At 43.6% G+C, this 230,686-nt stretch carries 189 protein-coding genes, 2 tRNA genes, 1 other RNA gene and 1 riboswitch (1 of these 193 cut by a window edge); of the genes, 95 read left to right on the forward strand and 97 right to left on the reverse strand.

The genetic code is table 11. The features are described from left to right. Positions 1-495: 495 nt before the first annotated feature. Positions 496-837 carry a hypothetical protein gene (locus AAA938_RS04330; protein ID WP_338227417.1) on the reverse strand — a complete coding sequence of 114 codons (342 nt, stop codon included), beginning with the start codon at positions 835-837 and terminating at the stop codon, positions 496-498. A 392-nt stretch (positions 838-1,229) separates the two neighbouring features. On the opposite strand from AAA938_RS04330, the gene AAA938_RS04335 reads away from it, so the two are divergent. The 3 genes from AAA938_RS04335 (at position 1,230) to AAA938_RS04345 (ending at position 4,081) form a co-directional block, all read left to right on the forward strand. Further along, positions 1,230-1,412: a hypothetical protein gene (locus tag AAA938_RS04335; protein ID WP_338227418.1), complete on the forward strand. Its 183-nt coding sequence runs from the start codon at positions 1,230-1,232 to the stop codon at positions 1,410-1,412. Between the two features lie 359 nt (positions 1,413-1,771). Then, positions 1,772-2,866, forward strand: coding sequence for a GAF domain-containing protein (locus AAA938_RS04340; RefSeq protein WP_338227419.1), 1,095 nt, complete (start codon positions 1,772-1,774; stop codon positions 2,864-2,866). Between the two features lie 429 nt (positions 2,867-3,295). Beyond that, positions 3,296-4,081 (forward strand): hypothetical protein, encoded by a 786-nt coding sequence (locus tag AAA938_RS04345; protein WP_338227420.1) that lies wholly within the window; start codon positions 3,296-3,298, stop codon positions 4,079-4,081. Positions 4,082-4,242: 161 nt separating this feature from the next. Here AAA938_RS04345 and topA read toward each other — a convergent pair whose 3' ends face one another. After that, the gene (gene topA, locus AAA938_RS04350; RefSeq protein WP_338227421.1) at positions 4,243-6,570 is read right to left on the reverse strand and encodes a type I DNA topoisomerase; all 2,328 of its coding nucleotides are present in this window, start codon (positions 6,568-6,570) and stop codon (positions 4,243-4,245) included. Positions 6,571-6,726: 156 nt separating this feature from the next. Between topA and AAA938_RS04355 the strand changes: the two genes are divergently transcribed. Further along, positions 6,727-7,194, forward strand: coding sequence for a SixA phosphatase family protein (locus AAA938_RS04355; protein WP_338227422.1), 468 nt, complete (start codon positions 6,727-6,729; stop codon positions 7,192-7,194). Here the strand turns inward: AAA938_RS04355 and AAA938_RS04360 are convergent, their stop codons facing one another. Together AAA938_RS04360 and AAA938_RS04365 are read right to left on the reverse strand one after the other, a co-directional pair. After that, entirely contained in the window at positions 7,195-8,073 is an 879-nt protein-coding gene (locus AAA938_RS04360) for a carbohydrate kinase family protein (protein ID WP_338227423.1), read from the reverse strand. Beyond that, entirely contained in the window at positions 8,066-9,409 is a 1,344-nt protein-coding gene (locus AAA938_RS04365) for a sugar porter family MFS transporter (protein ID WP_338227424.1), read from the reverse strand. The genes AAA938_RS04360 and AAA938_RS04365 overlap by 8 nt, the downstream gene beginning before the upstream one ends. A gap of 257 nt (positions 9,410-9,666) precedes the next feature. Here AAA938_RS04365 and AAA938_RS04370 point away from each other — a divergent pair, with 257 nt between their 5' ends. From AAA938_RS04370 to AAA938_RS04390, 5 genes are all read left to right on the forward strand, one after another. Continuing rightward, the gene (locus AAA938_RS04370; RefSeq protein WP_338227425.1) at positions 9,667-13,044 is read left to right on the forward strand and encodes a methylmalonyl-CoA mutase family protein; all 3,378 of its coding nucleotides are present in this window, start codon (positions 9,667-9,669) and stop codon (positions 13,042-13,044) included. A gap of 268 nt (positions 13,045-13,312) precedes the next feature. Beyond that, positions 13,313-13,735 (forward strand): OsmC family protein, encoded by a 423-nt coding sequence (locus AAA938_RS04375; RefSeq protein ID WP_338227426.1) that lies wholly within the window; start codon positions 13,313-13,315, stop codon positions 13,733-13,735. Beyond that, a complete protein-coding gene (locus AAA938_RS04380) occupies positions 13,732-13,971 on the forward strand; it encodes a hypothetical protein (protein ID WP_338227427.1) in 240 nt (79 codons plus the stop codon). The genes AAA938_RS04375 and AAA938_RS04380 overlap by 4 nt, the downstream gene beginning before the upstream one ends. Before the next feature lie 26 nt (positions 13,972-13,997). Continuing rightward, positions 13,998-15,002 (forward strand): hypothetical protein, encoded by a 1,005-nt coding sequence (locus AAA938_RS04385; protein ID WP_338227428.1) that lies wholly within the window; start codon positions 13,998-14,000, stop codon positions 15,000-15,002. Continuing rightward, complete coding sequence (locus AAA938_RS04390) at positions 15,002-17,857, forward strand: response regulator (protein WP_338227429.1); 2,856 nt, start codon at positions 15,002-15,004, stop codon at positions 17,855-17,857. Before AAA938_RS04385 ends, AAA938_RS04390 begins: the two co-directional genes overlap by 1 nt. 54 nt (positions 17,858-17,911) lie before the next feature. On the opposite strand, the gene AAA938_RS04395 is transcribed toward AAA938_RS04390, so the two are convergent. From AAA938_RS04395 to AAA938_RS04425, 7 genes are all read right to left on the reverse strand, one after another. Next, positions 17,912-19,213 (reverse strand): dihydrolipoamide acetyltransferase family protein, encoded by a 1,302-nt coding sequence (locus tag AAA938_RS04395; protein ID WP_338227430.1) that lies wholly within the window; start codon positions 19,211-19,213, stop codon positions 17,912-17,914. Positions 19,214-19,300: 87 nt separating this feature from the next. After that, entirely contained in the window at positions 19,301-20,557 is a 1,257-nt protein-coding gene (locus AAA938_RS04400) for a competence/damage-inducible protein A (RefSeq protein ID WP_338227431.1), read from the reverse strand. 82 nt (positions 20,558-20,639) lie between these two features. After that, positions 20,640-21,425, reverse strand: a complete 786-nt coding sequence (locus tag AAA938_RS04405; RefSeq protein WP_338227432.1) for an SDR family oxidoreductase — start codon at positions 21,423-21,425, stop codon at positions 20,640-20,642. After that, complete coding sequence (locus AAA938_RS04410) at positions 21,422-21,925, reverse strand: dihydrofolate reductase (protein ID WP_338227433.1); 504 nt, start codon at positions 21,923-21,925, stop codon at positions 21,422-21,424. Before AAA938_RS04410 ends, AAA938_RS04405 begins: the two co-directional genes overlap by 4 nt. A 102-nt stretch (positions 21,926-22,027) precedes the next feature. Continuing rightward, positions 22,028-22,870: a DUF4412 domain-containing protein gene (locus AAA938_RS04415; RefSeq protein WP_338227434.1), complete on the reverse strand. Its 843-nt coding sequence runs from the start codon at positions 22,868-22,870 to the stop codon at positions 22,028-22,030. Between the two features lie 68 nt (positions 22,871-22,938). After that, complete coding sequence (gene fmt / locus AAA938_RS04420) at positions 22,939-23,883, reverse strand: methionyl-tRNA formyltransferase (RefSeq protein ID WP_338227435.1); 945 nt, start codon at positions 23,881-23,883, stop codon at positions 22,939-22,941. A 70-nt stretch (positions 23,884-23,953) separates the two neighbouring features. Further along, positions 23,954-25,132 (reverse strand): exo-beta-N-acetylmuramidase NamZ family protein, encoded by a 1,179-nt coding sequence (locus tag AAA938_RS04425; protein WP_338227436.1) that lies wholly within the window; start codon positions 25,130-25,132, stop codon positions 23,954-23,956. Between the two features lie 44 nt (positions 25,133-25,176). Between AAA938_RS04425 and AAA938_RS04430 the strand changes: the two genes are divergently transcribed. Next, complete coding sequence (locus AAA938_RS04430) at positions 25,177-26,394, forward strand: ABC transporter permease (protein WP_338227437.1); 1,218 nt, start codon at positions 25,177-25,179, stop codon at positions 26,392-26,394. On the opposite strand, the gene AAA938_RS04435 is transcribed toward AAA938_RS04430, so the two are convergent. After that, a complete protein-coding gene (locus AAA938_RS04435; RefSeq protein WP_338227438.1) occupies positions 26,378-27,124 on the reverse strand; it encodes a polyprenol monophosphomannose synthase in 747 nt (248 codons plus the stop codon). The genes AAA938_RS04430 and AAA938_RS04435 overlap by 17 nt on opposite strands. 100 nt (positions 27,125-27,224) lie before the next feature. Here AAA938_RS04435 and AAA938_RS04440 point away from each other — a divergent pair, with 100 nt between their 5' ends. Beyond that, positions 27,225-28,106: an ATP-grasp domain-containing protein gene (locus AAA938_RS04440; protein ID WP_338227439.1), complete on the forward strand. Its 882-nt coding sequence runs from the start codon at positions 27,225-27,227 to the stop codon at positions 28,104-28,106. 2 nt (positions 28,107-28,108) lie between these two features. On the opposite strand, the gene AAA938_RS04445 is transcribed toward AAA938_RS04440, so the two are convergent. The 10 genes from AAA938_RS04445 to AAA938_RS04490 all read right to left on the reverse strand — a co-directional run bounded on the left by AAA938_RS04445 (position 28,109) and on the right by AAA938_RS04490 (position 39,141). Next, complete coding sequence (locus tag AAA938_RS04445) at positions 28,109-28,906, reverse strand: tetratricopeptide repeat protein (RefSeq protein WP_338227440.1); 798 nt, start codon at positions 28,904-28,906, stop codon at positions 28,109-28,111. An 85-nt stretch (positions 28,907-28,991) separates the two neighbouring features. Then, positions 28,992-30,086 carry a bifunctional histidinol-phosphatase/imidazoleglycerol-phosphate dehydratase HisB gene (hisB, locus tag AAA938_RS04450; protein WP_338227441.1) on the reverse strand — a complete coding sequence of 365 codons (1,095 nt, stop codon included), beginning with the start codon at positions 30,084-30,086 and terminating at the stop codon, positions 28,992-28,994. A gap of 100 nt (positions 30,087-30,186) precedes the next feature. Then, on the reverse strand, positions 30,187-31,239 hold the full coding sequence (gene hisC / locus AAA938_RS04455) for a histidinol-phosphate transaminase (protein WP_338227442.1): 1,053 nt from the start codon (positions 31,237-31,239) through the stop codon (positions 30,187-30,189). Beyond that, positions 31,236-32,531 (reverse strand): histidinol dehydrogenase, encoded by a 1,296-nt coding sequence (gene hisD / locus AAA938_RS04460; protein WP_338227443.1) that lies wholly within the window; start codon positions 32,529-32,531, stop codon positions 31,236-31,238. Before hisD ends, hisC begins: the two co-directional genes overlap by 4 nt. 23 nt (positions 32,532-32,554) lie before the next feature. Further along, positions 32,555-33,415 carry an ATP phosphoribosyltransferase gene (gene hisG, locus AAA938_RS04465; RefSeq protein ID WP_338227444.1) on the reverse strand — a complete coding sequence of 287 codons (861 nt, stop codon included), beginning with the start codon at positions 33,413-33,415 and terminating at the stop codon, positions 32,555-32,557. A gap of 170 nt (positions 33,416-33,585) precedes the next feature. After that, positions 33,586-33,753, reverse strand: a complete 168-nt coding sequence (locus AAA938_RS04470; protein ID WP_338227445.1) for a hypothetical protein — start codon at positions 33,751-33,753, stop codon at positions 33,586-33,588. Further along, on the reverse strand, positions 33,750-36,029 hold the full coding sequence (locus tag AAA938_RS04475) for a S9 family peptidase (RefSeq protein WP_338227446.1): 2,280 nt from the start codon (positions 36,027-36,029) through the stop codon (positions 33,750-33,752). Before AAA938_RS04475 ends, AAA938_RS04470 begins: the two co-directional genes overlap by 4 nt. Before the next feature lie 99 nt (positions 36,030-36,128). After that, a complete protein-coding gene (locus tag AAA938_RS04480; RefSeq protein ID WP_338227447.1) occupies positions 36,129-36,662 on the reverse strand; it encodes a DUF5655 domain-containing protein in 534 nt (177 codons plus the stop codon). A 24-nt stretch (positions 36,663-36,686) separates the two neighbouring features. Continuing rightward, complete coding sequence (locus tag AAA938_RS04485; protein WP_338227448.1) at positions 36,687-37,682, reverse strand: endonuclease/exonuclease/phosphatase family protein; 996 nt, start codon at positions 37,680-37,682, stop codon at positions 36,687-36,689. Between the two features lie 313 nt (positions 37,683-37,995). After that, positions 37,996-39,141 (reverse strand): acyltransferase family protein, encoded by a 1,146-nt coding sequence (locus tag AAA938_RS04490; RefSeq protein WP_338227449.1) that lies wholly within the window; start codon positions 39,139-39,141, stop codon positions 37,996-37,998. 352 nt (positions 39,142-39,493) lie between these two features. Here AAA938_RS04490 and AAA938_RS04495 point away from each other — a divergent pair, with 352 nt between their 5' ends. Then, complete coding sequence (locus tag AAA938_RS04495; RefSeq protein ID WP_338227450.1) at positions 39,494-40,723, forward strand: S8 family peptidase; 1,230 nt, start codon at positions 39,494-39,496, stop codon at positions 40,721-40,723. A 114-nt stretch (positions 40,724-40,837) separates the two neighbouring features. On the opposite strand, the gene AAA938_RS04500 is transcribed toward AAA938_RS04495, so the two are convergent. After that, positions 40,838-43,048, reverse strand: coding sequence for a tetratricopeptide repeat protein (locus AAA938_RS04500; RefSeq protein WP_338227451.1), 2,211 nt, complete (start codon positions 43,046-43,048; stop codon positions 40,838-40,840). Positions 43,049-43,199: 151 nt separating this feature from the next. Here AAA938_RS04500 and AAA938_RS04505 point away from each other — a divergent pair, with 151 nt between their 5' ends. After that, on the forward strand, positions 43,200-45,521 hold the full coding sequence (locus AAA938_RS04505; protein ID WP_338227452.1) for a family 20 glycosylhydrolase: 2,322 nt from the start codon (positions 43,200-43,202) through the stop codon (positions 45,519-45,521). Positions 45,522-45,538: 17 nt separating this feature from the next. On the opposite strand, the gene AAA938_RS04510 is transcribed toward AAA938_RS04505, so the two are convergent. Genes AAA938_RS04510 through AAA938_RS04525 form a run of 4 tightly spaced genes read right to left on the reverse strand, consistent with a single transcriptional unit; the run spans position 45,539 to position 52,178 of the window. Further along, positions 45,539-46,279 (reverse strand): sugar isomerase domain-containing protein, encoded by a 741-nt coding sequence (locus AAA938_RS04510; protein ID WP_338227453.1) that lies wholly within the window; start codon positions 46,277-46,279, stop codon positions 45,539-45,541. A gap of 12 nt (positions 46,280-46,291) precedes the next feature. Beyond that, a complete protein-coding gene (locus tag AAA938_RS04515; RefSeq protein WP_338227454.1) occupies positions 46,292-48,406 on the reverse strand; it encodes a c-type cytochrome domain-containing protein in 2,115 nt (704 codons plus the stop codon). Between the two features lie 3 nt (positions 48,407-48,409). Continuing rightward, a complete protein-coding gene (locus AAA938_RS04520) occupies positions 48,410-49,864 on the reverse strand; it encodes a DUF1501 domain-containing protein (protein ID WP_338227455.1) in 1,455 nt (484 codons plus the stop codon). A 1-nt stretch (position 49,865) separates the two neighbouring features. Next, entirely contained in the window at positions 49,866-52,178 is a 2,313-nt protein-coding gene (locus AAA938_RS04525; RefSeq protein ID WP_338227456.1) for a PSD1 and planctomycete cytochrome C domain-containing protein, read from the reverse strand. A 319-nt stretch (positions 52,179-52,497) separates the two neighbouring features. Here AAA938_RS04525 and AAA938_RS04530 point away from each other — a divergent pair, with 319 nt between their 5' ends. Further along, the gene (locus AAA938_RS04530; RefSeq protein WP_338227457.1) at positions 52,498-52,842 is read left to right on the forward strand and encodes a hypothetical protein; all 345 of its coding nucleotides are present in this window, start codon (positions 52,498-52,500) and stop codon (positions 52,840-52,842) included. A 52-nt stretch (positions 52,843-52,894) separates the two neighbouring features. Here AAA938_RS04530 and accC read toward each other — a convergent pair whose 3' ends face one another. From accC to pdxA, 7 genes are all read right to left on the reverse strand, one after another. Continuing rightward, a complete protein-coding gene (gene accC / locus AAA938_RS04535) occupies positions 52,895-54,244 on the reverse strand; it encodes an acetyl-CoA carboxylase biotin carboxylase subunit (protein ID WP_338227458.1) in 1,350 nt (449 codons plus the stop codon). A gap of 25 nt (positions 54,245-54,269) precedes the next feature. Continuing rightward, positions 54,270-54,743, reverse strand: a complete 474-nt coding sequence (accB, locus tag AAA938_RS04540) for an acetyl-CoA carboxylase biotin carboxyl carrier protein (RefSeq protein WP_338227459.1) — start codon at positions 54,741-54,743, stop codon at positions 54,270-54,272. Between the two features lie 93 nt (positions 54,744-54,836). Next, entirely contained in the window at positions 54,837-55,400 is a 564-nt protein-coding gene (gene efp, locus AAA938_RS04545; RefSeq protein WP_338227460.1) for an elongation factor P, read from the reverse strand. Between the two features lie 20 nt (positions 55,401-55,420). After that, a complete protein-coding gene (locus AAA938_RS04550; RefSeq protein ID WP_338227461.1) occupies positions 55,421-56,419 on the reverse strand; it encodes a beta-ketoacyl-ACP synthase III in 999 nt (332 codons plus the stop codon). Between the two features lie 225 nt (positions 56,420-56,644). Further along, positions 56,645-56,836, reverse strand: a complete 192-nt coding sequence (rpmF, locus tag AAA938_RS04555) for a 50S ribosomal protein L32 (RefSeq protein ID WP_338218932.1) — start codon at positions 56,834-56,836, stop codon at positions 56,645-56,647. A 12-nt stretch (positions 56,837-56,848) separates the two neighbouring features. Further along, positions 56,849-57,427 carry a YceD family protein gene (locus AAA938_RS04560; RefSeq protein ID WP_338227462.1) on the reverse strand — a complete coding sequence of 193 codons (579 nt, stop codon included), beginning with the start codon at positions 57,425-57,427 and terminating at the stop codon, positions 56,849-56,851. A 99-nt stretch (positions 57,428-57,526) separates the two neighbouring features. Further along, positions 57,527-58,549, reverse strand: a complete 1,023-nt coding sequence (gene pdxA, locus AAA938_RS04565) for a 4-hydroxythreonine-4-phosphate dehydrogenase PdxA (RefSeq protein WP_338227463.1) — start codon at positions 58,547-58,549, stop codon at positions 57,527-57,529. 101 nt (positions 58,550-58,650) lie between these two features. Between pdxA and rsmA the strand changes: the two genes are divergently transcribed. The 5 genes from rsmA (at position 58,651) to AAA938_RS04590 (ending at position 62,786) form a co-directional block, all read left to right on the forward strand. After that, entirely contained in the window at positions 58,651-59,436 is a 786-nt protein-coding gene (gene rsmA, locus AAA938_RS04570) for a 16S rRNA (adenine(1518)-N(6)/adenine(1519)-N(6))-dimethyltransferase RsmA (RefSeq protein WP_338227464.1), read from the forward strand. Further along, positions 59,423-60,790, forward strand: a complete 1,368-nt coding sequence (mgtE, locus tag AAA938_RS04575; RefSeq protein ID WP_338227465.1) for a magnesium transporter — start codon at positions 59,423-59,425, stop codon at positions 60,788-60,790. The genes rsmA and mgtE overlap by 14 nt, the downstream gene beginning before the upstream one ends. Before the next feature lie 2 nt (positions 60,791-60,792). Beyond that, the gene (locus tag AAA938_RS04580) at positions 60,793-61,722 is read left to right on the forward strand and encodes an NAD(P)-dependent oxidoreductase (protein WP_338227466.1); all 930 of its coding nucleotides are present in this window, start codon (positions 60,793-60,795) and stop codon (positions 61,720-61,722) included. Positions 61,723-61,870: 148 nt separating this feature from the next. Then, a complete protein-coding gene (gene greA, locus AAA938_RS04585; protein ID WP_338227467.1) occupies positions 61,871-62,344 on the forward strand; it encodes a transcription elongation factor GreA in 474 nt (157 codons plus the stop codon). 49 nt (positions 62,345-62,393) lie between these two features. Then, positions 62,394-62,786 carry an HIT family protein gene (locus AAA938_RS04590; protein ID WP_338227468.1) on the forward strand — a complete coding sequence of 131 codons (393 nt, stop codon included), beginning with the start codon at positions 62,394-62,396 and terminating at the stop codon, positions 62,784-62,786. 83 nt (positions 62,787-62,869) lie between these two features. Here the strand turns inward: AAA938_RS04590 and trpS are convergent, their stop codons facing one another. Next, entirely contained in the window at positions 62,870-63,847 is a 978-nt protein-coding gene (gene trpS / locus AAA938_RS04595; protein ID WP_338227469.1) for a tryptophan--tRNA ligase, read from the reverse strand. A gap of 71 nt (positions 63,848-63,918) precedes the next feature. Between trpS and AAA938_RS04600 the strand changes: the two genes are divergently transcribed. From AAA938_RS04600 to AAA938_RS04615, 4 genes are all read left to right on the forward strand, one after another. Continuing rightward, complete coding sequence (locus AAA938_RS04600) at positions 63,919-65,019, forward strand: DUF1573 domain-containing protein (RefSeq protein ID WP_338227470.1); 1,101 nt, start codon at positions 63,919-63,921, stop codon at positions 65,017-65,019. A 302-nt stretch (positions 65,020-65,321) separates the two neighbouring features. Continuing rightward, positions 65,322-70,043: a T9SS type A sorting domain-containing protein gene (locus AAA938_RS04605; RefSeq protein WP_338227471.1), complete on the forward strand. Its 4,722-nt coding sequence runs from the start codon at positions 65,322-65,324 to the stop codon at positions 70,041-70,043. Positions 70,044-70,052: 9 nt separating this feature from the next. Then, positions 70,053-70,928, forward strand: coding sequence for a hypothetical protein (locus AAA938_RS04610; protein WP_338227472.1), 876 nt, complete (start codon positions 70,053-70,055; stop codon positions 70,926-70,928). A 51-nt stretch (positions 70,929-70,979) separates the two neighbouring features. Continuing rightward, positions 70,980-72,029 carry an acyloxyacyl hydrolase gene (locus tag AAA938_RS04615; RefSeq protein WP_338227473.1) on the forward strand — a complete coding sequence of 350 codons (1,050 nt, stop codon included), beginning with the start codon at positions 70,980-70,982 and terminating at the stop codon, positions 72,027-72,029. 67 nt (positions 72,030-72,096) lie between these two features. On the opposite strand, the gene AAA938_RS04620 is transcribed toward AAA938_RS04615, so the two are convergent. Further along, positions 72,097-73,044: a hypothetical protein gene (locus AAA938_RS04620; protein WP_338227474.1), complete on the reverse strand. Its 948-nt coding sequence runs from the start codon at positions 73,042-73,044 to the stop codon at positions 72,097-72,099. 237 nt (positions 73,045-73,281) lie between these two features. Further along, the gene (locus AAA938_RS04625; RefSeq protein WP_338227475.1) at positions 73,282-74,460 is read right to left on the reverse strand and encodes an acyl-CoA dehydrogenase family protein; all 1,179 of its coding nucleotides are present in this window, start codon (positions 74,458-74,460) and stop codon (positions 73,282-73,284) included. A gap of 142 nt (positions 74,461-74,602) precedes the next feature. On the opposite strand from AAA938_RS04625, the gene AAA938_RS04630 reads away from it, so the two are divergent. Further along, positions 74,603-75,574 (forward strand): tryptophan 2,3-dioxygenase family protein, encoded by a 972-nt coding sequence (locus AAA938_RS04630; RefSeq protein WP_338227476.1) that lies wholly within the window; start codon positions 74,603-74,605, stop codon positions 75,572-75,574. Positions 75,575-75,630: 56 nt separating this feature from the next. Here AAA938_RS04630 and ald read toward each other — a convergent pair whose 3' ends face one another. After that, entirely contained in the window at positions 75,631-76,746 is a 1,116-nt protein-coding gene (gene ald, locus AAA938_RS04635) for an alanine dehydrogenase (RefSeq protein ID WP_338218903.1), read from the reverse strand. Between the two features lie 424 nt (positions 76,747-77,170). On the opposite strand from ald, the gene AAA938_RS04640 reads away from it, so the two are divergent. Continuing rightward, positions 77,171-79,582 (forward strand): alpha-ketoacid dehydrogenase subunit alpha/beta, encoded by a 2,412-nt coding sequence (locus tag AAA938_RS04640; RefSeq protein WP_338227477.1) that lies wholly within the window; start codon positions 77,171-77,173, stop codon positions 79,580-79,582. A 52-nt stretch (positions 79,583-79,634) separates the two neighbouring features. Here AAA938_RS04640 and AAA938_RS04645 read toward each other — a convergent pair whose 3' ends face one another. Then, complete coding sequence (locus AAA938_RS04645; RefSeq protein ID WP_338227478.1) at positions 79,635-80,309, reverse strand: hypothetical protein; 675 nt, start codon at positions 80,307-80,309, stop codon at positions 79,635-79,637. 71 nt (positions 80,310-80,380) lie between these two features. Here AAA938_RS04645 and AAA938_RS04650 point away from each other — a divergent pair, with 71 nt between their 5' ends. Beyond that, a complete protein-coding gene (locus tag AAA938_RS04650; protein WP_338227479.1) occupies positions 80,381-81,376 on the forward strand; it encodes an acyl-CoA synthetase family protein in 996 nt (331 codons plus the stop codon). Positions 81,377-81,677: 301 nt separating this feature from the next. On the opposite strand, the gene AAA938_RS04655 is transcribed toward AAA938_RS04650, so the two are convergent. Beyond that, complete coding sequence (locus AAA938_RS04655) at positions 81,678-82,835, reverse strand: sigma-54-dependent transcriptional regulator (protein ID WP_338227480.1); 1,158 nt, start codon at positions 82,833-82,835, stop codon at positions 81,678-81,680. A gap of 15 nt (positions 82,836-82,850) precedes the next feature. Continuing rightward, an RNA gene (gene rnpB, locus AAA938_RS04660) (RNase P RNA component class A) lies at positions 82,851-83,283 on the reverse strand. A 196-nt stretch (positions 83,284-83,479) separates the two neighbouring features. Here rnpB and AAA938_RS04665 point away from each other — a divergent pair. Both AAA938_RS04665 and AAA938_RS04670 read left to right on the forward strand, forming a co-directional pair. Beyond that, on the forward strand, positions 83,480-83,944 hold the full coding sequence (locus AAA938_RS04665) for a PaaI family thioesterase (RefSeq protein ID WP_338227481.1): 465 nt from the start codon (positions 83,480-83,482) through the stop codon (positions 83,942-83,944). A 44-nt stretch (positions 83,945-83,988) separates the two neighbouring features. Then, a complete protein-coding gene (locus AAA938_RS04670; RefSeq protein ID WP_338227482.1) occupies positions 83,989-84,552 on the forward strand; it encodes a DUF3109 family protein in 564 nt (187 codons plus the stop codon). A gap of 4 nt (positions 84,553-84,556) precedes the next feature. Here AAA938_RS04670 and AAA938_RS04675 read toward each other — a convergent pair whose 3' ends face one another. The 8 genes from AAA938_RS04675 to AAA938_RS04710 all read right to left on the reverse strand — a co-directional run bounded on the left by AAA938_RS04675 (position 84,557) and on the right by AAA938_RS04710 (position 91,305). Next, complete coding sequence (locus AAA938_RS04675; RefSeq protein WP_338227483.1) at positions 84,557-85,279, reverse strand: GDSL-type esterase/lipase family protein; 723 nt, start codon at positions 85,277-85,279, stop codon at positions 84,557-84,559. Continuing rightward, positions 85,276-85,629, reverse strand: coding sequence for a translation initiation factor (locus AAA938_RS04680; protein ID WP_338227484.1), 354 nt, complete (start codon positions 85,627-85,629; stop codon positions 85,276-85,278). The genes AAA938_RS04675 and AAA938_RS04680 overlap by 4 nt, the downstream gene beginning before the upstream one ends. A 3-nt stretch (positions 85,630-85,632) precedes the next feature. Continuing rightward, positions 85,633-86,484, reverse strand: a complete 852-nt coding sequence (locus AAA938_RS04685; protein ID WP_338227485.1) for a universal stress protein — start codon at positions 86,482-86,484, stop codon at positions 85,633-85,635. Between the two features lie 69 nt (positions 86,485-86,553). Next, positions 86,554-87,462, reverse strand: coding sequence for a 1,4-dihydroxy-2-naphthoate polyprenyltransferase (locus AAA938_RS04690; protein ID WP_338227486.1), 909 nt, complete (start codon positions 87,460-87,462; stop codon positions 86,554-86,556). A gap of 17 nt (positions 87,463-87,479) precedes the next feature. Next, entirely contained in the window at positions 87,480-88,064 is a 585-nt protein-coding gene (locus AAA938_RS04695; RefSeq protein WP_338227487.1) for a glutathione peroxidase, read from the reverse strand. 2 nt (positions 88,065-88,066) lie between these two features. Then, entirely contained in the window at positions 88,067-89,857 is a 1,791-nt protein-coding gene (argS, locus tag AAA938_RS04700; RefSeq protein WP_338227488.1) for an arginine--tRNA ligase, read from the reverse strand. 52 nt (positions 89,858-89,909) lie between these two features. Continuing rightward, positions 89,910-90,320, reverse strand: coding sequence for a GxxExxY protein (locus tag AAA938_RS04705; RefSeq protein WP_338227489.1), 411 nt, complete (start codon positions 90,318-90,320; stop codon positions 89,910-89,912). A gap of 34 nt (positions 90,321-90,354) precedes the next feature. Further along, the gene (locus AAA938_RS04710) at positions 90,355-91,305 is read right to left on the reverse strand and encodes an arginase (protein ID WP_338227490.1); all 951 of its coding nucleotides are present in this window, start codon (positions 91,303-91,305) and stop codon (positions 90,355-90,357) included. Between the two features lie 275 nt (positions 91,306-91,580). Here AAA938_RS04710 and AAA938_RS04715 point away from each other — a divergent pair, with 275 nt between their 5' ends. Next, positions 91,581-92,969 (forward strand): arginine decarboxylase, encoded by a 1,389-nt coding sequence (locus AAA938_RS04715; protein ID WP_338227491.1) that lies wholly within the window; start codon positions 91,581-91,583, stop codon positions 92,967-92,969. Between the two features lie 70 nt (positions 92,970-93,039). Here AAA938_RS04715 and AAA938_RS04720 read toward each other — a convergent pair whose 3' ends face one another. From AAA938_RS04720 to uxaC, 6 genes are all read right to left on the reverse strand, one after another. Continuing rightward, positions 93,040-93,765 carry a DUF5715 family protein gene (locus AAA938_RS04720; protein WP_338227492.1) on the reverse strand — a complete coding sequence of 242 codons (726 nt, stop codon included), beginning with the start codon at positions 93,763-93,765 and terminating at the stop codon, positions 93,040-93,042. Between the two features lie 83 nt (positions 93,766-93,848). Continuing rightward, entirely contained in the window at positions 93,849-94,790 is a 942-nt protein-coding gene (locus tag AAA938_RS04725) for a UDP-glucuronic acid decarboxylase family protein (RefSeq protein ID WP_338227493.1), read from the reverse strand. A gap of 129 nt (positions 94,791-94,919) precedes the next feature. After that, the gene (locus AAA938_RS04730) at positions 94,920-96,701 is read right to left on the reverse strand and encodes an acyl-CoA dehydrogenase family protein (protein WP_338227494.1); all 1,782 of its coding nucleotides are present in this window, start codon (positions 96,699-96,701) and stop codon (positions 94,920-94,922) included. A 162-nt stretch (positions 96,702-96,863) separates the two neighbouring features. Next, positions 96,864-98,042, reverse strand: coding sequence for a mannonate dehydratase (gene uxuA, locus AAA938_RS04735; RefSeq protein WP_338227495.1), 1,179 nt, complete (start codon positions 98,040-98,042; stop codon positions 96,864-96,866). Positions 98,043-98,238: 196 nt separating this feature from the next. Next, a complete protein-coding gene (locus AAA938_RS04740; RefSeq protein ID WP_338227496.1) occupies positions 98,239-99,060 on the reverse strand; it encodes an SDR family oxidoreductase in 822 nt (273 codons plus the stop codon). Next, entirely contained in the window at positions 99,060-100,499 is a 1,440-nt protein-coding gene (uxaC, locus tag AAA938_RS04745; protein WP_338227497.1) for a glucuronate isomerase, read from the reverse strand. The genes AAA938_RS04740 and uxaC overlap by 1 nt, the downstream gene beginning before the upstream one ends. Positions 100,500-100,677: 178 nt before the next feature. On the opposite strand from uxaC, the gene AAA938_RS04750 reads away from it, so the two are divergent. Then, complete coding sequence (locus tag AAA938_RS04750; RefSeq protein WP_338227498.1) at positions 100,678-101,703, forward strand: LacI family DNA-binding transcriptional regulator; 1,026 nt, start codon at positions 100,678-100,680, stop codon at positions 101,701-101,703. Between the two features lie 75 nt (positions 101,704-101,778). Here AAA938_RS04750 and AAA938_RS04755 read toward each other — a convergent pair whose 3' ends face one another. The 4 genes from AAA938_RS04755 to AAA938_RS04770 all read right to left on the reverse strand — a co-directional run bounded on the left by AAA938_RS04755 (position 101,779) and on the right by AAA938_RS04770 (position 109,719). After that, the gene (locus tag AAA938_RS04755; protein ID WP_338227499.1) at positions 101,779-103,455 is read right to left on the reverse strand and encodes a RagB/SusD family nutrient uptake outer membrane protein; all 1,677 of its coding nucleotides are present in this window, start codon (positions 103,453-103,455) and stop codon (positions 101,779-101,781) included. A 17-nt stretch (positions 103,456-103,472) separates the two neighbouring features. Next, complete coding sequence (locus AAA938_RS04760; RefSeq protein ID WP_338227500.1) at positions 103,473-106,496, reverse strand: SusC/RagA family TonB-linked outer membrane protein; 3,024 nt, start codon at positions 106,494-106,496, stop codon at positions 103,473-103,475. A gap of 469 nt (positions 106,497-106,965) precedes the next feature. Further along, positions 106,966-108,315, reverse strand: a complete 1,350-nt coding sequence (locus tag AAA938_RS04765) for a Gfo/Idh/MocA family protein (protein WP_338227501.1) — start codon at positions 108,313-108,315, stop codon at positions 106,966-106,968. A 21-nt stretch (positions 108,316-108,336) separates the two neighbouring features. Next, entirely contained in the window at positions 108,337-109,719 is a 1,383-nt protein-coding gene (locus AAA938_RS04770) for a 3-keto-disaccharide hydrolase (RefSeq protein WP_420915723.1), read from the reverse strand. A 171-nt stretch (positions 109,720-109,890) separates the two neighbouring features. Between AAA938_RS04770 and AAA938_RS04775 the strand changes: the two genes are divergently transcribed. Continuing rightward, entirely contained in the window at positions 109,891-111,054 is a 1,164-nt protein-coding gene (locus AAA938_RS04775) for a THUMP domain-containing class I SAM-dependent RNA methyltransferase (protein WP_338227502.1), read from the forward strand. Between the two features lie 53 nt (positions 111,055-111,107). On the opposite strand, the gene AAA938_RS04780 is transcribed toward AAA938_RS04775, so the two are convergent. After that, positions 111,108-111,608: a nuclear transport factor 2 family protein gene (locus tag AAA938_RS04780; RefSeq protein WP_338227503.1), complete on the reverse strand. Its 501-nt coding sequence runs from the start codon at positions 111,606-111,608 to the stop codon at positions 111,108-111,110. Next, the gene (locus AAA938_RS04785; protein WP_338218875.1) at positions 111,605-111,796 is read right to left on the reverse strand and encodes a hypothetical protein; all 192 of its coding nucleotides are present in this window, start codon (positions 111,794-111,796) and stop codon (positions 111,605-111,607) included. The genes AAA938_RS04780 and AAA938_RS04785 overlap by 4 nt, the downstream gene beginning before the upstream one ends. Before the next feature lie 212 nt (positions 111,797-112,008). On the opposite strand from AAA938_RS04785, the gene AAA938_RS04790 reads away from it, so the two are divergent. After that, positions 112,009-114,780 carry a carboxypeptidase-like regulatory domain-containing protein gene (locus AAA938_RS04790; RefSeq protein WP_338227504.1) on the forward strand — a complete coding sequence of 924 codons (2,772 nt, stop codon included), beginning with the start codon at positions 112,009-112,011 and terminating at the stop codon, positions 114,778-114,780. A gap of 87 nt (positions 114,781-114,867) precedes the next feature. Here the strand turns inward: AAA938_RS04790 and AAA938_RS04795 are convergent, their stop codons facing one another. The 6 genes from AAA938_RS04795 to AAA938_RS04820 form a co-directional block, all read right to left on the reverse strand. Next, positions 114,868-115,170, reverse strand: coding sequence for a hypothetical protein (locus AAA938_RS04795; RefSeq protein ID WP_338227505.1), 303 nt, complete (start codon positions 115,168-115,170; stop codon positions 114,868-114,870). A 3-nt stretch (positions 115,171-115,173) separates the two neighbouring features. Beyond that, positions 115,174-116,988 (reverse strand): C1 family peptidase, encoded by a 1,815-nt coding sequence (locus tag AAA938_RS04800; RefSeq protein ID WP_338227506.1) that lies wholly within the window; start codon positions 116,986-116,988, stop codon positions 115,174-115,176. A 412-nt stretch (positions 116,989-117,400) separates the two neighbouring features. Then, positions 117,401-119,494, reverse strand: a complete 2,094-nt coding sequence (locus AAA938_RS04805; protein ID WP_338227507.1) for a M28 family peptidase — start codon at positions 119,492-119,494, stop codon at positions 117,401-117,403. A gap of 315 nt (positions 119,495-119,809) precedes the next feature. After that, positions 119,810-121,111 (reverse strand): amidohydrolase family protein, encoded by a 1,302-nt coding sequence (locus AAA938_RS04810; protein ID WP_338227508.1) that lies wholly within the window; start codon positions 121,109-121,111, stop codon positions 119,810-119,812. Between the two features lie 20 nt (positions 121,112-121,131). Then, positions 121,132-122,523, reverse strand: a complete 1,392-nt coding sequence (locus AAA938_RS04815; RefSeq protein WP_338227509.1) for an amidohydrolase family protein — start codon at positions 122,521-122,523, stop codon at positions 121,132-121,134. A gap of 10 nt (positions 122,524-122,533) precedes the next feature. Continuing rightward, a complete protein-coding gene (locus AAA938_RS04820) occupies positions 122,534-124,225 on the reverse strand; it encodes an amidohydrolase family protein (protein ID WP_338227510.1) in 1,692 nt (563 codons plus the stop codon). Between the two features lie 226 nt (positions 124,226-124,451). Here AAA938_RS04820 and AAA938_RS04825 point away from each other — a divergent pair, with 226 nt between their 5' ends. From AAA938_RS04825 to AAA938_RS04845, 5 genes are all read left to right on the forward strand, one after another. Continuing rightward, on the forward strand, positions 124,452-124,814 hold the full coding sequence (locus tag AAA938_RS04825) for a response regulator transcription factor (RefSeq protein ID WP_338227511.1): 363 nt from the start codon (positions 124,452-124,454) through the stop codon (positions 124,812-124,814). 5 nt (positions 124,815-124,819) lie between these two features. Continuing rightward, positions 124,820-126,385 (forward strand): HEAT repeat domain-containing protein, encoded by a 1,566-nt coding sequence (locus tag AAA938_RS04830; RefSeq protein ID WP_338227512.1) that lies wholly within the window; start codon positions 124,820-124,822, stop codon positions 126,383-126,385. Further along, the gene (locus AAA938_RS04835; protein WP_338227513.1) at positions 126,378-127,838 is read left to right on the forward strand and encodes a glycosyltransferase family 2 protein; all 1,461 of its coding nucleotides are present in this window, start codon (positions 126,378-126,380) and stop codon (positions 127,836-127,838) included. Before AAA938_RS04830 ends, AAA938_RS04835 begins: the two co-directional genes overlap by 8 nt. An 88-nt stretch (positions 127,839-127,926) precedes the next feature. Further along, positions 127,927-129,156, forward strand: coding sequence for a YaiO family outer membrane beta-barrel protein (locus AAA938_RS04840; RefSeq protein WP_338227514.1), 1,230 nt, complete (start codon positions 127,927-127,929; stop codon positions 129,154-129,156). A 15-nt stretch (positions 129,157-129,171) separates the two neighbouring features. Further along, complete coding sequence (locus AAA938_RS04845) at positions 129,172-130,335, forward strand: hypothetical protein (RefSeq protein ID WP_338227515.1); 1,164 nt, start codon at positions 129,172-129,174, stop codon at positions 130,333-130,335. A 5-nt stretch (positions 130,336-130,340) separates the two neighbouring features. Here AAA938_RS04845 and AAA938_RS04850 read toward each other — a convergent pair whose 3' ends face one another. Beyond that, positions 130,341-132,293 (reverse strand): LTA synthase family protein, encoded by a 1,953-nt coding sequence (locus tag AAA938_RS04850; protein ID WP_338227516.1) that lies wholly within the window; start codon positions 132,291-132,293, stop codon positions 130,341-130,343. 130 nt (positions 132,294-132,423) lie between these two features. Between AAA938_RS04850 and AAA938_RS04855 the strand changes: the two genes are divergently transcribed. The 4 genes from AAA938_RS04855 to AAA938_RS04870 all read left to right on the forward strand — a co-directional run bounded on the left by AAA938_RS04855 (position 132,424) and on the right by AAA938_RS04870 (position 135,824). Beyond that, the gene (locus tag AAA938_RS04855; RefSeq protein WP_338227517.1) at positions 132,424-132,966 is read left to right on the forward strand and encodes a class I SAM-dependent methyltransferase; all 543 of its coding nucleotides are present in this window, start codon (positions 132,424-132,426) and stop codon (positions 132,964-132,966) included. Positions 132,967-132,974: 8 nt separating this feature from the next. Beyond that, the gene (locus AAA938_RS04860; protein ID WP_338227518.1) at positions 132,975-133,223 is read left to right on the forward strand and encodes a DUF3253 domain-containing protein; all 249 of its coding nucleotides are present in this window, start codon (positions 132,975-132,977) and stop codon (positions 133,221-133,223) included. 175 nt (positions 133,224-133,398) lie between these two features. Continuing rightward, positions 133,399-133,983: a peptide-methionine (S)-S-oxide reductase MsrA gene (gene msrA / locus AAA938_RS04865; RefSeq protein ID WP_338227519.1), complete on the forward strand. Its 585-nt coding sequence runs from the start codon at positions 133,399-133,401 to the stop codon at positions 133,981-133,983. A gap of 173 nt (positions 133,984-134,156) precedes the next feature. Then, positions 134,157-135,824: a DUF6909 family protein gene (locus AAA938_RS04870; RefSeq protein WP_338227520.1), complete on the forward strand. Its 1,668-nt coding sequence runs from the start codon at positions 134,157-134,159 to the stop codon at positions 135,822-135,824. A gap of 72 nt (positions 135,825-135,896) precedes the next feature. On the opposite strand, the gene AAA938_RS04875 is transcribed toward AAA938_RS04870, so the two are convergent. From AAA938_RS04875 to AAA938_RS04885, 3 genes are all read right to left on the reverse strand, one after another. Further along, positions 135,897-136,364, reverse strand: coding sequence for a DUF4440 domain-containing protein (locus AAA938_RS04875; RefSeq protein WP_338227521.1), 468 nt, complete (start codon positions 136,362-136,364; stop codon positions 135,897-135,899). 289 nt (positions 136,365-136,653) lie between these two features. Continuing rightward, positions 136,654-137,154, reverse strand: a complete 501-nt coding sequence (locus tag AAA938_RS04880) for a hypothetical protein (protein ID WP_338227522.1) — start codon at positions 137,152-137,154, stop codon at positions 136,654-136,656. Between the two features lie 49 nt (positions 137,155-137,203). After that, positions 137,204-138,664, reverse strand: coding sequence for an amidohydrolase (locus AAA938_RS04885; protein ID WP_338227523.1), 1,461 nt, complete (start codon positions 138,662-138,664; stop codon positions 137,204-137,206). Positions 138,665-138,843: 179 nt separating this feature from the next. Here AAA938_RS04885 and AAA938_RS04890 point away from each other — a divergent pair, with 179 nt between their 5' ends. Then, positions 138,844-139,521, forward strand: a complete 678-nt coding sequence (locus AAA938_RS04890; protein WP_338227524.1) for a 6-phosphogluconolactonase — start codon at positions 138,844-138,846, stop codon at positions 139,519-139,521. A gap of 353 nt (positions 139,522-139,874) precedes the next feature. Here AAA938_RS04890 and AAA938_RS04895 read toward each other — a convergent pair. Both AAA938_RS04895 and AAA938_RS04900 read right to left on the reverse strand, forming a co-directional pair. Continuing rightward, positions 139,875-139,948: transfer RNA gene (locus AAA938_RS04895), tRNA-Asp, on the reverse strand. 30 nt (positions 139,949-139,978) lie between these two features. Continuing rightward, positions 139,979-140,052, reverse strand: a tRNA-Asp gene (locus AAA938_RS04900). Positions 140,053-140,255: 203 nt separating this feature from the next. On the opposite strand from AAA938_RS04900, the gene AAA938_RS04905 reads away from it, so the two are divergent. The 4 genes from AAA938_RS04905 (at position 140,256) to AAA938_RS04920 (ending at position 143,583) form a co-directional block, all read left to right on the forward strand. Next, entirely contained in the window at positions 140,256-141,203 is a 948-nt protein-coding gene (locus AAA938_RS04905) for an acetyl-CoA carboxylase carboxyltransferase subunit alpha (RefSeq protein WP_338227525.1), read from the forward strand. Positions 141,204-141,387: 184 nt separating this feature from the next. Next, complete coding sequence (locus AAA938_RS04910; RefSeq protein WP_338227526.1) at positions 141,388-142,227, forward strand: MBL fold metallo-hydrolase; 840 nt, start codon at positions 141,388-141,390, stop codon at positions 142,225-142,227. Beyond that, entirely contained in the window at positions 142,217-143,026 is an 810-nt protein-coding gene (locus AAA938_RS04915; RefSeq protein ID WP_338227527.1) for a patatin-like phospholipase family protein, read from the forward strand. Before AAA938_RS04910 ends, AAA938_RS04915 begins: the two co-directional genes overlap by 11 nt. Next, entirely contained in the window at positions 143,023-143,583 is a 561-nt protein-coding gene (locus tag AAA938_RS04920) for a 1-acyl-sn-glycerol-3-phosphate acyltransferase (protein WP_338227528.1), read from the forward strand. Before AAA938_RS04915 ends, AAA938_RS04920 begins: the two co-directional genes overlap by 4 nt. Before the next feature lie 156 nt (positions 143,584-143,739). On the opposite strand, the gene AAA938_RS04925 is transcribed toward AAA938_RS04920, so the two are convergent. The 4 genes from AAA938_RS04925 to aceK all read right to left on the reverse strand — a co-directional run bounded on the left by AAA938_RS04925 (position 143,740) and on the right by aceK (position 149,362). After that, a complete protein-coding gene (locus AAA938_RS04925; protein ID WP_338227529.1) occupies positions 143,740-144,954 on the reverse strand; it encodes an ATP-grasp domain-containing protein in 1,215 nt (404 codons plus the stop codon). 4 nt (positions 144,955-144,958) lie between these two features. Next, on the reverse strand, positions 144,959-146,380 hold the full coding sequence (locus tag AAA938_RS04930; RefSeq protein WP_338227530.1) for a leucyl aminopeptidase family protein: 1,422 nt from the start codon (positions 146,378-146,380) through the stop codon (positions 144,959-144,961). Between the two features lie 19 nt (positions 146,381-146,399). Next, on the reverse strand, positions 146,400-147,521 hold the full coding sequence (locus AAA938_RS04935; protein ID WP_338227531.1) for an alpha/beta hydrolase: 1,122 nt from the start codon (positions 147,519-147,521) through the stop codon (positions 146,400-146,402). A gap of 116 nt (positions 147,522-147,637) precedes the next feature. Beyond that, complete coding sequence (gene aceK / locus AAA938_RS04940; RefSeq protein WP_338227532.1) at positions 147,638-149,362, reverse strand: bifunctional isocitrate dehydrogenase kinase/phosphatase; 1,725 nt, start codon at positions 149,360-149,362, stop codon at positions 147,638-147,640. 511 nt (positions 149,363-149,873) lie between these two features. Here aceK and AAA938_RS04945 point away from each other — a divergent pair. The 4 genes from AAA938_RS04945 (at position 149,874) to AAA938_RS04960 (ending at position 152,724) form a co-directional block, all read left to right on the forward strand. Then, positions 149,874-150,554, forward strand: a complete 681-nt coding sequence (locus tag AAA938_RS04945) for a hypothetical protein (protein WP_338227533.1) — start codon at positions 149,874-149,876, stop codon at positions 150,552-150,554. A gap of 67 nt (positions 150,555-150,621) precedes the next feature. Continuing rightward, positions 150,622-151,176 (forward strand): NUDIX hydrolase, encoded by a 555-nt coding sequence (locus AAA938_RS04950; RefSeq protein ID WP_338227534.1) that lies wholly within the window; start codon positions 150,622-150,624, stop codon positions 151,174-151,176. Between the two features lie 61 nt (positions 151,177-151,237). Further along, positions 151,238-152,491 (forward strand): DUF819 family protein, encoded by a 1,254-nt coding sequence (locus tag AAA938_RS04955; protein WP_338227535.1) that lies wholly within the window; start codon positions 151,238-151,240, stop codon positions 152,489-152,491. Further along, complete coding sequence (locus tag AAA938_RS04960; RefSeq protein WP_338218841.1) at positions 152,491-152,724, forward strand: NAD(P)H-dependent oxidoreductase subunit E; 234 nt, start codon at positions 152,491-152,493, stop codon at positions 152,722-152,724. The genes AAA938_RS04955 and AAA938_RS04960 overlap by 1 nt, the downstream gene beginning before the upstream one ends. A 17-nt stretch (positions 152,725-152,741) precedes the next feature. On the opposite strand, the gene AAA938_RS04965 is transcribed toward AAA938_RS04960, so the two are convergent. Then, positions 152,742-153,062 carry a YbjQ family protein gene (locus AAA938_RS04965; RefSeq protein ID WP_338227536.1) on the reverse strand — a complete coding sequence of 107 codons (321 nt, stop codon included), beginning with the start codon at positions 153,060-153,062 and terminating at the stop codon, positions 152,742-152,744. A 200-nt stretch (positions 153,063-153,262) separates the two neighbouring features. On the opposite strand from AAA938_RS04965, the gene AAA938_RS04970 reads away from it, so the two are divergent. From AAA938_RS04970 to AAA938_RS05005, 8 genes are all read left to right on the forward strand, one after another. Further along, positions 153,263-157,564, forward strand: coding sequence for a PAS domain S-box protein (locus tag AAA938_RS04970; protein WP_338227537.1), 4,302 nt, complete (start codon positions 153,263-153,265; stop codon positions 157,562-157,564). 60 nt (positions 157,565-157,624) lie between these two features. Continuing rightward, positions 157,625-158,941, forward strand: coding sequence for a hypothetical protein (locus AAA938_RS04975; RefSeq protein WP_338227538.1), 1,317 nt, complete (start codon positions 157,625-157,627; stop codon positions 158,939-158,941). Positions 158,942-159,026: 85 nt separating this feature from the next. Then, positions 159,027-159,126, forward strand: a riboswitch (SAM riboswitch). A 72-nt stretch (positions 159,127-159,198) separates the two neighbouring features. Beyond that, positions 159,199-160,254: a homocysteine S-methyltransferase family protein gene (locus tag AAA938_RS04980; protein WP_338227539.1), complete on the forward strand. Its 1,056-nt coding sequence runs from the start codon at positions 159,199-159,201 to the stop codon at positions 160,252-160,254. Further along, entirely contained in the window at positions 160,247-162,949 is a 2,703-nt protein-coding gene (gene metH / locus AAA938_RS04985) for a methionine synthase (RefSeq protein WP_338227540.1), read from the forward strand. The genes AAA938_RS04980 and metH overlap by 8 nt, the downstream gene beginning before the upstream one ends. Further along, entirely contained in the window at positions 162,946-163,896 is a 951-nt protein-coding gene (gene metF, locus AAA938_RS04990; RefSeq protein ID WP_338227541.1) for a methylenetetrahydrofolate reductase [NAD(P)H], read from the forward strand. The genes metH and metF overlap by 4 nt, the downstream gene beginning before the upstream one ends. A 108-nt stretch (positions 163,897-164,004) precedes the next feature. After that, a complete protein-coding gene (locus tag AAA938_RS04995; protein ID WP_338227542.1) occupies positions 164,005-164,856 on the forward strand; it encodes a hydroxymethylglutaryl-CoA lyase in 852 nt (283 codons plus the stop codon). A 3-nt stretch (positions 164,857-164,859) separates the two neighbouring features. Then, a complete protein-coding gene (locus AAA938_RS05000) occupies positions 164,860-165,411 on the forward strand; it encodes a PepSY domain-containing protein (RefSeq protein WP_338227543.1) in 552 nt (183 codons plus the stop codon). Between the two features lie 40 nt (positions 165,412-165,451). After that, a complete protein-coding gene (locus AAA938_RS05005; RefSeq protein ID WP_338227544.1) occupies positions 165,452-166,054 on the forward strand; it encodes a Uma2 family endonuclease in 603 nt (200 codons plus the stop codon). A 13-nt stretch (positions 166,055-166,067) separates the two neighbouring features. Here AAA938_RS05005 and dprA read toward each other — a convergent pair whose 3' ends face one another. The 5 genes from dprA to AAA938_RS05030 all read right to left on the reverse strand — a co-directional run bounded on the left by dprA (position 166,068) and on the right by AAA938_RS05030 (position 171,856). Further along, positions 166,068-167,195 carry a DNA-processing protein DprA gene (gene dprA, locus AAA938_RS05010; protein ID WP_338227545.1) on the reverse strand — a complete coding sequence of 376 codons (1,128 nt, stop codon included), beginning with the start codon at positions 167,193-167,195 and terminating at the stop codon, positions 166,068-166,070. Beyond that, positions 167,167-167,520 (reverse strand): MerR family transcriptional regulator, encoded by a 354-nt coding sequence (locus AAA938_RS05015; RefSeq protein ID WP_338227546.1) that lies wholly within the window; start codon positions 167,518-167,520, stop codon positions 167,167-167,169. Before AAA938_RS05015 ends, dprA begins: the two co-directional genes overlap by 29 nt. A gap of 115 nt (positions 167,521-167,635) precedes the next feature. Continuing rightward, positions 167,636-168,340 carry a 16S rRNA (uracil(1498)-N(3))-methyltransferase gene (locus AAA938_RS05020; RefSeq protein WP_338227547.1) on the reverse strand — a complete coding sequence of 235 codons (705 nt, stop codon included), beginning with the start codon at positions 168,338-168,340 and terminating at the stop codon, positions 167,636-167,638. A gap of 78 nt (positions 168,341-168,418) precedes the next feature. Then, positions 168,419-170,209 carry a DEAD/DEAH box helicase gene (locus tag AAA938_RS05025; RefSeq protein WP_338227548.1) on the reverse strand — a complete coding sequence of 597 codons (1,791 nt, stop codon included), beginning with the start codon at positions 170,207-170,209 and terminating at the stop codon, positions 168,419-168,421. A gap of 432 nt (positions 170,210-170,641) precedes the next feature. Next, on the reverse strand, positions 170,642-171,856 hold the full coding sequence (locus AAA938_RS05030) for a serine hydrolase domain-containing protein (protein WP_338227549.1): 1,215 nt from the start codon (positions 171,854-171,856) through the stop codon (positions 170,642-170,644). Between the two features lie 179 nt (positions 171,857-172,035). Here AAA938_RS05030 and AAA938_RS05035 point away from each other — a divergent pair, with 179 nt between their 5' ends. Then, positions 172,036-173,283, forward strand: a complete 1,248-nt coding sequence (locus tag AAA938_RS05035; RefSeq protein ID WP_338227550.1) for an NAD(P)/FAD-dependent oxidoreductase — start codon at positions 172,036-172,038, stop codon at positions 173,281-173,283. Here AAA938_RS05035 and AAA938_RS05040 read toward each other — a convergent pair. Next, positions 173,280-174,215: a ThuA domain-containing protein gene (locus tag AAA938_RS05040; protein ID WP_338227551.1), complete on the reverse strand. Its 936-nt coding sequence runs from the start codon at positions 174,213-174,215 to the stop codon at positions 173,280-173,282. The genes AAA938_RS05035 and AAA938_RS05040 overlap by 4 nt on opposite strands. A gap of 82 nt (positions 174,216-174,297) precedes the next feature. Here AAA938_RS05040 and AAA938_RS05045 point away from each other — a divergent pair, with 82 nt between their 5' ends. The 5 genes from AAA938_RS05045 to AAA938_RS05065 all read left to right on the forward strand — a co-directional run bounded on the left by AAA938_RS05045 (position 174,298) and on the right by AAA938_RS05065 (position 180,667). After that, on the forward strand, positions 174,298-175,266 hold the full coding sequence (locus tag AAA938_RS05045) for a DUF6807 domain-containing protein (protein WP_338227552.1): 969 nt from the start codon (positions 174,298-174,300) through the stop codon (positions 175,264-175,266). 25 nt (positions 175,267-175,291) lie between these two features. After that, positions 175,292-176,662 carry a Gfo/Idh/MocA family protein gene (locus AAA938_RS05050; protein ID WP_338227553.1) on the forward strand — a complete coding sequence of 457 codons (1,371 nt, stop codon included), beginning with the start codon at positions 175,292-175,294 and terminating at the stop codon, positions 176,660-176,662. 101 nt (positions 176,663-176,763) lie between these two features. Beyond that, on the forward strand, positions 176,764-178,140 hold the full coding sequence (locus tag AAA938_RS05055) for a putative oxidoreductase C-terminal domain-containing protein (protein ID WP_420915725.1): 1,377 nt from the start codon (positions 176,764-176,766) through the stop codon (positions 178,138-178,140). A 61-nt stretch (positions 178,141-178,201) separates the two neighbouring features. Beyond that, positions 178,202-179,605, forward strand: a complete 1,404-nt coding sequence (locus AAA938_RS05060) for an NAD-dependent epimerase/dehydratase family protein (protein ID WP_338227555.1) — start codon at positions 178,202-178,204, stop codon at positions 179,603-179,605. A 114-nt stretch (positions 179,606-179,719) separates the two neighbouring features. Beyond that, positions 179,720-180,667 carry an aldo/keto reductase gene (locus AAA938_RS05065; protein ID WP_338227556.1) on the forward strand — a complete coding sequence of 316 codons (948 nt, stop codon included), beginning with the start codon at positions 179,720-179,722 and terminating at the stop codon, positions 180,665-180,667. 45 nt (positions 180,668-180,712) lie between these two features. Here AAA938_RS05065 and AAA938_RS05070 read toward each other — a convergent pair whose 3' ends face one another. Continuing rightward, positions 180,713-181,327, reverse strand: coding sequence for a phosphoribosylanthranilate isomerase (locus tag AAA938_RS05070; protein WP_338227557.1), 615 nt, complete (start codon positions 181,325-181,327; stop codon positions 180,713-180,715). A 129-nt stretch (positions 181,328-181,456) separates the two neighbouring features. Between AAA938_RS05070 and AAA938_RS05075 the strand changes: the two genes are divergently transcribed. The 10 genes from AAA938_RS05075 (at position 181,457) to AAA938_RS05120 (ending at position 195,648) form a co-directional block, all read left to right on the forward strand. After that, positions 181,457-182,119 (forward strand): hypothetical protein, encoded by a 663-nt coding sequence (locus AAA938_RS05075; RefSeq protein WP_338227558.1) that lies wholly within the window; start codon positions 181,457-181,459, stop codon positions 182,117-182,119. Further along, the gene (locus AAA938_RS05080; protein WP_338227559.1) at positions 182,106-183,776 is read left to right on the forward strand and encodes a S8 family serine peptidase; all 1,671 of its coding nucleotides are present in this window, start codon (positions 182,106-182,108) and stop codon (positions 183,774-183,776) included. The genes AAA938_RS05075 and AAA938_RS05080 overlap by 14 nt, the downstream gene beginning before the upstream one ends. A gap of 33 nt (positions 183,777-183,809) precedes the next feature. Then, on the forward strand, positions 183,810-184,463 hold the full coding sequence (gene rpe, locus AAA938_RS05085) for a ribulose-phosphate 3-epimerase (RefSeq protein WP_338227560.1): 654 nt from the start codon (positions 183,810-183,812) through the stop codon (positions 184,461-184,463). 107 nt (positions 184,464-184,570) lie between these two features. Beyond that, on the forward strand, positions 184,571-185,044 hold the full coding sequence (locus tag AAA938_RS05090) for a hypothetical protein (RefSeq protein WP_338227561.1): 474 nt from the start codon (positions 184,571-184,573) through the stop codon (positions 185,042-185,044). Positions 185,045-185,146: 102 nt separating this feature from the next. Further along, complete coding sequence (locus tag AAA938_RS05095) at positions 185,147-186,169, forward strand: hypothetical protein (protein WP_338227562.1); 1,023 nt, start codon at positions 185,147-185,149, stop codon at positions 186,167-186,169. A gap of 94 nt (positions 186,170-186,263) precedes the next feature. Next, positions 186,264-188,783, forward strand: coding sequence for a DNA gyrase subunit A (gene gyrA / locus AAA938_RS05100; RefSeq protein ID WP_338227563.1), 2,520 nt, complete (start codon positions 186,264-186,266; stop codon positions 188,781-188,783). 23 nt (positions 188,784-188,806) lie between these two features. Further along, a complete protein-coding gene (locus AAA938_RS05105) occupies positions 188,807-190,015 on the forward strand; it encodes a tetratricopeptide repeat protein (protein WP_338227564.1) in 1,209 nt (402 codons plus the stop codon). A 168-nt stretch (positions 190,016-190,183) separates the two neighbouring features. Continuing rightward, a complete protein-coding gene (locus AAA938_RS05110; RefSeq protein ID WP_338227565.1) occupies positions 190,184-191,293 on the forward strand; it encodes an acyloxyacyl hydrolase in 1,110 nt (369 codons plus the stop codon). A gap of 92 nt (positions 191,294-191,385) precedes the next feature. After that, complete coding sequence (locus tag AAA938_RS05115) at positions 191,386-193,842, forward strand: PIG-L family deacetylase (protein ID WP_338227566.1); 2,457 nt, start codon at positions 191,386-191,388, stop codon at positions 193,840-193,842. A gap of 102 nt (positions 193,843-193,944) precedes the next feature. Continuing rightward, the gene (locus AAA938_RS05120; protein ID WP_338227567.1) at positions 193,945-195,648 is read left to right on the forward strand and encodes a sodium:solute symporter family protein; all 1,704 of its coding nucleotides are present in this window, start codon (positions 193,945-193,947) and stop codon (positions 195,646-195,648) included. A 59-nt stretch (positions 195,649-195,707) separates the two neighbouring features. Here the strand turns inward: AAA938_RS05120 and AAA938_RS05125 are convergent, their stop codons facing one another. Beyond that, a complete protein-coding gene (locus tag AAA938_RS05125) occupies positions 195,708-196,556 on the reverse strand; it encodes a DUF2911 domain-containing protein (RefSeq protein ID WP_338227568.1) in 849 nt (282 codons plus the stop codon). Between the two features lie 172 nt (positions 196,557-196,728). On the opposite strand from AAA938_RS05125, the gene AAA938_RS05130 reads away from it, so the two are divergent. Next, a complete protein-coding gene (locus AAA938_RS05130; protein ID WP_338227569.1) occupies positions 196,729-197,649 on the forward strand; it encodes a 2-hydroxyacid dehydrogenase in 921 nt (306 codons plus the stop codon). 7 nt (positions 197,650-197,656) lie between these two features. Further along, on the forward strand, positions 197,657-198,499 hold the full coding sequence (locus AAA938_RS05135; protein ID WP_338227570.1) for a universal stress protein: 843 nt from the start codon (positions 197,657-197,659) through the stop codon (positions 198,497-198,499). Here the strand turns inward: AAA938_RS05135 and AAA938_RS05140 are convergent. Next, complete coding sequence (locus tag AAA938_RS05140; RefSeq protein WP_338227571.1) at positions 198,486-199,205, reverse strand: tetratricopeptide repeat protein; 720 nt, start codon at positions 199,203-199,205, stop codon at positions 198,486-198,488. The two genes, AAA938_RS05135 and AAA938_RS05140, sit on opposite strands and share 14 nt — an antisense overlap. 121 nt (positions 199,206-199,326) lie before the next feature. On the opposite strand from AAA938_RS05140, the gene holA reads away from it, so the two are divergent. The 9 genes from holA (at position 199,327) to trmB (ending at position 210,086) form a co-directional block, all read left to right on the forward strand. Continuing rightward, the gene (gene holA, locus AAA938_RS05145; RefSeq protein ID WP_338227572.1) at positions 199,327-200,349 is read left to right on the forward strand and encodes a DNA polymerase III subunit delta; all 1,023 of its coding nucleotides are present in this window, start codon (positions 199,327-199,329) and stop codon (positions 200,347-200,349) included. 142 nt (positions 200,350-200,491) lie between these two features. Then, a complete protein-coding gene (locus AAA938_RS05150) occupies positions 200,492-203,488 on the forward strand; it encodes a tetratricopeptide repeat protein (RefSeq protein WP_338227573.1) in 2,997 nt (998 codons plus the stop codon). Continuing rightward, positions 203,485-205,191 (forward strand): TonB-dependent receptor, encoded by a 1,707-nt coding sequence (locus tag AAA938_RS05155; RefSeq protein WP_338227574.1) that lies wholly within the window; start codon positions 203,485-203,487, stop codon positions 205,189-205,191. Before AAA938_RS05150 ends, AAA938_RS05155 begins: the two co-directional genes overlap by 4 nt. Before the next feature lie 67 nt (positions 205,192-205,258). Beyond that, the gene (locus AAA938_RS05160; RefSeq protein ID WP_338227575.1) at positions 205,259-206,083 is read left to right on the forward strand and encodes an SPOR domain-containing protein; all 825 of its coding nucleotides are present in this window, start codon (positions 205,259-205,261) and stop codon (positions 206,081-206,083) included. A gap of 1 nt (position 206,084) precedes the next feature. Further along, positions 206,085-206,774: a MotA/TolQ/ExbB proton channel family protein gene (locus AAA938_RS05165; RefSeq protein ID WP_338227576.1), complete on the forward strand. Its 690-nt coding sequence runs from the start codon at positions 206,085-206,087 to the stop codon at positions 206,772-206,774. 1 nt (position 206,775) lies between these two features. Next, positions 206,776-207,168 carry an ExbD/TolR family protein gene (locus tag AAA938_RS05170; protein ID WP_338218798.1) on the forward strand — a complete coding sequence of 131 codons (393 nt, stop codon included), beginning with the start codon at positions 206,776-206,778 and terminating at the stop codon, positions 207,166-207,168. Between the two features lie 2 nt (positions 207,169-207,170). Beyond that, on the forward strand, positions 207,171-208,130 hold the full coding sequence (locus AAA938_RS05175) for an energy transducer TonB (protein ID WP_338227577.1): 960 nt from the start codon (positions 207,171-207,173) through the stop codon (positions 208,128-208,130). Positions 208,131-208,133: 3 nt separating this feature from the next. Further along, positions 208,134-209,423: a bifunctional folylpolyglutamate synthase/dihydrofolate synthase gene (locus AAA938_RS05180; protein WP_338227578.1), complete on the forward strand. Its 1,290-nt coding sequence runs from the start codon at positions 208,134-208,136 to the stop codon at positions 209,421-209,423. Next, complete coding sequence (trmB, locus tag AAA938_RS05185) at positions 209,424-210,086, forward strand: tRNA (guanosine(46)-N7)-methyltransferase TrmB (RefSeq protein ID WP_338227579.1); 663 nt, start codon at positions 209,424-209,426, stop codon at positions 210,084-210,086. It begins immediately after the preceding gene. Here trmB and AAA938_RS05190 read toward each other — a convergent pair. The 4 genes from AAA938_RS05190 to AAA938_RS05205 are packed head-to-tail and all read right to left on the reverse strand — an operon-like array spanning position 210,076 to position 213,978. Next, positions 210,076-210,957 (reverse strand): 3-hydroxyacyl-CoA dehydrogenase, encoded by an 882-nt coding sequence (locus AAA938_RS05190; RefSeq protein WP_338227580.1) that lies wholly within the window; start codon positions 210,955-210,957, stop codon positions 210,076-210,078. The genes trmB and AAA938_RS05190 overlap by 11 nt on opposite strands. A gap of 5 nt (positions 210,958-210,962) precedes the next feature. Beyond that, positions 210,963-211,991, reverse strand: coding sequence for a phosphotransferase family protein (locus AAA938_RS05195; RefSeq protein WP_338227581.1), 1,029 nt, complete (start codon positions 211,989-211,991; stop codon positions 210,963-210,965). Further along, on the reverse strand, positions 211,984-213,207 hold the full coding sequence (locus tag AAA938_RS05200) for an acyl-CoA dehydrogenase family protein (RefSeq protein ID WP_338227582.1): 1,224 nt from the start codon (positions 213,205-213,207) through the stop codon (positions 211,984-211,986). The genes AAA938_RS05195 and AAA938_RS05200 overlap by 8 nt, the downstream gene beginning before the upstream one ends. A gap of 3 nt (positions 213,208-213,210) precedes the next feature. Further along, complete coding sequence (locus AAA938_RS05205; RefSeq protein WP_338227583.1) at positions 213,211-213,978, reverse strand: SDR family NAD(P)-dependent oxidoreductase; 768 nt, start codon at positions 213,976-213,978, stop codon at positions 213,211-213,213. 108 nt (positions 213,979-214,086) lie between these two features. On the opposite strand from AAA938_RS05205, the gene AAA938_RS05210 reads away from it, so the two are divergent. Together AAA938_RS05210 and AAA938_RS05215 are read left to right on the forward strand one after the other, a co-directional pair. Further along, on the forward strand, positions 214,087-215,058 hold the full coding sequence (locus tag AAA938_RS05210; RefSeq protein ID WP_338227584.1) for a zinc-dependent alcohol dehydrogenase family protein: 972 nt from the start codon (positions 214,087-214,089) through the stop codon (positions 215,056-215,058). Between the two features lie 81 nt (positions 215,059-215,139). Beyond that, on the forward strand, positions 215,140-215,562 hold the full coding sequence (locus AAA938_RS05215; protein ID WP_338227585.1) for a hypothetical protein: 423 nt from the start codon (positions 215,140-215,142) through the stop codon (positions 215,560-215,562). A gap of 62 nt (positions 215,563-215,624) precedes the next feature. On the opposite strand, the gene AAA938_RS05220 is transcribed toward AAA938_RS05215, so the two are convergent. Beyond that, positions 215,625-216,320 (reverse strand): TetR/AcrR family transcriptional regulator, encoded by a 696-nt coding sequence (locus tag AAA938_RS05220; protein ID WP_338227586.1) that lies wholly within the window; start codon positions 216,318-216,320, stop codon positions 215,625-215,627. Between the two features lie 137 nt (positions 216,321-216,457). Beyond that, the gene (gene tyrS, locus AAA938_RS05225) at positions 216,458-217,750 is read right to left on the reverse strand and encodes a tyrosine--tRNA ligase (protein ID WP_338227587.1); all 1,293 of its coding nucleotides are present in this window, start codon (positions 217,748-217,750) and stop codon (positions 216,458-216,460) included. Between the two features lie 177 nt (positions 217,751-217,927). On the opposite strand from tyrS, the gene AAA938_RS05230 reads away from it, so the two are divergent. After that, entirely contained in the window at positions 217,928-221,158 is a 3,231-nt protein-coding gene (locus AAA938_RS05230) for a S41 family peptidase (protein ID WP_338227588.1), read from the forward strand. A 61-nt stretch (positions 221,159-221,219) separates the two neighbouring features. Here AAA938_RS05230 and AAA938_RS05235 read toward each other — a convergent pair whose 3' ends face one another. Together AAA938_RS05235 and AAA938_RS05240 are read right to left on the reverse strand one after the other, a co-directional pair. Further along, positions 221,220-221,549 carry a BlaI/MecI/CopY family transcriptional regulator gene (locus AAA938_RS05235; RefSeq protein WP_338218786.1) on the reverse strand — a complete coding sequence of 110 codons (330 nt, stop codon included), beginning with the start codon at positions 221,547-221,549 and terminating at the stop codon, positions 221,220-221,222. Positions 221,550-221,721: 172 nt separating this feature from the next. Beyond that, positions 221,722-222,471: an acyl-CoA desaturase gene (locus tag AAA938_RS05240; RefSeq protein WP_338218785.1), complete on the reverse strand. Its 750-nt coding sequence runs from the start codon at positions 222,469-222,471 to the stop codon at positions 221,722-221,724. A 141-nt stretch (positions 222,472-222,612) separates the two neighbouring features. On the opposite strand from AAA938_RS05240, the gene AAA938_RS05245 reads away from it, so the two are divergent. Continuing rightward, the gene (locus AAA938_RS05245; protein ID WP_338227589.1) at positions 222,613-222,972 is read left to right on the forward strand and encodes a phage holin family protein; all 360 of its coding nucleotides are present in this window, start codon (positions 222,613-222,615) and stop codon (positions 222,970-222,972) included. Here AAA938_RS05245 and AAA938_RS05250 read toward each other — a convergent pair. Next, positions 222,962-223,402 carry an AlbA family DNA-binding domain-containing protein gene (locus AAA938_RS05250; RefSeq protein WP_338227590.1) on the reverse strand — a complete coding sequence of 147 codons (441 nt, stop codon included), beginning with the start codon at positions 223,400-223,402 and terminating at the stop codon, positions 222,962-222,964. The genes AAA938_RS05245 and AAA938_RS05250 overlap by 11 nt on opposite strands. A gap of 89 nt (positions 223,403-223,491) precedes the next feature. On the opposite strand from AAA938_RS05250, the gene AAA938_RS05255 reads away from it, so the two are divergent. The 5 genes from AAA938_RS05255 to AAA938_RS05275 all read left to right on the forward strand — a co-directional run bounded on the left by AAA938_RS05255 (position 223,492) and on the right by AAA938_RS05275 (position 228,530). Next, positions 223,492-224,052 (forward strand): hypothetical protein, encoded by a 561-nt coding sequence (locus AAA938_RS05255; RefSeq protein WP_338227591.1) that lies wholly within the window; start codon positions 223,492-223,494, stop codon positions 224,050-224,052. A gap of 57 nt (positions 224,053-224,109) precedes the next feature. Further along, positions 224,110-225,012, forward strand: coding sequence for a histone deacetylase family protein (locus AAA938_RS05260; RefSeq protein WP_338227592.1), 903 nt, complete (start codon positions 224,110-224,112; stop codon positions 225,010-225,012). Positions 225,013-225,107: 95 nt separating this feature from the next. Beyond that, positions 225,108-225,734: an OmpH/Skp family outer membrane protein gene (locus AAA938_RS05265; RefSeq protein ID WP_338227593.1), complete on the forward strand. Its 627-nt coding sequence runs from the start codon at positions 225,108-225,110 to the stop codon at positions 225,732-225,734. 184 nt (positions 225,735-225,918) lie between these two features. Further along, positions 225,919-226,890, forward strand: coding sequence for a deoxyhypusine synthase family protein (locus tag AAA938_RS05270; protein ID WP_338227594.1), 972 nt, complete (start codon positions 225,919-225,921; stop codon positions 226,888-226,890). A 2-nt stretch (positions 226,891-226,892) separates the two neighbouring features. Continuing rightward, positions 226,893-228,530, forward strand: coding sequence for an OmpA family protein (locus AAA938_RS05275; RefSeq protein WP_338227595.1), 1,638 nt, complete (start codon positions 226,893-226,895; stop codon positions 228,528-228,530). 129 nt (positions 228,531-228,659) lie between these two features. Here the strand turns inward: AAA938_RS05275 and AAA938_RS05280 are convergent, their stop codons facing one another. Continuing rightward, the gene (locus tag AAA938_RS05280; RefSeq protein WP_338227596.1) at positions 228,660-230,120 is read right to left on the reverse strand and encodes a Gfo/Idh/MocA family protein; all 1,461 of its coding nucleotides are present in this window, start codon (positions 230,118-230,120) and stop codon (positions 228,660-228,662) included. Between the two features lie 219 nt (positions 230,121-230,339). Between AAA938_RS05280 and AAA938_RS05285 the strand changes: the two genes are divergently transcribed. Next, a protein-coding gene (locus AAA938_RS05285) for a beta-N-acetylhexosaminidase (protein ID WP_338227597.1) crosses the window boundary here: on the forward strand, positions 230,340-230,686 show its start. It continues 1,255 nt past the right edge of the window; the window shows 347 of its 1,602 coding nt (coding positions 1-347); the start codon lies at positions 230,340-230,342; its stop codon lies off the right edge, out of view.

The following is a 230,686-nucleotide window of genomic DNA, read 5'->3' on the forward strand; positions in this document are numbered from 1 at the left end:
TGACCGGTATATTTCTTCCAAATCTCAACTTTTGAGTAATTCCCCGAAAGATACTCTTTGATCATTTCTTCCCGTTCAGCCCAACTCAGAGATCCTATTCCTCTTGTTTTTTGTTCTTTTTGTCGTTTCATAGTAGTTTACTTTGTGTAAACTCAATTCAGGACAAGTCACCCCATCGTTGGACCTTTTTACTCCACGCTTGAGCCTTTTTACTCCACGCTTGCACCTTTTTGGTCCACGATTGGTTCTTTTTGGTCCACGATTGGTCCTTTTTGCTCGAAGCTTGGACCTTTTTGATCCACGCTTGCACCTTTTTGATCCACGCATGAATCTTTTTACTCGAAGCTTGCACCTTTTTGCTCGGCCTTTCCTTCTTTTTGGTGCAAGCTTGGGGCTCCGAGGTCCGGCATTGGGGCAGTGAAGTCCATCCACAAAAAAGCCGAATCTTTCGGTCCGGCTTGATTAAGGGGGATTGTAGCAACTTTTACTCGTGTCCTATTCGGATTGTGGGCCATTGCCATTGCGGCTTCTTCGCTCAAACCGCTTGCGCAGGTCTTCGTAGATCGCTTTGGCATCGGGTGCATTGACTTTGGCGGCCTGCTTGACCGAGTTGTAATAGCTCAGCGCGCCGACATAGGCTTCGGACCCGGCCATCATGGCTGTGTCGCTCAGCGTGTCTTTGATCTGATCTACCGTACGTAGCAGGGGCATCAGTCCTGAGATAGCCGACCAATCCTTTTGCAGCTCCGCGATATCCACAAAGGGCGGAAGAAACTGGGAATTGGACTCGGCGTAGTCCATGACCTTTTCGACGAAAGGTTCCGTGCCGTCACTCATCTTGGGGATGGTCTTCCTCTGCTCGGGAGTGAGGGCAATCACATACGGTGCTAAAATAGTCTGCACCTGCTGCAGGGCGGCTTTTACCGCCGCGAGATCCGCTGCCGGGATCTCGATGGAAATTCTGTTTTCCATAAAAATTGAGGTTTACGTGAAAGAATAGAACAATACAGCGTGAAACTGTAAGGAAAAGATAGTTAGTGTTTTATGAATAAACAAGACTTTAGTATGATTTTTTTAGTGGGAAAATAATAGGGGTGTTTTTTGGGGTCAGGAGACTTGAATCAGTTCGGTCATAATGGGTCCAAGTCTGAAGACTTGAACCAGTCGGGTTTTGCCCTGAAGGGGCGTTTTGTACCAACCCCAAATTCAATTTGGGGATATAATCTGAAATGGAAGCCCTCAGAGCGCTGAAGGCGCGAACTGTACAGGTCGCCCCTTCAGGGCTCTTTCTATCCGATCTAATCTTGGGCAAGGCATTCCATGCATTCCTTTTACAGGACGTGCCTTTGGCACTTACCCTAAGCGATGCGGGAATTGGTCCAAGCCTGCCTGCATCGGGCAGGCCTGCTTGATGCAGAGAGGTCAGGAGACTTTTACCAGTTGGGCATGTTGACCCCATTGGGTTCTGATTCCGGAGCATATTGACCCCATCTTCCAATTTTTCAAATTTTCAATAACCAATCGGTGGTCTTGATCCCATAATCTCACAGAGGCAGTTTGGGTGGTTTGTATCAAGGTAAGTAGTAAGCAGTCCAAATACCTGAATTCTATGGATTTGGAATCTATCTTAAGTCCATTCCAGTTAGGAAATTCGGAGATAGTTGAAGGGAATCTTTCCAAACATTGGAGGATAATTATTTTTTTATTCTCCTTTAATTTTCTTTTTGTACTTAAGTTTAATATTTTGAACTATCATCACCCATAGCTAATCATGGACCGGCTTGCAGAACTTCAATCTTATGCGATCTTGGACACTGATCCGGAAGTGGAAATGAACGAGATCGCTGAGATGGCAAAAGCCATCTTCAATACCCCGATTTCGGTGGTTTCTTTTATCGATGACCATCGGCAATGGTATAAAGCCAAAATAGGGGTCGATTGGTCAGAAGTGCCGATAGAGGATACTTTTTGTCGATTTACCATGGATTCTCCTGAGGAGGTATTGTTGATTTTGGACCCGCTAAAGGACGAGAGGGTGTCCGATAATCCCTATGTGACTTGTCCTGAAGGAATTCGGTTTTACGTAAGTGCGCCGATCGTTTCTACCCATGGGAATATTCTAGGAACCCTTTGTGCCTGGGATCAAAAAAAACATCAAGTTAAAAAGAGCCAATTGATTGCTCTTAAACTTTTGGCTAAACGGGTTTCGATCTCCTTGGAAACCCGCAAAGTACTCAAGGACCAAAATCAGAAAATTGAACTGTTTGGAGAGCGGCTCCGCAAAATCACCGAATTGTCTCCAGGGGCACTGTTCAAATTGAATATTGAACCCCAAACCAAGGATATTTCTCTGGATTTCCTCGGAGGAGGCATTGCCCGGCTGATTCCCGGAATCAATCCGGAAGATATTCTTCACAATCCATCTCTGTTTATGGATTGGGTGATTCCAAGGTTCCGTTTCAAATTATTCAGACAGTTTATTAAGGCGATAAATAGCAATAGTCCCTTTGAAATGGATATTCCGATTTGCCTTGGAAATGATAATGTTCTTTGGCTATGGATTAAGGCAAGGCCCGAGGTGCAAAGCGGAGAGATCAATTTTTATGGAACTATTCAGGACATAGGACAGAAAATTGCCCATATCAAATCCATCAGAAAGATTCTTTTTGATATATCCCATAAGTTGCGCGCTCCAATAGCTAAAATGAAGGGTATTTTGAGTTTAATGGATTTTGAAAAAGAGCCAGAGAGTTTGGAAGAGCTGACTCCCTTCCTTTTTCAGAGTTCTAAGGAATTGGATGCAGTCATTTATGAGTTAAATAATGAATATTCAGAACTGATTTTGGATTTGGAGGAAAATAATTAAGCGAGGTATTGAGCTTTTCTATCTGAATAAGGGAAAAATTCGGAGTGACTGAAACCCAATGAATTGGATGGTGAAATTTTTTCATTCCTTCCCGATAAACCAACATTCAATTTACAGATTATAGCTGTTTTAAATCTTCTCACTTCTCCGCCAACAAAGGCAGGTTGGGGTCCTTGAGTCATCATGAGATTTCAATCAGATGGAATGACTTTTCAACTTTTCCATCCGCAAATACAGTCAAGCCATTATCATCCTGCATTTTCCTTTTTTCCAAAAACATTCAGGAGACTTGAAACATTGGGATCGATTTAGGTCCAAAATATGTAACGTATGGATGAATAGAAGCAAGTTGTAGGGTGGATTTTTAGGGACTCCTAAAATGAAAGGGTCGAAATGGCTATCTTGAATCACAATTTTTCTTTCCCTACTATGAAAAAATATCTATTCCTCTTTGCTTTCTCTATCTCTTTTACTTTCCAAGTTTTCGCTCAGGATGATGCTGCCGAGCTTGCCAAAAAACTCGCCAATCCCATTGCTTCCCTGATTTCGGTTCCCTTTCAGAACAATACCGACTATGGGATCGGTACTTTTAGAGGCTCCCGAAACACGCTCAATTTCCAGCCGGTGGTCCCGGTAGCCATCAATGAAAATCTGAACATGATTACCCGGGTGGTCCTTCCGATTATCACCCAATACAATGTCACCGGGGAAGGACAAAAGCAAAACGGAGTGGGTGACGCGGTGATGTCTGCCTTTTTCTCTCCCACCAATTCCAAGAAACTCACCTGGGGCGTGGGTCCGGCCCTTTTACTGCCCATTGGATCTCAGGATTTTACTGCCAAGAAATTTGGTGTGGGACCCACAGCAGTCGCCTTGAAGCAGTTCAACGGATGGACAGTCGGAGGACTGATCAATCAGATTTGGTCCATAGCCGGAGACGAATCCCACACAGATGTCAGTCAGATGTTTTTGCAGCCTTTTGTGGTCTACAACTGGAAATCCGGTGCGGGAGTAGGGGCCAATATGGAATGGACCCGAAACTGGAAGGCTTCCAGAAGTGTAGTTTGGCTCAATCCCACGCTCAGTGCGGTCACAGCCATGGGAAAGCAAAAAGTGCAGTTTGCCATCGGTCCCCGATTTAATCTTGCTGCTCCCGATGCCGCAAAGGCGGATTGGGGCTGGAGAGCGGTAATTGTGTTGCTATTTCCTAAATGATAGCCGCGGTTTTATTTAATTAGGCTAAAGAATTTGTTTAGTCCAAGTCATGAGACTTGAACCAGCAATTGGGATAAGAAATGGTCCAAGTCAGGAGACTTGAACCAAATAAGACATGAAACAAAAGAGTCAAAAAAAACCGACCCTTTCGGGTCGGCCATTTACTTTTTCTTTGCCGGAAACCTTCCTTTTTTCTTCCCTGCATCGGGTTGGGATTCGATGATTTCTATAGTCTCCGCATAGGTGAGCTTTTCGGCTTCCTTGCCCTTTGGAATCTTGTAGTTGTTTTTGCCAAACTTGATGTAAGGTCCCCATCTTCCGTTGAGTACCTGGATTTCGGGGTTTTCGTCAAAGGTTTTGATGTGCTTGTTGGCATCAGCTTCCCGCTTGGCTTTGATGAGTTCGATGGCCTCTTCTTCTGTGATAGATAGAGGGTCCTGCTCTTTTTTCAGGGAGAAAAAGGCATTGTCGTGCCGGATGTAGGGTCCAAATCGACCAATGGCCGCTGTCATCTTTTTGTCTTCGAAATAGCCCACCTCTCTTGGAAGCTTGAAGAGCTCCAAAGCATCCTCCATGGATACATTTTCGATAAACTGACCTTTCTTTAGACTGGCAAATTGCTTGTCTTCGTCTTCGTTTTCTCCAATCTGTACCAAAGGACCAAATCTGCCCAATCTTGCATAGACATTTTTGCCACTTTCAGGGTGCTTTCCGATCAGTCGGCTGGTATTGACATCCTGACGGGAAACTTGCTCGGTCTCTTCCACACTGTGGTGAAACTTCCCATAAAATCCATCAATCATATCCTGCCAATCCTGACCTCCTGATGCGATCTCATCAAACTCCTTTTCCACCTTTGCGGTGAAGTTGAAGTCGATCACGTTGGGGAAATGCTCGACCAGGAAGTCATTGACCACCATGGCGATATTGGTGGGGAAGAGCTTGTTTTTCTCCGCCCCGGTGTTTTCGGTTTTGGTAGCTTCTTTAAAATTTCCTCCGGAAATGATCATTTCTACATAATTCCTCGGCGTACCGTCCCGGGATTCTTTCACCACATAATCTCTCTTTTGGATAGTAGAAATGGTCGGTGCATAGGTAGAAGGTCGCCCTATGCCCAATTCTTCCAGTTTTTTGACCAAAGAAGCTTCTGTATATCTCGGTGCTGCACGGGTAAAGGATTCCCGACCTTTCATTTCCTTCAGCTTCAAATCCTGCCCAATGCTCAAAGGAGGAAGCAAGGATTTGTTTCCTGCATCGTCCTCTTCCGGTTCGTCGTCGGTATCCTCCAGGTAAACTTTCAAAAACCCATCAAACTTGATCACTTCCCCATTGGCTACCAAGTTCAGCTGGGAGTTGGAGATGCCGATGGTGATGGTGGTTCTTTCGAGTTCTGCGTCGGACATCTGAGAAGCAATCGCTCGCTTCCAGATCAATTCGTAAAGCCTTTGCTCGTTTCTGTCACCAGAAACCTGACTCTGAGAGAAGTCCGTGGGGCGGATAGCCTCGTGAGCTTCCTGCGCACTTTCACTTTTGGTAGAATACTGTCTGGACTTGTGATAGGACGGCCCATAGGAGGCTTCGATGGCATTTTTTGCACCGGCAAGGGCTTCCTGAGACAAGTTGGTGCTATCTGTACGCATGTAAGTGATTTTCCCTGCTTCATAGAGCTTTTGGGCTACTGACATGGTCTGAGCTACGGAGAAATACAACTTTCTGGAAGCTTCCTGCTGAAGGGTGGAAGTGGTAAAGGGAGCAGCAGGGGATTTTTTGGCCGGTTTTTTCTCCAGATTGGCAACGGAGAAATCCGCCTGAAGGCAGGCCTTGAGGAATTCCTCTGCTTCTCCTTTGGTCTCAAATTTCTTGGGAAGTTCAGCTTGAAAGGTTTTTCCTTCCACTTCAAAAATGGCGGTGATTCGGAAAGAAGACTTAGCCTGATGCGCTTCGATTTCCCGTTCTCTCTCCACGATCAATCGGACAGCTACCGACTGCACGCGACCGGCAGAGAGGCCGGTTTTGATTTTTTTCCAAAGGATGGGAGAAAGTTCAAATCCCACCAATCGGTCAAGGATTCGTCGGGCCTGCTGCGCATTGACAAGGTCATAATCAATACCTCGTGGGTTTTCTATGGCTTTGGAGATGGCATTTTTGGTGATCTCCCGGAATACAATCCGTTTGGTACGGTCTTCTTCAAGTTTGAGCACCTCTTTGAGATGCCAGGAAATAGCTTCTCCCTCTCGGTCATCGTCACTTGCGAGATAGACCGTCTCTGCATCTTTAGCTAGGTTTTTGAGGTTTTTGATCACCTCTTTTTTATCTGCTGTGACCTCGTAGGTAGGTTTGAAGCGGTTTTTGATATCGATCGCTTTGTCTCCTTTTGGCAGATCCCGGACATGTCCGTAACTGGAGACTACCTTAAAATCTTTGCCCAGATAGCCTTCAATGGTTTTGGCTTTGGCAGGAGACTCGACGATTACAAGATTTTTTGACATAAAAAGCTAAATTTAAAATGCCGAGAGATCGGTCATCAGGGGCTAAAAATAGAAGGCCTTTATTTCTCCTCCAAATAATATAAATCGCAAGGGATACGTTTTGGATGGATATTTGTGAATTGAATAGGCTGATTTTTAAGGAAAACCGATTTTGATATGAAACAATTAATTCTTTTACGTCATGGCGAAGCGGGATTTTCAGACGGGGTGGATTTTCAGCGTCAACTGACCCTAAGGGGAAAAGAAAGCCTCCATCGTCTCGGACTTTTGCTTCAGACAAGGGGCCTTTCCGTGGATAGGATGTACTGCTCGTCTGCTACCCGGACCCGGGAGACGGCCGAGATCATCAAATCCTACATTCCTGTTGAGGAAGAAATCTATGATAAGGAAATCTATTCTGCCTCTTTGGAAATATTGATCAATTTTCTGGAAAATACGCCCGCAGAAGTCCAAACCTGTCTTTTGGTAGGCCACAATCCCACTATCAGCTTGCTGATGGCGCACCTTTCTGATGGGGACTATCGGGGATTGAGTCCGGGGATGATGGGAGTTTTGGAGCTGGAAATAGCAGACTGGTATCACATCGGAATGAATACCGCTACGCTAAAAGAAATTTTGCACTAGTTATTTGATTGCCCGTAGTACTTCTTCTTCTGTGTATTTTGGAGCTCCTCCTTTTTGCGTAGCCACAAATCCGCCAAGCTTGCAGGCAAAGTCCAAAGTGTCTTCTAGAGTGGATTTTTCCAGATATTTTTTCACAAAACCACTCAAAAAAGCATCACCTGCACCGATGGAATCCTGGAATTTCACCTGATATCCGGGATGCTCAACGATTTTTCCTTTTTGGTAAATCACTGCCCCTTTAGATCCACGTGTGACGCAGATAAGGTCCATGGGAAAATGATGGTCCAGGTAGTCACAGAGCCCGGAAATTGTTGGTTCGGTTTTGAAGTAATCGGCAAAGATTTCCAGTTCATCTTCGTTGATTTTCAGGACATCGGCAAAGCCCAACAAGGTTTCGATCACTTCAAAATCATAAAATGGAGGTCGAAGATTGGCATCAAAAACTCTCAGAGTCTGATGATGCAAGAGCTTGAGGAGAGTCTTGAGACTTTCTGGATTTCTCACTCCCAATGTGCCAAATACAAAGGCAGCAGATTTTTCCACCCTCTGATTCATTGTTTCAGTCCATTCGATATAATCCCAAGCGACTTGGGAAAGGATGTTGTAGCGGACATTTTCAGGGTCGGAATCATCCACAAGAACTTTGGAAGTCGGGAAATTCTCTTTGACCTGAATAAGATCTTTTGGAAGATTATAGGAACCGATGAAATCCATCAATCGATCTCCATCCTCATCCTGGCCAACGGCCGAAATCAGCTGTGCCTGAAGTCCCAATTGATGAAGATGAAGGGCAACATTCATGGATGCACCGCCGGCTACAGGCCCGGAAGGCAGGCAATCCCAAAGCATTTCTCCGAATACGACTACTTGATTAGACATGGTTTTTTTGTAAATCTTGTTGGATTTCTTCCAGAGATCTTCCTTTGGTCTCAGGCATTTTCAGCCAAACCCAAAGCAATTGAAGAATCATCATCCCGCAGAAGAAGGCGAAAATATATCCCGGGCCTAAACTATTGGCGAAGAAGGGGAAAACATTGGCAATCACGGCAGCTAATATCCAGTGGGTAAAAGAACCCAAAGACTGTCCGGAAGCTCTGAGTTCGTTGGGAAACATCTCAGAGATAAATACCCAAATCACTGATCCCTGCCCCACAGCGTGAGAGGCAATAAAGCCGAAAACAAAAATCGGTAGCCAAAATGAGGGGATGCCCGGGCCGAGAAAATTGTAAGCCATCAGGCTAAGTGAAATAATGTAGCCGAAGGAGCCGATGTACATGAGTTTTTTCCTCCCCAATCGGTCAATGAGGTAAAGTCCCAAGAAGGTGGCAAAAAGATTGGTCAAGCCGATTCCTATGGTAGAGATCAATGCGTTTTCAGTGGAAATGCCGGCCATTTCGAAGATTCTCGGGGCAAAATAGATGATCGCGTTGATGCCGGATACTTGGTTGAAAAAGGCAATCAAAACAGCAAGTAAGGTACTGGAAAAGAATCTTGGGCTGAACAAAGCACCGAAACCAGCTTTTTGCTTCATGTTTTTTTCTTCGGCAATTGCCAGTCTGATCGCTTCATCTACACCTTCCGGGTCAGTTCGGGTGAGGATTTCTCTGGCTTTGATCTGATCGTTGAATTTGGCAATCAACCATCTTGGACTTTCCGGGATGCTGAAGATCATCACGCTGTATATCAATGCAGGAATTGCCTCTACGCCCAGCATCCATCTCCAATCCTCCGCCAAGCCGGCCGTTCCGATCAGGTAATTGGATACATAAGCCATCACGATGCCGAATACTATATTGAACTGGTACAAAGCAACGAGCAATCCTCTGTTTTTGGCAGGGGCAATTTCTGAAATATACATAGGTGCCACGACGGATGATGCACCTACACCCAATCCACCCAAAAACCGGAAGAGCGTGAAAGAAGTAATATCCCACGCAATGGCAGAACCTAGGGCTGAAATGAAGTAAAAGAGGCCAATCCAGAGCAAGCTTTTTTTTCTGCCCATCCGGTCTGCTGGAATCCCACCGAATAATGCTCCGATGACCGTTCCATAAAGTGCTGAGGCTATGGCCAAGCCATGAATCCAATCACTAAGCTGCCAGACTTCCTGAATATCCCGCTCCGCTCCCGAGATGACCGCCGTATCAAAGCCAAATAAAAAGCCGCCCAAAGCGGCAGTGATGGAAACGAAAAAAGCGTAATTCTTTGAAGACATGGGAGTGATTTTGGGTTGAATGCCTTACTAAACTAAGGAGAAGGTTTCTATTTCAAAACAGGCAAAGAGAGATAGAGCTGCTAAGGGAATAAATCAATCGATTTCCTGGGCTAAAATTTTTTTCCAAGACCAAATAAAATTTTGTTTTTACATATCCGGAAAATCCCGCACGAGTGAAAATCCTTATATTCGCAGGCGCAGAAAACGATCTGTTTTTCGAGCTGAATTCAGTCTATTCCGAATAGAAACCCAAAATCATGACTTTACCAACTGAGATTTACAAACCCAAAAATCACATCAGGATAGTGACCGCAGCCTCTCTCTTTGACGGGCATGATGCAGCGATCAATATCATGAGGAGAATCATACAGTCCACCGGCTGCGAGGTAATTCACCTTGGACATAACCGCTCTGTACAGGAAATTGTGGATTGTGCCATTCAGGAAGACGTTCAGGCTATTGCCATTACTTCCTATCAGGGTGGTCACGTCGAATTTTTCAAATACATGTATGATTTGCTCCGTGAAAAAGGAGCCGGACACATTCAAATTTTTGGTGGGGGAGGAGGAACTATCCTTCCGGAAGAAATCAAGGAACTACATGGCTATGGAATTACCCGAATCTATTCTCCTGATGACGGAAGAGCCATGGGATTGCAGGGTATGATCAATGATCTGGTAGAAAAATGTGATTTTCCTATCGGAGATAACCTGCCTGATGATTTTGAATTGGATAAAAGCAACAAAGGAACCGTAGCCAGAGCTATTTCTTCCTTTGAAAACTTCCCTGAGCATGCTGCAGGCCTGCTCGAGCAGGTGAGAAAAGAAAGCCAATCCAATAATACTCCTGTCTTGGGAATTACCGGCACGGGTGGAGCTGGTAAATCCTCTTTGGTAGATGAGTTGGTAAGACGGTTCATCCTTGACTTTGAGGACAAAAACATGGCCATTATCTCTGTGGACCCTTCCAAGAGAAAAACCGGTGGAGCGCTTCTCGGTGACCGAATTCGGATGAATTCCATCCATCATCCACGGGTTTTCATGCGCTCTTTGGCTACTCGACAGTCCAATTTGGCCCTTTCCAAATATGTACAGGATGCAGTAGATACGGTAAAGGCAGCGGGCTTTGACCTTGTTATTTTGGAAACCTCAGGGATTGGTCAATCCGATACAGAGATAATTGAGCATTCCGATCTTTCACTTTACGTGATGACTCCGGAATACGGGGCTGCTTCCCAGTTGGAAAAGATCGATATGCTGGACTTTGCTGATGTGATCGCGCTCAACAAGTTTGACAAGCGCGGAGCCTTGGATGCCATTAGAGACGTCAAAAAGCAATACAAGCGCAATCATAACCTTTGGGAAATTGCCGACGAAGATATCCCGGTATTTGGTACCATTGCCTCTCAGTTCAATGATCCCGGAATGAATCAGCTGTACCGGGCGATCATTGGGAAGGTCAATGAGAAATTCCCAGGTTGGGAGAGCTCTTTTGAACTCACCGCCGGAACATCCGAGAAGATTTACATCATCCCGCCTGCGCGGACTCGCTACCTGAGCGAGATCACCGAAGTCAATCGCAACTACGATAAGTGGGTAGAAGAGCAAAAGGAAATTGCACAGCAGCTGTATTCCATTCAGAAATCCATGGAAGCTATTCGTTCTGCAAAAGTTGCGGATCAGGATCGTCTGCTGAAGGAGCTTCAGGAAGTGTATGCCCAAGTCGAGCTTAATTTGGATCCAAAAAATAAAAAGTGGCTGGAGGAATGGCCAACTGAAGCTGCACGTTATTCGGATGATTTCTATGTCTTTAAGGTCCGTGACAAGGAACTGAAAGTAAAAACGTACAGCACTTCCCTTTCCAATTCCAGAATTCCTAAGGTTTCCCTTCCAAAGTATGAAGCTTGGGGAGAATTGCTCAAATGGGGCTTGAGAGAAAATGTGCCGGGTCAGTTTCCATACACTTCCGGCGTATTTCCCTTCAAAAGAGAGGGAGAAGATCCTACCCGAATGTTTGCCGGAGAAGGTGGGCCTGAGCGAACCAACAAACGCTTTCACTATGTCTCTAAGGATATGCCTGCAAAGCGACTTTCAACCGCTTTTGACTCGGTGACCCTGTATGGAGAAGATCCAGATTACCGTCCGGATATCTATGGTAAAATCGGAAACTCCGGAGTGAATATATGCTGTCTGGATGATGCCAAGAAGTTGTATTCTGGCTTTAATCTGGTGGACCCGATGACTTCCGTATCCATGACCATCAATGGTCCTGCGGCTACCATGACTGCATTTTTTATGAATGCGGCCATCGATCAGCAGTGTGAGGTTTACATCAAAGCGAATGGATTGGAAGAAGAGGTCGAGGCAAAAATAGAAGCGATTTATAAAGAAAAAGGCCTGGCTAGGCCCCGATACAATGCTCCGATTCCTGAGGGAAATGACGGTTTGGGATTGATGCTTTTGGGGGTGACAGGAGATCAGGTGCTACCTGCAGAGGTCTACCAAAAGATTAAAGCGGATACGCTTTCCAAGGTACGAGGTACTGTTCAAGCGGATATCTTGAAGGAGGATCAAGCGCAGAATACTTGTATTTTCTCCACTGAGTTTTCCCTTCGATTGATGGGTGACGTGCAGCAATACTTCATTCAAAATAAGGTTCGAAACTTCTATTCGGTTTCCATCTCAGGATACCATATTGCAGAAGCCGGTGCCAACCCGATTACCCAATTGGCCTTGACTCTTTCCAATGGATTCACCTACGTGGAGTATTATGTGTCCCGAGGAATGAATATCAATGATTTTGCACCCAATCTTTCCTTCTTTTTCTCCAACGGGATCGACCCGGAATATGCCGTGATCGGTAGGGTGGCAAGAAGAATTTGGGCTAAAGCGATGAAGCTTAAATACGGGGCCAATGAGCGGTCCCAGATGCTGAAATACCATATTCAGACTTCCGGTAGATCACTTCATGCACAAGAGATCGACTTCAATGATATCCGGACTACACTCCAGGCTTTGTATGCGATCTACGACAATTGCAACTCTCTGCATACCAATGCCTACGACGAGGCGATCACTACTCCTACTGAAGCATCGGTTCGCAGAGCCATGGCTATTCAGTTGATAATCAATAAGGAATTGGGTCTGGCCAAAAATGAAAATCCACTACAAGGCTCTTTCATCATTGAGGAGTTGACCGATTTGGTAGAGGAAGCGGTGTATTTGGAATTTGACAGAATCACCGAGCGGGGTGGTGTATTGGGTGCCATGGAGACCATGTATCAGCGTGGCAAAATCCAGGAAGAAAGTTTGCACTATGAAATGCTGAAGCATACCGGTGAATATCCCATCATCGGGGTGAACACTTTCCTTTCGAGCGAAGGTTCTCCGACGATTATTCCAGGTGAAGTCATCCGGGCTACTTTGGAAGAAAAAGAAGATCAGATTCAAACCCTAAAAAATCTCCATCAGGCTTATCCCGGCAAGGAAAAAGAGCAACTTTCAGGTCTCAAAAAGGCTGCAGTCCAAAATGAGAATGTCTTCGAAAAACTTATGGAAGCTGCTAAGTATTGTTCCTTAGGTCAAATCACCAATGCTTTGTATGAAGTAGGTGGTCAGTATAGAAGGAATATGTAATTCAATGCAGAAGGCTGAAGTCTGAAATTAGAAAGAGGGCTGAATTAAGAGACAAGAGTCTAGATACAAGACGCTAGACATAAGACTCTAGTATATAGTTCGAGTGCTGCTTCTGGAGAAGCAACACAACAAACAGCAAAACTAAACAAGGGTTATCCTGCTTTTCCGAAAGCAGGATATTTTCATAAAAAGTAAAAGTTAAAACATTGAAAAAATGATTGAGATGCCTAAAGCGTCGTAAATCGTCATTCGTAAATCGAAAATAAAAATGGCTGGAAACAAACGAAATGTCACTGTCCGTATGAAGGCGGACTTGGAATATGAATCCCGAAATCCTCAGGGAAATCTGGTCAATATTGATATGTATGATCCCGAGCATAAGCATGCCCAATCTCCTATGGATTTGCTTTTGTCGGCTTTGGGAGGATGTGCTTCTGTGGATGCTGTCCTGATGATGAAAAAGAAGCGCAGAGAGATCGTGGATTTCTTTGTCGAGGTAGAGGGAACTAGAAATGACGGGGTGCCTGCTTTTTACACCGATATTGAGCTGAGATTTGTGATAGTTTCCCCTAATGCCACAGAGGAGGAGTTTGCCAAGGTGATTGCTTTGTCAGTCGAAAAATACTGTTCGGTAGCTTCTTCTCTGAAGTCCAATATTACCTTTTCAGCTGAAGTAAGGAGGCCTGCATGAGAGTGGTCAAGGAATTTGTAAAGGATGAGGTAAGGGTCAGCGTCTTCTCTTGGAACAACAAGTATTTGATCAAATTTGAATTAGGTCCTCTTGAACAAACATTCAAGCTCAGTGAGATGGATGTATTGGAGGAGTCCGAGTTGGAAGCATTTTGGAGTGGAGATTTTTTTAGTGCAGTGGTTGGGAGGTTTGAAGAAATGGGAAAAACCTTTCGTGCCCAAGTAGAAAATTTATAATTTCCCTGCTACGCACGTGGGGAAATATGAAAAACTATTTGATTCTGTTCTTTTTGGGTCTTGGAGTTAGCTCTTGTGGCTTTTTGTCTGAGGAAGCCTATCAAGCTGAATTTTCTGAATTGGAAGAAATCGTCGACCGATTGGAAGACCAAGGTGCATTGATGAGTCAAAGTTTGGATTCTATTGCTCATCTCTATGAGCATCAAATTGCGAATTACGATTCCCTTTTGGTGTATGCGGATTATGATAAATATCTGATTGAAGGGCCATTTTCGACAGCTACTCCTGGATCTGATTCTACAAAAAGCTCGATAATCGTTTTGAATACCACCTCAGACAGGGAAAGAGCACTTCAAGAAGTGGCCGCCACCAATTTTTTGGATGAGCACTTTTCGGATTTTGTCAGGAAAAATGATCTGGTGGCGCAAGTTTACAGCAATTCAGCCTTGCAAGTCAGTCGGGTTTATCCTTGCTATGACCATAAAAATATTGTAGATCCTAATATTGATGTCACGCAGTTTAACTTCTATTATGCTGCAAATGAGATCAATAATCCATCTAAAGGTTTGGTGTGGATTCCTGATGCCTACGTAGATCCTGCAGGTAGAGGTTGGATCGTTTCCTTGGTTCATCCTATTTACAAAGAAGATTCGCTTTTTGCTGTTTTAGGGGTTGACTTTACGGTAGATGATGTGATTTACAATTATCTCCAAGACTTTGAAGGGGAGTACCTTCTGGTGAATGCCAAAGGAGACATAGTAGCCGGAAAGGCCGGAGCTATAGAAAACATAAGCATGCCTCCATTAAAAAACCACGTGTACAGGGAGACCGTGAAGTCGGAGAATTTTAGGGTTTCTGATTTCAATCTTTTCCAAAGCAGAAGTAAAGAAGTCAGACAGATGGCACAGGATTTTTTACTTAAGAAAAGTCAGGTTTTTGAATTTCAGGAAGAAAAAAACCTGAAAGCGGCTTTGTGTTATCCCTTTCAGGAGATTGACTGGTACATGATTCAAATCATACCCAATAGCTAATGCCTACTCCTATCAAACGGTCCAATTTCATTTTGCTCACTGCAGTGGGTTCGGCCCTTATTTTTATGGTGATTTTCTTGGGATTTAGTTTTTTCAATGCCATCTACCAAACTCAAGTCCAGTCCAGAAAGGATTTTTTGAGCCAGCAGACTGCTTTGGCGTCCCGAGGCTTGGAGTCTGAGGTGGACCGCTTTCAATCCGAAACCAGCTTTTTTGCCGATAATGTGTCGGATCAGTTGGGAGAGTTGAAAACCAATCCGGATCGTCTTGCCCGTACCACGAGACAGTTGTTTAATGCTTTTCCGGGAATGATTGATCACCTTTGGATGGATTTGGGAGATTCTGTTTTGCTTTTCTCTTTGACCTCCAGAAATGATTTTTTGGTTCAAAAGGATCCTGATGGTCTTCCAAAATTGGTTGAATTAGAAAGCTTTATACATCTGGAAAGAGAGGGGGTAGAGTTTGTAATTCTGCTCAACTTGCCCAAGTTTTCGAAAGGCTACGTATCCATATTTTATCTGGATCAAGGAGGGGAGAAATTCCTCTTTCTCAATGAAAAGCTAATTTCTCTTGATCAGGGAAGGGATAGCATTACTTTGGCCACAGATCAGTTGGCGGTTCAGGCAGCTTTGGAAGACATTAACCACGGTCTAAAAGGGATGTATCCAGCTACTTGGGAAAATGAGAAACAAGAGAAAGTATCCCGTACTCTAGCTCAGTATCCTTTTAATTTTTCTCCGTCTAAAGGAAATGCTGCCTTGGTATTTCTAGTCCCCACGGAAAACCTCACCTCAGGTATTTATTCTACCTACCTTTTTGTCTTCTTCATCCTTGCATTTCTTCTCGTGGGGATGATTACCGTATTTATTTTCTCACTAAAGAGCAAGTTTAAAGCAGATCGGCTTCGGGAAAAGAATCTGGAGGAGATTTCAACACTATTTGAACAACAAAATCTACTCCTTAGGGAATTGAAGGGCTTTGTGTTTTTTCATGACTATTTGGGTCAGATTACCGAAGTGAGTGAGCAAGTAATTGACATTTTGGGGCACACAAGAGAGGATTTTATTTCCTCCTTTAAGAAAGATTCCAATCATCCTGAAGCCAATCAGGTGAAGAGCAGTGTGATGGATTTAGTAGCCCAGGGAAAAGATTTGGTAGATCTGGAGTATGACTTTGTCAAGCCCAACAAGGAAAAAATCAGGGTTCGGGTATTTACCAAAGTGGTATTTAATGAGGAGGGAAGGTTTGAAAGAGGCTTTGGTATAGGTATAGATATTACCAAGCAGTATCTGGCCCAACAAAAGATCCTTCAGAGTGAGACTCGATTGAAAAACCTGATAAAAAACATTCCGGATACCATTTTCATCTATGACCTTCAGGGCTTTGTGGTAGACTTTCATGTAATGGACAAAGAGACCCAATTGGAGTCGGCTCAAGCCACTATGGGAAGAAATATTTCTGAAATTATCCCTCACAATCAGGAAGATGTCGTAATCGGTGCCTTTAAAAAGGCAATCCAGACCAAAAAAATGCAAACTGTGCAGGTGTTTTGGAATTCGCCGGTAGGAGAGAAGCATTACGAGATGCGGTTTTTTTCCTTGGATGATAATCAGGTGATGTCCTTGTCCAGGGATATTACCAGTCAGAAGATATGGGAAAAAGGCCTCATGGAGGCTATGAATGCAGCTGACCAGGCAAGTCAGGCCAAGTCTCAGTTTTTGGCCAATATGAGTCATGAGATTCGGACTCCGATGAATGGGCTTTTAGGGATTATTGACCTTTTGGAGGGGACTAAACTGGGGCAAATCCAAAAGCAATACGTAGAGATCATCAAAAACTCAGGCAATACACTTTTGGATATCATCCGGGATATTTTGGACTATTCCAAAATCGAATCCGGAAAAATTGAGATCAACAAGGAGGTATTTGACCCTCTGAAAGAAATCCATGTTCAAAAAGAAATGCTTTCCGGATTGGCTAAGAAAAAGCAAATCGATCTGGAAGTGGTAGTAAGCTCTCAGGAGAGTAGGGTTTTCGAAGGGGATAAAAATAAGATCAATCAGATTCTGCTCAATCTCATCGGAAACGCCCTTAAATTCACTCCTGAGGGTGGAAAAGTCACTGTCCGATTGGATCTGGAAGATATTGGGTCGGATATATATTTTTTGAGTTATGTGGTTCAGGATACTGGTATCGGGATTTCTGAAGAAAACATCAAGCATCTCACTCAGCCGTTTTATCAGGTGGATAGTTCGATTTCCAAGAATTTTCAGGGAACCGGCTTGGGTTTGGCTATCGCAAAGCGGATGATCGAACTTTTGGGGGGAGAATTGAAAATCGAGAGTAAGCTGGGGGAAGGGGCCAAATTTGCCTTTTCCATAATGGTCAAGAAAGCAGAAAAAGAGGAGCATTCATCCGGGGGACATGGGTTGACTTGGAAAGATGTTAAAGACATGGGTGCGGAGTTTCCACTTCGAGTGCTGCTGGCAGAGGATAATGAGCTTAATCAACAATTGATGACCTTGATGTTTGAGCAGTTGGGATTCCAGTATGAAACTGTAAAAAGCGGGAAAGAAGCGGTGGAAAGGGTCCTGGAAAAGGATTTTGATGTGGTGCTTATGGATGTACAAATGCCGGATATGAACGGATTGGAAGCTACCCGGGAAATCAGAAAGCTCAAAGAAAAAAAAGGATTGATCATTATCGGCCTTTCTGCAAATGTCTTTGAGGAAGATCAAAAAGAAGCCTTGAACGCAGGTATGGATGATTACCTGACCAAACCAATCCGCCTCGCTGTTTTGGCTGACAAGCTGGAGTTCTACTTCAGAAAAGTCAGAGGGGAAAAAATCTCCTAAAAGAAAAGGCTCCGAAATTCCATTTCGGAGCCTTTAGGTCTGATTTCAATCAAATTACAAAGTGGTATTCATGTCAAATGCTTCGAGGTAATCAGCTACCCGACGAACAAACATTCCTCCCAATGCCCCGTCTACAACTCTGTGGTCATAAGAATGAGATAGGAACATTTTGTGGCGAATGGCAATCACATCACCTGTTGGGGTTTCCACAACAGCCGGTTTTTTGACAATTGCACCTACTGCAAGAATAGCTACCTGAGGCTGAGGAATGATCGGAGTGCCCATCACATTTCCAAAGGAGCCTACATTAGATACGGAATAGGTACCACCAGATAAGTCGTCAGCTGTCAGCTTGTTGACTCTTGCTCTGTTTGCCAAGTCATTCACTGCTTTGGAAATGCCTACCAGATTAAGCTGATCTGCATTTTTGATTACAGGCACAATCAAGTTTCCGGAAGGCAAAGCCACAGCCATGCCGATATTGATGTCCTTTTTCTTAATGATTCGCTCCCCATCTACGGAAATATTGATCATTGGAAAGTCACGGATAGCTTTGGCTACAGCCTCGATGAAGAATGGAGTATACGTGATACTTTCTCCATATTTCTTCTTGTAAGCCTCTTTGTTTTTTTCTCTCCAAAGCACGATAGCGGTCATATCGGCTTCCACAAAGGAAGTCACGTGTGCAGAAATTCTCTTGGATTCGACCATGCGCTGCGCGATGATCTTTCTCATACGATCCATTTCGATGATTTCATCGGTAGCGGATACGCTTACTTGAACTTTAGGCTCAGAGATGGATGGCGCTGGTGCTGCTGGGCTGGCCACAGGGGCTTTATTGCCTCTTTTGCTGAGGTAATCCAGCATATCTTGCTTGGTGACTCTGCCGTCTTTTCCGGTTCCCGGAATTCCTGAAAGCTCGGATGCAGATATGCCTTCCTCCTTAGCCATGCTTTTGACCAAAGGAGAATAGAATCTGCCGTCTTCGGCAGGACTGGAGGTTTCTGGCTCGGCTTTGGAGATCAAAGAGGCCGTATGGGCAGGAGCAGCTGCTACCAATTCTTCTTTTGGAGAAGCTGGGACTTCAGTCTTTGGAGCCGCAGTTTCTACTTTGCTGTTGGTTTCAATGATTGCTATGGGAGCACCTACAGCTACTACATCTCCTTCTTTTGCAAGAATTTTTTTCAAAACCCCACCGTGAGTGGCAGGTACTTCGGTATCCACCTTGTCTGTAGCTACTTCCAGGACAGACTCATCAGCTTCGATGGTGTCTCCCTCTTTTTTAAGCCAGGTCAAAATGGTGCCTTCTATGATACTTTCACCCATTTTGGGCATTAGCATTTCTACACTTGCCATATCGTTTTTGGTAATTAAATTGGGTTTATATTCAAGTTTTAAAATTAAATTTTATCGAATACCTTCCCAAACCTTTCCTATAAAATTTTATTTGTTATTTCCGGAGAAGCAAACTCTCAGCAGATTCAAGACTGCCACTCCGGTCTGCTGAATATTCAGCATTCGATCCTGAGTGAGTTGGAGTTTTCGGGTTTCGACAAACCCTTCTCCGGCACAGGCAATCCAGACTGTTCCTACCGGCTTTTCCTCTGTCCCTCCATCCGGTCCCGCTACTCCACTGCTGGAGAGTCCAAAGTCAGCTTTGAATAGCTTTCTGACCCCATTAGCCATTTCTTTTACCGTTTCTTCACTTACGGCCCCAAAGGTTTCCAGGGTTTGGGATTGCACACCCAGAATGGATTCCTTGAACTGATTGTGGTAGGGGACTACCGAACCCTGAAAATAGGCAGAGCTTCCCGGGACTGTAGTCACCAAATGGGAAACATAGCCCCCTGAGCAACTCTCGGCTAAAGCTAGAGTTTTCCCGGCGTTCTTCAAAAGATTACCGATGGCTGTCTCCAAGGTTTCGGAATTAAATCCATAAACATACTTGTCTATGATCGGCATCACCTCTTCGATTTGCTCATCTACTTCGTCCTCGAGGGTTTTTAGATTCTCTCCGAAAGCAGTCAATCTCAGCTTGACATGGCCTAGGGATGGGAGATAAGCAAGACGGATATGTTCGGGCAGGTTGTTTTCCCAATCTTTGATCAGGTCAGCCAGCCAGCTTTCACCAATACCCGCTGTCTTGATCACTTTGTGATAGATGACAGGCAGTGCCACCACCTTGGGTAAAGTGGGTAGAACAAAGTCCTTCATCAGCTTTTTCATCTCATGGGGTACTCCCGGCATGGACATCCAGTATTTCCCACCCCGCTCAAACCACATCCCCGGGGCAGTTCCTACTTCATTGGGCACATAGGTACAACAGGAAGGAAGATGTCCTTGGAGGATATTGAGCTGAGTCATTTCTCTGCCTCTTCGTTTGAAAAAGGATGTAACCGCTTCCACCGCCTCGGGAAATTCTACGACTTCACAGCCAAAGTACTCCGCCAAAAGCGGCTTGGTCAAATCATCCTGAGTGGGTCCAAGTCCACCCGTGATCAAAATCAGATCAGCCCGCTCTTCTGCAGCTGCAAAAGCAGCTAGGATATCTGTCCTGTTATCGCCAACGGTGGTTTTTCTAACGACTTTTACTCCCACTAAATCCAGTTCTTGGCTGATCCAATGGGAATTGGTATCCATGATTTGTCCATAGAGCAACTCATCTCCGATGGCGATGATTTCGGCACGTACAAGTTTCATTTACTCGCTTTGTTTTTTAGGGTGATGCTATGATGCTTTATTCTTTTGAGAGAAAAGGATTCCTCAAAAATCCAGATTTCGATTAGCGGACTTTGGCTTTTCTCAGGATTTTTGAAAAAATGCCGGGAAAAAACCGTTTGAGGTACACGGCATACTTTTCTTTGCCTCCAATCAGCACTTCTTCTTTTTTTCTGGAAATGGCAGCGAAAATCTCCTCAGCGCATTCCTCAGGGCTCATTCCATTGGCTTGAGCTTCGTCCATTTCACCCAATGGAGAACCATCTGCGGTGAGTGCGTTGATAGAAACTTGCGTTTTGATAAATCCGGGGCAAATCAGGGTTACCGAAATATTATCCTGAAAATGCTCTGCTCTCAGGGTATCGAAAAACCCATGCAGTGCATGCTTCGAAGCGGCGTAGGAGGACCGAAAAGGAGAAGCAAACTTCCCGACCAAGGAAGTGACTACTCCAAAGTGTCCGGTTTTATTTTGGATAAAATGAGGTAAAATCGCCTTGGTCAAGGCCACTGTACCGAAGTAATTCACTTCCATCAGTTTTCGGTCTACTTCCAAGGTTGTCTCTCGAATCAGCGAGCGCTGACTGATGCCTCCATTGTGCAGGAGAATGTCCACTTTTCCGAAAAAAGAAATGGCCTCCTTGACTTTAGCTTCCATCTCAGTGGTCTCAATTAGGTCCAAAGGAAGGACTCGAATGCCTTCTGGATAAGGACATTCATTTTTTACACGCTCCAGTTCATTTTCTTTTCGGGCAGAAATAATGACAGAGTACCCTTGTCTGGAGAATTCTTTGGTGGAAGCCTCACCTATTCCTGATGAAGCTCCTGTGATCCAGATGACCGGTTTATTCATGGCTTTGCTTTCTTTTCATAGGTGACAAAGGAGTAGGGAAACTCGTTTTTTTCGTCTGCAGGAAAATCACTTCTCTCTACTTCTTCCCAATCCTGAACAGGAATAGTGGGGAAGTAAGTATCTCCTTCCGGATTGGTATGGACTTCAGTAATCTCCAGCTGGTCACAGAAGGAAAGTGACTGCTTGTAGATTTCTCCTCCGCCGATGATAAAAAGCTTTTCCACTTCCAATTTGTTGCAAAAAATAAAAGCTTCCTCCAGGTTCGAAAAGCAGTAATGTCCCTCAGGAGCCTGAAAATCAGGGTTTCTGGTGATGATCAAATGGGTTCGGTTGGGTAGGGGCTTACCCAAGGACTCGAATGTTTTTCTACCCATCAAAATAAAATGACCTGAAGTCAAATTTTTGAATCGCTTAAGATCAGAGGATAATTTCCAGATGAGTTGATTGTCTCTACCTATGACTTGGTTGCTCGCGACAGCTGCAATAAGGATGATTTTCACTTGGTTTTTTTTTGGAACCTGAATTTACCAGTCTAGTTTTTCAAAAAATGAAAAAGGGCAGAAAAACTGCCCCTTCCGAGTTAAAATATCTTTTAGAATGGATTAGTTCATCCCTGACATCGCGTTGGGATAGGAAGACATGTTGAATTTCTTTGGAGAGCTGGTTTGAATTTCCACTACTTTCATGTCTGTGACCTCTCCGTTATTGTCTGTGAAAATCATTTCCAAAAACGTCCCCTTGGGTGCACTGGAAAAGAAAGACTGATACTTCTCCACCGTTTTGTTGGAAATCATGGGGTTGCTCTGAGGAGAAAACATCGAGAATCCCTCAATGGGCTCTTCGGTCACCCAATAATTGCCCTGACCATCTTCAGATTTGACCAAGTATTCTTCACAGGTATAGCCCAAGATATCCTTTTTGTTTCCGGTTTTAGTGACTGAATAGTTTTCTTCTTCCATCTGACCATCCGCTTCTTCATCGACCATTTCCTGAATCTTATCGTAGTCTACCTTCATGGCAATACTGGTTTTTTGCCCTTCATTATCCATCAGAATGACCATGGCCTGATTTTTCACATCCATAATCGTAGTTGTGATGTTTTCCGGAGTTTTGGGATCGGCAAAAGACATACCCATGAAATCGGTATTATCCGTTAGTAAATAGTTGATTCGGGAGGGAGGATCTGCTTTTCCCTTTTTGTTGATGGAGGTGACTTCCATGACCATGTACCCTGTGAAATCATAGGAAGATTCGGTGTCTGCGGCCTGCATCATCCCACCCAAAAGTCCTTCCATTGGCGATTTTCCCTCCTTTTCATTTTTAGGCGTGGTCGTGCTTTGTGCAGCATTTTGCGCAGCATTCTGGATTTTTTTCAGAAGTTGAGCTTGTGCAGGTAGGACAGTGGTAATTCCTGCGATGGTGCAGATTAAAATTAGCTTTTTCATAGTTTTTGTTTAAAAATCTATGGCAATGTCCTAAAAATCAGATAAAAAGTAAATAGCTGGGTAAAACTTCACCATTTTAATCCTCTCAGCAATTCCTCTATTTTCATTCGTTTTTTGCCCTCTAGCTGCAATTCTTTCACTTCGAGGCTTCCTTCCCCACACTGAAAAGTCAAATAACTTTTTCCATCAGAGTCCCACATTCCCGGTTCCTTTCCAGAAAGGTTTTTATTCGAAACTTCTGTTTTGAAAAACTTGCACACTTTTCCCTGAAACTCGGTCCAGGCTGCCGGGTAGGGAGAAAGCCCTCTGACCAAATTGTGAATGGATTCGGCAGATTGATTCCAGTCGATTTTGCAGGTCTCTTTGAAGATTTTGGGTGCGTGATGAAGGGCTCTTGATTCGTCCTGAGGCAAAGGATTGACCTTCCCTTCAGCTATTGCCTCAACTGTTCTGACTACCAGTTCGGAGCCTATAGTCATTAGTTTTTCATAGACCGAACCCAGATTGTCTTCGGGGAGGATAGCTATTTTTTCCTGGAAAATGATGCTTCCTGTGTCAATCTCGTGCTTTAGAAAAAAGGTGGTGACTCCGGTCTCGGTTTCTCCATTGATAATCGCCCAATTGATTGGAGCGGCACCTCGATAGTCAGGAAGGAGGGAGGCGTGAAGATTGAATGTGCCCATCGGAGGCATATTCCAAACTGATTCGGGAAGCATTCGGAAGGCTACCACAATCTGAAGATCCGCCTTCAAATCCCTCAATTCCTGCTGGAATTCAGGATTTTTGAGATTGGTGGGCTGTAAAATATTCAAGCCAAGTCGCTCGGCAGCTTCTTTAACGGGAGACCCAACCAATTTTTGACCACGGCCTTGAGGCTTGTCAGGTGCAGTGATGACACCAACTACATTCCAACCGGCTTCGACCAGTTTTTCAAGGGCTGGCACAGCAAATTCCGGTGTACCCATGTACACGATTCTTAATTTCTCCTTTGAGATTACTTCTTTATTCGGCATTCGATTTTCGGCGTTCGATATTGATTTTATAGTTGGGATTTGACAGAAGCTTCAAGTCTCAAATTCCCCATCAGTTATAAATCAGATACTTTTCTCTTTTCTGCTTGTATTCTTCTAATCCGGCTTTCCAGCTCTCGCGGATTTCTGCTTCAGATTTTCCTGCAAGAATCTGCTTTTTCAACTCATCAGTTCCGGCAAGGGTATTAAAGAAGTTATTGAAAAACTTCTCCTTCATGCCTGATTTTTGGTATGCATCCAAAATATAGCTGAGCGTAAAATGATGATCTAAAGATTCTCCTCGCAGGTCCACCCCATAGCATTTCTTATCCTGATGGGGAGGTGTTTTGGACATCCCATCGATGCTTACGGGCGTAAAGGTGAAAGTTCCGAATTTTGGGTCGGGATACCCATACATCTGAAAAGGATCATAAGTGCCTCTTCCCAAAGACATCACCGTTCCTTCAAAAAAGCAGGTGCTTGGATACAGCTTGATTGCCAAATCGCTAGGGAGGTTTGGCGAGGGCTTTACGGGTAAACTATAGGCTTGATTTCTGTTCCAATTAGCCACCGGAATCACCTCCAAGTCGGTAGTCAGTCCGCCTTTCAGCCATTTTTCCCCATTGATCATCTGGGCTAGTTCTCCTACGGTGAGACCATGAACCACCGGAATGGGATGCATGCCCACAAAGGATTCAAAGCCTTTTTTCAGCATAGGGCCATCCACATAGCTCCCATTGGGATTGGGTCGGTCAAAAATGACCACCTTTTTCCCCTGTTCTGCACAAGCTTCCATCACGTAGTGCATCGTGCTTATGTAGGTGAAAAAGCGGGTACCTACGTCTTGAAGGTCGAAAATCACCACGTCCAGATCTTTAATTTGCTCAGCAGAGGGCTTCTTGTTATTTCCATAAAGGGAAATAATCGGCAGTCCGGTCTTTTGGTCTGTGCTATTGTCCACTTTCTCTCCTGCATCAGCAGTGCCTCGGAATCCATGCTCGGGTACGAATACTTTTTTGACTTCGATTCCATTTTCCAAGAGAAAATCAACCACATGTTTATTGGCTGACTGAGGAAGGATGGAAGTTTGGTTTCCTACCAAACCGACTTTTTTGCCTTTGAGCATTGGAAGGTAGAGATCTGCTCTTTCAGCCCCGGTCAATACTTCTTGGGATTGGGCTGTGGAGTAGAAAAGAGTACCTAGTAAAATGGCCAAAAAACCGATCAGAAGTGAATTTTTCGCTTGCTTCATGCTAATTTGCGGGGAGTTGTGAAAAACAAATTTAACCGAGTCCCTTGAACCTTTCCTATTTCATTGCCAAAAGAATCAGTTTTAAACAGGCCGGGGGTTTTTCTGGGACCATTCATCGGATAGCGGTTGGAAGCTTAGGCTTGGGCTTGGGCGTGGCCATTTTGGCCTTTATGATATTGGGAGGTTTTCAAAAGACCGTTTCAGATCGGGTTTACAGCTTCACGGGGCACTTTCAGGTGCAGCGCTTTCAGATGAGCAATGCCTTTGAGGAGGTGCCTTTTTCCTTCCAATCGGAATTTACCCAATCCGTGGATCAACTACCTTTTATCCGCATAATTCAGTCTTTTGGCCACAAAGCAGCCTTATTGAAAGGTGAGGAGGAAGTAGAAGGAATCCTGATGAAAGGAGTAGGGCAGGATTTTGATACGCTGGAATTCAAAAAGTATCTGGTCGAAGGTCGAATGCTCACCATTCCGGATTCCGGAGTCAGCAATGAAGTTATGCTCAGTAAGCTGGTGGCCAATAAGCTGCTTCTCGATGTAGGGGATCGGGTGACGCTCTATTTTGTCCAGGACCCTCCGCGCTTCAGAAGAGTGGAAGTGGTGGGGATTTTTGAAACGTATCTGGAGAATTTTGATGAAAAGATTGTCATCGGAGAGCTGCAAACCATCCGTAACCTCAATGGCTGGAGTAAGGACCAAGTAGGTGGTCTTGAGATTTTTGTGGATGATGCCAAAAAGACAGATGAATACCTGCCTCTTTTGGAAAATGCACTGGATTTTGATTTGAAACTGATCGATAGCAGAGACCGGTTTCTTGAGATTTTTGACTGGCTTAGTCTGCTTGATACCAATGTGGTGGTATTTATCTCCCTGATTGGCTTTGTGGCCATTTTCAATATGGGAGCGATTTTATTTATCCTGATCATGGAGAGAACGCAGATGATCGGTTTGCTGAAAGCCATGGGAGCCCGCAATTCCCAAATTCGAAAAATCTTTTTCTGGAATGGGATGAAGATTTTGGGAAGAGGCCTTGTGATTGGAAATCTGATCGGTTTGGGGATCGGCTTTTTGCAGGATACTTTCCGGCTGATTCCATTGGATCCGACCAACTACTACATGAGCTACGTACCTATTGACTGGAATTGGCCTGTGTTTATTCTGCTAAATATCGGAATCACCATTTTGACGGCTTTGGTACTTTGGATCCCGGTTTTGGTGATTTCCAGAGTGGACCCGATCAAGTCTATTCGCTTTGATTGAGGCGATAAGGTGAAAAAATACTTTTGATTTTCATCCAAATCACTCCAAAAACGGCTTCTTTGAAGATTTTAGGACTCATCTTGGATTCTCCTCTAGTCCGGTCTGTAAAAATAATGGGTACCTCGATCAGTTTGAATCCCAATTTCCAAGCCGTGAATTTCATTTCGATCTGGAAGGCATAGCCGATGAATCTGATTTCATCCAGATTGATGCCTTTTAGCACACTTCTGTGGTAGCATTTAAAACCAGCCGTGGCGTCTTTGATCGGAAGACCGGTGATAAATTTCACATAGACACTGGCGAAATAGGACATCAAAACTCTCCCTATTGGCCAATTCACCACATTCACTCCGGTAATGTACCGAGAACCAATTGCCAAGTCAAAGGACCGATCTTTTACGGCATCGTATAGTCGGATCAAATCTTTCGGATTGTGGGAAAAATCGCAGTCCATTTCAAAAATGAAATCGTACTCTCTATCCAAAGCCCATTTAAATCCGGTGATGTAGGCCGTTCCCAGACCTAGCTTTCCCTTTCTTTCCAAAAGGTGAAGTCTGTTTGAAAAGTCATTTTGAAGAGTTTTTACCACACTTGCTGTTCCGTCAGGAGATCCATCGTCAATGATCAGGAGTTCAAACTCTCCCTCAAGTCCCATTACAGCCAGCACCATTTCCCGGATATTCTCCAGTTCATTGTAGGTGGGAATGATGACGAGTTTTCGGTGGTTCATAGTGCTTCAAAGCTCAAAAGTAAGAGTTCATGTGGATTTTTTGAGGAGTGGTGGACTTGAATCTTGGAGATCGTCTAGTTTTGCGGCAAAAATCACCCTTATGACTCCCCATATTGCCATTGTCAGTTATGTTTCTACCGGTGCCTACGACGCCAATACCATAGATGAAGATCAGTTGCTATCTCAAGTTTTGAAAGACTTGGGACTTGCTCATCAAATCGTAGCCTGGTCAGACCCTGAGGTGGATTGGTCCAATTTTTCTCATTTAATGATCAAATCTGTTTGGGATTACTTTGATTACTACCCGGAATTTCTGGCTTGGATGGACCAAATTCAGGCTTTGGGGCTTCCGGTATTGAATGACTTGGATTTGATCCGTTGGAATTCTGATAAAAGATATCTTTTAGAGATCGAAGCTAAAGGCTTTCCTACTATAGCGGGTGTTTTGTTGGAAAAAGGCTCCACCCCAGATTTGGACCGGATTCTTCAAAAAATAAAGTCGGATACCTTGGTCATCAAACCAGTGGTGAGCGGAGGGGCAAAAAATACACTTAAAATCCCTGTAAACCGATGGGATGATTTTAAAGAAAAGGTGGCTCAACTTCTCGAAATGGAGGACTTTTTAGCTCAGCCATTTGTCAAAGAAGTAGCTGAGGTTGGAGAGTATTCTTTACTATTCTTCAATGGTTCTTTTTCCCATGCGGTATTGAAAACTCCGGCTAAAGAAGATTTTCGGGTACAGCATTACTTTGGTGGGACGATTCAGGCAATTCAGCCGGGGCCTGAATTGCTTGTTCCTGCCCAGCGATTGATGAATGAATTTGGAAAAGGCACACTCTATGGAAGGGTGGATGGAGTGCTAATTGACGGGGTATTTCATTTGATGGAACTGGAACTAATCGAGCCTTATCTGTTTCTTGGCCTGACAGAGAATGCCTTGCCAAACTATAAAAAAGCAGTCAGCGAGCGACTATTGGGTTAAACTCAGGAGCAAAACTCTTCCATCTTATTCAGGGCATAGTCGCTTCCTTTCTCTGCTGCTTCTTTGATCAGTTGGCATCCTTCGGGATTTCCCATTCGAGCCATGCAAATGCCCTTTTTGCCTAAGGCCTCGATATGGTCAGGACGATTTTTGAGTACAAAGTCAAAATCCTCCAAAGCCCAGGGCAAATAGCCAATCTTTAGCAAAGCAAAGCCTCTGTTGTATCGAGCTGTGATGTTGTCCGGTTCTTTTTTCAGGTAGGTATTGAAAGAAGCCGCTGCACCGTAAATATCTCCCCGACCGGCTCTAGCCATGCCCATGTAATAGTAAGTTTCTGCAAAGTCCGGATCCATGGTTTGGGCCAGTTTGAGGAAGTTTTCGGCTCTTTCCCAATTTTTTACCATCAGCTGGGACCTTCCTGCCAAATAAAGGATTTCGAAATCTTCCGGATCTAGGCTAGAGGCTTTGAGAATAGGCAGCTCAGCCTGCATGTAGTATTCTTTTTCGAATAGGATTTTTCCTATCCCCGCATGAGCCTGTGCATAAGCAGGGTCGATGGAGATGATGGTTTGATAGTCCTCCATGGCTTCCTTGGTTTTGCCCAATTCCTCATAGCATCTGGCCCGAATATGAATGGATTTGATTTCATTGACATGAAGGAAAAGTCTGCGGTTGATGGCTTCTATCGCTCTTTCGTATTGACCGTTTTGATAGAGGGCCTCAATCTCAGCAGGGTCGGCACTGCAGGAAAGCAGGAGTATAGTAGATAAAGCAATAAGAATATGATGAAATCGTTTCATAACGAAATAAACAAAAACAATTTCTAAAAAGGAACAAAAATTTTACTTAGGCATAAAAAAAGCTGCCGTAGCAGCTTTTCTTAATTTATAGAACTCCTTTGGTACTTGGGAGTTGATTGATATTTCTCGGGTCTCGCATCACCGCCATTTTGATTGCTCTTGCCAATCCCTTAAAGGTTGCTTCGATTTTGTGGTGCTCATTATCTCCTTCCACTTTGATATTCAGATTGCACTTTGCTGTGTCGGAGAAGGATTTGAAAAAGTGGAAGAAAAGCTCTGTTGGCATATCTCCAACCTTTTCACGTGTGTAGTTTGCATCCCAAACGATCCAAGGTCGACCTCCAAAATCAATGGCAACATGAGCTAAAGCATCATCCATAGGCAGCATAAATCCGTAACGGTAAATGCCTTTCTTGTCTCCCAAAGCCTTGAGATACGCTTCACCTAAAGCCAAAGCGGTATCCTCTATGGTATGATGCTCATCAATATGCAAATCTCCTTTTACCTTGATTTCCAGATCGGTACTTCCATGCTTACCCAGCTGCTCCAGCATGTGGTCAAAGAAATGAAGACCTGTTGAAATATCGCATTTCCCACTACCATCCAGGTTGAGCTTGATGTAGATGTCAGTTTCTGAAGTGGTCCTTTTCACTTCAGCCTGCCTCGGTGGCATTTTCAGGAAGGAATAGATCTCATCCCAGTCTTTGGTAGATAGTGCGGCTTCTGGATTGGGATCTCCGATAAAGATGGCTTTCGCTCCCAAATTTTGCGCAAGCTGAACATCGGTAAACCGGTCGCCGATCACGTAGGAATTGGCCAAATCGTACTCCTCACTGAAATATTGAGTTAACAGCCCGGTTCGCGGTTTGCGGGTTGGTGCATTCTCATGCTCAAAAGTCCGGTCCACATGGATCGCTTTGAAAAAGACATTCTCCTGCTCCAAAGTCTTGAGCATTTTGTATTGTGCCGGCCAGAAGTCTTTTTCAGGAAAAGAATCCGTACCCAAACCGTCCTGATTAGTAACCATGACAAGTTCGTAGTCTGTTTCTTCAGCAATTTTCCTAAGGTTGGAAATGGCTTTAGGAAGAAATTCCAACTTTTCCAGGCTGTCTACCTGAAAGTCGGTGGGTGGTTCCTTGATGATGGTTCCATCCCGATCTATGAATAATACTCTTTTCATTTTTGATTTTGGAATTACGGTTTACGAGCTGAAATATCAATTTTGGCCTTTTTTGCTCGATTTAAGTTTTTCAAAACAGGTTGGATTTCAAACTTCCAATTCAGGAACACACCTTTCGGAATGCTTCCAAAAACGCTTCATTTTCAGCCCTTGTACCCACAGTGATGCGTAGACAATCTTCGCAGAGCAAAACCTTGGCGCGGTTTCTCACAATGACTTTTTCCTTAATCAGATCATCATAGACCCTGTTGGCTTGTGGTACTTGAACTAGGAGAAAGTTAGCATGGCTGGGATGAATCTTCTGCACAAAAGGCAGCTTTTCCAATTGATTCTGAAGAAAATCCCTCTCGGAGAGAATTTCCTGAATCATCCGATCAACTTTTTTCTTGTCTTGGATTGCAGCCAAAACGGTTTCCTGTGTCAAGCCGGAAATATTGTATGGCGGCTTGATTTTATTCAAAATCCGAATCAACTCCTTGCTACCAAATGCCATCCCCAGTCTGAGAGAAGCCAATCCCCAAGCTTTGGAAAAGGTCTGCATCACCAATAGATTGGGGAAGCGATCCAGTTCCGTGGTGAAGCTCGGCTCATCGCTGAAGTCGATATATGCTTCATCTACTACCACAAGTCCCGGAAATTTTTCCAGAAGAAACAGGATATCCTCCCGCTTCATTTTGTTTGCAGAGGGATTATTGGGAGAGCAGATGAAAAGGATTTTGGAGTGATCATCCGCAGCTGCCAGGATTTTATCCGGCTGGAGTTGGAAGTCTGAGGTAAGTGAAACCTTCCGGATTTCCACATCATTGATATTGGCACTCACTTCATACATCCCATAGGTGGGAGGCAATAGGATGACATTATCCTTGCCGGGATTGCAAAATGCCCGATACAACAAATCAATGGCCTCATCCGACCCATTTCCCAAAAAGATCTGAGTGGACCTTACTCCTTTGATTTTGGCTATTTCCTCCTTTAGCGCGCTTTGGTAAGGGTCAGGATAGCGGTTATAATCGGCTGAAGTGATCGAACCGAAAGGATTTTCATTGGCATCAAGGAAGATACCTTCCTTTCCTGTGTACTCGTCTCTAGCTGAAGTATAAGGCTGAAGCCGAAGGATATGGGCTCTCAATAATGAGTTTAGATCGAAGCTCATTTCTTATTTTCTTTCAGGTAGTTAAGCCTTACAGTAACTGCGTTTTTGTGCGCATCAAGCTGCTCATTGGCTGCCATGATTTCTACAGCTGGACCCAGCAGTTTCAACCCTTCGGGGGTGATCTTCTGGTAGGTCATTTTCTTCACAAAGCTATCCAGAGAAACCCCACTGTAGTTGCGTGCATACCCATAGGTAGGCAGGGTGTGATTAGTGCCGGAAGCATAATCTCCTGCTGATTCCGGGGTATAATTTCCGATAAAAACCGAACCGGTATTAAAAATGGCGTTGACCGTTTCTTCCTCATTTTCCACGGCAATGATCAAGTGCTCTGGTGCATAGTCATTGATTAGGTTGATGGCAGATTCGGGATCCTCCATCACTACGGCGGTGGAGTTTTGAAGTGCTTTGAAGGCAATATCTTTTCTGGAAAGCTCCTCCAGTTGGGTATTGATTTCCTTCAGGACTTTTTTGGCAAATTTTTCAGAAGGAGTCACCAAGACCACTTGAGAGTCCACGCCATGCTCTGCCTGAGAAAGCAAGTCGGAAGCCACAAAAGCTGGCACAGCGGACTCATCTGCATAGACCAAAACTTCAGAAGGTCCCGCTGGCATGTCTATGGCTACACCATACTTGGTGGCCAATTGCTTGGCTGCGGTGACATACTGATTGCCCGGTCCGAAAATCTTATCCACTTTAGGTACGGATGCAGTGCCAAAAGTCAAAGCAGCCACGGCTTGTGCGCCTCCTACTTTAACGATTTTGGTAATGCCAATCCGATCCGCTGTGTAAAGAATGGCAGGATGAATCTTTCCTTCCCGATTAGGTGGGGTGCAGAGAACGATTTCCTTGCATCCGGCCAACTTAGCCGGTACGCCAAGCATCAAAACCGTACTGAAAAGAGGGGCAGTGCCTCCCGGTACATACAATCCAACTCGCTGGATTGGTACACTTTTCCTCCTGCAAGTAACTCCCGGCATGACTTCCAGAATGAGTTCCTCACTGGCTTGGGCAGCATGAAACTTCTCAATATTGGCTTGGGCCGTATGGATCGCTTCTTTCAGGTCATTGCTGACCAGCTTGGAAGCTGCTTCGATTTCAGCTTTTGATACGGTCAGTTGGTCCAAACTGACGTGATCGTATTCCTGGGCAAATTTGATCAAAGCTTTATCGCCAGTCCGTTCCACCTTTTTGAGGATGGGTTTGACGATTTTGTTGATCTCTTTACTTTTCTGAACAGGTCTAGCCAGTTGCTTTCTCCACTTTTCCGGACTAGGATTGACCAAGAGTTTCATAAGATTCTTGTTTAGCGCTCTTCTTAAATGACCATTTTTTCGATTGGAACTACCAATATTCCCTCAGCACCTGCTGCGCGGAGTTCTTCAATATTTTCCCAAAACTGATCCTCACTCAATACAGAATGCACGGAGGACCATCCCTCTTGGGCCAAAGGGAGAATCGTAGGGCTTCTCATCCCGGGAATCAATTCAATCACTCTTGAAATGGATGCGTTGGGCACATTCATGAGGACGTACTTGTTGCTTTTTCCTTTTTGGACGGCATTGATTCGGAAGAGCAATTTGTCGACGATGGCTTTTTTCCAATCAGCCATCTCGTGATTTCCAATCAATACGGCTTCCGATTTGAAAATCTCCTCGACTTCCTTCAGTCCATTCATCAGCAAGGTGGAACCTGAACTCACGATGTCACAGATTCCCTCGGCCAAGCCAATGCTCGGAGCGATCTCTACAGAGCCACTGATTTCGTGGATTTCTGCCTCAATCTTGTGGGATTTGAGGTAATCTCCGAGGATTTTTGGGTAAGAAGTTGCGATGCTTTTCCCTTGGAAATAGTGGATTCCGGAATATTCCTGACCTTTTGGAATGGCCAGGGAAAGGCGGCATTTGGAAAAGCCCAATTTTTTGAGTGTGAGGACGTCTTTGTCTTTTTCGACCAGTTCGTTTTCACCGACAATTCCCAAATCAGCTACACCATCGGCTACATAGCCTGGTATGTCATCGTCTCTGAGAAAGAGGAATTCCACCGGAAAGTTGGTGGCGGTGGATTTGAGTTTTCCGGTTCCGTTGTAAAATTTGATGCCGCACTCTTTGATCAGGCTGAGTGAGTCATCGGATAATCGGCCGCTTTTCTGCACGGCAATGCGGATTATTTGTTCCATGGGGACAAGTTACGCTAGTAAAGTTTTTTGATTTAAGAAAATTTGGTGAATGGCCGAATCCCTGTCATCGGCACCACCGGATGGGTGTGTAAATGTATTCCTCTCAAGAGGAATGATGGAAATGGTGCAGCATGTGTGCATGCTGTGTCGTCGCAAAAAATTCAATATTTCTATTGGTGTTTTCCATTATCGATGGCAAAGATAGGTTTGACTTCACAACATCCAAGGAGAGAGAAAGTTTTTTCTTGGAATAATTTGCTGTTGCCATTTTTGGTTTTCCCTCTTTTCCTGAAGGCTTTTGCATCTTCTACTTTTTCACCAAACAAAGGATACTTCATTGTCCCAACTGAAGTTGGTAGTGCCGGATGGGTTTTTCTCCCATCAGATGTTCAATGAAGTAATCCCAGCGTTTTTTAGTGAAATAATCCCCCGGAGGTCTTCCAAAACTGTGATTTCGACTGGGCCAAATGAAAAGATCAAAGTCTTTTCCTGCTTTGATCAGTTCCTCAGCAAATTTAAATGTGGCAGAAGGGTTTACATTTTCGTCAATTCCACCATGGGCAAGCAGCAGGTGGCCTTTTAGGTTTTTGGCATTGGTGATATTGGATTGCTCGTGGTAGTAATCACCGACCGGATAGCCCATATACATCTCCGGCCACCATGCTTTTTCCATACGGAAATCATGGTCCCCGGCAGAAGCTACACCCACTTTGTAAAAATCCGGATGCAAAAGCATAGCCCTGCCCGCATCATAGCCTCCTGCAGAATGCCCAAAAATCCCAACCCGATTGAGGTCCAAAAACTTTTCCTTTGAAGCAAGCTGGGTAATCGCCAAAACATGGTCGGTCGTACCATCTCCCAAGTTAGTGTAACTCACATCTGCAAAGGCCTTGGATCGGCCAAAGCCACCCAAACCATCCACGGTAACCACTACAAACCCAAGCTCGGAAGTCGCTTGCTGATGACCAAAGAGAGCGGATTTGAAGGATTTGGGGACTGTAGAGGTATGGGGGCCGGTGTAGGTGTAGTCGATGACGGGGTATTTTTTCTTCGGATCAAAAGTGGTGGGTAGGAAATAGAGGCCATGGATTTCGGTTTTTTGGTCTTTTGCCTTGGCTGTGAAGGGAACCGGGAACTTATACCCTCGACTAGTAAGGTTGATAATGTCTGCTTCGGAGATTTTGTGGACTTGTTTTCCTTCCGATATATCGATTAATACCGACTTGGTGGGCTGGTTGGGGGAGGAGAAATTATCCACGGCAAACTTTCCGTCAGGAGAAAAGTAAATTTCATGATGGGCATTTTCTGGAGTCAACAATCGAAGGTCAGTTCCGTCAAGATTGACTCGATAGAGATGGTTGAAATAGGGATTTCTGCCTGGTTCTCTTCCCGATGCTTCAAAATATAGCAGTCCATTCTCTTCGTCCCAAAAGGTGATCTCATTGACCACAAATTCTCCATTTGTGATGGGGTGGATTTCTTTTCCTGAACTCCAGTCAAAAAGGTAAAGCTGATTCCAGCCGGATTTTTCCGAGTTGAGGATGAATTGTCCGTTTTCCAATCGTCGGAATTGAAAGTCCCGATTGACATGGGTGAGGGAGGATTCCGAATAGATGTTGCGGATATCTCCAGTTTGGGCATTGAGCTCAATCAGGTGGAATTCCTTGAAGCCTCGGGGAAGGAAGAAGCCGGTTAGGCTTTGGCTGTCCGGAGACCAGCGAAGGTTGATTCCAATGAAATGAGGAGAAGTCAATTGAGGAAGGGTTTGCTCAGTTTGGCTTTCTACATCAAAAAGAACCGGGATGTATTTGACCACCGTACTGTCTCCCGGAGAACCCCGATAGTAGGATAGGAGGTCCGGGCGGAATTTTTCCTCTTTGCTGAAGTCCAGCAGATACATTTTCTCGGCCAGTCGGAAGTCCACGATTTGGGTGAAAATCTTTTTGGAATCAGGGGACCAATTCACCGTAAAGCGAGGAGGCCTTGCTCCATTTTCTCCCTCCATCAAATCACTCCATCCGTAAGAGGAGGCATATTCAAAATCCTTTTTTCCGGATTTACTTAATTGGATTTCCTCTCCGGTCTGTAGGTTTTGGACATAGAGATTGTAGTTTCGGGTGAAGGCCTTCCATTTTCTATCGGGTGAAAAGGATTCCATCCCATTTCTTGGATTTAGCGGAATGGAGGAAATGGAGTTTTCCTTGGTATTCCAGGTCCAGTCCTGATTTCTCCATCGAAATCCTATAATATGCCCGTTTCGGGTGGAGTTAAATTGGATGGGGAGATCTCTTGGGTCTAGTTTTTCCTCGGTTTTTTCAAAAATCAATTGGCTCAGTTCGGATGGGTCAAAAGCTTCCTCCGTTTTTAAAGTTCGCGTTTTGGTCAGGTAGAATTTTCTTCCTTCGGCCGTGTAGGCAGAGTGAAGGAAACTTTCACTTCCGGATTGCCAATTGGGAATCACTTCCAAATGGTAGACTTCTTTTTCCAAATTGGAAGTAAGAAAATATTCGGCGCGTCGATAAGTGTCCTCGGTGATTTGGGCTTGGACCAGATGGTGCAGGAAAAGAACAGGAATAAGGCAAAAAACCTCAAGTGAAAGTCTTCTAGGATTCATAATCGTGCGATTGACTGAATCTGAATTTACCCAAAAGAAAAAAGGATCAAACTGCTTTTTGTACAGGTTGATCCTTTCTTTTAATGAAGGCAGATAAGCTTAACCAGCGGCAGAATAGGCTTTTTTCAGCCAAGCTATCACTTCGTCAGTGACTTGTTCTTCATGGTTGATGATGACTTTGTGACTGCACATCGCGTTGGATTTGGTTTCAGCTTCCAAGACTCCCTCAGGGCTTTGGCCTTTGAGGTTGATTCCGATTTCGTAGCGGGTTTTGGAAGCGGGGATGAGCATGGCAAATTGCTTTTTGCGTTTGACGCTGACGTATGCGTTTTTGGGAGCGAATTCCACATCCTGGCCAAATAACTCGATCTCAGCTTTCAGTTTTTCATAAACAGGCCAAAAATGTTCTTTCCCCGCATATTGCTTTTTGACCAAATCATTGGAATCCTCAGCAGAACCCGCATCTGACTTTAAAGCTTTGTGAGCAATCAGATTGGCAAATCCATGGGTAAACCCATGCTCCAACTTGAGAAATTTGAGGATTTCTCCGTGCTTGCCGAGGTTTTGTTTTTGAACGATTGCAATCCATTCCTCCAGAGATTTTCCGGTGTTTTTCTGCAAGTTGTCAATCATAGTTTGGGTAGCGGCATCCATGGGTTAGGGGAAGTTGAGTTTGGAAACAATTGGGAAATGGTCAGATACATCAAGTAGGGGAGTTCGGATGGCTTGAATTACCGCGTCGGATTTTTCCAAATATGGATTCCAAACCTTTCCGTCTACAACCTGAATCTGTCTGCTGACCAGAATGTGGTCAATAAGCACATTGAATTGGTCCTTGGTGATTTTGTCGGTGAATCGAGAGGAGTTGGGTGTCCATCCATGCGCATTAAGCTTGGGCTTGGGTAGAACGGGTTTGAGTATCCATTCCGGCTTCCAAAGGTCACCCAAAAGGATTTCCACCGCACTTTTGGAAAATCTATTTTCATAGAAATCCAACTCAAACCCGTCATTAATATCTCCCATGACGATGACGGGGTGGTTTTTCTCCAGGTATTGGTCGCATCTCTCCCGGATATGGGCACATTCGGCAAAGAGTCTGAGTCTATCCCGCTGGGAGAGTTTTTCATACCTGGCAAAGTCTACCTTGTCGAATATCCCTTTGGATTTGGTGTGGGCAATGATGATTCGCGTGAGAAATCTGTTTTGGGTATCCAACAGACTCAATTCCAAAGGGGGACGATAATGTTTGTATTGCTCTTTGATCAGCCGGTCTGTGGTATCCATCAGGAAGGGTTGATCAAACCGCTTATCTTCGGCTGTTTCGGGGGTGAAAACCGCCTGGACTTTATCAGGGTTGTAAATGGCGCATAGCTCCTGCTGACCTGGAGAAGGAAAACCATGCACCCCTTCGAAGGCTTTGCCGGGAATAAACTCCTGAGTCCAGCATTCAAGTTGTACTGAGGCAGTTTTGGTGCCATTGACGAGCGTATTGGGACCTTCTACGATTCCCAAAAAGTCCGGGTCGATCGCCTGAATGATTTCTGCCAGTTTTCGGCTTCGATCCCCTTCCTTTCCCGTTGTTTTGGGAGAACCGTCTGAGTCGAAAAGGTCCCTCATCCAAGCGATATTGTAGACACCGATTTTGAGTTGCATAGTAGGAGATTTAAGGTCTAGGTTTCTTTAATATGATTATCCGCAATTATGCCAGTAGATCAAAAATGGCCTCGACTTCGCTCGGCCTCCGGATTCGGGATTAGTGGTGGTAGGGAGGAAAATCAGGCGCAGCCGCATTTTCCTCCCTACCCAACTTAAAACATCGAACGGTCACCGAGCGACGGTTGGTGAGCTAGTCGAACCAAGTCGAGGTGAGCATTTATAAAATTTGGTTACTGGTAAAAAGGCGGATATACATTTTCTTTAATTTACGAATTACTGATTGATTATAAAGCAGTTCATTCCATTCTGCCTAGACCTTAAGGTAGATCTTCCGCTTATCCATTGCGTATCCAATCACCCAAATCAAGAGCATGTAGGAAATGGCAAAAAGGAAGGATGCATTCTTGGGACTTAACCAGGAAGTGTAAAAGCTTTTGTAAATCCACCCTTGAAGCGAGCTATCTCCCACGGGAATCATGGAAAAGATAGAAATGACCACGCCGGAAAGTACATAGAGAATCAACGGATTTCTTCCAAATGCCTGGAAGAAGTACGTCCAACCGGACCATTTTCTGATTTCCACTACAAAAACCAAGAAGGCCAAAAGAATCAGATCCCAACCCACGGTCAAGAGTACATATGGACTAGTCCAGATTTTCTTGTTGATCGGAAAGAAGATGTCCCAAAAGTAGCTTACCGCGATGCTGACTACACCCAAAATGACGAGGAAGCGCACGGTTTTCAGTGTATTTCCATTTTTCTGAATGAATTTACCTACCAAAAAGCCTGCAATCACATTGACCGTGGAGGTGAGCGTACTGAGAATTCCTTCCGGGTCAAAAGGAATTCCTTCTCCCATATACATTCTCTTTTCTCCGATCAGTGCAAGGTCCAGCTTGATTTGTGCATTGCCTGTAAGGCTGTAAGGATCTCCTGCATCCCCAAAGAAATACATGATCGGCCAATAAAGAATCAATGCCGCTCCTGAGAATATCCATCCCAATTTTTCTCCGCCCCAATAGAGAATCAAAGCAGCAAGTAGATAACAAAGTGCAATACGCTGCAAAACTCCAACCAACCGAACTTCTGAGAGATCGATAAATACAATTTCTCCCGCCTCATTGTAATCGAAGAAAGGGAAGGCATTGAGCAACCAGCCGATCAAAAAGATAAGAAAAGCTCTCTTGAAGACTTTTTTGTAGAATTCTCCAGGACTCATGTCCTTAAGCTTTTTCAAAGCGAAGCTCATTGCATTGCCCACCACGAAAAGGAAAGTCGGAAACACCAAGTCGGTGGGGGTGAATCCATGCCAATCTGCATGAGCTAAAGGTCCGTACAAATTACCCCAGTCTCCTGGAGTATTGACAATAATCATAAAGGCGATGGTCATGCCTCGTAGCACATCCAAAGCAAGGTATCGGTTGCTCAGGATTTTGGATTGATGGTCTATGGTCATTGGTTGGGTTAATTGAAAGGTGATTTTAAGTTAATTTTTCTTCTGAAAAATTTATCGAATTGCAAATCGAAATTTGATTTTGGTCTTCGATTTGTAATTTTTGACTTCTGAAATTAGAATTCATTGAGAATATTTGAATTATTTCTATGTAATTTTTTAGATATTTATAAACCTTTGACTTTTAACTTTTGAGCTTTTCACTATGAAAAATCTAGTATTATTTATCGCTGTTTCTATTTTCCTTTCTAGTTGTTCTGAAAAGGAAATCAAACTCTCGAGCATTGAATTAGAAAGTTTAAATCCTTTTGGAATTCCAGACTCTTCAGTGATCAAAAATTCCTATCTAGTTTTCTTGAATCATGAAAAATTCAAGCCGATAATCGATGAATTTCCTTCTGATTCGAGTAAAGAAAATCCTGATATAATTGAAAAAGCTGCTTTGGCCAAAATCAATACTATTGTTGATTTTGGGAAACAATATGGATTGGATCTCAAGGCAGAACAAATCTTTGTAGAGGCTGCCTCAGGTTTTATTTTTGAAGATTCCTCAGAAACCATAATCAAGAAGATCATTTCGGAAAAAGGTCAAGGAAATATTAATGATGTCCAATCTGATTTCTATTTCTATTTGCAAAATCCAAGAGCAAGAATGCAAAATGGAGGAACGGCATTGCCCCAAACAGTCAGAGCAAGGATGCAGGACCATCCTCAGTGGGGCTATAATGTGGAAGGATTTACAAGCGACGCAGTTTTGTATTTGGGTGGTGGGCAGCTCTCGGATACTTCCAATAGATCGGATGCTAAAGTTTGGATAATTGACTCAGGAATAGATATAGATCATCAGGATTTAAAAGGATTGGTGAATGAAAGACTTAGCAGATCCTATGTGGATGGTTCTCCTGGAAATGATAAATGGGGGCATGGAACAGCTATGGCAGGCTTGATCGCAGCTATTCCTGAAAACATTAAATTACCTGAAGATCCTTCGTTGATAGGTATGACGGGAGTTTCACCGGGTGCCGAACTTGTTTCATTGAAAGTATTTGGTGAATATTCTGAAGCTAGATATTCAGATATTACTCGGGCTCTAAATCATATCGTTAGAAGACAGGGTAGGAGTGGAGATATCATTAATCTAAGTTTGGGTAACACTATCAGAAACTGTCATGCTTTTGGTCTTTATTCCATAATCAATAGGATGGCCAAAGATGGTTATATCTTTTCCATTGCCGCTGGAAATGCATTTGAAGGAAACTCACCCGTTAATGCAAATCAATACCTGCCTGCCTGTGCAGAGGGGAAAAATATCTATACAATCGCTTCATTTAAAATTGATTACCTCACTGGAGAAATATCCTTTTCCTACTTTTCTAATTTTGGAATTCCACCAACTGATTGGGCTGTACCTGGAAGTTATATTTTCACCACCTATCCTGAAGACAATAAATACGCGGTCATGGAAGGTACTTCCATGTCTGCTGCCTTATTCTCAGGCTTGCTCCATTTGACTAGGGGAAATCTTAATCAAAAAACAACAATCACAGATTCCCTTGGCAACATCTACCCGGTACCTCATAAGTGATTTCAATAAATGAATTTAGGATGGGTGTGTTTGAAAAAAATTTCTCTTTAAAACGGAAGTTTGGATTAAGAATTTGCTTCCTCTGGTGATTTAAATACAACTTAAACCTTGCACCTACCTTCCCCTTTCCAGAGAGGTAGAGGCCAATTCCTGATTAATTCGATTAAGATCATCACTTATCTGAGAGATGATCTTTTTGTATCTGATATCCTCTTTTAATTTGTCAAAAGCAGGGTTGAATTCAGTGAAAAAATAGTCCCTCCAGCCCCTTTCGTAAGCGATTTGAAGGTATTTGATCGCCTCAGGAACTTGGTTTTTAGCTGCATAAGCTGTGGAAATTTCCAAGGGCAGGTAATATTCTTCCGAACCCAAACTCATGGCTTCAATTTTCACTTGAATGATGGCATTGAGCAGGGAATCTGCAAATCTATCCTCACCCCGTTGTTTCAATAAGTACCCATAATTGATCGGGGTGCTGTAAAATTTATCAAAGCCGCTTTTCAGTTTTCTTTCAATGGAGATTTTCCAAACATTAAATGCAGAGTCATATTCTTGGGCATAGTAGAGAATTGCACCTGCTGCCCTTACATCAAACTCAGAACTGTCCTGAAAGGGAATATTTTCCAATAGGGCCAAGGCCTTTTCTTTTTCTCCCATTTCTATCAGCATGTTTGCTTTTAGTTCATAAGTAGTGAGGTTTTTGCTGATGGCCAAAGAGCGATCGAAATACTGAAGGGCTTCTTCAAATCTTCCGAGGATTTTATACGCCCACCCCAAATTCTGATAGGGTATGTGAGAACTTGGACCGAGATCGGCGGCTTTATTCTGAAGTTTGATTGCTTCAAGCAAATTGCCACTGGCAAAATTGATGGTTGCCAGATTGCCGATTGCATCGCTCAAATTAGGCTGAAAAGACAAGGCGGTTTCCATCGAGTTTTTTGCTTTGGTGTATTCACCCAAATCATAATAGACCATGCCTCTTGCACCATAGCCTTCCGCCAATTTTGGCTCTAATTCCAATGCCTTTGAGCTCATCTCTAAGCTCATGTCATACCATGGGCCTTTAGGTTCATCGAAGGCTATTTGAAAATAGGTTTTGGCCAACCAAGTGTAAGCCAAAGCATAATTTGGATCTAATTCAATTGCTTTTTTGAGCAATTCTGCAGCTTCAAAAAATAAACTTGGGTCGCCAAAACCAGCATAGTAGAGTTGTTTGGCTTTAAATACCAAGTCATACGCTTCCGCATTGGAAGTCTCTCCCTTGCCAATTTGAATGGATTCCTCAGCTGTAAGTTGCGCATCCAAGACTCTTGCGATATCCCGGGCTATATCATTTTGAAGTTGAGTGATGTCAGTGCCTTTTCGGGTGTATTCGTCAGTCCAGATATTTTTATTTTCATCTGCATCGATCAATTGCAGTTTAAATCTAATCCCCGAGTTTAATTGCTCTATGGTGCCTTTTAAAATGGTACTCACATCCAGCATTTTGGCAAGTGAATCCAAGGGTAAGGTGGATCCTTTGTAATCCGCCATAGTCGAATAAGAAATGGCTTTGATGGAGTTGATTTTGGATAATTGTCCGATGATGTTTTCGGTCAATCCGTCAGTGAAGTAGTCCAATTCAGAATCTCCATTGAGATTGACAAAAGGTAAAACCGCTACGGATTTGTCCTTTTCCCATACAGAATCTCGCCAAAATACCGAATAGGTGACCATGGTAAGCAAGAGAAAAACTACTCCGATGCCCACCCAATATTTCCATGGGTTTCGCTCCTGATATTTGATGTTTTGAAGAATATCCGCACGCTTGGGGATTGCCAATGGTTCATTGGTGAGTGCATGGAGCTCTACTTTATGCTCTACATTTTTGAGATTGAATCCTCCCAATCTTACGGTTTGGTAAATACTGTTTTCAGGAAGTCTGTGAAGGAGTTGCTCAGACAGCAAAATACTGGAAGGTACTCCTACGCTTTGAATCCGGGAACTTTGATTGACTGCGTCACCGAAGACATCACCATGGTCAAAAATGATGTCTCCACAATGAAGCCCAATTCGGAGTTGAAATTTTCCTATTTTGACACAGTGCTGCTGGATTTCCAAAGATGCCTGAAGTGCTCCTTCGGGGCTTTCAAAAACGCCCAGAATTCCATCTCCCAATTCTTTGATGATTTGCCCTCCATACTTGGAAAAGGTCTTTTGGTGAGCTTCTAGATTCTCTTTCATCAGCTGGAATGCACCGTCCTCATCCTTCCCCATCAACCGGGTATAGCCCACGATATCCGAAAAATAAACTACAGCCTGTTTTCTGATTAAGTTTTGATTCATAAAATCAGGTTAAAAATAAAGCTCGATCTGCAATGCTTAAACTAGGTAATTTTAGCTTCATAAAAAAATCCAATCAAGCCTTAAAAAATGTCATTTAATTGAATTTCAGATTATCTTATTATTCTTGTTAACTCCACCATTTGATTTGGCCATGAAGCAATTAGCTGTTCTATCGCTCATTTTAGTTTTATCCCTCATGTCCATTGTGTCTTTTGGGCAAGTTTCTGCCCGTTGGGAATTGGTTGAGAATCATTTTGGCAACCAGGAATATCACCAAGCCCAAATTTCCCTGACCAATACTTCAAGTCAAACGATCGAGGAAGGATGGAATCTCTATTTCAATACCATCTTCATTTCAGTAGCTACGCAATCCCTACATGAGGATTTGCGATTCAGGCATTTGCAGGGAGATTTTTTTACAATCGAGGGAAAATCCAAGTCCCCGGCATTTGCCCCCGGTGAAACCTTGGTCATTCCTTACAGAAGTCAAGGTTCATTTTTGAAAAATTCCTATGCACCTGAAGCGCTGATTTTTGAAAATGCCAATGGTTCTTTTTTTGAAATCAAAGATTACCAAACTACCACGATCAGTAAAAGTGAATTGATTCAAATGGCCGAAGGGACTTCCATCCCCATAGCTCAGAATGAAACGCTCATTCCGAAAAAAGAATGGGAAGAAAACCAAGTTCCTCCCTTTTTGCCCTCACCAAAGCAATGGAACTATACCGGGCCAACTATTCGGGTAAAAAATGCCGGTTTGGGAGTGGTAGGGGATCCTGAGTTTGTACAGGTTGCTTCATTTCTTCTTCAGCGAATCAAAAAGGGATATAAACCCCAAGTCAATCGAGAAGAAAAGCCGATTACTATCCAGGTGAATCGAGTGGACGGATTAGCCAAGGAGGCTTATCGGATCCAGATTGAAGACCGAAAGGTGGTCATTTCAGCAACCTCCCCAGAAGGGGCACTCTATGGAGTTCAATCCTTTTTGGCTATGATGCCAGCTGAATTTTGGGGCGAGGGCACGGATGAGCTGATTCTTCCACAAGTAGAAGTAGAGGACGAACCTGCTTTCGGCTATCGGGGTTTGTTTTTGGATGTGGCCAGAAATTTTCAGCCCAAAGGGCAGATTCTTAAATTATTGGATCTGATGTCCTTTTACAAATTGAATGTTTTTCATTTCAATTTGGCTAATGATGAGGGCTGGAGAATTGAAATTCCCGGTTTGCCTGAATTGACGGATTTTGGGAGTAGGAGAGGATTTTCTAAAGATGAACAGGATTTTCTTTGGCCTTATTATGGTTCCGGGGCCTATCCTGAGCAAAGTCCAAGTGGGACGGGGTATTACACCCGCGAGGATTTCAAGGAGATTTTGGCTTATGCTCATTCCCTTCATATCGAGGTCATTCCGGAGTTGGGAGTTCCTGCCCACTCCCGTGCAGCTATTTTGGCTATGGAGAAGCGATATCGGGATTTGATGAAAGCAGGGAAGCCAGATGAGGCACTTCGCTATCGCTTGGCAGATCCTGATGATCGATCTGTTTATCTATCTGCCCAGAATTTTAAAGGAAACACGGTTTGTGTCTGTCAGGAATCTACTTACACATTCTATGAAAAACTGATTCAGGAGATCAAAACCATGTATCAGGAAGCTCAAGTTCCTTTGCAGACTTGGCATACAGGAGGGGATGAGGTGCCAAGAGGAGCTTGGAAAGCTTCGCCTATTTGTGATGATTTCTTGGCCAAAAATCCAGAAATCAAGCGTGAAGACTTGAATGATTATTTCCGGTTTAGAGTAGCCCAAATGTTGAAAAAGGAAGGGATCGGTCATGGAGGTTGGGAAGAAATTGGGCAAAGTCACCAAGGAGACGATATAACTCCAAACGAAAAGTTTGCAGACCAAAATTGGAGATTGTATGCCTGGAATGCTGTGGCAGGCTGGGGAGGAGAAGATATGGCTTACAGGCTGGCCAATGCAGGCTATCCCGTTGTGATTTGCTCCAGTGCCAACTTTTACTTTGATCTGGCTTACAATTGGGATCCGGACGAGAGAGGACATACTTGGAGTGGAGTAGTAGATACCTATCAAGCATGGAAAACTGTGCCAGGCAAGCTATACCTTTCGCATGATCAGACCATAGCCGGTGATCCATGGGATTGGAAGGAGGCTGAGGGAAGATTTACCCAACTGACTGAAAAGGGAAAATCCAATATTCTGGGGGTTTCAGGTCAACTCTGGACCGAAACCGTCAAAAGTCCCGAAATGATGGAATACTACCTCCTGCCTAAAATGCTGGGCTATGTGGAAAGGGCTTGGGCAGGAGATCCCAAATGGGCCTCTTTGGCAACAGAGAATGAAATGAAAAGAGTCAGAGAAGATGAATGGGATAGGTTTGTCTTTCTTTTGAGGAAAAAAGAACTTCCAAGGCTTGAAAGGCAGTTTGGCGGATTTAATTTTCGGGAACCAGCTGATTAAGCTTTAAATACAAGTATCTAAAGCCCTTTGACTTGTCCTTTATATTTCTCGATCAAAAGGTCATTTTCCGCTTCTCCCACATCTGAGTTGGAGCTGTTGAAAATCTCGGGCCGAATTCCTTTTTCCAGTAAAATTCCCACTGCCTGAACTAGGATGGCCTGAAGGAGTGCTGCTCCTACCACCGTGGAGGTTGCCCCAACTTTGGTCGGAAAGCCCTCAAAATCAATGGATGCGTCTCCGATTTCTCCAAAGTTATCCAAGAATACGTCTGAGACCTGAAAAAGCTTTTGGCCAGAAGAATGTCTGGAATCTACGGATCGGCTATGGGTGAGATTGGTGATGGTGATGACTTTTGCCCCTGATTTTTGAGCCAGTTGAGCCATCTCGATGCTGACAGGATTTCTGCCGGAATTGGAAGAAATAAGGAATACGTCCTTTTCTCCCAGGACATAACCTTCAAATAGTTCCTTCGCGTAGCCTTCCTTTCGCTCTATCTCCGTGCTCCCTGAGGCATCTTCATGAAGCATCAACGGAGGGTCCAAGATGGGCCTTACCCTAGCAAAGCCACCTGCTCGATAAAAAATCTCCTCAGCCATCATGTGGGAATGTCCCGTGCCGGAGGTATAAATCCAGCCTTCCGATTGGACGCTGTCAGCGATCCATTGGGCGGCTGTTTGGATTTGTTTTTCCTGTTGAAAAGCCAGATTCAGCTTTTCCCCGATAGCTTGTTGATATCTTTTGAAAGGCTCTACTTTCATAGTTAAGGCTTACTAATACAGATAAATTTCATCGACAAAAACCCATCCTTTGGCTCCTGCGCCAGGATGCCATGCAGGTAGTCTCTCAATAGGACTCAATTTGATTTTGATCCGGTCAAATTCCTCCTGAGGCAAGTTTTGACTAAGCATATCAAACCGGGGCTCTTGGATTTTTTCAGAAATCATCGGAGGATTGGACTCCAGTTTTTTCCAGCCTTTTCCATTTCCTATCCAATATTCTACTTTTTCAGGTGGGAAAATATAGGCTCCCTCATGGAGCAAAAGGCCTACTTTTAGGTTTTCAGGAGATTGGTTTTCCTCAAGGAAAATTTCCAATTCCAAGGCTTGTTCAGAAAAGCCAAGCCATTCACCGGAAGTATGATTGGCTTTTCCCTTGATCCCGTCAAATAGGGTTGGGGCTCCATCGGCCTTGTATTTGGGATTGGGAAGGGTGATCAGATTCCAAGATTTTGGAGTTTTCCCTTTCTTGAAAAGTACCACTTTGTCCTCCTCGCTACCGATCCACTCCGTAGCAAAAGCCTTGGTCCGAATGGTGGAAGTTTTGTCGATTGGAAAAGGACCTGAATAAAGTGGGGAATTTAGGCTGTCAGGTTCCGTTTCATCCAGTGTGTATCTGATTTGCACAGAAGGAATGGGGTGCTTGATGCTTATTTCCGTAGTATTCTCAAACATCAGTTGATCGTACTCAATCTTGGGAGGGTTCAGTTGGTAGACGACCTCACTGGCGTCAAACCCAAAGTCTATTTCCACTCCTGAAAGTAAAGAAGAGAGCTTTTTCTTTTCCTCATCAGAAAGGCTACTCTGCCAAAAATAAAGATGGGTTAAGTTGGTCAAAGACTCTAAAACAGGAATGATTTCCGGACCCAATTTATTTCCGGAAATAGCCAACTGTAAAAGAGAGTTATTTCCCTCAAGGGATTTTAATTGGTCAGAACTCAAATCAGTAAAGTTGAGCTGCAATTCCTCCAAGTGTGGAAGCTCACTCAAGATCTCCAGATTCACTCCCTGAAGTGGCATTCTATTGAGATTGACTTTTACGATCTGATCTTTGACTGATTTCAGGTCATTCAGGGAATTGGGATCAAATGCAGAACTTCCAAAATAAGCCACCTCTAAAGCTGGCGAACCCGGATAAATCGGCTTTACTTTTCTGAAGAAATTATTGAGTTTTTCCACCTTATCAGCACTTGCTGAGGCGAAGTCATAGGAAGATTTTGCAGTAAAGCGATTGGATGCCAGCTGGAACAAGGGAGTATCACTCGGTAAATCGGTCACTTTCTGGTCAAATGTAGCTCCCTGAGCCACCCATTGTTCCAGAATTTCCATCTCCTCATCAGTGAGCTGTGCTTTGTTTTTGGGAGGCATGTGCTCTTCGTCCTCGAGGGGCAAATGAATCCGTTGGAAAAAGAGAGAAGCGGATGGATCGCCTGCCACTACAAAAGGACCGCTTTTTCCTCCCTTCTGAATTCCCGAAACCTGGTCCAATCTCAGTTCTCCCTTGATTTTCCCTTCTTTGTGACAAGCCACGCATTTGGTCTCCAAAATAGGTTGTACCAAATGGGCAAAGACCTCTGCTTCTTGGAGATTGACGGTTTTGGTTTCTTTTGCCAAAAGCGGTTCAAAAAGGAAATCCTCCCCATGGGTAAGATTGGCTCCAAAGTGCCCGGTCAAGACCAAAACAAGAGCCAATGCTGAAGTAGAAAACTTGAGGGCTTTGCTCGATTTTTTGCTTGAAAAGTAGATTCCGATGGAAATAAACAAAGAAATGATTCCCAGCCATTTATGCCAATTCAGTGAGTCTCCTTCGTAGTCTTCGGTAGCCAGAATCAATCCTGCTACCACCGTGATTCCAGCCAGATTTGCTCCCAATAGAAGTAGATTTCTGCCTTGGTCTTTCCAGCTTTTATCCCCTATCCAAAAAATCCCAACTGCCAACAAAAGGATGACTAATGGGAAGTGAAGTAAAAGAGGATGAAGCCTTCCGACAACTTGAACCCAAGCTGGTGCTTCTAGAGAATTTCCTCCCAAAACCAGGATTAGGGTCAATCCTCCCCAAAAAAACAGGAGGTTTTCCAGCCAATAGATTGCCTTTGAATACTTTGGCATAAATCAGGCAATCAAATCTTTGACAACTTTTCCATGGACATCGGTTAGTCGATATCGTCTTCCCAAATGCTTGTAGGTCAGTTTTTCATGGTCTATCCCCATCAAATGGAGTACAGTAGCCTGAAAATCATGTACATGTACGGGGTTTTCGGTGATATTGTATCCAAAGTCATCCGTTTCTCCATAAACTATTCCTGACTTGACACCTCCTCCTGCCATAAAAATGGAGAAGGCTCGGGGATGATGATCTCTACCATAGTTGGCAGGTGCGATTTTGCCCTGACAATAATTCGTTCGCCCAAATTCTCCTCCCCAAATCACCAATGTTTCGTCCAATAAGCCTCTTTGCTTGAGGTCTGTAATCAAGGCGGCGGAGGCCTGGTCCACATCTTTTGCCTGACCGATCATCTGATTTGGCAGATTGTCGTGGGCATCCCAACCCTGATGGTAAAGCTGAACAAATCGAACTCCATTTTCAGAGAGCTTTCTCGCCAAAAGGCAATTGGCAGCATAGGTACCTGGAACGAGGCATTCCGGGCCATAGAGTTTGACAATGCTATCAGGTTCTTTACTTACGTCTGTAATTTCCGGTACAGCCGTTTGCATTCGATAAGCCATCTCGTACTGCTGTACTTTGGTGGTGATCTGTGGATCATTGAATTCCCGATAGTTGAGATCATTCATGGCAGCCAAGTGGTCGAGCATTTTTCTGCGCTGATCCCGAGTCATGCCGTCAGGGTCGGAAAGATAGAGTACCGGATCTTCGGAATTGGAGAACTGAACTCCCTGATGACGGGCGTCCAAAAATCCATTAGACCAAAGTTTGGAATAAACTCCCTGACCGTTTCCTTTTCCTCGGCTCAGCAGCACACAGAATGCCGGGAGGTTTTCATTTTCACTTCCTAAGCCATAGCTCAGCCAAGAACCCATGCTGGGACGATTGCCTACTTGTGCTCCAGTCTGGAAAAAGGTCAGTGCCGGGTCGTGATTTATAGCCTCGGTATGCATGGATTTGACGATACACAGCTCATCTACCACGCTGGCTAAATGCGGAAAGAGCGAGGAAATCCAAGCTCGACTTTGCCCGTATTGATTGAATTCAAAATAAGAGCCGACCAAAGGAAAAGAGCTTTGTCCTGCTGTCATTCCGGTCAATCGCTGCCCCATTCGGATGGAATCGGGCAATTCTTGGCCAAAATTTTTGGTCAAAAGAGGCTTGTAATCAAAGGTTTCCAATTGGGAGGGCGCTCCGTTTTGGAACAGGTAAATGATTCGCTTGGCTTTAGGGGCAAAGTGAGGTAAAGCCTGCATGATAGCTTCTTCACTTCCGCTTTTTCCGGAAAACAAATCAGGGATCAAAAGTGAGCCCAAGGCCACGCTTCCCACACCTAAACTTAGTCTGGAAAGAAACTTCCTCCTGTTGTGATTCAATCCCTGCTCTAATATTTCCTTTTCCATTTTAGCTTCTGGTAATGGTTTCTTCCAAATTATAAAGACTCATGATGACCTGCATCAAGGCAGCATTCTGCGGGGTCATTGCTCCCTCGTTCATGGGATATTCTCCTATGTTCAGGGTCTTTTCCACTTCCTCAGGATTGCTGCTGAAGTAGGCTAATTCTTCCTCATAAAAATCCTTCAAAAGACTTCGCTCCTTGGATTTCATCTCTCGACAAAGAATTCGTAAGAATGCTTCATCCATTGCTTTTTCGGGATCCTTATGCTTTTCTGTCAGCTTGGTGGACAAAACTCTCGCCGCTTCCAAGACCATAGGGTCATTCATCATGACCAGGGCCTGAAGCGGAGTATTGGTTCGATTTCGGGAAATTTCGCATCGATCGCGGTTACTCGAATCGAAGATGATAGCCTTTGGAGGAGGTACAGTCAGTTTAATGAAGTTGTAAATGCCTCTTCGGTAAAGTTTGTCTCCTTGGTCCTGAACGTATGTAGCTAATGTACCTCGGCCTGAAGTGGCCGCTTCCCAAAGCCCCGATGGCTGGTAGGGCTTGACACTGGGACCGCCTAGTTCTGTCACCAGCATGCCACTACTTGCCAATACCAAGTCCTGAATATTTTCTGCAGGCAACCTCAACCTGGAAGATCGGGAGAGATAAAGATTATCGGGGTCTATTTCCAAGTGCTTATTGCTGATCTCTGCAGATTGTCGGTAGGTCGAGGACATGAGAATTTGTTTCAAAAGTCGTTTGATATCCCAATCATTTTCCATGAAGTCAGCCGCTAGCCAATCAAGCAGTTCGGGGTGCGTGGGCAAATCGCCCTGCATACCAAAATCCCCAGCTGATTTGACAATCCCTTTGCCGAATATTTCTTGCCAGATCAGATTGACAAAGACGCGGGAGGTTAGTGGATTTTCTCTGGAAGTAGCCCATTTGGCCAGACCTAAGCGATTTTTTTCATAAACCTCATCAAATTCCAAAATGGAAGCAGGAGTAGAAGCTTCAACAGGGACAGTAGGGGCATCGTACACTCCCCGGTCGAGAATATAGGTGGTTCGCTTTTCCGATTCGTCCAATTCCCCCATCACAGAGATGCTAAGCTTGGTGGTGTCCGAGTGATTGATGAAACTGAGAATTCCGTCCAAGTCCTCCTGTTCTACCCAAAGGATGGGTGTTTTGGCGGGTTTGGACTGGCTAACATCTCCTTCAAATCCTTTCTCTTTGGAATTGTTGAAAAAGGCAAAAAGCTCATAATATTCCTGCTGGGAAAAGGGGTCGTATTTGTGATCATGGCATTGGGCACATTCCATGGTGATGCCCAAAATCCCCTTGCTGAAGGTATTGGTTTTGTCCAGTACGTATTCGATACGGTATTCTTCATGAATCACTCCGCCTTCCTCGGTGTATTTATGGTTTCTGTTGAAAGCAGTCGCCAAGATCTGTTCTTTGGTAGGATTGGGTAAAAGGTCACCGGCTAGCTGCCAAGTGAGGAATTCATCGTAAGGCAGGTTTTTATTGAAAGCATGAATCAACCAGTCTCTATAGGGCCACTGGGAGCGATACTCATCATCCTGATATCCATAGCTGTCCGAATATCTGGAGATGTCCAACCATAGGATGGCCAGTTTCTCTCCAAATGCAGGCTGGGAGAGGAGTTCGTCCAATAGCTTTTCGTAAGTATTCCCGTTTTCAAATCCTACGTATTTATTCAAAAGTTCAGGAGTAGGAGGTAGTCCTGTGAGGTCAAGACTTGCTCTTTTGATCAAAGCGAAAGAATTGGCTTCGGGATTGGGACTCAGTCCTTTTTCCTTCATCTTTTTGAAGATGAAAGGATCAATATCATTGGCTCCCCAATCTGAATTCGGGACTTGGGGTTTTTCTATCGGCATAAAAGCCCAATGGGGTTCATACTTTGCTCCTTGTTCGATCCACTTTTTGATCAGGGTGATTTCAGAGTCAGTCAGGGAAAGATTGGATTCAGGTGGAGGCATTACCTCACCAGGGTCTTGGGAGGTGATCCGATGGTAGACTTCCGATTCGGATGGATTCCCTGAGACCAATGCAAATTTTCCAGGATTTTCCTTTAAGGCAGCAAAAGCACCTTCCTCAGTATCCAGCCGGAGATCGGCTTCTCTTTTATTGGCATCCGGACCATGGCAGGCAAAGCATTTATCGGAAAGGATTGGCCGAATATGAAAATTGTAACTGACTTGATCGCCGGAAGCTAGGCCTTCTTCTTGGGAGGAAGGAGATTGGCAAGAGGCTACGAAAAAGCCCAATGCCAGAAAAGAAGGAAAGTTTCTAAGGGAAAAGATCATTTTGGGGAGGAGCTTGATGCTTAAAAGTTAAAGAAAAATTTTAAAAAAGCTGTCCGGACTTTTTATGAAAAATTTTGTATAGACTTCTTTCCTTTATTCCAAATCCAATCGCTCTTTTATTTATTTCTGCGAAATAAAAATTGGTCTTTATGGAATACTCAATAAAATGAATTGGGGTAATAATTCACTTCTTGTTCAGGGGAGGGTAATTTTCAAAAAAAATGAAGCTATGAGAAATTCAGGTTTAAATGTGGTTTTCCCTTTTCTAATTCTTCTGGTTTTTTCTTCTTGTAAGGCGTACAGGAATGTGGAAAATTTGATGCCTAAAACCCCTAATGAAATTCAAAAAGGTCCTTTTGTCAAAGAATCTCTGTCGAAACTGGTAAACGGAGATAAGATTCAGGTCCTGACCCTTTCTGGAGACGCCAAAATGATGGTTTTTAGACATATAGAGGATGAAAAGGTAGTTGGAGAGCATTATGGGAAAAATGGAAATGAGATAAAATCTAATCAGAAAATTGAAATTCCACTTGGGGAGATTGATAAGCTTTATGTGAAGGGGGTGAGTCCAGGGCCATCAATTGCACTCGGATTAGTAAGCGTATTGGGGTTGATTTTTGGTATTTATGCAATAGCTGTTTCTTCCGGAGATGGATATTGGTAGAATAAAAAAAAGCCACTCGTTTGAGCGGCTATTTTATCCTGTTTAAGGTTGATTATCCTTTGATCACTGAGAAGTCAAAAGATTCCAGGAACTTCGTGGTAAAGTCCCCCTCTTTGAACTGCTCATTTTCCAACAAAGCAATGTGGAAAGGAATGGTTGTCTTGATTCCGTCGATGACAAATTCCTCCAAAGCACGCTTCATCCGCACGATCACTTCTTCCCTAGACTGACCACTTACAATTAGCTTGGCAATCATAGAGTCGTAGTTAGGCGGAATGACGTATCCTGCATACACGTGGGAGTCCACGCGCACTCCTCTGCCTCCGGGAAGATGTAGGTTGTGAATCTTTCCAGGGCTAGGACGGAAGCCGTTAGCCGGGTCCTCGGCATTGATTCTACATTCCATGGCAAACAATTTCGGATAGTAGTTTCTACCGGAGATCGTTTCTCCTGCTGCCACTTTAATCTGTTCTTTGATCAAGTCAAAATCAGTTACTTCTTCTGTAATCGGATGTTCCACCTGAATCCGGGTGTTCATCTCCATAAAGTAGAAGTTTCTGTGTTTATCTACGAGGAATTCGATAGTACCGGCACCTTCGTATTTGATAGCCTCAGCGCCTTTGATGGCTGCTTTTCCCATTTCTTCACGGAGTTCATCCGTAATGAAAGGAGAGGGCGTTTCTTCAACTAGCTTTTGGTGTCTTCTCTGGATAGAGCAATCTCTTTCAGAAAGATGGCAAGCTTTTCCTGTTCGATCACCTACAATCTGAATTTCGATGTGGCGGGGTTCCTCGACAAATTTCTCAAGGTAAAGTCCATCATTGCCAAAGGCGGCTCCGGACTCCATTCTGGCATCATCCCAGGCTTTTTGAAAATCTTTCTCTTCCTTGACAATTCTCATTCCTCTACCTCCACCACCGGCAGTAGCCTTGAGAATCACAGGATAGCCCATTTCAGCGGCAATTTTCTTGCCTTGGGTCACACTTTCCAAAAGACCATCAGAACCTGGAATTGTAGGAACTCCAGCGGCTTTCATCGTAGCTTTTGCCGTGGCCTTGTCACCCATTTTTCCGATCATATCCGGAGAGGCACCGATAAACTTGATTCCGTATTCTTCGCAAATTCTGGAGAACTCGGCGTTTTCGGAGAGAAATCCGTAGCCAGGATGGATTGCATCCGCATTAGTGATTTCTGCAGCGGCAATGATTCTTGGAATATTGAGGTAAGATTCCCTACTTGGTGCAGGACCGATGCATACAGCCTCATCGGCAAAGCGGACATGAAGACTGTCCTTGTCAGCGGTAGAATAAACAGCCACAGTCTTAATCCCCATCTCCTTGCAGGTACGGATGATTCTTAGGGCTATTTCTCCCCGGTTTGCTATTAGGATTTTTTTAAACACGCTTTTTTTGGGTTTAGTGAAAAAATCATCCGGCTGGATCCACCAAGAAAAGTGGCTGATCGTATTCTACCGGAGTGGCATTGCTCACCAGTATTTTCACAATTTTTCCTGAAATCTCTGATTCGATTTCATTGAATAGCTTCATCGCTTCGATGATGCAGACGGTTTGACCTGCTTTGATTGAGGCGCCTTCTGTTACGAAAGGAGCTGCATCAGGATTTGGAGTAAGGTAGAAAGTTCCAATCATGGGTGATTTAATCTCCAATAGATTGGATGGAGCTGCCGCTGGTGCAGGAGCTGGTGCAGCTGCAGGAGCTGGCGCTGGTGCCGCTGCTACAGGAGCTGGTGCGGGAGCTGCTACCACTTGCTGGACTGGTGCAGAACTGGATTCGGCATATTTCTTAATGGAAAGTTCGAATTCCTCTGTTTTAATCTTGACTTCTGCCAAGCCAGAGTTGGAAATGTAATCGATCAATTCCTGAATCTCTTTAGCTTTCATAGGGTTTTGGTTTGTTCAATGTCCGTGACATTGGTTGGGGTTTAAAAACAAAAAGGCTGTGTAATTTACAGAAATGACACAGCCAATAACAAATTATTTTACTCTTTCAGAATAGGAACCGTCTCGAGTATCGACCTTGATCATGATGTCTTGATCCACGAAAAGAGGAACCATAACAGTGGCACCGGTCTCTACGATAGCTGGCTTCAGCGTATTGGTAGCGGTATCGCCTTTGATTCCTGGCTCGGTGTAAGTCACCATCAATTCTACGAAAGGCGGAAGCTCTACAGAAAGAGGAGTCTCCGTCTCTGCGTGAACAAGGATATCCACCAGCTGCCCGTCTTTTAGTAGGTTGGCTCTTTCGATCAGATGCTCTTCCAAAGACATCTGCTCAAAGGTCTCGGTATCCATAAAGTGATGACCAAGATCATCTTTGTACAGAAATTGATGAGGTCTTTTCTCAACTCTCGCTGTGGTTACTTTTTCACCTGCGGAAAATGTCTTGTCCAATACTTTTCCACTTCTGAGACTTTTTAGCTTGGTTCTAACAAAAGCAGCTCCCTTTCCAGGTTTGACATGCTGGAATTCGACAATGGAATAAATGTCATTGTTCATTTCCAGACAGAGTCCGTTTTTAAAATCTGCAGTACTTGCCATATTTTACTTTTTCTGTTGTTTTATTTCGGGTCATAGGCCCATTTGAGATAGATGGCTCCCCAAGTGAAACCACCACCAAATGCGGCTAGGATTAGATTATCGCCTTTTTTCAATTGTTTTTCATATTCCCAAAGGCAAAGCGGAATAGTGGCGGCAGTGGTATTGCCATATCTTTCGATATTCATCATCACTTTTTCAGGGCCGACTCCCATTCGATTGGCTGTGGCATCGATGATTCGTTTGTTGGCTTGATGAGGTACAAGCCAAGCGATGTCGTCTCCTTTCAGGCCATTTCTTTCCATCACTTCCGCACTCACATCAGCCATATTGGTTACGGCAAATTTGAAGACGGTAGCCCCTTCCTGATAGGCAAAATGCTCTCTCTGGGCGATGGTTTCCGGTGAAGCGGGCTTACGGCTTCCTCCTGCTTTCATGTGAAGGTATGGCTCACCCGATCCATCTGCTTTGAGGATGGCATCCATGATTCCATACTCTTCAGTAGTGGCTTCCAGCAAAACAGCACCAGCACCGTCTCCAAAAAGAATACAGGTAGTGCGGTCTTGATAGTCCACGATGGAAGACATTTTATCTGCTCCGACTACCACTACTTTTTTGTGAGTTCCTGCTTGGATAAACTGTGCCCCAAGCTGGAGTGCATATAGGAATCCAGAACACGCAGCCCCTACATCAAAGCTGAAGGAGTTTTTTGCCCCCACCTTATCTGCAATAATATTGGCAGTAGCAGGGAAAGGCATATCTGGGGTGACAGTGGCACAAATGATCAGTTCGATTTCTTTGGGGTCAGTTCCGGTTTTTTCCAACAGGCCTTTGACTGCTTCGATTCCCATCACGGAAGTTCCCTGGTTTTCGCCTTTAAGGATTCTCCTTTCTTTAATGCCGGTCCTTGAGGTGATCCATTCGTCGTTGGTTTCGACAAGGGTTTCCAATTCTTTGTTGGTCAGTCGGTACTCAGGCACGTATCCTTGAATCCCTGTGACCTTGGCTCTTATTTTATCCATTCTTCTTGGGGTTTCAATGACTGCATTGAAATAGATGAGTCATTGGCTGGGTTGGTTTGATCCAGAATTAATGATAGGCGTCAAAAATAGTACAATGGTACCTGACCACCAAAGCCCAAAGGAGTAAGCTTTTTGAATTCCTTCATTTTCAGGAATTTCTGATTGATTAAAAATAAAAAATCCATCCCCTTGAGGAGATGGATTTAATAGGATGTAGACTTCTAATTAAGCCTGAATCTCTTTTTCGATAATTACTTGTCCTTTGTAGTACAATTTACCATCAAGCCAGAAGGCTCTGTGAGGCAAATGCATTTCTCCTGTGGTTGGGCATTTTGCCAATCCAGGTGCTTCCAGTTTGTAATGAGTTCTTCTTTTATCTCTTCTGGTTTTCGAAATTTTGCGTTTAGGATGTGCCATTTTATGCGTGGTTTATGATTGTTCTTTGTTTTTTAATTTCAGCAGTTGCTCCCAACGTGGGTCAACTGGTTTTGATTCTTTTTCTTCAGTTTCATTGGTTTCTTCCAAATCTTCTTCCTCCTCGGATTGGATGTAGACAAAACCACCTTCCGCTTCATAGTCCTCATCATCAAGTTCATTTCGGTGATCAGGATGAATTTTCTTTGCAGGAAGTGCGAGCAGGATAAATTCGTAGATCAATTGGGCCACATTGATTGAAGGGGTATCCCTCGTAATCATGCTTACATTTTCATCGATCTCTTGCTCGATAGGACCATACTTGTAGATCATTGTTTCGGAGGTCTCTAATTCATGATCAAAAACTTCCAAACTTCTATCACAGGTTAATTCAACTGTACCTTGGATGTGAAATTCCAGTTCAATCAAATTAGGCCCTTTGTCCATCAAGACCCGTACGGTCAGGCTGCCTTTATCCAGAATTTCATTGTCTTCGAAATGTCCGAAAAAGGTTTCGTCAATATCAAAGTCAAATTCGTGATGTCCTTCTTTGAACTTAATGACTTCAATATCAAAGGTTTTCAAGAATTTCACGTTTTCTCCTCCTGATTTAAGACCGCAAATGTAGGGATTAATTCAGGAATCAAGAAGTAGATTTTAAAATATTATTTGGTCTAGAGGCTAAAATTCTAATCAAATTTCTACTTCCTCCTGCTGATGTTGGGCAATTACGTCAGAGGCTAGTAGCAATGCTGCTCTCATCGAACCCTCATCAGCCAGGTTTTTCCCTGCTATGTTGTATGCCGTCCCGTGGTCCGGAGAAGTTCTCACCACGGGAAGCCCGCCGGTAAAATTAACTCCTGTACTAAAGGCTAAAGATTTAAAAGGAACAAGACCCTGATCGTGGTACATGGCCAAAACCCCGTCGAATTTGGTTTGATGCATCATTCCAAAAAAACCATCTGCAGGATAAGGGCCGAAAACCAGGTGGTTTTTGTCCTTGAGTTCTCTAATGGCCGGTTTGATGATATTTTCCTCCTCATCACCCAACAATCCATCTTCTCCTGCATGGGGATTCAGACCTAAAATCGCGATTTTTGGCTTGTTGATTCCAAAATCCTGACTTAGGCTTTGGAGAAAAATAGTGGTCTTTTGGATGATTTTTTCTTTGGTGATTGCCTCAGGAACTTTGGCTAAGGGAAGATGACCTGTAATCAATCCCACTCTCAAATCATCGGATATCATGGTCATCAGGCTGTCTTTGGCCCCAAAAGCTTCCGTGATGTACTCGGTATGACCAATGAACCGAAGCTCCTCACTGTTGATATTGTTTTTATTGAGTGGAGCTGTGACGAGCCCTTGAATCTTTCCGGCTTTCAGATCCTCTACCGCTGCCTGAAGAGATGCCAAAGCAAATTTTCCAGCCTCTTGGGTTTCTACCCCGGGTAGGATCTCTGGACAATCTTCCGTCACATTGATGACATTGACCTTATGGTATTGAACTTCGTCGATATTTCTGATTTGGGAAAAATTGAAACTCTCCAAGCTTAGCTGCTTTCGATAAAAGACTACTGCCTTGCCATGCCCGTAAATCACCGGCGTAAAGGACTTAAATACCCGATTATCAGCGAGTGCTTTTAGCGTGACTTCCAGCCCTATTCCATTGATATCTCCTATGCTGATGCCTAAAATTGGCCGGTTTTTTTTCGCGTTCATATTTCTGTTGGAAAAGCTTTAAAGAAGAAAATTCCCAAGCCTTTTGGAATATTCCCTTAATTTTAAGGCTGCAATTTATAAAAAATAATCACAGCCCTAGGATGGAAAAGGTCAGAGCAAAAAAGCATTTGGGACAGCATTTTCTGACCGACCTGAGTATTGCTGAGCGAATTGCTCAAGCGGTCAAGGGCCATGATGGGGTTTCGGCAGTTTTGGAGATCGGTCCGGGAATGGGAGTGCTGACAGATTATCTTTTGGAGGGGAATCTGGAGGTTTACCTCATTGATATTGACCGGGAGAGCATAGCCTATCTTCACAAAAAATACCCACAATTGGGAAATCGGATTTTGGAAGGAGATTACCTGAAATACGATTTTTCCCAATTGCTACCTGAGAAGTATGCTTTAGCAGGAAATTTTCCCTACAATATTTCCTCTCAGATTTTCTTCAAAGTGCTGGAAGAAAGAGAGAAAATCACCGAAGTGGTCTGCATGCTCCAAAAGGAAGTAGCTCAGCGTATCGCCTCTCCCAAAGGGAACAAGGATTACGGAATCCTATCGGTTTTGCTGCAGGCTTGGTACGATATCGAGTACCTATTTTCGGTACCTCCTCATGTGTTCAATCCTCCTCCCAAGGTGAATTCAGGGGTAATCCGACTCACCAGAAACTCGGTGAAGAAGCTGGATTGCGATGAGAAGCTTTTCTTCAAAGTGGTTAAGGCCGGATTTGGTACCAGAAGAAAAACCCTCAGAAATTGCCTCAAATCCTTCCATCTGCCGGAAGAATTCAAATCTCATCCGATGCTGGACTTGAGAGCCGAACAGCTGGATGTGAATGATTTTGTGTTTTTAACCCAAAAAATAGAAGCTAGTCGTGGAACCCATTAAGCAATTTGAGCTATCCAAAGAATACCTGGAAAGTCTCCAACTGGGGATTGAGCAGGGTGACAATGATTTCATTCAGGAATCCCTGGAAGGAGTCAATGTGGCGGATATTGCCGCGATTTTGGATGAGCTTGAGCTTCATGAGGTCACCTATGTGCTTCGGCTTTTGGAAAAGCAACTGGCGGCGGACATTCTGATCGAACTGGATCAGGCTACACTGACCAAGGTCCTGAGGGAATTTGAAAACAGTGAAATAGCTGAGTGGATTGTCCTGATGGACTCCGATGACGGTGCGGATATTCTCAATCTGATGTCCGACAAGGACAGAGAGGATGTCATCGCTGAGTTTCAGGATCGGGTGAAGTCCGAGCAGATTTTGGAACTCCTCCGCTACGAAGAAGATACAGCTGGGGGGATTATGGCCAAGGAATTTATCCGGGCCAACAAAAACTGGAACATTGTCCAGACCATCAATGAAATCCGGAGACAGGCTGAAAATGTGGAGAAGATTTTTTCCATCTATGTGGTTAATAACCGACAGCAACTTCTCGGAAGAGTTTCCTTAAAGAAAATCATTCTGGCCGCTTCCGATACCAGGATTGAGGACATTTATGAAGAAGATGTAATCTCAGTACCGGTGACCATGGACCAGGAAGAAGTAGCTGCCGTGATGAGGAAATATGACTTGGAATCGGTCCCCGTAGTCAATGTGAAAAATAAACTTGTCGGAAGAATCACCGTCGATGATATCTTGGATGTAGTGCAGGAAGAAGCTGATGAAGATATCCAAGCCATGGCCGGAGTATCGGCAGATATCGAGGAATCTGACTCAGTTTTCACCATTTCTAAAGCCCGACTGCCTTGGCTGCTGATCGGAGTCATGGGAGGCTTGATGGGGGCAAAGATCATCGGCTTTTTTGAAGATGGGCTCAGTAAGTACTTGGCTTTGGCTTCCTTTATTCCCTTGGTAGCGGCTACCGGCGGAAATGTGGGGATCCAAGCATCTTCTTTGATTGTTCAGTCCTTGGCCAGTAAATCAGCTTTTGACGACACCCCTTTCCAGCGTTTTGTAAAAGGCCTATTTGTAGCCTTGCTCAATGGTTTGGTTTTGGGTGCCTTTGTATTTTGTGTGGTGGTGTTTTTGTATGGATTCGAACCGATTTTCGGGATTACGGTGGGTTTTGCGCTTTTCTGCGTGGTCTTGCTAGCTTCTTTCATGGGGACAGTCACACCCATAGTTTTGAACCGTTTTGGAATCAATCCTGCCATCGCTTCAGGTCCGTTTATCACCACTACCAATGACCTTTTGGGGCTTGCCGTGTATTTCGGGGTAGCTATGCTTTTACTTAAGCTTTGACAATGAAAATTCTGATAATCGACGAAATGCACCTCAGTATTCTGGAGTTGCTGAGGAAAGATGGGCATGAGGTAGAATACGCTCCTGCAATCACCCGAGAAGAAATCATGGAGAAAATTGGAGAGGTGGAAGGATTGATCATCCGCTCTAAGACTCCCATGGACCGACCCCTTTTGGAATTGGCTTCACAACTGAAGTTTATCGGAAGAGCGGGTGCAGGATTGGACAAAATTGATCTGGATTACCTTGAGGGCAGAGGAATCAAGCTTTTTCATGCCGCAAAAGGAAATCGGGATGCGGTGGCTGAGCATGCCATCGGAGGATTGCTAGCCTTGTTTAACCATATGATAAAATCTGACACCGAGGTCAGAAAAGGAATTTGGGATCGGGAAGGCAACCGTGGACATGAACTCAAAGGGAAAACTGTGGGCGTCATGGGTTTCGGGAATATGGGTAAGGCCTTTGCCAAAAGACTACAGGGCTTTGGGGTTCGAATCCTTGCTTATGACAAATACAAAACGGGATTTGGAACGGATCAGGTAGAAGAAGTTTCTTGGGAAAGGTTAAAGAAAGAGGTGGATATTTTGAGTATTCATGTGCCCCTGACACCGGAGACGAAAGGGTTTTTCACCTTGGAAGAGTTGAAGGGATTTGCCAAACCTTTCTGGCTGATCAATACGGCGAGGGGAGAGGTAATTTCTTTTTCTACCCTGAATCAAGCCTTGGATCTCGGGATATTGAAAGGGGCGGTATTAGATGTTCTTGAAAATGAGAAATTCAAGAAATTCAGTCCAGAGCAACAGGCTGAATTCAGTCGATTGGCCGAGCGGGAGAATGTGCTTTTTTCACCGCATGTAGCTGGATGGACTTTTGAATCCTACGAGAAAATCAATCAGGTTTTAGTGGAGCAAATCCGAAAAGGGTTTAAGTAGTTTAAGCGGCTGAAATGCCTTTTTCCACGCTTGCTTTGACCAAAAGCTTTACTATCTTTGCAGGGTAAATAAAGGCAAAAACAAAGTAACGGTCTCCATCACGTGACCGTTACTTTGTTTTTAATGCCTTTTGAAAAGCTGTATTAATATGTCAAAAGTACAATACTACACCGAGGAAGGGCTGAAAAAGCTAAAGGATGAACTTCATGAGCTGAAGACCAAGGGAAGAGCGGATATTGCCCGTCAGATCGCTGAAGCCCGTGATAAAGGGGATCTCAGTGAAAATGCTGAATACGATGCGGCCAAAGATGCACAAGGTCTTTTGGAACTGAAAATTGCCAAACTGGAAGAGGTAGTGGGCAACGCCCGAATTCTGGATAATTCAAAAATGGACACCTCCAAAGCAGGCATCCTGAGCACGGTGAAAATCAAAAACGTGAAAAACGGAATGACGGTCAGCTATACCTTGGTTTCCGAGGAAGAAGCAGACCTGAAAGCGGGTAAGATTTCTTTAGCCTCTCCTTTCGGAAAAGGATTGGTCGGCAAAACAGTCGGGGAGATTGCGGAAATCAATGCACCTGCCGGAAAGCTGCAGTTTGAAATTTTGGATATCACGTATTAATCCCACAGTTAGAATCCCGGTTTTTCCGGGATTTTTTAATTTTACTCCTATGGCAAGCATATTTACAAAAATCATCAACCGGGAAATCCCTGCACAGATCGTTGCAGAGGATGAAAATTATATCGCGTTTTTGGACATCATGCCTTTAGTGAAAGGTCATGTTTTGGTGGTTCCCAAAAGAGAGGTGGATTACATATTCAATTTAGAACCTGAGGAATTGGCGGGGCTTCATGTCTTTGCCCAAAAAGTGGCTAAAGCCATGGACAAAACCATCTCCTGTACCCGGATTGGAGTCGCAGTGATAGGCTTGGAAGTTCCCCATGTTCACGTTCATCTGGTGCCTCTCCGCACCATGGATGATATCAATTTTACCAGACCCAAGCTTAAGCTTAGCCCTGAGGAATTGGCTGAGATAGCAGATAAGATTAGAGCCGGTTTTTGATCTTTTGATCCGGAATATTTCAAAAAAATGCCCCCATTAAGTTTCGACTTATTGGGGGCATTTTATTTGAGAAAGGCCTTGTATTATCTGAATCCCAGCTTTTCCCGGACTTGATTTAAGAGATTTAGTGCAATGCTTTTTGCTTTTGCCTCTCCTGCTTCCAGTCTTTTTTCGATTTCATCCGGGTGGTTCATAAAATAGTCAAAAGTTTCCCGCTCTTTTTTGAATAAAGTCAAAACCAATTCCAGCAATTCTTTTTTGGCATGGCCATATCCATAATTGCCTCCCAAGTATTTTTCCCTCATGGCTTCTGTTTGCTCAGAGGTTGCCAATAGAGAATAGAGCTTGAAGACTGTACAGGTATCAGGATCTTTGGGTTCTTCCAAAGGAGTACTGTCGGTGACGATCAGATTGATGTTTTTCTTCAGCTCTTTTTCAGGCAGGAAGATATCAATGATGTTGTTATACGACTTGCTCATTTTCTGCCCGTCTGTCCCGGGAATGATCATGACCTCTTCAGAAATCCTTGCTTCCGGAAGAATTAAGATGTCCTCTTCCATGATTCGGTTGAAGGCACTGGCAATATCTCTGGTCATTTCCAGATGTTGGAGTTGGTCTTTTCCGACCGGGACCAAATCTGCCGAATACAGAAGAATATCTGACGCCATCAGAACAGGATAGGTAAACAGTCCCGCATTGACATCTGCCAATCGAGAAGATTTGTCCTTGAAGCTATGGGCATTGGCCAGCATCGGGAAAGGCGTGAAGCAATTGAGGTACCAAGTAAGCTCTGTGACTTCGGGGATTCGGGATTGGCGGTAGAAAACTGTCTTTTCGATATCCAAACCAAAGGAAAGCCAAGCAGCAGCTACTGCCAAAGTGTTTTGCTTTCTTAATGCTGCATCCTTTCCGGTGGTAAGCGAATGGAAATCAGCGATGAAGATGAAAGACTCATCTTGTTGGTTTTGTCCGATGAGTTGGATTGCCGGAACGATTGCTCCCAAAATATTCCCCAAATGTGGGCGACCGGAGCTTTGAATTCCCGTAAGTACTCTTGCCATTTCTTAGATTTTGGCGCAAATTAAGTATTTGATACTAGAATTGAAGGGTAAAATACCTGTAATTTGTCACTATGAAACTTCGCACCCAAGCTATTCTCACCGCACTTTTTTTTATCCTTATCAAGTCCTCTACAGTGGCTCAAAGTATCGAAGCTCCCAAAATCATCTGGAAAGTAAACCGGGTAGAATTGGGGACAATTCTGGAAGAGGAAGGCAATCAGGAAGTGGAGTTTGAATTTACCAATTCTCAAGACTCTCTCTTTTTCATCGAAGATATCTGGCTGGAATGTGGATGTACCACTGTGGAATTTTCTAAAGATACCTTGGCCCAGGGTGAGACCGGGAAAGTCCGAGTAAGCTTCGACCCCACCTCTGCCTATGGTTTTTTCTCCAAACTTGTCGTGGTGAAGGGAAATCTTTCCGGAGTACAGGATTCTCTTTTTCTGGAAGGAACTTCCATTCCGTATCCCTCAAATCCCCCAAGAGCATATCCTGTGAAGAATGGAAATTTGGGTTTTCGTCTGAAAAAGATCAACATGGGGGAGGTCTTTGACAATGAACCCAAGATCAAGTACGTCGAGTTTTTCAACTTTGGTACGGAGGACTTGGAGAAAGGGGCTTTTCGATCTGAAACTCCAACTTACATTTGGGTAGAGCAGGTTCAGAATCTTATTAGGCCGCAGGAAAGAGGGCTTCTGATGATCCGGTATGAAAGTGTAAATAGAAGTGGGGATTTGGGTTTTTTTGAAGATCAGGTTCCTGTTTTTTGGGAAAACATCGAAGGGAGCAGAATTAATCTGGAGATCATTGCAGACCTCTTTGAATATTTTCCGCCTGTTTCAAAAAATGAGATAGATGATTTACCTCAGCTTTATATCCAGCAGAAAGAGATCGACCTAAAGGAAATCAGCTCCAAAAGTATTGTAAGACGGACTGTTACTTTATCAAATCGAGGCAGAAAGGTGCTCGAAATAAGGAAGATTCAGGGCAATTGTGAATGTCTTATAATTGAATCCCCTAAGGACCAATTGAATCCGGGTGAAAGCTTGGAGTTGAGCTTGACTTTTGATCCTAAGGGCCGAAAGGGAATCGATCAAAGGAATATCTATATCTTTACTAATGATCCGATAAATCCTGTGCAATTGGTCGTGTTGAAGAGTAGGATTGAGTGATTTTAATTTGTTTTCATAAAAAATACCAGAGAAATGCCGTGAAAACCGTTCGATGTTTTTTTCTCTTCTTAATTTTTTTCTTTCTGATTGACTCTTCAGCAGAGGCAAGCAAATGGTTTGCAAGCCCCAGTGGTTCAAATTTTAATTCTGGCAAAAGTGAAGAAAGTCCCTTTTCGATTCAATTTGCTTTTTCTGCGACATCACCTATTTCGCCGGGTGATACTTTATTTCTTTTGGATGGGGTATATGAGGGGAATTTTACACTTGATAAATCAGGAACTGCTTCAAGTCCAATCTATATTTTGCCTAAAACCAAAGGCAAGGCAATCATTGATCCGGGCAAAAACAGAACTGGAGAAACAGGAATCACAGTCAATGCATCAAATGTCTGGCTGATCGATTTGCATGTCACGTCCTCCTCTACGGAGAAAAGAGAAGATTTGGGAAATAGTGTTCCCTATGAGGCTGGAATTAGTGTATTTGGGAATAATGTAAAGCTTATCAATTGCTGGATTTATGATATTCCTGGTGGTGGCTTGCAGCTCTGGAGGCCGGGGCTCAATTTGGAGGTTTATGGCTGTGTTATTTTCAACAATGGATCTCAAGCCACTACGCGTGGAACAGGCCATGGAATGTATGTCCAGCATGATGATCCAGATTTCCCAAAGGTTCTGAGAAACAATGTGGTATTTAATAATGCCTCGCAGGGGATTAATATTTACACCACAAATCCTCCTAATGGAGGAGTAATTTCTCATGAAAATACAGCATTCAATACTGGATCGATAGCCAATTTCAACTCCTTTGTTCATCGGCCTCCTCATAACTTTACTATTGGATCAGAAAATAACCTGAGTTACTCTATGCAGGTTTTTGATAACATTTTTTACTCTGATTTGCAGGGAGGAAGGCTTACCTCAGATAGATTAAGAAATGTGACTTTAGGAAGGGAATACAAGCCAAACAGGGATTTCAGATTTTATGATAATCTAATTTATGGAGGAGGAAACCAGTTAGAAATCCAGCCTTTAGAAACTCTTCGCCTTTTTGGCAATAAATTCTACAATGTACATGGTAAGTTTTTTCAATTCTTGGTTTTGCCGGATGCATTGCCGGATGTGGTCTGGAACGAAAATCAGTATTTCCAGACTTCTTCAGATGGTGCCCCGTTTACCAGTACCGACTTTACAACCTGGAAGTCTGCATCAGGTTTTGATTTGAATAGTAGCTTGAACCTAGCGCTCCCCACACAGCCGGAAATACGGGTAATTAGAAATCGATATGATCAAAATAGATTTTATGTCACGATTTTGAATTTTTCTAAACAACCAGAGATTTCTGTAGATTTTTCCGGTTTTGGAATCAACTCCTCAGCTGAATTTGAAGCTATTGATCTCCAAAATCCTTTTGATGAATTAACCAAAATTGCCGGGGATTTGGCTACGGGAAAAATTTCCTTTCCTATGACTAATCAAGTGGCACTTGCTCCAAAAGGCAATATGCCTCATCAACCTGTACATACCGATGAGACTTTCGCAGTTTTTCAGGTACAGTTTAGAGAGCTACTTTCTATCCCTGAATTTAAAGATACTGCGCAGGTTTATTTGGATGAGAATGGGGTGGGGAGGATTTCGCCTTCCATTCTTCTTTCAAATCAGCCAAGTGATGATTTTACTTATGATTATTCGATAGGTCCTGAGGTAAACTGTACCAATTTGGGCTTTAGTGATCTGATAGTAACAGCTACTCAGGTTCAAGGCTCTACAGTAGTAAAGGATACCATTAAGTTGTCTGTCTTGGACACTATTCCTCCAAGATTTGACGCTGCAGATGCTTATGTCATTTTTGACCCTACGATAGGAAAAGCGGAATACTCTATCGGTGATTTTGATGTGGTTTTGCCAGAGGATAATTGTGACCGTTATTTCCGTGTGGATATTGATGGGCCTGAAATCACCTGTGCGTTGCTAGGGACAAACTGGGATAGCTATCAGAAGTTTCCGGTCAAAATTATAGTAGCTGACCAATCCGGAAATGAAAGTATCAGAAATGTTTATGTTCATATTTCCAATATTCAAGAATCAAAGAAAGTATCTATTTCATCCCTGAAACCTTTAGATGAATCAGGGTCAATACTTCGATTGGGTAATGAAATGGAATATCAAATCTTAGCCTGGTTTAAGGATGGAGAACTTATTCCCAACCAAAAAGGAAAGGAATTGAATATTTCTACACCGGGAAGGTATCATGCCCGACTTTTGCTATCCACAGGATGTGAGGTCAGTTCCAGAGACTTCTATTTTGAGACAAATTTCCCCCCGAGAATCGAAACTGTAGACTTGTCGCTGGATGAGGCAGGGAAAGCAACTCTTGGCCTACTTGACATATTTGAGAATGAACCGTTTGAGCCAGGTTTTTGGTCACTAAGCATATCCGAATTTTCATGTGCTGATCTAGGCCAGGAGGTAGTAAAAGTCAGCTACAAGCCGGAATTAATCCCTACAAGCCCTCAGATTTCCAGCATGATTGAGTTTTGGGTCAAAGTAAATATCAAGGATGAACTGGCTCCAACGGCAAATTTCAAAGATGTAAGTTATCCTTTCGATCTCACTCTTGGTGAGCTTTCATTTAATCCCCAGGATTTTATCGCAGGCTTGCCCGAGGACAATTGTGCCTCCGAGTCGGTTTCGGTGACCTTGAGTAAGTCCTCAGTCACCTGCGCTGATGTGGATTCAGAGCGGGTCAATTATCCCATTGATTTGGATGTGATCCTAACTGATGCCTCAGGTAATCGTACGGTCTATACTACATTTGCGCTATTGAATCTCTTTGAATCCAAGAAAGTATCCCTCAGGCAAAGCGGAATCCTATTTTCTGGAAATACGGTCGAACTCATCCTTGGAGATGAATTGGAGTTTGAAGTGGTGGAATGGAGAAAGGACCTTGGGACCATACCTGGAGAAAAAGGTAAAGTCCTTTCTGTGGACCAGCCTGGTGTTTACGCGGCAGTTTTGCAGCTGAAAAACGGATGTACTGTTTCTTCTCAAGTGCTTGAAGTAATCGAACGGGAGGAAGGATTTCCAGAAGTCAAATCCATTGTTGAAATAAACCTCAACGAGAATGGAATTGCCCTCCTCAAGCCAGAAGATTGTTTTGAAAAATGGCCTTTGGATGGAGATTATGAGATTTCTTTAAGCAAAAGAGAATTTTCCTGTGAAAACCTTGGGGCTAATCAAATCATCCTGACTTTGCAAGACGCTCAAGGACTAAGCAATGAATTTCAAGTTCAGATTCAGATAAAGGATCTTTTGCCCCCAATCCTCTCCACCCGAATCCCAAGTTTAAACTTTGACCTTTTGAAAGGAGAGTTGACTTTAAATCCTGAGGACTTTGTGGAATCTTTGACCGACAATTGCTCCATTCAATCTTTGCAACTCAATAAGTCCAAAATCACCTGTGAAGATTATGACCTTCTTCAAGAAGTGATTTTAACCGCGACGGATCAATCAGGGAATTCGGTTTCAAAGGCTTTGACTTTTTCTGTAAACCCTATTGAATCTCAGAAAATCTCCATTTCTCCAGAGTCAGGGGCAAGCTATACGGAAGGCCAAGTGGTCGAAATCCGCTTGGGTGAGGAGTTTGATTTCGTGGTCTTGGGTTGGTATAGAAATGGAGAGCTACTGGCAGGCCAAAAGGGAAAAGCGATTGCCGTCGAAAAAGCAGGAACCTATTGGGCAGAATTGATTCCTGAAGGAGGGGGATGCTTGGTGGAGTCGAAGAAAACAGAGATTCAGTTTAACGCTCTTCCTTTCGGTGAAATCAAAGAGTCTGTATCCTTGGTTTTGGGGTCTGAAGGAAAAGCAGACCTGAAGCCTTACGATGTCTTTGTCTCGTGGCCATTATCCGATCCCAACCTAACAGTCACCTTGCAGCAATCCGGCTTCACCTGTGCGGACTTGGGAGAAAAAATCATCGGCATAGTAATCAAGAATCCTTCGGGACAAACTTGGGATAGAAGTATTCAGGTCAATGTCAAGGACACTACTGCCCCCGTTCTGAAACCGAAAAATCTAAATTTGGAATTGGGTGTAACCAAAGGAACTGTCAGTCTGAATCCAGATATGGTTTTGGAATCGGCTACGGATAATTGTGGGATTAAAGAAGTCACCTTGGATCGTCAATCCTTTAGTTGTGAGGACTTAGGCAAAACGTTTACTATCAAAATCCGGGCTGTAGATCAGTCGGAAAATGTTGCCGAGGCAGTTACTACCGTGACAGTCCAAAGGGTGGAAAATTTACCCGTATTGCTTCAAGGGGTTGAGGAGATTTGTTCGGGAGAGGAAGCTATGCTGGAGTTGTCTTCTGAAGCTTCCTTTGAAGTGATTCGATGGAGAAGAAATGGGGTGGAGATTCCAGATCAAACTGGAAAAACCCTTTCCACCCAAGAACCCGGGAATTATCATGCCGTGATCCGATATTCCGGCGGCTGTATTTCTGAGTCCAATACCTTTGAGGTCAAAGTCAATCCATTGCCTGAGGGAGAGATCGAGGTGGATGGAAATATCCTCCGTGCTCCTGAGGGGAATTACACCTACCAATGGTTTAGAAACGGTCAAGTGATTTCCTCAGCTACTTCCAGGACTTTGACCGTGGATCAAATGGGAGAATATGAAGTGGAGCTAACTTCTTCTTCCGGTTGTTCAGCTCGATTGGAACCTGTGACTCTGACCATTTCCAGTATTGGTGTTCCATTAGCCAGAAAAGCTTTAGAGCTGAAGATATATCCTAATCCGGCAAGAGAAAAAGTCCGGCTGGGATTGGAAGGAGATATTTTGGAGAATCAGGAAATGGAAATAAGGGTGTTTGATCAGAACGGGAAGGACATGAGCCGATTGGTGCAATCCTTTTTCTTGGATTCTCAATCAATTGACTTGTATCTCAACGATTTGGCTCCGGGTACGTACTTAGTTTGGGTTTTGGGTTCCCGTCAACAATCCTTTTTTGGTAAACTTGTCATCCAATAACTGATAATCATGCATAAAAATAGCCTCGCCTCTTTGGTATTTCTTTTTCTGATCTTTTCACAGCAAGTCTTTTCCCAATCTATTCCATTCAAAGGAGGGAGGATAGCCATCAGTTCAGATGGAAACGAACACGACGAGGACGATTGGGCTGCTACGCCTCTGACTTTGGCTCTTTTGGCTGCAAACGGACTGGAGGATGCCTTGGTAGTTTATACCTTCAGCGACCATATTTGGGGATCCAATAAGGAAAAGCCGGGAGCAGCTGAGCAGATGAGAGAAAGTGCCTTTATCGGTGCCAAAACCTTTGGTTTCAAGAAGACCAAGTTTATCGAAGCTGTAACAGCCCAAAACTTTGCAATCATCGAACTCGCCACCCAGATCAATAAAAGTTCGGCCAAGAATCCACTGACCATTATCGCCGCTGGCCCCATGGAGATTGTGGGCACAGCCATCAATGAGGCCGATTCTACGAAGCTGAAATATGTTCGCCTGATCTCGCATTCCACCTGGAACGATGAGCATGCAGACAAGCCCTATGAGTGGGAAAGCCATTCGGGCTGGACTTGGGAGAAGATCAAAACTGAGTTTGAGAAACATGGCCTTCAACTTGATCACATTGCCGATCAAAATGGGGGAGAAGACTACGAAGGACTGAAAGCCCACAAATCCAAGTATGACTGGATGAAAGACTCCCCGGCCAAGGACAAGTCCCCTTTTTCCAAGGGTTCTTGGGATTGGTTGTACGGTAGATTAGAAGCTGCGCAAAAAGGGGAGGAGTTTGACCCTTCGGATGCAGGGATGATCATTTACCTGCTCACCGGAAAGGAAAAGACAGACCCTGAGGATGTTCGTCAAATGATGGAAAATCCCAAAAAATACAAGTAAGGAGAGCAATCTCCTTTTTTTGTTTTCCGTAGGAATACCCAAAGAGGAGAAATGAAAACCAGTTTTTTGATCGGTATTTTTCTTTTGGCCTTTTCATTTGGGGTGAAAAGCCAGGAAGGTTTGCATCGATTTGGGGTCGAGGGTCAATACGGTTGGATCATTGCTCATAATCCCGAACTGGAACAAGTCGCCCAAAGCAGTCCCGTAGCCATCGGTATTTCCTCCCAATGGCTGAAAAACACCCGAAAAAACTGGGAAGCCTGTAATTGTTTTCATTACCTCGGGCTTTCTCTTTCGGTGGTTGATTTTCAGAATCCAAAGGAATTAGGACAAGCATGGAATCTGGCAGGCACCTTTGAGCCTAACCTTTTTCAAAAGAGAAAATGGGCCGGAAGTTTGGCTACAGGATTGGGAGTGAGCTACCTCACGCGAGTTTATGATCCCATCGAAAATCCCAGAAATACCTTTTTCAGCGCACCCATCAGCTTTTTGATTTTTTTGACTCCCAAGATTTCCTATCAGTTGGCAGAAAATTGGGCCATGCAGGCTTCTTTTTCCTACAGTCACATCTCCAATGGAGGTCAACGTCAACCCAACCGCGGCATGAATTTTCCAATGTTGGGATTGGGTATCCTTCATTACACCCGTCAAGCAGAATTGAAGGATTTTGAAAAGTCTGAAATACCCAAAAGCTGGGAATTTTACTTGGATTTGGGTTTTAATACACAGGATGCCGGAGCAGGTAGCCGGCAACCCAATTTCACCCTGGCTGGAGGAGTTTTCCGAAGACTAGTTGGAATCCTTGGTATGGGAGGAGGCTTGGAAATAGCCAAGGATTTTTCCATTGATGTAGAGAAAAGGATAGAAGCTACCATTCCCGCGGCTTTTGTGGAGCCTCATCTCTTATTTGGGCGATTTGATTTTGCGATGCGGTATGCTGGATATCTATACAAGCCGGAGGGGTATCAGGAGGATAAGGAATTCTATCAGCGATACACGCTGAATTATTTTCTGGGTAAAAATTTCAGAATCGGTGCAGGTTTGAAAGCACATGGGCATGTGGCCGAGTACCTTGATTTTAGGCTGGGGTGGAGGTTTTGATTGGGGAAATTTCCAAGCCCGCCTGTATCGGGAAGGTAAGGAGACTTGCATCAGTTGGTTGGAAAAATCAATCTTTCACCAGCAAAGTACTGATTCCATTCGATGTGTTTTTGAGACGGAGCGTGTTTCCTGAAAGCACAAATTCTACAGGTCCTTCAAACCTGAAAATGGATGAAAGACTGTCGTATTTGTTGAAAATTGCATTCGTTACATTTGGAAAATTATCAGTAATTGCCGTGGCGGGCCTTGGTGGCATGTAGGATGGATCCACAGCTCGGGTGATGGAAAGGGTGTTTTCTCCCGAAATCCGGTAAACCAAAACAAGAGGTCCAGGTCGCATCCAAACCGCGCTTTGGATAGAAAAGGACCTTGCTTCCGGATCTTCGATTGGTGTGCCTAAAAGAAGTTGGTCATTGAAGATTACTCCTACCTCCGGATCTTCGCAAGTTGGAGAGGAGATAATGGATCCGGAATCATCCGTAAAGCCTACCAGCTTCCAGAAATTATTTTCAAAAGTAGTGGGAGTGGAGTTTTCCTCAAACTCTACAGGACAACTTTCGATTTTCTCAATCCTGTTTAACACAATGGGAAGACCAGTGAAGATATCCTCTGGACTTTTTTCTTTCACTTCTCCACTGATGATTACATGCAATCGGAAATTTGACGGAGCAGTTCCAGACCTAAGGTAGCGAGAGTAATAGCCTTGCCATTCACAGTCTTCAGGAGTGGGCATTCCAAATTTTAGTTGCTGGTCCAAAAAGCTGCAAATCAATCCGTCTTTCCCTGGAACGAGTCGTTCTGCCTGAGGGTCATCCTGAAGCTCAAAGGAAAAGAAATACAGGATTTCTTCATCCTTTTCCACTACCTCCACATCAAGGAAAGCCAATACTTCCTGAAATTCTTCTACTGTATTTCTAAGCTCTATTTCCGAAGGAATAGTGGGCATGGGTTCCTCTTCCTCTTTGGAACAAGCCCAAGAAACTAAAATGAGCGAGACAAAAATCAACTTTCTCATACTCCAAAGGGTTAAAAATTCTGCTTTCCTGCGATGTGGAAGCTACTTGTACTTACTGAAAATTTCCAACCGAAGGATACCCAAATTGATAATTCCTTCGGTTGGATTTTATTTCTACTCTAGTTCACTTATTCAATTGAGCTTGAAAGAAATTCTGAATTTTTTAAATTTTCCAATCTTCCAATCTTCCAATTAAGTCCAAGTTTAGACTCCGCTCAGCCTGATACTAAATTCCAATCACTTAAAAGCCGGAATCCCCGTGATCTCATGACCCAGGATCAATAGGTGGATATCGTGGGTACCCTCGTAGGTGATTACAGATTCCAAGTTCATCATGTGGCGCATGATGGGGTACTCTCCGGTGATGCCCATGCCTCCATGAATCTGTCTTGCTTCTCGGGCGATGTTTAGGGCCATTTCTACATTGTTTCTTTTGGCCATGGAGATATGCACCGTACGGGCAGTGCCTTCATTCATCATTTTTCCGACTTTCCAGGCCAAAAGCTGGGCTTTGGTGATTTCGGTCAGCATCTCAGCCAGTTTCTTTTGCGTCAGCTGAAAACCTCCGATCGGTTTGCCAAACTGAATCCGCTCGGCAGCATATTTTCTTGCAGACTCGTAGCAATCCATCGCGGCTCCGATAGCTCCCCAGGCGATTCCAAAACGTGCGGAATCCAAGCACATCATCGGAGCACCCAATCCGGATTTGCCGGGAAGGAGATTTTCCTTAGGCACTTTCACATTGTCAAAGACCAATTCTCCTGTGCAGGAAGCTCGAAGAGACCATTTTCCGTGGGTTTCTGGAGTGGAAAAGCCCTCCATGCCTCGCTCCACGATCAATCCATGAATTCTTCCTTCTTCATTTTTTGCCCAAACGACGGCAATATCCGCCTTGGGAGAGTTGGAAATCCACATTTTGGCACCATTGAGGAGGTAGTGGTCTCCCATGTCTTTGAAATTGGTCACCATACCGCTAGGGTTGGATCCGTGGTCTGGCTCTGTCAAGCCAAAGCAACCCAAGTACTCCCCTGAAGCGAGTTTGGGAAGGTATTTTCTTCGCTGTTCTTCCGAACCAAATTTATAGATCGGATACATCACCAAGGAACCTTGAACGGAAGCTGTAGATCGCATACCTGAATCACCACGCTCGATTTCTTGCATGATGAGTCCATAGGAAATGTAATCCAAACCGCCACCTCCATACTCCTCCGGAAGCTGAGGACCAAAGGCACCTACGTCCCCAAACTTTCTTACGATTTCATAGGGAAAATGAGCGTTTTGAGCCCAATCTTCGATGTATGGGGAAATCTCCTTCTTTACAAAATCCCGAATCGAGGAACGAATCAATTTCTGCTCTTCGGTGAGCAAGTCGTCCAAGTCCAAAAAATCCACCCCTTCGAAGGTATCCTGTTTCATTGATTTCCTTTGCGCTACTGCTTCCATGTTATTTTGGTTAATTAATCAGAATCTGTCAATTTTACCGAGTCAAGCCCCGATTCTGTTTCGAAATTAAGGAGAAAGAGCCTGATTCCTTACCTTTTTGACTAAAAAAATCCCCATGCACTATTCCCAATTTGATCCCAAGATCCTGGAAAAAATCGAGCAGCTCCAGGAAAAATTCCGTGCCTCAGGACAAGACATGCTTTCTTATCTGGAAGGACTGCTTTATGCAGATTACCTTACCTATTGGGAGTACATCAATTTGGATGTATTACTCTCTTTGCAGCAGCCCAAGACCAGTTTTAAAGACGAGAAAATCTTCATTATTTATCATCAGATCACCGAGCTTTATTTCAAGTTGATTATATCTGAGATGGAGCAAATAGCTGAAGAAGAGTCGGATACGGAGGAGTTTTTTAAGACCCGCTTAGAGCGGATTCTTATGTATTTTGATCATTTGATCAGCTCTTTTGCGATGATGTGGAAGGGGATGGAAAAAGAGCAGTTTCTCAAGTTCAGAATGTCTCTCTTGCCTTCCTCAGGATTTCAAAGTGCACAATATCGTGAGATTGAGATCATGGCAACTGATGCCTTTCAATTGGTGACTCTATCCAAAAGGGAGGAATTCGATTACCACAGTCCTGCAGATGATTTGTTTGAAAATCTGTACTGGCAGCAGGGAGCGATCGAATTGGCAACCGGCGAAAAGACTTTGACTTTGAAGAATTTTGAGTTCAAATATGGGAAGCTGCTGAAGGAATTGATTGAAAATTACCGAAGGAAAAATCTTTGGCAGAAATATGCCGGGTTTGCCAATCCCTCCCAGGAGCTAAAGGAATTGATGCGGCAGTTTGACCTCAAAGCCAATGTCTTTTGGCCTTTGGCACACTACAAATCAGCTGTGAGATATTTGCATCGGGATCCTGAGGATATCGCCGCCACAGGGGGAACCAACTGGCAGAAGTATTTACCTCCGCGTTTTCAAAAAGTGATCTTTTTCCCAGAACTCTGGACTGAAAAGGAAAGGGAAGAATGGGGAAAAGGCTGGGTGGTCAAAGAGGTATTTGGAGACGAGCTGCAGAAAGGATAAAAAAAAGTCCCGCCTTCTTCCGAAAGGTGGGACTTTCATTTTATAATCTATTTTGATTAGGCAAGGTATTTTTCTACCAAAGCATATGGCATATCAAAAGCATCTGCCACTGCCTTGTAGACAATCTCTCCATTAATCACGTTCAGACCAAGTGCTAACTCCTGATTGTCTTGAGCTGCTTTTTTCCAGCCTTTGTCTGCCAGTTGGATGGCATAAGGAAGGGTAGCATTAGTCAAAGCCAAAGTGGAAGTGTAAGGCACCGCACCGGGCATATTTGCTACGCAATAGTGAACTACGTCATCGATCACGTAAGTTGGATTTTCGTGAGTGGTAGGCTTGCAGGTTTCGATACAACCTCCCTGGTCTACTGCTACGTCTACCAAAACGGTTCCTTTTTTCATATCCTTGAGCATATCACGAGTGATCAAATGAGGAGCTTTTGCACCAGGAATCAATACCGCACCAACGATCAGATCGGCATGCTTGATCATTTCCCGGATATTGTACTCATTGGACATCATGGTCTTCACGTTGGCAGGCATTACGTCTGCCAGATATCTCATTCTAGCCAAAGACACATCCATGATGGTCACGTCAGCACCCAAACCAGCGGCCATCCAGGCTGCCTGCGTACCTACGACACCGCCACCAAGGATCAAGACCTTGGCTGGCAATACACCAGGTACTCCGCCCAATAGGATTCCTCGGCCTCCTAGTGGTTTTTCCAGGTAATTGGCTCCTTTTTGAATTGCCATTCTGCCTGCTACTTCAGACATAGGGACAAGTAGAGGAAGGCTTCGGTCGCTCTTTTCTACTGTCTCGTAAGCCAAACAAACTGATTTGCTTTCCACCATTGCTTTAGTGAGAGGCTCGTATGATGCAAAATGGAAGTAGGTAAACAGCAACTGGTTTTCCTTGATCAACTTGTATTCCGGTTCGATAGGCTCCTTTACCTTCATGATCATTTCTGCTATCTCATAGGTAGCTTCGATAGTAGGAAGAATGGTGGCTCCTGCGGCTTCATATTCCGTGTCTGCAAATCCACTGCCTTCTCCGGCGGTATGCTGCACATAGACTGAATGACCTCTTTTTACAAGTTCTTTGGCACCTGCAGGAGTAAGTGCGACTCTGTTTTCGTTGTTTTTGATTTCCTTAGGAACACCTATGATCATGACTAGTTCTGTTTGGGTTTACAAGAATTTCTGCGCAAAGATAAGAAGCAGTTAGATGTTAAAAATCATTTTAAAAAATTGTATTTGGTATCGATTTTGAAAAAATCTGTTTTTCCAAAGTTTATTTTATTTTTATGGAGATAAATGCAGAAAATTCCAAAATAATAGTTTTTGTAATGGAAAATTTTGAAAATTTTTTTTGGTCAAAAAATAATTCCTGTTTCGCTAATTTTTTCTAACTCAAAATAAAATGTATAAATAATTCAAAAAATCAAATTTTAATTTTTCAAATATCAGAAAAAATAAATCAATTCAAAATAATTATTGGTCATTCACTTTTGGATAAATTTGTAAGTCAATGCTTTTTGGTTATTTTTGAAGTATACCCAAGAAGTGACCCAAAATAACTTTAGATTAAAAAGTAATGACATTGAAAGCACAGGAAAAAGAAAGTACATTGGCCCTTGTGAGCAAAGAGGAGATACTCAGGGACTTCCGTGTGGCTGTAGAAAGCCGACATGCCTCTCTTATGGGGAGGAAAGAAGTCTTTATGGGCAAAGCCAAATTCGGGATTTTTGGTGATGGGAAGGAACTAGCTCAAATAGCCATGGCAAAAGCTTTCCGTAAAGGGGATTTTCGCTCCGGTTATTACAGAGATCAGACTTTTATGATGGCTTTGGGTGAGCTGACTGTTCAGCAGTATTTTGCCCAGCTTTATGCTCATACCAATGTGGAAGCCGAGCCTGCAAGTGCCGGTAGGTTGATGAATGGCCATTTCGCAACCCGTTCATTGAATGAAGACGGGACTTGGAAAAATCTCACAGAGATGTACAATTCGGCAGCGGATATTTCCCCTACTGCTGCTCAGATGCCCAAATTGTTGGGTTTGGCCTATGCTTCCAAGCTTTTTAGAGAAAACAAAGGACTTCAGGAGTTGACTCAGTTTTCCAATAATGGAAATGAAGTAGCTTGGGGAACGATAGGAAATGCCTCTACTTCTGAGGGGATGTTTTTTGAAAGTATCAATGCCGCTGGGGTTCTTCAGGTACCCATGGTTATTTCCATTTGGGATGATGGCTACGGCATCTCCGTACCTAAAGAATACCACACCACAAAAGGAAGTATTTCTGAGGTTTTGATGGGCTTTCAGCGAACAGAAAACGAAAAAGGTTTTGAAATCCTGAAGGTAAATGGCTGGGATTATGAGGCCTTGGTTCAGGCTTTTGACTATGCCGGAGAACTTGCCAGAAACGAGCATGTGCCTGTTTTGATTCACGTGGAAGAGATGACACAGCCTCAGGGGCATTCGACTTCCGGTTCACATGAGCGCTATAAGTCTGCTGAGCGATTAAAGTGGGAAAAAGACTGGGATTGCATTAAAAAGTTCCGGGAATACATCATTACCACCGGCCTTGCCAGCGAAGAGGACCTAGATAAAATCGATGCCGAGGCGAAAGCAGAGGTTAAAAAGCAAAAAGAAGCGGCCTGGGCTGATTTCTCAGGTGAAATCAAAAAAGAATTGCAGGAGGCGGTGACCCTTATCCGCAATACAGCGGAAGGTAGCAGCCAAAAAGCCAACCTTCTCCAAATGGCTGAGGAATTGGCGAAAAGTATCAATCCCATTCGTAAGGATGTGATCAGTACGGTAAGGAAATCACTTTTCCTACTTAGAAACGATTCTTCTCCTGCAAAGGAGAGCCTGAGGAACTGGTATGAAAACCAAAAAGAACAAAATCACGACAGATACAGCAGTCACCTCTATAGCGAGTCCGATTTTTCAGCTTTGAAGGTTGCTCAAAAACCCGCCAAAGTGGATGATTCTTCCCCCTTGGTTGACGGGAGAGAAATCTTGCAAGCTTTCTTTGATTACACATTGAGCAATGACCCTCGATTCTTCGCATTTGGGGAAGATGTAGGTAAAATAGGAGATGTAAACCAAGCTTTCGCAGGTCTTCAAGCAAAGCATGGAGAATGGAGAGTAACTGACACCAGTATCAGAGAATGTACTATCGTGGGTCAGGGAATCGGTACAGCACTGAGAGGTTTGCGACCTATAGCGGAAATTCAATATCTGGATTATTTGCTTTATGGTTTACAGATGCTATCTGATGATTTGGCTTCACTTCAGTATCGTACCAAAGGTGGTCAAAAGGCACCTTTGATCATCCGAACTAGAGGGCATCGCCTTGAGGGTGTATGGCATGCAGGTTCCCCAATGGGAATGATCCTTTCCACCCTACGCGGGATGCATGTATGTGTGCCGAGAGATATGACTCAGGCAGCAGGTATGTACAAAACACTCTTGGAATCTGACGAGCCTGCCATTGTGGTTGAATGCCTAAATGGATACCGTCTCAAAGAAAGATTACCTCATAATATCGGTCAATACACAGTGCCTTTGGGCCAGCCGGAAATCCTAAAAGAAGGCTCAGATATTACTTTGGTAACCTATGGAAGTATGTGCCGAATCGTATTCGAAGCTGCACAGGAATTAGAAGAAATGGGTATTTCTGCTGAGGTAATCGATGTTCAAACTTTATTGCCGTTTGATTTGACTGGTACAATTGGTGAGTCAATCCGAAAGACAAACCGTGTGATTTTTGCCGATGAGGATGTCCCGGGAGGAGCGAGTGCTTTCATGCTTCAGCAGGTGATGGACCATCAGGATGTATTCCGATATTTGGATTCTGAGCCTCAGACCTTACCTGCAAAAGCCCATCGTCCGGCATATTCTTCAGATGGAGATTATTTTTCCAAGCCAAGTGCGGATGATGTGGTCGAAAAGGTCTATCAGTTGATGCATGAAGTTGATCCAAACAGATTTCCAGAATTGTAAGCTGAGATCAAAAGCAAAAAAAAACGGCAGGAATTCAATTCCTGCCGTTTTTTTAGTTTCTGGTGATTTGCCTTAGAGTCACTTCAGGGCTTGATACTTGATTGCTTCGATTGAGTGCTCTATCCTGAATTTCCACATCTATTCTCAGCGTGTCATTTCTAAAAATTGATTCCCAACCCGAAGAAAGCATTCTATATCTGATTCTTCCTTCTACAGGCTGTCCTTCATCAGATGTCAAAACTCTAGGGAATCGACCGTTAAACGTCGTAAAGAATGGAGGATCTTGCCATTTGAATTCGGTAAATTGACCGTTTCTCTTGATATAAAATCTCACGAAAATATTGTACTGATTTTCGTTTTGCTCCACCCATACGGTATCTCTGACCGTGGTATTGTTGATGATTGGGTTAATTACCCAATCGATAGGATTATAAGTTGGTGCCTCAGGCGGTCTTGTGGAATAGGTGATCAGATTGCCTGCAGCATTTCTTTTATAAATCAAGGGATTAAAGGGGGGATTGATTTCTGTGGGAGAGAGTCCAAGGTCACCTTCTGCATCTCTGAAATCCACCCCGATAATCAGGGAATCTTGAGCCGGAGTCTGTACATATTCAATCTCAGCGAAGGTGATTTCAGGTACACTTGGAAAATTCTCAGGGGGACTGATACAGGAGGTCCATCCCAAGATTAGGACAAAGAATAATCCTGAATAGTTTTTTATACGCATGAGCTGAGGGTAAATTTGCTTTGGAAAATTAAGGTAAGATTTTTCTTTCGGAAAGAACAAACTATAAAACGATGCAGGATTTTAAAAGTTTTTCAGAGCGGGTAGCAAATTTGACTCCAAGGGACTTTGAAAATCTGGCGCTGGATCTTTTCTTTTTTCAGTATGAAAACAATCCTGTCTATCATCAATACGTCGACGCCAGAAAGATCGATACAGGCTCGATTGATAGGTTGGATAAAATCCCTTTCCTGCCCATCCGATTTTTCAAAGATCGGGATGTGATTTGCGGCTCTCAGTCTGATTTTTCAGGATTTTATTCCAGCAGCGGGACTACCGGGATGATTACCAGCAAGCATTACATTTGGTCTGAACCATGGTATCTTAATCATGCTGAGAGGATATTTGAGTCAATTTATGGTGCTTTGACCGACTATCATGTGTTGGCCTTGCTTCCGGCCTATTTGGAGCGACCGGGAAGCAGCCTGGTATCCATGGCCAAGCATTTCATCGAGAAGAGTCAATCTCCTCATTCAGGATTTTATCTGTATAATCAATCAGAGCTTCTCGAAAAGCTGAGATTTTTGGCAAAAGACCATCGAAAGGTTCTATTGTTGGGGGTCACATTTGCTCTTTTGGATTTGGCTGAATCCGGTTTGGAATTTTCAACAATGGAAAACCTCATAATCATGGAAACTGGAGGCATGAAGGGCAGGAGAAAAGAAATGATTCGGGAAGAAGTGCATGATCGGTTGAAAGCTTTTTTCAAAGTGAAGGCGATCCACTCAGAATATGGCATGACCGAATTGATGTCTCAAGCCTATTCAAAAGGTGAAGGGAAATATATGCTTCCTGCCTCCATGCGCGTTATGCTTAGGGATGTCAATGATCCTTTGGCCTTGTCTCTAAGATCACAGGGTGGAATTAATATCATTGATTTGGCTAATTTTCATTCCTGTGCGTTTATAGAAACACAGGACTTGGGCAGAATAGACAGTGATGGAATGATAGAGATTTTGGGGAGATTTGACCACTCAGAGATAAGGGGCTGCAACTTGTTGGTGCAGTAATTGCTAACTTAAAATTAATTGGACATATTTAGCCAAATAAAAAGTAAGCCCTTCGGTACTCAAGGATTGGAAGTCATCTGCCGGTTTCGATCGCGTCACTAGTCCAAGAGTTGATTATCTTCCGAAAGGGTCGGAGGAACCTTTAATAATTTAACTTTATAAAAATGAAACGAATTGCTTCCATTGCACTTTTGATCGGAATCCTTGCTTTGGGCGCTTGTGCCTCCAGTAAGCCATGCCCTGCTTACGCCAAGGCTCCAGCAGCTGAAAAATCCAACAGTTAAAAAAAAATATGCTGACCTCAATAGTCAGCATATTTTTTTACATCCTCCAGGCTGATTTCGGACTCTCCCAGAATCACCAGCCTTTCCACTACGTTTCTTAGTTCCCTGATATTTCCAGTCCAGGGAAACTCCTGAAGTTTGGCGATAGCCTCTTTCGCTATTCCCTTTTTAGCATCTCCGTTTTCCTGAGCGATGTCGTTGAGGAATTTATCGACCAAAAGTGGAATATCCTCTTTTCTGTCTTTCAAAGCCGGAACTTGTACCAAAATCACACTCAATCGATGGTACAAATCTTCCCGAAATCTTCCTTCTTCGATTTCTTTTTTCAGGTCTTTATTGGTTGCTGCAAGTACACGCACATCTACTTTGATGTCTTTGTCACTTCCTACCCGGTTGATTAGGTTTTCCTGAAGTGCTCTCAGCACTTTGGATTGGGCAGATAGGGACATGTCCCCAATCTCATCCAGAAAGAGTGTTCCTTCTTGTGCCTGTTCAAATTTTCCTGCTCGTTGCTTATGGGCGGAGGTAAATGCTCCTTTTTCATGTCCGAAAAGCTCGGATTCTATCAATTCAGAGGGGATGGCTGCGCAGTTGACTGCGACAAAAGGTCCTGAATTCCTGTTGCTTTTCTGATGAATCCAGTGGGCCACCAATTCCTTTCCGGTTCCGTTTGGACCCGTGATCAAAACCCGCGCTTCAGTGGGAGCCACTTTTTCTATAGTCTCCTTGACCCGCATGATCCCCGGTGATTCTCCTACCATGTCAAACTTCTTGGAGAGCTTCTTCTTGAGCACTTTAGTCTCCGTGACCAAGTTTTTCTTGTCCAGTGCATTTCTGACGGTGAGCAAAAGTCGGTTCAGATCGGGTGGCTTTGGGATGAAGTCAAAAGCTCCTTTTTTGGTCGCTTCTACTGCAGTCTCGATGCTTCCGTGGGCCGAAATCATGATAAACTGAGGTGATTTTTCCAATGCCTTTGCTTGCTCCAGGACCTCGATTCCGTCCATTTTGGGCATTTTTACATCACAAAGAACTAAATCAAACTCTTCGTCTTTGATCTTTTGAAGTCCGTCTTCCCCATCTTGGGCTTCTATAACTTCAAATTTTTCGTATTCGAGAATTTCCCGTAAAGAGGAGCGAATGAAGCGCTCATCGTCAATAATCAGAATTTTTGGCATAGCGTAAAGTAAAGAAAAAAGTGCAAGTCTGTAAGCCGGGTTCTGTGTCCTTTTTCGATAAATCGATAAAGGTGCCTGTCATTTATCTAGCCCTGACTTCACAGTCAGGATCCATCGATCTACCCACCCCGGAATCCTCCCGATAGCATCGGAAGAAATCGAACGAGCAGCTCTTTGCCCGAGGCCTATTTGATCTTTCAACCCATAAGGTTTGCCGTGCCCCCTTCATCACTGTCGGGGCGGTGGGCTCTTACTCCACCTTTTCACCCTTCCCATTTGACAGGCTCAGGGCGGGCCCTGTGCCAAATGGAGGTTTGTTTTCTGTGGCACTGTCTGTCTACTGATCCTTGGAGATCAGCATCCTTCCCGTTAGGAAGTATGGCGCTCTATGTTGCCCGGACTTTCCTCCCCAATCCAAAAGGAATGGAGCGACAAGCCGACTTGCACCCTGCAAAGTACGCTATTTTTCCCCGGAGTGTTGGGATTAGCTATTCTTTAAAAAAAATCCAGATTTTTTTGAACCTGCGAAAACAATTCAATTCTATCCCTGTTTATATATCCAAAGGCTAAAAATAGCTTTTCTTCATAGTGCTGGGTTGAGCCGCTCCGAGAGGAGCGGTTCTTTTTTTATCCTATCTTGTTTTATGGAAAAAAGCCAATTCAAAAAATTCAAGCGATTGATCCGGATGATCAATTGGTATCCGCCATACTTGTTTTCAGGGATCAAAATTGTAGACTATGCTCAGGATTTTTCATGGTTTAAAAGCCGGCTGAATTTGACTTGGTACAATAAAAATCTGGTGGGAACAGCCTTTGGAGGTTCCTTGTATTCCATGTGTGATCCATTTTTCATGTTTATTCTATTGATTCACCTAGGAGATGATTACATCGTTTGGGATAAATATGCTCACATTGACTTTGTCAAGCCCGGAAAAGGACCTGTATTTGCTGAATTTGGCCTAAGTCAAGAAGAAATTCAGCGAGTAAAAAGGCTGGTTGATGAAGAAGGAAAAGCAGTGGTCGAGTATCCCTGTGAGGTGAGGTCTAAAGAGGGTGTATTGATCGCTCAACTGAAAAAAGGACTTTATGTCCGGAAGAAGAATCGGTAAACAAAACAAGGTATATTCCTTACCTTCGGGAAAAAAATGCGATTATGATATTGGTTGGCAATGCGGTGCTTTCGCAGGATATTAAAGAAAACTTTTTTGTTTGTGATCTACTTGCATGCAAAGGGGCTTGCTGTGTAGAAGGGGATGCAGGAGCGCCTCTCGAGGAGGAAGAAACCAAAATTCTGGAAGAAATCTACCCTCAAGTGAAGCCCTATCTTTCTGAGGAAGGAATAAAAGTCATAGAATCCCAAGGTACTTGGGTCATCGATAAAGACGGGGATAAGGGAACCCCTACCATCGGAGACAATAGGGAATGTGCGTATGCCATTTATGACCAAAAAGGAATTTTAAAATGCGGCATCGAACAGGCCTACTTAGATGGAAAAGTCAGCTTCAAGAAACCTATTTCTTGCCATCTATACCCAATTAGAATTACCAAATACGATCAGTTTGATGCGGTAAACTATGACCGATGGGAGATATGCGATCCTGCCTGTAATTTGGGTCAGAGCCTTCAAGTGCCGCTTTATCGTTTTCTCAAAGATGCGCTCATCAGAAAGTATGGAGAAGCCTGGTACGAGCAGCTCTTGGAAGAGGTGGAAAAATAAGTGGCTAGATTTTGATCAATTGCGAATCCCTGAGTCCCTTAATGGCGAATTCGACAATTTTTTGATAGCCATAATCTGAAGGGTGAATCCCATCCTCGGAGAAAAAGTTTTCATTTAAATCCAGAGAAATGGGCTCAAAGAGGATGTTTTCTTCTCTTTGAGAAATTGCTGCCATTTCTTTTTGGAGATAGTGTCGCTGAATTTTCAACTGCCTCTTCATTCCTTTGGAAAAGGCAGGAAAAAGGTGAACTGGCGGAATGTCGGCCAGATAAACCCACGAAGGGCTGAGCTCTTTTCGGAAAAGATCAATCAAAGAGGACAATTGCCCATAGAAATCCTTTGGTTTGGTCAATTTAAAGCAATCATTTGCTCCCAGAAATAAGGCTATTCCCTCTTGAGCTAGGGGAGGATTCCAGAAATTTTGATGGAAAAAATCAACTGCTTCTTTTACCCGAAGTCCATTTTTACCCAAACAATACACGGTGAATTCTGACTCTAGGCCATTTAGTAGATGACCTGCTAGGGTGGTTTCTATTTGAGAGGCACCAACACCTGCAGCCGTGGATTCTCCAAATACCAATATTCTTTTTCCTCCACCATTTAAAACCAACTTCTCAGAAAGCGGAGGGAGACTAGGTTTAGAATCGCGGATCTTTTTTGCCTCTGCAATCAAAAAGGGCAAACGGGGAATCAGTTTTGCTTTAAACAGCCAGTAAGGCTCGTTCATCCTCCCGACTTTTTGGCACCATAGCCTGCCTGTGTCAAGACCTGGAGAACTTTATCCCGATGATCTCCCTGAATCAGAATCTCACCATCCTTGGCACTTCCGCCCACACCGCATTTGTTTTTGAGCAGTTTTCCCAACTCTTTTAAGTCCTCCTCAGTGCCGATGAAACCTTCGACAAGGGTTACTTGCTTTCCGGCACGGGCTTTTTTGTCCAAAAGTACTTTAAGTTTCTGTTGGGATGGGGGAAGGGTTTCTGCTGAATCTTCCCCCTCGTATTGGTAGCTAAAATCTGAACTGGTGGAATACACCACTCCGTCTCTTTTTTTCCAATCGTTGTCTTTTCTTCCCATTTTTTATCTCTTGAATGTCCAAACTGGCCGTTTGGAATGATTGACTACATCTTCGGCAATACTTCCTGTGATCAAATGGAGAAAACCTGTGCGACCATGCGTAGTCATAGCGATCATATCTGCATCAATATCATCAGCAAACTCCAGAATTCCGGATTCCTCAGACAAAGAATTGTAGATTTCAGCTTTGATATTTTCCAGTTTGTGTTTTTGAACGTAGGTTTTGATTCTGGCAAATGACTCTCTGGTGGTTTCGAAGTTCCCTGGCGTGTTAATAAGCACAAAGTAGAACTGAGCATAAAAGAGGGTTTGCATTCTTCGGATGCGGTTAGCTACTTCCTCATCAGAATCTCTGAAGTCTGAAGCAAAAACCACTTTTTTCATGGTGCTTACATGGGTTGGAGATTTGACGGTGATGACTGGACAGGAGGCTGTTCTTACTACTTTTTCAGTATTGCTTCCAATAATCACTTCTTCCAACCCGCTGGAACCTTTGGAACCCATGATTACCAAGTCGGGATTTTCTTCCTGGATGACATCGACAATGTTTCTATAGACGTTACCGATGACTAAGTTGGTGTTTAAGTTAATCGAAGAAGAGGCGAATTTTTGTTCGATTTCCTTGAATTGCTTTTTTCTAGTCTCAATAAGCTCCATGAAAAACACCTGATTTTCAAAATCAGGAATAGCATCAAGTCCTCCTCCCATAGTGCCCATTCCAGTTGCTACGGGGGTTTCTACTACATGCAAAAGATTAATTTCCAGTTTGCTGTAATTTTCGGCAAGGCTGATTGCAAATTCAAACGCAAAATTGGCTGTTTCTGAAAAATCGAAGGGAACGAGTACTTTGATCATAGTTAGGTTGATTTATTTCCTCCAAATTAGCCAAATTGGGAAATGGAAAAAGGATTTTCGTCAGCTTTTTCAAAAAAGTAAACCGATACCAAAAAGAAGGACAGAGAGTAAGGTACTCATCGCCATTTTTTTCAGAAAAGGGTCTGTTTCGGCTGAAGATTGAGCCTGCTGAACACCCATCCCCACTTTAATAGCCAGTGGTAAGGAAAGCAAAACCAATAGAGAGTAGGGTTGCTGACTCAGTAAAGCAAAAGCAATCATCATAAAATACCCTCCCAAAATAAGTCCCCAATTGTACCGGATAGCCGCCTTTTTCCCTATCCGAACCGGAATGGACATTTTTCCGGCTTTCCGGTCTGAATCTATATCACGGATATTGTTGATATTCAAAACGGCAGTGCTAAAGCATCCCAAAGCACCTGCAACTAATACTGAAAGTAAATCAAAGCTTTGGGTATGAAGGAAAAAGGTGCCTAATACGCCCAGTAATCCAAAAAAGAGAAAAACCGAAAGGTCTCCAAGACCTGCATATCCGTAGGGATTATTTCCTGATGTGTAGCTTATCGCAGCCCAAATGGCCAATAGCCCAAGCCCCAGAAAAATAAGGAATACCACCCAGCTTTGGAATGCAAATAGAATCAGCAAGATACCCGAAACCAAAGAAAGAGCTCCAAAAACATACATCGCCGATTTCATCTCCTGAAGTGAAATTAAGCCCGATTGAACCGAACGGACTGGCCCTTGTCTCTCCTGAGAATCGGCCCCGTGGATAGTATCTCCATAATCATTGGACAGATTGGAAAGAATCTGAAGGAAAATGGTGGTCAATGAGGCCAAAAGAAGAATTTCCCATCGGAAAGCCTCTTTCCAAAAAGCCAGAAAAGAACCCGCAAAAATACTTGCAAGCGCCAGGGGTAAAGTGCGAAGCCTGACTGCATGCAGCCAGGCTTCTTTTTTGGTTTGTATTTCTTTTTTCAAAACAGAAAACAGCTAAATCAAACTCCGATCAGCTCAAGAATTTGTTCGTCAAGTGGAGTAACTGAGGATGGGAAAAACTTCACCAATTCTCCTTTTTCATTGACAAAATACTTGCAGAAATTCCATGAAGGTTCCTGATTGTTCCAGCCGTTTTGAGATGCATCCGACAGCCATCTGTAAAGCGGGTGCTTATCAAAGCCTTTCACGGAGATTTTTTCAAACATGGGGAAAGTCACTCCAAACTCGGTGTCGCAAAACTCCTTGATTTCCTCATTGGAGCCGGGCTCTTGACCTCCAAAATTGTTTGCAGGGAAGCCTAAAACGAGGATTTTATCTCCATGGGTAGCGTAGAGTTCCTGAAGCTGAGCATATTGCTTGGTATAGCCACATTTCGAAGCCACATTCACCAAAAGAAGTTTTTTTCCTTTGTATTGGGAAAAGTCTACTTCCTTGCCGTTGATGTCTTTCATCTTGAAATCGTAGAATGAGCTTTCCATAGTTTGGTCGTAATTGGGGTGAAATGCAGTGGAATCATCAGGTCTTTGCGCTGTTTGTCCACAGGCAAAGAATAAAGCAGTCAGAAATAGTAGCGTTGTCTTCATAATTACATTCTTTCGGGTACTTGGATACCTAGCAAACTCATACCTCTTTTGATTGTTTTTGCAGTAAGTGCAGAAAGTGCCACTCTAAATTCAACCAAACTAGTCTCCTTTTCATGGAAAATAGGAAGGTCTGCGTAGAAACGGTTGTATTCTTTTGCCAGATCAAAGAGATACTGCGCAATAACAGCAGGGGAGTAATCGTCTGCTGCCAGCTGTATTTTCCGGTCAAAATCACTCAAAAGTTGAATCAGTGCAATCTCGGATTCTGCCAAATCTTTGATGTCTGAAAAGTCAATCTTTCCATAATTCACTCCGATTTGGTCCGCTTTTCTCAAAATAGCTGCAATTCTTGCGTGAGAGTACTGCACAAAAGGACCGGTGTATCCCTGAAATTCAATAGATTCCTTGGGATTGAAGAGCATCCTCTTTTTGGGGTCCACTTTGAGCAAAAAGTACTTAAGAGCACCCAATCCCAAAATCTCATACAACTCCTTGGCCTGTTCTTCATTGAAGCCCTCAATCTTTCCGAGTTCTTTGGTATGGTGTTCGGCCGTTTCGATCATTTCATCGATCAGGTCATCTGCATCCACCACTGTGCCCTCTCGGGATTTCATTTTGCCGGTAGGCAAATCTACCATCCCGTAAGAAAGGTGATATAGACCCGGCCCATAAGATCGGCCCAGCTTTCGCATTATCTTAAACAAGACATCAAAGTGATAATCCTGCTCATTTCCAACGACATATACGGATTTATCAATCTGGAAATCCTTGTATTTCAAATCGGCAGTTCCCATGTCTTGAGTGATGTAGACTGAAGTGCCATCGCCTCTGAGGACGAGCTTTTCATCGAGCCCTTCATCAGTTAAATCCACCCAAACCGAACCATTTTCTTTTTTGAAAAAAACGCCCTTGGCTAAACCTTCTTCCACAATGTCCTTTCCCAAAAGATAGGTGTCTGATTCGTAATAGAATTTGTCGAAATCTACCCCCATCTTTTTGTAGGTAGCTTCAAATCCTTCGTAAACCCAAGAATTCATCTTCTTCCAAAGCCCAACTACTTCCTGATCTCCCATTTCCCATTTGCGGAGCATATCTTGAGCCTCAAGAAGGATTGGAGCGTTTTTCTTTGCCTCCTCCTCTGAACTTCCCTTTTCTACCTGTTCTTTGATTTGCTTTTTGTATTCCTGATCAAAAAGCACGTAGTATTTTCCGGCGAGGTGATCTCCTTTCAAGCCTGAGGACTCGGGAGTTTCTCCATTTCCAAAATGCTGATAAGCAACCATGGACTTACAGATGTGGATGCCTCGGTCGTTGACCAGATTGGCTTTAATGACCTCGTATCCGTTGGCCTTGAGAATTTCCGCTACCGAAAAACCCAAAAAGTTATTTCTCAAGTGTCCCAGATGAAGAGGCTTATTGGTATTTGGGGAGGAGTATTCCACCATGACCTTTTGGCCTTTTTCAGGCATTTGACCAAGTTTTGGATTGGAATACAGCTTTTGAAAAAGATCAATCCATGTGGTTTCATTTAGGACCAAATTCAGAAAACCCTTAACCACATTGAAGTCACTGACCTCGTCTAAGTTGGCCTTTAAGTATTCACCGATAGCCTGAGCGGTTTTTTCAGGAGTGCTTTGGGTGATTTTCAGAAAAGGAAAAACCACAAAAGTGAAGCTGCCTTCAAATTCCTTTTTGGTAGGAGAGAGGCTGATCTGCTCTAGAGGAAGATCGTGGTTGTATATATTCTGAAAGGCGAGCTGAATGCCTTGGACTATGGATTTTTGAAAGTTCATTTTTACTGAAGAATTAACCGCAAAGAACGCGAAGGTACACAAAGAAAGTAAATTAGAAGGGTCTTGGCCCGTCTGTTAAAATGACCCTTTTGATTCCTGATTTTAACTGATAAACATTGAAGTTCAGGATTAAACCTAATTTGAACTTGCCTAATTTTAAGTAATTGATTACCTGAGCAATATGGACATTACTAATTTCTTTAACTGATTTAAGCTCTAAAACCAGCTTGTTTTCCACCAAAAGATCAATTTTATAACCCAAATCTATATCCAAATCATCTAAATGAATAGGCATGTTTTTTTCCATTTCTACAAGTAATCCTGCTTTTGAAAGTTTGTGATATAAGACTTGTTTGTAAACATTTTCCAAAAGGCCTGGTCCAATTTGGGAATGCACATCTATTGCCAACCCAATGACTACTTTACTTAATTCATCTTCATTGTATTGGCTGTAGAGACCCATTTCTTAGTGCTTCTTTGTGTTCTTTGTGGCCAATCTAGAAATTATCCACAAGCGATTTGGTGGTGACTTCGAGGACTTCAAAAGCCGCTTCGGCCATCGTATTTTCCATGTCCAAAGTCGGATTCACTTCTACGATTTCCCAGCAGCACACGCGCTTGTCTTTAATCAATTCGGCATTGAGGTCGATTGCTTCCTGCAAAGTCAATCCATTTGGTACAGGCGTCCCGGTACCTACAGAGATCGAGCTGTCCAAGCTGTCCACATCAAAGGAAATGTAGATTTGATCGCAGGATTTGAGGATTTCCAGTGCCTGTTCCGCTATTTGTTTTACTCCTTGGTTCCTTACTTCTTCCGTGGTGAAATTCCTGATTCCATATTTTTCCATCAGGAATTGCTCTGGTTTTTCAGTGTCCCGAACCGAGATGAATACGATGTCTTTGGGATTGATTTTTGGGAAATCACCTCCGATTTTTTTGATTTTTCCCCAGTAAATCAAAGTTTCTTCGGTTGGTTGATTGATTTGGCATTCCGGATTGTCCAGCTGACTGACCATGGCTAGGGGCATCCCGTGCATATTTCCGGAAGGAGTGGTCAGGGGAGTGTGCAAATCCGCATGGGCATCGATCCAGATCACGCCTAGGCTTTTTTCCGGATGGGCTGCCTTGATTCCCATGATTGTTCCAGCCGCAGTGCTGTGGTCTCCTGCCAAAACAATGGGGAATTTCTTTTCCAGACGGAGCGATTCAATCGTCGAATAGACATTTTTGAGCACTTGATAGACCCCGTCGATGTACTTGGCGTGAGGAAACTTATTCCCTTTCCAGAGGTAATTGTTGGCGTCAGGAATATTAATGGGTTCAAACTGGGTGAAAAAATCAGACTTCTTGTCCAAGCTGGCGATTTTTAGGGCGTCAATTCCAAGGCTTGCTCCTCGGGTCCCTGCTGCAATTTCGGATCGAACTTCGACTAATTTGATGTCTCTCATAGATGAGTTATAGTTGGGTTTATCTTGGGCCAATGCCGGTGCGAAACTACTCAAAAAGGTCCGTTTTTCCTTTCTGAAATTCGATCTTCAAGTAGTTTATTCCTCTGAGTACTCTGTTCTTTTGTGATTTTTGAATAATGATTTCTTAATGCCTTATCCATAAAGGATATCAACCTTTTTTCTTCCTTAGGGTTCTTTTATCAGGTATTCATTTGATATACCCCGATAAAAAGACAAATTTTGCATCCCAAACTTATTTAAAAAATCTTCCTTAAATGAACAGATACATTGACCTGATTCAGCAGACCTTTGATTTCCCAACCAAGGAATTTCATGTCGAAAACAACGAATTATTTTTTAATGGAGTGAACCTCATGGAAATCATTCAGACCTATGGTACTCCGCTGAAACTGACCTATCTGCCGAAGATTTCTGAAAGTATTCAAAACGCCAAATCCTATTTCAACAACGCAATCAAAGCCCATGATTACCATGGGAAGTATACCTATTGCTATTGCACCAAATCTTCTCATTTTAGCTTTGTCCTCAATGAAGCCCTGAAAAATGACATTCATATCGAAACTTCCTCCACTTTCGATATTCCTTTGGTAAGAAGCCTGTATGAAAAAGGAAAAATCACCAAAAACACCTACATCATTTGTAATGGGTTTAAGCGGGAACTGTACAAGCAATACATCACCGAGTTGCTCAATGACGGCTTTGTCAATTGTGTTCCTATTTTGGATAATCTAAGTGAGATTGATTACTACTTGGAGCATGTGAAAGTGCCTTTCCAAGTCGGAATTCGAATTGCAGCTGACGAGGAACCCAAGTTTGGTTTTTACACTTCCCGTTTGGGAGTGAGATACAATGATATAATCCAGCTTTACGAAGAGAAAATCAAAGATCATCCCCTCGTAAGTCTTAAGATGTTGCATTTCTTCATCAATTCCGGCATACGGGATACGGCGTATTACTGGTCTGAATTGACCCGTTTTATCCAAAAGTATGTGGATTTGAAGAAAATCGCCCCTAGTCTGGATACAATGGATATTGGAGGCGGATGGCCAATCAAGACCAATGTCTTTTTCGACTACGATTACCAATACATGGCTGATCAGATCGTAAAAAACATCAAGTGGATGTGTGCCAAAAACAACACGACGGAACCGAATATTTTTACCGAATTCGGAAGCTACACAGTAGGAGAGAGTGGGGCAGTGTTGTATTCGATTTTGGACGAAAAGCTGCAAAATGACAAAGAGCTTTGGTACATGATTGATGGCTCATTCATCACTCAATTGCCTGACAGCTGGGGATTGAATCAAAAGTACATCATGCTGGCAGTGAACAATTGGGATGAAACCTACCAAGGGATTTCTTTGGGTGGACTTACCTGTGACAGCATGGATTATTACAATTCCGAAGCACACCAATACAATATTTATCTCCCAAAAATTGAAAAGGGAAGAGCTCAGTATATCGGGTTTTTCCATACCGGCGCCTATCAGGAGTCTCTGGGTGGATATGGAGGAATTCAGCATTGCCTGATTCCTGCACCTAAGCATGTGCTGATCGACCGGGATGAAAATGGAGAGATTAAGCATTGGCTTTTTGCCAAAGATCAGACCGAGGAAAGCATGTTGAAGACTTTGGGGTATTAAGAGTTGGAAGATCGGAACCAAAAAAGACCGCTGAGAGGCGGTCTTTTTTGGTTTTTATTCAGCGGAAGAATCACCTAACCGTCACATGATAGCAACTCTGCTTTCGCTCTTTGATGACATAGATTTTTCCGGCTTCCTGAAAATGATTGAGGACTTTTTCCAAATTTCTTTGGGCTTTTTGATCCCAGGCCCTTTTGCCATTGAATCGGATATAAGAAATGTCAAACGACACTCCAAAGGAATGAGAACTGTTTCCGGCAGTAGCATTTCGGTTTCTCTTTTTAAGGTTCACCTGCTGGTTCATGGTTCGGGTGGCTGAGGATATGGAGAAAAAGCTACCATCACCGGCTAGAATTTCATACATCAAGCCCATTTCTTCCACTATTTTTTTTGATTGGGGAGTCACATAAGGGTGGCTGTGGGTCAAGGGCTCCACGTTGTATCCTTTTCCTCGGTTTAATTCAACCAATTGTTCAGATTCAATCAGCTCATCTAATCTTTCTTTTGTCTCGATGATTCCTACTCCATTGTTTTCTGCTGCGGTCAAATGGTCTTCATAGGCATCCTTTGCCACTTTTCCTTTCAACTTAGGAAGTTCTACCACATCCGGGAAATCCACCGAAATTGGAATCGGCAACCCGTCAGTGCTGTGTTCTTCCTCCTCCTTCCTATCTACAAGCGAAAGAGGGTTTTCAATCAATTGTCCAATGGCAGGTTTGAAAAAGGAACCCAAGAGGGTAGCAGTAAGGGCAAGAATAAAAAATACGAGTGTAAATCTTCGAATACTTTTATCCATTTGCTTGGATGGGTGAATTGGTTTTTAGGATGATTTGAATTTATTCAATAAAACAAAAGACCGCCAATTGACGGTCCTTTTTATTACCCTTCTCTAAGGATGGAGTCAAAATAAGCGATGGTTTTGACTAACCCTTCTTTTAGTGGGATTTTGGGTTCCCAATTCAGTTCCTTCTTGGCAAGGTCAATAACTGGCTTTCTTTGCATTGGGTCATCCTGAGGTAAAGGCATGAAGACCAATTTACTTTTGCTGTTGGTCAATTCAATTACAAGTTGGGCGAGTTCAAGCATGGTGAATTCTCCTGGATTACCAATGTTCACAGGGCCTGTAAATCCGTCTCTAGAATTCATCAAGCTGTACATCCCATTGATATTATCATCTACATAGCAAAAGGAGCGGGTCTGTTTTCCGTCTCCATAGATAGTAATATCCTGACCATTGAGTGCCTGAACAATAAAGTTGGAAACCACCCTTCCGTCATTGGGATGCATACGTGGACCATAAGTATTGAATATCCTCATGACCTTGATGGCTACTCCGTGCTGTCTGTGGTAATCGAAAAACAAGGTCTCAGCACATCGCTTCCCTTCATCATAACAAGCCCGTGGACCAAGTGTATTGACATTGCCACGATAGGACTCCGGTTGAGGGTGAATTTCAGGGTCTCCATAAATTTCGGAAGTAGAAGCTTGCAGGATTTTGATTTTGAGTCTCTTTGCCAAGCCTAGCATATTCATCGCTCCAATCACAGAGGTTTTGGTGGTCTGAACAGGGTCAAACTGATAATGGATAGGAGAGGCAGGGCAAGCCAAATTGTATATTTCATCCACCTCCACATAGAGAGGATGGGTGACATCATGTCTTAACAATTCAAAATTCTTGTTATCAAGAAGGTGGTGGATATTTCTTCTGTTTCCGGTGAAAAAATTATCTACACACAAAACTTCATGACCCTCAGAAAGTAAACGATCACAAAGGTGGCTTCCCAAAAAACCGGCTCCACCGCTTACAAGTACTCTTTTCATTAGATTTTTCGATTTAAAAGCAATATTGCCAAAAATAGACAATTGTTGTTGAATTCAAATTTATGTCCAGGCTTACCTTCAGTAATACCTTAAAACACAATAAACTTAGTCTGCTTTGATTAATAGGTTTTAAAACCAGTTTTTATTCATATCTATCGTTGGGTAAGAATTGGAGTGGAACCGGGGAAGCAAACCTTCAATTTTTATCATCTCATACTCCATGAAATACCGGGCGGTTTCGAGCTTTCCAAAATAGAAGTCTTGATCAGGATTTCCTTTTTCTAGGGCCTTTTGGGCAGTTACAGCCTGCTTTAGCCACATCCAGCCTACAGTTAAAATCCCACAAGCTTCCAAGAAAAGAGAAGCATCAGCTAAGAATTTTTCTGGTCCCTGATTCATCTTAAATAAAAGCTGGGCAGCGCCATGGTTGAATTTTTTTAGTTTTTCTTCGAAAGCCTTTACCAATTCACAAAGATTTTCCACGTCCTGCGACTCTTGGATAGTTTTTTGAATTTCCTTTTGCAAAAGCTTCCAGCCTAATCCATCTTCCAAAAGCACCTTTCTCCCCAAAAGGTCCAAACCATGTATTCCCGTAGTTCCCTCATGAATCGGATGAATTCTCGCTTCCCGATAATATTGCTCCACAGGAAAATCAGTGGTATAACCTGCCCCTCCCAGTATCTGAACAGCAGCCGAAGTGCTTTGGACTCCCATTTCGGATGGATAAGATTTGGCGATTGGCGTCAGTAAATCTAAAAGGAGATGCATTTCCTTTTTCTTTTGGGCATTTTCTTCCTTTGAAATTTTATCGGAAAGGATTCCGCAATAAACAAGCAGGGCAAGAGCTCCTTCAGTCACACTTTTTTGGAATAGGAGCATCCTTTTTACATCCGCATGTTCGATGATTGGCACTTGAGGTTTGTTGAGATCTTTTTCGGTCAATTTTCTTCCCTGAGGTCTTTCTTTAGCATAGGAGAGAGACGAATGGTAAGCTGCTGTTGCGATCGCTACGGCATTCATTCCGACTCCCAGACGTGCCTCATTCATCATTTGAAACATGTACTTCAGCCCTTGATTGGGTTCACCTACCAAGTACCCTTCGCATCCCTCATTGCTACCTATCATCAAATGGGCTATGGGAGCACCTTTGTATCCCATTTTGTGATATATCCCCTGAGTGAGGACGTCATTCAACATTCCATTTTCCCGGTTCTTGGGTACCACAAAGAGGGATATTCCTTTGGTTCCTGCAGGAGCACCTTGAATTCGTGCCAGCATAAGATGAATGATATTTTCGCAGGCATCATGGTCTCCCGCAGAAATGTAGATCTTTTGGCCTTTGATGTGAAAGACGCCCTCCTTTTCGGTAGGAAATGCGGTGGTGGTCAAATCAGAAAGCGAACTCCCCGCATCAGGTTCGGTCAATGCCATGGTTCCTTGCCACTTACCCGAATACATGTTAGGAGTGAACCTATCTATCAATTCTTTTGATCCAAACGTTCGGATCAGATTGGCAGCTCCTGTGGTCAGAAAAGGAAATACACTTGCGGAATAATTGGCGGCTTGCATGATAAATCCCGCACAGAGATGAATAGTCCATGGAAGTTGCTGCCCTCCTTCTTCGTAAGAAAAAATTGCCTGAATCCATCCGTCTTCTCCAAACTGACTGATAATTGATTTCATTTTGGGATGAATTCGAATTTTTCCATCAATCAGCTGGGGTTCATTTCTGTCCATTTCCTTAAAAATCGGGTAGAGAGAATTGACCGAAATCTGCTCAGCTGCATCCAGAACCAGTTTAAACGTTTCCTCTGAATGATCGGTGAAATAGGGGAAAGTGACTAACTCTAGGCAATTTTGGTTTTCAAAAAGCTGGAAAAGAAGGTCTTTTTTGGAATAAAACTCAGCCATGATTGGGTCTATTGGTTTAAAGGCTAAGATAAGTTTGAAGAAGATTTAATTCTTTTTTTATAGGAAACTTTTCCAAGAACCGGGAAAAATCAGATTGGCTTGAAATAAAAATCCCCGGAAAAATGAATTTTCCGGGGAAGAGTGATGAAGCGGAATCTGTTATTATCTTTTTTTCATCCATACCAGGGCTTCTTCCACTCCTCGGATTTCTGCAAGACCTTTTAGCCTTCCTATGCCGGTGTAGCCTGGATTGGATACTTTTTTATTCAGATCGTCAAGCATTTGATGGCCGTGGTCTGGTCTCATCGGGATGCTTTTTTTACGCTTTTCCTGCCAAGTCAATAGCTCATCGATGACTTCAACCATAGGCACATTTCCCTCCAGGTGATTGTCTTCGTAGAAGTTCCCTTCAGCATCTCTTTTGGTGCTTCGCAAATGGATAAAATGAATGCGGTCTCCAAATTCCCTGACCATGGCTGGAAGGTCATTATCCGCTCTGACCCCATAAGACCCTGTACAGAAAGTCAACCCATTGTGATGACTTGGAGTCTGGGTGAGAATTCTCCTGGCATCTGCGGCTGTACTTACTACTCTAGGGAGTCCGTAAAGGGAAAAAGGAGGATCATCCGGATGAATGCACAGATAGACGCCCACCTCTTCTGCAACAGGTGTGACTGCGTCCAAAAACATCCTCAAATGTTCCGCAAGCTTAGTTGCATCTATTCCGGAGTAGGTTTGAAGCATGGCTTTAAATTCATCCAAGGTGTATCCAATCTCAGACCCGGGTAATCCCTTTAGAATATTGTCCAAAATGAGTTGTTTGGCGTCTGGGCTTAGTTGGTCATAATAAGCCTTGGTATCTTCTATTTCTTGGGGGCTGTATTCCGAAAATGCCTCCATTCGCTCAAGAATAAACAGATCAAATGCTACTACTGCCTTTTTCTCATACAAGAGTGCTTTTGCTCCGTTGGGAAGTTCATATTCCAAATTGGTGCGAGTCCAATCCAATATAGGCATGAAGTTGTAGCAAACGGTGTAAACACCTTCTGCAGCCAGATTGCGTAAGGTTTGCTTGTAGTTTTCGATGAGTTGGAGGTAATCACCGGTTCGGGTTTTGATTTGCTCATGCACTGGAACCGATTCAACCACAGACCAAGTCAGGCGGGCATCTTCAATGGTCTTTTTTCGGGTTTGAATTTCCTCTCTAGACCAGACTTCACCATTGGGAATATGGTGAAGAGCAGAGACGATTCCTGTGGCACCTGATTGTCTGATGTCCCGGAGACTTACCGGGTCTTTGGGACCATACCAACGCATGGTTTGCTCCATTCTGTAGCTCATGGAATTGCTTGTTTAGTATTTGGTTATTTAGTAATAAAGTTAGTATATGTTGGCTATCAGTTCTTTTTTAATGGATTCTCTAGGAAAGAAATTAGACGATTAAATCTGGCTTTTGTATCTGAACGATGAGTGAAGATTTCTTCAAGCATTTACAACTTACCACTTACAAATAACCGATAACTATCAACTAATTCCCTCAAACCCCTGAATAGGCACTGAACCCTCCATCCACAGCTACAATGGTGCCTGTGACAAATGCCGATGCATCACTGCAAAGCCACTGAAGTGCTCCCAAAAGATCCTCAGGCTTTCCAAATCGGTTCATCGGAGTGTGGGTTATGATTTGATTTCCTCTTTGGGTGAGAGAACCGTCTGCTTCTGTAAGCAAGGTTCTGTTTTGTTCTGTAAGGAAAAAACCCGGAGCAATGGCATTGACCCGGAATTCAGGCCCGTGTTTTTGAGCCAACTCTACCGAAAGCCATTTGGTAAGATTGTCGATTGCTGCTTTGGCTGATGCATAACCCATCACACGGGTCATGGGGCGTGAAGCTGCCATTGAACTGATATTGAGAATATTTCCCTTGCCGTTTTTGAGCATAAGGGGAAGCAGTGCCCGGATTGGCAGCACAGTTCCCAAGTAATTCAAGTCCATTACTTTCCGTAGGGAGTTGGTATCCAAGTCCAGAAAGTTTTGGTCCGGTCGGATGACTGCACCTGGCATATTTCCGCCTGCAGAGTTGATTAAGACATCAATTCGACCATGTTGGGATTCGATGACTTGGGCTACTTTCTGAAGGGAGTCTTCATCAGTAACATCTACGAAATACCCCCAGGCCTTTCCGCCGTGTGAATTGATTTCACTGACGAGGTCGCTTACCTTGTTTGGAGTGCGACCCAAAATGAGTACCTCGGCACCTTCTTTGGCCAGATGCAGGGCCATAGTAGTACCCAAAACACCCGTTGCGCCTGAGAAAGCAATTTTCTTCCCATGAATGGAAAATATAGAAGAGTCAATCATCAAATGCGATAGTTACTGGGAGAAAAGTCGAAATAGTTCTTTGCATTGTTATAGCAAATGTCGGAGATCAGTTTTCCGAGCCACTTTTCATCCCAAGGCAATTCTCCGTTTTCTACATCTTGGGAAAACAAATTGCACAGAATCCTTCGGAAATATTCGTGTCTTGGAAATGAAAGGAAACTGCGGGAATCGGTCAGCATGCCGATAAAACAGCTGATCAATCCCATATTGGAGAGGGTATTCATTTGCTTTTCCATCCCGTCTTTTTGATCCAAATACCACCACCCGGATCCGAATTGTATTTTACCTTTCACAGAACCGTCATTGAAGTTGCCTATCATGGTAGCAAAGACTTCGTTATCCCTGGGATTGAGGTTGTAGATTACAGTTTTGGTCAATTGATCCGTGCTGTCCAGTTCATTAAGGAATCTTGCCAGTGCCAAAGCCTGATCAAAATCTCCAATCGAATCAAATCCAGTATCCGGTCCCAAAACCTTAAGCATTCTGGAGTTGGTATTTCTCAGGGCACCCAAGTGAAACTGCTGCACCCAGCCTTTGGCATGATACATTTTTGCCAATTTTTTCAGCACTTTGAATTTGAAATATTCTATTTCATCCGGAGAGGCTTGATTTCCTCTGAGGACCTTCTGAAGGATTCCATCTGCAGAAAGTCGGCTATCTGAGGAGTAAACCAATTTTTCAAGTCCATGATCAGAAAGTCTACAGCCTCTTGAGTGGAAAAATTCAACCCGGTTGGACAAAGCTTCGATAAGGGTGTCGAAGGAGTTGATTTCAAAACCTACGCAATCGGAGAGTTTCTCCAAATAGGAGCGGTAATTTTCCGGATTTTCAATCGCGAAGGATTTGTCGGGACGGAAAGCGGGATAAAGCTGAACCTGCCCTTTACTGTGAAAATAAACCTCATGATGCTCAAGGGTATCGACAGGATCGTCAGTACTGCATACCAATTCCACATTCATTCTTTCTAAAAGCTGCTGGGTCGTAAACCGGTCTTCTTGCAGCATTTCTGTCGTTTTGAAATAGATTTCCTGAGCATTATTTGGCCCCAAAAGATCATCCACATCGAAGTACCTCTTCAACTCCATTTGACTCCAATGATAAAGTGGATTTCGCATGGTATAGGGTAGGGTATATGCCCACTTTTCAAATTTCTCAGGGTCAGTTGCATCTCCCGTAATGAATTTTTCTTTAACCCCAAGTGTCCGCATAGCTCTCCATTTGTAATGGTCTCCTGCCAACCAGATTTTTGAGATGTTTTCAAACTTCTTGTTTTGCCTGATTTCTGAAGGGGGCAGGTGATTGTGATAGTCTATAATGGGTAGCTCTTTGGCGTAGTCATGGTAGAGGATTTTTGCAAATTCATTCTTTAACAAAAAATCATCCGACAGGAAAGTAGGGTGGGTTTGTACAGGTATCATTTTGGGCAGAATGGCTTATTTACGCCTTTGTTTGAGAAATAAATTTATCCTTTATCCCTCTTCTGAAAACAGCTAAATACGGAAACGATTGCACATTTTATTTTAATGGAAATAATTCACTATTTTGATTGAGTGAAATTTTTAAAGAAATTTTATTCACAATAAACCCATCTGATCTATGAGTACCGGAGTTAACCTCAAAGAACTTGCTGCTGAACTGAAGCTTTCCCCGTCGACAGTTTCCCGTGCACTCAATGACAGCTACGAAATCAGCGAAGCGACCAAAAAGAAGGTCATTAGCATGGCTGAAAAGTTGAATTACCAGCCTAATCCTTTTGCAAGAAGCCTTAGGGAAAACAAAAGCAAGACGATTGCGGTGGTTATTCCTGAGCGGATGAGCAACTTTTTCTCCAAAGTGGTTGACGGCATTGAGGAAGTGACCCAGGAGCATGGATACCACTTATTGGTGTATTGTACCCATGAGGATGTGGATCGGGAAAAGAAAATTGTCAATCTTCTGATGAATGGACGTGCAGATGCGATCGTCATGTCTGTTTCCAGTCAAACCAGCGATATATCCCATTTGACTCGACTTCATGAGCGGGGATTTCCACTGGTGTTTTTTGACCGAATTTGTCCGGCTATTCCTACTACCAAATTCATCACCAATGATTACGAAAGCGGATTTGAGGGGACCAAACATTTGATTCAACAGGGTTGCAGAAAGATTGCTTTTTTGATGCTTTCAAAAGAGCTGTCGATCACCAAGGAGCGACATAGAGGGTATTTGGATGCCTTAAGACAGGCAGGGCTTTCTCCTGAGCCTCAATTAAATATCACTTGCTGTCAAGAAGAGGAGGAGAATATTGAATCCATCCGAAAGTTGCTTACAGGACCCAATCGACCAGACGGTATTCTTTCTTCTGTTGAGAAATTGGCTTTGGCCACGTACCATGCCGTGAAAAGAACAGATTTGAAGATTCCCAATGATTTGAAAATCATTTCTTTCTTTTCGAATTTGAGCATTGCCAGCTTGCTAAATCCTTCCTTGACTACGATTACTCAGCCCGCTTTTTCGATTGGTGAGGAATGTGCCAAATTGTTGATCAAAAAGCTGACTAAACCCCGTCAGCCTGATTTGCCTAATCAAGTCATTACGATCCCTTCCCATATTACCATCCGATCTTCCACAATAGTCTTATAATTTTTGGTTTTCTTAATTGAAAAAAGGGGCGCTGAATTTCAGCGCCCCCTTTTTTATGTCTTTTTACTTAGTGGATTAATATCCCGGATTTTGAGGGAAACCTTCCTGATTTCCTGCTGCTCTATCAATCTGATTTTGAGGGATAGGTCGTAGCGTATGGAAATCCTGAATATTCGGTGCAGCTTGAGGATTGTATTGTTTTACACGCTGAACCAGATTACCCCATCTTTTCAAATCCAACCAACGGGTCTGCTCACCGGTAAGCTCTCTGGCTCTCTCTTCCATGAGGAACTCAAAAGTAAATTCGTCAGGAGTGATTTCCATCTCAGCTTCTTTTCCTGGCCAAGCAGCTCTTCTTCTTACCACATTGATGGTCTCTGTAGCTTCAGCCAATTTTCCCTGACGGAATTGGGCCTCTGCCAAAAGAAGGTAGGTGTCAGCCAATCGCATAGCCAGATAATTTCTACCCCCTTCAAATTGGGTACGGTCTACCCGTCCTGGATCCAAATGCTTGGTCAAGGCTGGGAAAAGTTTCTCATCATATCTGCTAGGTACTAGCACCTGATAAGGTCTTTTGGCTCTTTCTTCCACTGACATTTCAAAACCTGGAAGGAACATGGTAGTATCCCCTGCTGCAAAGGACAAACTAGTCTTGGAATTGTCGAAAGTCGCAGTGTAGGTTCCCGGTCTGTTGGACAAATAGGTGTCTTTAAAAGACTTTTTATATCTGCTGTCATTTTCCCGGTTTTGGAAGACAGTTTCCAAAGCGTAGACAGTGGGTCTGTATCGCTTAAACGGTCTTCCGTTTTGAGTATCCCTTTGCATACCTGGCTGTGTATCGTATTCCATCAAGAAGAATACGTGGGAGTTATTTCCACCACCGTTTGTCAGAGGGCTTCTTGTGTACTGCACAGACCAGATGATTTCGTCATTGATTTCATTGCCGAAGGCATGTACATCTCCGAAATCACTGAGTAATCTCAAGCCGGAATTTTGAATGACATCCTTTAGTAAGGCCTCTGCTTTGGAATAGTCATCTCCAGCGCCGGAAGAAGAAGTGGCTTTGGTGATGTGAACACGACCCAACAGGTGCTCAGCGGCATATTTGGTGGCTCTACCATATTGGCTGGAAGCTTTTTTGTCTTCTAGATTTGGAATGGCTTCGTTCAGGTCCTGAATAATTGCTGCGTAGATTTCGGATTCAGGAGTTCTGGATACCTCATTGGTAGGAATGATGGTCTCAGTCAATCTTAATTCAACAGGACCAAACAGCTGAACCAAAAGGAAATAATGATGGGCCCTGATAAATTTAGCCTCTGCAATCCGCTGAGCTCTAATGGTAGCGTCCATTCCTGCTACATTGGGAGCTCTGTCAATCACAGCATTGGCAGTATTGATGCCTCGGTACAGTTCATCCCAAAGCTCTCTCACGTGCCCAGTTTGGGAATCAAACTGGTTGGTATAGGTATTCATGAATTTCCAGGAGCCATCGGCACCATTGGTATAGATATCAGTACCAAATTCTGTGAAGTTGTTTCCACGCTCTGTACCATACCATACCCTCATGGAGCTATAGGATGAGTTGATTGCATCATCAATTCCCTTGGGAGTATTCAGATATTCGGTGCCAATCTGCGAGATTACATCTTCCTGCAATGCATCTTGGCAGGAAGTGGCTATGGCAAGGCCGGTAAAGAAAAGTGTTGTTTTTCCCCAGGCCAGAAGTCTATTTTTTAATGTATTGTTTTTCATTGTCTTCTTGCGTTGAGTTAGAATTTAGCGTTGATTCCAAAGGTGTACTGAACCACAGGAGGTGCAATGTTTGCATTGACTACACCGCCTTCAACACCTTGCTCACCATCGATGAAGGTTTCAGGATCTATTCCCTTGTGCACTCTTCTGTATTCAGAGAAGATGAATGGGTTTTGGATACTGGTAAAGACTCTTAGACTGGCAAAACCGATTTTCTTCAACGCATCTGGCCCTAAGGTATAGCCCAAATTGATGTTTCTCACCTTGATAAAGGTTCCATCAAAATAGGACATTGAAGTATTGTACTTAGGTCGCTCTTGGTTTTGATTTGGTCTTGGATAGAGGTTAGTTGGATTGTTTGGAGTCCAATAATCCACGGCCAAATTGTTATATCTTCCAAAGAGTGAGTTGAAGTTGTCATGGAAGGCAGATCGAATGGTAGAGCCGAATCTTCCAAAAATAAAGAAAGACAAGTCAAGACCTTTGAAAGAGAAACGGTTGGTCATACCCAATGAAAAGTCAGGAACCGCAGATCCGATAAACACTCTATCCAGCGAGTTGATTCTTCCGTCGCCGTTGGTGTCTTGGATTTTGATTTCTCCAGGTTTATCACCAAAAGACTGAGCTACATCCGCCTCATCCAGTTGCCAGATTCCAACTTTCTTCAAGTCATAAAACACAGTCAAAGGCTGTCCGATGAATCTACCTGCTGCGATATCATCTCCATTGGGCAGTTCAAGGATTTCTTCTCTGTTTCTTGTGAAAATAAGGTCAGTAGACCAGACAAAGTCACCTTTTTCGATATTGAGTGTAGACAAGGTCAATTCAATACCTCTGTTTTGTGTTTTACCGATGTTGGTGGTAAATCCTCCAAATCCGGTAGAGTTGGGCAATGGCTGAGGTGCCAGCAAATCAGAAGTGGTGGTCACATAGTATTCAAGTGTACCGAAGACTCTGTTTTTGAAAATGGAGAAGTCCAAACCTGTATTGAAGGTAGTGGAGGTTTCCCATCTCAAATCTGGATTTCCAATCGTATTAGGTCTGTATCCAAATGCAGCCGTTCCGCCACTAGCCCAAGCATAGGATGTTCTTCCTAGAAGAGGCTGAGTCTGGTATGGATTGATCGCTTGGTTACCGATAGAACCGTAGCTGACACGGAATTTCAACTGATCGATCCAAGAGGAGTTTTTGATGAATCCTTCCTCATGCATGTTCCAGCCAAAAGCTACAGATGGAAAATATCCAAATCTGTTGTTTTCCCCGAATCTGGAGCTACCATCAGCACGGATTGTAGCAGTCAAAAGATACTTCCCTTTGTAGCCATAATTAGCTCTAGCCATGTAGGAAAGAAGCGCCCACTCGATCAAATTAGTGTTGGCACCGGTGATCTGAGATGCATCTCCCAATCTATGGTAAAGCTGAGAAGGAGCAGGGATACCCAATACGCTGATGGTGGATTGCTCAAATTTGTCCTGCTGGAAAGACTGAAGCAAAGTCACATTAATATTATGATCAGTGCCCAGCTTCTTGTCATAGGTCAGGATGTTTTCTATGGTATAATTCAAGTTGAATCGATCATCTACACTCCCGGTAGCGTCCCCGCCTCTTCGTGCATTGGTTTGGGAACCTGTGAATCTTCCTGATCTTCTGATGGTCAAGTCTGGTCCGAAATTGAATCGGTAGGTTAGGCCTTTGGCAATTTCCCAGTTCAGATAAATACTGTTAAATATTCTGGTTCTGTAGGTTTCGTCTACTTGTGCACCGGGCACGATTTCAGCAAATGGGTTGGTTCTCAAACCATCGGAAGTAGGAAGGAAGATCAGATTTCCTTCGTCATCAAAAGGCTTACCCAAAGGGTTTTCCTGAAGTGCTCCACCGATTGGATTGAAGTTTTCACCATTTCTCTTGCTGTAGGTAACCAAAGTGGAAGTACCTATTCTAAGTTTTTTGCTGATGGAATGGTCCAGGTTGATTCTGAAAGTTCCTCTGGTAAAGTCCTGATTTTGGATGACACCTACATCCCGGAAATAGTTGCCGGAGATAAAGAAGGTGGTTTTTTCATTTCCTCCGCTCACACCAACTTGATGACTCTGGATATTTCCGGTTCTCATCAAGCCACCTACATAATCTGTGCTTCTTCCAGTAGCTATCCCATCTAATTCAACCGGCTCAAAAATTCTTGCGTCAGCTTCAGGAGTAGAAGGTCCTTCTGGATATGCTCCTGTAGCTCTTCTGGATTCTCTTTTGTACTCAGCAAAACCAGGTCCATCAAAAACCTCGATTTGTCCGAGCTCCGAATTGATCCCATAGTAAGAATCTACAGATACTACGGTCTTTCCTGTGCTTCCTCTTCTGGTAGTGATCAATACAACCCCATTTGCACCCCTTGATCCGTAGATGGCAGTTGCAGAGGCATCTTTCAGAACTTCCATTGAGGTGATATCCTGAGGGTTGATGTCTTCCAGTCCACCTGCTGTAGGAATTCCGTCGATTACATAAAGAGGTTCGTTAGAAGCGTTGAATGATCGACGACCTCTAATACGTACTTGAGGAGCTGTCCCTGGCTTAGATCCAGCCTGAGTTACGTCCACACCTGCAGCACGTCCCTGTAGGGCTTGACGAGCATCCACAATCGGCAATTCTTGAATTTCTTTACTTCCAACAGAAGAAATAGCACCTGTCAACTGACTCTTTTTCTGAGTACCGTAGCCCACTACCACCACTTCTTCAAGTTCAGATAAATCCGGACTTAGACTCACATCTATTTTACTTCTGTTTCCTATGGTCTCTTCCAAGGTAGTGTACCCGATAAATGAAAAGACTAGGACTCCCGTAGAGGGACCGGCGATGGAGTATTTTCCATCTAAATCTGTGGTAGTGCCTCGTGTGGTTCCTTTGAGGAGGATAGAAACACCCGGAATAGGGGTGCCTGTCTCATCCAAAACGGTACCACCCACCTGCACATCCTGCGCCAATGCAAATCCTGCACTGAGCAACATCATTAACACTACCGAGAGGCATGTGTAAAATTTTGTACGCATAGTTAAAGGGGTTATTGTTATAGATAGATTTGATTATTCAATTTTCTGCTTTCAGGTATAAGAGGAGAAAAATGAGTTTTAATATGTGGTTTAAGGTAGATAGAAGGAAAAATCATAACAATCCCTACTTGCTTGGAATTACGGAATCGATTGCGAACTATTTGTTTTATAATAAAACTTAATGTGGTCTTTTATTAATTTTAAAAAATAAAATTCTGGATTGTAAAATGGTTAAGTAGTCTGCGAGTTTTTTGAAAATCTAGCAATACCGTAAAAAGTGTGAATAAGGATATTTTATGCAATTGTTTCCGAAAAATTGAATCTATGCTGGACTATGGATCCTTTTTCTTTTGATAAGTGAAAAAACTATAGGTACAAGAGGGATTTTGATTATGCAAAAAAAACACCCCCAACCTATTCGGATGGAGGTGTCTGGTATATAAGAAAACCAAATTGAATGAACTGTTGATTAAATTTTCGGAGGTTCCCAGCCTTTTTCGTATTCTCGAGTCCAAAGCTTCATGGCTTCTTGGGAATTGAGAATATGTCCATTTTTTGGATCACATGTTAAGGTCTCTCCAGTTCTGCTACTGATATTGGCCAGATGGCAAAGTAGGGTAGAAACGGCACCTTCTTCAATATTGGAATTCTGCTTTTCCAGACCTCTTACAGCATTGAAGAAATTGACCACATGGGTTGTACTCATGTCTCCTCCGCCTCCTAATACGGTACCTCCCTCATTATTGTTCGCCAAGTTCGATTTTACTTCTTTTCCTGATCGATCAAACTGCTTGTAACCACCCCGGTCCACGTAGACTGAGCCCTCGGTTCCATAGATAATCGTCCCCCGATCGGAGCCATATGTTTTATAATTGTTCCGGCTTTTCCCATCCCATTGGATCACTTTCCCTCCTTCAAACTTAAAGGTCGCATCCATGGTGTCATACATAGTCCAGCCGTCTTCGGGATAGTGCATCTTGCCAGAAACCACCATCACTTCGGAAGGATAATCTACCTGAAGGGCCCATCTTGCCACATCCAATTCATGAGTTGCGTTGTTACCGGTCTCTGCCGTCCCGTAATCCCAACCGTACCAATGCCAGTTGTAATTCCAGGTGTCATGCATGTAGGGCTTTCTAGGTGCAGGACCTTGGAAAAGTTCCCAGTCCAAGCCTTCAGGAGCAGCCTGCTGCACAGGATTGGGTACCGGGCCTCGGTTATTGCTGTAGAAGGCCTTGGCCATATATACATTTCCGATAGCTCCATTATGAATGGCAGCGATGATTTCCCGGCTTTCCGGGGCAGATCGCTGCTGATTGCCCATTTGTACGACTTTGTTGTATTTTTTTTGAAGCGCAATCAGCAATTCTCCTTCTCGGGGATTGTGAGAGCAGGGTTTCTCTACATATACATGTTTTCCTCGCTCCAGTGCCAACCAAGTACCCGGTGCATGCCAATGGTCTGGAGTGGCATTGATCAGAACATCAACTTCTTTGTCTTCCAGTACTTTCAGAATGTTTTGTTCCTGCTTGGGCTGGTAATCAATCCATTTCTCGAAGTTTTTGGCGGCCTTAGGCATCTGCGACTGCATAGCATCGCAGAGGAAAAGGAGATTCACATTGCTTGATTTCAATCCAATGGGCTCGTAGAAGGCGCCAAGTCTTCTTCCCAATCCTGCCAAAGCAACATTGAGTCGATCATTTGCACCGATGATTCTGCCATAGGATTTGGGTGAGAAAGCAAAGGTCCCCAGAGCTGAAATCCCTATACCAGCAGCTGCGCTTTTCTTGATAAACTCTCTTCTATTGGGTTTAGCCATGGTCTTTTGGGTTAAAGGAAATCAATTTAAGGTTTTTATCTTGATGTTTTTGAAGCTGACTTCATCTCCATGGTCCTGAAGCAGAATATGGCCTTGAGGAGCTTCACCAAAGTTTTCCCAGATCTTGTATTTGGATCCCGCTACCAAGTCCCTGAATTCCTGAGAGCCTCTCACATACTCCACGACTTTGACTCCATTGATGTAGTGCTCCACGCGATTGTCAGGATAGACGACTACGCGGCCTTTGTTCCATTCTCCTATTGGTCTTACAAATCTCGGCTGCTTGCTGGAAGTAATGAGGTCATACAAAGAGGAAAGGGTGCGGTTTCCGTCAATTCCCATTTTGGCATCCGGGTGCTTTTCATCATCCAAAATCTGGTATTCCAGTCCGATGGCCGAACCTTTATTTCCTTCGGTTAGCGTGACAAAATATTTTACCCCGCTATTGGCTCCTTCTGTCAATCTAAAGTCAAAGGCTAAGTCGAAAGCGGAGAACTGCTCGGTGGTCACAATGTCACCCGCGTTTTGGGATTCGCTTCCGTCTGTTTTTGCGATGGTTAAAACTCCATCGGTAATGCTCCAACCTTCAGTAGGGAAATCATCTTTTTTGGCACTTTTCCAACCTTCACTGTTCTGACCGTTGAAGAGAAGCCTCCAACCATTAGCTATTTCATAATCTGTCAGTTGATTGAGTCGGTTATTGACTACCGGGAGGTCTTTGCCCCAAGGTTTGGGGTCCAGATTCTCAGTTTTGATCTTGACATTTTTGAAATAGGTTTTTCTCCCTGCATCCTCTGCATTTCTGATGCTGTGAACCTGAAGTCCAACAAAACCTGTTTTGTCCATGTCATCTACCACATAGGCTACTTCCTGGCCATTGAGCCAAGTTTTGATTTCGTCTCCGATTGCTTCGATACGGTAATGATTGTATTCTCCGAGTTTGAAAAGGGACTTAGCCTCGGGATTGAGATCTACCGGATACAGCCAGCCTCTTCTAGCCTCGTCGTAGATTCCGGCTGACCAGCCTCTTTCGGTAGGGTCAGCTTCGATCTGATAGCCGAATACCAAGCCTTTGCCATCTCTGGCTGCTGGGTCATATTGTCCTCTTGCCATCACGCCAGAGTTGCTGCTGGTATGTTCTACTTTCAGTTCCAGCTCAAGGATGTAGTCTCCGAATGTTTCTTCTGTAATCAAAAACGTATTGGGAGAACCGGCCACTGCAGTTCCGATGATTTCTCCATTGGCTACATCAAAGGTGGCCGTACCCGCCACGACTTTCCATCCGCTGAGGTCTTCTCCATTGAATAAGTCTCTCCATCCGTCCTCCTGCTTTTCTGTAGGTCCACAAGACCAAAGTGTCATTAGGGTGAGTGAATAGACTAAGAATCGATTCCTGTATTTCATAAGTATTTTGAGTTAGGGTCTGAGGTAAAATTCCCGATTTCAGCTTGCTGGGGCAATGAATTTACTTTCCAAATTACGCAAACGATTGCATCTTTTTTGGGCTTTGGGATGAATGGTAAGGGATTGAAAGTCTTTTTCCCAAAAGCCAAATAGGTTTGATTACCTTTGTCCATGCTTGATTTTAACCAAAAAGGGAAGGTATTCATTACCTGCAAGGACCGCTCGGTAAGTTATTTGGAAAAGGAGATTCGGGAACTGGGATTTGTGCCTGAGGAGATCGTGAGGACTGGCATCAGTATCAAGGCATCTCTGGAAGATTGCATGGATCTCAATCTTCATCTAAGGACCGCCTCCCATGTGCTCTATGAGATCAAATCCTTCTATTTGCGCTCTGCAGAGGATATTTATCGCAGGTTCAAAGCCATCCAATGGGAAGAATACTTGGATGTGGATGGTTACTTTTCTGTGAATTCGGTGGTAGAAAATCAATCCGTAACCACTCCTTTGATTGTCAATGTAAAAGTAAAAGATGCTATAGTAGACCGGTTTAGAGATCTATATGGAAGGCGACCGGATTCAGGAGCAGATTTCTCGGGTTTGGTTATTCAGGTTTTTTGGAAAGAAACTCAAGCTACTGTCTATCTGAATACTTCGGGTGAAACCCTTGCCAAGCATGGCTATCGCAAAATTCCCGGAAAAGCCCCCATGATGGAGGCTTTAGCCGCCGCTACCATTTATGCCACGGAGTGGAATACTCGTGTGCCTTTCATCAATCCCATGTGCGGCTCGGGTACTTTGGCGATCGAGGCCGCTTTGATGGCAACCAAAAGATATCCTGGGCTATACCGGGATCAATATTCCTTCCAATCGATTCTGGGGTATGACCCTGAGGCATTTTTGGCCAAAAAGCGAAAACTGGAGAATAAAATCGTGGAAGCAACTGAGGTGAAAATTATCGCTTCGGATATTTCTCTGCAGGCCATCTCCTTTGCCAGAGAAAATGCTGCCTATGCAGGAGTGGAGCACATGATTGAGTTTCAGGTTTGTGATTTTGCTGAGACGGAAATTCCGGAAAAGCCCCGGGGTGTGATCATGTTCAATCCGGAATACGGAGAAAGATTGGGTGAGAATGATGAGCTCGAAATCACCTATCGGCGAATGGGTGACTTTATGAAGCAAAAATGTGCAGGATACAGAGGCTATATTTTTACCGGAAATCTGGAATTGGCCAAGAAAGTAGGCCTAAAAGCCAGCCGAAGGATCGAATTTTGGAACGGGACGATTGACTGCCGCTTGCTCAAATACGATTTGTATTCAGGAAGTAGGGAGGCTTAGTGGCCAGTTTGCAGTAGGCAGTTTGCAGAAAGTACGTTCTTAAATAGAGTTGATTAATGCAAGCTGACCACTTTGGAAATCTTCCAACCTTCGGAACCTTCTTTCCAGAAGATCATAAACCGACCCACCTTTCTGGGTTCGTTTGGCGGGTTGTCTGCATTGATGAAATAGTGTAGGCCCATTTCTACTGCCCCAAAACCCGGGATAGAATATACTTCAATGCTATTGGGAACCAAATGCCGGGTGACCCTACCGCAAATGTTTTGTTTGGTCGATTGGACTATTTCTGATTTGCTTGTGCTCAGCCCTCCCTGATCATGATAGAATTCCAATTCCTCGGCATAGAAATCTGCATAAAGCTCCAATTGGGTCTCGCAGGTATTGTAGTATCCGAAAAACTCCTGGTCTAACTTTACGATAGTTTGATATAGATCAAGATCGTCCGGAACATAGTTTTCTGTAATCCGATAGTTCATTGAATCCTGGGCCATTACAACTCCCACCTGTGCCAGATAGAAAAGAGCGGTCAATATCGGTTTGTAAAATGAGCTCATTTGTATCCGACCAATCTAAATGGAAGCATAAAGATATTTCTCACCAAGTCAAAGCTCAGGTCTACCGCAAACCCTATCAATCGGAAGGGAAGCAGCAATAACCAGATGATTGGATAAAGTACTAAAGCTACGATGGCAATGGGCCAACAGAGGACAAAAAGGATACACCAGAGAATAAAAGTCAGCATGGTTGCAAGTTTTTTTATATCCTTCACCAAAGGCTGTTCCAAGTTATTGTTTAGGCTTTTTTCAGCGTACGGGGACTTTTGATTGGATTTACTGTTCTAAAATGAACACTTGGATTTTGAATTTTGGACACAAGCAGGATTTCTTTCGGGAAAATAGATTATTGAAATAAAAAGCTTAGTTTGAGTCTTTTACCCGAAAAACCTGATTTCCGATGAGATTTCTTTGGATTGTTCTTCTTCTTTTTCTTTCTCCCGATCTCCTCTCACAGACTGTTTCAGGAATTGTCACTGAAAAAGGCTCAGGAAAGTCTCTGCCTTTTGCCAACGTATTTATCAATAACTCCACGCTTGGTTCTGCTACGGATGAGGAGGGGAGATTTTCGATTTCAGGAGATTTGCCAGAGGAATTTGAGCTGGTAGCATCTTTTGTGGGTTTTGGAACTCAATCGGTTCAAATCAAAAGAAAAGGGAGTCGAACCTTTGTTCAGAACTTTGAGCTTGTTTTTTTGGAGGATCAACTTTCCGAGGTCGAACTCAAGGCCAAGCGCGACAAGAGCTGGGAACGAAATCTCAAAATGTTCAAAGAGGTATTTTTAGCTGTTCCGGATGATCCTTTCGGCCGGGATATTGAAATATTGAATCCCTGGGTCATCGATTTCGAAACAGTCAAGCCCGATAAAGGATTTAATTACACCAAAGCCTCCGCCCAGCAACCCTTATTATTGGAAAATAGGGCTTTGGGGTATCGAATCGATTTTTATTTGCAGGACTTTAGAATGCTCCGAAATGCCTCCCGCTTTTTTGGACAGGCATTTTACCAAGAACTTCCGCCTGAGAATTCCCTAACTGATTCTACCTGGATGAGGGAAAAAGAGTTGAATTATCGAAACTCGGTAAGACACTTGGTTTTGTCTATTCTTTTGAAGAATTCAGGAGCCCAGGGATTCGAACTTTACATCGCCAACCCGAAAATACCCAAAGAAGACCGGACCAATGATTTTTACTATGAGTTAAACAAATCCATTGTTCCATTAAAACTTGAATTTGTCTATGTGAAGCCTCTTGGAAATGGAACTTATCGAATTTTTCTTCCGGAGAGAGTGGAGGTCCACCATTTGACTAAACCTTGGCCAAATGACTACTACACCAATATTTACCATGCCATCTCGTGGATAATGGCTCCCTCCGGGCATTTTGATGTGGACCAAAAAGGCACGCTGCTGCATCCTACCCAGCTAGTTTTGTCGGGATTTATCGGAAGGCAGCGGATGGCTCGATCCTTACCCTTGGATTTTATTCCTGATGAAAATTTTGCGGGTTTTTTGGATGAGTTGGAAGTATTTCAAAATCGCCATAATCTCTTGAATAACCTCCGGGAAAAGCCATGGCTTACCACCAATAAGGCCTTTTATTATCCCGGAGAGACCCTATGGCTGGGAGGGAGAATGCTCTATCAAAATCAAACCAAACAGGATACACTGAGCAGAGCGATTCATTGGGAGATAATTGATGAACAGTTGAATTCTATTCAGAAGGGCTTGTTTCCGATAAAAGACGGAAAAATATCCGGAGGGCTTGTGCTCGCTGATACCCTTTCCAGACGGAATTATCTTCTCAGGGCTTACACAAGATGGAGCATGAACTTTGGGGAAATGGACTTTTTCGAGTTTCCCTTTCCTGTCCTTGATCCTCATGAAAAATTGGAACAGCAGGTGCAGGAGGAAGAAGAGCTTTTTGGTGAAATCAAGGTGGTTCCTAAGTCTTCTTTTAATGATTCCACGAATTACAGGGTCCTTTCCTTGGAGTTGGAATTTTTAGACGAGTTGGATAATCCTATTGATGGAGAGGTGGTTGTTTCTGCTGCTGAAGGGGCTCTGCAAATGGAAGTGGAACCGAAGTTTCGTTTGGAAAAAGCATTGGATTGGTTAGACCAGCCATTGAAAGAAACCTTTGACAGTGATCTGCCTCACCCCATAGAATATGGGGTATCTGTTTTGGGTAAGTTTTTTCCAGAAAAAAGGAAAGATCCTTTGGCAGTACCCATCACTTTGGTGCAAGGGGACCTGGAAGATTATGGTCAGGTGAGTTCAGATTCATCGGGAGTTTTTTGGGCGAGCGGATTCCAGTTTAGGGATTCGGCACAGGTTGCGATTGCAGCTTTGGATAAAAAGCTTCAACCCTATGGAAGTGTGGAACTTATTCCTTGGGAGCGGCCGGGCTTCCGGGGATCTTTTCCAAAAGCCTCGTATCAAGTCGTTAATATTCCAGAATCTGCTAATCCATTGATGGATTTATCAGGTGATTTCATCCTGTTGGAAGAGTTTGTAAAAGAGGCAGAAAAAGAGAAAGAGTCACTGGCAGAGCGAAACTATGGGTATGGAGAACCTAATCGCGAAATCACTTCGAATGATTTAGAAACTAAGACATGGGGAGAGATATTAGGATTGCTTCAGTTGAATTCCGCCACCCTTAAGTTTCGGAATTTTACATTCGGAGAGAGTACTGGTTCGCCCTTGTTGATTATTGATGGGGTTTCGATGCCCTTTTTAGAAAAGGACGAATTCAGGGAGAGACTTTTTTCCTTCGAACCTTCCCAATTGAAGTCGATTAAAGCATACAATGACAACATTTCCAATGTGGTTTTTGGGATGGCAGGATATTCAGGGGTTTTGATGATCGAGACCAAAAATGGCTCTCGTACAGGGCCTGATTCTGATAAAAGATTCAATTCGGAGGGATTTCAGATGTTTCCAATTCAAGGATATTCCACATTTCCGGAGTTTGCCTCTGTTCCTCCAAAGGATCTGTACCTAAAGCCAAAAGCTACGCTGTATTGGAATCCTTTGGTAAAAGTGGAAAATGGACGCTTTAAGACACTTATTTATGTGCCTTATGGGACGGAACGAATCAATCTGAGGGTGGAAGGTAATAGCTCGGATGGTCAGCCCATCTATCAATTGATACCGATCCAGCTGAATAAATAATGCTCTAAATAGGATTTGCCTGATAGGATAAAAAAAAGTGCTACAAGCCTGCAGCACTTTTTACTTTTTAAATCTATTCCAAGGGGATTACTTTACCTCAACCGATACCTTTTTTTCTTTGACTGCAATTCCTGATTTCAAATCTATAAGAGATGAAATGAGAATCCCTTTCCCGGGATTATCTGCCTTCAGCGTGTAAATGCAACCATGAGATCCTTCTATATCCAGACCTTCTTCCTTTTCGAGCCTAATAAAATCAGGTAAGATGATTTCTGGGCTCATCATGAAGAATTCACGAGTCAGTGGATGAGTCACGGATTGCACCCGATAGGTTTTACCCTTTTCCAGGTTCAAAGATTCAACAGTATCCAGTTCAAAGTCTACTTTCATGATTTAAAGTGTCCAGACTAATCTGAGTTTTGCTGTAGAATAACGTCTCAGGAAGGCGACATTATCCGAAATGACATTCCACCAGATATCTGCCTGATTTCCTCCTGAAAGGGAGAGAGAGTCCAGATTGTAGGTCCAGGATGAAGGAACGTCAATGGATTCTTTGTATTTGTACCGACTGCCGTCTGAGTTATAGACTTCAAGATAAGAAATGTGAAGTTTATTCCCTGATTTGGCATGGACTAGCATCTTGAAGGTTCTGCCTGCGTTGGTTTTGCCCACAAAAACAGCAAAGTTCAAAAGCTTCGAATACACCGAAGTGGTGGACATATTCATGGTGCTGATGTTGTCGTGATTAAGACCAGCCAGATTGTATCCGATACAGGCTTGGGCATTGTTTCTCGGAACGAGATTGTGAACCCCAGCTCTAACTCCTTCCCACCAAAAGTCGGCATTGGTGCTCGTTTCCCGACCGGTATCCAAATCACAGAGATAGGAACTTCGGATAATCAACGCACTTCGCGTGAGATGCAAACTTCCATTCGGATTGTACACACGGAGATTTCTCAGGTAAAGATTGTCTCCTGCATAGGCTTCGGCCACGGCAAACCTGCCGGATGAAGTCTTGAAGAACACCACTGCTGCACGTAAAGCTGCCCGGCTGATTTTGGAGCTGTTGTAAGGGGCCAAAGCAAGTTTTCTCGGAAGTGGATTCGGTGGTGCAGCCGGAACAGTGCTATGTACCACAAATCCGTATTTGGCACAAGCCCGGATGAAATTGTAATGAAAATATCCATAGCCATTGTGTCCCCAAGTGGCTCCCCAGCTGTTTTTGACAATGAAATACTGCTCATTTCTATTGTATCCGACAATCAACATGGCATGTCCACCTGAGTTGGCTGGACTGCCATCGCTTTTTAAGAATGGGTCTAGAATATCATTATTGTCCTTATCATCCCATGAAGCATGGCAACCAAAGACAATGTCGTAACCCTGAAATAGAAGGGCTTCTAAGTAGCGGGTATTTTTGATGCTTTCTCCCACCAATCCCTTGTCTTCGATGATCTTGTAGCTCCCAATCCCGAAGGATTGATTGTTCACTGCGGCCTGAGGTGGGCCATAGGTATTGTTGGCCACCATGTTGTTGATGGTAGTTTGGCTTGAAATGTAAGGCCATTGGCTTTCCAAGCAGACTCTACCATTGCTCCTTGCCAAGAAAGGCGCACCATCAGTCGTTTTGAGTCCGTTATCCTGATTGTGTGGGCGATTAAGAAACTCATTGAACTTGTAATGGGTGTACTGCTCCGAAAGATTGTCTGAGATATGCGGAAAAGCTTCCAAGACAGCCATACAAGCATGAGATACGCAAGTACCTCTACCACCTTGATCTTTGACTGGAGATTGGTTGACACGATGGTCTACCACTTCTGGCATATTGGCTATCAAAGCATCCGCTACTATACTTACCGGATTCAATAGTCCAGAATCCACGGCATAATAGCTTTTGAACGCCTGTAACTCTTCATCAATGGGTTCTGCAGATTTTTTGTCTGCTGCACTTAGCTTGGGGACATAGTCAAAATCATCCGGACTGATCAGGGAGATCTCCCTGAATTCAAATCGGGTAGACAGCTTAAATGAGGCTGGATCCAAATCCAATACCCCGGCATAGGAGCGGGGAGTTTTTCTCATTGCCTTGAAAACAAAACGATTACCGATTTTTTGAAATCGCTCAGACAAATCGGTGGCTGAGGAGGCTATTTTCGCTTTTGCTTTGAGTGCGTCAAGCTCTTCCTTCTTGAGGGTTGTTTTTGCCATTGGTTTAAAAATTTAGGTTAAAAGAAAATATAATCAGAGCCTTTACGGGCAGCTAACTCTTGAAAAGTCGAGTAAACACTTGAATAAAAGTAATTTATATAAAAGATAAGCGCAAGTTTTGATTTGAAAAAAACTACAAGTACGCTTTTGCTTAATTCCGAAAAAGGATGCGCTTTTAGGATTCCACCCTCGTCCAACAGAATTCTGTATTTAGCTTTAGCCTTTACAGAAAGCAATGTGATTTTTGATAGGCCAAAAATTTGAATTGTCTAATAAGGCAAAAAAAGAGCCTGTCTCAAAAGTGAAGTTTGTCACATTGAGCGAAGTCGAAATGTCTTCCTGAAAGCTGGAAATAGCCTTCGACTCCGCTCAGGCTGACAACGAAACGATTTATAAGAAAGCCTCTTTAATTTTAGTTCATCAGTCCAGTCAGCTTGTCTATCTTTTTACTCAGGTCCAAAATTGCTTTGGCATAGCGGGTATCCCATTCCTCCAAGCGCGAGGTGTTTTTAATGGCCACTTCGTACTGAATGCCAGGAAGAATCCAAGAAGCGTATCCTGAGAAGGGATCGTTGCAGACATAAAGAGACTTGTACCATTCTCCATAGTACATACCCTTGGGGTCAATCCAGCTTTTTTCCAGACCAATCAATCCTTTGTTGATTTTTGCCAAGTGCTTAGCGGGTAAGGTTTCCTCATTCAAAGCCTTGTGAAGTGAATTTTGGTAGGCTTCGGAGCTTTTTTCTAGTTGAGTGAGGGCAGAAGATACCTGGTCAAATCCCTGGAAATTGGGATCAATGGATTGAACATTTTTTACAGCTTGCTCAAAGTGCCCCTTCAGGTCCTGAGCATATCTGGGAACATCGTAAGGAATCACGGCTGCATTGGCCTGCCGGATAGCTACCAAGCCAAAAAGCTGAGCAACTGCACCACCCATTTTGAAGCTCGGGTCAGAAAATTTGGAGTAATAGTGGAAGTTGTCATAGTTAGAGTGATAGGCTGTTGTCCCACCCGAACCTCCGCTCAAAGAAGGAATCCCCACATGCATGTAGAATGCGATGTGGTCTGAACCCCCGCCCAGATTCCCGATTCTTGGTTCTTCATTTCTTCCTGCCCAAATCTCAAAGACAGTTTTGGCTGAATCAGGGTAGGTCACTTCTTTGGATGCATCGATAATAAGTTTCTTGAGGGTAGGAGCGGCAGAAGCTCCGAAGTTTCGTCCGGATACGCCTCCGTCAAAGTTCATGTAGGAGATCGCCTTTGCTCCCAATTCCTTTTTCAGATGCTCCACCCATTCTGTGGAACCGATTATTCCTTGTTCTTCTGCGTCCCAATGTCCAATGAGAATGGACCGGGATGGTTTTTGCCCGTTTTTGTACAGAGCACCCAAAGCCTCTGCAAAAGTAAGAAGCATAGCAGTTCCAGAATTGGGATCCGTAGCTCCAAAGGACCAAGCATCGTAGTGGGAACCAAGGATAATCCATTCATCCGGAAAATCTTTCCCAATGAATGTTCCTACGACATTATTGGCTCGGATAAAGTCCGGTTTTTGATCGACCATCACTCTGACTTTCAGGTCTTCACCTCCGGTGATTCGGTATTTGAAGTCAAAACCTCCCTGCCATTCTGCAGGAACTTCTGCACCGGTCATCCGGCTCAGGATTTCTTTGGCAGCACCATAGCCGATGGGAGTGACGGGGATGGTATGGAAATCCACCGTAGATGGATCGTCTCTTTTTACTTTTTTGGAGCCGTCAAGAGGTAGGGCAGGTCTATTGGGCGTGAGTGGGTCACCGGTAAATTCCAAAGTCAGCATGGAACCACGCTGAATGGTGGTTTCATTGAAAAATGGACCTTTTGGATAAACTTCCCCTCTTGCAAATCCGGAGTCCTTGGGATCGGTATAGACCACCAATCCAATCATCCCGTATTGCTCGGCATACTTGGCTTTGTATCCACGAAAATTACCCCCATATCGGGCAAGGGCAACTTTTCCCTTCAGTTCAACTCCCATTTCGGCGAGTTTTTGGAAATCTTCCCGAGTGCCATAATTGACATAAACCACCTCCGCGGTCACATCACCACTTCCCGAGAAAGCATTGAATCCCAAATGAAGTCTGGGGTCATCAGAAAAAGGATCCTCTTCAATCTTACCCTCCTTTTGAGAGAGAGTCATTTGTACTGGTGAAACAATCTGGAGTTCAGATTTTCCCGGATGATTTGGAAGGTACACATCATAAGGCCACACTTTGACTTCCATGCCGGCATCGGACATGATTTTGACCATGTAGTCTTTGACCAACTCATTTTCAGGTGTTCCTGCTATGTGAGGATTTTTGGTCAGTTCCTGCAGGTGGATTTTAAAGCGGTCAAAAGGAACTGCCTTGAGGTAATCCAGTTCAAATTTTTTCTGGTCGGCTAGTTGGGAAGGGAGAAAGCCGTCTTGGGCAGACAAATTCCCAAGAAATAGGCTAAGAGCTAAAGCCGAGAGTATAGTTTTTTTCATGTGGGGTATTGGAAGATTTTAAAATTGCAAAATTGAAAGATTGAAGATAGAAGAGTAAAGCTTTCGGGTGCTGAACCTCTCAGCTCAATTTAGGCCTTAAATTTTCTTTCATACTAGATTATTTTAAGGTTGAGCCGTTGTTTATGGAATATTCCAATCTTTTGCTTTTTCAATCTTTCAAAAAAAAGAGGCTGTCTCATAAATCGTTTAGTTGTCAGCCTGAGCGGAGTCGAAGGCCATTTCCAGCTTTATGGACGACATTTCGACTTCGCTCAATGTGACAAACTCACTTTTTAGACAGCCTCTTTCTGTAAATCAATTTGCTTTAAGACCAGGAGACCTTTCTAGGAATTCCTGATAAAGCCGGATATGTCTGTTGGAAAGTGGAATTCGGTATCCATCGATGAATACATGCATGATCTGTGTACGGGTTTCAAACGGATCCCCGGTTGACACAATCAGGTTGGCTCTTTTTCCTACCTCAACAGATCCATATTGGTCTGCAATACCCATGATTTCAGCGGGATTGATGGTAACTGCCTTCCAAGCTTCATCCTTGCCTAAGCCATAAGCAGCAGCAAAAGCCGCATGGAAAGGAAGATTTCTCACATTTTCTTCCTCGTCAGTTCTCAAGGCCACTTTTACGCCTGCCTTTGCCATTTTACCTGCATTAGCATAAGCTGCGTCGTATCGATCAGATTGTCTGGTAGGCAAATCCTGCACTGGTCCAGTGATTACCGGTATACCGGCTTTGGCAATCTCCTCAGCTACTCTCCAGCCTTCCGCTACACCTGAGAAAATCACTTGGATATCTTTTCCTTCTATCCATTTGATGGCATTCTGAATATCAGAAGCGGCATTGACTTGAATGAGAAGTGGCAGCTCTTTGGTGAGTACTTTGGACAAATGCTCCATCTCAGGATAGTACTGAAGTGAGGCTCCGGCATTTTTCAATTCCAGGTAGTTTTTGGCGTTGTTCCAGATCTCATCCGCTTCTTTCATGGCCTTCTCTGCATCTTTTTTGATGTCGTCGTCGGATCTTCTGTCAAATCGGCCTCTTCTTCCTGAGCTTGGAAAATTCATGACCACGGCCTTGAATCCTCCAAACATCTGGTCCGGGGTATAGCCATTCAGGTTGATCAATGCGGCTGTTCCAGGGAAAAGCCCTCCTGTAGGAACTGCCAATACAGTGGTAACTCCAGAGACTCGAGTCACCCCTATGGCTTCTGCATTGGGATTGATTGTGGTAAGTGCCTGCATATTTGGAGTTACATTTCCGATTTCTGCATAATCCACCGTTTCGGGAACAGAACTTACTTCTACCATACCCAACCGGGTGCCACTATCAATCATGCCAGGGTACACAAACATGCCCGTGCAGTCAATTACTTCTGCATCTCCTGCAGAAAGATTTGCTCCTATTTGGGCGATTTTGCCATTTTCTACCAAGACTGAGGTATTGGTCAAAGTCCCCTTGGTGATCGTTACCACTGTTGCATTTTGCAAAAGGAACTTACCCGAACGAGGTTTTACAAATTCCCCGTCTATCTGAGCTAGGACTGCCAGGGGCAAAAAGCCCAAAAGCAGCGTATAAACCGTTTTAAGTATATTTTTCATGATCTAGTCTTTTTGGGGAATTAATGTTTATGCTCTTCCAAAAATGCTCCTTGGAAGGCTTCGAAGTAAGCATCCACATCCTGCATGCATCGGTGTGCCTCTTCGTCAGCTCTTAGGAAAATAGGTTCTACCATTTCTGTAGCTGCTACTAGCTGACGCTGATCGTCCTTGTCTTTTTTAATGTCGAAATACTTGATGCCATCCACGAAAGTCATCTGAGGAACAGCATAAGAGGATAGGGGATGTCCTTCGAAAATCACCAAATCTGCCTGTTTTCCGACTTCAATCGAACCTACTTTGTCATCAATGCCCAATTGTCTGGCTGGATTGATGGTAATCATGGCCAAAGCCTCGTCGTCGGTCAAACCTCCATAACGCTGAGTTTTGGCGGCCTCATGGTAAAGGTGACGGATCAATTCTGCAGAATCTGAATTGATGGAAGTGATGGCTCCATTTCTGTGAAGAATAGCAGCATTGAATGCTGTGGAATAGTAAACTTCAAACTTGTACGCCCACCAATCTGCGAATACAGAAGCTCCCATGGTATACTCAGCGATTTCAGGTGCTACTTTGAATCCCTCATTGGTATGCTGGAACACCAGCTTTTTGATCCCGAAGTCACGGGCTACATTGATCAGCATGTAGATTTCGTCTGCACGATAGGAGTGGCAATGGATGATAATTTTGCCATCGAGGATATCAGCCAAAGTCTGAAGTCTTTCACTGTAAGCAGGTGGGGGAGTATTATTTCCTTTTTGTGCTTTGGCAGAATTGTAGGTTTCCCAGGCCTTCTTGTATTGGATGGCCTCATTAAATCCGTTTCTCAATACCGCTTCCACGCCCATTCTTGTTCTTGGTTGGATACCGTTTCCTCTTCCGTGAACCCGGGTTGGGTTTTCACCAAGTGCAAACTTGATGGTTCTCGGAGCATCCTGCATGATGATTTCGGCAGGATCTTTAGCTCCCCATCTGTGCTTCAGGGTGGCATTTTGTCCACCTACGACATTTGCAGAGCCGTGCATGGCATGCGATACTGTAACTCCACCGGCTAAAGCACGATAAATTCCGATTTCGAATGGATTGACTACATCTTTCATTCGTACTTCGGAGGTGATAGGGGATGATGCTTCATTTACCACATCCAAGGCCACGTGAGAGTGGGCATCGATTATACCTGGCATAAGATATTTGCCTGTTGCATCTACGGTGGTTACTCCGGAAGGAGCAGAAAGATTTTTTCCGATTTGCTTAATTACCCCGTCCTGAACCAAGACATCGGTATTTTCCTGATTGCCTTGAGTGACGGTGAGTACGGTTGCGTTTTTGATCAAAATGCTGCCTTTGGGTGTTTGGGCATGCAGGTTTAGCCCTAAGCCCAAGAATGCAGCGAGTATATAAGTTAACTTTTTCATACTGTTCATTTTAGAGGCTTGGTGAGGCTAGTTTGGCAGAAAGCGGGAAGGACCCGAACTGAGCAATGGACATGGTTCCCTCCATGGAAGTACCGCTGATTTCTCCGGAAATGGATACGGTAATGGCCATACCACCGGCATCTACATCAAATTCGAAGTTGACTTGATTTCCGTTGATTTTGATGTTTTTTAGCGGAGCTTTTGCTTTTCCTGACCCGGATGGATCATCATAAGTAATAGTGCCCTCGTAGCCTGAACCTTGTTTGGTGAATTCTAACTCCCCGCCGGTGGTCCCTGCTGGAGATTCGGTCTGATATTCCCAAACACCGGCAATAGAAGCACCTTCGCCGGCATTTGTCTTTCCATTGCCATTTGCAGACTTCTTTTTCACTTCGTAGTCAAAGATGTATCCATCAGCCACTACGTGCTTGATTTGCGCGTCATCCTTGAATATGGAATCGGTACTTACGATGAAATTGGCAAGCTTTCCTTTTTCGATCGTACCAGCCATGCGAGAGATACCCAAAATGGAGGCAGCATTGGTGGTCAATGCAGAGAGGGCGGCTTTTTCGCTCAGCCCGTTTTCGATCATAGTTCTTAAATTCTTCAGGGCATCTCCTGATTTGGCACCAGAGGTGGAGAAGGCAAAAGGAATTCCCGCTGCTTCTAGCATAGCCGCTTGCTTGAGTGCTGCCTCGTAGGATTCTTTTACGCGTGCATATTGAGCTTGCGTGGCTTCACTTACTCCGTCTTCCTTTTGAGCTTTGATGGCTTTATCATCAGGCAGCGACAATTGGATCAAAACTGGAATCCCAGAACTCTTCAAAAGCGGGATTACATTTTCATAATTTTCCAATCCGGTCAAAATCAGGTTGAATCCCAGTTCCTTCTGAAGAGAAATAGCTCTTCTGATTTCCAGTTCTCTCGGGGCTTCGAATATCACAGGGATTTGTTTTTGGATCACAGCAGCCATTCCCGTTTGGGTAGGAGTGGTTTTGGGTCGGGTTACCCCGGCATTGGAAGCAAACATGGATTCATGCTCAAGGGCCAAAGTTGAATTTTGATATACATCACGAAATTTGGCCATGACACCGGCAGCAGTAGCAGGATACATTCCTCTGGACCCGCGGAAATTGGCTGCTAGGGCAGTGTTGGATCGGATCAGATTGGTGGATTTTCCATCGCCCAAAACCATTACGGCTGACTTGCCGGGAATCATGCCTCCGTCAGGCAAAAGATGGGAAATTGTGAAGCCCGCTTTTCTCCAGTCATTGACATCTCCTGAGGCTGGATCAAATTGATCCACTACCGATCTCCAAGGAGTGATTCCGGCTAGTTCATCCGGTGGGGCTGAAGAGACAAAGTCTTTTGGTTTTTCGGGGTCTTTAGGCTTGGTGACTCCCATGCTGCCTGCCCCATCGATAAATCCCGGGTAAATAAACAAAGAGTCTCCAGAAATAACCTGAGTTCCTGCAGGGATGGAAATACCTGACCCTACACCCAAAATCACCCCGTCTTTAAAAAGTACGGTTGATTTGGCACCAGGCTGTCCTGGGGAGGCAAAGAGTGTGGCATTGGTGATGGCGAAGGTGCCGGTTACTCTTCTTTTTCCAGTCGGATCGCTTTGTGCGCTAGCGGATTGGATTAGAATACCCGTCACCATCAATCCAAGCAAACTCGCTTTTAGAAATGGTTTTTTCATTCGATTGATTGGTTTTCTTCAACTAGCAAGCTACTAAATGACCTTAAATCATCCATTGAGATTTTTTTTTATAAACTTTTTTTTTGACTAATGGCTAAAATTGCAACTTGAAATACGATTTTATGGGTATGAGATCCATTCTTCATTTCTGAGCCTTATTTGAGTGGTCAAAACGTGTTTTTGGTTCAATTAGCCTATTATATTTAGGGTTGTTTTCGCCCCCGACATGACAAAAAAAATCCTAATTATCGAAGACGATCTGCTGATCTCCAGTTTAGTTCAGTTCAGGTTGAAAAAGGATGGATACGACACCCACTTAGTCAAGGATGGCAATGAAGGCATTCATGCTATTGACTCGGTTAATCCTGATTTGATCATTACGGATGTGATGATGCCTTTCCGAAGTGGGATTGAATTGATCCACCATGCCAAAAAGTTCATGCCCAAGACTCCGATCATCGTGCTAAGTTCTCTGGGAGACGAGGAAAATGTAGTCTTGGAAGCCTTCAATCTTGGAGTTTCAGATTTCATTTCCAAACCATTTAACCCCAATGAACTTGCAATACGTGTGAAAAGAATCCTATCTTGAGCTGAATGAGAAAAGCTTTACTCGGCGTATTACTTCTCTTCTGCCTAGTTTCCGGAAAAGTTTCCGGGCAGGAAGGGGATTTTCTTTCTCCCTATGCAAATCTTGAGGAATTTCTGATCGTACAGGAGTCCATTCCGGGTCTTAGCTTTCAGGTATATTTTCCTGAATCCGAGGAGGATAGCCTTTTATTGGGAAAGTCTTGGTTACCTCTTGTGAGTAATGACTCTGGGAGGCTCAGTTCTACCACTGCTGACCTGACTCTGCTGCAGTATCTTCCGGATACGGCTGCTCAAACGTATTCTTTGATCTTTTCTATCTATTCTGCACCTTCTTCGACTGATGGAGTAAAGGAGTACCTTTCTACCCTGATTCGAAATCGTGATTTTTTTCCCAAAGACAAAGAAGTTCTTCCGGAGTCAGATTGGATTGCATTGGCATACAAGGTCCGCTATTCTCCCTTCTTTAAAAATGCCTTTACCTATTTTATTGATTTTAAGCTGATTGGAGTCACTTTTATCATTTTCTTTTTCTTTGGTTCAGCTTTTTTTATCATTCTATTCATGCTCATCTATAAGTCTCGGAAGATTAAAAAGGAAGAGCTAATCAAAGATTATGATCATCTGGTCGTGGACCCGCTCACTTCGCTTCTTTTCGAAAAAGAAACCGAAGAAATCGAGAATATGGAGGATTGGGAGGTAAACCAATACTTTCCTACCTCTCTACTGTCCAAGCCTCTCTATAAAGAAGTTCTGATTGACAGGATAATCAGTTTGAACAAGAAGATGAAGGGGGAATTTAAGGGGAAACTCAAGGCCCTATACGGGAGAACCGGCTTGGTCAAAGTGACTCAGCAAAAGTTAAATTCCAAAAAGTGGCATAAAATTGCTGAAGCACTGGTAGAGGTCAACGAGATGGATCTGGCTGAATTGCTTCAAGAGGTGAAGCGATATTCGGATTCATCCAATTATCATCTCCGCTCCCTCTCTGTGGCTGCCTTGCTGAATCTGTCTGAGAAGTCTGACCTGTCATTTTTGAGAGATCAAACATATCCGCTATCCGATTGGCAGCAGATGAATTTCCTGAGAATTATCCGTTTTGTGGACAATTACAGGCCATTGAATCTATCCATGCTCTTAGATTCGAAAAATGCGAGTATCCGAATATTTGCCATTCGTTTGGTAAGGATGTTGGGTAAAATGGATCTATTGGAAGAATTGGCTAAGCACACTCCTTCCATGAATGATTTGGAGAAAATAGAGACCTTGAAAACCTACCAAGAACTGGGAGCTCATATGGAAGTGGATTTTATCAATTCCTGTCTCACCTCCGACAATCCCGAACTGCTAATCCAAGCGGGAAAGGCAGCAGGGATCTTAGGAAATGAAGAATCCCTTCGGTTGATTACTGAGATTCTGGAAAAAAACAAGGACTTCCGCATCGAGAGGACAATGCTGAGAAGTCTGAAGGAGCTCGATCAAAGAGCATTTGAAAATCTCATGGCCACATCCTCCAAAGAGGATTTCAAAAGAATTGGCAACCACCTTAATGACCCACTTCTAGCCCATGTATAACTTTCTGTTTTATCTCATTCTCGAGCTATTTGGCTGGTTTTTTTTGGTGGTTAGCTTCTCCGTGATTGTGATTTACCTGATCATGATGGTGCTCAGTTCATTGGAAATGAGAGATTATCTTCGAAAAAACCGCTTTGCGGATTATGGGGATATTGTCACTTCACCGATGGCACCGGGCGTATCCATTTTGGCTCCGGCTTTCAATGAAGGCAAAACCATAGTCCAGAATGTGCAGAGCTTGCTTTCCCTTCACTACGGCAAGTTTGAAGTGATTCTGATCAACGATGGTTCCAAGGACGACACCTTGGAAAAATTGATCAGTCATTTTGAATTGGAAAAAACAGACTATGCCTATCATCCTGAAATCGAAACCATGCCTGTCCGAGGGATTTATCGATCTTCCAATATGTCCTTCAGGAGGCTGACGGTCATTGACAAGGTGAATGGAGGTAAAGCAGATGCTCTGAATACCGGTATCAATATCGCGCGGATGGATATTTTAGCCTGTATTGATGTGGATTGTATTTTGGCGAGTGATTCGATTTCCAGAATGGTGCGTCCCTTTATGGAAGAGACCAATAGGAAAGTAATCGCCGTGGGAGGGGTGATTGGAATAGCCAATAATTGTGACGTCATGGATGGTACCGTGACTCAGTATAGGGTACCCAATTCTCTATTGGGGAGATTTCAGGTTGTGGAATATTTAAGGGCTTTTCTGATGGGAAGAATGGCTTGGACTCGGATCAACGGAAAGCTAATCATCTCCGGGGCTTTTGGTTTTTTCCGGACCAGTCTGGTGAGGCAGGTGGGAGGTTATTTTCCTAAGACTGTAGGAGAAGATATGGAGCTGGTAGTGCGGATGAGAAGATACATGGAAGAAGCCAAGGTTCCATATCGGGTAGCCTTTGTTCCTGACCCACTTTGCTGGACTGAGGTGCCCGAAAGCGAAGATGTCCTTTCCCGGCAGAGAAACCGATGGATGAGAGGAACTATTGAAACGCTTCAGCTTCATCAGAAAATGAGCCTCAACCCAAGATACAATACCATCGGTATGGTCTCATTTCCATTTTGGTCTGTCTTTGAAAAAGCCGGCCCCATCATCGAGATTTTAGGAGTGATTTATACTGTCATATTGGTTTATCTGGGCGATTTTAGTGCGGTTTACTTTTTTGCCCTGCTTCTCCTGATGTACCTGCTTTCGATCTTGGTATCTTCGTTCAGTATCCTCTATGAGCAGATCGCTTTCAACCACTACAAAGACAAAAAGGATCTCAACAGACTGATCTGGACGATTATCATTGAGCCATTTACTGTCCATCCCAAGGTTGTTTGGTGGGGTTTGAAGGGTCATTGGGACTTTATCAAAGGAAAAGGTGGCTGGGGCTCGATGATCCGAAAAGGATTCAAAACAGCCGAAGACAAGAAAACGCTCAATTCAACCACAAGTCTATGAATAGTCCAAGGGTACAGCTTGATGAAATCTATTGGATTTCGTTTCGGCCTACTTTCAGGGCTCGTGTAGACCTAATAGCAAAGAACAAATGATCTGCATTAAAAAATGGCCGCTTCTTTTTCTGTTTCTGAGCCTTGCTTGGACAGCTTGGGCTCAGCAGTCTCAGGATCCTGACGAGCTCTTGGCTCAGTCCAGGAAATTGATTCTGGATGGAAAATATCAGGAAGGAAGAAAGATCGCTTTTCGGGCTTTGGAAATATCCCCTACCTATGCTGATATTCTGATTTTGGTGGGCAGGAGCTATGCCTGGGAAGGGAAGAATGATTCGGCTAGTATGTATCTCGATAAGGCGATCCAAGCTTCCCCAGCCTATGCGGATGGATACGCTGCCTATCTTGACAACCTGATGTGGGCGGATCAGTTGGATCAAGCCTCGGTGGTTTTGCAAAAGGCAAAGTCCAATTTCAGCCCTTTACCGGATGAATTGGCCTACAGAGAGTCCAGAATTGCCTATTTCCAGGAAGACTATAATCTGGCGTATGAATTAGTGGAACCCCTTTTCGAAAAAGGATACAAGCCTGAAGGGATGCTGGGCTACATTCAAAATCTTCAACGTCTTCGCAGAACCAATGCTGTGGGTGCGACCTATGATTACGATACGTTTTTTGGAGATATTTCACCCTGGCATACCTGGTCAGTCTATGGACGTACCCGAACCAACCTCACCGGAGCATTGATTGCCAGGGTGACTCAATCGCAGCGTTTTGATGGGTTTGGTACACTTTACGAATTGGATGCCTATCCTTCCATCGGGAAAAATGGTTACGCCTACCTGAATGTCGGCGGCTCTGGTGCCAGCTTTTTTCCAAAGTTAAGACTGGGAGCATCCTATTATCATAATTTGCCCAAAGCCTGGGAAGTAGAAGGTGGCTATCGGTATCTGGGATTTTCAGAAGTTACCCATATGATCACCGGGTCAGTGGGTAAATACGTGGGGAATTGGTGGATCAATTTCCGCTTTAATGTGATTCCGGATGATGCAGGCACTGGTACCTCCGGGCAGCTTCAAGCCAGATATTACTTTAAAACAGCAGAGGATTTCTTCAGTCTGCAACTGGGCACTGGAGTCTCACCTGATGAGGAAACCCGAGACCAAAGCCAACTGCTCAATTCCTATCGGGTCCGTTTGGGCTATCAGCAGCTGATCACCTCGAGATGGATGATTTTTGGATTCACTGGATGGAGTAGAGATGAACTGGGTGAAAACAATGTCCGAAACAACTTCAACCTGTCCCTTGGTACAGAATACAGATTTTAGAATCTACCCATGCCTATGAGAGAAGAAGTAAAACTTTACCTTCGAAGACTGACCCCTCTGCTAATCTTGTTTTTGGGATTGCCTCTGCTCAGCTACCTGATTTGGAGATTTTATCCTGAGAAAAAACTGGAGGTAATTTTGGTGGATAAGACTGTTCCCAACAGAAATTATAGAGAGCATACCGGAGTCATTTGGGCGCTTAATCATGGAAAATTCAAAAAAAATACCGGGGCAGATTATTTAGTAGATCAGGATTACTTTGGTTTTTTTCCAGATGGATCTCAAGACAAAAAAGGAGTGGTAAAAGATCTGGAAGGTAAATCAGAAGAGGAGATAAAGAGGTTGGTATCTGAATCGGATTTGGTTTTTTTGGCTGACACCTATGGGGTTTATGAGAGTGATTTTGGTCAAGTGCAGCAGGAAAAGAAGATCTATGGAGGATTGGGTAAATCAGAAATTGAACTCGTCCGACAGGCTAAAGATCAAGGGAAATACCTCATAGCGGAATTTAACTCCATGGCTTCTCCGACGAGCAAATCTGTCCGATCGGAATTTGAGAACCTAATGGGGGTAAAATGGACAGGATGGATAGCGAGGTATTTCGACGAGCTCAATCCTGAGGAAAATGAGGAAATTCCTCTTTGGCTCTTGGAAATGTATTCGTTTCAAGGAAGTAGCTGGGATTTTACCGGGCCGGGAATGGTTTTTATCCGGGATTCGGGAGAGGTGGAAGTCTTTGTTTATGGTCTTGATTATCAGAATAAAGTGCCCTTGGTCCGAACCCAAAAGATGAATAAGCATGGGTATAAGTTGCCTCAGGTGATTCCCTACCCGGACTGGATGGACATTGTATTGGTAGAAAGAGATTATCAGGTCATTTCTTACTATGATATTGATCCGAGTACAGTAGGGTATGAGCGATTGAAAAAAATGGGATTGCCTAGGTATTTTCCATCGGCAGTGTTTAGAGAAATCAACGGAGGTAGGCAATATTACTTTTCCGGGGATTTTTCTGATATGGATCCCAATCTAGGCTACCACACTTTTGCAGGATTACCTACGCTTTGGAGAGGTTTCTATGTGACTGCCGACCACACCAATCGCCATAGCTTTTACTGGAACTACTTTTTGCCGCTTTTGGAGCAGGTATTTAACGAAGCTGGGAAAAAGACCCCCTAATTCCATTATTGGGGAGGAGGGAGCAATTTTCTGGTTTGGATGGTGTAAGCATTCTTGTTTTTGAAATCCTCAAATTCCCCTATGAGTTGGTTGGTCATATTGGCGTCCTCGACCGGATCGATATTGAGGCCGTCACTGATAAGGAACAGCTGTCCGTCAGATAGGAAAAATTCTCCGCTTAGATAGTCTACCAATTGATTCTTGTTCCTCATCAGAGGCATGGCGATTTGAGAGCGAAAGACTCGGGCTGTGTCCAATACTTGTCCCTGCCAAATGAATTCTTCAGGCAGATTCAATGAGGCATTTTTCTCCAAAAAAGACAAAAGGGAAGGGGTGACCTCAAAGTGACTGCTCAAGCCTTTGAATTCTTCCTTTGATTTGAGTAAAGGAGAATAAATCATCAATGGGACGTGAAAGCGGTCAAGTCGGGAAGACATGGGAATCTCCGGCAAGCGATGGTCTCCCGTGATGATGAATATCGTGTTGGCGAATTCAGGCCGCTTTTTGTATTCCTCAAAAAACATCCGGATGGCATCATCTGCATAGAGTACCGTCATGTAGATGTTTTTGTAAGCCTCGTATTCAGGGATTCGATCCGAACTGATCTGAAGATAATCCCTCAAATGGGAGGAAAATTTCTGCTCATAAAATGGCCTTTCGGGGACGATGTAGGGGTCATGAGAAGTTTGGGTCTGAAAGATCCGGATTTCAGGACCTGTTTTTTCGGAAGGTAACTTCAGCAGGCCGTTTTTGAACAATTCTTTGTCAGAATATCCCCAGGAAAATCCATTGTTGGAAGGTGCTTTTTCAAAACCGGGAAGAAAAGTCGATTCATCTTCCAATTGATCCACTTGCTGGTATTCCAGAAAATCCCCCTCATGGTCAAACTTCCGGTCAGCGCCGATAAAAAACCGGGCTTTGTAGCCGTTGTCTCTCAAAATACTGATCAGCGTCTGATGGTAAGGGAATTCATCATACAGCTCCAAAAAACCCTTTTCTCCAAAGGGTAATCCAGCAAAAACTCCAGGCAAAATGCCAAAAGTCCTCCCCGTGGACGATATGGCATTGGTCCAAATCAAACTGTGATTTTCCAGAGAATCGAGAAAAGGAGTGAAACTTCCCAAATAGGCACCTTTTCCAGAATATGCCTTGCCAAAGCTTTCTGCCAAAATAAACACCAAATCCGGGGGAGAGGAAAGGGAATCGAAAAACGGCCCTAAAACATCTGGATAGGCGGCTTGATGTGCAAAAGGATATTCATCCTTGTTGAAATCTTTTTTGACTACCAGATCCTCATTGCCACTTCTCAAATAAAAATCAAAATAATATTCCCCACCGTACACGAGATAGTCAAAGGTCTCTTCTGCCAAAAACTTGGATTTATTCAGCTGAATGTTTTTTCGAATTTCATTCCCTTCGTCCAATTCAAAATCAGGCGAAAAACGAAAAAGAATCACAAAAACTATCAGCCCTCCTGTAAGGAAAAAGTAAGTCTTTAAAGGCAATCGGGTCAGATATACACCCAGATGAAGCAGACCCAAAACAAATCCGAAAAACACCAAACCTAATCCCAAATTGAGGGCATTGAGCTGTCCTGAAGCCTTGACTGTGAGGAGCATGTCGTTCCAGTTGTAGGCAAAAAGATCTTTGCCCAGAGGAAGGAGGGTCTTCGAGAAGTAAAAAATCAACCCAATATGAATCAGTAGGGCCAGGGTCAGAAGGGTCTGAACCAGGATTTTGGATAGCGTCACCGAAAATAGACTCAGCAGGAGATGGATGATCAGAAGCAAACCCAAGAAATAAAATATCCAACCCAAATCCTGAAAAAGACTGACTCCCAAAAGCGAACTTCCATCAAATTCCAACACATGGGATTGAAAAACCACTTGGATTTCCGCCGCTCTGAGTATGAGCATGAGTAAGAGATATACCCAAGACATACCCCAAAAGGTCCTCATGATTTTTTCTAATTTGGCGGGTAAGTGGGAATGAATTTGAGCCTTTTGGGCCATGATATTTAAGGGGTGTGTGAATCTATATCGGAAAAGTAAAACAAATTCAGGTATCTTCGAAGGTCATTAGTCCAATATGAGTAAAAGAGATTTATTGTTGGAATTGTATTCCAATCTGGGAACCACGGGAGCAGTCACTTTTAGCTCCAAATCCCTAGTGAAAAAAATGCTTTCATTCACCGATCTAAGCAATGCAGAGGTAATCGTGGAACTGGGAGGTGGAGATGGGAGCATCACCGAGGGCATTGTCAGCAGAATGCCTGAATCAGCCCAATTGCTGGTATTTGAGATCAATGAATCCTTCTGCAAGGCAATGAGAAAGCAGTTTCCGGAAGATAATATTCAGATTATCAATGATTCAGCAGAAAACATTCATCTCTACCTGAAAGGAAGAAAGGCGGATGCGATTTTTTCCAGTCTTCCGTTTAGTCTGATCAGCAAGGAGGCTACCGACGCTATCCTTACCCACTCAAAAAACTCCCTGACTTCGAAGGGTAAGTTTGTCCAGATATGTTATTCTTATCTGTTGAAAAATCTCTTTTCCAAGTATTTCTCTGAGGTTCAGGTACGATTCACCTTAAAAAATTTCCCTCCGGCTTTCGTCATGATCTGCCATTGAATTAGCTCATGGAGATATTGAAATCGGCTATTTTGGATTTTTGCAGAAGAAGAAACACCTCCTCTTTTTGCCCTTCCGAAGTAGTGCGATCCATGTATCCTGAGGATTGGAGGCTATTTATGCCGGATGTCCGAGAAGCCATGATGGAGTTATATCGCGAAGGATCAATTCAGGTGACTCAAAAAGGTATTCCGGTTTCGCCACAGGAATTGCCCAAAGGACCGGTGAGAATTTCCAAAGCGGATAAACCTAAGTAAGCTTACCGGTGTTTGGTTTTAGGATAAAAAGTAGGACTATCCGCAATAATGCAAGTTGACGTACTTTCTAGGCCTATGTGGCTAGAAGACCGAAGCCAGTCGATTTTAAGTTTATATAGACATTTTAGCTTCCTCCTTCTTCCTATTAAGAAACCGGATTTAACAAATAATCAAAATGGAAAATCAATCTCAAATTCCGACTACCTCACCTGAAGTCATCCCTGGATTGGAAAGTATAATTTTAGGCGGAGGCTGTTTTTGGTGTACCGAAGCTGTTTTTCAACGATTGGAAGGGGTGGAAAAAGTCGTCTCTGGCTATGCAGGCGGTATCGTGGAAGAACCGACCTATCGGCAGATATGTACCGGCACCACCGGACATGCTGAGGTGATCCAAGTATTTTTTGATCCGGGCAAAGTCAGTCTTGAGCAACTTCTGGAAGTTTTCTGGGCTACCCATGACCCGACCACGCTCAACCGTCAGGGGGCTGATGTAGGTCCGCAGTATCGTTCGGCTATCTTTTATCTGAATGAGGAGCAAAAGCAACTTTCGGAACGGATGAAAAAAGAGCTGAATGACGCCTCTGTGTTTGATTCGCCTATCGTGACCGAGATTACTGCTTTTTCCAACTTTTATCCTGCCGAGATTTACCATCAGGATTACTACAATCTCAATGGTTTGCAGCCCTATTGTCAGTTTGTGGTCAGGCCAAAGGTGGAAAAGTTGAAGAAATACTTTGCCGATCGAATGAAGAATTCCTAATGGATAAGTGAGATTGCTGTCTGGGTTGAATTCTAAATTTTAGCAGTCCTCCTCCATAATTGCCCATAATTGCCTAAATTCGCAGAATTTTACCCTTTTTTACCCCAACCCTTTTGATTTTGTAATTGGGATTTGGGTTGAGGCAGTGATTGATTAAGATAAATTTGAACGATATGAAAAGAACGAGAGCACAAGAATCCAGAGCAGCCATCGAGCGATTGTACATCACCATGAGACACCTCTTCAACCGGGGCAGTTACAAGCCCATGGGTGTTTCTGGAGAGGGTTTGGTTCAAGCCTTGATGGTCTTAAGTCCAGAGATTTACGGTTCTCTTTCTGATCAGGAAAAAGTAGAGCTGGATGGCTTGCTGTATGTCATGGAGCGGCTACCCAAAGGAATCGAGGAATGTCGCTATATCCGCCTTATCAGCCGGGAAGGGTATGAGACTTCTCATCTTACCCCTTTGGTACCACCTAAGAGAAAGCGGAATTGCTATCGTCTCGATGAGGAAATCATGTATGTGGAGATGACCCGCGGACGTTCGGACATCTACGACATTCTGACCCATTTGACTTTTCTCTACATCGAATCCAGAAAAATCGCCCGTAACAGCACAGACCCAAAAGGCAGAATCTCTCCCAACTGGAAAATGCTGGAGGATTTCGTAAACAAAGAAAAAGCAGGAGAGGAGCTCGATATAGAATGCGCTTCAGCTTATCTGAGCCATATTATCGGGAGAACCTTTGAGGAGACCCTGGTGGCGGTTCGAAAGTTTGCCAAGAGTTCCAATTCCAATAGCCTCTTCTCCATCGTTTATCACTTGGGTAAACTGGCCATGGAGGAAACCTCATTAGGGATGGATAGAGAGATTAGCTTCTCTGCTACCCTTCGTGAGCGTATTGGTCATCACGTTTACGGGGAGTTGTGGGCCAATCGCATCAAAGCGACCCTTTTGGAAAAGGGGTTGATACAGCGTCCTATCCACATCATTTCGGCTAACCTTCACAGCGTCCTAAATACGATCTATTCCCATCAGCTTTTGGGTTCGGATAGTTTCGAAGCGATCGAGGAAGTGGCTACTTCCATCTCCATCGGTGCCAAAAACAATCCCGGAAAGAAAATTCAGGATTATGCAGAGAAGCATGGATTTATCGACTTGCCAGATGAGTCCGGAACCAATATCGGAGTGCAGATTATTGATACCGCACATCTGGAAAAAGACACGCTTCTCCCAGGAGTTCAACTGCCTCAGGATTTGAGCAAGCGACCGGTGTTTGTAGTGATGGATTATGCCTTTGGTGAGCAGGCCTATGAATGCTTTGATGAGCTATTGAAGCCTTATTCCGAGGGGAAAAAGAAATATCCGCTTAATGTCGTATCTACTTCCATCATGGGAAAGGCCGGTATCCTTCATGGTGGCAAGGGAGATCTGATGGTGCCCGATTCCCATGTTTTCGAGGGTACTGCTGATAATTATCCTTTCCGAAATGAATTGAAAAAGGCGGATTTTGAAGGCTATGGACTTGGCGTGTATTCAGGAAGCATGATTACCGTTTTGGGAACTTCCCTTCAAAACCGGGACATCCTTACCTACTTCATGGAATCCTCCTGGAAAGCCGTGGGTCTGGAAATGGAAGGGGCGCACTACCAAAAGGCCATTCAATCGGCTTCCAAAATCAGAGGAAGTATCCGCTCCAATGTGAAAGTGCTTTATGCCTACTATGCTTCGGATAATCCATTGGAAACCGGAAGTACTTTGGCCTCAGGGGCTTTGGGAATGGATGGAGTCAAGCCCACGTATCTGATTACGTATAAGATATTGGAAAAGCTGTTTAAATGACCAATGATCAATGGCTAATGATCAATTCCCAATGTCAATGGTCAATTCTCAATCTTTCAATTTTCCAATATTTCAATCTTTCAATTCTTCAATATCCACCCGGGTAGAATGCAGCATATCCAGTTTCCATCCCTCTGGAGTACGAATGGCAGTGGCACTTTCCAGCCAGTATAATTCGGTCAGAACTTCCTCTCCACGGGAAATGGTGGCATAGTTGTGATAGGCGATCCAAGCCCGATTGCTTTCCACCACTGTTTTGATAAAATCAAAGCGGTTGGTTCGGGTAGGAGGGTTGGGGTTTTGTTGGGCCCGGGTCAGATAGCTGTTTACTTTTTCCATGTCCCAGACTTCTCCCTGTTCGAGGAGGATAAAATCATCGGTATAGAATTTTTTCAGGCTCTCGGATCGATATTCAGAAAAGATTTCATCAAAGGAATTTTGAATCAAAGCCTCCAATTGGGCTTGGTCATCAGTTGAGGTTTGTGCCATTCCCAAAAAGGAAATCAGTATTAAAGCGGAGAGAAGCAGGGATTTGAGCATTTTTAAGAAAAGGTAAAGTTTGACGAGTTTTAAGTTACTGGAAATGGGGTGATCTTGGAAATAATCAGCCTAATGATTAGGGTGGATTATTTCAAATCCCGCCATAATAGTAGGATAGCTCAACCTAAAATCCCATAAACAGCCGTCAGCTTGTCCCGAACTTGATTCTGGAAGACTCATATCCCGAACATTCGGGGATGGTGTGAGAAACTGTGCGCCGTGGCGTAGGTGAAACTCGTCAACCTAACGGTTGGCGAGGCCGTCTACTCGATTGGCGTGTCGAGTTTTTTTATTTTTTCATCCATTCGTGAATGTCAGCCGCAAGTTCCTTATAGGCTTCTTTTGGACCTGCTGTTAACTCGTCTTCAAACCATATTAAAAACTCCTGATAAATCAAGTCGTGAACTTGTTGTTCGGTCATGTCATGGTCTAATTGAACAATAATCGTTTTTACTTCTGCTTCATATTCATCTTCTGGTGCTCCAATCTCAATTAGTCCAATAGGGTCATGTTGATTTATGATTGTCCTAAGTTCTGCGAATCTGTCGACATGACTTGATTTTATAGAATCTAAGTCGAGGGCAAACAGCGGATCTTTCATTGATTCCGCATATTGTTTGTCAAAGTTTTCTTCTGCTTCTTGGTCAGTAATTTTTGTTTTATTGTCCGTTCCGCAACTTGTTAAAAGAGTCACAGCAGTTAAAAGGGTCAGTATGTTATTCAATTGTCTCAATATCTTTTTTGCATGCACGCCAACATCTGTGTTTACCAAACCAATTTCGAAAGGCATTCCAATTGGAATACATGACGAAACTGGTTTCGGGTATTTTTCAATTATCCTAGTATCCCGCATTCAATGGGGGAGGACCGTCAGGAAGGATTCCTTTGTACACATAGTCCCCTTTTTTCTGCTTGAATTCGGCTTTGATTTCATTTCTCAAGACTTCATTTTGGTAGAGATCGACCATGGTCATCGCCAAAGCTTTGGCTGCATAGGCCATTCCTTTATGTCCGATGGACATTCCTCCTGAGGCTACAACTGCCCAAGAGTGCCAAGGCGTACCATTGGGAGCGGTGGTAGCACTCATTCGGATGGTCGGTACCACCCAGCTGACATCGCCCACATCCGTACTTCCTCCCATGCTGTGTTCCAAAGTCTCTTTCATGGGTTTGATCTCGGAAACCAGGCCAATTTGGGGCTTCCCTGTAGCCTCTTGAATCTTTTTTGCAAATTCCTGCTCCTCTTCATTGTAGGAAATCGGACCCAAAGCTTCCAGGTTGGCTTGCATCACTGCTGAACCGGTTCGGTTGACCAAAATCTCATGAACGCCGGATACCAAGGTTACTTTATGGGTTACATTGGCCATAATGGCTGCACCTTCGGACATTTTCTCCACTTGCTTCCAGACGGGCATCAGACCTTCCCGGGAAGTATCTCTGACCCGTACCCAAAGGCTGCTGTAGTCAGGCACCACATTGACGACTTGGCCGCCATCCTGAATGTGATAGTGAATTCTTACCGTCGGCTTGATATGTTCCCGATAATAGTTGATCCCTGTGGTGTATAGTTCTAAAGCATCCGAAGCCGATCTACCATTCCAGGGATCGCCGGAGGCATGTGCAGCCTGCCCGCTAAACTCTACGATAAAATCCACCAAAGCCAGGCCCTTTTGCACATCGGTCTCCGTCTCATCTCCGGGATGCCAGTCCATCATAATGTCTACATCATCCATGATTCCCGAGCGGATCATCCAAAGTTTGCCAAAGTACTTTTCCTCAGCAGGAGTACCATAAAAGCGGATGGTGCCCTGTAGCTTTCCCTCGGAAATCAAATCCTTGATTGTGGCTGCGGCGCTTAGAGAGGCTACTCCAAAAAGATTATGCCCACATCCGTGACCCGGTGCTCCTTCGTTGAGTGGACTTTTGAAAGGAACTTTGTTTTGAGAAAGACCGGGCAAGGCGTCAAATTCGCCCAAAACTCCAATGATGGGGGAACCTGAACCAAATTCCGCCAAAAATGCGGTGGGGATTTCTCCGACTCCTCGGGTGACTTTGAATCCCAGCTCCTCAGCATAGGTGGAAAGTGCTGCGGAAGACTGGCTTTCCTGAAAAGCAGTCTCCTCGAAGGCCCAGATTTTGTCGCTGAGCTCAGTCATGTCTGAATATCGGGATTCGATGATTTGCTGGACGGTTTGTTTCAGTGGGTCGGGTTTGGACTTTCCCTTTTGTGCAAAAAGGGAAGAGATGGAAACCATAAGGGTTACGACTAGTCCTAAGTTGAAAGTATTCTTGATTGCCATGGGTGGTTTTTTTCTTTTAAGATAGGCAATGATTTCAAAATCGTTTTCAATTTGACTTTCATCCCGTGAAAAGTTTGAAGAATAGATTCCTCCGCAGAAAAAGAGCGACCAGATTTTTTATTTATTTGCCATAAAAACCTTTCAAAATGAATTTTCACTACCTCCCAGATTTCAAATCCATGAGCCAGAAAGGCTTTGAACTGGTCAAAAAGGAAATCGATCAGAAGCCCGACTTGCTTTTTTGTGTGGCAAGCGGAGGTTCTCCCTCAGGGCTTTATGCGGAGATGGCCAAAGAAAAGTCGGTCAATCCGGATTTCTGCGAAAAGCTGCGCGTGGTCAAATTGGATGAATGGGGAGGATTGGAAAAGGGGTCTACCTTCACTTCAGAGTTTGATGTTCAGAGCAAATTTGTCCAACCCATGGGAATTGACCCGGGGTGGTATTGGACGATTGATCCATTTACCCAAGATCCGGAAGGGGATTGTCAGCGAATGGAACAGCTAATTCAGAGGGAAGGTCCGGTGGATATCTGTATTCTAGGGATTGGAGTCAACGGGCATATTGCTCTCAATGAGCCCGGAGAAATATTGAAGTCTGGGTTTCATGTTTGTCAATTGGCAGAAAGCACACTTAACAACGGCATGATCAAATCCCTAAAGCAGCCGCCAACTTTTGGGATGACGATGGGGGTGGGGGAGATTCTTCAATCCAGAAAGATTTTGCTGTTTATTTCCGGTTCGGGAAAGAAGGAGGCCTTCGAGCGGCTTAAAAAACCGGAGATCAGTACGCAATTTCCGGCTTCACTACTTTGGCTGCATGCGAATGTAGAGGTGATAGTGGATAGTAGTGTGGTTTAATGGTTTCTGCCACAAAGTCGCGAAGCTACTAAGGATGAGTATTCAGCCATTAGTCTCAAACTAAAATCCCCTGCGAATTTATTTTGCGCTTTTTATCGCAGGAAAAAAACAAAAAAGCCTCAGATTTCTCTAAGGCTTTGTGCGGAATGGACAGCCAGTCCCGAAGAAATTCGGGAGGACTCGAACCCGCGACCTTCCCGACAGAGTCGGGACATTAATTCTAACCAGCTGAATTCCCATTTCAGTTTGTGAGCAATTCATTATTGTTTTCTGCTTTCCCAGATCAATTTTGAAAAAAGGAATACTTGAACTAACAACAACAAAAAAGCCTCAGATTTCTCTAAGGCTTTGTGCGGAATGGACGGGACTCGAACCCGCGACCTCCTGCGTGACAGGCAGGCATTCTAACCAGCTGAACTACCACTCCTAATGGTTTAGCTTTTAATTAAGTTTTATGCGGAATGGACGGGACTCGAACCCGCGACCTCCTGCGTGACAGGCAGGCATTCTAACCAGCTGAACTACCACTCCGTTGACCTTCTCTTTTGAAGTGGTGCAAAGGTAGGCAATACATGGATTGATGCAATAGGCTTTCTTAATATTTTTTACTTTTCCCGCTATCTTATTCTTTTTCAGTTCAATAATTTTCTGGTCTTTCCTGCCGATATGTCGGGCATTTGGGGTTTGTCAAACTGTGATTATCCTTATCTTTGCTTTTCTCAAAAACCACCCAAATGGTATTAGAATTCGAAAAACCCATTGCTGATTTAGAGCAAAAACTCCAAGAGATGAAAGATTTGGCCAAGGGCCGAAATATCGATTTGAGTTCCGATATTGAGTCTTTGGAAGAAAAAATCCTTGCTTTGAAAAAAGAGACTTTCGACAATTTGACCCGTTGGCAGCGTGTGCAGCTTTCGCGTCATGCAGACAGACCTTACGCCCTGGATTACATCTACGAGATCACCAATGACTTCATTGAATTGCATGGAGATCGTACTGTAAAAGATGATAAAGCGATGATCGGAGGTCTTGGAGATATTGATGGCCGCACGGTCATGTTTATCGGACAGCAAAAAGGCCGCAACACCAAGCAGCGTCAAGAGCGAAACTTCGGGATGGCTAATCCGGAAGGATACAGAAAAGCCCTCCGTCTGATGAAAATGGCTGAAAAATTCGGTAAGCCAATCGTTACTCTAATCGATACTCCCGGAGCTTTTCCTGGATTGGAAGCTGAGGAGAGAGGGCAGGGAGAAGCCATTGCCCGCAATCTGAAGGAAATGTTTATGCTGAAAGTGCCCGTAATCTGCATCATTATCGGAGAAGGCGCTTCCGGTGGTGCATTGGGAATTGCTGTCGGCGATCGCGTATTTATGTTGGAAAACACCTGGTATTCTGTCATCTCTCCTGAATCCTGCTCTTCCATTCTTTGGAGATCATGGGATTACAAAGAGCAGGCTGCCGAGGCGCTCAAACTGACTGCCAAGGACATGAAAAACAATGGTTTGGTAGATGATATCATTCCTGAACCCCTTGGCGGAGCTCACAAAGACCTAAAGTGGATGTCCAAAACCATCAAGGAAGCGATTCTTCAATCCCTCAAGGAACTGGATAAAATCAAGCCGGAGAAGAGAATTGAGCAGAGAATCGAGAAATTCTGCTCCATGGGCGTAGTCGAGGAGTAAACTTTGACACCTTGATTTAGCTCCTTCGGAGAAGTTGAAATTAGAAAATTAAATTTGCCCCAAAAGTCAAACGGGGAAAGATTGCGGAGACGCAAGAATCAGATCAACCAAAAAGCAATCTATCCACCCTGGGAAAGGTTGCTTTTGGCTTTTTAGCCCTAATTACTCATTAAGAATAACCCAAATGGAATTATATACTGTCAATACCGGCTTTTTCAAATTGGACGGAGGAGCCATGTTCGGAGTAGTACCCAAGACTCTTTGGTCCCGGACCAATTCAGCTGACGAGAACAACCTCTGCACCTGGGCCATGCGCTGTCTGCTGGCTATAGATGGAAATCGAGTGGTTTTAATTGACAATGGAATAGGAGATAAGCAAGATGCCAAGTTTTTCTCCCATTACTATCTTCATGGGGATGATTCTCTGGACAAAAGCCTGAAGCAGCTGGGAGTACTTCCTACAGATATCACCGATATGTTTTTGACTCACCTGCATTTTGACCACTGTGGAGGAGGAATTCGCTATGGTTCCCATGGGCAATATGAGCTGACTTTTCCCAGAGCAACCTATTGGTCAAACTCCGATCATTGGCAGTGGGCCACCCAGCCTAATCCAAGAGAAAAAGCATCTTTTTTGACTGAAAATATCATTCCCATGCAAGACCATGGGGTCTTGAAATTTATCGATTTGGAGAAGAAATCGCTTTTTGAAGGATTTGATGTGATTACCGCAGACGGGCATACCGATAAGCAGATGCTTCCAAAAATGAAATACAAGGGGCACACGGTAGTATTTATGGCTGACTTGCTTCCTTCGGTAGGGCATATTCCATTGCCTTATGTGATGGGTTACGATACTCGTCCTTTGCTTACACTTTCTGAAAAACAGGCATTTTTGGAAGAGGCAGCACGAGAGAAGTATGTGCTGTTTTTGGAGCATGATCCGGTAAATGAATGCTGCACCGTGAAAATGACCGAAAAAGGAGTACGTTTGGATCAAACTTTCCGACTCGATGAGCTCTAATCTGCGTATAGGTCTTGCCCTCTCCGGTGGGGGTGTAAGGGGGATTTCACATTTGGGTGTACTCAAAGCACTCAATGAAGTGGGAATTTTCCCTACCAAAATCACCGGAAGCTCCGCAGGTGCCATCGCCGGGGCCATGTATTGTCAGGGATATCGGCCTGAGGAAGTGTTGAAAATCATCGTGGAGACCAATTATTTCAAATTCATGCGTCCTGCGATTTCATGGAAGGGGATTCTGAAAATGGAGACGGTCGGTAATCTTTTTAAAATCTATCTTCCTCATGATGATTTTTCCCAACTGAAAACCCCACTGGCTGTTGCAGCTACAGATATCAGAAAGGGAAAAGTAGTGTATTTCGATGAGGGTGAATTGATTAAGCCCATCATGGCTTCAGCCTGTATTCCGGGCATGTTTGAGCCGATTCACATTGGTAAAAAATATCTGGTGGACGGGGGAGTGCTGAATAATCTGCCTGTGGAGCCGCTGGAGGGAACTTGTGATTTCGTCATCGGGGTCAATTGCAATCATCTTCCCGAGGAAAGCAATATCAAAAACATGAAAAACCTCATCGAACGATCTGTGATCATGACGATGAACTACAATGTGTATAGCCGAAAATCCAAGTGCGACTACTTTATCGAAGCTCCGGGTTTGGGTAAATATGGAGTATTTGATATTAAAAAAGCCCCTGAACTCTTTCAGTCGGGATATGATGCGGCCATGAAAATTGTAGAGGAAAACCCCAGTATTCTTGAATTGGCAAATGCACCCAAGCATCAAAAAGAAAAAGCACTATGATGAAGTTGATGTCCAAATTTATCTTTTGGGTTTCAGGATGGAGCCTAAATGCCAACTGGCCGAAAGGACTGAAAAAAGCAGTCCTGATAGCCATTCCTCATACTTCTAACTGGGATATCCTTTATGCCCGTGCGGCTTTTTATCTGATGGATATTCCCGTCCGCTTTACGATCAAAAAGGAAGTTATGGTAGGCCCTTTGGGCTGGTTGCTTTCCGGATTGGGGGCAATTCCCATCGATAGAAAGCGTATCCCGGGAGGCAGAAAGCAAACCTATACAGAAGCCATGACTCAGATGCTAAAAGAGTCAGATGAGCTGGTGGTCATGGTTACTCCTGAAGGTACCCGAAAAGTGGTAAAGAAATGGAAAACAGGATTTTATCACACAGCACTTGGAGCAAATGTTCCGATAGTCGTAGGATACTTGGATTACAAAAAGAAGGAGGCAGGCATCGGTCCTGTGATCTATCCCAATGGAGAAATGGATGCCCAAATCGAAGAGATGAAAGTCTTTGGAAAATCGGTGACTGGAAGGCATCCGGAAAAGGGAATCATTTAAAAAGCGAAGAGGCTGTCTCAAAAGTGAAGTTTGGCACATTGAGCACTTGAAAGACGGGAGTCTTGAAATCGAAATGTCGTCCGGAAAGCTGGAAATGGCCTTCGAATCCGCTCAGGCTGACAACGAAACGATTTATGAGACAGCCTATTTATTTTTTTAATGGAATTTTTTCACTTCCGGTGCAGCTGCAGAGGTAGAAAACTCTTTGGCAAATCGGTCTGCATAATTATCCAAAAGCTGCATCACCCTGTCCTGCTTGGGCGATTTGACAATCAATCCCGCATGGTATTCCAGAGGGACCCGGAAGCAAACCTCAGCATCATCGAATACACTCAAATCCGGATGCTCGAATGGAGATAAAGTAAGAATAATTCCCGCATAGCCTTTTTTGACCTTAGGAAGCTGATATTTATTCCTTTTGGCTACGGCATCCTCAATCTTTGCCCATTCTGCCCATAGATTGACATCTGTGGCAGCTTCTACCATTTCGGCGAGGTGTGCGCCACCCACTCTGGAAGCGGTTTCAAGGAAGTAAATTTCTCCATCCTCGTGGCATTTTATGAATTCGGTATGGGATGCTCCGTTTTTCAAACCAAAGGCCTTCATGATTTGATCATTCACTTTGCGGATAGCCTTGTCGTCATCAGACCCATATTTGATATTGGCAGAGCGGAAAATTCCTCCTCCCTGAGAGATTTCCATAGGAGTAGCCAAGTATTTGGATACGGTAAGGAAAAGATTCTTTCCGTCAACTTGTAGTCCATCTGCATGATACACATCGCCGGGTTTGAACTGCTCAACCAGGTAATAAATCCGATTTTCTCCCAATTCGTCAATCTTTTGCCAAAGGGTATCCTTGTCATGAACTTTGATGATTCCATGAGCAGAAGCTTCAGAGCGGGGCTTTAGCACCCAAGGTGCAGGTACTGTATCTGCAAAATGATTAATGTCTTCATTATTGAAAAGGGAAGAAAAGGCAGGAACACGGATTCCAGCGTCTTTTGCCCGCATCCGCATTGCCAACTTGTCTCGGAAATACCTTCCTGTGGTCTGACCCATGCCGGGAATTCTCAGATTTTCCCGTAGAAAAGCGGCTTTTTCCACATCGTAATCATCCAAAGCAATGATGGCTTCGATCTTATGATCTTTCATCAGGCCACCCACGCCCTTAAGCAAAAGGTCCATGTCCCAGTCCAAATCCTGCCCGGGCATGTAAAACACCTCATCGATGTATTCAAAGGCCCAAGGCTTGCCCTTGAGTTGCTCTGTGGTAACCAAAAAGACCCGGTTTCCTTGTTTTTTGAGGGCCGTCAGAAACGCATTTCCCTTGAAGTAATTGGAAATGCAAAGAAAAGTCTTGGAAGTATCCATATTCTTAAAGCTGCTTTTGGATAAACTTAAGCAATAAATTCACACCAAATGCAGACCCGGTTTTGGTTTTTGCAAATTCCGTATCGGTAAAAGATACCCCTGCAATGTCCAAATGAGCCCAGGAAGGATGCTCATGAGTAAATGCCTGTAGAAACTTGGCAGCGGTGATGGCACCTGCAAATGGCTTCCCGTGGTAATTTCGGATATCTGCAATTTCAGAATCCATCTCCCGGGCATAGACCTCCCAAAGAGGCAAAGGCCATGACTTTTCTCCGATTTCTTCTCCAGCCTCCTGAAGGCCGTGAGAGAGTCCTCCATCATTGGAGAATAAGGCAGCACTTTCATAGCCAAAGGTTCCTATGCTACTTCCGGTCAGGGTTGCCAAGTCGATCAGATGATCCGGTTTATAGTTTTTAACCAAGTAGGAGAGCCCATCTGCCAAAATCAATCGACCCTCAGCGTCCGTATCCACGACCTCTATACTCAATCCTGCATGACTGCCAATTACCTCGGATGGCAAGTAGGCATCCTTATCAATGGCATTTTCCACCGCAGGCACGATGGTGGTAAGATGAATCGGAAGCTGCAGCTCTGCAACCAGCTGCGTAGTGGCTAATACAGCAGCAGCACCTCCCATATCCGACTTCATGTGATGCATTCCCTGAGTTTTGATATTCAGTCCTCCGGTATCAAAGGTTACTCCCTTACCAACAAGGCCCAGGTGAAATTTTGCCTTCGGGTGACGATATTCCAAAATGATGAATTTCGGCTCTTTTGCCGATCCTCTTCCTACAGCCAAAAAGGCCTCCAAACCCTCAGATTTGGCTCTTTTGGGATCAAAAACTTTAACCCCCAAATTCAATCTTTTGGCCAGGTTTTTTGCCCAATCAGCCAAATTGGGTGGGGTGATTTTATTCGGTGGGAGATCCACCAGCCGAAAGGCTTCCATTTTGGCTTCGGCTATTTTCTGGGCGGAAGTTGCAAGGTTTTTAGGGTTTGAAGAAGAAATCCGAACCCCAACTTTCAGTTTTTTAAAGCTTTTTGGTCCTTCTTTCTTGAAAAAGCCAATCGAGTAAGTACCTAACTGAAAACCAACCAAAGCAGCCTCAATAAGAGAATCGGAAAGAGTATCCGGAAAGTCTAAATAAACCTCCTTTTCTACTAAGGAAGAATGTTTGGTAAGAATCCTACGAAAGGTATTTTCCACCTGTCTGTAGTCCGGTTCTTTGCCAAGACCCAAAAAAAGAATAAGCTGACTTTCTTGACTTAAGGTGAAATGCGTGTCTTTTTTTCCCGAAAAAAGAGCGGTCGAAATAGCCGTTCCCGGAAGTTTGCTTTCCAAGGTTTGCTCTAGTTCATTTTCCAAAACAGGAATCACCCTCAGTCCGGATTCGGAAAGGGTTTTGGGATTGAGTTTGAATTGCATGCTAAAATTAGTTTGGAGCTTACTCCGGTTTATCACTATAAAATAGCCATTCTATGGCTTTGGGGAATTCATCACTCCAATAGGATTCGTTGTGTTTTCCCTGCTCGTTGATGGAAAGGCGGACTTTCATCTTCCCTTTGAGACTTTCTCTTTTTAGAAGGCGCTTTCGGAATTTCAAGACATGGTCCACCATAGTTTCACTTTCGTCTCCTCCTGCGTAGAGGTAGATTCGGGTGTCTTGAGGTTCGAAAATATCCAGGAATCCCAGCTTGATTTTTGGAATTACCCAAAGAGAAGGGGAGAAAATCATCAGTTTTCCGAAGACTTCCGGATACATCAGACCCGAAAAAATACTGACCAATCCACCCATGGAGCTTCCTCCGATTCCGGTAAACTCCCGTTCGGGTTGGGTACGGTAGGTCTTATCTACAAAAGGCTTGAGCGTATCCACTACAAAACGAATGTATTGCTTCCCACTGCCATGTCCCAGAAGGGTTTTGCCCACGTTGTATTCCTGAACCCGCTCGGATTCTCCATGCTCCACGGCTATGATGATGATCTTTCCGATGCCGTAATCAGACATGACAGCGAGTTTTTTGTCTATCTGCCAGTTGCCGAATTCTGCATTTTCGTTGAACAAATTTTGGGCATCCTGAAGGTACAACACAGGATAATGCTCGTCGCTGCTGTCGTAGTCGTGGGGCAAAAGGGCCCACACTTTTCTTTTGGTATTGAGCTGAGGGATCTCAAATTCCTCCGACATCAGGTGAATCTGCGGAAGCTGGGATGGTCGATAAGGGAGCCAGTTTTTTCTCCATTTCGCTACTCGTTCTACTTTGACCTGAGATTGGTCTTTCCAGTGCCTATTCGGAGTCCTATTGCCATACCGATCGATTTCCACCTCTGACCAATCCCCCTTCGTAAACTTGTAAATCAACTCCTCAGGAAGGTCCATATGTTCGGGAAAAGAAAACTCATACTTTCCCTTTTCCACTTTATGCATTTTGAACCGGAAGTCTTGAGTGGCCCAATTGTTAAAATTGCCTGAGATATAGACCGGCCGATCATCATCCTCCGGAGTATGGAGGATTATCTTTTTAGAGGTTAGGGTAGATGTGGCTGGTGGAGTTTCGGTAAGCATGGGTCGAGGTGATTCAATGGAAAACCCGCAATCCCAAAAATAAGTTTTGCAGCGCTAAGAATGAAATAAACTTGGGTTGGAGGCTATTTATTGTTGTAATTTTTACTCAAGCAATGCTAATCCTGCTCAAAAGGTCGAAAACGGATTTCCTCCGGGTAAGGAAAGGCATGAATAAGCTCTCCCTGTGCAATTCTTTCTTTGAGCGAATTCCAGTAAGCCGGATTAAATAGATCCTGATGGTAGCTCAAAAAATGAGGTATGAGATCTTCTCTTCCAATCATCCAGCGCTTAAAATCCTCCGGGAAAACGTCATTTTTGTGGATTTCATACCAAGGCTCCGAGGCGTAAATCTGTTCGTAAGTTTCTGCTTTGGGCTTTTCCCGGAAATTCATGTCTTCCAAAAATTCGATCTCATCGTAATCGTAGAAAATCACCCTTTTCTGCCGGGTGAGTCCAAAGTTTTTGGTCATCATGTCACCGGGGAAAATATTGGCTTGCGCCAACTGCAAAATCGCTCTTCCATAATCCTCCACCGCTTTCTTTCCAGCTTCTGTACTGCAAGCTTCCAGATAGATGTTCAGAGGAATCAATCTCCTTTCCGTGTATAGATGTTTGATGATCAGGTATTTGTCGGCTATTTTCAAAAGAGAGTTTGTTGTGTTTCTCAATTCTCTCATTAGCTCCTCACTGATACGGGAAAGTGGAATTTTGAAATGTTCAAATTCGTGGGTGTCGGACATTCTTCCCACTCGGTCATGCAGGGATACCAGCTTGTATTTCTCCCTGACTTCCTGTCGGGTCATATTTTTGGGCGGTTCAAAATGGTCCTTGATGAGCTTGAAAACAATATTTAATGAGGGCAGCGTGAAAACCGTCATCACCATTCCTTTGATCCCCGGCGCTATTACAAACTGGTCCTGAGTTTTTTCAAGATGATTTAAAAAGTCCCGATAAAAGAGTGTTTTCCCGTGCTTGTTGAAGCCGATCGCATTATATAATTCGTGGATATGCTTGTGGGGAATCACTGAGATCAAAAAACCGATCACCTGAGATGGGATTTCCACATTGACCATGAAGTAAGAGCGGGTAAAGCTGAACAAGTGGCTCATTAAATGCGGGTCAAAAATCAAAGTGTCCACAAAAATCCCCTTTGGACCATGGAGAAAAGGAATGATAAAGGGCATCCATTTGCCTCCGACATAAGTTCTTCCGATCAGGTAGGCGGCTTTGTTGCGATAAAAGACCGATTTCAGAATTTGGGTTTTGGCATCTTCAGCTACCTGATATCGACTGAGGATGACCTCTTTCACTCCCTGAATCAAAAACTGAATGTCCTGCTCCTTGTCCATGAAAGGCGCTCCCAAATCGTAATCCTCCAAAATTTGTCGGATAATGGGTTCTAATCCCATTTTGGCAGGATAAGTATGGAGCAATGGGGAGTTTTCGTCAAAATCATAGGAAATTTCTGCCGCCTCCACATACATGAGCTCTTCATCCAAGAAATTGTCCGGGAAGGTTTTTCGAAATACCGAATTGAAAAAAGTCTCGGCTAATTCAGCATCCGGGCGATTCTGAATCATTTGCTGATACTCTGCCCGGATTAAAGTCCATATCTCTCGATTGGTGCTGTCGGGTCCAAGCATTTCCTGAAAAATGGTAATCAAGTGAAAAAGAAGATCCTTGTACAGTCTTAGCCTCTGCCGGTGGTTGAGCTGCATCGCGGTCCAGTTTCTCTGAGCAAAGTAAAGCGGTGCCAATCGGGTGTAGGTATTGAAGGTCTCGATGTAGGTGGAGTAGCCTTCAAAGATTTTTTTGGCAAGGGGAAGAGCGCGTTGAGGCATAGAATATTTGGCAATGCTTGGGAATTTGAGATTTTTTGGGGGAAAGGAAAATTTTTTCTCAAGAAAAAAACTTGATTATCTGCCATTTAAGCCCAAAAAATCCTCACCGAATAAAATTTTGAATATTTTTCGCAATCGATTGTTTGGACAGAATAAAAACATTTTCTACTTTTCGAAGGTATTCATGAATTGAATATCTACAATAGGTTTAATAGGTTTGAGAGCAGGAAAAGGCCGAAGTCATATTTCGGCCTTTTTTATTTTTTTGAGGCCTTTTATTTTCTCGTAGTCTTTTTCAAACCCAGTTCTCAAAGACTCAAATTCTGTTTTCATTTTGCCTTGGTTAATGAAGACTAGCAGTTCCTTGCATTAGTTTGCCTCATTAGCTTGCGTTGGAGGATGTCCTTGCATTCAATAAAAAGCCTTGTCAATGAAGCGATTAGACAGAGTTCATTTCCGGGAGTTTGTTTTTTCCCAAACCTAGCTTAGTTTCATATTTCAACTGAAACCTATGAAAGGATCTTTCAATTATTTGGGCGCCGTGATTTTTGGCATTTTTTTTATATCCTGTGAGCGGGGGGAGACGACTCAAGAAAGTCCCCTGGCAGATGAGAAGCAGGCAAATGATTTAGAGCGCTTTCATAGTAAGGTTGATTCGGTACTGATGGTGAAGACTGCTTGGATTAATCACTGGTCCGAGTCAGTTGGGATGATGGATGGAGCTGATTTTGAGCTCATTCTGACTGATTCCATTGATCCGATGGAAATGCCCGAAGCCAACCCGATCAAGGAGGGCGATCCTCTTTTTCCTTATCAATTTCTTCATCCCAAAGGAAAAGGCACCATAGACATCTACCAATACAAGGTAGAAGCTCAGGAGATTTTAGACCAACCTTTTCTCAATCCCGATTCTGAAGTGATCTGGTATCGGGCAGATGGGATGAAAGAAAGGTTACTGTTTATGGGTCCTTCAGGCATGTTTGAAGATGGATTTTGGCTCAATGAAAAAGAATTTGTGGTCTTGGGCTATTTTCAGGAAGAGCAAGGATTCCGGCCTATGGTTTGGGTGATTGATGTGGTAAATCACCGGTTTAGCCAACTTCGGCTCAATAAGGGTACAGAGAGCTACCTTCCTGAATCCTACTTGGATAAGAAGCTGAAAGCTGTGGATTTGACTTCCAATGGAATTTGAAAAGCTGATTTTACATCTTGAAAACAGGCTCCAATCCCCATTACCGGGAAAGGAGGCTCACTTGCAGATGGCGCCACAGCCTATCAATTTGAAGCGCTTTGATCCCAACCTTCCTTCCAATCACCGAAAAAGTGGAGTTTTGCTCTTGTTTTATCCTGAGCATGGCCAGGCCTACTTTCCCCTGATCAAAAGGCCCCAATATCTTGGCGTGCACAGTGGGCAAGTCGCTTTGCCTGGAGGCAAAATGGACCCGGAAGACCTGGATGTGATTCAAACGGCGCTTCGGGAAGCGGAAGAGGAGATTGGGGTAAACCGGCGATCCATAGAGGTACTTGGCAAAATGAGTGAATTGTATATTCCTGCCAGTAATTTTTTGGTCAGTCCTATTGTGGGCTTAATTAATGCCAAACCGGATTTTATTCCTGAGGAGAAGGAAGTGGACCGGATTATTTCCTCTTCTGTTTCTGGTTTTCTGGACAGAAGAATTCGCAAGCAAACCCTTCTTGAATTGGGGTCAGGAATACGATTGGATACCCCATATTTTGACATTGACGGGGAAATTGTCTGGGGTGCCACTGCCATGATTTTGAATGAGCTCAGCAGGATTTTGGAAGATCGTTAGTCTTGCTTTGGGGAAATCAGGGTTTTTTGGGTATTGTTGCAGACCAAGAATTATTTAAAATATGGAGGAATCTGGCCCTTTATTAACCAATGACGCAGTAGTATTTGGACTATTGGCGGTGACCTTAGCCTTTGTTTTCGCTACCTCTGCTAGCAAACATCCCTTTTGGCAAAAGTTCTATCGCTACGTGCCCACCGTACTGCTTTGTTACTTTATTCCTGCAGTCTTCAACTCATTGGGAATTATTTCAGGAGAAAGCTCCCAGCTCTACTTTGTGTCCTCCAGATATTTACTTCCGGCTTCATTAGTCTTATTTACCATCAGTATTGATCTCAAAGGAATCTTGAAACTGGGTCCAAAAGCTCTGACCATGTTTTTAGCAGGGTCTGTGGGGATCATGCTGGGAGGTCCTTTGGCGCTTTTGACAGTAGGGGTGATGTTTCCCGATATTTACTCAGCAAGCGGTCCGGATGAGCTTTGGAGAGGCTTGTCCACGATAGCCGGCAGCTGGATAGGAGGAGGAGCAAATCAGACCGCGATGCTTGAAGTATTCGGGGCGAGTCCCGTACTTTTTGGACAGATGATCGCAGTGGACGTACTCGTGGCCAATCTTTGGATGGCCTTTTTGTTGTATTGGGCTGCCAAACCGGAAAAGTTGGACAAACTCCTGAAGTCGGATAATTCGGCCATTTATGAATTGAGAGACCGAATTACCAAATTCCGGGAAGGAATCATGCGTATTCCGAGTTTGGGTGATACCATGATGATCTTGGGAGTTGGATTTGGTGTTACAGGCATTTCCCATCTATGTGCTGATTTCCTTGGCCCTTGGTTTGGGGAGAATTATCCTGAATTGGACCAATATTCCTTGAATTCCACCTTTTTCTGGATAGTGGTGATTGCTACTACTCTAGGCTTGATTCTTTCTTTCACCCGAGCCAGAAATCTGGAGGGTGCCGGAGCATCAAGGATGGGTTCGGTTCTTTTGTATGTTTTGGTTGCTACTATAGGGGCTCAGATGGATTTGGGAGCAGTTTTGGACAACCCAGTCTTTTTCTTAGTCGGGATTTTTTGGATGATATTCCATATTCTGATCATGGGTTTTGTGGCCTGGATGATCAAGGCTCCGTTCTTTTATGTAGCGGTCGGATCTCAGGCTAATGTGGGAGGTGCTGCTTCAGCACCGATTGTGGCAGGAGCATTTGATGCGTCTTTGGCTCCCGTTGGAGTTTTGCTTGCTGTTTTAGGCTACGCAGTGGGAACCTACGGAGCCTATTTGAGTGGGTTGATGATGCAGGCTGTATCCAGTTGGTGATGAAATATAAGCGAAAGTTAGTGCTGGTATGCACAGGTAAAGATTGCAAAAAGGAAGGTGCAAAGAAGCTTCAAAAAGAGCTTGAGAATGAGCCTGAGCTGAAAGGAAAGTGCAAATGGATAAAGACGAGATGTCTGGACCATTGCAAATCAGCACCTATGGTCGTGGTGGGTGATTTCTTTTGTAAAAAAGCCACCGTTCATAAGGTGGCTGAAATAATAAAAAAGTCCTGAAGATCAGGACTTGTTGTTTAAAGCTTGGAGACTTTTACGGCAGTGCCACTGACAGTGACCATGAGCATTCCTTCTCGTATGGTTTCATAGTCGAGGTCAATTCCCACGACAGCATTGGCCCCAAATGCCCTTGCCTGCATTTCCATCTCTACCATGGCTGTTCCTTTTGCTTCTCGGAGAACCTGTTCGTAAGCGGAAGATCTGCCTCCGACGATATCAGTGATGCTGGCAAAGAAGTCTTTGAAGATGTTGGCTCCAATGATAGTCTCTCCGGTGACTACTCCGAGGTATTGTTCGATTTGATATCCTTCCAGGCTTGGTGTGGTTGAAATAATCATAAAATTGAATTTTAAGAGTTGATTAATGTATTAGCTGGTTCAATTGCCTAAAAATAGGTTTAATGCTCCGGAAATTCATGAAATAAATCATTCTTTATGATTAGAAATAAATGACAAAAACATATTAGTTTTCCCTCAATTCTCTTTAGACTAGGGATTGGAAATTTGGAAATGACTAAAGAAAAGATCCGATTTAACCTATGATTTCATTCCAGCAATTTGATATTTCTGATTTTCTGAATGAACTGGATGAACCCGTAATGCTTCTGGACGCTGAGGAGATCTTGTATTTTAATACATTCTTTCTTAAGCATTACCAGCCGTTAAATGAAAACTGGAAATCTTATTTCAGCTCTCCTGAAATAGGAAAGGAGTTGGATCATTTTTTCCAAACTGGAAAGAAAACAGAAGCTAAATTCTCCTCTCGTTTACTTGCCAAAGGGGGGGGAGACCAATCCATCGAGTGGTCTTTTTACTCTTTACCCTCTTCCTACACCTCTCATTTCCTCATTGCAAAAGGTTTAGCCAAGCCTGAGAGAAGCGATGGGCAACAGGACCAAATCCTGAACTCCTCGAGAAGGGCGGATTTCATGCAGAGTATTCTCAATAATAGCTATGACCTCATAGCTATCTTGGATGAGAAGGGAAAGTACAAATTCATCAGTGATTCGGTTTCTGAGAAGTTGGGCTTTCCTCCCGAAAGCATTCTGGGAAATAGTTATCTGGACTGGATCGAAAAGGGCTCCATCGAAATGGTCAAGGGTAGTTTTGAGGAAGTGCTTAAATCCAAAGACAAAGAGGTGCCAATTGATTTCTGGGTTCGGCTGCCCAGTGGAAAACGGGTTTATCTGGAAAGTTTTGCAAAGAATTTATTGGACCATCCCGACATTCAAGGGATTATGTTCAGTTCCAGAGATATCACCGAGTTTATCGAAACTGAGCGTTCGCTGACCCGAAGGTTTGATATTGAAAACCTCATCAATCAGATTTCGTCCCAAATGATCAGCGCCAATCTGACGGATCTGGAAGAGCAGCTTGATTTGTCTTTAGAAAAGTTTGGGCAGTTTTTTAACGCCCAACAGGCGGAGGTAGTCATTATCAACAAGGAAACCAAGGAGCTGGAAATTATCAGTTCTTGGACTTCATCTACAGAGAATAAGTCCATAACAGCAGGCCCGAGGTACTTTTCTTTGCTCAATTCGGTCAAAGCTGACCTTGAAAACGGAAAGGTCAAACTATCTGCTCTTCCCTCCACTTCATCCAAGCGGGGAGTCAAAGATCAGGTAGAAATCATTTTCATACCTCTTCTCTCTGAGGAGAAGTTGTTGGGATTGGTTCAGTTTGAAATAGAGAATCCCTCATTTCCAATTCTGGAAAAAGAAATACAGGTCCTAAGACAGCTTGGTGACATCATAGCCGGTGCCTATCTGGGGAATCTGATACTCAGAAAGCTGGAAAGAAACGAAAACCTGCTTGCTTCCACGGAAGTTTTGTCCAAATCGGGCTCATGGAGATACAGTGCATTTAGGGACAAGTTTTTTTTCTCCGCCGGTTTTTCTCAGCTATTGGAAATTGGGGATAAATCCCAATATGTCGATGCAGCTTTTTTGCTGTATAAAATAGACAAACCCTTCAGAGAGCGATTTATCCAAGATCTAAAAAAAGCCTCTGCTCAGCTTACGCAGTGCTCAGGGGAATTTACCATCACCAAAGCAGGAAGCTCGGTTCGGTATTTTCATTATGAAATCGTCGGCAAAAAAGAGTATTTGTCCCAAGGACTTGAGGTGTATGGTTTTTGCAGTGATATCACCCAAAAGAGAATCTCCGATAATAACCTGAGACTTCAGTCTCAAATTTTGGCCCAAGTGGTCGACCCCATTATGGTGGTCAATGAGGATTTGGAGGTAATTTATCTCAACGAGGCTGCAATCCAATTATGCTGCCCTGAGACATCCAGATCATTTAAGGGCAGAATCGAAGACCTGATTGATTTTGGATGGGATAGCGGCGAAAGGCTCATTGACTTCATTAAGAATCTGAATGTGGGAGAGGTCTGGAAAACAGAGCGGCATTTGGCTACTGTCCATACTTCCCGATCACCTTTTGAAGTCTCTGCTAGGGCTATTCATGCAGAAAGTGAGGAGAAAATAGGCTATTCTCTGATTTTCAGAAATCTCGAAGAGAAATATAAATCCGAACAAATTGCACAACGAGCCCGGTTGATTGTGGAAAACAGTCCGGCGGTTTTGTTTCGGGTAAATCCCTCAAAGAATTACAAAATCAAATATATCTCTCAGAATATCAGTCGGTTTGGATACAATGCTGAGGAGTTGATTGAGCAGGGAGTCTCCTTCCTGGATTTGATATACCCAGAGGATTTGGAAACTCTGCTAGCCAAGGCAAATGTGGTCAAAGGAGATATGCAGGGTCTGGCCTTTTCTGGAGAATACCGAATCGTAAAACCGGATGGAAGTTTAGTGTGGGTTGAAGACCGTACCTCGGAAGTTTACGATGAGTTGGGAAAAGTCTATCTCCATGAGGGATTGTTTCAGGATATTTCAGACAGAAAGAACTTTGAGATGGTTCAGGAGCAGCGAGACCGTCAGTACCGTATGCTCGCCTCCAATATTCCCGATACCAATATTTTCCTCTTGGACAAGAATAGGAGATATATCCTGGCCGAAGGAACCAATTTTGAAAAGTGGGGGCTGAAGAAAGAAGATTTTGAAGGGAAATATCTTAAGGATTTCCAGCTCACTGAGTATGAGCAAGTCAATGAAATCTTAAATCGCGTATACGAAAATCAGGAAATCGTCGAGTCCGAATTTTTCCTCAAAGACCGATATTATCAGCGGATTATCAGACCTATTGTGGAGAATGGGCAGGTAGAGTTTGCGCTCAGTATCGTAAGGGATATTCACTCAGAATATCAGGCCAAAGTCAATCTCAAGCAGTCTGAAGAAAAGTACAGAAGACTGGTGGAAGAGTCTACCGAAATCATTTTTTCACTATCTGAAGCTTACCTTCTGCATTATGTGTCACCAAATGTTAAGCAGTTTTTGGGCTATGATTCTGAGGAAGTGATCGGAAGGAGCATCTTCGAGTTCATCCACCTGGATGACTTGGATGTGTTCCAAAAGATGATCAGCGAGACTCAGGATTTTCTTGCCAAAAACCAGTTTTTGGAATTCAGACTCCGGCACAAAAACGGAGAGTACAGGGTATTCAATTCCAATGGAAAACTGATCGAAGACAAGCAGGGCATCCATCGGTACTATACTGGAGTGGCAAGGGATATTTCCAAGCTGAAAGAGGCTCAGAAGGAGCTTTTGATTGCTAAGGAAAAGGCTGAACTCGCTTCTCAGGCCAAATCCCAATTCCTCTCTGTGATGAGTCATGAAATCCGGACCCCGATGAATGCAGTCATTGGTCTCGCCCATTTTCTCATGGAAGAAGACCCAAGGCCGGATCAATTGGAGAATTTGAAAACGCTTCAGTTCTCGGCTGAGAACCTGATGGCCTTGATCAATGACATTCTTGATTACAACAAGATAGATTCCGGAAAAGTAGAATTGGAAAAGGCACCTTTTGAAATCCGCAACATGGTGCACCGAATAGTCCACTCGCACAGCTTTTTGGCTAATGATAAGGGCCTGAAGATTTATTGTGAAGTGGATGAGTCTATTCCTCAAGTGATCTATGGCGATGCCTTGAGGCTGGGACAGGTAATGAACAATCTGGTATCCAATGCCATCAAGTTTACTGAAAAAGGCTTTGTGAGAATTCAGATTTCCAGAGAATTTGTTCAGGGAAATTTGACTGAAATCAAGTTTTCCTTTGAAGACACTGGAATAGGCATACCCAAGGAAAAAGTAAAAACGATCTTTGAAGCTTTCACTCAGGCATCTTCAAGTACCAGCCGCAAATATGGAGGTACTGGATTGGGATTGGCTATTGTGAAACGCTTGGTGGAACTTTTCGGAGGGGAAATTGAGGTTCATGCCAGATCCGGAGGGGGAAGTATTTTCGAATTCACTCTTCCGTTTGAGTTTGACGATGAGAAAGCCAAGTCAATGGAAAAGACGCTGATTCAAAATCAACGATCTCTCCATAATGCATCAATTTTGGTGGCAGAGGACAACTCAGTGAATCAGATTTTAATTAGAAAATTCCTTACCAAGTGGAATACAGGAAGCTGGGTCATTGCGTCGGATGGAAAAGAAGCTCTGGAAGCCTATGAAAAGGGAGATTTTGATCTGGTATTGCTGGATCTGCAGATGCCCGAATTGGATGGCTTTGAAGTAGCAAATACCATCAGGGGACTGAATGACGAAAGGAAGTCAAAGGTTCCGATTTTGGCTTTGACTGCAGCCTCCATCAACGAAATTAAAGATGAACTGGCTGCTGCGGGTTTTAATGATTTTATCCCCAAGCCATTTTCCCCGGAGGGGCTTTATGATAAAATTTTCAAGTATCTGAATACAAAAGAAAGTATTGAATGATGGGTTTAGCATTAATTTTGCCTTTCAGCAGGCTGATTTAAATCTTGACCTTCCTGTTTCATGTCTACCTACCTTAGGTTTTTTCTTACTTTTCTGTTGATTGGTTTTTCTGGGACCTTATTTTCCCAGCAATTGATCAATAAGCGGCCTACATTTTATGCATACACGGGGTTTTCCGGCGCAAATCTTACCCAATTCAATCAAATGCTAAAAGACAGGGGGCTGTCTTCTCTGAGAAACAGATATTCCAGCTTGGGACTTGGCTATCAGGCTCGAATCAATGATTTCGTCCTGGGGTTTGATCTAGGCCAACACACCGGAAAAGCAAGTCAGCTTGATGATATGGAAATCCGATATCGGACGACGAGGGCACTTTTCAATGTGGGGTATTCAATGACCGAGGAGGGTAGATTTCAATTGATTCATTATTTGGGTTTAGGATTCGGATTCATGAATTTTCAAATGCTCCCCGCAGAATTGGACCGAAACCTTGAGCTTTTCCTCCAAGAACCTCAGCAAGGCTTTATTTTGAGGAAAAACAACATTCATGAAGGCACTTCTCAGTTTGGAAATTTCTTGACAGAGATAGGTTTTCAATTAAGTTATGATTTTCCTATTCCCGGAAGAAAAGAAGCCCTGCAAGTCATGGCTAGAGGAGGATATTCTTTTAGTCCATTTGAAAATTCCTGGAATATGAATGGCATTGCATTCGACAATGCTCAATCCGGTGCTTTTATCCGTGTTGGAGCGGGGATTTCCCTTCCTGATCGAAATTTCTTTTACAAGGATGCCTCTATTGGTATTTCTCTGGTGAGGGGAATTCATTTTACCCGTCCTGATGAATTGAATACCTATCTTGAATCGTTTGACTATCAGCCTTTAGAAGGAAAGCCTTCTAATTGGGGCTTGCGGATTTTGGGAGAAACAGAGGGTCTTCTTTATGGAGTTGATGTCTTTAATCTGGCGATGAGTGGACAAGCAAGCAATTTCCAAGATCACATCTTGAACAGTTTGCGCGTCTATGCAAACGGAGGCTTGAAGCTTATCCAGTACGGCAATTTTGCATTCGGATTTTTGGGAGGTTTAGGCTATGGGAATCTACGGTATACGCTTAGTGAAGTGAATAAGCCGGACTTTCCTGAGCTTTTCGAACAGCGGTATTTTGATGGATACTTGAGGAGTTCGGGAGTAATGGTCAAACCCGAGGCGTTTTTTGAATACGGCCTTCCAATGACCAAGCGTAAACTTTTTGATCTGGTATTTACTGCGTCGGCAGGATATGAATTGGCTTTTCCAGGCTACCAGTTAGGTGAGATTTCTATGAATAAATATATGTCTGGCAGCTATTTGCTTTTTGGAATTGGGGTAAGGCCTTGATTAAAAAGTAAACGAGGATCTACTTTTATCTAAGTTTTACTTCCTTCAGTTGATTGTATTTCATTTTTTGCTGTTATTTTTGTCCAGCTTATCGAGAAAGACCGAGGGAAGGGCCCTACGACGTCTTAGCAACCTGATAACAAGGTGCTAACTCCCATTCCGGATATGCCGGAAGAAGATGAGCGGAAAAGAATACCTCTCCGTACTTTTCTCCGTGTTTTGCTCGATTAGCTTTTTGATTTGAAGAAAATATCACCATGCAAAACCGAACCGAAGCCCTTTTACAAGCAATAGAAAAGCGAATCCTAATTCTGGACGGTGCTATGGGCACGATGATTCAGCGCTACAAGCTGGATGAAAATGACTTTAGAACTCCTGAACTGTCAAATCATCCTAAGCCATTGAAAGGGAATAATGATCTCCTTTCTCTGAGCAGACCGGATATTATTAAAGCTATACATGCTGAATATTTAGAAGCTGGGGCAGATGTCATCGAAACCAATACTTTCTCCGGAACTACCATTGCGCAGGAAGATTATGCACTTCCTCATTTGGCCTATACGATCAATTATGAATCAGCCAAAATCGCAAGAGAAGTAGCAGATGAATTTACAGCCAAAGACCCTTCCAAGCCCCGATTTGTAGCCGGTGCAATGGGACCTACCAACAGAACTGCCTCTATTTCACCGGATGTCAATGATCCTGGCTATCGGGCGATTACCTTTGACCAATTGGCTGAAGCCTATGCAGAGCAAGTGAGAGGTCTTCTTGATGGTGGGGCGGATATCATCTTGATCGAGACTATTTTTGATACACTCAATGCCAAGGCTGCTCTCTATGCGGTGCAAGAGGTATACGAGGAAAGAAATATTCCTTTGGATCCCCGAGAAGGAGGCATTCCGATTATGATTTCCGGAACCATTACCGATGCTTCTGGTCGGACGCTCTCCGGTCAGACTACAGAGGCATTTTTGATTTCTGTTTCCCACGTTCCCTTGCTTTCTGTAGGTTTGAATTGTGCCTTGGGAGCAAAGGAATTGAGACCTTATTTGAAAGTGCTTTCCCAAAAAGCCCCTTTCTACGTTTCAGCCTATCCCAATGCAGGACTACCTAATGAGTTTGGAGCCTATGATCAGGGCGCCAATGAAATGGCGGATCAAGTCAGAGAGTTTTTGAAGGAGGGAATGCTGAATATTTTGGGAGGCTGCTGTGGTACTACTCCGGATCATATCCGAGCACTGGCCAAAATGGCTTCGGAATTTCAGCCAAGAAAAATTGAAGAAGAACTTGAGGAGGAGGAAAGCAATGCCTAAGCAGAACTACATGAAATTGTCGGGTTTGGAGCCTTTGGTTTTTACCCCGAATATCAACTTTGTCAATATCGGAGAGCGGACCAATGTCACCGGTTCCAAAAAGTTTGCCCGACTCATCCTGAATGGGAAATACGATGAAGGCCTGGACATAGCTCTCGATCAGGTAAGAGGTGGTGCCCAGGTCTTGGACGTGTGCATGGATGAGGGAATGCTAGATGGAGAGTATGCCATGACCCGATTTCTGAATCTGATTGCTTCCGAACCGGAAATCAGCCGCATTCCCATTATGATTGACAGCTCCAAGTGGAGCATTATTCTAGCAGGCTTGAAGTGTGTGCAGGGCAAAGGAATCGTCAATTCGATTTCTCTGAAAAATGGAGAAGAGGAATATATTCAGCAAGCCAAAACCATCAAGAAGTTTGGGGCGGCGGTGGTGGTTATGGCTTTTGACGAGAAAGGTCAGGCAGATACTTACGAAAGAAGAATTCAAATCTGCGAACGAAGCTATCGAATTCTGGTAGATCAAGTACACTTTAATCCTCAGGACATCATTTTTGATCCGAATATCTTTCCGGTTGCTACAGGGATGGAAGAGCATCGACGCAATGCCCTGGATTTCTTTTTGGCGACCCAATGGATCAAAGAAAACCTTCCCGGCGCCAAAGTGAGTGGGGGCGTTTCCAACGTGTCCTTCTCATTTCGTGGAAATGACCGAGTGAGAGAAGCCATGCACGCTGCTTTTCTCTACCATGCCATTCATCATGGGATGGATATGGGAATTGTCAACCCGACCATGCTGGAAGTATATGACGACATTCCCAAGGATCTCCTTGAAAGGGTAGAGGATGTACTTTTTGACCGAAGGTCAGATGCAACTGAGCGATTGCTTGACTTTGCGGAAACGGTGAAGGCTGCTGATAAAAAAGAAGTTGTAAACGAGGCATGGAGGTCGGATCCGGTAGCCAAGAGGATTGAGCATGCTTTGGTCAAGGGGATTTTGGACTACATCATCGAAGATACGGAAGCTGCAAGACTGGAATTGGTCAATCCGCTCAAAGTCATTGAAGGACCTTTGATGGACGGGATGAATGTGGTCGGGGATCTTTTTGGAGAAGGGAAAATGTTTCTTCCCCAAGTGGTCAAGTCCGCCCGTGTAATGAAAAAAGCGGTGGCTTACCTAGAGCCCTTTATGCCTTTGCCTGAAGAGGGTCAGGAAGCCTCTTCCTTGAAGAAAATCCTTTTGGCAACTGTAAAAGGAGATGTTCACGATATTGGTAAAAATATTGTGGGTGTAGTCCTGGCCTGCAATAGCTACCAAATCATCGATCTAGGCGTAATGGTGGATGCTCAAAAAATCATCGATGAAGCCATCAAAAACAAGGTGGATATCATTGGATTGAGTGGGTTGATTACTCCATCTCTTGATGAGATGGTTAATGTGGCTTCAGAAATGGAGCGTCAAGGCTTGCAGATTCCACTTCTCATCGGAGGGGCGACCACATCCAGAATCCACACGGCAGTCAAAATCGACCCGGTTTACTCAGGCACGGTGGTTCATGTAACCGATGCAAGTAAATCTGTGCCTATCGCAGGTGAGGCAATTTCTGAAGAGACCCGTGAGGCTTATCGTCTCCAAATCAAAGAGACTTACCGTCAGCTAAGAGAAGAACACGAAGCCAAACAGTCCATCAAACAAATGGTTAGCTACGAAGAGGCCAAAACCAATCCCGTGGCGATAGATTGGACTTCTTTTGAGCCGGTAAGGCCAAAGGTGTTAGGAAAAACGATTTTGGAGGAGTTGGATTTGAGTGTGCTGAGAAAATATATCGATTGGACTCCTTTCTTCAGTACTTGGATGCTGAGTGGGAAATATCCCAAGATTTTGGAAGACCCAATAGTGGGAACAGAAGCCCAAAAGCTCTTTCAAGATGCCCAAGTTATGCTGGACAGGATCATTAAAGAAAAGTGGCTGCATGCCAAGGCGGTTTTCGGGCTTTATCCTGTGGAGCGGAAAGGAGATGATGCAGTAGTCTTCGAACCAAACGATGCCAATTTGATGCTGGGTCAATTCCACTTTTTGCGTCAGCAAGGCAAAAAAGGAAAAGGCGTGCCGAATCGTTCTCTTGCAGACTATTTACATCCGGACCAGCCAGATTATTTGGGTTGCTTTGCAGTCACTGCCGGTTTGGGAATGGAAGCCAAATTGGCTGAATTCCAAGCAGCAGGGGATGATTACAACGATATTCTCTTCAAAGCATTGGCTGACCGATTGGCGGAAGCTGCTGCCGAATACGTCCACGAGCTGGTCAGAAAAGACTATTGGGGCTATTCCCAAGAAGAGGCTTTGGATAACGACTCTCTAATTCGTGAAGAATATCCTGGAATCCGCCCAGCACCGGGTTACCCTGCCTGTCCTGAGCATTCGGAGAAGGAAACTATCGCCCGGCTTTTGGATTTGGAAAAATCTGTGGGAATCACCCTGACCTCCAGCTACGCCATGTATCCTACGAGTTCGGTATCCGGATTTTATTTTGGCCATCCCGAATCCAAATACTTTGGCCTAGGAAAAATCGCCGAAGACCAAGTTGCAAGTTATGCCATGCGAAAGGGGATTTCCCTAGAGCAGGCCGAGCGACTTCTATCACCCAATTTGGCTTACACGCCCTCTACTTTACTTGCGAATCAAACCTTATGAAGATCACCGAGCATCTAAAAAACGCAAAGTCAACGCTGTTTTCTTTTGAAATTCTCCCTCCTCTGAAAGGGCAAAGCTTGAAGGAACTATTGGAAGGAATCGAACCCTTGATGGAGTTCAAGCCCCCCTTTGTAGATGTGACTTATCACCGGGAAGAGTTTATTTATAAAAAGCATCCGAATGGACTTCTGGAGAAAGTCAGCACCAAAAAGCGGCCCGGAACAGTAGGGATTTGCGCAGCAATTATGAACAGATTTCAGGTTGATGCAGTGCCTCACCTCCTTTGCGGTGGATTTACCAAAGAAGAAACAGAAAATGCGCTGATTGATTTGAATTTCATCGGAGTGGAAAATGTATTGGCACTCAGAGGAGATGCTCCTAAAGGGGAGAAATTTGCCCCGGAACGAGAAGGGCATAGTTTTGCCAGCGAGTTGGTGGAGCAGATTGTACGGATGAATCAGGGAAAATACCTGCATGAGGAGACGGAGAACAATTTCCATACGGACTTTTGCATTGGGGTGGCGGGCTATCCTGAGAAGCATTTCGAGGCTCCAAGCCTCAGGTTTGACCTCAAGCAATTGAAGGAAAAAGTGGACAAAGGCGCAGAGTATATCGTGACTCAGATGTTTTTTGACAATAAGAAATACTTTGATTTTGTTGACAAAGTGAGGGCAGCGGGGATTGAAGTGCCAATCATCCCGGGTATCAAACCCATCACTACTTTGGGTCAGATTACCATGCTGCCAAGAACCTTTTTCCTTGATCTTCCTGATGATTTGATGGATGAATTGGAAAAGTGTAAAACCAATGGGGAGGTGAAAGAAGTGGGCATTGAGTGGGCGATTCAGCAATCCCGAGAGTTGATCGATGCAGGAGTTCCCAGCCTTCATTTCTATACCATGAGTAAGGCGGACGCTACCTATAAGATTGCCAAGGAGGTGTTTTAAACCTTTGAGGTCTTTTTGACCTCGAAGGTTTCTTTTTTTTTCGATAGCTACCACTGACCATTCCTCCAATATTTAAGCTCAATTTCTTTGTTCTGCCTATCTTCGGGCATGATTAAACTAATCGAATGTCCCCGGGATGCCATGCAGGGGATTCCTGATTTTATAGATACCGCTATTAAAGCCGCCTATATCAACCAATTGCTTGAAGTAGGCTTTGATACCATCGATTTTGGGAGTTTTGTCAGTCCCAAAGCTATTCCACAGATGCGGGACACGGCTGAAGTGCTGGAAATGCTGGATTTGCACAAAGCAAAATCCAAGCTTTTGGCAATCGTGGCCAATGTACGAGGGGCAGAAGATGCCCTTAGGTTTTCAGAAATTGATTTTCTGGGATTTCCCTTATCTGTTTCGGAAACTTTCCAGCAGAGAAATACCAATGCCAGTATCGCAGATGCGCTAAAGACAGTCGAAGCCATTCAAAACCTTTGCGCAGCCAAAGGGAAAAAGCAGGTCGTCTACCTCAGCATGGGCTTTGGCAATCCTTATGGCGATCCGTATTCCCTGGAATTGATCGCGGAATTTGTCGAAAAGTTGACACAGCTTCAGATAGAGACGGTATCTCTATCCGACACAATCGGAGTAGCCACTCCAGCTCTTATTACCCAGCTTTTTGAGGTGCAAACTCAGGCTTTTCCACACATAGAATTTGGTGCACACCTTCACAGCAGGCCTGAATTGGTTGGAGAAAAAGTAAGAGCTGGGCTCGAAGGTGGCTGCAAGCGATTTGACGGAGCCTTGATGGGATTTGGCGGTTGTCCTATGGCAAAGGATAATTTGGTGGGAAATATGGCCACTGAACTTATGATTCCTGCCCTTGAGCAGGAAGGCTTTGATTTGGGACTCAATAAATCAGAACTTCAAGAGGCTATGAAACTGGCCAAATTTGTATTCAACCCTTGATTCATGTCTGATTCTGTCATCCAATCCAAAGTCAAAGCGCTACGCTGGTATCGCCGTATTCACAAGTGGGTAGGCATTCCTTTACTTTTATTTTTTCTCTTGATTGGGATTACTTCCATTTTATTGGCTTGGAAAAAGAAGGCAGAGCTTCTTCCTCCCACCTTGAGTACCAAAGTGGAGCAGGGCGCTTGGATTTTGCCTTCGGAAATGGTGAAAATCGGGGAGGAGGAAATGAAAAAGCTGGGAAAGGATCCTGAAGTAGACCGAATCGATATCCGCCCGGACAAGGGAACCGCAAAAGTCACTTTCAAAACTCACTTCACGGAAGTTCAAGTGGATGGGTTTTCTGGGGAGGTATTGTCCATTGGAACCCGTCATTCGGATTGGATCGAAAAAGTACATGACGGAAGTATTATTGATTACTACACGACTGGGGATGAAGGTGCCAAGTTGACTTATTCCACACTGATTTCCATAGGATTGATATTTTTGGCGATCAGCGGGTTTTACATGTGGTATTTTCCAAAAGTGGTGAGAAAGTTGAAAGGGAGTTAAGAGCCTTTTTCTTTTCAATTGAAATTCCTTAAATTTTAGTGTGGAAGACGAGAAGCTACATACTATCAACGAGCCTGATCTTGAATATGGTCACTATTCTTATGCAGATTATCTGAGGTGGAAAATTGACGATATGATGGAATTGATCCGGGGCAAAGCCTATAAATGGGCTGCTGCAGCTCCTGGTATGAGTCATCAAAAGGTCTCTGTCAGACTAACCCATCTGCTCCACGAGCATCTTAAAAGTAAACCTTGCCAGGTTTTCCATGCTCCATTTGATGTCAGACTTCCGGTCAAATCCAAAAAAAATAAGGAAATCGACACTGTATTGCAGCCTGATCTTTGTGTGATTTGTGATGAAAGCAAACTGGATGAAGCGGGTTGTATGGGAGCTCCTGATTTGGTGGTCGAAATACTTTCACCGGGAAATAATCGAAAAGAACTTAAACTGAAATATGAAGTTTATGAGGAATCTGGGGTAAAAGAATATTGGATTATTCAGCCGACTGAGCAGACTCTTTTGATATATACCCTAATAAATGGCAAGTATCAGCCTTCTCATCTCTACACTTCAGGAGACGAAGTTGAATCCAAATGCATCGATGGATTTAGGCTTAATCTGTCCGAGATTTTTGAAGGATAGTGCTATAGGAAAATCAAACCAATAGCTTAAACTTCTTCCCCGGAAGCGATTTCACGATCCCCTCAAATTCAAGAGAAAGTAACTTCGAAGACAGAATTCCTAAAGGAATTTCTGTGGAATAGGAAATCATGTCTATTTCAGATTCTCCTTTTTCCTGAAGATGAGTCAATATCTTCTTTTCTTCATCATCCCGTTCACTTAAGTCCAAATTCGGCTTTTTGACTTTTTCCTCCCCCGGCTTACTCCAAAAAAGAGCCTCAGCAATATCTCCCGGTCCGGTGTAAATGCTTGCTTTCATTTTCTTGATCAGATGATTGCATCCTTCGGAAAAGGTAGATTGGAGGTTGCCCGGTACAGCAAAAACTTCCTTATCATAACTGTACGCAATTTCAGCGGTAATAAGGGCTCCACCTTTTTCGGCTGCCTCGACAACAATCAATGCGTCGGAAAGGCCGGCAATAATTCGGTTTCGGGCAGGAAAATTACCCGGTATCATCTTGCTCCCCGGAGCATATTCACTGAGCAAATTGCCTGTTTCCTGAAGTTGGAGGGCTGTATTTTTATGCGCTGCAGGATAGATTTGATTGAGTGGACTTCCCATGATTGCAACAGTAGGAAGTCCAATTTGCAGTGCTGCCCGATGAGCTTCAATGTCAATTCCATAGGCCAGACCAGAAATGATAACCGGCTGATAGGGAAGGAGATCCTCTACGATCTTTCGAGTGATGGATTTACCATAGGTAGTTGCACTTCTTGTGCCGACTATACCTATGCTTCTTTCAAAATTCAAGGTACCTTTTCCTTGGGAAAAGAGGATCACCGGACTATCTTCTATTGGCTTTAATCTTTGGGGAAAATCAGGGGAAGTTGAGATCAGAATATCGTATCCCTTTTTGGAGCAGGAAGAAATGACCTCATCGGCATTTCTCAACAACTGTTCGGCCTGTTTTTGTAGGTCCAGCAACTTTTCGCCGACTCTCGGTATTTTGGAAGCTTTTCCCTTGGCAAGTTGAAAAAAGGACTGGGGAGAGCCGCTGTAAGCTAAAATGGCCTTGAAGACGGTGGGACCGATTTTTGGTGCCAAAGCCAAGGCTAGGTGATATCTCAGATTCTCATGATCCTTTTCTGGATTGGAGTTCATGCTTCATATTGATTAAAAAGTCTCGTATTTCCTGAAGCTTCTGAACAGCCGCAACCTTGTCAAATCCCTGATCCCTTCCTGAAGCAATGACTTCCTGCGCACCTTGTAGCGTATACCCTTTTTCTTTGACCAAATGATAGACATAGCGGATCTTTTGGATATCATCCTTGGTGTATCTTCTATTGCCTTTTTTGTCTTTCTTGGGCCGAATGATGTCAAATTCCCCTTCCCAATAACGAATAAGGGATGGAGCCACTTTGAATTGATCCGCCACTTCTCCTATGGAATAATATTTCTTTTCGATTTCTCGCTCTTTGTATGGCACGTCAGTGAAAATTTTAACTTAAACTATCTCAAAAGTTCTTGAATACTCTAAAGTAAGAAAATCCCTGTTAACTTCAAGTTTGACTTCAAGTGCTCAAGGGAAAAAACGTTCGCTTTTAGCGATTTAGTACTTGGAGCATTTGGACTGCTGCCAATCCTGCTGTTTCGGTTCTAAGCCGGCTTTTGCCCAAAGAGACTGGCTTAAACCCAAACGAAAGGGCTTCCTTAATCTCAATGGGATCAAAATCTCCCTCCGGACCGATCAAAATCAAATATTTTTCACCCGGCTTGGCCAAGTCTAGCAGGTGATTGCTGTGGTTTTCGTCCACGTACGCGATGAATTTATGATACCTCTCCAATTCAGGAGAAGATAGAAAAGAAGATAATTTGATCGTGGGGTGCAGCTCAGGAATACGAAGCTTCAGACTTTGTTTACAGGCCGAGATGATTTTCTTTTCCAGTCGATCGGTTTTGAGGTGGGTTCTTTCCGAGTTTTTGCATTCGAGCAATGTCAATTCATGAAAGCCGATTTCGGTGATTTTCTCCACCATCCATTCCATACGGTCAGGACTTTTGGTAGGGGCTATGGCCAAGTGAATCAGAAAATCGTCCTTTTCAGCTTCAGTTTTTCCGGTGATTTGAATGCTTGCCTTTTTGGGATGGGATTCCAAAATAATCCCTTGGTAAAGATTCCCCTTGCCATCCGTGAGATTCAACTGATCCCCTTTTTGTTTTCGCAGCACTCTGATTAGGTGCTTGGATTCCTCTTCGTTGAGGTAGGTGATGGGTTCCGTTATTGTTTCCTGGAAAAAGAGCTGCATGGACGTTTACTTTCTGGATACAAAAAAAGCACATTCTCTCAGAGAATGTGCTTTAAACCAAATTAACCTATAACCTTATTAACCTTTTGAGATTTCCATGTTTACTGTTTTCCCTTTGATGGTGTTGTTCTTCATGACTCGGATTACGTGATCCGCATCTTTCTGAGGTACATCCACAAAAGAGAAATTGTCAAATATGTCGATGCCGCCAATGCTTTTTCCTGGCACTCCAGTTTCACCGGCAATCGCACCTACGATATCGTTTGGACGGATTCTGTCTTTTTTACCTAAGTTCAAAAACAATCGGGCCATGTTTGCATCCCGGGTTCTTTCTGCTCCTCCGCCAAATCTTCCGCCTTCTTTTCTATCACTGAATCGGCTTCCTCTTTCAAATCGGTCTCCACCGCTTCTAGGGCCTCTTTCAAATCGATCTCCTCGACCAAATCGGTCTCTGCCGCCTTCTCTACGATCACTGAATCGACCTTCTCTGCCACCTTCGCGACGATCGTCTCTTCTTCTGTCTCCGTAGGAAGTCTCGATTCCGAAATCTTGGTCTTTCAATTCCTTCACGGCATCTCCCATGACCATCTTCATTAGGCCTAGAGAAACTTGCTCAGGAGTAAGTCCTTCTGCCAACATCTGACCCAAAGTGGATTCGAAGATTTGATTGTCTTCTTCCTTGCTCAGTACTCTGTACACATCCTTCACCAATTGGGCTTTCTTCAATTCTACCAATTCAGAAACAGAAGGAGGAGTCATCTTAGTGATCGTAGCCTTAGTATAGCGCTCCAAATCTCTAAGCTTCATGAACTCACGACGACCCGTGATAAATGTGATTGCAGTTCCGGATTTGCCGGCACGACCGGTTCTACCGATTCGGTGTACGTAGTATTCTTCGTCTAGTGGAATGTCAAAGTTGAATACCGCTTCCACGTTGTCTACATCGATTCCTCTTGCAGCTACGTCTGTTGCGACCAATACAGTGCAAAGTCCTTTTCTGAACTTGCTCATTACCTTGTCACGCTGAGCCTGAGAAAGATCTCCATGAAGTGCTTCGGCTACGATTCCTCTGCTTCCCAAAGCTTCAGTGACCTCATCAGTCATTCTCTTGGTGTTACAGAAGACCACGCTGAGTGCGTAATTGTTGATGTTCATCAATCGAGCCATCAATTCCATCTTCAAGGAAGGCTTCACTTCGTAGTAAACCTGCTCGATTTTGGAGACGGTCAACTCGTTTTTAGCGACTTTGATGATTTCAGGCTCGGTCTGATATTTTCTGGTCAAGTCCATGATTGGCTTGGCCATAGTGGCTGAGAAGAAGACGGTTTGTCTTTCCTCCGGCATCTCCTGAAGGATAGCTTCGATGTCGTCTCTGAAGCCCATATCCAGCATTTCATCAGCCTCATCCAAAACGATGATTCCGGCATCTTCCAGTCTCAAAGTTCCTCGGTTGATATGATCCTGAACTCGGCCCGGAGTACCTACCACGATCTGAACGCCTTTCTTCAAAGTGCGAATCTGCTTGTCGATAGATTCACCTCCGTAGATGGCCACAGATGAAATTTTCTTGTGGTACTTAGCTAGCTTTTGGATTTCTCCTTCTACCTGTACCGCAAGTTCGCGGGTAGGGCAAAGGATAATGGCCTGAGGCTTGTTGAAATCCGGATCGACCAAGTCGATGATTGGAATTGCAAAAGCCGCAGTTTTTCCTGTTCCGGTCTGCGCTTGTCCGATGACATCGCGACCTTCCAAAACGAACGGAATAGCTTGTGATTGAATGGGGGAAGGTTGGGTATAACCCATTTCTTCCACTGCCCGCAAGATTTCTTCTGAAATCCCCAGGTCTGAGAATTTGATTGTGTTTTCCATGAATGTTGTCCTTACTTTTCTTGCCATGTTTCCTAAATCCCAGACAAGCGACAGTAAGGATTCACGGCTCAGAAAAATGCTCTGTCAAAATTGACGATGCAAAAGTAGACAAAGATTTTTTGGAAACCAAGTCAGATTCTAAAGTTTTTAGAAGATTCTTTAAAAATATGGAAGAAAAAGCGATAATTATTTGGAGAGTTTGTTCTAAACAGCCCTTTTCCCATAAATACTCTTTGGCCTATTTCAGAATAAAATTTTGCAAAAACTCTTCTTTTTATCTCAGTTTTTTGAATTCAAAGGATTGAAGGAGGGCAAGGATTCTCTTTCTTGCCCCAAATCACTCCATTCTCTTACGGAAGGTTCCCGATCATCCACTTCCTTTCTTTCCGCTTCTAATACATCGGAAATTGGTCATCCGTCATCAGACTCAACTCATTTTTTCAAACTCTCCAAAATCAACCGGACCAGTTCTGCTTTGTCTCCGTTTGGAATCCATCTTGCCACGACGACCAAGTCATTTTCCTGGTCCACATAGATCATATTGGTGCCAGCCCCGATGTGAAGGAAGGCAGATTTAGGTGCGGCAGGAACCTGCTTCTGATCATAATTCAGGAAATAATTCATAAATCCGTAGTCGGGCTGAGCTGGAGTAGGGGTACGTGATTTTTCTAACCATGAAGTAGAGATCAGCTGTTTTCCATTCCAGTTTCCATTTCTTAAAGTCAAATACCCAAATCTGGCTTGATCCCAGGCAGAGAGCATCATTCCGCCTCCCCAGTGGGAACCCCCACTGACGGATTGAATGATCTGCCCATCCAGGATGACAAAGGAGTTTTCGTATCCGGTCCATCTCCAGGTATCACTTGCTCCGATAGGATCCATGATTTTCTCTTTCAGCACAGCAGGAAGAGGTTTTCTCCAAACATTCAATAAAGCCAACGCAAGGACATTTACCCGGGTGTCATTGTATTCATATTGGCTTCCTGGTTCATTTTGAGCACGGGCTCTTTTTTGGGCAACTCCCTCAGAAGGGCGATCTGCCCAATCCGGTTTGCCCCAAAGACTGCCTTCCCAATCGGAAGTCTGTCTCAGTAGATCATCCCAACGGATTTTGCGATTATGCTCAGTGCCAAAAAGTTCAAAAACATCATCCTCCTCCAAATGGTCGGCTTTATTCATCATTGCTTTTACTGGGTCAAAAGGATAAATGGGAGCCATGTAAGGGTAGACCAAATCCATTTCGCTTTGGATCAAGCCTTCTTCTACTGCCAAGCCCGCCGTGGTAGAAAGGAAGCTTTTAGCCACGCTAAAGGTCAAATCCACTCGCTCCGGTTCGCCCCATTGTCCCACTACATAGCCTTTGTAAATGATCAATCCTGTGGCAGGACCTCGGGTTTTCATCGGTCCGACAGGGTAGCCAAAGGGCTCTCTTCCGAACGCACTTTCGTAATGGGCTATTTTCAAGTTGGGATTTGCAGTGCTTTCATGAGCTTCTGCAAATGCAATGGCTTCTTTGATTTTAGCGGCATTTAGCCCCAATTCTTCTGGGGATTTGGTTTCCCATTGGTTTTTCTCTGGAAAGTAAACTTGAGAAAAGACCGGGGAGATTAATCCAATCAAGGATAGGGTGAGGATCAGTTTTTTCATGCTTGGTGGTCTAGATTGCGATGTTAAGGATATCCTTTTTGAATTCAGAACCATTGATCAATTTCTTGGATTTTTCATGGATTTAAACCCTTTGCATGCTGAGAAGTTAAAAGAGCAAATCCTAATTGTTTTTCAATAGAAAGGAAGGTTTTATATTTTCGCCTCAAGAAACTTAACACATGGAAGATCAGAAAATTTACATCGTAGGTGCAGGAATTGCAGGGCTTATTGCAGCATTGGAGTTGGAAAAAGCCGGGTTTAGTCCTATCATTCTGGAATCTACTGCTGAAGTGGGAGGTAGGATGAAAACAGATGCACAGGATGGGTTTTTGATGGATCATGGTTTCCAAGTGTTGAATACGGCCTATCCTGAGGCGAAACGATATCTCGATTTCCAGGCATTGAATCTGAAGACTTTTGATCCGGGAGCGGTGATTTTTGACGGGAAAGACTCCTTCATAATCACGGACCCCATGCGGAATCCATTGAAGGTGGTCAGCATGGCTTTTTCCAAAGTGGGGACTTTTCTGGATAAAGTGAAAATGTTTACCCTCACCCAAGAGCTAAAAAAGAAATCCAATGAGGATATTTTTAATGCTCCTTCAGTTCCTACCCATCAATACCTGAAAAACTTCGGGTTTTCCGATCTGATTATTGACAACTTTTTCAAGCCTTTCTTCAGAGGAATCTTCCTCGAAAAGCACCTGAATACCTCTTCGCGAATGTTTGAGTTTGTCTTCAAAATGTTTGCTCTTGGCCATGCAGCGATTCCGGAGAAAGGAATGGGAGAAATCCCCAAAATGATCCGAAGACAGTTGAGCAAAACCCAGGTTTACTTCAACTCTCCGGTAAAAGAAATTCAGGGAAACCTCATTGAAATGGAAAATGGGGACAAACTCGAAGCAGACAGAATTATCATCGCTGTACAGCCTGATCGGGTGATGAAGCAGCTTCAGGGACAATTTGCTGCACCTAGAAAGGTCATCAATCTGTATTTTTCTCTGCAGAAATCATTCTTGGCCAGACCGATGATCGGATTGCTGACCGGTGATCGATTGGTAAATAATATTGTCTTTCTAGATGATGTGTCTAAAGCTTATTCCGAAAATGGACGCTCCCTGCTTTCCGTCACTGTTTTGGAAAACAAATTGGGTGAGAAAGAGCTGATCAAGGCTGTTCAGGATGAATTGGAAGAAATCTCCGGCATCAAGGGCGAGTATTTCAAATTTGTCAAAGCTTTCCCGATTTCCTATGCCTTGCCCCATGTGGATGACTTGAAATATTCGATTCCTTTTACTGAGTGCAAAATCACCGATCAAGTCTATTTGGCAGGTGACTATCTGCTCAATGCCTCTATCAATGCGGGAATGACTTCAGGCAGAATTGCTGCAGAAGCGGTAATTCATTCTTACACTCCAACTCATTAAGGATTGATTTTCCCAACAGGAGTTTCATCACACTTCACATCACCTGCCACGTATTGCATTCCATCCAGAATAAACTGGAGTAGCTGAGGGTTATCATAACTTTGAGCATTGTGAGAAGGGGAGGCGTACATGACTTTTCCTTTTCCCTCAGGTCTAATCCAAGCTACGTAAGTTTTTCCTTCTGTTTTCTCAGATCCTTTGCGCTGATTTTTGATTTCCGAATTGTTGAAATAAAGCAAGGGTGTGAAGTCACCTTCTTCGTAGGCGTTTTTGTAGAAATAGGGTTCGTCTACATGGTTGAATCCCTCAGGGGAAAAAGCTTGAACCAAGGGATGATTGGGGTTTTCCAACCGAACCTGAAAAGCTTGCTGTGGGGGATGATAGTCAAAGCTTCCTCCCAAAAGTCTACTGAATTCCATGGAGTTGTTGAGGATGGTGTTTCCCCCATGGAGAACCAGCAATCCTCCGCCTCCAGCTACGTACTTTCGGATATTTTCCTCCAGTTCCAGCGCTTTTTTCATGGTGGCAGCGGAATCACCATAAGATTGTATTTTCAACTCATCCCAAAAAAGATTGCGCTTATCAGGCTTTGAATTGGTATTGTTCAAAACGAGTACATCAAACTTTTTAAGATTTTTCAATTCCATGTATTCGATATCTCTGCTGCCGATTACCTCGAAAGCACCACTCCTTTCCCCGAGAATTTTAACTACCTCTTCGGTATGAGGTCTTACCCAGTGATTGAACCCGGTATGCAATGAAAAGACCAAAACCTTCTTCTTTTTGGTACCAGGAAAGCTGGGTTTTTCAGGAGCCAAATCACTGATTTTCTGCTTCCAATCCTCGTCCAAAGTGACTTCGGGAAGGCTCTGTGCAAAGGAAAACTGGAGCGAAAAAAAGAAAACGATTCCGTAGATAATGGCTCTGATCATGGGTTTATTGGATTAGTGGTTGGATGCTTTTTAGGAGATTTTAATAACTTCAAAATCACAAGCCCAATAACCTGAAATTTCTATGTCTTTCAAAAGAATTTTGACCTCTGCGTTCTTTTTTGCCCTTTTTTCTACGGGATCGTTTGCGCAGGAAGTCGAGCTAAAAGAGTCTGAAAAAGGGGTGGACTTTTACTTCGGTGGAAAGAAAGTCCTGACCTATCAGACAGTCAAGGAGCCTGTGCCTCAGGGAGTAAAAGAGGCCTTTAGCAAGTCGGGGTTTATTCATCCCATCAGCTCGCCCAGCGGTCAGGTACTCAGTCGCGTGCAGCCAAAAGATCACTACCACCACTATGGCATTTGGGGTCCATGGACACGGGCTACGATCCGTGGGAGAGAGGTGGATTTTTGGAATTTGGGGGATGAAAAGGGTAGGGTAGACTTTTCTCATATCCTTTCCAAAAAAGTAGCCGGTGGGGCTGCAGAGTTGAATGTGCGGCAAAATCATATCGATCTGAAGGCTCCCGAGTCTGAAAGATTGGCTATCGAGGAGGATTTGAGAATCAAATTGAAACCGGCTGACAAAGGCCGATATATGGTCGATTATACGACCACCATTTTCACCAAAATCCCCGGTGGAATCCTTTTGGATGATTATCGGTATGGAGGAGGAATTGGTTTCCGGGCCACCGAAGTTTGGGGAGATGACAACAGTACCATTTTGACTTCAGAGGGCCACGACCGCAAAACTGCTGATGGAACGGAAGCCAAGTGGATCATGGTCAAAGGAAAAACTGATTCTTCTGAAGGCCAAAGCGGGATTCTTTTTCTCAGTCACAATACCAACAAAGCCCATCCCGAACCTTTGCGGGTTTGGCCTGTCGGTCAATACAATGGAAAGGGAAATGTATTCATTGAGTTTTGTCCCATTCGACACGAATCCTGGGAACTCCAACCAGAAAAGCGCTACTCCCTGAAATACCGAATGATTGTATTTGACGGAGATCTTACTGCCGAAGAAGCCGAAGCCTATTGGAGGACATTTGTAAAATAAAACCAAGCAATAAATTACTATCGATATGGAAAGAAGAGATTTTATGAAAAAAACCGCTTTGGTAGGAGCTGCATTTGGCTTTCCCACCATCGTTCCGGCTTCAGTTTTTGGAAAAAATGCCCCAAGCAACAAAATCAATATCGGGCAGATCGGTTGCGGAAGAATCGCCCGGGATCATGATTTGCCAGGCACATGGAGACATGATGTAGCCCGAATCGTGGCCGTGTCAGACGTGGACAGTAAGCGAATGGCTGATGGGAAAAAGTTGGTCGAAGATTACTACACCAAAAAGCTGGGCGAAAAGTACATGGACGTGAAGCAGTATGGGGATTACCGGGAAATGCTGCTTAATAAAGACATCGATGCAGTAATCATTTCTACTCCGGACCATTGGCATTCTCAGCCTGCCATGGAAGCGGCTTTGGCAGGAAAACACATCTATGTCCAGAAGCCCACCTCTCTGACCATAAAAGAAGGTCGGCAATTGGTAGAAGTAGTCAATAAAACCGGGGTAGTGCTTCAGCTGGGTACACAACAGCGTTCCAGCGAGCAGTTTAGAATTGCGGCAGAACTGGTTAGAAATGGCCGAATCGGAAAACTTCACACCGTTCGGATCGGTCTTCCCGGAGATCCTGCCGGCCCGGATGCTCCGCCTATGCCAGTTCCCTCTAACTTGAATTTTGACATGTGGCTCGGCTCTACTCCAGAAATCCCTTATTCAGAAATTGGGGTGCATCCACAAAACGATTACAGCCGTCCGGGTTGGTTGAGGCATGAGAATTACGGAGCGGGCATGATTACCGGCTGGGGTCAGCATCATTTTGACTCAGCTGCATGGGGAATGGATACCGAACTGACTGGGCCGAGATACATTGAAGCCGTAGCGGAATTTCCCAGAGCTGGTTTTTGGAATGTGCATGGAGACTTTATGGTCAAGGCTGAATACGATAATGGCATCGTGATGCTGACTTCGGGAGGCTATCCCAATGGTATCCGATATGAAGGTACAGAAGGATGGATTTGGGTTTCCCGAGGTAATTATCAGGCTTCCTCTTCTGATCCCGTGGCCCAAAACAACAATGCCAAAGCACTGGATGCTTCTGATCCTAAAATTCTCACTTCTCAGATTGGGGAAAATGAAATTCGCCTTACCCGAAGTGATGAGCATCACGGCAACTGGCTGGATGCTATTCAGGGAAAAACCGAATTGCTTTCTCCTGTAGAGATTGGACATCGGGCTTGTTCAGTATGTTTGATTAGCCATATCGCGATGAAAATGGGAAGAAAATTAGCTTGGGATCCAGTGAAAGAGGAATTTATCAATGATCCGGAGGCCAACTCACATCTCAGCAGACCACAGCGAAGACCATGGGGTACGGATTATGTGAAAGTCTGAAGTTTGAATTTACAAAGCTGAAGAAATAAGTCATCAAACCTTCGTTCAACACACTAAAAGCATGAAATGAGGAGGTTTTCCCAACTCACAGAAAAATGGAAATGAATCTTAAAAACTATACTTTAGGGGCCTTTATGGCCCTTTTGTTCGCTGCTTGTAGCCCGAATGAATCTGAAAGCAACATGAGTGAATCCACTTCCCAAAATGTAACCATCATGACTTTGGATCCCGGTCATTTTCATGCCGGATTGATCCATAAGACCATGTATCCCCAAGTGGATTCCACGGTTTACATTTTTGCTCCTGCCGGAAATGAATTGAAAGATCATCTGAGTCGATTGGAATCTTACAATACCCGAGCCGAAAATCCCACCGCTTGGAACCTGGAAATCTATTCCGGAGAGGATTACCTCAAAAAGATGATTTCCCAAAAGCCGGGAAATGTAATGATGGTCGCAGGAAAGAATGATAAAAAGATAGACTACATCCTTGAAGCGGTCCAAAATGGGATTCATGTTTATGCGGACAAACCTTTGGTCATCAATCGGGACGGGTTTGAAAAGTTGAAACAGGCTTTTGCGATAGCGAAAGAAAAGAATTTGCTGGTCTACGATATCATGACTGAGCGGTTTGAGATCACAACCCTGCTCCAAAAGGAGCTTTCTCAAATCCCTGAAGTTTTTGGAGAATTGGAAAAAGGAAGCCCGGATAATCCTGCCATTACCAAGGAGTCGGTGCATCACTTTTTCAAATATGTTTCTGGTGTTCCTTTGGTGAGACCTGACTGGTTCTTTGATGTGGAAATCGAGGGAGAGGGGATTGTAGATGTGACCACCCATTTGGTGGATCTGATTCAATGGGAAGCTTTCCCGGATCAAATATTGGATACAACTGATGTGTCCATGCTTTCAGCCAGAAGATGGGCCACTGTTTTGAGTTTGGAACAGTTTAATCAAGTAACCGGAAAGAGCGAGTTCCTTGATTTTCTCCAAAAAGACGTAAAAAATGGAGCCTTGGAGGTCTATTCCAATGGAGAGATGAATTATACCCTGAAGGGAATCCATGCCAAAGTCAGTGTGATCTGGAATTTTCAGGCACCTGAAGGAGCGGGAGATACGCACTACAGCATGATGCGAGGAACAAAAGCCAACTTGGTCATCCGACAGGGAAAAGAGCAAAATTACCGTCCTGAGCTGTATGTAGAGCTTCTGGGAGAAAATCAGCAGGCCTTGGAAGAGGCGGTCAAAAATACCCTTCAAAGTACCTATCCAAAAATTGATTTGGAGCAGACCCAAACAGGAGAATACCGGGTAATAATCCCGGACGTATATCACAATGGTCATGAGGCCCATTTTGCTCAAGTCACCGAGCGGTTTTTGGACTACTACCAAAGCGGAAACATGCCAATCTGGGAGGTGCCAAATATGATCACCAAGTATCACACGACTACTTTGGCCAGAGAATTTGCTCAAAAATAATAGTCGGGTAAAGTGAACAGACTGGAATTGAATTAGTTTTATTTTCAATTCCAGTTTTTTTATGTCTACACCAGATTCCACCACTTCTTCACCTTTGACTGTAGCTATAGCCGGTGCAGGTGGCTACATAGGGAGTTGGTTTATCGAGAACTTCAAATCCAAGTATAAAATCATCGGGCTCAGCCGCCGAAAGGTCAAATCCAATCCCTATCCTGAAGTGGAATGGAGGCAGGTAGAGTTGTATTCTATCTCCTCCACAGTAGAAGCTCTGAAGGGTGTGGATGTGGCGATTTATCTGGTTCATTCCATGAATGCCTCGACCCGATTGAATCAGGGGAGTTTTGAGGACACGGATTTGCTTTTAGCGGATAATTTCAGTCGGGCAGCTGAATTGAACGGCATCAGTCAGATTATTTACTTGGGAGGCTTAATACCCGATGAACCGGAAGAAAAACTCTCAAGACACCTGAAAAGCCGTCTTGAGGTAGAGAAAACCCTGGGCTCCCGGAAATCCAAAGTAACAGCCTTACGTGCTTCGATCATCGTAGGTCCGGGTGGGTCGAGTTTTGATATGATCAAAAACCTGGTCAGAAAACTCCCCGTTTTGATGTGTCCTCAATGGACGGAATCCCTGACTCAGCCTATTTCACTTCGGGACACTTTGGATATCATCGACACCTGTATAGGAAACCCCTCAGTCTATGACAAAGTAATCGAAATCGGAAGTGATGAGGTCATGTCCTACAGAAGCATGCTGGAGAAAACTGCCGAATCCATGGGGAAGAAGCGGCTGGTTTTTTCTATCCCGGTTTTTTCTTTGGGACTTAGCAAATTTTGGGTGGGTCTTTTTGGAGAAAGCCCTCCTCAATTGGTTTCGCCCTTGGTAGAAAGTCTGAGACACACCTTGGTGATTTCGGATCGGTTGTCTTTTAAGGAAAAGAAAATCGATTATCTCACTTACGAAGAATCTGTCAAAATTGCTTTGACAACTGAAGCATCTCCCAAATTGCCTGATTTTTATAAAAAGAAAGGTGTAAAAAATACCGTTCGCTCCATTCAGCGAATCCCAAACAAGAGTCGGAATTCAGCACTTTGGGTCGCCAATAGATACTATTTGTGGCTGCCTAAGTTTTTCCGCTTTTTGATCAATGGTAAAGTGTCCAATCAGGGTGAGATCGGGTTTCACTTGCTTTGGGGGAAAAAGCCCATGCTACAATTAACCCTGATTCCGGACCGCAGCGACGAGCAGAGACAGCTTTTTTACATCACGGGTGGCTGGCTGGTCAAGCGTTTTGATTACGGATGGATGGAGTTTAGAGAAGTTTTGGACAGCCGGTATATCGTTTCTGCCATTCATGAATTTGTTCCCCGCCTTCCATGGATTATTTACATCAATACGCAGGCGAAATTGCATCTTTGGGTGATGAATAGCTTTAAGCGCTACTTGGAAAAAAAATCCGAATGAAAATCCATATTCTGGACCCTTTACTTTCCTACCAACGTAAATAAACCTAATTTCTGAATCCATAAATTAACCTTTATAGGTCTTTTCGACAGAGTAATAAATCAAACAAAACAGATGAAAACCCTTTCTTTTAAAAACGGAGATAAAATACCTGCACTCGGCTTAGGCACTTGGAAAAGCAAACCGGGTGAAGTACGAAAAGCAGTCTATTGGGCAATAGAAGCTGGGTATAGGCACATTGACTGTGCGGCTATTTACCAAAATGAAAAAGAAGTCGGTCAGGGAATCTCCGATGCCTTGTCAGATGGATTGGTAAAAAGAAGCGAGCTTTTTGTTACTTCCAAGCTTTGGAATGATTGCCATAGGCATGAGGATGTGAAGCCGGCATTGGAAAAGTCCTTGGAAAATCTCCGATTGGATTACCTGGACTTATACCTCGTACACTGGCCTGTTTCGTTCAAGCATGGGGTCACTTTCGCCACGCACCGAGAAGAATTCTATACTTATCAGGATGTGCCGCTAACTCAAACCTGGGAAGCCATGCAGGAGCAAAAAGCCTCCGGGCTGGCAAAGCATATCGGAGTTTCTAATTTCAACCAAACCAAACTGCGCGAGATTCTTGCCATGAAAGGTGAAGCCCCCGAAATGAATCAGGTAGAGATGCACCCTTTTCTTCCCCAGCTACCTCTTGTGAATTTCTGTAAGGAAAATTCCATCCTCCTGACCGCTTACTCACCTTTAGGTTCACCGGATTCACGGGCAGAGCGTCACAAAAATGATCCCGTTCTCCTTTCCAATCCCATGGTAGCCGAAATTGCCAAAAAATACGGAGTCAATGCTGGAGTAATCCTCATTGCCTGGTCCATGCATAGAGATATCGCAGTCATCCCAAAGTCAGTAAATAGGGATAGGATATTCTCAAATTTTGAAGCTTCCAAGATTCAGCTTCGTGATGAGGACATGCTGGAGCTGCGGGATTTGGGTATTTCCCATCGCTTTATCGATGGCAGCTTTTTCACGGGGGCTCACAGCCCATACAAGCAAAGTGATCTTTGGGATTAAAAAAAGAAAACCCGGACTGATTCAGAAAAGTCCGGGTTTTTTATGCTAGTCCTCGATTTCCAAGGCTTCGAGGATGTCTGCCATTTGATCAAAGTCCCTCAATCCCGCTTTGATTTCCGTTCCTCCATTCAGTGAAATTCCATAAATGGGCATGTCTTCTACAATCTCCACTACATCATCCGCATGGAAGCCATCTGCCAAAATCACCGGAAACTTTTCAGCGAGAACGCGGATTTCTTCTTCCTTTTCTTTGGCTGCATCAATCTTCGACAAGTGGAGGTAGAGGGCTTTTGAACCTAATTTTTCTTCCAATTCCAAGTCCAGATGATTGATTTCATCCAGATGGCATTTGTAGATTAAAGAAAGTCCGAGGTCCGATAAGGGAATTAGCTCATCCAATCGATCATGTTCCACCCAAGTCAATCCCGAATATTTGGCCAGTTGATTTCTGATTTCTTCATCTGAGATACCAGAGATTTCTCCTACAAATTCTACTCCGGAGAGCCAGCCTGTTATTTCCTCAAATTCCTCAGGGCTGACAAAGTTGGGATTCTCCGGATTAATGCAAAATCCCAGTAGGTTTACAGTCATACCTGCACAATATCTTGCATCGGTGAGATTGGTGATTTGATTGATTTTTACAAAAGTCTTTAAAGCCATTTTTGAATTGGATTGAAGGGCTAAATTACTCCACAATATTTCCCCAAGAAAGAAATCTATTCAGAAGTAAAACTGCGAATTCTAAAAATCAGGAAACAAAATCTGTTATTTTTACTTCTCTGATTAGTTATGCGGAAGATTTATCTGTTTTTTTTTATTTCTCTGGCTGGCTTGATTTCCTCATGCGAGGAGGAGGTTGAGACCCCATCTTTTGATCCGCAATTTGAATTTCAGCCTTTGGAAATCGGTCGATTTTGGATTTATGAAGTTGATCAGACCATCCATTTTGGAGAAAATGATTCGGAAAACTTTCTCTTTTTTTTGAGAGACAGAATCAGGACTTCCTATTTCAATGCAGAAGGCAACCTGGTTTTTGTGGTGGAAAGAAGCCGGTCTGAAGATCAGGTAATTTGGGCCAAAGACTTGGAGTATACCCTCCTGATTAGGGATTTGTCCTTGCTGAGAACCATCAATAACCAAACCCTAGTCACCCTCAACTTTCCGCCTGAAGTAGGAAGAATCTGGAACGGACTGGCTTATCAGGCAGAGGGAATGGATGATTTCGAAATAGAGATTTTGGAAGGGGACTTGGTTCGTGTCAAGCAGGAAGAGTCTGATGATGAAGTGACATTCCGAGACATTCGCTATGAAGTATTTCAAAAAGGGGTGGGATTGGTAGAAAAATATGCAGAAGTGGTAACTTATTGCTCTAGAAATGACTGTTTGGGTCAGCAATTGATTAACGGAGGAGAGAAAATTCACCTGAGATTGAGTGATTATGGGAAAAATTAGACTGATTTTGTTGCCCTTGGCTTTTTTGGCTTTTATATCTTTTTCGGAAGCCCAAAATCGTTATGCCGTGTATTTTAAATACAAGCCTCAATCTGGATTCACCTTATCCAACCCCGGTGAATATCTGAGCCCCAAAGCACTTCAAAGAAGACAGCGAGAAGGTATTTCTGCTGATAGTTTGGATTTGCCCGTGGCAAAAAAATATGAGGAGGAAGTTGCAAATAAAGCTTCTTACCTGCTCTATAGCAGCAAATGGCTCAATGCCTCCGTGGTCATAGCAGATGAGACTCAAGTTAAATCCATTAACGAACTGCCTTTCGTCGAAAAAGTAGAATTGGTAGCCAGAGGGTTCACGCCACCTCCATCAGGAAGGCTAAAGAACTATCTGCGGGTAACTGCGAGTAGCTCGGTCAATTGTGAAGTGCCAAAGCTAAATGCCCGAATTACCGAAGTAGAGCAAAATCAATCCTACCAGTTTCAAAATGAAGTCATCGGTATCGATGTGATGCACGAGGAAGGATTTACGGGAAAAGGGATCACCATAGCTGTATTTGATGCAGGATTCCCCGGGGTAAATCAAGCCAATGGTTTCCAAGGACTGATTGCCAATGGACAGATTGTCGGGCAAAAAGATTTTATCCGACCTTGGAATCCATCGGTTTTCACAGATCATCCTCATGGTACCAATGTGCTTTCCCTGATAGGGGCGAATGAGCCGGGTGTTTTGGTTTCTGGGGCTTATGAGTCAGAGTTTGTTTTAGTCATCACTGAAGAAGTAGCCACAGAATATAGAATTGAAGAAATAAATTGGGTAAGAGGCGCCGAATATGCCGATAGTCTAGGAGTAGATATCATCAGTAGTTCTGTAGGCTATTGGGATTTTGATGATCCTTCTATGAATTATACCCTTGCTGATTTAGACGGAAAAACAGCTACGATTACCAAAGGGGCTTCTATTGCAGCTGATAGAGGGATTTTGGTGGTAAATAGTGTCGGTAACTATGGCTCAAGAGGAACTTCCTCCTTGGTGGCACCTGCCGATGCTGATGGAATATTGGCAATTGGTTCAGTTAACTCGAATCTGTCCGTTTCAGGCTTTAGTTCCCGTGGACCAACGGGAGATGGAAGGTTAAAACCTGATTTGGTGGCTTACGGAGAAAGCCCCATTCTTTTAAGAGCAAATGGCACATCGGGTGCGGCAAGTGGCACTTCCTTTTCAGCTCCTCAAGTGACCGCTTTGGCTGCCGGGCTTTGGCAAGCAAGACCAGAATGGAAAAAGGATGAATTGATCCAAAGGCTATTGGAAAGTGCCAGCAATTTTGAAACCCCCGATAATAATCTGGGATATGGAATCCCAAGTTTTTATCAGGCCTATTTCGGAGAGGTTCTTTCAGCAGAAGTTGAAGAAGAGGTATTATGGAAGGTATTCCCTAATCCACTGTCCGGCGAGGAATTGATGATTTATTTTGGCAACGGCTTGGAAAGTCAATTTGAATTGATTGATCTCACAGGAAAAGTTTTGATTCAATCCAAGCTGATTCGCTCAGATATCAAGTCTCCATTTATTGTACAGCTTTCAGGAGTGAAGCCCGGACTATACCTCGTTCAGATGTCTGATGGTCTTCAATTCAAACAGACCAAGCTCCTCAAACAATAATTTCTTTTAAGTAATCTTACAGTCAATTTGTCTATGAAACCTCTTATTGCTCCATCGATTCTTGCATCTGACTTTGCCAATTTGCAGAAGGAGGTGGAGATGTTGAACCAATCAGAGGCGGACTATATCCATGTGGATATCATGGATGGGGTTTTTGTGCCAAATATTTCATTTGGAATTCCAGTCACTGAAGCCATACACAAGCATGCGAAAAAGCCTATGGACGTTCATTTGATGATCGTTCGTCCGGAAAATTATTTGGAAGCCTTTCGCAAAGCAGGGGCAGAGATCCTGACAGTCCATTTGGAAGCTTGTCCTCATTTGCACAGAACCTTGCAAGCGATAAAGCAAATGGGAGCCAAAGCAGGAGTTGCCATCAATCCTCATACTTCTGTTACCCTTCTTGCAGAAATTATTGAAGAGGTTGATTTGGTATGTGTGATGTCGGTAAACCCGGGTTTTGGAGGTCAAAAATTCATAGAAAACACCTATTCAAAAGTATCCAGATTAAAGGATCTAATAATTTCTAAAAATTCAAAAACCCTTATTGAAGTAGATGGAGGGGTGAATTTGACCAATGCACCTTTACTTTTTCAGGCAGGAGCAGATGTATTGGTAGCGGGAAGTTTTGTGTTTAATTCTGCAGATCCGATACAGATCATTTCTCAATTGAAAGAATCAGTTTGAGGCAGAAACCGCTTATCATAAAAATTCTTAAAAAGCGGAATTTGAACTTGTAATTCCTTTCGGAGGTTGGTTTATTGTTAGTTGTATTAATTTAAACCAAGATAGTTATGAGAAAAATTTGGATGTTTTTAGCTCTTTTTATGGGGTATAGTTTGTTTAGTGTAGCTCAGGAGGCAGAAGAAGTAACAGATGAAGATTTGGCAAAATTTGCTAAAGTCGAGGTAATGACATCTCAGTATGTAGAGGATAAAACAGAGGAGCTGAAAAACATGATTATCAATAATGAGGTAATCGATGGAGGAGCAAGATACAATGAAATCAAAGCTGCTTGGGGTGATGCTGCCAAGGAAGCTGAAATTGAATTGACGGACGAAGAAAGAGCTGCCTATAAAGCCATCAAGGATTTTCAGGATTCCCTTCAGCAATCTGTGGTTGACTACAAGACAGAATTGATCAAAGATGATGAAGTTCTTGGGGTATCGATCTACAATAAAGTAAACGGTGCTATCAAAGAAGACCCAGCATTAAAAGAGAAGCTGGATCAAATGATTGAAGAAATGAAGACTAAAGGTTATTCTTAATCCCTTCAGCTACCAAGAATGGCAATAAATTTGAAGAAGTCTCTAAAAAAAAAGAGACTTCTTTTTTTATAGGTTTATGCAATGCGGCGTTATTAGAAAATCATGTTCCCATCCAAACTCCCTTTCTTTCTTGTTTTCCTGATATTCATCAGCGGTTCTGCCATGGCCCAGGATGAAGACATTTTTGGAATCAGTACCAAAGCAAAGAATCCCAAAAGTGAATCCGGGGTAGGCAATGCTTTCAGAAATGTGATCGAGCAGTTTGCTTTTGAATTTTCTACAGGAGCGGCTTATCATCAGACAGGGATGAGCTTTTACTCAGAAAATCCGAGCCTTTATCCTTTGACCCAGTTTCAAAATTTTGATAATCCACTGGACATCAGTCCGGAAAGCCCTTTGGAAATGAGTTCCAATGATTGGATTTTCCCATTGGTAAATGGAGGGGTGAGAATTAATCTTTTTAACCTCCTTACCATCGGTGGAGGATATGGGATGGAGTGGGGTAATTTATCTCCTATGAGGGGTGGAGACTTTGAGTTTCCTTTTGAAGGAGCTACGTATCAGATTTCCAAAACCTATGGCACAGTCGGTTTAGTACTCTACGATGCCAAAAGAAGACAAGGCTTTTTGAAAATGAGATATAGAAAATACAGCTCAAACAATTTGTACATGCAGTCTGAGTTGAGGCAAAGAGCCCGTCAGATTTATCCTTGGCGGTTTATTTTGGAGGGGGAATTTGGCCAACTTAAATTAAAAAATGCCTATGATCCTGCTCTAGACCTGCCCAATCAACCCTACGAACCTAGATTGGCGGTGTCCGAAGATCCCTATTTCGGAGTAGGATTGAGGGTAGAGCGAGATTTTTCTGAATATACCAAGCTATTTATAAAAGGGGGAGGAGAGTTTCGATCCTTTACTTATGCTTCTTCTGATTTTTCCGAATTTCAGGAAATCAACCAGTCTGTTTATTCGATGCAATTGGGTTTGGCTATACGAATCCCTGGAACTAAGCGATGCAAAGTGCAGGGATGCGGAGTGGTGATGAAGCACATGCATGATGGAATCGAATATAGAGGAAGCTCAATTTTCAATCTTCAAAATCGAAAAGTTGGTCAATGGTATTGACGGAATAATATCCGTTTTACTTTGAATCCGAGGTTTCAAAAGCCTTCTCTTTTTGCTATCTTGCGGCTTAATTTGACCCGCGAAAAAGCAATTTATGGCCCAAGGAGAAAACGAGAACATCATCCCGATTAATATTGAAGAGGAAATGCGTGGTGCCTACATCGATTATTCGATGTCGGTTATTGTTTCAAGAGCGCTTCCTGATGTCCGTGACGGACTCAAACCAGTTCACCGAAGAATTCTATTCGGAATGCAGGAACTGGGAGTTTTACACAACAAGCCTTATAAAAAATCTGCCAGAATCGTAGGGGAAGTACTGGGTAAGTACCATCCCCATGGTGACTCTGCTGTCTATGACACCATGGTCAGAATGGCCCAAGAGTGGTCACTCAGATATCCTATGGTCGATGGACAAGGTAACTTTGGGTCTATTGATGGAGATAATCCAGCTGCGATGCGATATACCGAAGCAAGGCTGAGAAGAATTGCTGAGGAAATGCTGGTGGATATCAACAAAGAAACTGTTGATTTTCAGTTCAATTTTGACGATTCACTCAAGGAACCAACCGTTCTTCCTGCCAAAGTCCCTGCTTTGCTACTCAATGGTGCATCGGGAATTGCCGTAGGTATGGCGACAAATATGGCCCCTCACAATTTGGGTGAAGTGATCGACGGCATCGTTGCCTACATCGATAATCGTGATATTACTGTATCCGAATTGATGCAGCATGTAACTGCACCAGATTTCCCAACAGGAGGAATTATCTATGGTTACAATGGGGTAAAAGCTGCTTTTGAAACCGGCAGAGGCCGAATAGTAGTAAGAGGAAAAGCCAACATCGAAACCAAGGATGGAGGTAACCGGGAGATGATTGTAATCACCGAGATTCCTTACATGGTCAACAAGGCCAACATGGTCGAGAAAACCGCTCAACTCATCAATGAGAAGAAAATTGATGGGATTTCGGCGATTAGGGATGAGTCCGATCGATCAGGGATGCGGATTGTCTATGAACTCAAAAGGGATGCTGTGCCTAGCGTAGTATTGAATAATCTTTACAAGCAAACTCAGCTACAGACCTCATTCTCAGTCAATAATGTCGCCTTGGTAAAAGGCAGACCACAAACCCTGAACTTGAAGGACTTGATCTCACACTATGTCAGTCACAGACACGAGGTGGTGGTCAGAAGGACGGAATACGAACTCAAAGAAGCAGAAAAGAGAGCTCATATTCTTCAAGGATATTTGATTGCTTTGGATCATTTGGATGAAGTGATTGCCTTAATCAGAAACTCTGCAGATCCCGAGACAGCCAGAAATGGCTTGATGGAACGCTTTGAATTAAGTGAAATTCAAGCTCGTGCTATTTTGGATATGCGATTGCAGCGTCTCACTGGAATGGAGCGCGAAAAAATCGTTCAGGAGTACAAGGAAATCATGGCTTTGATCGAGGAATTGAAAGAGATTCTTGCAAACGAGGACAAGCGAATGGAGATCATCAAAACCGAGCTTTTGGAAATGAGAGGTCGCTATGCTGATGATCGACGAACTGAAATTGAGCACAATGCGGAAGATTTCAGCTACGAGGACATGATTCCAAATGAAGAGGTAGTAATCACAGTTTCCCATCAGGGATATGTGAAACGAACAGCCCTTACTGAGTACAGGACCCAAGGTCGAGGTGGAGTCGGGTCGAGAGGTGTGAGCACCAAGGATGATGACTGGACAGAGTACCTCTTCACTGCTTCCACTCACAATTATCTGTTGATATTTACTGACAAGGGTAAATTATTCTGGCTCAAAACCTATGCTATTCCGGAAGGATCCAAAACTTCCAAAGGAAGGCCTATTCAAAACCTGATCAATATTGAATCAGGAGATAAAATCCGAGCTATTATTCAGGTAGATGATTTGAATGATCAGGATTACATCAACAATCACTTCCTCGTGATGGTAACCAAGCAGGGAATCATCAAAAAAACTACTTTGGAGCAATATTCCCGACCAAGATCCAACGGAATTATCGCCCTAAACATCCGGGAAGATGATCAATTGGTCAATGTGGATATGACTAATGGAGATCAGCATATCGTTATTGCTGCCAAGTCCGGTAGAGCAATTCACTTCCATGAATCAGCGGTAAGGCCAATGGGAAGAACCGCCACTGGTGTAAAAGCGATCACGTTAAATGATGCAAATGATTTTGTCATTGGCATGGTTTGTGCCTCCGAAGAAAATGCCACTCTGCTCGTTGTCTCCGAAAAAGGCTATGGAAAAAGATCCATGCTTGAAGAATACAGAATCACCAATCGTGGAGGAAAAGGAGTGAAAGCAATGAATGTGACTGAGAAAACAGGTGCACTTGTTGCAATCAAAGAAGTGGTAGATTCAGACGATCTCATGATCATCAATAAGTCGGGAATTATCATCCGTATCTCGATGGAGCAATTGAGAATCATGGGAAGAGCAACCCAGGGAGTTAGGCTTATCAAGGTAGGAGAAGGGGATGAAATTTCATCCGTGGAAAAAATCTCCAAAGAGGAAGATGAAAATGAAGAATCTTCCGATCTTGCGAACGAATCTTCCGAATCCAACGAAGAAATAACCGAATAATCAAACAAAAGAAAACAATACGAATGAAAAAGCTAATTTTCTCTTTAGCACTTGCAGCTTCTACCACTTTTGTTTTTGGACAAAAGAAAATGGTCAGAGAAGCTGAAAAAGGTTTCAAATCAGGAAACTTCACTGAAGCTCTGACGGCAATTGATGCGGCTATCGCTAACCCTGAGACTAGCGGTGATCCTGCTACTTATCTTGTTAAGGCTCAAATCCAAACCAAAATGTTTGGCGCTGACTCTTCCAATACCATGAATACGGTAGAAATCGGTAATGCAGCATTTGATACATTCATGAAAGCTTTTGACATGGCTGGAAATGATAAAGACACAGATGCTGGTAAGGATATTTATGCAGAAGAATTGCCGGGTATCCCTGACAATCTTCGTCCTTATTCAGTCAATACTCTGAAGAACGTAGCCTTCGATAAGGCTTTGGAGCGGTATGAAAATGAAGACGTGGAAATGGCTTATGAATTCTTCAATCTTGCTGGAAAAGTAGACGAAACAGACTCTACTATTCATTACAATGCAGGTTTCATCGCTAATGATCTTGGTCGATTTGAAGATGCAAAAAGACACTTTGGATACCTACTTGAGCTTCCAGAGTACAACAAAATCAACGCTTACTATTTTATGGTTCAGATCCTGAGTTCCGAGGACAAGGACCCTGAAGGTGCATATGCATTAGTAGAAAAAGCGAGACAGGAGTATCCTGATGACAAGGTATTGGCTGAGTATGAAATCCAGTTGCTTTTGCAATTGAACAAAATGGATCAGGCCATGTCTCAAATCAAAGACGCTTTGGCAAACGACCCAAATAATGCGGGTTTATGGTTGAGATCCGGTTATTTGAAAGAGCAAGCTGGAGATCTAGACGGTGGATTGGCTGATTACAAGAAAGCTACTGAAGTAGATCCTGAATTCTATCAAGGTAATTACTACGCTGGTGCTTTGCTTTTGGAGATGTCTACTAAAATGCTCAATGAATTGAACAACTTGTCTGATGCTGAATGGGAAAAGCAATCTCCTATCGTAGGCGCTAAAGCAGACGAAAACTACAAAGAAGCAGCTAAGTACTTCGAGAAAGCGTCTCAAATACAACCTGATAACAATGATGTATTGATCATCCTATATCAAGTATATACTCGTTTAAAGAATACATCTGAAGCTGAGAAAATCAATCAAAAATTGACCGAAAGATTAGGTCCTAACTGGATGGATAATTAATAATTCTCTTTACTGAGACAAGTAAAAAGGGGCTGTTTCTATTCTTTAGACAGCCTTTTTTCTATTCCTATATTTTTACAAGAAGTGTATTTGAAAAATTTGCCTAACCTTGACCTTCAGTATTTTCTTTAGATTTAGTTTATTTGGATCGGATTTCATTCGCTGATAATGAGAAAAGCCAGCATTTTACTTTCTTTAGTGCTTTTGTTTTTTGTAAGCAATTCCATCGCTCAGGTAAAAAATCAAAGGTTTTTCAATGTTTCCTATGAGTCTGGTCCCATGCTGAGTAATGGGACAGAGTGGGGGGATAACATCAAGGATTTGGTCAATTATAAGGCGATTGACCTTCAACTGGGCTGGAGGAGTTTATCGAATTCCAAATATGATTACCTCTATAGGTATCCAGTTTTTGGTTTCGGGTTTAATTCCGCATTGACATACACCAGAGAGATAGGTCGGCCAATGGCTTTTTATGGCTGGGTTGACATTCCATTTTCTTTGCAGAGACCAAACAGAAATTTGAGCTTTGGCTATTTTTCACAAATGGGAATTGGATTTAATCTGACTCCCTACGACCCTGATTCTAACCCTGATAATCAATATATCGGATCCAATATCAATGCCTATGTTCATCTGGGTTTTTATGGAAAGTATCAAATCACTGAGCGTGTAGGACTTCGAGCTGGCTTTGGTTTGAAGCATTATTCAAATGGGGCTACTAAACGGCCCAATGCAGGTATTAATCTTTTTCCCTTAAACCTCGCCATGAATATTCGTCTGGGAGAACTCACAACTATCCCTGATCAAAAACCCGAAATTCCTGAAAAAGAACTTAAATCTTTTGTGAACCTTGCCCTGTACACCGGCATGAGAAATTATGAAATAGGTGATCCTGCTTATTTCAGAGGCGGCCTGGGAATAAATTATTTGATCGAGCCTTCCTATAAATATCGATTGGGCCTGGGCTTGGATTTGTTTTGGGCCCAAGGAATGGAATTGAGATTTCCGGGAGAAAACTTTTCTTTCAAAGACCAAACCTCTCTGGCAGTGGTAGGCTCATGGGAGTGGCAGCTAACCTCTCGCTTGTTCGTTCCAATAGGATTGGGAGTGTATTTGTACAGAAATGAAATCAATCAGGAATTCACTTGGTATTATGAAAGAATTGGAGTTCGATATCGATTTGGTGACGCTCTTTCTGCAGGAATGTCCATCAAAGCCCATCGGGCGAAAGCTGATTTTTTTGAATTTACACTTGGATATACAATCCCAAGAAAGTAATCGCATCTCTGCATCCAATCTTTTCCATTAATAAAAAAAAGATTTCTTTTCGATCCTACTTGGGATAGCTTTCGGTGTATATTCAGCCAACTATGCTCAAACCCAAAAATTGCCTATTATCCACGATTGTGATTCTGTTTGCATGGCTTAGCAACGGTTTTGCTCAATCACTTCCTTCCTCTCAAATCTACCATCAACTGCTTCAACTCAAGGAAACCAAACGTGTCCTGTACGTAGCAGCTCATCCCGATGATGAAAATACAAGGCTGATCGCCTATTTAGCCAATGGAGAACATGCGGAAGTGGCCTATCTCAGTTTGACCCGTGGGGACGGAGGCCAGAATTTGATTGGTAAGGAGCTAGGCATAGAATTGGGTCAAATTCGTACTCAGGAACTCCTCAAAGCTCGCGCTACAGATGGTGGAAGACAATACTTCACCAGAGCCATGGATTTTGGGTTCAGTAAAAATCCCACTGAAACGCTCCAGAATTGGGATAAGGAAAAAGTCTTGGCAGATGTAGTATGGGCAATCCGAAAGTTTCAGCCTGATATTATTATAACAAGGTTCAATACCATTCCTGGGGTGACTCACGGGCATCACACGACTTCAGCGATTTTGGCAGGAGAGGCTTTTGACCTTGCAGGAAAGGAAGATGCTTTTCCCGAACAATTAAAATATGTCTCCGTGTGGTCTCCCAAGCGGATATTTTTCAATGCCTATAATTTTCGGGGCGAATTTGAGCCGGAAGAAGGGAAAAAGTACCATGCTTTTGAAGTTGGAGGGTTTGATCCGCTTCTTGGAAAAACCTATCATCAGATCGCTGCCGATAGCCGTACCATGCATAAATCTCAGGGTTTTGGCTCCACAGCAGGTAGCGGTAGAGCCAGAGATTTTATCGAGCAAGTTGGAGGGGAGTCCTATGTTGATTCTCCCTTTGAAGGTGTAATCGATCGATGGGAAAGTATTTCCGGTGGTAAAGAGGTGAAAAACAAAATTGAAGCCCTAATTGAAAATTTCAATTTTATCCAGCCGGATCAAAATGTACCTGATTTGCTTGATTTGAGAAAATTGATCCTTGAATTGCAATCTCAGGAGACTTGGGTCATGGAGAAAATTGAAAAATTTGATCAGACGATTTTTAAAGCATTGGGATTGGAATACGAGTACATTACCCGAAAGGAAATTGGTTTTCCGGGAGAAAGTATTTCTACAGAGTTGATTTTGAACAACCCTTCTTCTCTGGAAATAAAAGATGTTGACTTTCAAGTTTCGGACACCTATTATGTCGGCAAAAACTCCAAAGAAAATGAAACGGTCCAGCTTCCTATTGAATTAAAAATTCCTGAGGAAATTTCGTATTCTCAGCCGTACTGGTTGAAGGAGCCATTAGATGGAGCCTTATTTTCAGTTTCCAATCAAAAAAATATCGGAGTTCCATTTTCCACTCAAATAATCGGAGGCGACCTTTCTTTTACGATCAGTGATCAAAAGTTTAAGGTTCCTGTTCAGTTGTTTTACAAATTCAATGACCAGGTGGATGGAGAAGTTAAGCAGCCATTTGTTATTGTGCCGGAAGTCGACCTTAGTGTTTCTAAAGAAAATGTCTTTTTGATTTCTGGTGCTGAGCCAACCGTTACGGTTACGGTTAATTTCAGAGATCAATTCTTGGAAGGGAATCTGGATTTTGAAGGAATAGACCCATCCCAATTTCGGATTTTGAGTATTGAGGATGTTGCTTTTCAAAAAAAGCGAATCTACCAAGTGGCTTTTTTACCCAATGGAAATGGAAAGAAGGTAGTCACAGCACGATTTACTACATCTAGGGGAAAGACCTACAATCAGATTACCAAAACAATCTCATACAAGCACATTCCTAATCTGACCTATTTTGTGCCGGCTTCCATTAATTTGATTCAAGCCGACTGGAAAGTCTCATCTGGAAAAATCGGATATATTCCCGGTGCAGGAGATGACGTGCCGGGAGTGCTTTCTGCATTGGGATACCAAGTGATCATGATTGGTCCCGGAGATTATTCCGTGGATTACCTGAGCCAATTCAAAGCAGTAATAGTGGGCATTCGGGCGTATAATACCAATGCAGAACTGGCAGCCAATCAGCAGGCTCTCATGGGATATGTACGATCCGGAGGAAATTTGATTGTGCAGTACAATACCAGCTCTCCACTGCTGACCAATCAGTTGGGACCTCATCCGTTTACTATTGGAAGGGATCGGGTTACCGTGCAGGAATCTCCTGTAATTGCAGATTGGAGCCACCCAGTTTTGGCAGGACCTAATCCAATCAATGAGTCAGATTTCTCAGGATGGGTACAGGAAAGAGGGCTTTATTTTGCCACCAATCCTGATGAAAACTACAGCTCTCCACTTACCATGCAAGATCCGGAAGAAAAAGCTTCCCAAGGTGCCTTGATCTACACCAAGTTTGGAAATGGAACCTACGTTTACACGGGCATTTCCTTTTTCCGACAGCTTCCGGCAGGTGTCCCTGGGGCTACGAAGTTATTTATCAATCTAATCGAACAATAAAGTGGGCGAAAGTCAAATCCGTTGGCGTAAAGTATACCTTCTTCTTATGGCAAGTCTTGGGTTAATGATTGCGCTTTTTTATTGGTTAACCGTAGCCTACCGATGAGCACACTGGATTGGATAGTTCTGTTTTGGACCTTGATTTCCATTGTTGCCTTTGGTGTCTACAAGACCCGGGGCAAGAAGAATCTGGATGCCTATCTTCGGGGCAAGAATTCCATGAATTGGTGGACGATCGGTCTTTCCATTATGGCTACTCAAGCCTCCGCAATAACCTTTCTGAGTACCCCAGGCCAGGCTTATGAGGATGGGATGCGTTTCATCCAATTTTATTTTGGTCTTCCTCTGGCCATGATTATCATTTCGGTCAGCTTTATTCCCATCTATTACAAACTGAAAGTCTACACGGCTTATGAATATCTGGAAAGCCGGTTTGACCTGAAGACCAGAACACTCACTTCCTTACTTTTTATTGTTCAGCGTGGTCTTGGTGCAGGAATTACGATCTATGCTCCTGCGATTATTCTCTCTACTCTCCTCGGGTGGAATCTTACGTTCACCAATGTACTAATTGGTGTTTTGGTAATAGTTTACACCGTTTCTGGAGGAACAGAAGCGGTTTCTATTACGCAAAAGCAACAGATGGCAGTCATGATGGGAGGGATGATTTTGGCAGGCTTTATTGTAATCCAACTTCTTCCCATTTCATTTCAGGAAGCGCTTCATGTGGCAGGCAAAATGGATAAACTCAATGTGGTGAGTTTTGAATTTGACCTCTCGGATCGATACAATATCTGGTCCGGGATGACCGCGGCAGTTTTCCTGTTTCTCAGCTATTTCGGTACGGATCAAAGCCAAGTGCAGCGCTACCTCTCGGGACAAACCCTCACCCAAAGCCGAATGGGATTGATCATGAACGGGTTCCTGAAAATACCCATGCAGTTTTTGATCCTCTTCATCGGTGTTATGGTATTTGTGTTTTATCAATTCACCCAGCCCCCGGTCGTTTTTAATAAAGTACAGACTGAAAAACTTCAGGAAAGCCCCTTTGCACCGGAATTCGGAAAACTGGAGGAAGACTATTCCAGAAGCTTTCAAGAGGGTAAAAAAGCCTATCTCGGAATGTTGGAGGCAGTAGAAGCGGATGACGAAACTCGTGTGGCTGAGTTTAGACAACAAATCCAGGAGATCAAAGCCGAACAGAACGGCATTCGAGAAGAGGTCAAATCTCTTATCGTACAAAATGATCCTGCAGCTGAAACCAGAGATACAGATTATGTATTCATGCGCTTTGTCATGGACTATCTGCCTCATGGTTTGGTTGGACTGTTGTTTGCCGTGATTTTCTCCGCAGCGATGTCTTCCTCAGCTTCTGAACTAAACGCACTGGGCTCTACCAGCACCATCGATTTGTATAAGCGTTCTGTGAAAAAAGAAGCCACCGATGAGCATTACCTAAAGTCATCCAAGGTATTTACCGCATTTTGGGGTTTGGGAGCTATCCTATTTGCCACTTATGCCTCTTTATTTGAAAATCTGATTCAGGCTGTAAACCTCTTGGGTTCTCTATTCTACGGGACCATCCTTGGTATCTTCATGGTTGGGTTCTTTATGAAATGGATCAAAGGAAAAGCAGTATTCTTAGCGGCCCTTTTCTCTCAAGCTTTGATTCTGGTTATTCATTTTTGGAATGGGGTAGGGCTCTTTGGGTTCCACTGGGATATTGGATTTTTGTGGTATAATGCCATCGGGTGCATTGCAGTGATGGCTGTGGGTTCGATATTTCAACTGATTCTTAGAATATAAAAAATGCCTTTGGAAATCATCCAAAGGCATTTTTTAATATCAGTTAAGTAGTCTCCTTTTTACTTAATGCTTTTGATCAAGCGCTCATTCAATCCCACATAATCTGGATTTTTCGCCTCTACAGCCATGTTCTTGGATTTGGTTGCAGATTCCACAGCTTCTGATTTCAAGCCTAGTGCCAATTCAATTTTAGCTCTTAGGTGCATGGTCCAATATTTTGGATCCTGATCAGTGGACTGCTTGATCCAGGAATAAGCCTGATCCATGTCCTTTTTATTGGTGAAATAGTAATTCGAAGCTTGGTATAGTAGTGAAGGATCTGTTGTCTTTGCATCGATTACCTCTTTTTGGATTGCCGCCATTACGATAGGATCTACTTCAGTGGTGATTTTGAAATCCACTCGGGTTTGCTCCCATTTCAAGGACAAGTCAGCACTGTTATCCGTCAAGTTGTTGAAGGTGATTTCAAAAGTTTCATACTTCTTGCTTGTTTTGCCCGGAGTGGCAGAAAATCTCAGCAAGTCATCGTCCGCACTGTAACCGATAGAACCCCATAGGTTAGTGTTTTTGCTCAGGATTAATTTCCATTCCGTTTTTCCGGGGATGGAATATAGGGCATAGGAACCTGTTGGTACTTTTGTTCCGGCTATGCTCACTTCAGTAGAGAAAGTCAACACCGTAGCGCCATTGGCACCGGTTCTCCACACTTCTCCATATGGAACTAGCTCTCCGAAGATTTTACGACCCTTGGTACTTGGTCTGCTGTAGTCCACAGTCACATCTGTAAGACCAACTTTCTGAGAAATTCTGGCACTTGGACTAGCCTGTGGCATGGGGATTTGCTGAGCAAAACCCACTGTGGCAAGCAGAAAAAAGGCAACTAAAGAAATACTAAATTTGGTTTGCATGATCTTAAATTGGGTTAAGTTTATTCACTAATTCAGATTCGGGGTTGGAGGTTCCAAAACTTTGCAATTTGGGGCAATTCTTTCTTTTATGGTTAGCCTTATGGCTTAAATTTTGACAGTTCTTTTTTCGGGTAAATGATTCAGTTAATTTTACTAACAAACCTTTTTTGAAATGAGTATTGCCATTATCAGTCCGGGAAGAAATCCTAAAGTTTGGATTGATGCTTTGAAAAAACATCAACCTGACCTGGATATTCAAGTATATCCGGATATCAATCGGCCAAATGAGGTGGAAATGGCCCTCCTCTGGCAGCATCCTCCCGGATATCTTTCCAATTTTCCCAATCTGAAACTCATCAGTTCTCTTGGTGCAGGAGTAGACCATATTCTCAGCGATCCTGCAGTTCCAGAATCGATGCCGATAGTGAGAATTGTCGACGAGAAGTTGACTTGGTCCATGACCAACTATGTGGTCACGGGTGTGTTGAATTTTCATCGACAAATCACCCGGTATCAGGCAGATCAGAAGCGCAAAGTATGGGATATGTCCAACCCTGAAATTCCTGTTAAAGTAGGAGTAATGGGAGTGGGTGCATTAGGTGGGGATGTTTTGGATAAGCTTCATTACATGGGCTTCCCTGTTTTTGGTTTGGGATTTACGGAGAAAAGGGGTTTCCCTTATCCCTACTTTTCCCGTGATCGGATGGGGGATTTTCTATCAGAAATCAATGTGCTTATTTGCCTTCTTCCCTTGACTCCGGAGACAGAGGGGATTTTGAATTTGGAGCTTTTCAAGAAATGTAATCCCGGAACCTACCTCATCAATGTTGCGCGCGGCAAGCATTTGATCGAGGAGGACTTGATTCCCGCCTTGGATAAGGGATACCTCTCGGGAGCCATGCTTGATGTCTATCGTAAAGAGCCTTTACCGGAAGAACATCCATTTTGGGGAGAAAGCAGAATCCTTTGTACCCCGCATATTGCCAGTGTGACTAATCCTGAAGCTGCTTCCCCTCAAATAATTGAAAATTTTAGGAGGTTGAAATCCAACCTCGATCTACTGAATATCGTTGACCGCGAGAAAGGTTATTGATTTTCGTATGGAAAAACACTTCACTATTTTATGTCCTACTGATTTTTCTGAGTGTTCTTTAAACGCAATTGAATATGCTGCTCGATTGGGTGAAAAGTACCAAGGACGCTTGATTCTTTTTCATGTGCTCAATCGGGACGATTATCAGAAAATGTCTCCTGAGGACACTCATGGCCGCTATCAGGTGGAATTTGTTCAGGAAAAACTCAATAACCTGCAGGATGCAGTCTGGAAGGAGAGCCAATCCAAAGGTCTTCACAGCTGCGAAATTGCCATTCGGGAAGGTGAAATTGTTCATGGAGTACTGGAATTTGCCCAATCAATTCAGGCGGATTTGATTGTAGCCGGTACCGAAGGAGTCAATGAATTGAGAGAAAATATCATCGGAAGCAGAGCATCAAGATTGGTGGAAAATTCCGATCGTGATATTTTGATCGTGCCACGAAGGGTCTTCTTCAAAACACCCAGAAAACTGGTCTTTGCCTCAGACTATCTCGAAGAGGACAAATTGGCAATCCAAAAGATTGTGGAAATGGCCCGATTTTATGAAGCAGAGGTAGATTTTGTTCATGTCTCGCCTTCTTTGAAGATCATGGACAAGACCTTGCACGAGGCCATGGTGGATGAGCTCAAACCTTTCGTCCGATATGACAAAGTAAATTATGTGTTGAAATCCTACCGGGATGATTTAGCCTTGGCTTTGGAGAATTACCTTCAAGTGGCCAAGGGAGATATGCTGGTCACTTTAAGTAAAAAGAAGAGTTTTTTTCAGAAGGTATTTACAAAAAACCTTTCCAAGAAAATGTCTTATTTCCTAAGCAAGCCTCTTTGGGTAATTAAGAGTTTTTAGGCTTTTTTCCTGAAAATAGGCCCTTTACAAAACCGAAGAATTCCTTTTGGGATTGGCTGTCTGTAAATACAGACTTGAACGTCTTCCAAAAATGACCCGCATTCAACTTTTGATTTTCGGAAGCTTGGACCAATTGAGCAGGTGTTTCTATCTTTTTTGCAGGAGACCCAATGGGAGGGAGGTCTGAGCTTTTTGACTCAGGTTTGTAGCCTACCAAATCATCTGCTTTGGTGAAGCTTTTTTTAGCTTTTTCCCTGTAGCCCATTTTTTCCTCTACCAAGCCCTTGTTATTGTAAGCGACAGCATCTTCAGGGTCCAATTCGATTGCTTTTTCATAATCTTCAATTGCGCCGGCCAAATCTCCGATTCTATCCTTGAAAAACGCCCGGCTACTGTATCGATAGGGATTGTTGGGATCCAGATTGGCAGCCCGGTCAAATTCAGTCAAAGCTTCCTGGTCTCTGCCCAAAAGATGCAATACCACACCTCGGTCGCTGATGTAATCGGTATTATAAGGCTCCATCTGCACCAAAAAATCAAAGTCTTCCAAGGCAGCATCTCCTTTTCCCAATCTGGAAAGGATTCTTCCTCGGTAAAGATGAAGCTCGGTTTTTCCTTTTTGCTGCTCAATCAACTGATTGAAGCAAGCCAAAGCTTCTTCAAATTTTCCCTCTTTGTACAGATTCAAGCCTAATTCAAAATTCATCTTCTCATTTTTTGGGTCTCACAAAGGTAAACCCTCAAAAGGAATTCAAAGTTTATTTCCCCTGATTTTGCCCCAAAATGAAGCGGGTTAGTATCTTTAAGACCCGGAGATTTTCAAGAATATGGCCCATACCCCAGAAGCTGTTCTCAAAGACCTGAAAGCGAATAAGTTTGCCCCGATTTACTTTTTGCAGGGAGACGAACCCTATTTCATCGACCTGATCACGGACTACATTGAGAAGAATGCAATCCCGGAGTTTGAGAGAGGATTCAATCAACTGGTGCTGTATGGGAAAGATTCTCCGATGAATGTGGTGCTGAGCAATGCTCGGAAATTTCCCATGATGGCCGAACGCCAATTGGTCTTGGTCAAGGAGGCTCAAAGCATTCCCGATTGGGGAAAGGAAGATGCCCAAAAGCTACTGATGGGATACTTGGGGAATCCTCTGCCAAGCACCATTTTGGTTTTTGCCCACAAGCACAAAAAGTTGGACGGCAGATCGGCTCTTAAGAAAGAATTGGAAAAAAAGGCTGTCTTCGTTGAATCTGAAAAAGTCAAAGACTGGAAACTGATTGAGTGGGTCGAGTGGTATTTTCGGGGTTTGGGGCATCAGATTGATGCCAAGGCAGCTCAATTGCTCGCCAATTCTATCGGAAATAATCTCGAAGTAATGACCAATGAGGTGGGAAAAATGCTGATCAATTTCACCGAACCCACAACTTTCAATTCGGATCATATCTCCAAGTACATCGGGATCAACAAAGACTACAACAATTTTGAATTGACCAAAGCCATCGGGTTCAAAGATATCGCTAAGACCAACCGAATCATCCACTATTTTATACAAAACCCAAAGGCTCACCCAGTTATCCCTATTTTCTCACTTTTCTATACCTACTTTTCAAAAATCGCCCTGATTCACAAATCAGGAGTCACCTCCGAATCCCAGGTAGCCAGTGCTATTGGGGTTCATCCAGTAGCTTCCAAAGAATATTGGGTTGCCGCAAGAAACTACAATTTGGGCAAGGTAATTGATGTATTCGGGTATATCAGGGAAGCGGATGTTAGGTTCAAAGGGGTTGACTCCGGAAGCATGACTGAAGGAGAGATTCTCCGAGAACTTGTTTACAAGATTTTGCATTGATCTGGCCATTTGTCATCCTGGCTAACAATCCAAACTCGACTCGCATTTTCCTGAAATGGCTTTAAGAATTCCTGAAGAACATCAGGAATCCTTCTAGCCCTGAGTCGAATACGTGTGACTTTCTTAAACCAACTGTAAACGCATGAAAAACTGCCTTTTCGCCCTATTGGGCCTAGGCATTAGCCTCAATATCTCTGCCCAATCGACCCTTTATCAGTCTGGCAGCCAAGTCCTTTTGGATCAGAATCTGGAGTTTTTTGACAAACAGCTTTTTTCCGCTTCTTCTTTTGAAAATTCCAGACTGCTCCGTCACGCCAAGCTTTCTGGAGAGCAGCAAAAATCAGCAGAACTTCATCGGGCGATGAGTGCCCTTGAGCTGGAAAGTCCCGATGGACCGGGATTGATGAAAGCCTACATTCTGGATCATGGCAAGCATCCCTCTGTAGCTACAGCTGGCTTGTACTTGGGAGATCACTTTTTCTACAAGAGAAATTACAAAGAAGCGATTGATGCATTTTCATTAATTCAGCCGGAAAGTCTAAGTCCCAGCCAACAGGCGGATGTATGGTTCAAGCAAGGATACGCCTATTTCCAGCTGAAGGACTATGCCAATGCGGCTCCATTTTTTGACAAGGCAAAATCTCTAAATCAGCCCATCAGTGCCGATGCCTATTACTACAGCGGATTTATCGCCTTGGAGCAGGGGAATAACGCCAAAGCCATAGCTGACCTTCAAGCTGCTTCCAAATCCTCAGAATATGCCACCAAAGTTCCCTATCTATTAACCGCATTATACTATCAGCAGGGATCTTACGATCAGGCAATCAGCTACGCAGAACCTCTTTTGGCTTCAGGTCAAAATCTGGATAGAAGAGAAACCATTCATCTTTTTCTGGCAGAATCATACTATTCCAAAAAGGATTTTGCCAATGCCGCCAAGAATTATGATGCCTTTATCAATGCGAAAAAGGGAACACTTTCTCGGGAAGAGGTGTATAAGGCCGGAATTTCCTTTTTCGAAACCGGGAATTACCAACGAGCGACAGATTACCTCAAAGTATCTGCTTCTGACCAGGATGAAATCGGTCAGGCTTCCAGCTTTTACCTCGGTCATGCCTACTTGAAGCTGGATAATTTTCCATTCGCCTCTACCAGTTTTCAAGCCGCCTCTAAGGCTTCTTTCAATCGGGAGATTCAGGAAGAATCCCTGTTCAATTTTGCCAAGACTAACCTTCAGAGAGGAAGCTTTCAGGCTGCCATCTCTACCCTTGATGAATATTTGGATACTTATCCTCCGGGAAAATTCAGGGGAGAGGCAGAAACTTTGCTTTCCGAAGCTTTGATCAATACCAACGATTATCTCCGGGCCATCGAGCAAATGGATAAAATCAGGACCAAATCCAACCGAATCCAAAGTGCCTATCAAAAGGTGGCATTCTATCAGGCCATGGTCTACTATCGGGATCAAAAGTATAAGCCTGCCTTAAGCTATTTGGACAAGTCTCAGGCATTTCCAGTGGATAGGGATTTGTTTTTGGAGACTCATTTTTGGAAAGGGGAGATCTTGACAGCGGATGGCAACCTGCCACAAGCTATTCGTGCCTATGAGGCGGTGAGAGCGCTCAATCCTGCTAGCAATCACCCATTCCTGATCAAAACGCATTATGGATTGGGGTATGCCTATTTCAACTCCAAGCAATATCCCAAAGCCGAGGAACAGTTTCGAGCTTACACTCAAAAACTTCAATCATCTTCAGAAAAGCAATATTACGATGATGCCTTGCTTAGGCTAGGGGATTGTCAGTATGTGCAAAAGAAGTTTTCCGAATCCGAAGCTACCTTTTATCGGGCAATCAATGAGCAAAATTCAGGGATTGATTATGCTTATTTTCGTTTGGCAGTAGTTCAAAATTTCCAAACCAAAAACTCCGAAGCGCTATCCAATCTGGATCGCTTGATTTCTGGCTTCCCTTCCAGTTTGTACCGGGAAGATGCCATGTTCCAAAAGGGACAAATCTATCTTGAAGAGCTCAGGTATCAAGAGGCTTCGAGGGCATTTACCGATTTGATCAGCAGCCGACCAAATTCGCCATTTGTGCCTTTCGCATTGGAGGGTAGGGCAGTGGCTAATTTTTCCCTGAGAAATTACGATCAGACCATTGCAGATTACAAATCGATCATTGACCAACATCCCAATTCTCAGAATTCCGAAACTGCGCTAAAAGGACTTCAGGAAACCTTGGCCTTGCAGGGTCGATCAGCTGAGTTTGGCGATTACCTGTCCCGATACAAAAGTTCCAATCCCGGTGCTGGCAATGTGCAGTCCTTGGAGTACGAAGCGGCCAAAAGTCTCTATCTGGATAAGAATTATGCACAGGCAGCCCGTGCTTTTGAAAGCTATCTCAGGTCTTATCCTCAATCCGCTCAAAAGGCCGATGCATTGTATTTTGCCGGTGATGCATTTCTTCAGGCGGGTGATACCGAGCGTGCCTTGACCTATTTCAAGCAACTGGAGCGAGAGCCTGCTTCCCCTCAGCGTGTCAGGGCAATGCAAAAAATGGGGGCTTTGGCTTTGGAAAAAGGGGACTATGCTGCTGCGATTCCTTATTTGGAGACCGCTGCGCAAAATGCCAGAAATAAGGTAGAAGAGGCAGAATCCGTGCAGGGCTTGATGATTGCAAATTTTGCGACAGGTAATTACCAAGCCTCAATTACTTATGCGGATCAACTGGTGACTTTGGATGGAATACTGCCTGAGACCACGCCAACGGCCCTTTTGACCAAAGCAAAAGCTCAAAAGCAACTTCGTCAAATCCCGGCTTCTGAGGCTACCTTGAAGTCTTTGGTTGCTGATTTCAAAACGATCCAAGGAGCGGAAGGGCTCTATCTTTTGGCACTTTCCTATCAGGAAAAGCAGGATTATCAACAATCGAATGATGCAATCTTCGAAAACTCAGGACCCTTTGTTGACTATGGATATTGGTACGGAAAGATGTTCATCTTGCTTGCCGATAACTTCGTCAAAACCGGTGAGCAATTCCAAGCCAAGGCTACCTTGGAATCCATCGTGGAAAACTCCAACGATCCGGAAATCAAAGCAGAAGCTGAGTCCAAACTTAAAAATCTGAACCAACTATGAAAATCAGGCCTTTGATTGTCCTTTTTGGAGGAGCCCTCCTTGGCATTTCTTCGCTTCAGGCTCAAAATCAGCAAAGAGGTGAAGTTCAGGATCAGGAATTTGTGATCCGAAAAGACCGGGTTTTGACTGTACCCACGCAGCCGAGGTCTTTTGAGCGACTCCCCGTATTGCCTCAGTCCAAGGGAATGCAGGATTTTGTCTACACTTTGACGCCTTACTTTCTGACGATTCCCGCGCTTCAGGTGCAGCCTACCGCGGTACAAAAGAATTACAGAAAGCCAGCTTTGGACCTTTATCCGGGGTTTCTCAGAGCGGGCTATGGAAACTTTGCCTCTCCCTTGCTGGAAGCGAGATATATGTCTACCACTGCTGACCCGATTAATTTTGCTGTCGCTTTCAAACATCAGAGTTTCGGCAAAGGTCCTATTGAAAAGTTTGGAGAAGGAAGCCCGGAATCACATACCCTTTTTGGAGGGGACGTGAGTTACTTTTTGGAAAGTGCTGAAGTTTTTGGAAGTATGAAATGGGGACAGGATAAATATTCCTTTTATGGAACAGATTTAAGCCAGTACGAAGATCCGCTTTTTGACCCTAGTGAATCGCTTATCAAAAACAATGTTCAAAACCATTTTCAAGTGGCTGCCGGAGTTAGGGAGATTGAAAAGATTGGTCCTTTTGGTTACGAAGCGCAGGTGAGTTTTCGAACATTCAAGGACAGCTATTTAGCCAGAGAAAATGAAATCGGGATTTCTGCGGTAGGCAAGTTCAATCCTTCTGAGGATTGGTCCGGAACTATTGGCTTGGACTATTTTTCCACCAATCCTGAAGACTCTACCTATCAGGTAAACAGGAATTACTTTGCAATTCGTCCTAGAGTAAATTATTCCTACGCTGATTTTCGGTTTACTGCAGGTTTGAATATAGTCTCGGAGAATGACTCTGTTCCGAATAAATCCAGCGACTTCCGCATTTTCCCGGTATTGAAGGCCAGTTATCAATTTGCTGAAGAATTTGGCTTCTACGGAGAGTTTTCCGGAGATGTGCAGAGGAATACCTATTTCTCATTTGTTCAGGAAAATCCCTTTTTGGGACCAAGCGAGCAATTGTTGAATACGGTTAACAACTACAAAATAGCCGCAGGGATAGAAGGACAGTTTCAGGGCGTATTTCATTATCGGGCAGGAATTGATGTAAGCAGATACAATCAACTTCACTTTTTTGCCAATTCCCAATCGGATACGGCGAGATTTGAATTGGTATATGACGAGAAATCTACGGTTGCTAATCTGAATGCAGAATTAGGCTTCAAGTTTTCCGATACCTATACTTTGGGAACCCGTCTGGATTTGTTTCAATATGACTTGTCGATCCAGCAGGAAGCTTGGCACCGACCCATTTGGACCTTTTCTGTAAACAATCAGATAAAGCCCATTGAAAAATTGCTGATTCAGGCTAATCTCAATTTCATGGGAGGAATTAAGGCAAGAGGAGATGCCACTTTGCTTACAATTTTTCCTCCAGAGTATGAGGTAGTCAGTCTAAAAACAATTGCTGATCTTCAACTCAAAGCAGATTTTAAGATCACGGATCGTATTTCTGTATTTGCCGAGGGTAACAACCTGACCAATGGAAAGAACATGCGATGGCTGAATTATCCGGTTCGTGGTGTTCAATTGATTGGCGGTGCCAGCCTTAAATTCTGATTATCCTAAAGAAAGGGTTGGGCTTTCCATCCATTTGGGTTAGTTTCGTAGCTTTTCCAGACTGAAGATGACTACAAAAGGATCCGATAAAAAGCAGTGGACTGATCCCAAGGATTTTGGCTTGCCATGGGTAGAGATTAAGCCTTTGCTTGCCAAGCCAAAATCCACAGAGCCCCCTGTTGAATTTGTAAAGGCCCAGGAAGAATCAACCTCTTTTACCAAAGGAGAGGAAAAGCTTACCAGCCCTGTTGTAACAGAGAAAAGGGAAAGTAAAAAAGTAACTGAATCCACCTCAAAATCTTCATCAAAAACACCGATTCAAGAGAAGAAAAAGGGAACCCCTGCATGGGCTTGGTTGGTATTTGTACTCTTTGCGGCAGTATTTGCTATTTTGGTATGGCAGGTATTGAAACAGACCAGACAAACCGACTCTCCGGTGTCTTCCACTTCTACAGCTGTCCAAGAAACCAAACCTGCACCTAGTCCAGAACCAGTTCAGCAAGAATCTACTTCTGCTGAACCTGCCCAAGCTGCTGAAATTGAAATGGATAAGGAAACATCATCGGAAGTTTCTCAGAATAATGTCCCTGCCGCTCAATCTGGTACAACAATTGCCCAGAGTATAATCGGAAATTTGATCCGAGTAGAATCTCAGGCAGAAAGGCCGCAGTACTTTATCATAGTAGGAAGTGTACCCTCCGAGGCTGACGCTTTGAAGCTTATTCCAGATTTTCAAGCCAAGGTTCAGGAGGTCTATCTGATTTCACCCTACTCAGAGAGTAAAAACTATCGAGTGGCAATCGGAAAGCTTACCAGCTTCCGCGCTGCTGCTGAGGAACTCGACAAGATCAAATCCCAATATTCCGAGGAATTGTGGATTTTGAAATATTAATATGACCCTTCTTCAAACCTTATCCGTGGACACGGTGTCCACAGCAGACAGCCTGGCACTAGAGGCTACCAAAGAAAATATCGGATTGCTCGACCTGCTCATCAAGGGCGGTTACATGATGATTCCCCTTTACCTGTTGTTTGTTTTGGCGATCTTCATCTTTGTGCAAAAACTGCTTACGCTGAAGAAAGCGGCCAAAACTCCGGCCCATCTTCTGGACCAAGTAAAAGTGCTCGTACAAAGCGGCCAAATTGAGAAAGCCAAGGCACTTTGCATGGGAGAAAATACTCCTGTTGCCAATATGATTTCCAAAGGAATCGAGCGGATTGGTTCCCCTTTGAAAAACATCGAGGTATCCATTGAGAATGTGGGGAAGATCGAAATCTATAAGTTGGAAAAGAACCTGGGACTTTTAGCTACCGTAGCAGGTGCAGCACCCATGATTGGCTTTTTGGGGACAGTGACAGGGATGATTCAGGCCTTTATTTCCATCGCGCAAGAGGAGGGAATGGTTTCTCCCAAATTGCTTTCCATGGGTATTTATGAGGCAATGATTACCACGGCTACAGGCCTTGTGGTAGGGATCATAGCTTATTTGGGATACAATTACCTAGTCACCCAAGTATCCAAATTGGTTCATAATATGGAGTACACGTCGATTGAGTTTATAGACCTTTTACAGGATAAATAAGATGGGACTTCAACAGAAAAATAAAGTAGAAGCGGCGTTTAGCATGTCGTCCATGACGGACATCATCTTCCTTTTGTTGATTTTCTTCATGTTGACCTCTTCATTTATTACACCTTCTGGACTTCCGGTCAATCTTCCATCCAGTGAGACTTCGGATATAGTCATGCAGGAGGTCACTGTATCCGTTACCAAGGATCTACGCTACGCGGTCAATGATCGGGTGGTATCCAGAGACCAACTCAAATCTGAGCTTACTACCTTATTGGAAGGAAAAAAAGGTCAGGTAGTTTTGCACATTGACAAGGAAGTTCCCGTTGAACATCTTGTGGAGATAGGAGGAATCGCAGCCGGATTGGAAGCGAATGTATCCATCGCTACTCAACCCTATAAGTAAAAATGCAAGCCTGGGATACAGATCAAATAGAAAAAGACAGTAAAAGAAAGTCCACAATCATTACGGTTGTGATCAACATTCTTTTGCTTCTGGCTTTCTATTTTATCGTGGTGTGGAAACAGCCGATTCCACCTCTTCCTACTTATGGTTTAGAATTGAATCTTGGGTTTTCTGATACCGGCTCGGGCAACAGAAATAGCCCCAATCCTCCTTCCGAAACTCCCTCTCAAATTACGGAACAAGCAGCTGCGGGTGAAATCGCTCAAGCTGTAACCCAACCTGCAACCCCAGCGCCAAGTCCTCAAACTCAAACTGCAAAACCAAAGACAAGCTCCAAACCGGCAGCTAATCAGGCGGTAACCACAAAGCCATCTCCCATCAAAGGAGAAGAAAAAGCTGCAGAACGAACCAAGAAGCCGGAACCTACCAAAACAGAGCCAACCAAGACAGTTACTACGCCTGCAAAATCAGACGCGGAGACGACCACTCAAAAAGCTCCGGAACAACCCAAAATCGATCAAAGAGCCATCTTCGGTGCAGGAGGGACCTCAGGCAAAAGTTCAACTCCGGCTTCAGGAGGTGCTCAGGGTACTAGTAATGCCAAAGGAGACGAGGGCCGACCCACAGGCACAGTAGATGGTCGGGCTATCATGGGCGAAGGAAGTGGCAAAGGCACCAATTCCGGTTCAGGCTACAGCTTGGATTTGGCGGGATGGGATTTTGCCTCAAGACCGAATATCAATGACCAAGTCTCTACTCGAAATGGGAGAATAGTCTTCAAAATCACCGTGGATGATGCTGGCAGGGTGGTTCAGGCTGTTCCCTTGGAATACAATGTTTCCAATGAAGTTTTGGCTTATTACAGACAGGTGGTCAATCAGATTTCTTTCAAAAAGTCTGGAGGTACAGCGGCAGCTGACTTTTCTACAGGAAAAATCACTTTTTTGATCAAGGTAGATTAATCCATGACCTATCAGGAAACACTGGATTACTTATATCAATCCCTTCCCATGTTTCAGCGGGTAGGGGATTCGGCGTTCAAGAAAGACCTGAGCAATACTTTGGCTCTTTGTGCTCATCTGGGAAATCCCGAAAAGAAATTCAAATCCATCCACGTCGCAGGGACTAACGGCAAAGGAAGTACTTCCCATTCTCTGGCGGCCATTTTTCAGGCATCAGGATACAAAACCGGCCTCTATACTTCTCCTCATCTCAAGTCTTTTACCGAGCGAATCAGAATCAATGGCATGGAAATCGGAGAGCAGGACGTAGTCGATTTTGTAGCGGAAAATCGAGAGTTTTTGGAAGAGCTTCGTCCTAGTTTTTTTGAAATGACGGTAGGGATGGCCTTTTGGTATTTTGCCAAGCAAAAGGTTGATATCGCGATCATTGAAGTAGGAATGGGAGGGAGACTGGATAGTACCAATGTGATTTCACCCGAATTGGCCCTGATTACCAATATTGGTTTTGACCATCAGCAATATCTGGGAGATACGCTGCCTTTGATTGCAGGGGAAAAAGCTGGAATTATCAAATCCGGAGTTCCGGTGGTCATCAGTCAGTCTCAGGATGAAACTTCCTCTGTTTTTCTTCGAAAGGCTAAAGAAAGTGGAGCATCCATCACTTTTGCTGATCAAAAAATCAAGGTGGAAAAAGTAGGGACCGAGGCCAAGGGACTAGCCAATTATCAGATAAGTGAAAATGGAAAATCCTTCTACTTGGAGTTCGGTCTTATGGGGAATTACCAGAAATACAATCTTCCGGGGATTTTAGAAGCTGTCAATCAGTTAAGAGAAAAAGGTTGGCAAATTCCCGAGCAAGCGCTCAAAAAAGGATTGAAAGAAGTGGCTTCGATGACCGGATTAAAAGGACGTTGGCAAGTTTTAGGTGAAAAACCGACCATCATCGCCGATACCGGTCATAATGAACCGGGAATACGGGAGATTTTGGCTCAGTTGCAAACCTATTCATTCGATCAGCTTTGGATGGTAATAGGGATGGTTCAGGATAAGGATGTGCGAAAAATCCTCGAACTGCTGCCCAAAGATGCTCAATATGTGTTTTCCCAGGCGTCTATTCCACGGGCTATGCCTGCTGATATTTTGGCCCAAAAGGCAGAAGAAGCAGGATTGAAGGGAAAAGTGATTCCATCGGTTAATGAAGCTTTGCTTTTCGTCCAAAAAAATGCCGGAAGGAATGACCTGATATTTGTGGGAGGGAGTACTTTTGTGGTCGCAGAAATCGACAACCTCTAAATGAGCAGAAAAAAGCTGGTTCGTTTCGCCGAAAACGAAAGAAATCCCAATGTAATTCAGGCTGGAAAACCCCTTTTTGAAACCATCAAAGGAAACTGGCATGAAGTCCAATTCCAAAATCAAAATCCCCTTGTGGTGGAATTAGCCTGTGGAAGAGGAGAATTTACCGTGGGATTGGGAAGGGAGTATCCCCATCAGAACTTTATCGGAGTGGATATCAAAGGTAGCCGAATCTGGAAAGGAAGTTCTACAGCTACTGCAGAGGGGCTTGACAATGTGGCTTTCCTGAGAACCCAAATTCAAAATCTGGATCAGTTTTTTGCAGAGGGAGAGATTTCTGAGCTTTGGATTACTTTTCCGGATCCATTCCCTAGAGATGGAGATGAAAAACGCCGGCTCACCTCACCCAAGTTTTTGGAAATGTATAAGCCCTTGATCGAGAAAGAAGGTTTGGTACATTTTAAAACAGACAATACGGGTCTTTTTGACTATACCCTAGAACTTGTCCAAAGCAGGGAAGATATCCAAGTGATCGCCTTTACTCACGACTTTTATCAAAGTGAGATGAAAGACGATCACCATGGAATAAAAACCCGCTACGAAAAGATGTTTTCAGACAAAGGGGAGAAGATCAAGTATCTCAAATTCCGATTTAGAGAATAAAATCCTTGGCCTTATAGGCTGGGTGCGGATAGTTATAGAATCCTTCTCCTGATTTTTCTCCCAGTTTTCCATGATTCAGGTATTCTTCTTTCAAGAGCTTCGCAAAAGCTTGGGAAGCGGCATCTGGTAGCTTGTGAGTTACATGCCATGCAGTATCCAGGCCAATGGAGTCCAGAATTCCAAAAGGTCCCATGGGCATATGGAAATTGACCATCCAGGAACGGTCCACATCTTCAATAGAAGCGACTTCCTTGGTGAGAAGTTTGCCAGCCGCTCCAATCAGGGCCATCAGCATGGTATTGAAAATATATCCGGGGTTTTCTTTTTTCACTAATACTGGAACTTGATTGAGTTTTCTTCCTAACTCTTCCAGCATAGGAATCATCTGAGGGTCAGTTCCCGGATGCGGCATGATATCCACGACTCTGGAGTAAAACACATCATGGAAATGGAAAGCACAGAAGCGGGACGGTCGCCCGGATTCTTCAGCAAACATGGATGGTAACAAATAGGAGGTATTTGTGGTAAACCAAGTCTTCTCAGGAGCCAATTCTCCAAACTGCTTCCAGACTTTCTTTTTGACTTCGATTTCTTCGGTTACACTTTCGTTGATGAAGTCCGCATTTTCTACTGCTCGCTTTGGATCTAAAGTGAATTCAATCCTTCCCAAAACTTCAGGAACGGTCTTTTCCTCCAATTGTCCTGCTTTGACCAATTGATGGAGGATTTTTTTCATGGTATTGAGGGAAAAATCTAGGGCTTTCTGGGTTAGGTCATAGACTCTTACCTCATAGCCGGACAAGGCAGATTGCAAAGCAACTCGGGAGCCCAAGGTGCCGGCACCTAGGATGCAGATGGTTTTGATATTCATTGGATTTATATTTTTTCGGTGAGGATAGTTTGCTCGGCTTTCTTTCCAGCAGCATTGACCACATGGATTAATGCCGCAAATCTTGGATCATTGGCGAATCCCTGTTTGTATCTTTTGTAAATCTGCTGGGCAATGACACCCACTTTGAACAAGCCGAAAACATAAAAGAAGAGCATGTTGCTCATGTCCAAGGGGCTTTTCAGATCATAATAATGGATGACTTCAGCTCGGGTCATATTTCCGGGAAGATGGGTCAGATTGAACATTTTCAGAATCTCGGGATCATCCTCTTGCGCCCAATAAGCAAGAGAGGTGCCCAAATCCATCAATGGATCGCCTACGGTGGCCATTTCCCAATCCAATACAGCCCTAATCTCGGTCAGTTTTTCCCGATCCACTACTACGTTATCATATTTGAAATCATTATGAATGAATCCTACATTCTCTTTCTCGGGTCTGTTCGATTTCAGCCAATCCGCAACTTTTTCCATTTCAGGAAGAGCATCAGTTTTGGCTCTGAAGTACCGGTCAATCCAACCTTCGACCTGTCTTTGAATGTAGCCTTCAGGTTTGCCAAGTTGAATCAGTCCGGAGTTTTTCAATTCTAAAAGATGAAGCTCCAATAAGCAGTCTATGCTGTTTTTTGATAAAAGCTCAAATTCTTCCGAAGTGGGGAGCAATCCTGTAGAATTTCTATTTCTCAGCACTAGGCCATCAACAAACTCCATAATGAAAAATGGGGCTCCGATGATATCCTCGTCTTCAAATAGGAGAATAGGTTTGGGAGCTTTTGAATAGCCAGCCTTCTCTAAAGCTACCAGAATGTTACATTCCCGGGCCATATCATGTGCCTTGCTGATTTTTTCTCCGAAAGGAGGTCTTCTCATGGCAAATTTCCCAAGAGGAGTCTCAATAAGAAAAGTCAGATTGGAAAAACCACCGGCGATCTGAGAAATTTCAATCTCTTCAGGCTTCCAATACAATCGCTCGTGCAAGTGCTTTTTCAGCTTGGAAAAGTCTCTTGGATCATCCATTTGCTTTTTTCTGATAAGATTTCAAAATGCTCTTGGCCAAAGAAGACTTGTGCACTTCGTCTGGTCCATCGTAGATTCTAGCTCCTCGCTCATGCCGGTACCAAAAAGAAAGAAGCGTATCATCAGTGATCCCCAATGCACCATGTACTTGGATCGCCCGATCGATTACCTTCATCAGCACATCTGCCACGAAGAACTTGATGGTGGAAATATCTTCTCTGACTGCTTTGGCGCCTAATTCCTGCATTTTTTCGGCAGTATCCAAAACCATAAGTCGACTGGCTTTGATTTCTGCTCGGCTTTCTGCAATCCAGTTTTGGATGGTCTGTTTTTCTGCCAAAGGTTTTCCTATGTCCAGTTCACGGCTCATTGCTCTTTTGCACATCATGTCAAAAGCCCGCTCCGCAATCCCTATCCATCGCATGCAGTGGTGGATTCTCCCGGGGCCTAGTCTTTCTTGGGCCAAGGCAAATCCCTGACCTTCTTCTCCGATCAAGTTGGAGGCGGGAACTCGACAATTTTCAAATTTCACTTCGGCATGGGACAAATAATCCTCGCCGGCTTCGCCCATGATAGGTATGTTCCTAATCAGTTTAAATCCGGGATTATCGAGTGGTACAATGAGCATACTTGCCCTCTGATAGGGAGAAGAAGCTTCTGGATTGGTCACTGCCATGACTATGGTAAATTGAGCGCCATCTGCAGCCGTGGTAAACCATTTGTGTCCATTGATAAGATACTCGTTTCCTTCCCTTACAGCAGTTGTGGCGAGATGGACAGGATTACTTCCTGGAAGTTGAGGTTCGGTCATTGCAAAGCAACTTCTGATTTCCCCTTTTTGGAGCGGTCCAAGCCATGTGGATTTTTGGGAAGCCGAACCGAACATATGCAGCAATTCCATATTGCCGATATCCGGAGCTGCGCAATTAAATACAAAGTGCCCGATTGGACTTTGACCCAAGATTTCGGAGACTCTTGCAAATTGAACTAAGGTCAAACCCAATCCTCCTTCCTCAGGAGAAAGGTGAGGGGCAAACAAGCCCATGGTTTTTGCTTGTTCCCGAAGTGAATGTAGCTGGGGTAGAAAGGACCGGAATGGCCCTTTCACCACATCAAGGTCGATGGGAAATAGCTTGTCTTCTACAAATCCACGATACTTTTCTAAAAGTTGGGATAGCTCGGATGGGGTGACGGGGGAGGTGGTGGATGTACTCATCACTTAAATCGTAAATCCTCCATCCGCAGTAAATACGCCTCCTGTGGTATACGAAGAGGCCGATGAAGCCAAAAACAGAGCCATGGCTCCGATTTCTTCTGAAGTACCAGCTCGTTTGATGGCGAGTTGCTTGATAATCATTTGCATGATTTTCTCATTGGACCAAAGGGCCTCTGAGAATTTGGTCTGAATCAGTCCTGGACAGATGGCATTGACGCGGATTTTGGCGTCTCCCCATTCCTTGGCAAAGACCTTGGTTAAGGAGATCAAGGCAGCTTTGGAGACAGAATAAATGCCCAAGCCCTGTTCTGGAGAAATTCCTCCAATTGAAGAGATATTGATTACTGAGGCATTGGAGGATTTGCGAAGATGGGGAAAGCATAGTCTGCAAAGCTCAAATGCGGCCTTGACATTGACATTCATGATCTTGTCAAAAGCCTCGAGGCTTGTCTCATGCACTGGTCCAAAAACCGGGTTGGAGGCAGCATTGTTGACCAAAATGTCCAAGCCTCCGTAGATTTCTACTGTTTTTTCTACCAATCCGGGAAGCTCGTTCATATTTCCGACATTGCAGGCTATCCCGGTAGCTTCGTAGCCTTTGGCTTTGAGCTGATTGGCCACCTCGTCGAGTGCATCCTGCTTTCTGCTGCTGATGACTACTCTGGCTCCAGCGGCGGCGAAAATCTCAGCAATTCCTAATCCTATACCTTTACTTGCTCCGGTAATGAGAGCGACTTTTCCATTTAGAGAAAAAACAGAAGATAAATCCATGCGTTTTGGGTTATATTACTCCCTTAAGATAAAAAAAATAAAAGTTTAAAAACTAAGACTAAGGTTTTCAAATTCAAATCATCTCAAAATCAAAGACTATTTTATCTCATGAAGGAAATTATTTTCGATCAGCCCGGAATGCCCTTGGAAGTTCTCCAAATCAAAGAAAGCCCTATTCCAACCCCAAAATCGGAAGAGGTATTGATTCGTGTTACTGCCAGAAATATCAATCCATCTGACCTTATGTTTATCCGGGGGATGTACGGAATTACTCCCAGACTCCCTAGCAGTGCAGGGTTTGAAGCTTCCGGAGTAGTGGAAACTGGCGATCAGGCAGGAAGAATTAAAAAAGGTACCCGTGTGATGTTTACTGCGATCGGGACATGGAGAGAATATGTTTGTATTCCTGCATCTATGGTGATACCTGTTCCAGAAGGCATGCCTGATGAAGTTGCCTGTCAGGCTTTTGTCAATCCTATGACAGCTTATGGAATGCTGGAGGAATCCGGACTCAAAGAAGGACAATGGCTTTTGATCACAGCCGGTGCCTCTGCTTTTGGGAAGTTTGCCATCCAAATGGCTAAGCAAAAAAAGATCAACGTGGCAGCTACCGTGAGGAATGATTCCCAAAAAGACGTTTTGGAGAAGTTGGGTGCTGACTTGGTGATCAATTCTGAAACTGAAAAAATTCAAAAGGTAATTCCTGAGAAAACTGAGGGAGGAGTGCATGTCATTTTTGATGCAGTAGGAGGGATGCTCGGTGCCAAAGCTCTTGCTTGCCTGAAGTCCAATGGAAGAATGATGGTTTTTGGGGCATTGGCCTTGGAAAACATGCCCGTCAATAGCGGCTTGCTTATTTTCAAAAATCTGAGCATCAGTGGCTTTTGGCTGTCTACCTGGATAGAGAATATGAGTGCTGAGCAACGAATGAAGGCTTTTGGAAAAGTATTTGGTTTCCTGATGCAAGACTCCTCTCAAGTGGATGTAGCAGGGAAGTTTGACTTGAGTGATTTCAAAGAGGCCATACAAGCCTATGAAACCACAGGAAGAAATGGTAAAATTCTTCTGGTAAGTGAATAATCTCCGATTCATTCGGGTTAAAAACCAAGATTTCCGATCTTTGCCTTTTAATCAAAACAAAGTATCTAAAAACTAAGCTTCATGAATTGGGAAAAGCTGGACCAGCAACTTACCGAACTTGTAAAAAAGAGAAATCTTCTCCATCAGATGGATTATAGCGACGAGAGCTATGATGATTTGGAGGAAGAATTACACGATTTGGAGGATGATTTCAATGAAGCCTATGAGAGTGTATTGGAGCCTCAACTGGAGAAGATTTATGCCAAATTGAAATCGGATACAGATATCCTGCTTCCTACGGCTTATTTGGCTAATCATTACAAAGAAATGCTTCCCGATGCCTCCGGAGTGGTCACCTACGAGGTGAGCGGTTCGGAAGGTGTGCCTATCGAATCCGATCAGTTGGGAAAAGTGGACATGAGAATTGTCCTGGTACCCAATCCAGCGCGCTTTGTTCTATTGGTCAATGGACATCAACTGAAAGAGCTTTGGAAAAGCCGATAAACTGAAAAAGGCTGTCTCAGAAATCTGGGACAGCCTTTTTACTTTTTCGATGGTTTTTTGGATCAAAATAAACTAGCCTGAACCACTTGTGGCTTGGTGGCCTGAATGGTTCCTCGGAGCATATCCTGCATCAATCGGATACAACCGGGCTTCCAGGCATCCGGACTGACCTTTGTCTCTTTCCCTTCATACTCCACCGGTCCGACCATTTTTTCATAGCCAATCAGCATTCCCCAAATCATATAAAATGTGATTTCCGGCTGTAATTCCGGTCGTATGCTTCCGTCCTTGATTCCTTGAGAAATCATTTGTACCCCCATTCTCACGGGTTCATGGTGGACTTCCAACAGCTTGTGGAAATGGATGGAATCCAAAATCAAGGGATCAATTTCTTTCCTTAGGCTGGCATGGTTGTATTTCTTCAGCACATCCAGAAAATTTAGGATAGCCTCATAATACACTGGATAGTTTTTTGAAAATAGAATCACTTTTTCGGCCAGGTCAGTGATCATTTCCATTCCATTTTTCCCCTTGGTTCTCAGGACCTCTCTGAATTCTTCCCGGAATTGATCAAAGGCTTTTTTGGTCAAAGCCATAAAGAGGTCCTCCTTGTTTTTGTAGTAGAAGTAGGTCAGTCCTTTGGAGATTCCTGCTTTTTTGGCCACATCCTCCATTCGGGTGGCGGTGTAACCTTTGGTAGTGAATAGCGCTACCGCAGAGTCAAGTATGAGTTTTTCTTTGTTTTTTTCTCCAGCCATGAGTTAAAAATATGGGTTCAAAAAGGAATTCAAAGATATTAAATTCGGGTCAATTATTGTAAGGGTTTTATCTTTCCAAGACATAAAAAAAGGCCTAAAATCAATCATTTAGGCCTTTTTTCTTGAAAGACAAGGGTTTATTTTACTTCCAGAATAAAGTAATTTTTCTTTCCTTTTTGGATCAATAGATATTTTCCCTGCAGGAGGTCGAAACTCATCGGCGCATTGGGATCATTTACTTTTTCCTTATTGATGCTCAGGCCACCACCTTGAATCATTTTTCTGGCTTCTCCTTTTGAAGAGAAAATTTGACCTTGGGTTTTTTCTCCGAAAAGCTCCAAAACCTGATCGATTTCCGAATATTCCGAACTGGAAAGCTGAACCTGAGGAACTCCTTCGAATACAGCTAAGAAAGTACGCTCATCCAGAGAGGCTAGGTCTTCAGTCGAGGATTTGCCAAAGAGGATTTCTGAAGCTTTCACGGCCATTTCGTAGTCCTCGGCACTGTGAACCATGGTGGTTACTTGTTTGGCAATTTCCTTTTGAAGCATTCTCAAATGTGGTGCTTCTGCGTGCTGTGCTTCGAGAGCCTCGATTTCTTCCTGGGATAATACGGTGAAAATCCGGATGTATTTGGAAGCATCCTCGTCAGATACATTCAACCAAAACTGATAGAAGGCATAGGGTGAGGTCTTTTCAGGATCCAGCCAAACTGAACCGCTTTCTGTCTTGCCAAATTTTGATCCATCGGCCTTGGTAATTAAAGGTACTGTCAAAGCATAAGCGCTTCCTCCGCCCATTCTGCGGATGAGTTCTGTCCCAGTAACAATATTGCCCCACTGATCGGAACCTCCGAGTTGGACAGTGCAATTCTTGTTTTTCCAAAGATGATAGAAGTCATACCCCTGAATCAGCTGATAGCTGAATTCGGTGAAAGAGAGTCCATTCCCGTCTTCCAGACGTCTTTTGACGCTGTCTTTGGACATCATGTAGTTGACGGTGATGTGCTTTCCCACATCCCGGATAAACTCCAAAAAGGAAAATTGGGACATCCAATCGTAGTTGTTGACAAGTTCGGCTTTGTTGGCTGATTCACCTGAAAAGTCCAAAAACTTGGAAAGTTGGTTTTGGATGCAGGCTACGTTGTGGTCCAAAGTGGCTTTGTCTAGCAGGTTTCTTTCCGCAGACTTGAATGAGGGGTCACCAATCATTCCGGTAGCGCCACCTACCAATGCAAAAGGCTTATGTCCAGCTCTTTGGAAGTGTAAAAGAGTCATTACCCCAACCAAATGCCCGATATGCAGCGAGTCTGCAGTAGGATCAAAACCGAGATAGGCAGAGGCCATGCCTTTTTCCAGATGCTCTGCAATCTCAGGCGTCATATCCTGCAACATTCCTCTCCACTTCAGTTCTTCAATAAATGAATTCATTCTTTTGGGGTCTTTTTTAATACGGCGCAAATATAGGGGCTCGGAGGGGAGTATGGAAGTCAAGCACCAAATTCCCTCAGGAAATACCAGATCAAATAAAAGCAGCAGGGCTCGTAAAAAACTTGACCCACTTCAAAACGAAAAGTGCTTATTTTTAACCGTTCGATATGATAAACTATGAAAAGACTATTTAGAATAATTGGATTGGGGATACTTCTGAGTTTTTCTCAAGAGACCTTTTCTCAAACTTCACCCCAGTGGTTGAGGTATCCAGCCATTTCTCCTGACGGAGAAAAAATCGCTTTTACTTATAAGGGGGATCTTTATTTAGTCCCAAGTGCCGGCGGGAAAGCAACTCAACTTACCTTCCATGAAGCCCACGATTTCAAACCGGTTTGGTCACGGGACGGAAAGCAGATTGCCTTTGCATCGGATCGTTATGGCAACTTTGATGTGTTTGTGATGTCTGTTGATGGAGGAGAGGCGCTTCGTTTGACTTATCATTCTAATGATGAGCAGCCTTTTGACTTCAGTTCAGAAAATGAAAAAGTGATCTTCGGTGCATCCAGATTGGACATTGCATCGCATAGGCAATATCCTACAGGTTCCCAGCCTGAGCTATATCAGGTGAATAAAAAAGGAGGCAGAGTGGATCAGATCTGGACCCTGCCAGCTGAATACGTTCAGACCTCCAAAGATGGATCTAAGATGATCTACCACGATAAGAAGGGAGGAGAAAATGAATGGAGAAAGCATCACGAGTCCGGTATTGCAAGAGATATTTGGATGTATGATGGGGCTACCAATACCCATCAGATGCTGACCACTTTCTATGGAGAGGACAGAAATCCGGTATTCTCTTCAGACGAAACTGAGATTTATTACCTCAGCGAAGCAAATGGAAGCTTCAATGTTTTCAGTATGCCGGTGGACAATCCCAATCAAAGCACCGCACTGACCAGCTTTTCCAAGTTTCCGGTTCGCTTTCTTTCCATCGCCCAAAACGGACTGATGAGTTTCAGTTTTGATGGAGAGCTATACACGCTTAGAAAAGGAGAACAACCTAAAAAACTGGAAGTCTTCATAGCCACTCAGGGGATTTCCAATCTTGATCAATACATTTCAATCAACGGGGGGGTGCAGGAAATGGCCGTTTCTCCTGACGGAAAGGAAATTGCCTTTATTGCTCGTGGGGAAGTGTTTGTGACGGCGGTGGATGGATCCATGACCAAAAGAATCACCCAGACTCCCGAGCAGGAGCGGTTTCTTGAGTTTGCGCCTGACGGAAAGTCTTTGGTCTATGCATCCGAAAGAGATGGAAAGTGGCAGATTTTCAAGAGCTCCAAAGTGCGGGCTGAAGAACCTTTCTTTTTTGCTTCCACCCTGATCAAAGAAGAACCTATGATAAGTTTGGATACGGATGCCTATTTACCAAAATTCTCCCCAGATGGAAAGAAACTGGCTTATGTGGAGGGAAGAAGAAGCTTGAAAGTGATGGATTTGAGTACCAAATCTACAGTTACCTTGATGGGGCCGGAATTGCTTTTCCACATGCGTGATGGGGATCAGTATTTTACTTGGAGTCCTGACAGTAAATGGCTTTTAGCCAGCTATCGTCCTACCATGACCAATTCTGAAGTGGTTTTGCTGGATGCGACTGGAAAAGAAAAAATGCGCAATCTGACTTTGAGCGGCTATTCTGATGATAATGCCAAATGGATAGGGGACGGTAAGCAGGTCATTTGGTTTTCCAATAAGGATGGTCTGAGAAGTTATGCCACTAGCGGAAGAATGGAAGAGGATGTCTACACCTTGTTTTTTGATCAGGCATCTTGGGACAAATTCAGGTTGAGCAAAGAGGAGTATGATTTGCTTAAGGAAATTGAAAAGTCTAAAAAATCTGAAAATGGAGAAGAAAAGAAGGATGATAAAGCTAAATCCAAGGAAGTGGAACCAATCACTTTCAATTGGGATGGCTTTGAGGACCGTAAGTCAAGATTAACGATTCATTCCTCCTCGATGGGAGATGCGGTCCTATCTAAGGATGGAGAAAAGCTCTTTTACCTAGCCCGATTTGAAAAAGGTATGGACCTTTGGTCTACCAATTTAAGGACCAAAGAGACCAAATTGGAGATTAAACTGGACGCCAACTCGGGAAGTTTGGAATGGGATAAGGATCAAAAAAACCTGTTTTTGCTGTCAGGCGGATCAATCTCAAAAATCAATCCGGAGGGGATGAAAAGAGAATCCATCAAAATCTCCGGGGAAATGACTTTTGATAAAAATGCGGAAACGGCCCATCTATTTGAGCATGTTTGGCTGAGAACCAAAGGGATGTTTTACACTCCGGATATGCATGGTGTGGATTGGGACGCTATACAACCAGAATACAGAAAATATCTTCCACACATTGGAAACGGATATGAAATGGCGGAGATGCTTTCCGAAATGCTCGGTGAGCTCAACGTTTCCCACGCAGGAGCTAGGTATTCCCGATCAGTACCCATGTCTGATGCTACTGCTTCCTTGGGAGTCTTCTTCGATTATGGGTTTGAAGGAAATGGCCTGAAAATTACAGAAGTCATTAAAGGAGGACCTTTAGACAAGGCTGAAATTTCAGTATCAACTGGCATGATCATCGAAAAAATAGACGGTGAGCTTATCAGTGCTGATCTTGACTATGCAAAGTTGCTCAATCGTAAGTCGGACAAATTCACTTTGATTGAGGTGCTCAATCCTTCAGATGGTTCAAGGACTCAGTATACAGTGAAGCCGATTTCTCTTGGTGCAGAAGGACAGCTACTGTACAAAAGATGGGTCAGAAAAAATCAGGAGGAAGTAGAGAAGTTAAGCGGTGGCAAGTTGGGTTACGTACATATTCCGGGCATGAGTGATGGACCCTATCGAAATGTATTTGATGAGATGATGGGTAAGTACTTTGAAAAAGAGGCTGTCATCGTAGATACAAGATTTAATGGAGGAGGGGATTTGGTAGCCGATTTGGCAATGTTCTTTACCGGAGAAAGCTTCCTCACCTATGCCACTGAAGACAAAGTGGTAGGTGGTGAGCCTACCTCGAGATGGACCAAACCCACCTTGGCTATGTTTAATGAAGCCAACTATTCCGATGGTCATTGTTTTGCCTGTGGCTATACCGATCTGAAAATCGGTAAGACAGTTGGGATGCCTACACCAGGAACCTGTAGTTTTGCAGGATGGGAAATGTTACCTAACGGTGTGCGATGGGGCGCTGTTCCGATTTCTGCAAAGGACAAATCAGGAGATTGGCTGGAAAACAAGGAAACCCGTCCACAGTTTGAGGTAAAAAATATGCCTGGTAAGATCGATCAGGGAATTGATCAACAGTTGGAAAAAGCGGTGGAAGAACTTTTAAAAGAGGTCAAATAATACAAAAAACCCGGTCAGAAATCTGACCGGGTTTTTTATGATGCTTATCCACTATAAGTATTTACTGGTATTGTTTGGAGTTCAGTGATTCGTCATTCTTGAAAAACTGAGTCAATTTTCCAAAAGAGCTATCGAAGTAGCCTTCAAGCATTCTTTTGATGATGAAAGTTCGGTATTCATCTTTTGAAACAATAGGGAAATACTCATGGCTTTTGCCATAGGATTTGTGACTTACAAAGCCTTTTCTTTCCAAGATTCTAACAATAGTAGAAACTGTGTTGTAAGCCGGCTTTGGCTCCGTCATGGGTGATAGGATATCTTTTACGAAGCCTCGCTCAATATCCCAGAGGATCTGCATAATTTCCTCTTCTGCTCTGGTTAATGGTTTCATATGTGTTAAGTTTTATTGCGATAGAAAATTAGAGCTTTAGTTTCTCAAATGCAAAAAAAAGTTATTAATAGTATTACTATTTAGTTGAAAAAAATTTAAAAGACTGATATTCAAAGAAATAAAATTTAAAAAAAAATAGCCTTTTTTTTAAAGGCTATCTTTCTTGAGAAAATTAAGCTGTTTTCAACTTGATAATCCCTGTACTGTGAAGCAGCTTTACGATTGGGTAAGTCGGATCAAATTCATACCATTTTACTGCAAAGTTGGGTCTGTTAGGAAGCTTGTGGTGATTATTTTGAAACAACTCACCGAGCATCAAAACATCTAACAAGAGACTGTTTTTTGATTTGTCGTTATTGTCAAAGTTGGCATATCCATATTTATGTCCACTCCAGTTCACGATTGCTCCATGCACCGGTCCCATCAAAAAATGGATAGGAAGTAAGAAATACATCCACCAATGCGTTCCTGGCAATTCAAATACAGAGATACAGAGCACGTAGATCAGCACATACAGCAGTCCCCATCCTACACGCACAGCCATATTATCTGCAAATCGATCAAATTTATTCCAATCTGGGATATCCTTGGAAAAACGCTCTTCAGGCTTCAATCTGAAACTGAAGTAATCATTGTAGATGTTTTTGGTCTTCCACATCATAGTGAATAGGTTTTCGGTATGATGGGGACTGTGAGGATCTTTTGGAGTATCTGAATACGCATGATGCATCCTGTGAAGGATTGCGTAAGCTCGAGGAGACAGGTAGGAACTCCCTTGCCAAATCCAGGTGAAGAAGTAGAAGAATTTTTCCCAATACTTATTCATCACAAACATCTGATGAGCAGCATAACGATGGAGAAAGAAACTCTGGCAAAACAAAGAGAAATACCAGTGAAGGAGAAAGAAGATAATAATAATCACTCGGGTTACTTTTAGATTTATTGTACAAATATAACAGGCAGGATTTTATTTATCCCGAACAAGTTTAACTTGTGGCTTGATCAAATGATCTGATTTAAGTCAGTTTTTTTAAATAAAATTTCTAATTCTTATTTCAAGCTTATGGAACAATCAAACAAATCATCCTCTATCCTTACCAAAATTCTGGTAGGAGGAATATCGGTTTTGATAGCTGATCTTTTGCTAAGTGGTACTCAAGTGGATTCTTGGGTGACAGGATTTATTCTTGCAGGGGTAATCATTTTGATCAATTTTACCATTAAGCCCATTTTGATCATCCTTACTCTTCCTGTCACTTTATTGACCTTTGGACTGTTTCTTTTGGTCATCAATGCAGCTGTGGTATTGATTGCAGCCTATTTTATTCCCGGATTCACCGTAGATGGTTTCTGGTGGGCATTGGGTTTCGCCATTGTGCTGAGCATTATCAACGGGATATTTGGAATTAGCTTTAATTCCTGAGTACAACAGTACGATCACCTTGGCGGATATAGGTTAGGTTTTCGCCGTTCATGTTTTTGTACATTACAGGGGGATAGGGGTGTGGTTCAATCCTAACCAGCAGGAGGTAGATTTCTTCTTCCTCTGAATTTTCCGGGAAATCCGGATTAGCCAGTTTGACCTCATGATGGCTTAGATTTACCTGTGGAATGCAATAGTCTTGGTTGGCAGCGTCAATCATGTATTTCTCTTCCTCGGGATCGATTCCCCGCAGTTGCTTTTTGTCGCTTACCCCAATTAATAAATATCCTCCCATCGTATTTGCAAAGGCAACTAGGGTTTTGGCTATTTTTTCTTTAGAAGTGATTTTATTTTTGAAATCCAGGGACTTACCCTCTTTTTGTTTGATTAATTTTTTAACAAAATCCTCATCAAATTTTGTTGGATTCATTTTATTCCTTTATTTTCTTATTGATTAAATAACCAGATAAAATCGATTCTGTCGAAGCTCACCCAAAGAAAAACTAAAATTTTTACTTTATGCATTTTGAAAACCCTGGGTTTGACCCGCAAAACATTGAGAAGTTAGAAAAAGAACTTTCGCGAGCAGGAAAAAATTATAAGATTATTCCTGATGAAGGCAACTCTGAGGAGTTTGTTAATTTTTGGTTCATTGGAATGTATGAAGGCAAAAAAGTCATCTATGATGCAGCACTTTACACCCTAAGGCTTCATCATTCCAGCGAAGTCTATGAACTGGCTGAACATGAAGCGGCTAAAAAGTTTCCCAATTTCAAAGGAATCAACTATGAAGAGGATGAGGAGGGAAATCTAAAGCCTTTGTCCAGTGAGGAGGAGGAAATTGGATGGTTTATCACAGAAATCATCATGGAGCTAGAAGAGGAGGAAGCTGTCAAGGTGCAGGAATTCATTGATTTGGATACCAACCACGATTACGGCATTGGCCTGGATGCGGCATTGAATGTAGATGAAATCAATGACAAGGTGATATCCAGATTCGTCACTGAATTCAATGAAGATACGCTGATCTTGGATGACACACTTTACTCCTTCCAGACGGAGGAAGATGAAATCGAATAAGTACTTGTTTTTAAAACAACCCTGCGAGACGCTGGTTTAATTACCAGCGTTTTTTTCATGCTTAAAATAGCTTGGTCATCCCTGTATTCACATCCTCTTCCAGAGGGTCATCGGTTTCCGATGGAGAAATATTCCCTGCTTCCCCAGCAATTGCTCTATGAAGGGACAGTCAGTGAGGAAAATTTCTTTGTCCCTGAAATGTTGGACAAACAATGGATTCTCAACACCCATGAAGAGAGCTATTTTCTAAAGCTAAAGAATCAAAATCTATCCAAGGCTGAGATAAGGGCGACTGGTTTTCCTCTGAGTCCTCAGCTTGTGGAAAGAGAAATTCAAATTGCGGGAGGTTCCGTCCAAGCAGCCTTATTTGCTTTAGAATTTGGTATAGGGATGAATATTGCAGGCGGGACGCATCATGCCTTTACGGATAGAGGCGAAGGATTTTGCCTGCTTAATGACCTTGCTATTACTGCAAATTACCTTTTGGACAATCAGCTGGCCAAGAGAATTCTCATCGTAGACTTGGATGTGCATCAAGGCAACGGTACTGCTGAGATTTTCGGTGGCAAACCGGAGGTCTTTACCTTCAGCATGCATGGTGAGAAAAATTATCCCCACCGAAAGGAAAAATCAGATTTGGATATCGGGCTGCCAGATGGCATCCAAGATCATCAGTATCTGGATATTTTGACAAGGAATCTCGATCGCATCCTGAATGACTTTGAGCCGGACTTCATTCTTTACCAATCGGGAGTGGATGTGTTGGAAACGGACAAACTGGGAAGATTGGGCCTTTCTCACGCAGGAGTTCATCAAAGAGATAAGGTTGTGCTTTCTAGTGCCAAGTCCATTCAAGTCCCTGTAATGTGCTGTATGGGTGGCGGATATTCGGTCAAGATCAAAGACATCATTGATGCCCACGCTCAGGTGTTTAGGTTAGCTCAAGACTTGTTTTTCTAGGTCTTAACTCAATTTAACCTCCCTATTTTGTCTGACTTCTTGATAAATCAATACTTTCTCTATATTTGCCGCCTGTTAACCATACCCTTAATCAAGTGAAAAGAGCGTTATTTATCGTTGGACTACTGAGTTTAACCTCGGTTTTCTTCTACTCCTGCAATCAAAATCCATCTACCGAAAGTGCTTCTGTAACAGCGGAAACTGGTGTAAGCTCAGGTGACCTCAAGGTGGCCTTCGTATATACTGATTCAGTCATTAATAAGTACGATTTGTTCAAAAAGAAATCAGAAGAGATTACTGAAAAAGGAAGAAAATTTGAAGGTGATCTTCAGTCAAGAGCGAGAGGTTTTGAGCAAGAAGTAGCGACTTTTCAGCAGACAGGCGGAAACATGACTCCTAATCAGCAAAGAGCAAAGCAGGAGGAACTGATGCAAAAAGAGCAAAACCTCATGACTTACAGAAACAACCTCATGCAGGAGCTTTCCGCTGATGAAGCTACACTATACAATGAAGTATATGACCAAGTTCAGGCGTATTTAAATGAGTATGCGAAAGAACAAGGCTATGACGTCATCCTCTCTTACACAAGAGGTGGTGCTATGTGGTATGCCTCAGAAGCCATGGACATCACTACTGCAGTGGTGGATGGGTTGAATAAAAAATACAACCAAGGCGCTTCTCCTGCACCGGCTGCAAAGAGTGATTCCACTGCTACCAAGTAATTCCTGGTAAATCGATATTAAGAACCCAGAAAATTTCTGGGTTTTTTTATGGGCAAAAATTGGATAATTTTGCAATCCGATTGATTAATCCCTTTCCACGTTTTGGAAAAGGCGGTGAATCTGAAAATTACCTACTGGATCAAAGGTATCTAATCTGCCATTCCCATTCATAAAAAGTTAAAACATGAAAATCACTGAATTTTTAAAGCACAATTACAGACACTTTAACGCTGCAGCCCTAATTGATGCTGCGGAAGGCTATAAAACTCATCTTGACAATGGAGGAAAGATGATGGTCACCTTGGCAGGTGCTATGTCTACTGCTGAGTTGGGAATTTCTCTTGCAGAAATGATCCGTCAGGATAAAGTGCAAATCATCTCGTGTACTGGTGCTAATTTGGAGGAAGATGTGTTTAACCTAGTCGCTCATGATTACTACGAGCGTGTTCCTAATTACAGGGAGCTTACTCCAGATCAGGAACAGGAGCTTCTGGAGCGCCACATGAACCGGGTGACCGATACTTGTATTCCCGAGATGGAGGCCATGAGAAGGATTGAAGATGTGATTTTGGAGGAATGGATAAAGGCTGACCAAGCTGGCGAAAGATATTTTCCGCATGAGTTTTTCTACAAAATCCTTCTTTCAGGCAAATTGGATGCTTCATTTCAGATAGATCCAAAAAATTCCTGGCTTTTGGAAGCTGCAAAAAAGAACCTGCCAATCATCGTTCCAGGATGGGAAGATTCTACCTTGGGAAATATGTATGCCGGACATGTGATTTCTGGAGACGTGAAGAATGTTCACACCGTTAGGAGCGGAATTGAGTACATGACTTTCTTGGCTGAATGGTACACTGTCAATGCAACTGAAGAAAGTACTGTCGGATTTTTCCAAATTGGCGGGGGAATTGCAGGAGACTTTCCTATCTGTGTAGTGCCGATGTTGCATCAGGATTTGCAGAGAAACAATGTGCCACTTTGGGGCTACTTCTGTCAAATCTCCGACTCGACTACTTCCTATGGATCTTACTCCGGCGCAGTACCTAACGAGAAGATTACTTGGGGAAAACTGGGAATCAAAACGCCTAAATACATTATCGAATCTGATGCAACGATCGTAGCTCCATTGGTATTTGCCATTGTGCTTGATCAATAGTCATGAAAAAAACATATTTCAATTTCTTAAAAGCAAGCAGCCTTCTCTGTCTTGCTTTTTCCTTTTATTTCCCGACCCTGGCCCAGGAAATCAGATCCCTTTCCGGGGCTAATTCACCCAATGATGACTCTAATCCAGTTTGGATTGGTGATAACACCCTATTATTTACCCGTGCTTTTCATCCTCAGAATCTGGGAGGAATCCAGGATTCAGGAGACATTTGGATGACGGTCAAAAATGCAACAGGGGAATGGGAGGAAGCGGTACATAGGCCGGATCTAAGTACCGCAGGATATGATTTGGCTTTAGGTTTGGAAGATATCTTGACTTTGCTGGTTTTAAGAACAGAAGCAGGGAGAACTTCCATCCATCAGTATTCTAAGTTTGGAAAAGACTGGAATTACCTACGCGAGGTGAATTTTCCTTCTTTGGCTCAGGTGAGTGGGCCTATCACAGGCAGGATTGCTTCGGGAGGAGGATTAATTTTCCTCTCCGGAAAAAACTCTTCTGGCTTTGGTAATGAAGATATTTATGTCAGCGAAAAGAAAGGGCCTGTACAATGGACCGAGCTAGTGAATCTTGGACCTCAAGTGAATGGAAAAGGACAGGAGGTTAGTCCGTATTTTGATCCAGAAACTAATAAGTTGTATTATTCTTCCAATTCTCATCCCGAAGCGACTGGAAAAGATATTCTAATCAGTAAAAAGCTAGGAGATTCATGGGATAGCTGGTCAGTTCCGGTGAAATGGGAGCAAATCAGCTCCAAAGGTTCGGACGCCTCTGTAACTTTTTTGGAAGGGGAAGAAGTAGTTTGGTCGAGTACTTTGAGTAGCGACGGGTATGCTGATTTACTCACTTTCGCAGTTCCCGTTCCATTGGTTATTCCAGAGGATTTTGTGGCATCTGTCCAAGTGGAACCGATTAAACAACTACCTAAAAAGGAAATTGCTATTAAAGAAACAGATTCTTCTCAGGTAATTTTCACTGCTTCTCCTGCCGAAGTAAAAATGGCCGAGCCGGATCAGCCGGACCTTCAGGAAGAGGTGAAGTCAGAAACTCCATTGGAATGGACAGTGATTGACTACAAGACCAAGCAGCCAATCCCATTTCAAATCGAGGGGCAAAAGCAGAATCAGTCCGAAAGTATGGATGAAGGTCTTTTTCTTTCCGAAGTGATTAAAAAGGAGTTTACTGGATTAAAAATCAGTTCTCTAGGCTATTTTCCAAAAATTTTGGGAATTGAAGATATCCCTACAGATGGCCGAATCTTGGTAGCCCTTACCAAGGCCGAACCGGGTAGTGTTGTTCTTTTGGATAAAGTAAATTTCAAGAGAGGTACTTCTGAATTGGAAGAAGGGGAAACAGAAGTGTTCCTTTCGGACCTTGCTGGATTCCTTGTAGAAAACCCGGATATCGTCCTTAGAATTAACGGTCATACAGATAATGTTGGAGACCCTGGACTAAACAAACAGCTTTCCCTAGAAAGAGCCGGAAGTGTTCGTGATTTTTTGGTAGCCCAAGGTGTGGAATTCGAAAAACTGAGAATTTCAGGTTGGGGAGGAACTCGGCCTATTGCATCGAATGTGACTGAAGCGGGTCGGGCCAAAAACCGTCGGGTAGAATTGGTAGTCGAAAAATAAAGAAGAGGCTGTCTCAAAAGTGAAGTTTGTCACATTGAGCGAAGTCGAAATGTCGTCCGGAAAGCTGGAAATGGCCTTCGACTCCGCTCAGGCTGACAACGAAACGATTTATGAGACAGCCTCTTTTGATCAGAGGGAATAACCATCCCGATAGGTTCTCTTGACAAATTGATTAGCGGGTTCAAAGTTGGTGATCTTCATATTTGGACCATCCCAAACCAATTTGATTCCTCTCCCCGGATAGTCAAACTGAGTCGAGGATCCATCTCTTGGGATTCGATAATCGTAACTTCTGATCGCTAGGTTCCCCATCAAAACTGATTCTGTCAATGGACCAGCCACTGAAAATGGGGAGCTGAGTTTTTTGAATTCCTCTGACCCATATCCACCGATACAAGCCTCTACCCAATTGTTGTAGTGACCGCGATCTCCGCCCGGAACTCGGTATTCGGTTTGGGGAACATTGACCTCTTGAGTTCTGCTTGTAGGAAGAAGTTTTGGGTTGGCTCCATACGTTGCACACATCATTTTTCCTTCTGTTCCCTCGATAATTACCCCATTACCTCCATCTCCCATGATTTCATTAGGCTCCAACTCTTCAGGTCTGGTAGGTTGAATACCTCCATCCATCCAATGAAACTCCAGGTCTGGCTGTCCCGGCCTATCAAACCTCAAGGTGATATGTGAGGAAGGTGGGCAACTTTCAGGGAAATAACCTCTTTGGAACTCTCCCACATAAACAGAACCCACAGAGCATTCGGCAGACTTGGGATAACCCAATCCCAGAACTCTAAAAGGCGGCTCCATAATATGGCAAGCCATGTCTCCCAAGGCACCTGTTCCATAATCCCACCATCCCCTCCAGTTGAAAGGAACAAGATTCCCTACATAATCCCTATAAGGAGCAGTACCCAACCAAAGATCCCAATCCAGATCTTCAGGTGGACTGACGGGAGTTTCAGGCCATTGGATGCCTTGAGGCCACACGGGTCTATTGGTCCAGGACCACACTTTAGTAGCCTCTCCGATCAATCCTGCATTGTACCATTCTACCATTTGCCGAACACCATCTCCTGAAGAGCCCTGATTTCCCATTTGAGTGACGACTTTATATTTTTCGGCAGCTTCGGTAAGCATCCGTGCTTCATAAATATCATGCGTCATCGGCTTTTGTACGTAGACATGCTTTCCCATTTTCATCGCCATCATGGCTTGGACTGCATGCATGTGGTCAGGCGTACTGATTGTAACTGCATCGATATTTTTCTCCTCTTTTTCGAGCATGATTCGATAATCCTTGTAATAGGGAGCGTTTGGATGGGCTTCACGGGATCGAGCTGCACGAGTGTCATCTACGTCACAAAGGGCCACCATGTCGACCTTGCCACTTCTGAACACCCCGCTGACATCATTGAATCCCATACCTCCAATACCAATCCCTGCTACTCTCAATCGATCACTTGGAGCCACATACCCAGGTCCACCCAAAACGTGCCGGGGAACTATGTAAAAACCGGCTAAGGCTAAGGAGGAACTTTTGATGAAGTTTCTTCTTGAATTTTGTTCAGGAGAAGGATTTTTATCTTTCATGGTCAATAGGTTAATATTTTGGATTTGGTTTTCAAGAAAAGGAATTTTTCTTAGAAATGCCCGAGAATATGTACTGGTGGGCTGGGATTTTTGCAAGTCTCCGATTAGCTGAGGAGGGATTATAGTCTGAAACTTCTCAAACTCAATTCCTTCAATAATTCCATGAGTTGAAAGGAGATTTATAAAAAAATAGACTAAGTTTCGGAAAATAATCATCCCATGAAAAAAATCTTCACCTATTGCTCTATGGGGGCTGTGCTTCTTTTCTTTGCTTGCAAACCCGCACCTAAGCTGACTGAATCCTCTTTAATTCCAATTCCTCAAGAGATCAAAGATGGAAAAGGAGTGTTTGAATTAAACAGTGAGTCCGGAATTCACTTGATCGGTAGCGGAGAGCATCTGACTTGGGTAGGTGAGTATCTCGCTGATCGCCTTCGTCCTGCGACTGGTTTTGATCTTCCTGTTTCTTACGATGGAGGCAATATCCGACTTGAATTGGCTGGTGATGGAAATGCCGAAGCATACTCCATTTCAATCGATGAAAATCAAGTAAGCATCAGTTCTTC

This window comes from Algoriphagus taiwanensis (assembly GCF_036245645.1).
Lineage (GTDB): Bacteria > Bacteroidota > Bacteroidia > Cytophagales > Cyclobacteriaceae > Algoriphagus > Algoriphagus taiwanensis.

Bases quoted from the DNA above. Each gene is read 5' to 3' on its own strand.
- AAA938_RS05215 (WP_338227585.1), top strand. From the start codon at position 215,140: ATGAATTGGGAAAAGCTGGACCAGCAACTTACCGAACTTGTAAAAAAG.
- AAA938_RS05250 (WP_338227590.1), bottom strand. From the start codon at position 223,402: ATGAATCCAACAAAATTTGATGAGGATTTTGTTAAAAAATTAATCAAA.
- AAA938_RS05060 (WP_338227555.1), top strand. From the start codon at position 178,202: ATGTCTACACCAGATTCCACCACTTCTTCACCTTTGACTGTAGCTATA.
- AAA938_RS04715 (WP_338227491.1), top strand. From the start codon at position 91,581: ATGAACAGATACATTGACCTGATTCAGCAGACCTTTGATTTCCCAACC.
- rpmF (WP_338218932.1), bottom strand. From the start codon at position 56,836: ATGGCACATCCTAAACGCAAAATTTCGAAAACCAGAAGAGATAAAAGA.
- argS (WP_338227488.1), bottom strand. From the start codon at position 89,857: ATGAACTTTCAAAAATCCATAGTCCAAGGCATTCAGCTCGCCTTTCAG.
- AAA938_RS05210 (WP_338227584.1), top strand. From the start codon at position 214,087: ATGAAGGAAATTATTTTCGATCAGCCCGGAATGCCCTTGGAAGTTCTC.
- AAA938_RS04550 (WP_338227461.1), bottom strand. From the start codon at position 56,419: ATGGATAAAATAAGAGCCAAGGTCACAGGGATTCAAGGATACGTGCCT.
- AAA938_RS04480 (WP_338227447.1), bottom strand. From the start codon at position 36,662: ATGATTGACAACTTGCAGAAAAACACCGGAAAATCTCTGGAGGAATGG.
- AAA938_RS04365 (WP_338227424.1), bottom strand. From the start codon at position 9,409: ATGTCTTCAAAGAATTACGCTTTTTTCGTTTCCATCACTGCCGCTTTG.
- AAA938_RS04960 (WP_338218841.1), top strand. From the start codon at position 152,491: ATGAAATATAAGCGAAAGTTAGTGCTGGTATGCACAGGTAAAGATTGC.
- AAA938_RS04920 (WP_338227528.1), top strand. From the start codon at position 143,023: ATGATGAAGTTGATGTCCAAATTTATCTTTTGGGTTTCAGGATGGAGC.
- AAA938_RS04820 (WP_338227510.1), bottom strand. From the start codon at position 124,225: ATGAAAAAACCATTTCTAAAAGCGAGTTTGCTTGGATTGATGGTGACG.
- AAA938_RS04825 (WP_338227511.1), top strand. From the start codon at position 124,452: ATGACAAAAAAAATCCTAATTATCGAAGACGATCTGCTGATCTCCAGT.
- AAA938_RS05120 (WP_338227567.1), top strand. From the start codon at position 193,945: ATGAGCACACTGGATTGGATAGTTCTGTTTTGGACCTTGATTTCCATT.
- AAA938_RS04505 (WP_338227452.1), top strand. From the start codon at position 43,200: ATGAAGCAATTAGCTGTTCTATCGCTCATTTTAGTTTTATCCCTCATG.
- AAA938_RS04815 (WP_338227509.1), bottom strand. From the start codon at position 122,523: ATGAAAAAGTTAACTTATATACTCGCTGCATTCTTGGGCTTAGGGCTA.
- AAA938_RS05260 (WP_338227592.1), top strand. From the start codon at position 224,110: ATGCTTAAAATAGCTTGGTCATCCCTGTATTCACATCCTCTTCCAGAG.
- AAA938_RS04845 (WP_338227515.1), top strand. From the start codon at position 129,172: ATGAGAGAAGAAGTAAAACTTTACCTTCGAAGACTGACCCCTCTGCTA.
- AAA938_RS05280 (WP_338227596.1), bottom strand. From the start codon at position 230,120: ATGAAAGATAAAAATCCTTCTCCTGAACAAAATTCAAGAAGAAACTTC.
- msrA (WP_338227519.1), top strand. From the start codon at position 133,399: ATGGAAAATCAATCTCAAATTCCGACTACCTCACCTGAAGTCATCCCT.
- AAA938_RS04950 (WP_338227534.1), top strand. From the start codon at position 150,622: ATGGCGCCACAGCCTATCAATTTGAAGCGCTTTGATCCCAACCTTCCT.
- AAA938_RS05090 (WP_338227561.1), top strand. From the start codon at position 184,571: ATGAGAAAAATTTGGATGTTTTTAGCTCTTTTTATGGGGTATAGTTTG.
- AAA938_RS04905 (WP_338227525.1), top strand. From the start codon at position 140,256: ATGGTATTAGAATTCGAAAAACCCATTGCTGATTTAGAGCAAAAACTC.
- AAA938_RS04665 (WP_338227481.1), top strand. From the start codon at position 83,480: ATGGAAAAAAGCCAATTCAAAAAATTCAAGCGATTGATCCGGATGATC.
- AAA938_RS04360 (WP_338227423.1), bottom strand. From the start codon at position 8,073: ATGTCTAATCAAGTAGTCGTATTCGGAGAAATGCTTTGGGATTGCCTG.
- AAA938_RS05220 (WP_338227586.1), bottom strand. From the start codon at position 216,320: ATGGCTGGAGAAAAAAACAAAGAAAAACTCATACTTGACTCTGCGGTA.
- AAA938_RS04415 (WP_338227434.1), bottom strand. From the start codon at position 22,870: ATGAAAAAGCTAATTTTAATCTGCACCATCGCAGGAATTACCACTGTC.
- AAA938_RS04525 (WP_338227456.1), bottom strand. From the start codon at position 52,178: ATGATCTTTTCCCTTAGAAACTTTCCTTCTTTTCTGGCATTGGGCTTT.
- AAA938_RS04625 (WP_338227475.1), bottom strand. From the start codon at position 74,460: ATGAAACAGGATACCTTCGAAGGGGTGGATTTTTTGGACTTGGACGAC.
- AAA938_RS05195 (WP_338227581.1), bottom strand. From the start codon at position 211,991: ATGGATGATCCAAGAGACTTTTCCAAGCTGAAAAAGCACTTGCACGAG.
- AAA938_RS04475 (WP_338227446.1), bottom strand. From the start codon at position 36,029: ATGAATCCTAGAAGACTTTCACTTGAGGTTTTTTGCCTTATTCCTGTT.
- AAA938_RS04370 (WP_338227425.1), top strand. From the start codon at position 9,667: ATGACTTTACCAACTGAGATTTACAAACCCAAAAATCACATCAGGATA.
- AAA938_RS04810 (WP_338227508.1), bottom strand. From the start codon at position 121,111: ATGAAAAATATACTTAAAACGGTTTATACGCTGCTTTTGGGCTTTTTG.
- AAA938_RS04740 (WP_338227496.1), bottom strand. From the start codon at position 99,060: ATGATTGACTCTTCTATATTTTCCATTCATGGGAAGAAAATTGCTTTC.
- AAA938_RS04640 (WP_338227477.1), top strand. From the start codon at position 77,171: ATGACATTGAAAGCACAGGAAAAAGAAAGTACATTGGCCCTTGTGAGC.
- AAA938_RS04805 (WP_338227507.1), bottom strand. From the start codon at position 119,494: ATGAAAAAAACTATACTCTCGGCTTTAGCTCTTAGCCTATTTCTTGGG.
- AAA938_RS05035 (WP_338227550.1), top strand. From the start codon at position 172,036: ATGGAAGATCAGAAAATTTACATCGTAGGTGCAGGAATTGCAGGGCTT.
- AAA938_RS04705 (WP_338227489.1), bottom strand. From the start codon at position 90,320: ATGGGTCTCTACAGCCAATACAATGAAGATGAATTAAGTAAAGTAGTC.
- AAA938_RS04335 (WP_338227418.1), top strand. From the start codon at position 1,230: ATGGAAGCCCTCAGAGCGCTGAAGGCGCGAACTGTACAGGTCGCCCCT.
- fmt (WP_338227435.1), bottom strand. From the start codon at position 23,883: ATGCCGAATAAAGAAGTAATCTCAAAGGAGAAATTAAGAATCGTGTAC.
- AAA938_RS04790 (WP_338227504.1), top strand. From the start codon at position 112,009: ATGAGATTTCTTTGGATTGTTCTTCTTCTTTTTCTTTCTCCCGATCTC.
- AAA938_RS04515 (WP_338227454.1), bottom strand. From the start codon at position 48,406: ATGCCAAAGTATTCAAAGGCAATCTATTGGCTGGAAAACCTCCTGTTT.
- AAA938_RS04955 (WP_338227535.1), top strand. From the start codon at position 151,238: ATGGAGGAATCTGGCCCTTTATTAACCAATGACGCAGTAGTATTTGGA.
- AAA938_RS04730 (WP_338227494.1), bottom strand. From the start codon at position 96,701: ATGGCTGAGTTTTATTCCAAAAAAGACCTTCTTTTCCAGCTTTTTGAA.
- AAA938_RS04390 (WP_338227429.1), top strand. From the start codon at position 15,002: ATGCCTACTCCTATCAAACGGTCCAATTTCATTTTGCTCACTGCAGTG.
- AAA938_RS05140 (WP_338227571.1), bottom strand. From the start codon at position 199,205: ATGAATTTTGAATTAGGCTTGAATCTGTACAAAGAGGGAAAATTTGAA.
- AAA938_RS05070 (WP_338227557.1), bottom strand. From the start codon at position 181,327: ATGGCTTTAAAGACTTTTGTAAAAATCAATCAAATCACCAATCTCACC.
- AAA938_RS04800 (WP_338227506.1), bottom strand. From the start codon at position 116,988: ATGGCAAAAACAACCCTCAAGAAGGAAGAGCTTGACGCACTCAAAGCA.
- accB (WP_338227459.1), bottom strand. From the start codon at position 54,743: ATGAAAGCTAAAGAGATTCAGGAATTGATCGATTACATTTCCAACTCT.
- AAA938_RS04885 (WP_338227523.1), bottom strand. From the start codon at position 138,664: ATGGCAATCAAGAATACTTTCAACTTAGGACTAGTCGTAACCCTTATG.
- AAA938_RS04780 (WP_338227503.1), bottom strand. From the start codon at position 111,608: ATGAGCTCATTTTACAAACCGATATTGACCGCTCTTTTCTATCTGGCA.
- AAA938_RS04630 (WP_338227476.1), top strand. From the start codon at position 74,603: ATGCACTATTCCCAATTTGATCCCAAGATCCTGGAAAAAATCGAGCAG.
- AAA938_RS05000 (WP_338227543.1), top strand. From the start codon at position 164,860: ATGTCTGATTCTGTCATCCAATCCAAAGTCAAAGCGCTACGCTGGTAT.
- AAA938_RS05205 (WP_338227583.1), bottom strand. From the start codon at position 213,978: ATGGATTTATCTTCTGTTTTTTCTCTAAATGGAAAAGTCGCTCTCATT.
- AAA938_RS05270 (WP_338227594.1), top strand. From the start codon at position 225,919: ATGAAAATCACTGAATTTTTAAAGCACAATTACAGACACTTTAACGCT.
- AAA938_RS04945 (WP_338227533.1), top strand. From the start codon at position 149,874: ATGAAAGGATCTTTCAATTATTTGGGCGCCGTGATTTTTGGCATTTTT.
- AAA938_RS04910 (WP_338227526.1), top strand. From the start codon at position 141,388: ATGGAATTATATACTGTCAATACCGGCTTTTTCAAATTGGACGGAGGA.
- AAA938_RS04345 (WP_338227420.1), top strand. From the start codon at position 3,296: ATGAAAAAATATCTATTCCTCTTTGCTTTCTCTATCTCTTTTACTTTC.
- metF (WP_338227541.1), top strand. From the start codon at position 162,946: ATGAAGATCACCGAGCATCTAAAAAACGCAAAGTCAACGCTGTTTTCT.
- rpe (WP_338227560.1), top strand. From the start codon at position 183,810: ATGAAACCTCTTATTGCTCCATCGATTCTTGCATCTGACTTTGCCAAT.
- AAA938_RS05275 (WP_338227595.1), top strand. From the start codon at position 226,893: ATGAAAAAAACATATTTCAATTTCTTAAAAGCAAGCAGCCTTCTCTGT.
- AAA938_RS05180 (WP_338227578.1), top strand. From the start codon at position 208,134: ATGACCTATCAGGAAACACTGGATTACTTATATCAATCCCTTCCCATG.
- AAA938_RS05040 (WP_338227551.1), bottom strand. From the start codon at position 174,215: ATGATCAGAGCCATTATCTACGGAATCGTTTTCTTTTTTTCGCTCCAG.
- AAA938_RS04615 (WP_338227473.1), top strand. From the start codon at position 70,980: ATGAAAACCAGTTTTTTGATCGGTATTTTTCTTTTGGCCTTTTCATTT.
- pdxA (WP_338227463.1), bottom strand. From the start codon at position 58,549: ATGAACGCGAAAAAAAACCGGCCAATTTTAGGCATCAGCATAGGAGAT.
- AAA938_RS04870 (WP_338227520.1), top strand. From the start codon at position 134,157: ATGAAAAGAACGAGAGCACAAGAATCCAGAGCAGCCATCGAGCGATTG.
- rsmA (WP_338227464.1), top strand. From the start codon at position 58,651: ATGGAAAAGGTCAGAGCAAAAAAGCATTTGGGACAGCATTTTCTGACC.
- AAA938_RS05255 (WP_338227591.1), top strand. From the start codon at position 223,492: ATGCATTTTGAAAACCCTGGGTTTGACCCGCAAAACATTGAGAAGTTA.
- AAA938_RS05150 (WP_338227573.1), top strand. From the start codon at position 200,492: ATGAAAAACTGCCTTTTCGCCCTATTGGGCCTAGGCATTAGCCTCAAT.
- AAA938_RS05020 (WP_338227547.1), bottom strand. From the start codon at position 168,340: ATGCAGCTCTTTTTCCAGGAAACAATAACGGAACCCATCACCTACCTC.
- uxuA (WP_338227495.1), bottom strand. From the start codon at position 98,042: ATGAGCTACAGAATGGAGCAAACCATGCGTTGGTATGGTCCCAAAGAC.
- AAA938_RS04835 (WP_338227513.1), top strand. From the start codon at position 126,378: ATGTATAACTTTCTGTTTTATCTCATTCTCGAGCTATTTGGCTGGTTT.
- AAA938_RS04980 (WP_338227539.1), top strand. From the start codon at position 159,199: ATGCAAAACCGAACCGAAGCCCTTTTACAAGCAATAGAAAAGCGAATC.
- AAA938_RS04600 (WP_338227470.1), top strand. From the start codon at position 63,919: ATGAAACTTCGCACCCAAGCTATTCTCACCGCACTTTTTTTTATCCTT.
- AAA938_RS04970 (WP_338227537.1), top strand. From the start codon at position 153,263: ATGATTTCATTCCAGCAATTTGATATTTCTGATTTTCTGAATGAACTG.
- AAA938_RS04675 (WP_338227483.1), bottom strand. From the start codon at position 85,279: ATGAACGAGCCTTACTGGCTGTTTAAAGCAAAACTGATTCCCCGTTTG.
- trpS (WP_338227469.1), bottom strand. From the start codon at position 63,847: ATGGCAAGAGTACTTACGGGAATTCAAAGCTCCGGTCGCCCACATTTG.
- AAA938_RS05055 (WP_420915725.1), top strand. From the start codon at position 176,764: ATGAATCTTAAAAACTATACTTTAGGGGCCTTTATGGCCCTTTTGTTC.
- AAA938_RS05155 (WP_338227574.1), top strand. From the start codon at position 203,485: ATGAAAATCAGGCCTTTGATTGTCCTTTTTGGAGGAGCCCTCCTTGGC.
- hisC (WP_338227442.1), bottom strand. From the start codon at position 31,239: ATGAGCTTCGATCTAAACTCATTATTGAGAGCCCATATCCTTCGGCTT.
- hisD (WP_338227443.1), bottom strand. From the start codon at position 32,531: ATGAAACTCTTGGTCAATCCTAGTCCGGAAAAGTGGAGAAAGCAACTG.
- holA (WP_338227572.1), top strand. From the start codon at position 199,327: ATGGCCCATACCCCAGAAGCTGTTCTCAAAGACCTGAAAGCGAATAAG.
- AAA938_RS04340 (WP_338227419.1), top strand. From the start codon at position 1,772: ATGGACCGGCTTGCAGAACTTCAATCTTATGCGATCTTGGACACTGAT.
- AAA938_RS04880 (WP_338227522.1), bottom strand. From the start codon at position 137,154: ATGCCTTTCGAAATTGGTTTGGTAAACACAGATGTTGGCGTGCATGCA.
- AAA938_RS04855 (WP_338227517.1), top strand. From the start codon at position 132,424: ATGAGTAAAAGAGATTTATTGTTGGAATTGTATTCCAATCTGGGAACC.
- trmB (WP_338227579.1), top strand. From the start codon at position 209,424: ATGAGCAGAAAAAAGCTGGTTCGTTTCGCCGAAAACGAAAGAAATCCC.
- AAA938_RS05030 (WP_338227549.1), bottom strand. From the start codon at position 171,856: ATGAAAAAACTGATCCTCACCCTATCCTTGATTGGATTAATCTCCCCG.
- AAA938_RS04710 (WP_338227490.1), bottom strand. From the start codon at position 91,305: ATGAGAGACATCAAATTAGTCGAAGTTCGATCCGAAATTGCAGCAGGG.
- AAA938_RS05165 (WP_338227576.1), top strand. From the start codon at position 206,085: ATGACCCTTCTTCAAACCTTATCCGTGGACACGGTGTCCACAGCAGAC.
- AAA938_RS05095 (WP_338227562.1), top strand. From the start codon at position 185,147: ATGTTCCCATCCAAACTCCCTTTCTTTCTTGTTTTCCTGATATTCATC.
- AAA938_RS04755 (WP_338227499.1), bottom strand. From the start codon at position 103,455: ATGAAAAACAATACATTAAAAAATAGACTTCTGGCCTGGGGAAAAACA.
- AAA938_RS05175 (WP_338227577.1), top strand. From the start codon at position 207,171: ATGCAAGCCTGGGATACAGATCAAATAGAAAAAGACAGTAAAAGAAAG.
- aceK (WP_338227532.1), bottom strand. From the start codon at position 149,362: ATGCCTCAACGCGCTCTTCCCCTTGCCAAAAAAATCTTTGAAGGCTAC.
- AAA938_RS04440 (WP_338227439.1), top strand. From the start codon at position 27,225: ATGACTCCCCATATTGCCATTGTCAGTTATGTTTCTACCGGTGCCTAC.
- AAA938_RS04405 (WP_338227432.1), bottom strand. From the start codon at position 21,425: ATGAATAAACCGGTCATCTGGATCACAGGAGCTTCATCAGGAATAGGT.
- AAA938_RS05075 (WP_338227558.1), top strand. From the start codon at position 181,457: ATGCGGAAGATTTATCTGTTTTTTTTTATTTCTCTGGCTGGCTTGATT.
- AAA938_RS04490 (WP_338227449.1), bottom strand. From the start codon at position 39,141: ATGACCATAGACCATCAATCCAAAATCCTGAGCAACCGATACCTTGCT.
- AAA938_RS04965 (WP_338227536.1), bottom strand. From the start codon at position 153,062: ATGATTATTTCAACCACACCAAGCCTGGAAGGATATCAAATCGAACAA.
- AAA938_RS04720 (WP_338227492.1), bottom strand. From the start codon at position 93,765: ATGGATAAAAGTATTCGAAGATTTACACTCGTATTTTTTATTCTTGCC.
- AAA938_RS04830 (WP_338227512.1), top strand. From the start codon at position 124,820: ATGAGAAAAGCTTTACTCGGCGTATTACTTCTCTTCTGCCTAGTTTCC.
- tyrS (WP_338227587.1), bottom strand. From the start codon at position 217,750: ATGAATTCATTTATTGAAGAACTGAAGTGGAGAGGAATGTTGCAGGAT.
- AAA938_RS04935 (WP_338227531.1), bottom strand. From the start codon at position 147,521: ATGCTTACCGAAACTCCACCAGCCACATCTACCCTAACCTCTAAAAAG.
- AAA938_RS04775 (WP_338227502.1), top strand. From the start codon at position 109,891: ATGCTTGATTTTAACCAAAAAGGGAAGGTATTCATTACCTGCAAGGAC.
- AAA938_RS04750 (WP_338227498.1), top strand. From the start codon at position 100,678: ATGAGTACCGGAGTTAACCTCAAAGAACTTGCTGCTGAACTGAAGCTT.
- AAA938_RS04510 (WP_338227453.1), bottom strand. From the start codon at position 46,279: ATGAAAGTAGAGCCTTTCAAAAGATATCAACAAGCTATCGGGGAAAAG.
- AAA938_RS04685 (WP_338227485.1), bottom strand. From the start codon at position 86,484: ATGATCAAAGTACTCGTTCCCTTCGATTTTTCAGAAACAGCCAATTTT.
- AAA938_RS04995 (WP_338227542.1), top strand. From the start codon at position 164,005: ATGATTAAACTAATCGAATGTCCCCGGGATGCCATGCAGGGGATTCCT.
- AAA938_RS05115 (WP_338227566.1), top strand. From the start codon at position 191,386: ATGCTCAAACCCAAAAATTGCCTATTATCCACGATTGTGATTCTGTTT.
- AAA938_RS04850 (WP_338227516.1), bottom strand. From the start codon at position 132,293: ATGAGGACCTTTTGGGGTATGTCTTGGGTATATCTCTTACTCATGCTC.
- dprA (WP_338227545.1), bottom strand. From the start codon at position 167,195: ATGAACTCCAATCCAGAAAAGGATCATGAGAATCTGAGATATCACCTA.
- topA (WP_338227421.1), bottom strand. From the start codon at position 6,570: ATGTCAAAAAATCTTGTAATCGTCGAGTCTCCTGCCAAAGCCAAAACC.
- AAA938_RS04590 (WP_338227468.1), top strand. From the start codon at position 62,394: ATGGCAAGCATATTTACAAAAATCATCAACCGGGAAATCCCTGCACAG.
- AAA938_RS04655 (WP_338227480.1), bottom strand. From the start codon at position 82,835: ATGCCAAAAATTCTGATTATTGACGATGAGCGCTTCATTCGCTCCTCT.
- AAA938_RS05105 (WP_338227564.1), top strand. From the start codon at position 188,807: ATGAAAAAGCTAATTTTCTCTTTAGCACTTGCAGCTTCTACCACTTTT.
- gyrA (WP_338227563.1), top strand. From the start codon at position 186,264: ATGGCCCAAGGAGAAAACGAGAACATCATCCCGATTAATATTGAAGAG.
- AAA938_RS04890 (WP_338227524.1), top strand. From the start codon at position 138,844: ATGAGCCAGAAAGGCTTTGAACTGGTCAAAAAGGAAATCGATCAGAAG.
- AAA938_RS04930 (WP_338227530.1), bottom strand. From the start codon at position 146,380: ATGCAATTCAAACTCAATCCCAAAACCCTTTCCGAATCCGGACTGAGG.
- AAA938_RS05170 (WP_338218798.1), top strand. From the start codon at position 206,776: ATGGGACTTCAACAGAAAAATAAAGTAGAAGCGGCGTTTAGCATGTCG.
- AAA938_RS04915 (WP_338227527.1), top strand. From the start codon at position 142,217: ATGAGCTCTAATCTGCGTATAGGTCTTGCCCTCTCCGGTGGGGGTGTA.
- AAA938_RS04975 (WP_338227538.1), top strand. From the start codon at position 157,625: ATGTCTACCTACCTTAGGTTTTTTCTTACTTTTCTGTTGATTGGTTTT.
- AAA938_RS05125 (WP_338227568.1), bottom strand. From the start codon at position 196,556: ATGCAAACCAAATTTAGTATTTCTTTAGTTGCCTTTTTTCTGCTTGCC.
- AAA938_RS05130 (WP_338227569.1), top strand. From the start codon at position 196,729: ATGAGTATTGCCATTATCAGTCCGGGAAGAAATCCTAAAGTTTGGATT.
- AAA938_RS04425 (WP_338227436.1), bottom strand. From the start codon at position 25,132: ATGAAGCAAGCGAAAAATTCACTTCTGATCGGTTTTTTGGCCATTTTA.
- AAA938_RS05050 (WP_338227553.1), top strand. From the start codon at position 175,292: ATGGAAAGAAGAGATTTTATGAAAAAAACCGCTTTGGTAGGAGCTGCA.
- AAA938_RS05235 (WP_338218786.1), bottom strand. From the start codon at position 221,549: ATGAAACCATTAACCAGAGCAGAAGAGGAAATTATGCAGATCCTCTGG.
- AAA938_RS04330 (WP_338227417.1), bottom strand. From the start codon at position 837: ATGAGTGACGGCACGGAACCTTTCGTCGAAAAGGTCATGGACTACGCC.
- uxaC (WP_338227497.1), bottom strand. From the start codon at position 100,499: ATGATACCTGTACAAACCCACCCTACTTTCCTGTCGGATGATTTTTTG.
- efp (WP_338227460.1), bottom strand. From the start codon at position 55,400: ATGGCAAGTACTGCAGATTTTAAAAACGGACTCTGTCTGGAAATGAAC.
- AAA938_RS04485 (WP_338227448.1), bottom strand. From the start codon at position 37,682: ATGCAACTCAAAATCGGTGTCTACAATATCGCTTGGATGAGGGACCTT.
- AAA938_RS05160 (WP_338227575.1), top strand. From the start codon at position 205,259: ATGACTACAAAAGGATCCGATAAAAAGCAGTGGACTGATCCCAAGGAT.
- AAA938_RS05230 (WP_338227588.1), top strand. From the start codon at position 217,928: ATGAAAAGACTATTTAGAATAATTGGATTGGGGATACTTCTGAGTTTT.
- AAA938_RS05245 (WP_338227589.1), top strand. From the start codon at position 222,613: ATGGAACAATCAAACAAATCATCCTCTATCCTTACCAAAATTCTGGTA.
- AAA938_RS05110 (WP_338227565.1), top strand. From the start codon at position 190,184: ATGAGAAAAGCCAGCATTTTACTTTCTTTAGTGCTTTTGTTTTTTGTA.
- AAA938_RS05065 (WP_338227556.1), top strand. From the start codon at position 179,720: ATGAAAACCCTTTCTTTTAAAAACGGAGATAAAATACCTGCACTCGGC.
- AAA938_RS04380 (WP_338227427.1), top strand. From the start codon at position 13,732: ATGAGAGTGGTCAAGGAATTTGTAAAGGATGAGGTAAGGGTCAGCGTC.
- AAA938_RS04760 (WP_338227500.1), bottom strand. From the start codon at position 106,496: ATGCGTACAAAATTTTACACATGCCTCTCGGTAGTGTTAATGATGTTG.
- AAA938_RS04580 (WP_338227466.1), top strand. From the start codon at position 60,793: ATGAAAATTCTGATAATCGACGAAATGCACCTCAGTATTCTGGAGTTG.
- AAA938_RS04435 (WP_338227438.1), bottom strand. From the start codon at position 27,124: ATGAACCACCGAAAACTCGTCATCATTCCCACCTACAATGAACTGGAG.
- AAA938_RS04520 (WP_338227455.1), bottom strand. From the start codon at position 49,864: ATGGAAAAGGAAATATTAGAGCAGGGATTGAATCACAACAGGAGGAAG.
- AAA938_RS04765 (WP_338227501.1), bottom strand. From the start codon at position 108,315: ATGGCTAAACCCAATAGAAGAGAGTTTATCAAGAAAAGCGCAGCTGCT.
- AAA938_RS04500 (WP_338227451.1), bottom strand. From the start codon at position 43,048: ATGAATCAAAACTTAATCAGAAAACAGGCTGTAGTTTATTTTTCGGAT.
- AAA938_RS04695 (WP_338227487.1), bottom strand. From the start codon at position 88,064: ATGAAGACAACGCTACTATTTCTGACTGCTTTATTCTTTGCCTGTGGA.
- AAA938_RS04645 (WP_338227478.1), bottom strand. From the start codon at position 80,309: ATGCGTATAAAAAACTATTCAGGATTATTCTTTGTCCTAATCTTGGGA.
- AAA938_RS05135 (WP_338227570.1), top strand. From the start codon at position 197,657: ATGGAAAAACACTTCACTATTTTATGTCCTACTGATTTTTCTGAGTGT.
- AAA938_RS04650 (WP_338227479.1), top strand. From the start codon at position 80,381: ATGCAGGATTTTAAAAGTTTTTCAGAGCGGGTAGCAAATTTGACTCCA.
- ald (WP_338218903.1), bottom strand. From the start codon at position 76,746: ATGATCATAGGTGTTCCTAAGGAAATCAAAAACAACGAAAACAGAGTC.
- AAA938_RS04445 (WP_338227440.1), bottom strand. From the start codon at position 28,906: ATGAAACGATTTCATCATATTCTTATTGCTTTATCTACTATACTCCTG.
- AAA938_RS04610 (WP_338227472.1), top strand. From the start codon at position 70,053: ATGCATAAAAATAGCCTCGCCTCTTTGGTATTTCTTTTTCTGATCTTT.
- AAA938_RS04385 (WP_338227428.1), top strand. From the start codon at position 13,998: ATGAAAAACTATTTGATTCTGTTCTTTTTGGGTCTTGGAGTTAGCTCT.
- AAA938_RS04395 (WP_338227430.1), bottom strand. From the start codon at position 19,213: ATGGCAAGTGTAGAAATGCTAATGCCCAAAATGGGTGAAAGTATCATA.
- AAA938_RS04770 (WP_420915723.1), bottom strand. From the start codon at position 109,719: ATGAAATACAGGAATCGATTCTTAGTCTATTCACTCACCCTAATGACA.
- AAA938_RS04470 (WP_338227445.1), bottom strand. From the start codon at position 33,753: ATGAAGTATCCTTTGTTTGGTGAAAAAGTAGAAGATGCAAAAGCCTTC.
- AAA938_RS04840 (WP_338227514.1), top strand. From the start codon at position 127,927: ATGATCTGCATTAAAAAATGGCCGCTTCTTTTTCTGTTTCTGAGCCTT.
- AAA938_RS04785 (WP_338218875.1), bottom strand. From the start codon at position 111,796: ATGCTGACTTTTATTCTCTGGTGTATCCTTTTTGTCCTCTGTTGGCCC.
- AAA938_RS04795 (WP_338227505.1), bottom strand. From the start codon at position 115,170: ATGAAAGTAGACTTTGAACTGGATACTGTTGAATCTTTGAACCTGGAA.
- AAA938_RS04725 (WP_338227493.1), bottom strand. From the start codon at position 94,790: ATGAAAAGAGTACTTGTAAGCGGTGGAGCCGGTTTTTTGGGAAGCCAC.
- AAA938_RS04375 (WP_338227426.1), top strand. From the start codon at position 13,313: ATGGCTGGAAACAAACGAAATGTCACTGTCCGTATGAAGGCGGACTTG.
- AAA938_RS04355 (WP_338227422.1), top strand. From the start codon at position 6,727: ATGAAACAATTAATTCTTTTACGTCATGGCGAAGCGGGATTTTCAGAC.
- metH (WP_338227540.1), top strand. From the start codon at position 160,247: ATGCCTAAGCAGAACTACATGAAATTGTCGGGTTTGGAGCCTTTGGTT.
- AAA938_RS04680 (WP_338227484.1), bottom strand. From the start codon at position 85,629: ATGGGAAGAAAAGACAACGATTGGAAAAAAAGAGACGGAGTGGTGTAT.
- AAA938_RS04925 (WP_338227529.1), bottom strand. From the start codon at position 144,954: ATGGATACTTCCAAGACTTTTCTTTGCATTTCCAATTACTTCAAGGGA.
- AAA938_RS05190 (WP_338227580.1), bottom strand. From the start codon at position 210,957: ATGAATATCAAAACCATCTGCATCCTAGGTGCCGGCACCTTGGGCTCC.
- AAA938_RS04530 (WP_338227457.1), top strand. From the start codon at position 52,498: ATGCCTAAAACCCCTAATGAAATTCAAAAAGGTCCTTTTGTCAAAGAA.
- AAA938_RS05080 (WP_338227559.1), top strand. From the start codon at position 182,106: ATGGGAAAAATTAGACTGATTTTGTTGCCCTTGGCTTTTTTGGCTTTT.
- AAA938_RS04400 (WP_338227431.1), bottom strand. From the start codon at position 20,557: ATGAAACTTGTACGTGCCGAAATCATCGCCATCGGAGATGAGTTGCTC.
- AAA938_RS04620 (WP_338227474.1), bottom strand. From the start codon at position 73,044: ATGAGAAAGTTGATTTTTGTCTCGCTCATTTTAGTTTCTTGGGCTTGT.
- AAA938_RS04860 (WP_338227518.1), top strand. From the start codon at position 132,975: ATGGAGATATTGAAATCGGCTATTTTGGATTTTTGCAGAAGAAGAAAC.
- AAA938_RS05045 (WP_338227552.1), top strand. From the start codon at position 174,298: ATGTCTTTCAAAAGAATTTTGACCTCTGCGTTCTTTTTTGCCCTTTTT.
- AAA938_RS04875 (WP_338227521.1), bottom strand. From the start codon at position 136,364: ATGCTCAAATCCCTGCTTCTCTCCGCTTTAATACTGATTTCCTTTTTG.
- AAA938_RS05200 (WP_338227582.1), bottom strand. From the start codon at position 213,207: ATGAGTACATCCACCACCTCCCCCGTCACCCCATCCGAGCTATCCCAA.
- hisB (WP_338227441.1), bottom strand. From the start codon at position 30,086: ATGAAAAGAGTATTATTCATAGATCGGGATGGAACCATCATCAAGGAA.
- AAA938_RS05025 (WP_338227548.1), bottom strand. From the start codon at position 170,209: ATGGAAAACACAATCAAATTCTCAGACCTGGGGATTTCAGAAGAAATC.
- greA (WP_338227467.1), top strand. From the start codon at position 61,871: ATGTCAAAAGTACAATACTACACCGAGGAAGGGCTGAAAAAGCTAAAG.
- AAA938_RS04670 (WP_338227482.1), top strand. From the start codon at position 83,989: ATGATATTGGTTGGCAATGCGGTGCTTTCGCAGGATATTAAAGAAAAC.
- hisG (WP_338227444.1), bottom strand. From the start codon at position 33,415: ATGGAACAAATAATCCGCATTGCCGTGCAGAAAAGCGGCCGATTATCC.